This is a genomic window from Streptomyces sp. NPDC055013, assembly GCF_053608645.1.
The window spans coordinates 199,299-375,989 of sequence record NZ_JBSGVW010000004.1 but is presented as its reverse complement, the minus strand read 5'-3'; the positions used below and the strand labels follow the sequence as shown (position 1 = coordinate 375,989).

The 176,691-nt window shown below is 70.8% G+C and carries 136 protein-coding genes, 5 pseudogenes and 4 riboswitches; of the genes and pseudogenes, 58 read left to right on the top strand and 83 right to left on the bottom strand.

From position 1 onward, the window contains the following. Positions 1 to 440: DNA-directed RNA polymerase subunit alpha (locus ACWGDB_RS08015; protein ID WP_453821636.1), on the bottom strand; the 440-nt coding region annotated here is incomplete at its 3' end. Between the two features lie 499 nt (positions 441 to 939). Here ACWGDB_RS08015 and ACWGDB_RS08010 point away from each other — a divergent pair. Beyond that, positions 940 to 1,248, top strand: coding sequence for a hypothetical protein (locus ACWGDB_RS08010; RefSeq protein ID WP_369275549.1), 309 nt, complete (start codon positions 940 to 942; stop codon positions 1,246 to 1,248). Positions 1,249 to 1,461: 213 nt separating this feature from the next. Here ACWGDB_RS08010 and ACWGDB_RS08005 read toward each other — a convergent pair whose 3' ends face one another. The 4 genes from ACWGDB_RS08005 to ACWGDB_RS07990 all read right to left on the bottom strand — a co-directional run bounded on the left by ACWGDB_RS08005 (position 1,462) and on the right by ACWGDB_RS07990 (position 4,040). Next, positions 1,462 to 1,722, bottom strand: a complete 261-nt coding sequence (locus ACWGDB_RS08005) for a hypothetical protein (protein WP_453821635.1) — start codon at positions 1,720 to 1,722, stop codon at positions 1,462 to 1,464. Between the two features lie 80 nt (positions 1,723 to 1,802). Next, positions 1,803 to 2,228 (bottom strand): class F sortase, encoded by a 426-nt coding sequence (locus ACWGDB_RS08000; protein WP_453821634.1) that lies wholly within the window; start codon positions 2,226 to 2,228, stop codon positions 1,803 to 1,805. A 217-nt stretch (positions 2,229 to 2,445) separates the two neighbouring features. Continuing rightward, a complete protein-coding gene (locus ACWGDB_RS07995; RefSeq protein ID WP_453821633.1) occupies positions 2,446 to 3,288 on the bottom strand; it encodes a DUF4397 domain-containing protein in 843 nt (280 codons plus the stop codon). Positions 3,289 to 3,410: 122 nt separating this feature from the next. After that, a complete protein-coding gene (locus tag ACWGDB_RS07990; RefSeq protein WP_453821632.1) occupies positions 3,411 to 4,040 on the bottom strand; it encodes an RNA polymerase sigma factor in 630 nt (209 codons plus the stop codon). Between the two features lie 164 nt (positions 4,041 to 4,204). Between ACWGDB_RS07990 and ACWGDB_RS07985 the strand changes: the two genes are divergently transcribed. From ACWGDB_RS07985 to ACWGDB_RS07965, 5 genes are all read left to right on the top strand, one after another. Continuing rightward, positions 4,205 to 5,212, top strand: coding sequence for a MerR family transcriptional regulator (locus tag ACWGDB_RS07985; RefSeq protein WP_453821631.1), 1,008 nt, complete (start codon positions 4,205 to 4,207; stop codon positions 5,210 to 5,212). Positions 5,213 to 5,398: 186 nt separating this feature from the next. Continuing rightward, positions 5,399 to 6,109: an SDR family NAD(P)-dependent oxidoreductase gene (locus ACWGDB_RS07980; protein ID WP_453821630.1), complete on the top strand. Its 711-nt coding sequence runs from the start codon at positions 5,399 to 5,401 to the stop codon at positions 6,107 to 6,109. After that, entirely contained in the window at positions 6,106 to 7,329 is a 1,224-nt protein-coding gene (locus ACWGDB_RS07975; RefSeq protein WP_453821629.1) for a lycopene cyclase family protein, read from the top strand. Before ACWGDB_RS07980 ends, ACWGDB_RS07975 begins: the two co-directional genes overlap by 4 nt. Beyond that, positions 7,326 to 8,057 carry a methyltransferase domain-containing protein gene (locus ACWGDB_RS07970; protein WP_453821628.1) on the top strand — a complete coding sequence of 244 codons (732 nt, stop codon included), beginning with the start codon at positions 7,326 to 7,328 and terminating at the stop codon, positions 8,055 to 8,057. The genes ACWGDB_RS07975 and ACWGDB_RS07970 overlap by 4 nt, the downstream gene beginning before the upstream one ends. A gap of 56 nt (positions 8,058 to 8,113) precedes the next feature. Further along, positions 8,114 to 9,619: an FAD-dependent oxidoreductase gene (locus ACWGDB_RS07965; RefSeq protein ID WP_453821652.1), complete on the top strand. Its 1,506-nt coding sequence runs from the start codon at positions 8,114 to 8,116 to the stop codon at positions 9,617 to 9,619. Between the two features lie 27 nt (positions 9,620 to 9,646). On the opposite strand, the gene ACWGDB_RS07960 is transcribed toward ACWGDB_RS07965, so the two are convergent. The 9 genes from ACWGDB_RS07960 to ACWGDB_RS07920 form a co-directional block, all read right to left on the bottom strand. Then, the gene (locus ACWGDB_RS07960) at positions 9,647 to 10,654 is read right to left on the bottom strand and encodes a DUF5914 domain-containing protein (protein ID WP_453821627.1); all 1,008 of its coding nucleotides are present in this window, start codon (positions 10,652 to 10,654) and stop codon (positions 9,647 to 9,649) included. Beyond that, positions 10,651 to 11,646 carry a phytoene/squalene synthase family protein gene (locus tag ACWGDB_RS07955; protein ID WP_453821626.1) on the bottom strand — a complete coding sequence of 332 codons (996 nt, stop codon included), beginning with the start codon at positions 11,644 to 11,646 and terminating at the stop codon, positions 10,651 to 10,653. The genes ACWGDB_RS07960 and ACWGDB_RS07955 overlap by 4 nt, the downstream gene beginning before the upstream one ends. Further along, positions 11,646 to 13,217: a phytoene desaturase gene (locus tag ACWGDB_RS07950; protein WP_453821625.1), complete on the bottom strand. Its 1,572-nt coding sequence runs from the start codon at positions 13,215 to 13,217 to the stop codon at positions 11,646 to 11,648. Before ACWGDB_RS07950 ends, ACWGDB_RS07955 begins: the two co-directional genes overlap by 1 nt. Then, positions 13,214 to 14,356, bottom strand: coding sequence for a polyprenyl synthetase family protein (locus ACWGDB_RS07945; protein ID WP_453821624.1), 1,143 nt, complete (start codon positions 14,354 to 14,356; stop codon positions 13,214 to 13,216). The genes ACWGDB_RS07950 and ACWGDB_RS07945 overlap by 4 nt, the downstream gene beginning before the upstream one ends. Positions 14,357 to 14,486: 130 nt before the next feature. Further along, the gene (locus tag ACWGDB_RS07940; RefSeq protein WP_453821623.1) at positions 14,487 to 15,986 is read right to left on the bottom strand and encodes a cryptochrome/photolyase family protein; all 1,500 of its coding nucleotides are present in this window, start codon (positions 15,984 to 15,986) and stop codon (positions 14,487 to 14,489) included. A 15-nt stretch (positions 15,987 to 16,001) separates the two neighbouring features. Beyond that, positions 16,002 to 17,375: a cryptochrome/photolyase family protein gene (locus ACWGDB_RS07935; RefSeq protein WP_453821622.1), complete on the bottom strand. Its 1,374-nt coding sequence runs from the start codon at positions 17,373 to 17,375 to the stop codon at positions 16,002 to 16,004. Positions 17,376 to 17,411: 36 nt separating this feature from the next. After that, positions 17,412 to 18,986 (bottom strand): SDR family oxidoreductase, encoded by a 1,575-nt coding sequence (locus ACWGDB_RS07930; RefSeq protein WP_453821621.1) that lies wholly within the window; start codon positions 18,984 to 18,986, stop codon positions 17,412 to 17,414. 222 nt (positions 18,987 to 19,208) lie between these two features. Then, entirely contained in the window at positions 19,209 to 20,102 is an 894-nt protein-coding gene (locus tag ACWGDB_RS07925; RefSeq protein WP_453821620.1) for an SDR family oxidoreductase, read from the bottom strand. A gap of 83 nt (positions 20,103 to 20,185) precedes the next feature. After that, positions 20,186 to 22,300, bottom strand: coding sequence for an MMPL family transporter (locus tag ACWGDB_RS07920; protein WP_453821619.1), 2,115 nt, complete (start codon positions 22,298 to 22,300; stop codon positions 20,186 to 20,188). A 74-nt stretch (positions 22,301 to 22,374) separates the two neighbouring features. Here ACWGDB_RS07920 and ACWGDB_RS07915 point away from each other — a divergent pair, with 74 nt between their 5' ends. Together ACWGDB_RS07915 and ACWGDB_RS07910 are read left to right on the top strand one after the other, a co-directional pair. Continuing rightward, entirely contained in the window at positions 22,375 to 22,884 is a 510-nt protein-coding gene (locus ACWGDB_RS07915; protein ID WP_453821618.1) for a MarR family winged helix-turn-helix transcriptional regulator, read from the top strand. A 59-nt stretch (positions 22,885 to 22,943) separates the two neighbouring features. Beyond that, positions 22,944 to 23,519: a DUF4383 domain-containing protein gene (locus ACWGDB_RS07910; protein ID WP_453821617.1), complete on the top strand. Its 576-nt coding sequence runs from the start codon at positions 22,944 to 22,946 to the stop codon at positions 23,517 to 23,519. 85 nt (positions 23,520 to 23,604) lie between these two features. Here the strand turns inward: ACWGDB_RS07910 and ACWGDB_RS07905 are convergent, their stop codons facing one another. Next, complete coding sequence (locus ACWGDB_RS07905) at positions 23,605 to 24,279, bottom strand: hypothetical protein (protein WP_453821616.1); 675 nt, start codon at positions 24,277 to 24,279, stop codon at positions 23,605 to 23,607. 376 nt (positions 24,280 to 24,655) lie between these two features. Here ACWGDB_RS07905 and ACWGDB_RS07900 point away from each other — a divergent pair, with 376 nt between their 5' ends. Beyond that, positions 24,656 to 26,224, top strand: coding sequence for a Re/Si-specific NAD(P)(+) transhydrogenase subunit alpha (locus tag ACWGDB_RS07900; RefSeq protein ID WP_453821615.1), 1,569 nt, complete (start codon positions 24,656 to 24,658; stop codon positions 26,222 to 26,224). Positions 26,225 to 26,230: 6 nt separating this feature from the next. Continuing rightward, positions 26,231 to 27,724 carry a Re/Si-specific NAD(P)(+) transhydrogenase subunit beta gene (gene pntB, locus ACWGDB_RS07895; protein WP_453821614.1) on the top strand — a complete coding sequence of 498 codons (1,494 nt, stop codon included), beginning with the start codon at positions 26,231 to 26,233 and terminating at the stop codon, positions 27,722 to 27,724. A gap of 219 nt (positions 27,725 to 27,943) precedes the next feature. Here pntB and ACWGDB_RS07890 read toward each other — a convergent pair. The 3 genes and pseudogenes from ACWGDB_RS07890 to ACWGDB_RS07880 all read right to left on the bottom strand — a co-directional run. Further along, a pseudogene (locus ACWGDB_RS07890) lies at positions 27,944 to 28,447 on the bottom strand (DUF1345 domain-containing protein); the annotation flags it as partial. Positions 28,448 to 28,458: 11 nt separating this feature from the next. Then, positions 28,459 to 30,012, bottom strand: coding sequence for a GMC family oxidoreductase (locus tag ACWGDB_RS07885; protein ID WP_453821613.1), 1,554 nt, complete (start codon positions 30,010 to 30,012; stop codon positions 28,459 to 28,461). 96 nt (positions 30,013 to 30,108) lie between these two features. Further along, on the bottom strand, positions 30,109 to 30,420 hold the full coding sequence (locus ACWGDB_RS07880) for a hypothetical protein (RefSeq protein ID WP_453821653.1): 312 nt from the start codon (positions 30,418 to 30,420) through the stop codon (positions 30,109 to 30,111). Between ACWGDB_RS07880 and ACWGDB_RS07875 the strand changes: the two are divergent. Both ACWGDB_RS07875 and ACWGDB_RS07870 read left to right on the top strand, forming a co-directional pair. Further along, positions 30,389 to 30,532: pseudogene (locus tag ACWGDB_RS07875) on the top strand (NADP-specific glutamate dehydrogenase); the annotation flags it as partial. The gene ACWGDB_RS07880 and the pseudogene ACWGDB_RS07875 overlap by 32 nt on opposite strands. A 75-nt stretch (positions 30,533 to 30,607) precedes the next feature. Further along, entirely contained in the window at positions 30,608 to 31,507 is a 900-nt protein-coding gene (locus ACWGDB_RS07870; protein WP_453821612.1) for an MBL fold metallo-hydrolase, read from the top strand. Positions 31,508 to 31,762: 255 nt separating this feature from the next. Here ACWGDB_RS07870 and ACWGDB_RS07865 read toward each other — a convergent pair whose 3' ends face one another. From ACWGDB_RS07865 to ACWGDB_RS07855, 3 genes are all read right to left on the bottom strand, one after another. Next, on the bottom strand, positions 31,763 to 32,857 hold the full coding sequence (locus ACWGDB_RS07865) for a DUF475 domain-containing protein (protein WP_453821611.1): 1,095 nt from the start codon (positions 32,855 to 32,857) through the stop codon (positions 31,763 to 31,765). Positions 32,858 to 32,980: 123 nt separating this feature from the next. Further along, the gene (locus ACWGDB_RS07860; RefSeq protein ID WP_453821610.1) at positions 32,981 to 33,178 is read right to left on the bottom strand and encodes a hypothetical protein; all 198 of its coding nucleotides are present in this window, start codon (positions 33,176 to 33,178) and stop codon (positions 32,981 to 32,983) included. Between the two features lie 238 nt (positions 33,179 to 33,416). Further along, positions 33,417 to 34,730 (bottom strand): amidohydrolase, encoded by a 1,314-nt coding sequence (locus ACWGDB_RS07855; protein WP_453821609.1) that lies wholly within the window; start codon positions 34,728 to 34,730, stop codon positions 33,417 to 33,419. Between the two features lie 245 nt (positions 34,731 to 34,975). On the opposite strand from ACWGDB_RS07855, the gene ACWGDB_RS07850 reads away from it, so the two are divergent. Continuing rightward, positions 34,976 to 35,152, top strand: coding sequence for a thiazolylpeptide-type bacteriocin (locus ACWGDB_RS07850; RefSeq protein WP_053760578.1), 177 nt, complete (start codon positions 34,976 to 34,978; stop codon positions 35,150 to 35,152). A 91-nt stretch (positions 35,153 to 35,243) separates the two neighbouring features. On the opposite strand, the gene ACWGDB_RS07845 is transcribed toward ACWGDB_RS07850, so the two are convergent. The 10 genes from ACWGDB_RS07845 to ACWGDB_RS07800 form a co-directional block, all read right to left on the bottom strand. After that, positions 35,244 to 37,208, bottom strand: a complete 1,965-nt coding sequence (locus tag ACWGDB_RS07845; protein WP_453821608.1) for a TOMM precursor leader peptide-binding protein — start codon at positions 37,206 to 37,208, stop codon at positions 35,244 to 35,246. Then, complete coding sequence (locus tag ACWGDB_RS07840; protein ID WP_453821607.1) at positions 37,205 to 37,960, bottom strand: ABC transporter permease; 756 nt, start codon at positions 37,958 to 37,960, stop codon at positions 37,205 to 37,207. Before ACWGDB_RS07840 ends, ACWGDB_RS07845 begins: the two co-directional genes overlap by 4 nt. After that, on the bottom strand, positions 37,957 to 38,940 hold the full coding sequence (locus tag ACWGDB_RS07835) for an ABC transporter ATP-binding protein (RefSeq protein ID WP_453821606.1): 984 nt from the start codon (positions 38,938 to 38,940) through the stop codon (positions 37,957 to 37,959). Before ACWGDB_RS07835 ends, ACWGDB_RS07840 begins: the two co-directional genes overlap by 4 nt. A 24-nt stretch (positions 38,941 to 38,964) precedes the next feature. Continuing rightward, positions 38,965 to 40,068, bottom strand: a complete 1,104-nt coding sequence (locus tag ACWGDB_RS07830; protein ID WP_453821605.1) for a peptidase M50 — start codon at positions 40,066 to 40,068, stop codon at positions 38,965 to 38,967. Continuing rightward, positions 40,065 to 41,120 carry a lantibiotic dehydratase C-terminal domain-containing protein gene (locus tag ACWGDB_RS07825; RefSeq protein WP_453821604.1) on the bottom strand — a complete coding sequence of 352 codons (1,056 nt, stop codon included), beginning with the start codon at positions 41,118 to 41,120 and terminating at the stop codon, positions 40,065 to 40,067. Before ACWGDB_RS07825 ends, ACWGDB_RS07830 begins: the two co-directional genes overlap by 4 nt. Beyond that, entirely contained in the window at positions 41,117 to 43,822 is a 2,706-nt protein-coding gene (locus ACWGDB_RS07820) for a lantibiotic dehydratase (protein ID WP_453821603.1), read from the bottom strand. The genes ACWGDB_RS07825 and ACWGDB_RS07820 overlap by 4 nt, the downstream gene beginning before the upstream one ends. Before the next feature lie 12 nt (positions 43,823 to 43,834). Next, positions 43,835 to 45,418 (bottom strand): nitroreductase family protein, encoded by a 1,584-nt coding sequence (locus ACWGDB_RS07815; protein WP_453821602.1) that lies wholly within the window; start codon positions 45,416 to 45,418, stop codon positions 43,835 to 43,837. Positions 45,419 to 45,451: 33 nt separating this feature from the next. After that, the gene (locus tag ACWGDB_RS07810) at positions 45,452 to 47,362 is read right to left on the bottom strand and encodes a TOMM precursor leader peptide-binding protein (RefSeq protein WP_453821601.1); all 1,911 of its coding nucleotides are present in this window, start codon (positions 47,360 to 47,362) and stop codon (positions 45,452 to 45,454) included. After that, positions 47,352 to 49,538: a TOMM precursor leader peptide-binding protein gene (locus tag ACWGDB_RS07805; RefSeq protein ID WP_453821600.1), complete on the bottom strand. Its 2,187-nt coding sequence runs from the start codon at positions 49,536 to 49,538 to the stop codon at positions 47,352 to 47,354. Before ACWGDB_RS07805 ends, ACWGDB_RS07810 begins: the two co-directional genes overlap by 11 nt. Before the next feature lie 69 nt (positions 49,539 to 49,607). Beyond that, complete coding sequence (locus ACWGDB_RS07800; protein WP_453821599.1) at positions 49,608 to 51,521, bottom strand: BTAD domain-containing putative transcriptional regulator; 1,914 nt, start codon at positions 51,519 to 51,521, stop codon at positions 49,608 to 49,610. Positions 51,522 to 52,386: 865 nt separating this feature from the next. On the opposite strand from ACWGDB_RS07800, the gene ACWGDB_RS07795 reads away from it, so the two are divergent. Continuing rightward, positions 52,387 to 52,557, top strand: a complete 171-nt coding sequence (locus tag ACWGDB_RS07795; protein WP_453821598.1) for a hypothetical protein — start codon at positions 52,387 to 52,389, stop codon at positions 52,555 to 52,557. Positions 52,558 to 52,680: 123 nt separating this feature from the next. Here the strand turns inward: ACWGDB_RS07795 and ACWGDB_RS07790 are convergent, their stop codons facing one another. From ACWGDB_RS07790 to ACWGDB_RS07780, 3 genes are all read right to left on the bottom strand, one after another. Continuing rightward, entirely contained in the window at positions 52,681 to 53,616 is a 936-nt protein-coding gene (locus ACWGDB_RS07790; RefSeq protein ID WP_453821597.1) for an anti-sigma factor RsbA family regulatory protein, read from the bottom strand. Continuing rightward, positions 53,610 to 53,894, bottom strand: coding sequence for a hypothetical protein (locus ACWGDB_RS07785; protein WP_453821596.1), 285 nt, complete (start codon positions 53,892 to 53,894; stop codon positions 53,610 to 53,612). Before ACWGDB_RS07785 ends, ACWGDB_RS07790 begins: the two co-directional genes overlap by 7 nt. Before the next feature lie 221 nt (positions 53,895 to 54,115). After that, positions 54,116 to 54,550, bottom strand: a complete 435-nt coding sequence (locus ACWGDB_RS07780; protein ID WP_453821595.1) for an ATP-binding protein — start codon at positions 54,548 to 54,550, stop codon at positions 54,116 to 54,118. Positions 54,551 to 54,815: 265 nt separating this feature from the next. Between ACWGDB_RS07780 and ACWGDB_RS07775 the strand changes: the two genes are divergently transcribed. Continuing rightward, positions 54,816 to 55,661 (top strand): RNA polymerase sigma factor SigF, encoded by an 846-nt coding sequence (locus ACWGDB_RS07775; RefSeq protein ID WP_453821594.1) that lies wholly within the window; start codon positions 54,816 to 54,818, stop codon positions 55,659 to 55,661. A gap of 123 nt (positions 55,662 to 55,784) precedes the next feature. Then, complete coding sequence (locus ACWGDB_RS07770; protein ID WP_453821593.1) at positions 55,785 to 56,651, top strand: GNAT family N-acetyltransferase; 867 nt, start codon at positions 55,785 to 55,787, stop codon at positions 56,649 to 56,651. 323 nt (positions 56,652 to 56,974) lie between these two features. On the opposite strand, the gene ACWGDB_RS07765 is transcribed toward ACWGDB_RS07770, so the two are convergent. The 3 genes from ACWGDB_RS07765 to ACWGDB_RS07755 all read right to left on the bottom strand — a co-directional run bounded on the left by ACWGDB_RS07765 (position 56,975) and on the right by ACWGDB_RS07755 (position 59,477). Beyond that, positions 56,975 to 57,409, bottom strand: a complete 435-nt coding sequence (locus ACWGDB_RS07765; RefSeq protein WP_453821592.1) for a hypothetical protein — start codon at positions 57,407 to 57,409, stop codon at positions 56,975 to 56,977. A 175-nt stretch (positions 57,410 to 57,584) separates the two neighbouring features. Beyond that, the gene (locus ACWGDB_RS07760) at positions 57,585 to 58,574 is read right to left on the bottom strand and encodes an ornithine cyclodeaminase family protein (RefSeq protein WP_453821651.1); all 990 of its coding nucleotides are present in this window, start codon (positions 58,572 to 58,574) and stop codon (positions 57,585 to 57,587) included. Between the two features lie 249 nt (positions 58,575 to 58,823). After that, on the bottom strand, positions 58,824 to 59,477 hold the full coding sequence (locus tag ACWGDB_RS07755) for an NADPH-dependent F420 reductase (RefSeq protein WP_453821591.1): 654 nt from the start codon (positions 59,475 to 59,477) through the stop codon (positions 58,824 to 58,826). A 73-nt stretch (positions 59,478 to 59,550) separates the two neighbouring features. Between ACWGDB_RS07755 and ACWGDB_RS07750 the strand changes: the two genes are divergently transcribed. Beyond that, the gene (locus ACWGDB_RS07750) at positions 59,551 to 59,931 is read left to right on the top strand and encodes a winged helix-turn-helix transcriptional regulator (RefSeq protein WP_453821590.1); all 381 of its coding nucleotides are present in this window, start codon (positions 59,551 to 59,553) and stop codon (positions 59,929 to 59,931) included. Next, positions 59,928 to 60,096: pseudogene (locus ACWGDB_RS07745) on the top strand (cupin domain-containing protein); the annotation flags it as partial. The gene ACWGDB_RS07750 and the pseudogene ACWGDB_RS07745, both read left to right, overlap by 4 nt. A 22-nt stretch (positions 60,097 to 60,118) precedes the next feature. Here the strand turns inward: ACWGDB_RS07745 and ACWGDB_RS07740 are convergent. The 6 genes from ACWGDB_RS07740 to ACWGDB_RS07715 all read right to left on the bottom strand — a co-directional run bounded on the left by ACWGDB_RS07740 (position 60,119) and on the right by ACWGDB_RS07715 (position 65,838). Continuing rightward, positions 60,119 to 60,943: a DUF1684 domain-containing protein gene (locus ACWGDB_RS07740; RefSeq protein ID WP_453821589.1), complete on the bottom strand. Its 825-nt coding sequence runs from the start codon at positions 60,941 to 60,943 to the stop codon at positions 60,119 to 60,121. Between the two features lie 80 nt (positions 60,944 to 61,023). Then, positions 61,024 to 61,947: an LLM class F420-dependent oxidoreductase gene (locus ACWGDB_RS07735; RefSeq protein ID WP_453821588.1), complete on the bottom strand. Its 924-nt coding sequence runs from the start codon at positions 61,945 to 61,947 to the stop codon at positions 61,024 to 61,026. A gap of 164 nt (positions 61,948 to 62,111) precedes the next feature. Next, entirely contained in the window at positions 62,112 to 62,504 is a 393-nt protein-coding gene (locus tag ACWGDB_RS07730) for a hypothetical protein (RefSeq protein WP_453821650.1), read from the bottom strand. Between the two features lie 48 nt (positions 62,505 to 62,552). Next, positions 62,553 to 63,176: a histidine phosphatase family protein gene (locus ACWGDB_RS07725; RefSeq protein WP_453821587.1), complete on the bottom strand. Its 624-nt coding sequence runs from the start codon at positions 63,174 to 63,176 to the stop codon at positions 62,553 to 62,555. Positions 63,177 to 63,292: 116 nt separating this feature from the next. Then, positions 63,293 to 64,840 (bottom strand): HAL/PAL/TAL family ammonia-lyase, encoded by a 1,548-nt coding sequence (locus tag ACWGDB_RS07720; protein WP_453821586.1) that lies wholly within the window; start codon positions 64,838 to 64,840, stop codon positions 63,293 to 63,295. After that, positions 64,837 to 65,838 (bottom strand): ornithine cyclodeaminase family protein, encoded by a 1,002-nt coding sequence (locus ACWGDB_RS07715; RefSeq protein ID WP_453821585.1) that lies wholly within the window; start codon positions 65,836 to 65,838, stop codon positions 64,837 to 64,839. The genes ACWGDB_RS07720 and ACWGDB_RS07715 overlap by 4 nt, the downstream gene beginning before the upstream one ends. A 185-nt stretch (positions 65,839 to 66,023) precedes the next feature. Between ACWGDB_RS07715 and ACWGDB_RS07710 the strand changes: the two genes are divergently transcribed. Genes ACWGDB_RS07710 through ACWGDB_RS07695 form a run of 4 tightly spaced genes read left to right on the top strand, consistent with a single transcriptional unit; the run spans position 66,024 to position 69,603 of the window. Then, positions 66,024 to 67,283, top strand: a complete 1,260-nt coding sequence (locus ACWGDB_RS07710; RefSeq protein WP_453821584.1) for an ATP-binding cassette domain-containing protein — start codon at positions 66,024 to 66,026, stop codon at positions 67,281 to 67,283. Further along, positions 67,280 to 67,945 carry an ABC transporter permease gene (locus tag ACWGDB_RS07705; protein ID WP_453821583.1) on the top strand — a complete coding sequence of 222 codons (666 nt, stop codon included), beginning with the start codon at positions 67,280 to 67,282 and terminating at the stop codon, positions 67,943 to 67,945. Before ACWGDB_RS07710 ends, ACWGDB_RS07705 begins: the two co-directional genes overlap by 4 nt. Then, a complete protein-coding gene (locus ACWGDB_RS07700; RefSeq protein ID WP_383611621.1) occupies positions 67,942 to 68,631 on the top strand; it encodes an ABC transporter permease in 690 nt (229 codons plus the stop codon). Before ACWGDB_RS07705 ends, ACWGDB_RS07700 begins: the two co-directional genes overlap by 4 nt. A gap of 39 nt (positions 68,632 to 68,670) precedes the next feature. Next, entirely contained in the window at positions 68,671 to 69,603 is a 933-nt protein-coding gene (locus ACWGDB_RS07695; RefSeq protein WP_453821582.1) for an ABC transporter substrate-binding protein, read from the top strand. A 151-nt stretch (positions 69,604 to 69,754) separates the two neighbouring features. Here the strand turns inward: ACWGDB_RS07695 and ACWGDB_RS07690 are convergent, their stop codons facing one another. From ACWGDB_RS07690 to ACWGDB_RS07650, 9 genes are all read right to left on the bottom strand, one after another. Continuing rightward, positions 69,755 to 71,725: a potassium transporter Kup gene (locus ACWGDB_RS07690; RefSeq protein WP_453821581.1), complete on the bottom strand. Its 1,971-nt coding sequence runs from the start codon at positions 71,723 to 71,725 to the stop codon at positions 69,755 to 69,757. Between the two features lie 163 nt (positions 71,726 to 71,888). After that, complete coding sequence (locus tag ACWGDB_RS07685; RefSeq protein WP_453821580.1) at positions 71,889 to 72,707, bottom strand: ABC transporter ATP-binding protein; 819 nt, start codon at positions 72,705 to 72,707, stop codon at positions 71,889 to 71,891. After that, on the bottom strand, positions 72,704 to 73,819 hold the full coding sequence (locus tag ACWGDB_RS07680) for a FecCD family ABC transporter permease (protein ID WP_453821579.1): 1,116 nt from the start codon (positions 73,817 to 73,819) through the stop codon (positions 72,704 to 72,706). Before ACWGDB_RS07680 ends, ACWGDB_RS07685 begins: the two co-directional genes overlap by 4 nt. Further along, positions 73,816 to 74,808, bottom strand: a complete 993-nt coding sequence (locus ACWGDB_RS07675) for an ABC transporter substrate-binding protein (RefSeq protein ID WP_453821649.1) — start codon at positions 74,806 to 74,808, stop codon at positions 73,816 to 73,818. The genes ACWGDB_RS07680 and ACWGDB_RS07675 overlap by 4 nt, the downstream gene beginning before the upstream one ends. Before the next feature lie 75 nt (positions 74,809 to 74,883). Beyond that, positions 74,884 to 75,063: riboswitch (cobalamin riboswitch) on the bottom strand. A 53-nt stretch (positions 75,064 to 75,116) separates the two neighbouring features. Beyond that, on the bottom strand, positions 75,117 to 75,866 hold the full coding sequence (locus tag ACWGDB_RS07670; RefSeq protein WP_453821578.1) for a class I SAM-dependent methyltransferase: 750 nt from the start codon (positions 75,864 to 75,866) through the stop codon (positions 75,117 to 75,119). Next, positions 75,835 to 77,100: an MDR family MFS transporter gene (locus tag ACWGDB_RS07665; protein ID WP_453821577.1), complete on the bottom strand. Its 1,266-nt coding sequence runs from the start codon at positions 77,098 to 77,100 to the stop codon at positions 75,835 to 75,837. Before ACWGDB_RS07665 ends, ACWGDB_RS07670 begins: the two co-directional genes overlap by 32 nt. Then, on the bottom strand, positions 77,093 to 78,346 hold the full coding sequence (locus tag ACWGDB_RS07660; RefSeq protein WP_453821576.1) for an ATP-grasp domain-containing protein: 1,254 nt from the start codon (positions 78,344 to 78,346) through the stop codon (positions 77,093 to 77,095). The genes ACWGDB_RS07665 and ACWGDB_RS07660 overlap by 8 nt, the downstream gene beginning before the upstream one ends. Then, positions 78,343 to 79,365 (bottom strand): cysteine synthase family protein, encoded by a 1,023-nt coding sequence (locus ACWGDB_RS07655; RefSeq protein WP_453821575.1) that lies wholly within the window; start codon positions 79,363 to 79,365, stop codon positions 78,343 to 78,345. The genes ACWGDB_RS07660 and ACWGDB_RS07655 overlap by 4 nt, the downstream gene beginning before the upstream one ends. Continuing rightward, entirely contained in the window at positions 79,362 to 80,264 is a 903-nt protein-coding gene (locus ACWGDB_RS07650; protein ID WP_453821574.1) for a GHMP family kinase ATP-binding protein, read from the bottom strand. Before ACWGDB_RS07650 ends, ACWGDB_RS07655 begins: the two co-directional genes overlap by 4 nt. A 214-nt stretch (positions 80,265 to 80,478) precedes the next feature. Continuing rightward, a riboswitch (cobalamin riboswitch) is annotated at positions 80,479 to 80,714 on the bottom strand. Positions 80,715 to 80,929: 215 nt separating this feature from the next. On the opposite strand from ACWGDB_RS07650, the gene ACWGDB_RS07645 reads away from it, so the two are divergent. Continuing rightward, a complete protein-coding gene (locus ACWGDB_RS07645; RefSeq protein ID WP_453821648.1) occupies positions 80,930 to 81,916 on the top strand; it encodes a ferric reductase-like transmembrane domain-containing protein in 987 nt (328 codons plus the stop codon). Positions 81,917 to 82,015: 99 nt separating this feature from the next. Further along, entirely contained in the window at positions 82,016 to 82,471 is a 456-nt protein-coding gene (locus tag ACWGDB_RS07640) for a hypothetical protein (RefSeq protein WP_453821573.1), read from the top strand. A gap of 136 nt (positions 82,472 to 82,607) precedes the next feature. On the opposite strand, the gene ACWGDB_RS07635 is transcribed toward ACWGDB_RS07640, so the two are convergent. Further along, the gene (locus tag ACWGDB_RS07635; protein WP_453821572.1) at positions 82,608 to 83,669 is read right to left on the bottom strand and encodes a Rieske 2Fe-2S domain-containing protein; all 1,062 of its coding nucleotides are present in this window, start codon (positions 83,667 to 83,669) and stop codon (positions 82,608 to 82,610) included. A gap of 280 nt (positions 83,670 to 83,949) precedes the next feature. Between ACWGDB_RS07635 and ACWGDB_RS07630 the strand changes: the two genes are divergently transcribed. The 3 genes from ACWGDB_RS07630 to ACWGDB_RS07620 are packed head-to-tail and all read left to right on the top strand — an operon-like array spanning position 83,950 to position 85,991. Beyond that, complete coding sequence (locus tag ACWGDB_RS07630; protein WP_453821647.1) at positions 83,950 to 84,768, top strand: hypothetical protein; 819 nt, start codon at positions 83,950 to 83,952, stop codon at positions 84,766 to 84,768. Beyond that, positions 84,765 to 85,391: a class F sortase gene (locus ACWGDB_RS07625; RefSeq protein ID WP_453821571.1), complete on the top strand. Its 627-nt coding sequence runs from the start codon at positions 84,765 to 84,767 to the stop codon at positions 85,389 to 85,391. Before ACWGDB_RS07630 ends, ACWGDB_RS07625 begins: the two co-directional genes overlap by 4 nt. Positions 85,392 to 85,445: 54 nt before the next feature. After that, entirely contained in the window at positions 85,446 to 85,991 is a 546-nt protein-coding gene (locus ACWGDB_RS07620; protein ID WP_453821570.1) for a GNAT family N-acetyltransferase, read from the top strand. 148 nt (positions 85,992 to 86,139) lie between these two features. On the opposite strand, the gene ACWGDB_RS07615 is transcribed toward ACWGDB_RS07620, so the two are convergent. The 3 genes from ACWGDB_RS07615 to ACWGDB_RS07605 all read right to left on the bottom strand — a co-directional run bounded on the left by ACWGDB_RS07615 (position 86,140) and on the right by ACWGDB_RS07605 (position 88,363). Further along, positions 86,140 to 86,706: a GNAT family N-acetyltransferase gene (locus ACWGDB_RS07615; protein WP_453821569.1), complete on the bottom strand. Its 567-nt coding sequence runs from the start codon at positions 86,704 to 86,706 to the stop codon at positions 86,140 to 86,142. Then, entirely contained in the window at positions 86,706 to 87,755 is a 1,050-nt protein-coding gene (tsaD, locus tag ACWGDB_RS07610) for a tRNA (adenosine(37)-N6)-threonylcarbamoyltransferase complex transferase subunit TsaD (protein ID WP_453821568.1), read from the bottom strand. The genes ACWGDB_RS07615 and tsaD overlap by 1 nt, the downstream gene beginning before the upstream one ends. Before the next feature lie 326 nt (positions 87,756 to 88,081). Beyond that, on the bottom strand, positions 88,082 to 88,363 hold the full coding sequence (locus ACWGDB_RS07605) for a transcriptional repressor (RefSeq protein ID WP_453821567.1): 282 nt from the start codon (positions 88,361 to 88,363) through the stop codon (positions 88,082 to 88,084). Between the two features lie 221 nt (positions 88,364 to 88,584). Here ACWGDB_RS07605 and ACWGDB_RS07600 point away from each other — a divergent pair, with 221 nt between their 5' ends. After that, positions 88,585 to 89,226 (top strand): superoxide dismutase, encoded by a 642-nt coding sequence (locus ACWGDB_RS07600; RefSeq protein ID WP_453821566.1) that lies wholly within the window; start codon positions 88,585 to 88,587, stop codon positions 89,224 to 89,226. A 139-nt stretch (positions 89,227 to 89,365) separates the two neighbouring features. Here the strand turns inward: ACWGDB_RS07600 and ACWGDB_RS07595 are convergent, their stop codons facing one another. Genes ACWGDB_RS07595 through ACWGDB_RS07575 form a run of 5 tightly spaced genes read right to left on the bottom strand, consistent with a single transcriptional unit; the run spans position 89,366 to position 94,898 of the window. After that, positions 89,366 to 90,223, bottom strand: a complete 858-nt coding sequence (locus ACWGDB_RS07595) for a class I SAM-dependent methyltransferase (protein ID WP_453821565.1) — start codon at positions 90,221 to 90,223, stop codon at positions 89,366 to 89,368. After that, the gene (locus ACWGDB_RS07590) at positions 90,220 to 91,470 is read right to left on the bottom strand and encodes an MFS transporter (RefSeq protein ID WP_453821564.1); all 1,251 of its coding nucleotides are present in this window, start codon (positions 91,468 to 91,470) and stop codon (positions 90,220 to 90,222) included. The genes ACWGDB_RS07595 and ACWGDB_RS07590 overlap by 4 nt, the downstream gene beginning before the upstream one ends. Then, on the bottom strand, positions 91,467 to 92,411 hold the full coding sequence (locus ACWGDB_RS07585; RefSeq protein ID WP_453821563.1) for a JmjC domain-containing protein: 945 nt from the start codon (positions 92,409 to 92,411) through the stop codon (positions 91,467 to 91,469). The genes ACWGDB_RS07590 and ACWGDB_RS07585 overlap by 4 nt, the downstream gene beginning before the upstream one ends. 22 nt (positions 92,412 to 92,433) lie before the next feature. Continuing rightward, the gene (locus ACWGDB_RS07580; RefSeq protein ID WP_453821562.1) at positions 92,434 to 93,726 is read right to left on the bottom strand and encodes a TfuA-like protein; all 1,293 of its coding nucleotides are present in this window, start codon (positions 93,724 to 93,726) and stop codon (positions 92,434 to 92,436) included. Beyond that, the gene (locus ACWGDB_RS07575) at positions 93,723 to 94,898 is read right to left on the bottom strand and encodes a YcaO-like family protein (RefSeq protein WP_453821561.1); all 1,176 of its coding nucleotides are present in this window, start codon (positions 94,896 to 94,898) and stop codon (positions 93,723 to 93,725) included. Before ACWGDB_RS07575 ends, ACWGDB_RS07580 begins: the two co-directional genes overlap by 4 nt. 523 nt (positions 94,899 to 95,421) lie before the next feature. Here ACWGDB_RS07575 and ACWGDB_RS07570 point away from each other — a divergent pair. From ACWGDB_RS07570 to ACWGDB_RS07525, 10 genes are all read left to right on the top strand, one after another. After that, positions 95,422 to 96,228, top strand: a complete 807-nt coding sequence (locus ACWGDB_RS07570) for an ABC transporter substrate-binding protein (protein WP_453821560.1) — start codon at positions 95,422 to 95,424, stop codon at positions 96,226 to 96,228. A gap of 8 nt (positions 96,229 to 96,236) precedes the next feature. Further along, complete coding sequence (locus ACWGDB_RS07565; protein WP_453821559.1) at positions 96,237 to 97,358, top strand: FecCD family ABC transporter permease; 1,122 nt, start codon at positions 96,237 to 96,239, stop codon at positions 97,356 to 97,358. Continuing rightward, entirely contained in the window at positions 97,355 to 98,221 is an 867-nt protein-coding gene (locus ACWGDB_RS07560) for an ABC transporter ATP-binding protein (RefSeq protein ID WP_453821558.1), read from the top strand. Before ACWGDB_RS07565 ends, ACWGDB_RS07560 begins: the two co-directional genes overlap by 4 nt. After that, positions 98,215 to 99,948: an ABC transporter ATP-binding protein gene (locus ACWGDB_RS07555; protein ID WP_453821557.1), complete on the top strand. Its 1,734-nt coding sequence runs from the start codon at positions 98,215 to 98,217 to the stop codon at positions 99,946 to 99,948. The genes ACWGDB_RS07560 and ACWGDB_RS07555 overlap by 7 nt, the downstream gene beginning before the upstream one ends. Continuing rightward, positions 99,945 to 101,753: an ABC transporter ATP-binding protein gene (locus tag ACWGDB_RS07550; protein ID WP_453821556.1), complete on the top strand. Its 1,809-nt coding sequence runs from the start codon at positions 99,945 to 99,947 to the stop codon at positions 101,751 to 101,753. Before ACWGDB_RS07555 ends, ACWGDB_RS07550 begins: the two co-directional genes overlap by 4 nt. Positions 101,754 to 101,825: 72 nt before the next feature. Beyond that, a riboswitch (cobalamin riboswitch) is annotated at positions 101,826 to 101,999 on the top strand. A 220-nt stretch (positions 102,000 to 102,219) separates the two neighbouring features. Next, a complete protein-coding gene (locus tag ACWGDB_RS07545; protein WP_453821555.1) occupies positions 102,220 to 103,743 on the top strand; it encodes a CoA-acylating methylmalonate-semialdehyde dehydrogenase in 1,524 nt (507 codons plus the stop codon). Positions 103,744 to 103,748: 5 nt separating this feature from the next. Beyond that, on the top strand, positions 103,749 to 104,897 hold the full coding sequence (locus tag ACWGDB_RS07540) for an acyl-CoA dehydrogenase family protein (RefSeq protein ID WP_453821554.1): 1,149 nt from the start codon (positions 103,749 to 103,751) through the stop codon (positions 104,895 to 104,897). Beyond that, on the top strand, positions 104,894 to 105,973 hold the full coding sequence (locus ACWGDB_RS07535; protein WP_453821553.1) for an enoyl-CoA hydratase/isomerase family protein: 1,080 nt from the start codon (positions 104,894 to 104,896) through the stop codon (positions 105,971 to 105,973). Before ACWGDB_RS07540 ends, ACWGDB_RS07535 begins: the two co-directional genes overlap by 4 nt. Then, the gene (mmsB, locus tag ACWGDB_RS07530) at positions 105,970 to 106,866 is read left to right on the top strand and encodes a 3-hydroxyisobutyrate dehydrogenase (protein WP_453821552.1); all 897 of its coding nucleotides are present in this window, start codon (positions 105,970 to 105,972) and stop codon (positions 106,864 to 106,866) included. Before ACWGDB_RS07535 ends, mmsB begins: the two co-directional genes overlap by 4 nt. Further along, positions 106,863 to 107,654: an enoyl-CoA hydratase gene (locus ACWGDB_RS07525; RefSeq protein ID WP_453821551.1), complete on the top strand. Its 792-nt coding sequence runs from the start codon at positions 106,863 to 106,865 to the stop codon at positions 107,652 to 107,654. The genes mmsB and ACWGDB_RS07525 overlap by 4 nt, the downstream gene beginning before the upstream one ends. An 85-nt stretch (positions 107,655 to 107,739) precedes the next feature. Here the strand turns inward: ACWGDB_RS07525 and ACWGDB_RS07520 are convergent, their stop codons facing one another. The 3 genes from ACWGDB_RS07520 to ACWGDB_RS07510 form a co-directional block, all read right to left on the bottom strand. Further along, positions 107,740 to 109,329 carry a PepSY-associated TM helix domain-containing protein gene (locus ACWGDB_RS07520; protein ID WP_453821550.1) on the bottom strand — a complete coding sequence of 530 codons (1,590 nt, stop codon included), beginning with the start codon at positions 109,327 to 109,329 and terminating at the stop codon, positions 107,740 to 107,742. A 229-nt stretch (positions 109,330 to 109,558) separates the two neighbouring features. Then, positions 109,559 to 110,260, bottom strand: coding sequence for a hypothetical protein (locus ACWGDB_RS07515; RefSeq protein ID WP_453821549.1), 702 nt, complete (start codon positions 110,258 to 110,260; stop codon positions 109,559 to 109,561). Between the two features lie 249 nt (positions 110,261 to 110,509). Next, a complete protein-coding gene (locus ACWGDB_RS07510; RefSeq protein ID WP_453821548.1) occupies positions 110,510 to 111,955 on the bottom strand; it encodes a short-chain fatty acyl-CoA regulator family protein in 1,446 nt (481 codons plus the stop codon). Between the two features lie 224 nt (positions 111,956 to 112,179). Here ACWGDB_RS07510 and ACWGDB_RS07505 point away from each other — a divergent pair, with 224 nt between their 5' ends. From ACWGDB_RS07505 to ACWGDB_RS07495, 3 genes are read left to right on the top strand one after another with little or no spacing between them, the layout of a single operon-like run. Next, positions 112,180 to 113,688: an MmgE/PrpD family protein gene (locus tag ACWGDB_RS07505; protein ID WP_453821547.1), complete on the top strand. Its 1,509-nt coding sequence runs from the start codon at positions 112,180 to 112,182 to the stop codon at positions 113,686 to 113,688. Next, on the top strand, positions 113,688 to 114,593 hold the full coding sequence (prpB, locus tag ACWGDB_RS07500; protein WP_453821546.1) for a methylisocitrate lyase: 906 nt from the start codon (positions 113,688 to 113,690) through the stop codon (positions 114,591 to 114,593). Before ACWGDB_RS07505 ends, prpB begins: the two co-directional genes overlap by 1 nt. A 20-nt stretch (positions 114,594 to 114,613) precedes the next feature. Further along, a complete protein-coding gene (locus tag ACWGDB_RS07495) occupies positions 114,614 to 115,765 on the top strand; it encodes a bifunctional 2-methylcitrate synthase/citrate synthase (protein ID WP_453821545.1) in 1,152 nt (383 codons plus the stop codon). A 57-nt stretch (positions 115,766 to 115,822) separates the two neighbouring features. Here the strand turns inward: ACWGDB_RS07495 and dhbC are convergent, their stop codons facing one another. The 5 genes from dhbC to ACWGDB_RS07470 form a co-directional block, all read right to left on the bottom strand. After that, positions 115,823 to 117,052, bottom strand: coding sequence for an isochorismate synthase DhbC (gene dhbC / locus ACWGDB_RS07490; RefSeq protein WP_453821544.1), 1,230 nt, complete (start codon positions 117,050 to 117,052; stop codon positions 115,823 to 115,825). Between the two features lie 66 nt (positions 117,053 to 117,118). Then, positions 117,119 to 124,279 carry an amino acid adenylation domain-containing protein gene (locus ACWGDB_RS07485; RefSeq protein ID WP_453821646.1) on the bottom strand — a complete coding sequence of 2,387 codons (7,161 nt, stop codon included), beginning with the start codon at positions 124,277 to 124,279 and terminating at the stop codon, positions 117,119 to 117,121. Between the two features lie 20 nt (positions 124,280 to 124,299). Then, positions 124,300 to 138,576, bottom strand: a complete 14,277-nt coding sequence (locus tag ACWGDB_RS07480) for an amino acid adenylation domain-containing protein (protein WP_453821543.1) — start codon at positions 138,574 to 138,576, stop codon at positions 124,300 to 124,302. Between the two features lie 115 nt (positions 138,577 to 138,691). Beyond that, a complete protein-coding gene (entS, locus tag ACWGDB_RS07475) occupies positions 138,692 to 140,059 on the bottom strand; it encodes an enterobactin transporter EntS (RefSeq protein ID WP_453821542.1) in 1,368 nt (455 codons plus the stop codon). Further along, complete coding sequence (locus ACWGDB_RS07470) at positions 140,046 to 140,312, bottom strand: phosphopantetheine-binding protein (protein ID WP_453821541.1); 267 nt, start codon at positions 140,310 to 140,312, stop codon at positions 140,046 to 140,048. The genes entS and ACWGDB_RS07470 overlap by 14 nt, the downstream gene beginning before the upstream one ends. 145 nt (positions 140,313 to 140,457) lie before the next feature. On the opposite strand from ACWGDB_RS07470, the gene ACWGDB_RS07465 reads away from it, so the two are divergent. Further along, entirely contained in the window at positions 140,458 to 140,985 is a 528-nt protein-coding gene (locus ACWGDB_RS07465; protein WP_453821540.1) for a GNAT family N-acetyltransferase, read from the top strand. A 25-nt stretch (positions 140,986 to 141,010) separates the two neighbouring features. On the opposite strand, the gene ACWGDB_RS07460 is transcribed toward ACWGDB_RS07465, so the two are convergent. From ACWGDB_RS07460 to ACWGDB_RS07445, 4 genes are all read right to left on the bottom strand, one after another. Beyond that, a complete protein-coding gene (locus ACWGDB_RS07460) occupies positions 141,011 to 141,220 on the bottom strand; it encodes an MbtH family protein (RefSeq protein WP_453821539.1) in 210 nt (69 codons plus the stop codon). Between the two features lie 41 nt (positions 141,221 to 141,261). Then, the gene (locus tag ACWGDB_RS07455; RefSeq protein WP_453821538.1) at positions 141,262 to 142,653 is read right to left on the bottom strand and encodes a lysine N(6)-hydroxylase/L-ornithine N(5)-oxygenase family protein; all 1,392 of its coding nucleotides are present in this window, start codon (positions 142,651 to 142,653) and stop codon (positions 141,262 to 141,264) included. 188 nt (positions 142,654 to 142,841) lie between these two features. Then, positions 142,842 to 143,885 carry an acetylglutamate kinase gene (argB, locus tag ACWGDB_RS07450; RefSeq protein ID WP_453821537.1) on the bottom strand — a complete coding sequence of 348 codons (1,044 nt, stop codon included), beginning with the start codon at positions 143,883 to 143,885 and terminating at the stop codon, positions 142,842 to 142,844. A gap of 256 nt (positions 143,886 to 144,141) precedes the next feature. After that, positions 144,142 to 144,909 (bottom strand): AraC family transcriptional regulator, encoded by a 768-nt coding sequence (locus tag ACWGDB_RS07445; RefSeq protein ID WP_453821536.1) that lies wholly within the window; start codon positions 144,907 to 144,909, stop codon positions 144,142 to 144,144. 134 nt (positions 144,910 to 145,043) lie between these two features. Here ACWGDB_RS07445 and ACWGDB_RS07440 point away from each other — a divergent pair, with 134 nt between their 5' ends. From ACWGDB_RS07440 to ACWGDB_RS07410, 7 genes are all read left to right on the top strand, one after another. After that, positions 145,044 to 146,090 carry a FecCD family ABC transporter permease gene (locus ACWGDB_RS07440; RefSeq protein WP_453821535.1) on the top strand — a complete coding sequence of 349 codons (1,047 nt, stop codon included), beginning with the start codon at positions 145,044 to 145,046 and terminating at the stop codon, positions 146,088 to 146,090. Then, positions 146,090 to 147,169 carry a FecCD family ABC transporter permease gene (locus ACWGDB_RS07435; protein ID WP_453821534.1) on the top strand — a complete coding sequence of 360 codons (1,080 nt, stop codon included), beginning with the start codon at positions 146,090 to 146,092 and terminating at the stop codon, positions 147,167 to 147,169. Before ACWGDB_RS07440 ends, ACWGDB_RS07435 begins: the two co-directional genes overlap by 1 nt. Before the next feature lie 125 nt (positions 147,170 to 147,294). Continuing rightward, positions 147,295 to 148,071 (top strand): ABC transporter ATP-binding protein, encoded by a 777-nt coding sequence (locus ACWGDB_RS07430; RefSeq protein ID WP_453821645.1) that lies wholly within the window; start codon positions 147,295 to 147,297, stop codon positions 148,069 to 148,071. A 2-nt stretch (positions 148,072 to 148,073) separates the two neighbouring features. Continuing rightward, positions 148,074 to 149,120 carry an ABC transporter substrate-binding protein gene (locus ACWGDB_RS07425; RefSeq protein ID WP_453821533.1) on the top strand — a complete coding sequence of 349 codons (1,047 nt, stop codon included), beginning with the start codon at positions 148,074 to 148,076 and terminating at the stop codon, positions 149,118 to 149,120. A 125-nt stretch (positions 149,121 to 149,245) separates the two neighbouring features. Then, positions 149,246 to 151,096 carry an SIP domain-containing protein gene (locus ACWGDB_RS07420; protein ID WP_453821532.1) on the top strand — a complete coding sequence of 617 codons (1,851 nt, stop codon included), beginning with the start codon at positions 149,246 to 149,248 and terminating at the stop codon, positions 151,094 to 151,096. Between the two features lie 152 nt (positions 151,097 to 151,248). Then, the gene (locus ACWGDB_RS07415; RefSeq protein WP_453821531.1) at positions 151,249 to 151,953 is read left to right on the top strand and encodes a DUF2470 domain-containing protein; all 705 of its coding nucleotides are present in this window, start codon (positions 151,249 to 151,251) and stop codon (positions 151,951 to 151,953) included. Between the two features lie 19 nt (positions 151,954 to 151,972). Further along, positions 151,973 to 152,632: an isochorismatase family protein gene (locus ACWGDB_RS07410; protein WP_453821530.1), complete on the top strand. Its 660-nt coding sequence runs from the start codon at positions 151,973 to 151,975 to the stop codon at positions 152,630 to 152,632. A 28-nt stretch (positions 152,633 to 152,660) separates the two neighbouring features. Here ACWGDB_RS07410 and ACWGDB_RS07405 read toward each other — a convergent pair whose 3' ends face one another. The 8 genes and pseudogenes from ACWGDB_RS07405 to ACWGDB_RS07370 form a co-directional block, all read right to left on the bottom strand. Further along, the gene (locus tag ACWGDB_RS07405; RefSeq protein WP_453821529.1) at positions 152,661 to 153,293 is read right to left on the bottom strand and encodes an isochorismatase family protein; all 633 of its coding nucleotides are present in this window, start codon (positions 153,291 to 153,293) and stop codon (positions 152,661 to 152,663) included. A gap of 15 nt (positions 153,294 to 153,308) precedes the next feature. Further along, a complete protein-coding gene (locus ACWGDB_RS07400) occupies positions 153,309 to 154,952 on the bottom strand; it encodes a (2,3-dihydroxybenzoyl)adenylate synthase (RefSeq protein ID WP_453821644.1) in 1,644 nt (547 codons plus the stop codon). Positions 154,953 to 155,077: 125 nt separating this feature from the next. Further along, positions 155,078 to 155,872, bottom strand: a complete 795-nt coding sequence (locus tag ACWGDB_RS07395; protein WP_453821528.1) for a 2,3-dihydro-2,3-dihydroxybenzoate dehydrogenase — start codon at positions 155,870 to 155,872, stop codon at positions 155,078 to 155,080. A gap of 163 nt (positions 155,873 to 156,035) precedes the next feature. Further along, positions 156,036 to 157,261, bottom strand: a pseudogene (gene thiI, locus ACWGDB_RS07390) (tRNA uracil 4-sulfurtransferase ThiI). 11 nt (positions 157,262 to 157,272) lie between these two features. Further along, positions 157,273 to 158,295, bottom strand: coding sequence for a class 1b ribonucleoside-diphosphate reductase subunit beta (gene nrdF / locus ACWGDB_RS07385; protein WP_453821527.1), 1,023 nt, complete (start codon positions 158,293 to 158,295; stop codon positions 157,273 to 157,275). Positions 158,296 to 158,309: 14 nt separating this feature from the next. After that, positions 158,310 to 160,520: a class 1b ribonucleoside-diphosphate reductase subunit alpha gene (gene nrdE, locus ACWGDB_RS07380; RefSeq protein WP_453821526.1), complete on the bottom strand. Its 2,211-nt coding sequence runs from the start codon at positions 160,518 to 160,520 to the stop codon at positions 158,310 to 158,312. Next, positions 160,475 to 160,909 (bottom strand): class Ib ribonucleoside-diphosphate reductase assembly flavoprotein NrdI, encoded by a 435-nt coding sequence (nrdI, locus tag ACWGDB_RS07375; protein WP_453821525.1) that lies wholly within the window; start codon positions 160,907 to 160,909, stop codon positions 160,475 to 160,477. Before nrdI ends, nrdE begins: the two co-directional genes overlap by 46 nt. Before the next feature lie 172 nt (positions 160,910 to 161,081). Beyond that, positions 161,082 to 161,311, bottom strand: a riboswitch (cobalamin riboswitch). 130 nt (positions 161,312 to 161,441) lie between these two features. Continuing rightward, on the bottom strand, positions 161,442 to 161,807 hold the full coding sequence (locus ACWGDB_RS07370; RefSeq protein ID WP_453821524.1) for an STAS domain-containing protein: 366 nt from the start codon (positions 161,805 to 161,807) through the stop codon (positions 161,442 to 161,444). Between the two features lie 231 nt (positions 161,808 to 162,038). Between ACWGDB_RS07370 and ACWGDB_RS07365 the strand changes: the two genes are divergently transcribed. The 7 genes and pseudogenes from ACWGDB_RS07365 to ACWGDB_RS07335 all read left to right on the top strand — a co-directional run bounded on the left by ACWGDB_RS07365 (position 162,039) and on the right by ACWGDB_RS07335 (position 167,566). Next, the gene (locus ACWGDB_RS07365; RefSeq protein ID WP_453821523.1) at positions 162,039 to 162,464 is read left to right on the top strand and encodes an ATP-binding protein; all 426 of its coding nucleotides are present in this window, start codon (positions 162,039 to 162,041) and stop codon (positions 162,462 to 162,464) included. 178 nt (positions 162,465 to 162,642) lie between these two features. Then, positions 162,643 to 163,005, top strand: a complete 363-nt coding sequence (locus tag ACWGDB_RS07360) for an STAS domain-containing protein (protein WP_453821522.1) — start codon at positions 162,643 to 162,645, stop codon at positions 163,003 to 163,005. Then, positions 163,002 to 163,805: pseudogene (locus tag ACWGDB_RS07355) on the top strand (anti-sigma factor RsbA family regulatory protein); the annotation flags it as partial. The gene ACWGDB_RS07360 and the pseudogene ACWGDB_RS07355, both read left to right, overlap by 4 nt. A gap of 305 nt (positions 163,806 to 164,110) precedes the next feature. Then, positions 164,111 to 164,563 carry a hypothetical protein gene (locus ACWGDB_RS07350; protein ID WP_453821521.1) on the top strand — a complete coding sequence of 151 codons (453 nt, stop codon included), beginning with the start codon at positions 164,111 to 164,113 and terminating at the stop codon, positions 164,561 to 164,563. Next, positions 164,564 to 165,358 (top strand): hypothetical protein, encoded by a 795-nt coding sequence (locus ACWGDB_RS07345; RefSeq protein ID WP_453821520.1) that lies wholly within the window; start codon positions 164,564 to 164,566, stop codon positions 165,356 to 165,358. Between the two features lie 799 nt (positions 165,359 to 166,157). Next, positions 166,158 to 166,670, top strand: a complete 513-nt coding sequence (locus ACWGDB_RS07340; protein WP_453821519.1) for a serine hydrolase domain-containing protein — start codon at positions 166,158 to 166,160, stop codon at positions 166,668 to 166,670. A 62-nt stretch (positions 166,671 to 166,732) separates the two neighbouring features. Beyond that, positions 166,733 to 167,566: a DUF4436 family protein gene (locus tag ACWGDB_RS07335; RefSeq protein ID WP_453821643.1), complete on the top strand. Its 834-nt coding sequence runs from the start codon at positions 166,733 to 166,735 to the stop codon at positions 167,564 to 167,566. 222 nt (positions 167,567 to 167,788) lie between these two features. Here ACWGDB_RS07335 and ACWGDB_RS07330 read toward each other — a convergent pair whose 3' ends face one another. Continuing rightward, positions 167,789 to 168,490 carry a bleomycin resistance protein gene (locus ACWGDB_RS07330; RefSeq protein WP_453821518.1) on the bottom strand — a complete coding sequence of 234 codons (702 nt, stop codon included), beginning with the start codon at positions 168,488 to 168,490 and terminating at the stop codon, positions 167,789 to 167,791. A gap of 204 nt (positions 168,491 to 168,694) precedes the next feature. On the opposite strand from ACWGDB_RS07330, the gene ACWGDB_RS07325 reads away from it, so the two are divergent. After that, positions 168,695 to 169,708 (top strand): L-threonylcarbamoyladenylate synthase, encoded by a 1,014-nt coding sequence (locus ACWGDB_RS07325; RefSeq protein ID WP_453821517.1) that lies wholly within the window; start codon positions 168,695 to 168,697, stop codon positions 169,706 to 169,708. 129 nt (positions 169,709 to 169,837) lie between these two features. On the opposite strand, the gene ACWGDB_RS07320 is transcribed toward ACWGDB_RS07325, so the two are convergent. Further along, positions 169,838 to 173,374 carry a SpoIIE family protein phosphatase gene (locus tag ACWGDB_RS07320; RefSeq protein ID WP_453821516.1) on the bottom strand — a complete coding sequence of 1,179 codons (3,537 nt, stop codon included), beginning with the start codon at positions 173,372 to 173,374 and terminating at the stop codon, positions 169,838 to 169,840. A gap of 1,064 nt (positions 173,375 to 174,438) precedes the next feature. Between ACWGDB_RS07320 and ACWGDB_RS07315 the strand changes: the two genes are divergently transcribed. Continuing rightward, positions 174,439 to 176,445 (top strand): ATP-binding protein, encoded by a 2,007-nt coding sequence (locus ACWGDB_RS07315; protein WP_453821515.1) that lies wholly within the window; start codon positions 174,439 to 174,441, stop codon positions 176,443 to 176,445. The last annotated feature ends 246 nt before the right edge of the window (positions 176,446 to 176,691 follow it).

The following is a 176,691-nucleotide window of genomic DNA, read 5'->3' as shown; positions in this document are numbered from 1 at the left end:
ACGTAACCACGGCCACGCTCGACCGTGAGCTCCATCTCCAGCTTGCCCTTGCCGTTGAGCGTGGCGAGGACCAGGTCGGGGTTGTGCACCTCGACACCGGCCGGGGGCGCGATGTCGGCGGCGGTGACCAGACCCGGACCCTGCTTGCGCAGGTACATCACGACCGGCTCGTCGTGCTCCGAGGAGACGACCAGCTGCTTGATGTTGAGGATCAGGTCGGTGACGTCCTCCTTGACGCCCGGCACGGTGGTGAACTCGTGCAGGACGCCGTCGACGCGGATGGACGTGACCGCCGCACCCGGGATCGAGGACAGGAGAGTGCGGCGGAGAGAGTTGCCGAGGGTGTAGCCGAAGCCCGGCTCCAGCGGCTCGATCACGAACCGGGAGCGGAATTCGTCGACGACCTCTTCGGTCAACGAGGGACGCTGAGCAATCAGCACGGGGTATTGCCTCCAGTGTTGGGCGCCCGCTATGTGACGCCGTAGACACCACGAAGGGTACGGCCGGTTCGGCCTCATTGGAGACCGAACCGCCCGTACCCCGACCAGTGGCTTGCGATGGGCACCGGATCGGTCCGGCCTGAGCGAGCCCGGCTGAGCGGGTGACTTCCGGGCGAGGTGTGGGGCGGTCAGCCGGTGTCGTCGACGGGAAGGCCATCGATGAGGCCGCCGATGCCGGTCTCACACAGCATGGCTCAATGTGCTGAAGGCCCTTCGGCCACAGACCCACGTCGGGGCGTCGTCGGTCGACGACCACGCATCCGACTTCGCTGCCGTGCCCATGCGGACGGTCGGTCGCTGAGGCCCCCGGCACACCCGCTCCCACAGCCGCCGTGCTGGACCCTGTCGAGGTCGCCGCGTCCGATCGCTACGGTGGACTACGCCGGCCCGGAGCTGACGACGAGGACGAGGACCGGGACACCAACGGGAGGGGCACACCATGCAGTTGGCCGCTGACAAGGGCGACATCAATACGATCATCGGGGGCATCGCTCCCGACTGGGGGCCCTTCGGGGCTCTCGGTACCGAGGCCAAGACGATGATCCAGGTGGTCATGGCCCTCGCCATCCTGATCTGTCTCGCGATCGCCATCTGGGGCGCGGCGAAGCAGCGGATCGGTGCCACCGCCCTGCGCGACACATTCAGCGCCGAGCAAGGCAAGGGCCTGATCGTCGCCGGACTGACCGGCGTATTCATCATCGGCTCGCTCGGCACAGTGTTCACCATCGTCTACGGCATGGCCGTCTGACGACCTTGCGCACGGCCCACCGAGGAGATCGTCGGACGACGGTCACGACCTCGGATTGCCGGCCGCCGGCTCGCCGGGAATGGTGCGGGTCCCGCTTGTCCGCCTGCGCCGCACCGGTGCGGTCGGTGGCGCGCACGGTGAGGGTGTGGCTGCCCCATTGCGGCCGCGTCGGACATCGGCGACGTGAGCGACCTCTGGTGGGCCGGGCCCTTCTCACCCACTGGGCGGCTGGTGTCTCGGCTCGGTGGTCTGCGACAGCTCTTGAGTGATCCGTTGCCACACCCGACCCAGAGGCGCGACGGGCAGATCGGCCGCGTCGACGCTGCGCGCGAGGACCACCACCCGTGTCATCCGTTCCAGTTGCTCCCGGCAGGGGCGACAGGTGGAGACGTGCCGCAGGGCATCGGTGTCCTCGCTGAGCGTGACGCTTCCCAGTGCCAACTCCACCAGGCGGGCGGGCTCGAGGTGTGCCACCGTTCCCTCCCCTCCGGTTCCCTCGCTGTGTCTCGTCGCCGATTCCGGCCGCACGCAGCGACAGAGCGCTTGGTGCCGTCTCAGGGCTGTGGAGGCTTGGCGATGACGATGAGATTGGACTGGTAGCCGCCCAGCTCGGGCCTGAACGGTGGCGCGCAGGTGATCAAGGTGAGGACCGGGGGGCCGGCCCGGCGGAACACGGAGGACGGGAGCCCGTCCTTGGGCACCGTCGAACGCGAGACGACACGGTACGTGATCGGCTCTGCGCCGACGCGCTGTACTTCGACCCGGTCGCCGCGCCGTACCTCGTAGAGGGCTGCGAACTCGCCCAGGGCGCCGGTGTCGCTGTCCACGTGCCCGACGAGCACAGCCGATCCGTGGGCGCTTCCCGGGGCGGGGCCGAAGCGATACCACCCGGTCACCGTGGGATCGCCGGGTATGGAAAGGGCGCCTTGTTCGTCCACGCCGACCGGACGAACCGCCGCGTCGATGCCGACGCCGGGCACTTGAACTCGTTGCGGCGGCGGGTCGTGACGCGGGCGTTCGGGCCGACGATCTTGGTCGTCCACAGGCCGCGTCGATGCGGCCGCCTGAACAGGTGGGGGCGGGGCTGGTCCGAAGTCGGCAGGACGGGAGGCCGGACCTGACGGTGACGGCTGCAGGGTGAGTACTGCTGTCAGCGCGGTAGCTGTCGCCGCCAGGCCGGTCAGCCGTCGAACGGCGTCAGTCACGCCGTCCGGCGACTCGACGTGCCGCAAAGACGCCCGCCGCTGTCACTGACACTGCGCCGACGGCAGCCCAAGCCAGCCACTGGCTGGAGGAGTTGACGGCGAGGGCGGCGCCGTTGCCGCCCGCGTGGACGGCGTTGGGGGCCGATTCCATGCCGGTGAACGTCTGGGTCTTCAGCGCCAGGTTCTTGTCGTCGGCGCTGCCCCAGGCGTAGACGACGTTGCTGGTGCCCTCCTTGAGGTTCAGGTCGGCCGGGCCGATGGCGACGGTGTCCGTGCCGGCGAGCACCACATCGGCGGAGATCGTGCCGGCGTCGACGTCGGCGGTGGCTTCCTTGGGATTCGCGAGGTCCTTGAAGACCGGTTGTCCGTCGGCCCGGACGTCCACGCTGGGTGCGGCGGCCACGTGACGTACCGTCAGTCGCGCTTGGCCTGCGGGGACGTTCGACACGTCGTTGACGAAAGCCGTCAGCTGCGGCTGGCCGTCGGCGGAGAGATGGGCGGCGACCGTGGCGTTCGCTCCTGCGGGAACCTCGATCTTCTTTTCGATGGCTGGTGTGCCGTCGGGGCCCTTGCCGGCTTCGAAGACCTGGATGTCGTAGCTGCCCGCGTCGAGGGGCTGGGGGGCGGTGACGGTGCCGGGTTTGAAGTCGCTGAGGAGTTCGTTGCCGTTGGCGTAGACGTCGACCGTCAACCCGGGAACGCCATGGAAGACCGACACCATGGCCTTGTCGTCGGTGTTGGCGGCGTCTGCCGCCAGGGCGGGCGCGGTGACGCCGAGCGCCAGGGCGCAGGTGCCGGCCGTGGCGGCGATGGCGAGGGGGAGCCGGGAGGTCATGGGGATCATCCCTTCGGGGAGTGGGTCCGCCGAGTGTGAGGACTCATCCGTGGTTCCTGCGCCGGGGCCGAGACGGATGCGGGCGGAGCCGTTTAGGCGGCCCGTCTTGTGCGCGCGGTCCGTCAGCCTTGTGCGTGCGGCCCGTCGGCGCGGCTTTGTTCCAGGGCCCCGTGCAGACGGTGCAGGCCGCGGCGGGCATGGCTTTTCACGGTGCCCAGGGGCATGCCGGTCCGCTCGGCGATCTGGGCGTGGGTCAGGTCGTCGTAGAAGGCCAGACACAACACCTGTCGCTGGGTCTGGGGCAGTCGTGACAGTTCGTCCACCAGCAGGACACGGTCCACGACGTCGTCCGGTGACCGTCCGTCGGGCAGCGGCGTCCCGGCTTTGTGGGCTGTTGCGTCGATGAGGGTCAGGCGCCTCGTCCTGGCCGCCAGCGCGTCGACGATCTTGCGGCGGGTGATGCCGACGAGCCAGGCGCCCAGGGCGCCGCGCTCCGGCTGGAATCCGGCCCGCCCGCGCCAGGCGCCGATGAAAACCTGCTGGGTGACGTCCTCGGCCTCAAAGGAGTCGCCCAGCGACCGGGTGGCCATGGTGTGGACGAGGGAGCCCCAGCGCCGGTAGATCGCGGCGAAGGCGTCTTCGTCGGCGGCTTGCAGGCCGCGGGCGAGTTCGTCCTCGTAGAGGGTCTCTTCCGGTGGCGGCGCGCCGATGGGTGACGCGGAGGAGGTGGCTGATCGCGTCTTCGTCCTCATGACCCGGTTCCTCCTGCCTTCGTCATGTGCCAGGGGTGGGGCGAGCCGTCCAGCGAGTCGTGCTGGTAGCCGTGCGTGCCGTGGTGTCCGGCGCGTGTCTGTCAGTCTTGGAGGCACAAACGACGCAAGCAACATGCGTCGTTTGTGCGTCGTACACTGCGGATGTGAGCAGTAGCGACGACGCGGACCTGGAGCGCGCGGCCGGACTGACGACCGGCGAGGTGGCCAGGCGGCTCGGGGTGGCGCCCACGACGATCCGCTCGTGGGACCGCCGCTACGGCCTCGGTCCCGACGCCCACACAGGCGGCAGGCATCGCCGCTGGAGATCCGCGGACGTGGCTCGGCTGGAGCGCATGTGTGCGTTGACGGCGACCGGGCTTCCCCCCGCCGAAGCCGCGCGCCTGGCGCGTGACGAAGAGCCGCTGCGCGACGAAGAGCCGCCGAAGGGCGACCAGGTCGGGCTGCGTGCCGCCCCGCCGCCACGACCGGCGGCCCGCGGGCGCAGCCAAGCCGGGAGCGGCCTACGCCTGGGCAGCGTGCGCCAGGAGTGCAAGGGAGTGGCCCGTGCGGCACTGCGCCTCGACGCCACCGCTCTGCAGCAGCTGCTGGCGGGCACGATCGAGGAGCACGGTTTGGTCGCCGCCTGGACAGAGGTGATCATGCCGACGCTGCAGGCGGTCGGCCGCAAGTGGGAGAGTTCCGGCGAGCGATACGTCGAGGTTGAACACTTCCTGTCGTGGCATGTCTCAGGTGCCCTGCGGCGCAGCGCACCGCCCGAGGTGGCCGACCGGCCGGGCGCCGTCACGTTGCTGGCCTGTGTGCCGGGGGAGAACCACACGCTGCCGCTGGAGGTGCTCGCCGCCGCACTCGCCGAGCGTGGCGTTCCGGTGCGCATGTTCGGCGGAGCCGTGCCCGCAGAGTCGCTGGTGGCGGCGGTGCGCAGGACCGGACCGTCGGCAGTGTGCCTCTGGGCGCAGTCGCGTACGACCGCCAGCTGGCCACTGGCTCACCACGTGTCCGCCATGGAATGGGGGATGCGCGGTGCTCGCAGAAGGCCGGCGGTCCTGACTCTCGGGCCCGGCTGGGCCGGCCGTACCGCACCCGGTCTGTTGCCGCGCCCGACTGGGCTGGCGGAGGCCGTGACTGCGGTGGAGTCCCTCATGCCGAGGTGAAGTGCGCTCCTGCGGGGGGCCGGGGCGGGGAGGCACCGGATCGCAGTGAGGTCGAGGCCGCGGTGAGCAGGTGCGGTTCACGTGCATCCAGGAGCGGTCGGCGTCCGGAAGACGGGGTGTGGAAGAAGTCAGGGTCCCTGTCCGGGACCTGGCTGCCGCGACGACACTCAAGGCCCGGAGCGAGGTGTGAACATCAACGGCGCGCGTGCGCTGGTGGCCGGCGCCACCGGCGTCCTCGGCAGCGCTCTCACGGCCGAACTGGCCGCCCGGGGAGCTCACCCCGCTCTCGCCGGACGCGACGCGGCCCGGCTGGCCCAGGCCGCTCGCGCCTACCCAGGGGCGCCGACGGCAGAGTTCGACGCGTATGCCCCGTCGTCCTGCACGCGTGCGGTGCACGCTGTCGCCGCCGAGCTCGGAGGCCTCGACGCCGTGGTGACAGCCTTCGGTGCCGTGGGTTTCGGTACCTCCCACGAGGTGGACGACGCTGTCGCCGAGCATCTGATGGCGGTCAACTTCCTTGCCCCCGCCGCATTCTTCCGTGCCGCGCTCCAAGTCCTGCCGCCCCACTCGGTGATCGCAGCCTTCACCGGAGTGGTGGCCGAACACCCGCAGCCACGGATGGCCGACTACAGCGCTTCGAAGGCGGCACTGAGCGCATGGCTCGCTGCCGCACGACGCGAGGCGCGGGGCACCGGCGTCCAGGTGCTGGACGTTCGGCCGGGCCATCTGGACACCGGTTTCGCCGACCGGCCCGTGACGGGAACGGCCCCGCCCATGCCCCCGGGAGGCGACCCCGGCCACCTCGTCAAGGCGGTCGTCGACGCGATGGAGACGGACGCCGAACTCGTACGCACGGCTCCTGGCGGAGCGCCCGTCGTCGAACGGTGGGCCAGGTGAACGGGCACCCCGTCCTTCCCGATCAGAGGTCGGATGTGGTCATCGTGGGCGGCGGGGCATCCGGCCTCTGTCTCGCCCATCAGCTGACCGCGACCACCACCCGCTCCGTCACCGTGGTGGAGCCGCCGGACGGACCGTCACGGCCTCCTGAACGCACCTGGTGCTTCTGGGAAGAAGGGCCGAGTGCCTACGAGGAGGCGATCAGCGCCACCTGGTCCCGTCTGCGCGTCCGCGGCACGGACGGCAGCGAGGTCACCGTCGATCCGGCTCCGCAGCGCTACCGCATGCTGCGATCGCCGGAGTTCGAGCAGCTCGTACACGCCAGGCTGGCCGCGCATCCCGGCGCGCGCGTCCTGCGTGCGACAGCCGGCGCCGTACGGGACACCGCCGACGGGGCGGCCGTCAGCTGCGTGGCATCCGACGGCCGGACGGTGACACTGCGCGCCCTCCACGTGTTCGACTCCCGCCCCCTGCACGTCCTGCCGCAGGCCCGCACCTGCCTGGTGCAGCACTTCCGTGGCTGGTTCGTGCGCACGGCCGCGGAGCGGTTCGACGCCACGGTCGCCGACCTCATGGACTTCCGGGTGCCGCAGCCACGTCACGGCCTTGCCTTCGGCTATGTGCTGCCCCTCGCACACGACCGGGCCCTCGTCGAGTACACCGAGTTCTCCCGTGGCCCGCTGACCACCGCCGCGTACGAGGCCGCGCTCGGACACTACTGCCGAGAGATCCTCCGCCTGGGTGCGTTCACGGTGGAAGCGGCGGAGCAAGGCGCCATCCCCATGACCGACGCACGCTTCCCGCGTCGGATCGGCTCCGCCGTCTTCCGTATCGGCACGGCGGGCGGCGCGACCCGACCCGCCACCGGGTACACCTTCGCCGCCGCGCAGCGCCAGAGCCGGGCCATCGCCGCCGCCCTGGATGCCGGGCGCCCCCTCGTGCCCCCTCCCCACGGGCGACGGGCGCTGGCCATGGACGCCGTACTCCTGCGCGCCTTGGACACCGGGCGGATCGACGGCCCCGGCTTCTTCACTGGCCTGTTCAGCCGGATCCCCGCGGAGCGGCTGCTGCGTTTCCTGGACGGGGCGACCACGCTGCGGGAGGAGTGGGGCGTCGGACTGCGCACCCCCATCGGCCCGATGCTGCGCACGGCCGTCGAACTTCCCTTTCTGCCCCGCCACTTTCGCCCCGCACCACGACCCGCGGAGAGCGCCTCATGACACTGCTGCACGACGACGACCTGGCACGCGCCTTCGATCACGCGTCCCATACCTACGACCGCCTCACGGCGCTCAACCCCGGATACCGCACCGAACTCCTGCGCTCCGCACGCCGACTTCGCCTGCCCGACGACGGTGACGGTCTGCACGTACTCGATCTCGGCTGCGGCACCGGAGCCTCCACCCGGGCCCTGCTGCGCGCCGCGCCCCGAGCACGCGTCACCGCCGTCGACGCCTCGTCCGGGATGCTGCACCGCGCGCTGGCCAAGCCGTGGCCCGCGAACGTGCGCTTCCGCCACCTGACGGCTGAGGACGTGGCGACGGCCGGCGAAGGGCCCTTCGACGCGGTCTTCGCGGCCTACCTCTTCCGCAACGTCACCGACCCCGACCAGGTCCTGCGGGCCCTCAGGACCTTGCTGCGACCGGGCGGACGCCTGGCCGTCCACGAGTACAGCCTCAGCGGCTCGCGTGTTGACCGCGCCGTGTGGAATGCCGTATGCCGAGGGGTGATCCTCCCTGCGGGCTCACTCACCGGGGACGGCACCCTGTACCGCCACCTGTGGCGCAGCGTCCGCACCTTCGACACCGCACCCGCCTTCACCGACCGGCTGAACCGCAACGGGTTCACGCACGCGCGCGCCGTTCGGGTCGCCGGGTGGCAGACCGGAATCGTGCACACCTTCCTCGCCCGCAACGGCCGTGCCGCGCACGCGGAGCCGGCACGGTGACGGGCGTGGCACGCGCCGCCGCCCGCAGGGGTCGCGACCGCAAGGCCGAGCGACTGATGCCCGTACCCGGGCGGGACCGGTTCGAGCGCGGGGAGGAGCCGTCCGTCGCCGTGATCGGCGGCGGCATTGCGGGTCTCGCCGCGGCGACCCTGCTGGCCGAACGGGGTGCCCGTGTCACCCTCTATGAACGGGAAGAGTCCCTCGGCGGCCGGCTCGCCGGCTACCGCACCCGCCTTGCGGACGGTTCCGTCGTGACCATGAGCCGCGGCTTCCACGCCTTCTTCCGTCAGTACTACAACCTGCGCGGCCTGCTGAGGCGCACCGATCCCGCCCTTGCGCGGCTCACCTCCTTGCCCGACTATCCCCTGCGGCACAGCGGCGGCCTGACCGACAGCTTCGCCCGCGTCCCGCGAACACCTCCCTTCAGCGCCCTCGGATTCGTCGCGCTCAGCCCCACCTTCGGCTGGCGTGACCTCGCCGCCATGGACGCCCGGGCGGCGCTGCCACTGCTCGACGTGCGCGTGCCCGAGGTGTACGACCGCTTCGACCACGTCGGCGCGACGGAGTTCCTGGAAGGCGTCCGCTTCCCGCAGGCCGCGCATCACCTGGCCTTCGAGGTGTTCTCGCGCAGCTTCTTCGCCGACCCGCGCGAGCTGTCCGCCGCTGAACTCCTGCTGATGTTCCACATCTACTTTCTCGGCTCGGCCGAGGGCCTGCTCTTCGACGTGCCGAACGAGCCCTTCCCACAAGCGCTCTGGGAGCCGCTGGCCGAGTATCTCCTGCGCCTCGGGGCCATCGTCTCCACCGGCACCGCCGTCGACGCCGTCCAACCGCGCGATGGCGGGGGAGCCACGGTGAGGACGGGCACCGCTGCCACCGCTCACGACGCGGTGGTGCTCGCCCTCGACACCGCGGGGCTGCGGCAGATTGTGGCCGCATCCCCCGCCCTGGGCACCGCCCCCTGGCGCGACGACATCGCCGCCCTGCGCAGTGCCCCGCCGTTCCTCGTCTCCCGGCTCTGGCTGGACCGCCCCGTGCGCGACGACCGACCGGGATTCCTCGGCACCAGCGGCTACGGCGGCCTGGACAACGTCAGCGTCCTCAACCGCTACGAGGGCGAGGCCGCCCGCTGGGCCGCCCAAAGCGGGGGAGCGGTGGTGGAGCTGCACGCGTACGCAGTGGCCGATGCGCAGCGGGGCCGGGCCGAGGGGCGGCTCGTGGAGCAACTCCACGCGGTGTACCCGGAGACCCGCGAGGCGCACATCGTCGACGCCCGGCACGAATGGCGCTCCGACTGCCCGTTCTTCCCCGTCGCCTCCCATCAGCGGCGCCCCACGGTGCGCACCCCGCATCCCTGGCTGACGCTGGCCGGTGACGCGATCCGCTGCGACCTGCCCGTGGCGTTGATGGAACGAGCGGCCACCACCGGCTTCCTGGCGGCCAACGCGCTGCTCGCTCGCCGGGGCGTACGGGGGCAGGTGCTGTGGACGGTGCCCCGGGCGGGCCGCTCCCCGGTGCTGCGAGCACTCGGTGGGCCGGCAGCACGTCGAACACTGCGCTGAACCCGCACCGCCGGACGACGCCAGGACTCAGCCCGGGAATCGGCCCGTGCTGCGCAGCGCCCAGCGCCGCTCGGCGTAGGCCAAATCGTCCCGCCAGAGGCGGCCGGCCGCTCGGCGCATGAGAGGGCGCAGGACCGGGGTGGCGGCCCGTGCGAGCGCGAACCCCCTGCGGTCCGAGGCGGCGACGATCGCCTCGACCACGGCGGTCCGCGGTTGACTGTGCCCCTCACCGGTCAGCGGCGTGGCATGGGTCTCCACGACGGAGGTGGCGCCCTCGCCCTCGGTGATGCGCATGACGACCGTGCGCGGCTCGGGTGCCGTGAACTCGGCGCGGACCGGCACCGCCAGAGCGCCCGTCACCCGGAAGGAGACGTCGACGACGAACGCGTCGTCCCCGCCTCCCCGTGGTGCGCGGGCGACGGTCAGGTCGACGAAGGAGTACGGGTGGAACCACGAGCCGTGCCAGGGGTCGAGCCGGTTGGCGACCACGTCCTGCGGCTCGCACCGCCCCACGGCCGTGAACACGGCGTCCACACCGTTGCCCGTCGCGGGACGCACCGGCACCACCGGCATGTCGAGCGGCTCTTCGCCGCCGATCTCGTCCAGCCGTACCCAGAGGAGAACTCCGTCGTCGTGCACGGGGTAGGGCTCCCAGCCGGCGAACGCAGCGCCGTCCAGGGCCAGTCCATGCCAGTGGCACACCAGCGTGCCGCACACCACGCGGCTGTCGCGCAGGGGTGCACCGAGGTGCGGGCAGGCGCCGGGACCCGCGTGCACCAGCCCCGTGTCCGAGCGCCACAGGACGATCTCGACACCGCCCACCGTTCTGCCGTGCGGGCGCTCGCCGGCCCGGACGTCCCGGGAGGCGCCCACGACGAACCAGTTCCCGGAGGGACGCGCCGAGGCGGTCTTGAGCGCGTCGGCGATGAGGCCCGGCCGAGCGTCCTGCCAGGTGGGGGTCTGCGTCGCCCAGTCCGGTGTGCGGCGACGCCGCAGCGGTGGCGTCCAGCGAGGCTTGTGGGATCGGTCGGTCACCCTGCCTGCCCCTTCCGCTCAAGTACGGGCCTACGTGCTGTCAGGGTCGGGCCGGTGCCGCGGGCACGCCAGCGGGCCTCGACGACGCGCACGGCTCCGGACGCGGCCGTGGTCGCGCGGCGCCCGCGAGGCACCACCGCGCGGGTGTGCAGAACGGCGTAGTCCTGTTCGGCGATCGCGTCGAGGATGCCGCCGTACAGGGTGAACGCGGTGCGGATGCAGGGCCGCACCCGCGGGTCGAGCATGGCGATACCGGGTTCTGCCGCCCGGTACACGCCGCGGGTCATGGCCTCGACGGCGACGAGGGCGGCACGGATCCGCCGGTCCGGGCGGCCGGTGCGGCGGCTCCACTCCAGCAGCGGCCGGTCCACGCCGTGGCCGGCGAGCAGGTCGGCCGGCAGATAGACACGGCCCCGGTCCAGGTCCTCGCCGACGTCGCGCAGGAAGTTGGTGAGCTGGAAGGCGACGCCGAGGGCCGCCGCGTGAGGTGCGGCCTCCTCGCGGGGTACGACGGTGCCGAGTACCGGCAGCATCTGCAGTCCGATCGCTGCCGCAGATCCGTGCATGTAGGAGCGCAGTTCGGCGTAGGTCGGATAGTCCGTGACGGTCAGGTCGGCCCGCATCGAGGCAAGGAACGCGGAGAACAGGCTGTGCGCGATGTCGTAGCGTGCGGCCGTGTCGGCCACGGCTCGGACCACGGGCTCGCCCGCACCGCCGGTGTGCAGTTGGTGTGCGAGGTCGCTTTCCAGGCGGCCCAGCATCCGGTCGCGTTCGTCGGGTGTCCGGCCCCGGTCGAGGTCGTCCACGATGTCGTCCGCCCAGCGGGCGAAGCCGTACAAGGCGTGCACCGCGGAGCGTCGTTCCACCGGCAGCAGGCGCGTGGCCAGGAAGTAGGTGCGGCCGTGGCGGGCGTTGAGCTGCCGGCAGCGGGTGTAGGCGGCACGCAGCGCGGGATCGGTGATCCCGGCGGCGTCCAGTTCACGACGTGTCATCAGGAACCTTCCGCGGTCGGGGCGGATGGCGCGCCGACGGCCGACGGGGCCGGCCGGGCAGCGCGACTGGCGTGGGTGGCGCGGCCGGCGGTGACGCCGGTGATGCGGGCGGCGGCGAGTTTGCCGCTGATGAGGACCGTCGGCACGCCGACCCCGGGGGTGGTGCCGCAGCCGGCCAGTACGGCGTTGTCCACGCCGCGTACCAGGTTGCGCGGCCGGAAGGGGCCCGTCTGGGCGAAGGTGTGGGAGACCGAGAAGGGGCTGCCCGCCGCGTGACCCCGAGCCGCCCAGTCCAGCGGGGTCACCAACAGCTCCTCCTGGATGCTGTCCGCGAACCCGACCATGCCGCGCCGCTCCAACTCGGCGACCAGGCTGTCGCGGTAGCGCGGGCCGAGGTCCCGCCAGTCGGCGGCGGACGGCCCGACGGAGGTGTTCGGGCAGGGGGCGAGCACGTAGTGCAGATGCCGGCCGGCCGGTGCCAGGGTGGGGTCGTGGGTCGTCGGGCGGGTGATGAGCAGGGAAGGGTCGCTCATCAGCGTTCCCGAGCGGGTCAGTTCCCTGAACGTGCTCTCCCAGGCCGTGCCGAAGGAGAGCGTGTGGTGGGCCAGGCCGGGCCAGGTGCGATCGGTTCCGGCGTGCAGGACCACCGCGGACGGTGAGTGACGCAGCGGAACGGGACGCCGGGGAGCGCGACCCAGCAACCGGTGAGCGGCGGACAGTTCACAGGTCAGTACCACCGTGTCGCAGGCAATCCGCTCACCCGAGGCGAGCCGCAGGGCACGCACCCGGCCGGCCGACCGCTCCAGTGTCCTGACCTCGGCCGACCATCGCAGGTCGCCTCCGGCTTCGGCGATCGCGTCGGCCATCGCGCGGGGCAGCGCATGCATGCCGCCCTTGGGGAACCAGACCCCGGCCACGGTGTCCATGTAGGCGATCACGGCGTAGGCCGCGAGCGCTCGGGCGGGGGCGACGCCGGCGTACAGGGCCTGAAAGGAGAAGATCCGCCGCAGCCGGGCGTCGGCCAGGAAGCGGCCGATGCGGTGGTCGAGCCGGCCGAAGCCGCCGAGGGCCGCCAGCCGTGCCAGGTCGGCGTTCAGGAGCTGGAGCGGTGAGTCGAAGTTGCTGTCGATGAAGCGCCGCATCTGCGCCTGGTGGAGCCGCTCCAGCCAGATCCGCAGGTCGCGGTAGCCGGCTGCCTCGGCGGGTCCGGCGAAGCGCCGCACCTCCGCCTCCATCGCCGCGCCGTCGGTGTGGACGTCCAGCGAGGTCCCGTCCGCGAAGCACGCCCGATAGGCCGGATGCAGCGCCACCAGCTCGACACGGCGGACGAGGCTGTCGCCGACCGCCGCGAAGGCCTCGTCGGCCAGGTGCGGCATGGTCAACACCGTGGGTCCGGTGTCCAGTTCAAAGCCGCCGAGGCGCGTCCGGCCGGCCCGGCCGCCCGGGCCGGCGTCCCGCTCGACGAGCGTGACCCGGCGGCCGGCGCCGAGCAGATGGAGGGCGCAGGCGAGGCCGGACAGACCGGCGCCCACCACCACGACATGGTCGGTCGGTCCCGCTACCGTCCTCACGCGTGCTCCTCGGTACGGTCCAGGGCGACGCCCGTCGCCCGTTCGAGCAGCGACGCGAACTCCCGCCGTACGGAGGCTTCCGCGCCGGTCTGCTCGAAGTGCCGCAGACTCATGGCCGCCAACTCGACGATCTTCGACTCCGTGACGGCCCGGGCCCCGGTCCGCTCCAGTGCCGCACGCATCCGCTCGACGGTGAGCTGCGAACGGTGGGCCGTGCCAGGGGCGAGCGCTTCGGCGGCCGCGTCGTCCCCGGAGGCGGCCGCGAGCTCGACCGCGACGGCGAGCAGGTAGGTGAGCTTGCGCGACCGCAGGTCTTCGTCGACCGGTTTGCCCGTCAGCGACGGGTCGCCGAAGGCACCGAGCAGATCGTCACGGAGCTGGAAGGCCAGCCCCGCACACCGTCCGGCGGATCGCAGGGCGCCGAACACGCGCGGGTCGGCGCCGGCCAGTGCCGCACCCAGGGTCAGGGGCCGCTCGACCGTGTACCGGGCGCTCTTGAGCGTGGCGACGGTCAGCGCCTCGTCGACATCCGACGAACCCGTTGCCTGGGCATACAGGTCGCGGTACTGCCCGGCGACCATCTCGCCACGCATGGCCCGCCACTCGTCGTACAGGTGCGAACCGTGCGGTGAGCGCAGGGCTGTCTCCGTCATCAGATCGTCGGCCCAGGTCAGCGCGAGATCGCCGGCGAGTACGGCGGCGCAGGCCCCGAACGCATCGGAGGATCCGGTCGTCCTTGCGGCCCTGTGCAGGCGCGCCAGTTCGACGTGCACCGCAGGGCCGCCGCGACGCAGCGGCGATCCGTCCATCACGTCGTCGTGTATGAGGGCGCACGCCTGCAGAAGCTCAAGGGCGGCCCCTGTGCGCAAGAGGGCCGTGGTGTCGCCCGCACCACCGGCGGCACGCCATCCGCACCACACGAACGCGGTACGCAGCCGTTTCCCGCCCCGCCGAATCAGCCCGGCGACCCGGTCGGCCACATCGCCGGCGAACACCGGGTCCATCTCGCGGGCCTGGCGCAGCCGCTCGTCGAGGACCTGCTCCAGGAGTGCTTCGACGGTTCTGGTCGCGTCGAGGGCCGTCGCGGGGGAGTCGACGAGTCCGGCCGGTTCGGCCATCGTCGGCCTCAGTCCAAGCATGCGCGGCCCCTTCCACTCTCCGTCACCTGCACGCGAGTACTTCTGCCGTCGCGACGGATGTGGATGCGCCGGTTTCTGCTCTGCGGGACGGGGCTGTGCCCGGGGAGCACGCCCCACGGGCCGTGCGCCACTAGGGCGGGGTGTCGCCGCGCGACCGCTCCCGACGCCGGATCTCCTCGAGGTCGGCCAGGCGGTCCAGTCCGCGCACGGGCTGGGCCATGCGGTGGTTGTGCTCCAGCCGGGAACGGTGCCGGTCGAGGAAGGCCCAGTAGCCCGCGGTGTAGGGGCAGGCGTGTGCGCCCGTACGGTCCCCGGGACGGTAGGCACACGGTCCGCACAGGTCGCTCATCCGGTTCACGTAGGCACCACCGGACGTGTACGGCTTCGTGGTCATACGCCCGCCGTCGGCGTACTGGGACATGCCGACGACGTTGGGCACCATCACCCAGTCGTAGCCGTCGACGAAGCACCGGTGGAACCAGTCCGTGACCGCGGCCGGATCCCAGCCGCGCTGGAGGGCGTAACTGCCGAGGATCATCAGCCGCGGGATGTGATGGGTCCAGCCCGTGTCGCGTACCTGGGACAGGACCGTGCGCAGGCAGTGCGCGCGTACGTCGTCCGCGTCCAGGTCGTTCCACCAACCGGGCAGCGGAGCGGTGTGGTGCAGCGTGTTGGAGTGCCGGTAGTTCTCGCCGAAGTGCCAGTACAACTGCCACACGTACTCCCGCCAGCCGGCGATCTGCCGGACGAAGCCCTCCACGCTGTTCAGCGGAGCCCGTCCTTCGCGCCACGCCGACTCCGCCTGCTCCACGCACTCGGCGGGATCGAGCAGGCCGAGGTTGAGCGAGGACGACAGCAGGCTGTGGCTCATGACGGGGTCGGCGGCGAGCATGGCGTCCTCGTACGGCCCGAACGTGCCGAGCCGGTGGTCCACGAACCGTCGCAGGGCTGCCCGGGCCTCGGTGCGGGTCGCGGGAAACAGGCGTGGCCCGTCCCGGCCGACGAAGGACACGTCGCCGTCCTTCTCCCAGCGGTCGAGGTCGTGGCGGACCTCGTCGTCGATGTCGTCCTCGCGGGGGCGGTAGGGACGGTCGACCGGCAGGACGGTGGCGTCGCGGGGCGGAGGCTGCCGGTTGTCGTGATCGAGGTTCCACCGGCCTCCGGCAGGCTGGTCGCCGTCCATCAGCAGGTCATGTTCGCGCCGGACCCAGTGGTAGAAGCTCTCCTGACGCAGACTCTTGCCGCCCTGTGCGTCCGCCCACCCGGCGAAGGCGTCCATCGGCACCAGGAATCCGCGCGCCGGCCCCATCCTGACGTGAGACAGCGAGCGCACCAGCCGCACCGCGGCGTGCGAGGTCGGGTGGTGCACGGTCAGCGGGTCGTTGCCCGCCGCTCGGGCCAGTCCTTCCCGGTAGGTGTCGCAGCGGACGTAGGTGACCCGGTCGCCGAGTTCGGCCGCCCGGTGTCGCATGGCGGAGAGGACCAGGTGGGCCTTGGCCCGGTGGAAGCGCCGGCGCCGGAACACCGACCGGGCCTCGATCATCAGCAGCGGCGAGTCACGGCCGGGAAGGCTGTCCTCGGACGGGCGCAGGAAGTGCGGACCGAGCTGGTCGCCGAAAAGCCAGTGCATGAGGCGCTCCCGCCGTCAGTCCCGGCCGCGTGCGCGTTTGAACCGTGCCAGTCCGTCCCCGAGATCGATCAGCGGCTGCGGATAGTCCACCTGGGCCCGTTCGTCCTCAGGCATCCGCCAGGGCTCGTGGACATGGGTGTCCGCCACGTCCCGCAGTTCCGGCACCCAACGACGCACGTAGCCTCCTCCCGCATCGAAGCGCTTGCCCTGAACCACCGGATTGAGGACGCGGTGGGGGCGGGTGTCGGTGCCGGTTCCGGCGACCCATTGCCAGTTGAGCTGGTTGTTGACGATGTCGCCGTCCACCAGCAGGTCCAGGAAGTGACGGGCGCCGATCCGCCAGTCCACGTACAGGGTCTTGGTCAGGAAACTCGCCACCAGCAGACGCCCCCGGTTGTGCATCCAGCCCTCGTGGCGCAGCTGGCGCATGGCCGCGTCGACGATCGGGTAGCCGGTGCGGCCGTCCCGCCACGCGGCGATGTCCTCGGCCGCCTGCTCGTCGGTCCGCCATGCGTCGTTTCGGGGCCGGTAGTCCCGGCTGGAGGCGTCGGGGCGCGCTGCCAGAACCTGATGGTGGAAGTCGCGCCAGCACAGCTGCCGTACGAACGCCTCCGCCCCCGCCCCGCCGCGTTCGCGGGCCCGCTGGACGAGTTCCACGGGGGAGAGGGCTCCGAAGTGCAGGTAGGGCGACAGTCTGGAGGTGGCGTCGCCCGCCAGATCGTCGTGCCGGTCCGCGTACGCGGACAGGTCCTTGCGGGCCCACCGGTTGAACCGGTCGCGGCCCGCCGCCTCCCCTCCGGTGGGCAGACCCAGCGAGATACCGGACAGCTCGTCGCGGGAGGGCAGCGGCTCGCCCTGTACCGCGTCAGGGACGTGCACGGTGCGCGGTGCCGGACAGATGTCCCTGAGCCGCTCCTGGGACCACTTGCGGAAGTACGGGGTGAACACGGCGAAGTGATCGGAGCCGGCCGGCGTCACAGCGCCCGGGGCGACGGCCGTGACCACCGTGTCGTGCACGCGCAGCGCCACGCCCTGTGCGCGCAGACCGTCCCGAAGCTGCTCCTCCCGTCGGTGGGCGTATCCGGTGACGCCCGCGGCCATGTGCACCTCGGTCGCCTCACACTCCGCGGCGACCGAGCAGACCTCCTGAGCGACTGGCCCCTTGCGTACGACGAGCCTGCCGCCGCGTCGGCGCAGCGAGGCGTCGAGGTCGGTCAGGCAGTCGGCGAGGAAGGCGCTGCGGTTGGGCACGTCGAAGCCGGTCGCGTGCACCCCCGGATCACGGACGAACAGCGGGACCACCTCATCGGCCGCCGCGAGGGCTGCGCGCAGCGGCGGATGATCATGCAGACGCAGGTCCGAGGTGAACAAGACGACCGCGACGGTCATGGCGATGCTCCTGAGAATGCGATCCGGTGGTGAGTGTCACTGCCCGCTTCTTCCGTCGCGCCGCGCAGTACGGATGCGGTCCGGGTGAGGGGTGGCCCGCCGCGCGCTCATGCCCTTGGCTGCGGCTTGGGTGATGTTGCGGGCCATACCTCCGAAGACGACCGCGTGGAACGGGGACACGGACCACCAGTAGGCGTGGCCGAGCAGCCCGCGAGGGTGGAACAGGGCGCGCTGCCGGTAGCGGGTGCGGCCCTCTTCGTCCGTCGCCGCGTACATCTCCAGCCATGCCAGGCCCGGGAGCCGCATCTCCGCCCGCAGGCGCAGCAGTCTGCCCGGTTCGATCTCCTCGACCCGCCAGAAGTCCAGTGAGTCGCCCACGCGCAGGCGTTCGGCGTCGCGTCGTCCGCGCCGCAGGCCGACGCCGCCGACGAACCGGTCCAGCCAGCCCCGGACCGCCCAGGCCAGGGGGAAGGAGTACCAGCCGTTGTCACCGCCGATGCTCTCGATCACCTTCCACAGTGCTTCCCCGGACGCGTCGAGAGTGAGTTGCCTTTCGTCCAGGTAGAGGCTGCCGCCTGCCCAGTCCGGGTCGGTGGGCAGCGGGTCGCTGGGCGCCCCGGGGACGGCGGCGGACGACCAGCGCGTGACGACTTGCGCCTCCCGCACCCTGCGCAGTGCCAGCGCCAGCGCCTCGTCGAAGGGCAGCGGCCGGCCGGGAAGGTCGGGCACGTACCGGTCGATGTCGTGCTCCTTGCACACGACCTCATGGCGCAGCGACTCCGTCAGGGGCCTGGCGATCGAGGCGGGCACCGGCGTGACCAGGCCGACCCAGTGACTGGACAGCCGCGGGGTGAGCACCGGCACCGGCACGATGAGCCGCCGTCGCAACCCCGCGACGACGGCGTAGCGGCGCATCATCTCCCGGTACGTCAGGACGTCCGGCCCACCGATGTCGAAGGCCCGGTCGACATCGTCCGGCATGGATGCCGAAGCGACCAGGTACCGCAGCACGTCCCGTACGCCGATCGGCTGAGTCCGGGTGTGAACCCAGCTGGGAGTGACCATGAGCGGAAGCCGCTCGGTCAGATAGCGCAGCATCTCGAACGACGCCGACCCGGAGCCGATGACGACGGCCGCCCGCAGCACGGTGGCGGGCACAGGAGCGTCGAGGAAGATACGTCCCACCTCGGCCCGCGAGCGCAGATGGGGAGAGAGGGACCGTTCGGGAACGTCGTGCGGGGTGAGCCCGCCCAAGTACACGATCCGCCGGACCCCCGAGGCGTGCGCCTGCTCGGCGAAGTTGCGGGCGGCTCTGCGGTCGGTGTCCTCGAAATCACGACCGGACCCGAGCGCGTGCACCAGGTAATACGCGACGTCGATGCCGCGCATGGCGGAGGCTACGGAACCCTGGTCCGTGACATCGCCCTGAACCGTCTCGACGTCCGCTGCCCAGGGATGGTCGCGAAGCTTGCCGGGGGACCGGGCCAGACACCTGACCTGGTGGCCTGCCCGCAGCAGTTCAGGGACCAGACGCCCGCCGATGTACCCGGAGGCCCCGGTGACCAGGCAGGTCAGCGGCTTCACGGTCGGCTGTCCGGATGTCTCCACCATCGACTCCTCCTCGCCCCGACCCCGGCGCGGCGGCTCTCAAGCGCCGTAACCGAGCGTCGGCGCCGCGGTGTTGTCCGTTGCCCGCCTTGTCCGCCACACCCATCGTCATCTTCATGCGCCTCCTGCGAATGGGACGGACGCCGGGGCCTGACCCGCCGGCCCTCACATGACCACTTCGCACGCGGCGCGGTCGACGGATGCACGACGCTGGCGGCCGGGCGTTCAACCGGGCGAAGCATCGGCACTCGCCGCCTGGTCGGCGCGTCCTCCGGCACCGAGCAGACCCGTGGCCGTGAACGGCTCCTGGGCGGCCAGGCGCGGCAGTTCACGTCGCGACAGCCTCGTGACGACCGGCGGCATCGCCGCCCGCACCAGCTGGGTGCAGCGCAGCCAACCGGGCACGTAGACCGACGGTCGGCGTCGCTCGACCGCGGTGACCAGCCGTCCGGCAACGTACGCGACCGGATACACCTTGCGCGCCGGCGGCGGCATGTGTCCGCGCAACTCCCGCAGCACCGCGTGCGCGTCGGCGTCGCGGACCATGTCCGTGTCCGTCCAGTTGATGTAGGCGATTCCCACGCCTACGTGCTGATGGGCGACTTCCGCCTGCAGTGCGTGGGCGAACGACTCGACTCCTGCCTTCGACGCGCAGTAGGCGCTCATCATGGGCGAGGCCCCGATGGACGCGAGTGAGGCGACTTGGAGAAGGTAGCCCCGTGTCTTCAGCAGGTCCGCCAGGAAAGTCCGCGCCGTGACGGCACTGCCGACGAGGTTCACCTCGACCACCCGACGCCAGGTCGAGAGATCGGCCTCGGCGAACGGGCCGCCCTCGGCCACCCCCGCGTTGGCGACCACCACCGAGGTGGGTCCGAACCGCGCACGGATCTCGTCAGCGGCGCGAGCCATCCCGTGCTCGTCGGTGACATCGACCTCCCAGCACTCGGACACGCCCGGAAGCGCGTCCCTCACCCGGGCAAGGGTCCGCTCCTCACGGCCGAGCAGCGCCACCCTCGCGCCCCGGCGGCTCAGCTCCTGGGCCATCGCTTCCCCGAGGCCGCGCGCGGCGCCGGTCACGACGGCGGTCCGACCATGCAGCGGGCTCTGGGTGACCGGCATGGAACGACTCCTTTCCGCGGCGGCGGCGGCGCCGACCCGGCCCACGCTAGACGCGGGCCGGGGTGTCAGCACGCCGGCCGCGACTACGCAGGGTGCCTCGCCGGGGCCTCGTCAGGTCCGGGGCCGCGTCGGGCCAGGTCGCTGGGCCACCACGCCCGGCGCCCGATGTCGATCACCAGCGCGGGTACCAGCAGTGAGCGGACCACGAGGGTGTCCAGGAGAACGCCGAAGGCGACGATGAATGCGATCTGGACCAGGAACGCCAGGGGAATCACCATCAGGGCCGCGAAGGTCGCGGCGAGAACCACACCGGCGGAGGTGATCACTCCGCCGGTGGTGGTCAGCCCGCGCAGCACTCCCTGGCGACTGCCGTGTACGAGTGCCTCTTCCCGTACCCGGGACATCAGGAAGATGTTGTAGTCGACGCCGAGCGCCACCAGGAAGACGAAGCCGTACAACGGAACCGACGCGTCCGTGCCGCTGAACCCGAGCAGGTGCTCGAAGACGAGCGCCGACACCCCCAGCGTCGCCAGGAAGTTGAGCGCGACGGTCGCGACCAGCAGGACGGGTACGAGCAGGGAGCGCAGCAGCAACATCAGGATCAGCAGGATGATGGCGAGCACGACCGGCACGATGACCGTCCGGTCGCGGGCGGCGGTCTGCTGGGTGTCGTACTGCTGTGCCGTGTATCCGCCGACCAGTGCGTCGGCCCCGGAGACCGCGTGCACGTTCGCGCGCAGCCGCTCGACCGTCGCCTTCGCCGTGTCGCTGTCCGCGGCGGCCTCCAGCGTGGCGTCGATCCGCACACGCCCGTCGACGACGAGGGGTTCGCCCGCCCCGGGCCGACCGGAGGCGGAAACCGCGCCGGCCGCGGCCACGCCCTCGGTGTCCTCGGCGGCAGCCGTCACCTCGGCGGTGCGGTCGGCGTCGGTGATGATCACAGCGGGGTTGCCGGACCCGCCGGGGAAGTGCTCGCCGAGCTCCTGCTGGGCGGCGACCGAGGGCGCGTCGTTCACGAAGATCTCGTCAAGAGGTACGCCCTTGGAGGACAGGGAAGGCGAGAAGGCCGCGAAGACGGCCAGCACCAGCGCGGTCACCAGCCAGACCCGACGCGGCCGGCCGTCCACCGTTGTGGCGACCGTGCGCCACACACGGCTGCCCTGCGCGGACTCCGCCTTCGGCCTCGGCCGCGACGGCCAGTACGCGGTACGGCCCAGCAGCGCCAGCACCGCCGGCAGGAACGTGAGCGTGGAGAGAACGGCGCACACGATGCCGATGGCACCGACCGGCCCGAGGGCCCGGTTGTTCGTCAGGTCACTGGCCAGGAGGGCCAGCAGACCGAGCGCCACCGTGGCGGCGCTGGCCGTGATCGCACCGAACGAGCGGCGCACCGCGGCCGTCGCGGCCGCGGCCCGGTCTCCGCGCACGGCGAGTTCTTCGCGGAAGCGCGCGGCCAGCAACAGGGCGTAGTCGGTGGCGGCGCCGATCACCAGGATCGACAGGATGCCCTGGACCTGCCCGTCGACCCGGACCACGTCCCGTTCGGCCAGCGCGTAGACCACGGCACAGGCGAGTCCCAGCGCGAAGACGGAGCCGAGGATGATCAGGAACGGCAGCAGAACGCTTCGGTAGACGAGCAGCAGGATCAGCAGTACGGCGCCGAGGGCCACGCCCAGCAGCAGCCCGTCGATGCCCGCGAAGGCGTCCGACAGGTCGGCCTGGCTGGCAGCCGGACCGGCGATCTGCGCTGCCGCACCCGGGACACCCTGCGCTGCCTCGCGCACCGCGTCGAGGGCCAGGGGCAGATCCTCGCCCAGGTCGGGTTCCAGCTGGACGACGGCCTGGATCGCCCGACGGTCGTCGGAGAGGAGAGCGGGCGACGGGCGGCCCACGACACCGGGCTCTCCGGCGAGCGCGCCCATGGCTCGGGTGGCGGCGGTCTGCTGCGCCGCGGTGATGCGTTCGCCGTCCGCGGTCCAGACGACGATCGCCGGCAGGGTCTCGGACTGATCGAACGCCTCTCGGGCCTTGAGCACCTTGGTGGACTCGGCACTCTGCGGCAGGAACGCGGCCTGGTCGTTGGTGGCCACCTCGCCCAGCTTGCCCGCGTAGGGGCCGAGCGTGCCGCCGATGCCCAGCCAGACGAGCAACAGAACGAGGGGTATGAGCCACCGGGCCCAACGCGGTGCGGCTGTCATCAGCATCCCAAGCGATAGTCCGAATAAGTCAGCGATTAAGTATCTCAATCATTGAGTGATCTTATACTGCATGCATGAGCGGTCCCGGCATGTCCTCCCCACCCCTTCCGGCGGACGACCCGACAGGGTTGCAGTCCTTCGCCGTCCTGCTGCGCCGGATGAACGGCGAGTTCAACCGCATCGCGCAGGAGTTCGCCCAGTCCCAGGGGCTGCACCTGACTGACGTGCAGGCGCTGATCGCCGTCCTGGACGCGGACCCCGACGACGGCCCCATGACGCCCGGCCGACTGCGCCAGCAGCTCAACCTGACGTCCGGCGCCGTCACGGCCTGCATCGACCGACTGGAAAGAGCCGGCCACATCCAGCGGGTCCGGGCCGTCGACGACCGCCGCGTGGTCCACCTGCACTACGCGGAGGCGGCCAAAGGCCTCGCCAGGGACTACTTCCGTCCGCTGGCCCACAGCACCGAGACCGCGCGAGGCCGCTTCACCGCCGCCGAACTGACGGTCGTCGTCCGGTTCCTGGCCGAGATGAACCGTGAACTCGTCCTCGTGCGTCAGGGCCCGGACACCCGACCGCCATAACCGCCCGTCGCGGACCCGGGATCCGCATCCGTACCTGCCGTAACTCTCGAAGCGGAGGCATGAAGCTACGAGATGAACTCCCGGTCGATCATCATCTGGCGACCGTCTACCGCTACGGTGCCGGTCTCTGCGGGCTCATCCTGCTGGCCTTCGGCGCTCTGGGCTTCGCCGACGCCTTGAGCCCCCTCGACACGGCGGGGGACACGATCGCGGGCATGTCCACCAACGTCGCCCTCAGCGTCCTCTCCACCGTCGTGGGTCTCGCCCTGCTCGCCGGAGCGGCGATCGGCGGCAACTTCGCCTCCACGCTCAACATGGCGGTGGGCTCACTCTTCGTCCTGAGCGGCTTCGCCCACATCTTCGTGCTGGACCGGGCCGCAAACATCCTCGACTTCGGCATGACCAACGTGATCTTCAGCTTCGTCATGGGCCTGGTCATCGCGACCTTCGGCATGTACGGCCGCGTCTCCAGCAAGCTCTCGCACGACAATCCCTACTGGCAGCGCAGGCACCCGGAGCAAGCGGCACGAGAACGGGCTGCGGCCGCCACGCTGCCCGGAAAGGCGCGCGCCATGCATGCGCTGCCCGGGGCCAAGACAGGCGGTGACGCCCGGGGCGAACACTCGCGCGGGTGACCTGGCCTCGCCGGAGGACCATCCGCAGCCAGGCTCCTGGCAAGCCAAGAACTCACACGTTGCTACGACCAGGGCCCCGGCCGCCTCAATCCGCGGACCGTCGTGCTTCGTCACTGGGGAAGCGCGGCTCATAGCTGCGGGACACCTCGTGCACCTTGCGCAGGCCGAGGAACCCGAGGAGGACCGCGGTCACGATGGCCGTGGCGGAGGCGATCAGGGTCCGCAGGACGTCCCCGGCGCCGGCTGCCTCGCACACCACCGCGGCCAGCACGGCGGTGACGAAGGAGTTGATGAGGCCGACGACAACGGGGGAGCCGGACAGCCAGTGCGTCACCCCGATCCGGCGGCGGAAGCTGTAGGTCGTCCAGATCCCTGGCGGGTCGTCGTGGTGGCTCGCGATGAGGTACGGCTCGAGCTCCGGTGCGAGCTCGACGTACGCGTGCCGCAGCCGGTTCATGCCGATGATCAGCCAGGTGTCCTCGATGTCCGCCTCGATCAGCCGGAAGTACGTCCCGACCCCGACGAGCAGGACGACCGGCAGCACCAGCAACGCGAACGTCGTGAACTCGGACCCGAACCCGGCCGCGTTGGCCACCAGCGAGAGCGCCACCACCGCGGCCGACAGCACCGTCAGATACGTCCCGGTGCGGCTGAAGATCTCCTGCCACGTCATGCTCCGAGTTGCCAGCAGACTCCAGTGCTCGGTCGCCAGGAACTGCGCATGCGGCGTCCCGGCATCAACACCCTTGAGTTCTCTCATCCCCCGAGTGTGACCTCAGTCCTCGACGAGTTTGGAAGGCCCGCCGGTGGTGTCAGCGTTCGCCTTCGAGGTGAGCGACGGCCTTGGTGACGGCATGCCGAGTACGCCCTGCGGCGTCCTGTCCGACGGTGGTGCGGCACGGCGCCGTTCACCCACGGCGCAGGCGCCGCCCGCCGCTTCGGCACGAGGTCGAGGTGGGCTGGTCACCAATCCCGTCGTACCGGGGGATCAACCTCGGTTTCCCGACGAGCGGCTGTGTGCACAACCTTCGACAGGATCGAACGCGAAAGATCCGGGCACCGAAGGATGGACAAGCGCACCAAGCTCGGGACGGACAGGCCCGACGCCAGGGCGTCAACGACGAGAGAGGAACACGATGGCCCCACCGGAACGGGAACCGGAACTGGAAGCCCAACGGGTCGGGATACCGGCCGAGTGCACTGCGGGGGAGACCAGGGTGGCGGCGACACCGGCCACCGTGTCCCGACTCGTCGCGCTGGGATACCACGTGATCGTCGAACCGGGAGCGGGAGAGTTGTCCCGCTTCTCGGACGCGGTCTACGAGGAGGCGGGCGCCCGTCTCGGCGACCCCTGGTCGGCCGAGATCGTGCTGAAGGTCAACGGCCCTTCGAGCGAGGAGATCGGCCGGCTGAGTGACGGAGCGACGCTGATAGCGCTCATCGGACCCGCCCTGCACCCGGAACTGGTGGAGGAGTTGGCCCGGCGGCCGATCACCGTGCTCGCCATGGACGCCGTCCCGCGCATCTCGCGCGCTCAGTCCTTGGACGTCCTCAGCTCGATGGCGAACATCGCCGGATACCGGGCCGTCGTCGAGGCCGCACACGCCTTCGGCCGCTTCTTCACCGGCCAGGTGACCGCCGCCGGCAAGGTGCCGCCGGCCAAGGTGCTGGTGGCCGGCGCCGGAGTGGCCGGGCTCGCGGCGATCGGCGCGGCGCGCAGCCTCGGCGCCGTGGTCCGCGCCACCGACCCCCGGCCCGAGGTCGCCGAGCAGGTGCGCTCGCTGGGCGGGGAGTTCCTTGCCGTGCGGTCCGAACAGGAGGCCGGCGGCGACGGCTACGCCAAGGCCACCTCGGACGACTACAACCGGCTCGCCGCACAGCTGTACGCCGAGCAGGCCGCCGACGTCGACGTCGTCATCACCACCGCGCTCATTCCGGGCAGGCCGGCCCCGAAGCTGATCACCGCCGCGGACGTCGCCCGGATGAAGCCGGGCAGCGTGATCGTCGACATGGCAGCGGCACAGGGCGGCAACGTCGAGGGAACGGTCGCCGGGAAAGCGGTCGTCACCGACAACGACGTGACGATCATCGGCTACACCGATCTGCCCGGCAGGCTTCCGGCCCAGGCGTCGCAGTTGTACGGCACCAACGTCGCCAACCTGATGAAACTCCTGACCCCTGGCAAGGACGGCAGGCTCGTCCTCGACTTCGACGACGTGGTCCAGCGCTCGATGACTGTGGTCCGCGACGGCGAGAAGACCTGGCCACCGCCGCCCGTGCAGGTGTCCGCAGCGCCCACGACATCGGCCCAGGACCCGGAACCGGCCGCTGTCCCCGACGCCGCGGCGAAGTCCACCCGCTCCGCCCGGTCGGGGTACGCCCTCGTCGGTGCCGGAGCGCTCGCGCTCTTCCTGGTGACCGCGTTCTCGCCGCCCCAACTCATCGGCAACTTCACGGTGTTCGTCCTGGCGATCGTCATCGGCTTCTACGTCATCGGCCATGTGCACCACGCACTGCACACCCCGCTGATGTCGGTCACCAACGCGATCTCCGGGATCGTCGTGGTCGGCGCCCTGCTGCAGATCGGGCACGGAAACACCGTGGTCTCCGTGCTCTCCTTCGCCGCGATCCTGCTGGCGAGCATCAACGTCTTCGGCGGATTCGCCGTCACCCGCCGCATGCTCGGCATGTTCTCGAAAGGCTGATCACGGATGACCACCGCCACGGCCGCAGAGGCCGCATACGTCGTCGCCGCGTTGCTGTTCATCCTCAGCCTCGCCGGACTCTCCCAGCACCGGACCTCCCGCTCGGGAGTCGTCTGGGGCATCGCGGGCATGGTGATCGCCCTGGCCGCCACCATCGGTCTCGCCTCGCGGAGCATTACCGCCACCGGTCTCGTGCTGATCGCCGTCGCCACGGCCGTCGGCGGAGGCATCGGACTGTGGCGTGCCCGGGTCGTCGAGATGACCGGCATGCCGGAACTGATCGCCATCATGCACAGCCTCGTCGGTCTCGCCGCCGCGTTCGTCGGCTGGAACGGCTACCTCGACGTCGATGCGGGGGGCCACGCCGGGCAGGAGATCACCGGCTCGCTGCTGCGCATCCACCACGCCGAGGTGTTCATCGGGGTGTTCATCGGCGCCGTCACCTTCACCGGTTCCGTCGTCGCCTACCTGAAACTGTCGGCGCGGATCAAGTCCCGCCCGCTCATGCTCCCCGGCAGACACGCCCTCAACCTGGGCGCGCTCGCCGCGTTCGCCGTGCTCACCGTGGCGTTCGTCGCGCGCCCCCACATGGGACTGCTCATCGCGGTCACCGTGGTGGCGCTGGCCCTCGGCGCACATCTGGTCGCCTCCATCGGCGGCGGCGACATGCCGGTGGTCGTCTCGATGCTCAACAGCTACTCCGGCTGGGCCGCGGCCGCCTCCGGCTTCCTCCTCGCCAACAACCTGCTGATCGTCACCGGTGCGCTGGTCGGCTCCTCCGGCGCCTACCTGTCGTACATCATGTGCAAGGCGATGAACCGCTCCTTCCTCTCGGTGATCGCGGGCGGCTTCGGGGGCGACGCGGTGGTGGCGAGCGAGGGTGGCGAAGACGGGGAGCACCGGGAGATCAGCGCGGAGGAAACCGCCGAACTCCTGCAGGACGCTTCCTCGGTGATCATCACCCCGGGATACGGGATGGCGGTCGCCCAAGCCCAGTACCCTGTCGCCGAGTTGGCGCGCAAGCTGCGTGAGCGCGGCGTCGACGTACGCTTCGGCATCCACCCGGTCGCCGGCCGACTGCCCGGTCACATGAACGTGCTGCTCGCCGAGGCCAACGTCCCGTACGACATCGTGCTGGAAATGGACGAGATCAACGACGACTTCGCCGCCACCTCGGTCGTCCTGGTCATCGGCGCCAACGACACCGTCAACCCGGCCGCCGCCGAGGACCCGGCCAGTCCGATTGCCGGAATGCCGGTCCTGCACGTGTGGCAGGCGGCCCAGGTCGTGATCTTCAAACGCTCCATGGCGCCCGGTTACGCGGGCGTGCAGAATCCGCTGTTCTTCCGCGAGAACAGCCAGATGTTGTTCGGCGACGCCAAGCAGCGGGTCGAGGACATCCTGCGCAGCCTGGACGCCACCGCCACCGCCGGTCCCGGCGATGGTCGGGACGAACCGCTGAAGAGCATCAGCTACGCCGCCGGGCTCAGCGGATCGTAAGGGACTGGTTTCTGTGCCGACTTGACGGCATTGGTTTCGGAGCGGGGGAGTCATGGAGCTGTACTGATCGGTTTCTCTTCTCCGCTCCGACGGCTTTAGAGAGGGCAGGGTCGCTGATCCCGAGTTGCAAGTCGTGTTGCTGGGAGAGCGATAAACCGTGAGCTCAGCTGCCCAGCGGTCCATGCGCAGCGCCTTCGGGGAAATTGCGTCCGGCCCCGGTCAGCCGGTGTCGAGGGCGCCCACCAGGCTGGCCACCGTCACCGTGTTGAAGACGAACGCGATGGCCGAGTTGGCCGCCACCGTTCGTCGCATCTCGCGGGAGATCACCGAGACATCCGTCGTGCCGAACGTCGTCATGACCGACAGGGCGAAATAGACGTAGTCGGACCAGGCGGCGGACCGGTCGCCGGGGAACTCCAGGCCCCGTTCGTTCTCCAGCAGATTGTCGGCCTGGAAGGTGACCGCGAAGGACACGCACACGCAGATCCAGGCGGTGACGACGAGGGTGAGCGCCGCCGCCACCCGGGGTTCGACGGGAAACTGTGAGCCGATGTGCCCGGGGCGCCACACGACGGCCACCACGAGCGCGGCCGCCGCGATGAAGATGGACACGCCGGGCCCGGGCGCGGTCCCCAGCACGTAGCGCTGCATCACCGTGCCGCGGGCGCTGCGCTCCGCCCAGTTGCGGATCCGCTCCTCGGAGGCGGTCGAGAACGCGGGCAGGGACGTCGCCATCACGCGGCTCCCTTGACGAGGTCGGCCGCCTTCTCCGCGGCCATGATCGTGGGCGCGTTGGTGTTCCCACGCGGCACCGCCGGGAACACCGACGCGTCGACGACCCGCAGGCCCTCGACGTCGTACACACGCAGTTCGGGGTCGACCACCGACCCGATGGCACAGGTCGAGGTCGGGTGGTACAGGGTCTGCCCGGACCGCCGTGCCCAGGCCAGGAGCTCCGCGTCGGAGTCCGTGGCCGGCACGTCGTACGGCCCGGTCACGAGGTCGGCCACCGCCCGCTGCTCGGCGATCTCCAGGGCGATGCGGACGCCGGCGACGAGCGCGTCCCTGTCCTCGGCCGTCGTCAGGTAGTTGTGCACGATCCGGGGCGCCACGTCCGGGCGCGGTGAACGCAGGGCCACCGCGCCGCGGCTGGTCGGCGCGAGCACGCATGGACCGAAGGAGAACCCGTGCTCGGCGACCGGGCCGAGCCCCTCCTGGTGGAACAGCACGGGCGCGGCGTGGAACTGCAGGTCGGGAGCGACGAGTTCGTCCCGGCTGCGGAAGAAGCCGCCTGCCTCGCCGATGTTCGAGGTCAGCGGACCGCGTCCCTGGCTCTGCAACAGCGCGGCATTGTCCGTACTCGCCGCGCCGATCAACGACTCGGCGTCGGTACGGAAGTTCAGCAGCGCCATGTAGTGGTCCTGGAGGCCCTGACCGACCGGCAGATCGCGTACGACGCCGATGCCGAACGCGGACAGGGCGGCGGCCGGGCCGATCCCGGACAGCATCAGCAGCTTCGGTGACTCGTAGGCGCCCGCGGAAAGGATCACCTCGCGCTCGGCGCGCACCACCTCGACCGTGCCGCCCCGCTCCACCTCCACACCCGTCGCCCGGCCGCCCTCCACCACCACGCGGTGAGCTCGGGCCGAGGGGAGCACGGTGAGGTTGGGGCGTTCGAGGGCCGGGTGCAGATAGGCCACCGCCGCGCTGCAGCGCAGTCCGTTGCGCTGGGTGAGCTGATAGCGCCCGACACCGAACTGCGTCTCGCCGTTGAAGTCGTCGTTCGCCTTGTGCCCGGCCTGCTCGGCGGCCCGTACGAACGCCGACGTGAGCGGATGCGAGGACCTGCCCTCGCTGACCGTCAACGGGCCGCCCGTGCCGTGGAATTCGTCCGTGCCGCGCTCGTTGTCCTCGGCACGCCGGAAGTACGGCAGCACATCGGCGTACGACCAGCCGGTCGCCCCGGCCGCGGCCCAGCCGTCGTAGTCGGCCCGGTTGCCCCGTATGTAGATCATGGCGTTGATCGAGCTGGAGCCGCCGAACACCTTGCCCCGGGGCAGGTAGGCCCGCCGCCCACCGATCCCGGGTTCCGGGTCGGAGTCGAGGTCCCAGTCGACGTCGGACTTGAACAACTGCGGGAAGGCGGCCGGGACATGGATCTCCTGCGCGGCGTCGGGGCCGCCCGCCTCGATCAACGCCACCCGGACCCCGGGGTCCTCCGACAGCCGTGCCGCGAGCACACAGCCCGCGGATCCGGCACCGACGATGACGTAGTCGTACAAGCTCATCTCATCCCCTTTGATGGGAAAGGCAGTTCGGAAAAGCAGTGCGGGAACACTCTTGGGAAGAACACTTGTGAGGGGGAAGGCACTTCTCGGGCGTGATTACCGAGGTGCCGGACCGAGAGCGCGCGTGAGGAAGTCGAGCTGGTCGGCCAGCGCGCGCCGCTGCCAAGGGCCCTGGTAGACGTCGAAGTGGCCGACGGGGTACTCGCGCAGGTGCGCCCACCGCCCGGCTTTCCTGGCGGTACGACGCGCAGCGCCGGGCGGTGCGACCAGGTCCTCGGTACCGACCTGGAACAGGACCGGGCACGCCAGGCGGGCGGCGAAGGTGATCGGCCGGTTCAGGCCGACACTCAGGGCCGCGCGGGCGCACACCTCGTTTGGGGCCCTCGCCGTCGCCGAGGGCGCGAACATGCCCTGCACCCCCGAGGCCGTGCAGGTGTTCCGGGAGGCCTGGGTCCTCTTCGGCCCCGGCAAGGCGGCCAACGCGGGCGGCGTGGCCACCTCGAAGGCCATGATGGAGCAGGGCGTCATCTGAGCAGGACGCTGCGGCAGGTGGCGTACGACCGGATGCCGAATCGAAGGGTGTGAAGACACGGACATGCCAGCCACGGGATACACAGCGGTCGAGTACGGCGGCGTCAGCGTGCTCGTCGGCCCGCGACAGGGCGCCTATCCGTACGGCAACTCACTCCTCGTTCGCGGCACGAGCGCATCGCTGGTCGTGGACCCGTCGCTGTCGCTCGTCGAGGCCGCGCCGCCGGCTGACGTGGTCCTCGTCAGCCACGCGCACGAGGACCACATCGCCGGTCTCGGCAGCTACGACGTACCCGTCCACATCCATCGCGGCGACCTCGACGCGCTGCGCTCCCGCGCGGCGCTGGTCGCCGGGTACGGCCTTCCGCTCGGCGACGTGGACGAGGTCGACCGGACGATGCGCGACCAGTTCCACGTCCAGGGACGTGCCGACGCGAAGGCATTCGACGACGGCACGGTGTTCGACCTGGGTGGGCGCACGGTGACGGTCGTGCACCTCCCCGGCCACACCGAAGGCCACAGCGGCTTCCTGATCGAGCCGGACGGCTTCCTGTTCATCGCCGACATCGACCTGACGTCGTTCGGCCCGTACTACGGCGACGTCGGCAGCGACCTCCCCGACTACGAGGCCTCCATGCGCCGTTGCCGTGACATCGACGCCCGCTGGTACGGCACCTCCCACCAGAAGGGCGTGATCGAGGGCCCCGGGGAGTTCCGCCACCGGCTCGACGTCTTCGCCGCTGTCGTGGAGAAGCGCGAAGCGGCGCTCCTGGACTTCCTCAGCGAGCCACGCACGATCGAGGAAATCGTCGAACACCGCCTGGTCTACCGACCCCACGTCGAAGGTCCACACGTGCGGCCGGTCGAGCGCAGAACGGCCGTACAGCACCTGGACCGACTGATGAGCCTGGGGCGGGTCGAGGACGTGGAGCAGGGCCGATTCCGTGCGAGACGGCGGGGGTGACCGTGACCGCAGACGGCGGCATGGTCAAAGGGCTCGTCGTCTCGCGGGACTTGATCTGCAGGTGGGCCGTCGATCCCTGGAGCACCCGAAGCCACGCCTCCGCGATGCTCGGGTGTGCCCCGGGTGAATGGGCGCGGCGGCGTGGGCATCACTGAGTGGCCATGTATCTCAGTGCGGGTTCTGCTCCGGCGTCGTCGCTGTCCACCCGGCCCGTCGTGAAGGACAATCGCCTTCGACCACTGAGAACGTCCGGGGTCATTCAGCCGGCCTGCGGTTGCGCCGGACCGAGGAGAAGAAGGACCAGGCGATCAGGACGACGCCGACGAGGCCCGTGATGACCTCGTGGATCTCGTACCGGATGGTGACGAGCAGGATCACGGCGAGGGCGCCGATCGCGTAGTGCGCGCCGTGCTCCAGGTAGACGTAGTCGTCGAGGGTGCCCTGGCGGACCAGATACACGGTCAGCGACCGGACGTACATCGCGCCGATACCGAGTCCGAGCGACATCAGGACGATGTCGTTGGTGATCGCGAAGGCGGCGATGACGCCGTCGAAGGAGAAGGACGCGTCCAGGACCTCCAGGTAGAGGAACATGAAGAACGCCGCCTTCCCGGCCAATACGACCGCCGGAACCTTCTTGCCGCTTCTCCTGGCCGCTTCCTCGGCCTCGTGCCCGCGCTCCTCCTCTTCCTCGAGCTTGCTCTCGAAATAGCCGGAGAGGCCGCCGACGATCAGGTAGGTGATCAAGCCCGCGATGCCGGCGATCAGGACGGTCTCCGCCTTGTCCGCGTGGATGCCGCCGTGCTGGTGGGCGTTGGTGGCGAAGGTCATCGCGGAGACGAGCAGCACGATGAGCGCGATGCAGACGGACAGCATGTCGATCTTGCCGAGCTTGGCGAGCGGGCGCTCCAGCCAGCCGAGCCACTTGATCTCCCGGTCCACGAAGATGAAGTCGAGGAAGATCATCAACAGGAACATGCCACCGAAGGCGGCGATCGACGGGTGGGCGTCGGTCACCAACTGCTGGTACTTGTCCTTGTCGTCGAGCGCGAGCCGTACCGCTTCGATCGGGCCGATCTTGGCGCTGACGGCGACGATCACGACCGGGAAGACCAGACGCATGCCGAAGACCGCGATCAGGATGCCGATGGTGAGGAAGATCTTCTGCCAGAAGGCATTCATCTTCTTCAGGATCCCGGCGTTGACCACGGCGTTGTCGAAGGACACCGAGATCTCGAGGATGGACAGGATCGCCACGATCCCGAAGCCGGTCCACCCCCCGTAGAACACCGCCGCGACCAGGCCGAGCGCGGTGACCGCGAACGACCAGCCGAACGTTTTCAGAATCACTGGCTACCCAATCGTCTTGTACGGGGCTCCCCGCGCCGTACCTGGCTTTGCGAAACCCTGACCTAGGCAAGTGGGATCATCCTACGTAAAGGGTTCGCTCAACTGCCCTCGCTGCCCTGGGAGTTAGGAGCCGCAGTCCTGGCCGGTGTCGCATTGCCAGCCGGAGAAGCCGCCTTCGCGGGGGTTATCGATGTCGTGGTCGAACTGGAGGAATCCCCAGGCCACCCAGGCGATGAAGGCGATGCAGAGGGCGAGTCCGGTCCAGAGGGCCAGCTTCTTCAGGAGCGCGGTGCGACCCGCGTCGTCCTCGCGGGTCGCCACGCCCGTTTCCGTCGTCCGGCCCGCCGCGGGACACCGTGGCGCGGTGCTCGCCGGGGATGCCCCACTCGTCCGGCTTCTGGACCTCGAAACGTGGTACTTGATCTCGTCGCCCTCCTTCTCCTCGAGGAGAAGGTACTGCCGCGGCCCGACCGCGTGCCGGAGTCGGTGATGCCCACGCCTCCGGCCGGCGCCTCCCGTTGGGGGTTCTCGGCGCGCAGCTTCAGGCCCGCACGGCCCTCTACACCACCGCGGCCGGTGGCGTCGTTCCGTGTGCACCCAGCGCCGTCAGCGCCGCCACAGTCATCGCCGTGGTCGCCGACGGCAGGGCAAGCGGCAGATGCGGGGCGAACTCGGGGGAGTGGTTGGACGGGAGGGCCGCGAAGCGCTCCGCCGTGCCGCCCGCGCCCGCCGTCGCGGCCCACTGCCGCGGGCCCACCACACCGACCATCCAGTAGCCGAGCGGCACCCCCGAGCACCCGTGGATCTCCCGCCCGGCATCGCCGTACAGGCCGAAGTCCTCCGTCGCCATCGACGGCGGCCACGCGGCCACCCGCTCGGCGCCCAGCGCCTCTCGGTGGGCGTCGCGGATCGCCGCAGTGAGCTGCTCGTCCGGCAGGGTCACCGGTGAGCGGGACACCATGGTGATCTCCGGTGCGCGCGGACAGCCGGACGCGGTGGCCTCGGCCCGTACGATCCGCTCGACCGCCGACACGGCGCGATCCAGTGCCGCCGGGGTGAGAGCCCGCACGGTGATGCCGAGCGCCGCGCTCTCCGGTACGACGTTGCTGTGCGTGCCGGCGTGGAGCGAACCGACCGTGAGGGTCGTCTGCTCGGCCGGCGCGCTCTCGCGGGAGACGATGCCCTGCAAGCGCATCACCACCGCCGCGGCGGCCAGGACCGGGTCCACCGTCAGGTGCGGCGCCCCCGCGTGACCGCCACGCCCGTGCAGGGTGACGTCGAGGCCGACGCCGCCCGCCAGCACCGGCTGCCCGTGGCCGTGGGCCACCATTCCGCCCAGCAGCGGTGCCGTGTGCTGCGCGAGGACGGCGTCGGGGCGGCCGAAGCGGTCGTAGAGACCGTCCGCCAGCATCGATCGCGCGCCCGTCAGGGTCTCCTCCGCCGGCTGGCCCACGACCACCACCGAGCCCCGCCAGTGCGCACGCGCACGCGCCAGCAGCGTCGCCGTGCCGAGCGCCGCGGCGATGTGGAGGTCGTGCCCGCAGGCGTGCATGTGGGGGCCGTCGGCGGCGTACGGAAGTCCGGTGCGTTCCCGGACCGGCAGTGCGTCGAGTTCGGCGCGCAGGTACACGCGCGGGCCCTCGCCGTTCGTGAGGGTGCCGACCACACCGTGTCCGCCGATGCCGCGCGTCACGGTGTATCCCTCCGCCTCGAGCGTGTCCGCGAGACGGGCCGCCGTCCGGGTTTCCGCGCCGGACAGCTCCGGGTGCTGGTGCAGGTCCATCGCGAAGGCGACGAGGGGGCGCAGCATGGAGTCCAACTGCCCCAGGACGGGCGCGTGTCGGCCGGTGATGACTGGTACGGCGGAGCTCATGCGGGCATGATCCGGCGGACCGGCAGCCAACCGCCGTCACATCGCTGGCAGAACAGCGGCAGAGCACTGACAGGTCACTGACAGATCGCTGTCACTTCGCTGACCGATTTCCAACCGCGGTACTGGCGCGGGCCGCCAGCGCTCTGCCAGTGCTTCGCAGCCGGTCGCGTCAGTGGTGCCCGGTCCAATGAGGGGGCCCAACACCCCGGGAGGAGCCCGGTGGTGTGACCACGTCAGGAGTGATCATGGCTGACAAGTCGACCCTCGCCGCCCTCGCCGACGAGATCCTGGAGCTCGAGTCGGAGACCTTCGAGATCTCGGACTACTCGGACGCCAGCGAGGTCGTGCTCGCCGGATCCACCAGCTGCTCCTCCACCTCGACCTGCTCCTCCACCACCAGCACCACCTCCTGCAGCGCCTGATCCCACGGATTCGGCACGCGGCGGACGGCCGGGTGCGGCTCGTCACTCCTTAAGGAGCGGCGAGCGGCGCCCGGCCGTCGGCGTGTGGTCTCTACGGAAACGGATGTGGCACCCGTCGGATCTCCCCCTCCGCGAGATCGGCCTCCCGCAGTCCGGCCCGGCGCGCGGCAGTTCGCAGGCGCGGCATCCGCAGGGCCCGCTGGCGCGACCAGCCGAAGTCGATGGGCAGCAGGCCGGGCGCCAGGACGCAGACCGTGCGCAGGCCGATGCGTTCCTGCTCCGGAGTGGTCTGGTCGACCACGACGACATCGAGGCCGGCTCGCACCAACTCGTCACGGCACAGCGCCACATCGTCCAGCAGATCGCCGGTGCGAGGCCGCGCGTCCGACTCCCAGGACGCGTACACCTCCGCCATCGGACGGACCGCCGTGGGCTCGTGGTACGGCGTCACGTACGTCGCCGTCTCGGGCAGCCCGTACAGCTGGGCGTGGTCCTTGAGGTGCAGCACCTTCGTGAAGTCGGCCGCCATGGCCTCCAGTTCGGTGCGGCGCTCCCGCACCTGGCCCGGCAGGTGCGGAATGTAAGTCAGTACCTCCGAGAGGGCACCCTCCAAGGCCGATGCCGGGTCGAGGGAAGCGCCCGCGCCGAAGGAGTGGATGCCGGGGCCGCCGTCCCGGCGGACCGCCAGGCCCGTCACCACGGGTACGGCGAGGTCGATCCGGTTGTCGAAGGCGTGCACGTCGTAGCCCTGCAGAGCGGCGCGGTCGATCATCGCGCGGACGATGGGGTCGGTGACCGTGGCCAGGTCGATCTCCGTGAGCCGGATGTCGCCGTACCAGGCGAGGAGGAAGGCGTCCCGCTCGATCAGTTCGAGCAGCCCGCCGAGCACCGCCTCCTCCAGACAGCTGCCGATGGCACAGCCGTTGGAGCACTCGAAGACGAAGTTGTCCGCCGCGAGCCCCGTGCTGTAGTGGACGAGCCGGGCCGGCACCAGCAGCGGACGTTCGTCGCGCAGGGAGTACCCCCAGACCCACGGGATCGGCCGGTCCGGGTCGAAGGGGTCCACGAGCGGATCGTCGCGGTAGGTCTCGGGCGCGTAGAAGCCGGAGTCGGCCGGGTCGAGCGCGTCCTCACCGAGGCTGTTGTACGACGCCGTCAGCAGCCGTGTGCCGCGCCGCCGGTGTGTTCCCGCGTACCGTTCCAGGCCCTCCAGGAAGGCCAGGTTCCGGCTCGCGGAGAAGCCGTTGGCCTGCCCGCTCCAGGTCACGTCGGTCAGACCGGCGTACCCGCGCATGAACACACTGCCCGCGACGGGCGCCGTGGTGGGCGAGGTGATGTTGAGCCAGGTGCCCGCGCCGAGCAGGCCGGTGACCGGGTTGGCGAGCGCCGCCGGCGCGAGCGGGTAGGACGACGCCGGCCGCAGCCGGTAGCTGTCCTCGGCCGGCTTCGGCCTGCTGACCAGGGCGAGTTCGGCCGACTCCCGGGTGTCCGAGCCGCCGGTGCCGCAGTGCGGGCACAGCGGGTCGGCGTACAGCGGGAAGGTCCGTACGCTCAGCGTCGCGAGGTCGAGGCAGGACACCTGCGGCAGGGCCCGGTCGGATGCGGTCTCGCCGGGCGGATCCGGGTTTCCGGGGATGACCGCCTCGTACAGTGCGCGCACGGCGGTGGTGACGAAGTCCGGCAGGTCCGGCCAGGCCGGGGCGAAGGTCCACGGCGAGCCGGTCTCCAGTGCGTCCCGTTCGGTGCGCGAGCGCAGCCGCTGCCAGCGCATCGCGAGGCAGGTGCCGCACGCCCGCGCGTCCGCGTCGCCGCCCCATGGGCCCACCAGCACCTGCCGGGACGTCAGATGCACCCGTGCGCCGGGCCGCACATCGGCATACGGGTCGTCCCGCACGGCACGTGTTCCGAGGGGCACCACCTCGGGCACGGGGTCGTGCGGCCGCAAGGTCCGCGTTCGACTGGGCGAGGCAGACGGTGAGCCGGCCCGCTCCTCCAGCGCCGACCGCAGCCGCAGCCGTGCCTGCTCCAGGGGCAGGCCCTCCAGCACGGGTGTCATGCGCGGTTGCTCCAGCGGAAGGTCTTGAGCCCGATCGCCGCGAAGACCACGGTGAAGCCCACGAGCGCGGCGCACCCGATCCCGATGTCGCCGAGGCTGCCGTTGCCCGTGAGTGCGGCGGATACGGCGTCGTTGAAGTAGCGCAGCGGCAGCACCCGGGAGATCGTCTGCAGCCACGACGGCATCAGGTCCAGGGGGAAGAACGAGCCGGACAGGAATGCCATCGGCACCATCATGAAGTTGGCGATCGCGGCCACCGCCTCCGGCGTGTCGGCGTACGAGCCGATGATCACGCCGATCGACAGGAACGCCGTGATGCCGAGCACCAGCACGGGCAGGGCCAGCGGCCAGCGGGCGTCGAGCTCCAGGCCGAAGCCCGGCAGCATCGCCACCGCGATGAACAGCACCGCCTGGACCGCTCCCACGGCCAGGGCCAGCACGTACCGCGAGGCCAGGACCGTCGGCAGGCTCGTCGGGGTCATCCGGATCAGCCGCAGCAGATCGTCGCGCCGCCACTGCATCAGGGTGAACGCGATGCCGAACACCGCCGCGTTGGCCACGCCCCACGACATGACGCCGGGCGCGATGTAGGAGATGTACGGCCTGCCGGTCTCCTCCACCTCTTGGCCGCTGAAGATCAGCCCGAACACCAGGAGGAACACCAGCGGGAAGGCGAAGGTGAAGAAGAGTGTGGCCGTGTCGCGGACCTGGGCCCGGTAGCCGGACGCCGTAAGTGCGCCGTATGCGCTCATGCCTGGTGCTCCGTGTTCTGCGCGTGCGGGATGTCGCCGGTGTTCGCGTCCGACGTGAGCTGGAGGTAGACGTCCTCCAGGGTGGCGGTCCGGGTCTGTACGCCGTCGAGGCCGCCGAGGGCGTCCAGCGCCGACATGACCTTCCCGGACACCTTCGTCTCCAGGACGAGGCTGCCGCCGCGAACTTCCGCGCGGTCGACGCCGGGGACCGCCTCGGCCTGAGCCACCGTCATCCGCTCGGGCGGCAGCAGCAGTGAGGTGGGTGCGCCCGCCGCGCCGACGAGTCCGCGTGGGGAGTCCAGTGCCGCGATCCGGCCCTCGACGAGGATCGCCACCCGGTCGCAGAGTGCCTCGGCCTCGTCCAGGTGGTGCGTCGTGTACACGATCGTCCGGCCGGCTTCCTTCAGTCCGCGCAGCACCTCCCACAGATCGCGTCGGGCCTGCGGATCGAGGGCGGCGGTGGGTTCGTCGAGGAAGATCAGCTCCGGGTCGTGGACGAGCGCGGAGGCGATGGCGAGCCGCTGCCGCTGGCCGCCGGAGAGGTTCTCCACGCGGGTGGCCCGCTGGTCCACCAGGCCGACGGCGGCCAGCGTGCGCTCGACGGCCGCCGTGTCCGCGCGGTACAGAGCGGCCACGGTTGCCAGGTGCTCGTACGCCGTCTGCCGTACGAAGAAGGCCGACGACTGGGTCTGCACACCGAGCCGGGGCAGCAGCGCGACATTGCGGGGCCAGGGTGCGCCGCCCAGCACGTCGACGGTGCCGGCGTCGGCCTGGCGCAGGCCCTCCATGATCTCCACCAGCGTGGTCTTGCCGGCGCCGTTGGGCCCGAGCAGGCCGAAGAACTCTCCGCGGTCGATGCGCAGCGACACCCCGTCCAGCGCCTGGCGACTGCCGTAGCGCTTGCTCACCCCCTCGACGTGGATCGCGGTGTCCGCCGCGCGGTTGCCGGGGTCCGCCGGCACGGTTTCGGTCTCCGTCATGAACAGCTCCTCGGAACAGGTCCGTCAGGGGGCGAGCAGGACAAACGCGGCCGCGACCAGGCCGGCCGCGATCAGACAGACCAGAACGGACGAGCCGATCCCGTATGCCGTGTACAGGGCCCGCGCCCGGCGCGGGTAGGCGGCCGCGGCCTGCCGGTCGCGCAGGCGCAGTCTCAGGTAACGCCCGCTCTCCGGGGCGAGGTTGGACACACCCAGTACATGACCGATCATGGTGTATCCGTCGAGGGGCGGGAGTGGCACCAGGTTGACCAGTGCCTGAACGCTGCCCAGCAGCAGCAGTCCCGAAAGCGCCCGGCGCGTCGGGTCGCCCGGCTCGAGCGCCGCCCAGCAGACGGCGAAGGGCAGCAGGAACAGCAGGTTCGCGAAGGCCCCGGCCGCGCCGACCACCAGCTGGTGCCGACGGCTCGCCAGGAAACGGTAGTTGTCGACCCGGCAGTACATGATCGCCACGGGCAGCCGCCAGCGCAGGCCGATCTCGCTCACCGTGCCGCCGTGGTGCCGGGCTGCCACGCCGTGCGCCAGCTCGTGACAGGCGGTGCTCAGCCACAGCAGGGTGAACACGCCGACCAGCGCCACCGGTTGTCGCAGCAGCCACCCTGTGTCCCGGACGAGCGGGCCGGCGACCACGGCCAGGACGACCTCCATGGCCAGGCAGAGCGTCAGCAGGGCGATCAGCACGGGCGCGCGTAGTAGCGGGCGCAGGGCGCGGTGCAGTCGCTCGGTCGTCGCCCCGGCGTCGGCGACCAGTCGCAGGCTGCCCTTGTACAGGCTGCCGGCGAAGGGCGAGGAAGGCGGGGCCGCGGGGACGTCGCGGACGGGCGCTCCATCGAGGAGCCGCTTGGTGCCCAACAGGCCCAGCAGCTGCTGCCAGTTGGCCTCGCCGAGGCGTCGCCCGAAGGTGGAGGCGTACTCGGCGCCGATCTCCTCGAGGCTGCGGTCCCCGTCCAGCCGGGAGATCAGGAAGTACTCCTTCGGTCCCACCTCGAACGACGAGCCGTCCGCCGGATCCTTGATCAGGTGCACGGTCGCGGGACCGCGCAGCAGGGGCGCGCTGAGCAGGATGTCCGGCCGCAGCCGGGGCCGGTGTGTGAAGACGTCGGGTTTCATTGGAGGGCCTCCGACGTTGCTCCCGTGCCCGAACGCAGCACCCGGCCGAGGATGTGGGAGAGATACGCCTCGTCGCGGATGGTCACATGCAGCCGGTTGTTGGTCATGTGCATGTACGGCGAGAGGAGCAGCGGCAGGGCGAGCGCCGGGTCGGTGACCTGCTCGTCGCGGGTGCCGTCCCAGGACCGGAAGACCAGTTCGCCCGCCTCGGCCAGCGCGACCGCCTTCCGCCGCAGCTCCAGGCAGTGCGCCGCCCAGCCGCGCAGAAACGCGGGCAGCCGGTCGAGCCGCCTCGCGGCGACGGCCCGGCGAATCTCGTCGAAACGGCGGCCCAGCCGGGGCGCCATCTCGGCGTAGCTGCGGTCGTACTCCGAGGAACCGATGAACCCCGTGCCCGGGAACGCGCGGTGCCAGAACTCGTAGTACCGCTCCAGATAGTCGGCGAGGTCGTCCTCGTCGGGCAGGAAGCAGCCCGCCATCACCATCATCAACTGGGCCGACGTGCCGAGCAGTACGGTCCTCAGGTGCAGGTTCATCGAGCCGAGCGCCTCGATGACCAGATCGCTGGAGTGCGCGAAGTGCCACTCCGCCAGCGCGACTCCGGCCGGCCCGCCGTACTTGCCGAACTCCGGCTCGTACGGCTCGTAGGAACGTGAGTTGTTCGGGCGCAGCCGCATCCGGCCGTCCTCGCCCATGAACTCCCCGCGATCGACCTCCGGGAACTCGATCTCGAAGAGCGTGTTGTAGAACTCGTTGAGGAACCCCGAGTCGACCTCGTACAGCGCCGGACGGCTGCGCAGGAACGCGTCGACGGCCTCCTCGGCCCGGCGGCGCACCGCGGCCGTCGCGTCCTCGCTCGCCGGCCGCAGCCGGAGCCGCACATGCGGGCCCTCCAGCCAGTAGTTGATGAAGAAGTGCCCGGCGAGCAGTCCGTTGCCGGTCAGGTCCCGGATCAACGGGCCCACGCACTTCACCAGCAGGGGCTGCGGGTTGGCGGCGTAGAAGATGTGCATGGCCTGCCACGCGCCGGGGGTGGGGGTCAGGTCGGTCATGCGGGGCTCTCCTCGAAACGGCTGAGTGAGGTGAAGGTCTCGACCGACAGCTCGGCCACGTGGCTGCCGCGTTCGGAGACGACGTGCAGGCCGCTCTCCGCCGGGAGCATCTCGCGCAGCTCGATCCGGTCGTCCGGCGACTTGACCAGCGCCTCGAAGGCGGTGAGCGACAGCGGGCTGTCGAAGTCGAGGTACTGCGGCTTGGGGCCCGCCCCGCCCCGGGGGCCGCTGGAGACGGTGACGAAGACGCGGGCGGGCAGCCCGTGGACGCGGCGCCAGCGCCGCCAGGCCAGGAACGCCTCGTCGTCCGGCGTGCCGGCCGGCCGGCCGGGCAACGCCGCGGCGGTCGTGGACCAGCCGCGCCGGGCGAGCACGAGGTTGCCGTGCCGCACACGGGGCCGGCGGGTGACGCCCTCGTGCGCCGGGCCGTTCGGGACACCGGCCCAGACGTCGAGCGGGGCCATCGAGGTGGGCGACAGAAGAAGCAGTGTGCGCGGGGTCTCGGGGAGGGCGAGCGGCACCAGGTAGCCGAGGTACACCGGGATCACCTCACGGCCGAGCCGCTCGGAGCGCAGCAGCAGCCGGTCCTCGTCCTCGTCGTGTTCGAGGCGGAGGTCCTCCAGGTGGATACGGCGGTCCTCGGGGACGCTGCTCGACTCGCCGGGGCAGACGATCTGGTACTCGGTCAGGCGTCCGTGCAGGTTGAGGTTGGTCGTCACCGCCCCGCCGGTCAGCTCGGCGAGCACTGCTCCGGGCGGTGTCAGCCGGGTGGCCTGCTCCCGGAGCGGTTCGGAGAGGCCGGGGCCGGCAGGCTCGTCCCAGACGTGCGTGAACCGGCTGAACGGGAAGGACAGTCCGCCGTAGGAGCGATTGAGCACCATCAGCGGCTCACCGCCCTCCGTGGTGAGCTGGAGGTGGTGGCTCTGCGGGGTGAACGGGGCCCGCAGGCCCTCCAGTTCGGCCGCCACCTCGTCGAGGTGCGCGTCGTCCAGCACGACGTCCGTCTCCCCGGCGTGCCCGGTCCACAGTGCGCGCATCCGGTCGATGAACGTGCGGCGGGCCCGGTCCAGGGACTTGATGTCCGCCAGCCCGAGCCAGTTCTCCTCTGGCACGTATTCGCCCCGCGCGTCGAACGGGGACCGCTTGGCGGTGAAGGAGAGGTACTGGTCGAAGAAGTCCTCATGGAAGTCGTGCACGAGACCGAGCAGGTCGTCGCAGCGGCCGCCCTTGCCGTGGCGGGCCAGGAAGAACCCCTTGAACGTCACCCGCTGAGGCAGCGTCAGGTCGAAGGCCGGCAGGATCCGCTCCACCGAGCGCAGCGCGCCGCCGTCCGTGCCGGTCCACGCGCCCAGACCGCAGGCCACGTCGTCTCCGGCGTCGGCGTCCTCGTAGAGCAGGGTCTGCGGCAGGGACGGTTCCTCGACGCCCAGCAGCTTCTGAGCCCCGCCCAGAGCGGCGCGCAGCCGGCGCAGCAGCCTCGCCCGTCCGGCCGTGCCCACGTGCGGGTACGCGTCGATCAGCTCGGCCGCGGTATCCAGCTCTCCGGCGAGGTCATGAGCCCACGGCCGGTCCAGTGCCCGCAGCGCGTCCTGGAAGGAGCGCAGCGGGTCGGCGGTGTGCACGTCGGTGTCCAGGCATGGGACACGGATCATGCCGAGCTGGAGCAGCGCCGACACGTACGTCTCGCACAGCGAGGCGTCGGCCTCGTACTCGGCGCACAGCCAGGAGACCACCTCGCCGTAGCGCAGATCCCGTTCGCTCAGCAGGGCGATGAGCCGGTCGAGCGTGCCGCTGCGGCGCAGGAAGAAGAGCCGGTCCTTGACCGCGTCGAAGGTGACCGCCGCGTCGTCGTCGCCGGTCGTGACCCAGCGCCGCACGTACCGCACCCGCTGATCGTCGCCGCCCCAGCCGGACGCGAGCCGCACCGGCAGGTCGGCGCGCAGCGCGGGAGAGGCGAGGATCTGCTCCGCGAACCGCGCAAGGGCCACGACGTTCAGCCGCACCCGCCCCCGCCACTCGGCCCGCAGCGCGATCGACGGGTCGTCGCCGTCGCCGAACGTGCCGAGGGCGACACCCGTGAACGTGCTGAACGGGCTGGTCTTGCAGGCCGTCCGATACAGGTAGGACAGCACCGAACGCTCGATCTTCCGCAGCCGCTTGTCCGGCCGTTCACCCGCGCCCAGCCGCACATACGACTCCAGCCGGCCTTCGAGCGTCGGCGACGCGAGCAACAGCCCGTGCCGCAGCCGGTCCTCGTCGAGCAGCGCCCGCAACACGCCCCGCATCCCGGCGAGTTCGTCGCCGAGCAGCGTGGCCCCCCGGCGGTGCAGCAGGTCGAGCGCCCGCCTTCCCTCCAGCCACTGCCCGGTCCGCTCGGCCACGGCCGGGTCCAGCGCCTGGATGAGGTCGAGCGCGGGCGGGTCGCCCTTGGGCAGACGGTTGTTGAAGATGTCCCGGCGCAGCGCCAGCAGGTGCCGGCGGCGGCCGTCGTCCGGGAAGCGCCGGTCGGCGGCCGGGACGAGCGTGTGCAGTACGTCGCTCAGCTCCCGGCCCCGTTCCAGCAGTTCCTCCTCGGCGGCCAGCACCTCGTCGGCCCAGCGGGCGGTGTCGGGGCAGCGCAGGGCACGGACGGACTCGACGGGCAGCCCGGCGACCCGCAGAAGGAAGCGGTGTCCGGGCTGCCAACTGGTTCTCGGTGTCATGGCGGCCCCCTGTCAGACGATCTCGGAGCGGAAGTCGGCAGGGCAGGGACGCTCGTTGCCGAGCAGCATGATCAGCAGCGGCGCCTCGCCGGAGTCGGCGAGCCCCAGCTCCTCGATGTACGAGATGTTGTCGAAACCGAGCGCCACCCCGGCGCCCAGCCCGAGCGCCGCCGAGGCGGTGTAGAAGCTCTGCGCGATCGCCCCGACGGTGGCGTTGACCAGCCGGTAGCCCCGGTCGCCGACCGCGTCCAGCACCGCCGTCGTACGCACGGTCGGCACGATGACGGCGCCGGCCTGTTCGAGGTTGTAGTTGGACAGGAAGTAGGTGCGCTGCAGGAACGAGCCCGGCGCGCCCGGCGCCACGAGGTGCAGGGTGTGCGTGTCGGGCTCATAGGCGTAGGCGCCCGGCGCGACACCGTCGACATGGTTGACGAACGCGTACAGCCGGGCCTGACGGGGGGTGCCGGCAGGTTCCGCGTCGCTGCCGAGCCGCGTCGCCGCGCAGGCCGCGAGGGTGGTGGCCAACTGCGTGGCCGTCACCGGGACCGTCGCGTCGAAGCGGCCGAAGCTGCTGCGCCGGGCGCGCAGGGCCGTACGGACACTGACGTCCGGGAACTCCGCGGGCGGCAGGGCGAGCGGGTCGGTGGTCGTGGCCGGCGGGGCGGGCGCGCTGGGCCGGAGCGCCTCGGGACCGGGCCGGTCGGTGGCGTGCTCGGCGGTGGCGCGGTGGATCCGGTGCAGGGTCTCGAATTCGAGGACGGTCCGGGACCGCTCCTGGTCACGCCGCCTGACGGCGGCGCCCGGCGCCCCTGGCGACGTGCCGTCCGCCTCCGTACCGTCCCACCGCAGCGGAACGACCGCGAACAGCCCTTCCTCGTCCTCTCCCAGTCCCAGCAGCCGGGCCAGCTCCGCCTCGTCGAACCACAGCGCGGGGGCCACCCGCAGCCCGCGGGCCCGCGCCCAGAGGCGCCAGGTCTGGAGCAGCGCGCCCACGTCCATGCTCACGGCGTGGAAGGAGAAGCTGTTGTATTTGAACGCGTTCTGCCAGTACTTGACGCCGAGCACCAAGAACTGGTCCGTCGCAGCCCCGTACGGCCCGAGTGCCGTGGCCACCTCCCCGCTCACGTCCCCGGCCAGCAGCCGCTGCATGGCGTGGCGCGGCGGTGAGTAATAGTGCACACCGGGCGTGAGAGGCCCCGAAGGGCCGGAGATCCAGTAGATGCTCACCGGGTAGAGACCGCCGCCCGAGGCGGTGCCCCGGGACCAGTTGGCCTGCGTGTAGTGCGGGAGGGCACCGAGGTCGGTGTTGGCCTGGACACCGAGACGGCGACCGGTGAGGCCGTAGGAGTCCAGCAGCATGCCGGAGAGCAGGGGCAGCGAGAACCGCCCCGCGTCCGTCATGTCGTCGGCCAGCATGCCGGCCGTGACCGTGGCGTCGGCCGGGTAGGGCGCGTCGGGCAGCGGGAACGACTCGGCGCCCGGATAGTACTTCGCCTTGCGCGGACGGTCCGCCCAGTCGGGCACGAAGTCAGCCGGCTCCATGGGGATCCGGCCCCGGTGCATGATCGCCGTCGCATATTCATGGGCGTAGCCCACGGGACTCTCCTCTGAATGGGGGATCGCGGGTCGTCAGGGGAAGGGGTGCGGAGCCGGATTGAGGTCGGCGGCCTCCAGGTCCCGGTCGCGCAGCCCCGCCTCCCGCAGAGCCGTACGCAACCGCGGCATACCGAGAGCCCGCTGGCGCGACCAGCCGAAGTCGATCGGGAGCAGGCCGGGCACGAGGACGCTGAACGTGTGCAGTCCCAGCCGTCGTTGTTCGGGCAGCGTCTGGTCCACGACCACGACATCGAACCCGGCGCCGGTCACGGCGGACACACACCGTTCCAGGTCGTCCCGCAGATCGGACGAGACGGGCGCTCCGGACGCGTCCGGCCAGGCCAGATCGGAGACCGCGAGCTTTTCCGTGGCCGTCCGGCCGCGCAGCAGGAAGTCGGCGTGCACGCCCATCTCGGGGATGCCGTAGACGAGCGGATGGTCGTGCAGGTCGGTCACCTGTGAAAAGTCTTCGGCCATGGCGCGCAGTCGGGCCTCGTCGCGCTCGGTCCGTCCCTGGAGGTTCACCGCGTCGGTGGCGATCTCGCACAAGGCCGCGTCCAGCGCGGACTCCGGGTCCAGACCGGCACCCGCTCCGAAGCACATCCGGCCCGGACCGCCGTCGACGCGTTCGGCGACGGCGGTGACGACGGGGATCGGGAACGTGACGCGGGTGTCGAAGAAGCGGGCCCGGTAGCCGTACATGGCCAGCCGGTCGACCATGTTCCGGGTGGCGGGGCGGGTGCTGGTCGCCGGGTCGATCTCGGGCAGGGGCTGCCGCCCGTACCAGGTGAGCAGGAACGCGTCCCGCTCGACGATCTCCATCAGCCCGAAGTAGACGGCCTCTTCGGCACAGCCGCCCGAGGCGCAGCCGTTGGAGCTCTCCTGCACGAACCGGTTCTCCAGACCGGGCGCGTGATAGTACGTCAGGATCTCCGGCACCAGCCGTGGCACCCGGTCCCGCAGCGACCAGCCCCACACCCAGGGGATCTCCCGATCGGGGGAGAAGGGCACGACGTGCGGGTTGTCGCGGTGGAAGGCCTCGGAGTACAGGCCCACTTCGCGCGGATCCACGGCGTCGGCGCCGAACTCCGCCTGCGTCCCCGTCACCTGGGTCCGCTTGCCGCGCGCCCGCATGCCGGCGTATCGCTCCAGCCCTTCAAGAACGCCGATCCGCGCGCTGGCACCGTAGGACGCCGCGTGCCCGCCCCAGAACGTCTCCCGCAGGTACTCCCCGGAGCGCATCGAGAAGCAGCCGATGGTCGCCGACGTCGACGTGGACGACACGTCCTGGACGAGGGACGGGCCGAGCGCGCCGCACACCGGGTTGGCGAACGCCGCGATGTCGATGCCGTAGGCCTCGACCGGGCGCAGCCGGAAGGACCCGGGCGCATGCTTGGGCGCGGAGCGGAGCGAGACGACGGCACCCTCGGGCGTGTCGGAGACCGGCCGGGAACACGTCGGGCACTGCGGGTCCGGCACCAGCGGATAGTCACGCACCGACAAGGACTCCAGATCCAGCACCCGTACGTCCGGGAACGGCTCGCGCGCCGGGGCCGCATGGGCTTGTGCCACGACCACGGCGAGTGCGTCGGCCGCGAACGGGACGGCGTAGGGCCACACCCCCGACTCGTGCGTGGGACCGCCGAGTTCCAGTGCGTCACGCAGCGGAACGGAACGTACCGCCTGCCAGCGCCGGCCCAGACACCGCGGACAGGGCGAGTCGCCCAAGGGTCCGACGATCGCGTGCCGCGCGTAGAGGTGCACCGGCACCGGTCCACGCTCGTGCGCGCCGTACTCTTCGGCGAAGGCGTCCTCGAACCCCAACGCGCGCACCGACACATCGATGCGGCCGGGCCCCTGTCGGTCGAGCGCCGCCCGCAACAGGTCGGTCATCAGACGGACGGCACTCGGCACGCGGACCGGAGCCGCCGTCTCAACCGACATGCCGGGCCTCCGACGTCAGTAGCACGCGTACGACGTGAATGCCGGCGCGTTCGAGGTCCGCCGAGCCGGTCGGTACGACGAGTGCGTCACGGGCCTGTTCGCGGAGCCGGCGCAGCACGTCAGCCCAGGATGTGCGGGCGTCCGGGTCGGCGGACGCAGTGCCGATCACCGTCAGGGCGCGCGGGTCGAGATCGCTGAGCACCGGATCCCCGAACGACGTGTCGTCCGCCAACCTCTGCCGCTCCAGCTGCACCTGACCCAGCAGCTCACGCAGCGCCGCCACGGCCGCGGCCCGGTACGACAGCTCGGCCCCGACCGACCAGAGGGCACCTGCCCGGGCGAGGACGACCGACACACCGGACCGCTCCCGCTCACCGAGGTCGAGCAGCTCGGCCTCGACACCGAGGTTGACCGCGGACCGCATCAGGAAGGTGAGTTCGGGATCGGCGTCGGCGGGCACGGTCACGCCGGGCACGGCGGCACCTCGGACCGTCCGTCGGAGCGCGTCGTACGCGAGCGCCGACAACATGCCCTGAGCTGCGGCGTCGGCCGCGCTCGCGCCGGCTCGCATCCCGGAGCTCGTGGCCTCGAAGAGCCGCTCCGAGTTGTCGGCACCGAACGGGCGCACGGCCTCGCCCGGCACCAGGAACCGCTCCTTCGTGAGCAGCGAGGCCGCCGCGTCCCACACCCGTACGTCCGCCTCCGCGCCCCCGATGCCGGTGGCGGTGGCCAGCTCGGCCGGGGCGAGGCGCACCGCGGGTGCCGGGGCGGTGGTGCGGGCGTGCGGGACGACGTGCTCGGCGTACGTCTCGGCGGCGCGGTGCAGGGCGCGCAGGCGAGCGCCGGCCACGTGGTGGACGTCGGCGGCGGCGATCCGCCGCGATCGGCCGTGCCCGACGCCGAGTTCGACCACGCTGAGTTTCAGCGGGGTCTGGGTGATGTCCTCGTCGTCGTAGCGGCGGAAGACACCGGCGTGCGGCCGCAGCAGCACCGAGCGGCGATTCAGCTCCGCCACCAGCTCGTCCGCCTCGCGGGCGGTGTCGACGGTGGGCAGCGCGAGAGCGTAGTCGGTGTCCCCGGTCGCCAGGTCCACCTCGGGCACCTCGACGAGCGTGTCGTCGGCGCAGAACGGGCAGCGGGGATGCGGCAGCAGGGGCTCCGAGGCGACGTCGAGCGACTCCGTGTCCTGCACGATCAGCTGCCCGGCCGTCTCGGCGGGCAGTGCGCCGGTCGCCGACTTGAAGACCTCGTAGCCGAGCAGGTTGCCCAGCATCGCGGACAGCGGACCGCCGGGGACCGGCGTGTTGGCCGGCAGGCCCAGCGCGAGCGCGCTCCACACGTCGGCGGCTTGCGCGGAGGCTCCGTTGGCGCCGAGACGAAGCACCGCACAGGCCCAACACCCCGTCGTCTGAGCCGACATGGCCGGTCCCGCGACCGCGTGCCGTCCGAAGGACCAGGCCGGCAGGAGTGTGCGGCCCGCGGGCACACCGGAACGCAGCAACGGAAGGATCACCCCCGGCGCGTCCGGCCCGCCGGTCACGACGACGACGTCGTACCCGTCGAGGCCGTCCCAGGTCGCCGGCCCGTCCGTGAGGTCACGGACCTCGACAGGGCAGCCGTCGGCAGCGGCGGCCGCCACCTCCTGCGCGATGGCCTCGCGGTCGAGGCCGGGCCGTACGCCGACGGCCGCTGCGCCGTTGCGGATCAGGCTCAGCGCACACCAGTGGGCCACCAGGTCGGTGCCCACAACGGCCACACGCGTGTCCCGGAACCGCTGGAAGCGCCGCGCCGCGTCGTCGGCGTAGTGGTCGACATAGGCGATCTGCGCCTCGAATCGGCGGGCCACGTCTGCGGACGGCTCCGGCTCGGCGGACGCGTCCGCCGCGGGTCCGGCCGGGACGTCACGCGCAAAGCCTCGCTCGTACAGTGTGCCGACCAGTTCGCCGACCATGGCGCGCTGCCGGTCGCCGAACCCCTCGCAGATCTCGGCGACCGTGTGCTCGCCGTTGAAGTGGGGCACGAGAAGCGTGGCGAACCGGTACGCCGACTTGGCCGTCAGGCGGAAGCCGCCGTCGGCGTTGTGGAAGAGGACACCGTCGGGGGTCTCGGTGAACAGGACGTCACGGCGGATCCGGGGGCGCGTCGCGGCGACGGCGTCGTACCGTGCGGAAAGCATGCGGATGTCACCTCTGGTCGGAGGGTCGGTGGGGGCGGGGCACCGGGTGGTGCGGGTTACGGGAAGCGGTCAGCGGGGGGTTCGGGCGGGTGCGGCGAGCTGACGCGCGTAGATCCTGAGCAGTTCGTGGATGCGGTACGGCTTGGGCGGGCCCTCCTCGACGAATCCGGCGTCCGCGAGCTGTTCGAGCACCTCGTCGGGCGGCGGCGAATCCGGGTTCCCGCCGCGCTCGAACTGCGTGGCGAGCAGCAGGAAGGCCTCACGCAGCTCGGGATCGAGCCGTCGCAGGGCGGTTTCGAAGACTTGGGGTACGGACATCAGCGGTTCGTCGGCGAGGGAGAGCCGGGTGGGCAGGTCCTTGGCCAGCCAGTTCACGCAGTCGGCGATGCCGAGGCCGGGCCGGGTCAGCAGCCGGGCGGCGGTGATCCGCAGGCTGAGGGGGAAGTGCCCGCAGATGCGGGCGAGTTCGCGCGCGGCGTCCGGTTCCTGGCCGACCCGCTCGGCACCCAGGGTGGCGACCAGGAGGTCGTAGGACTCCTGCTCGTCGAGCGTATCGAGGCGATGCACGACGCCGCCGTGTGTGGCGACCAGGCCCGCGAGCCCGCGTCTGCTGGTCACGACGGCGGCACCTTCGGCGGGGGAGGGGAGCAGGGGCCGTATCCGCCCGGCGCTCGACACGTCGTCGAGGACGAGCAGCCGACGCCCCGGGCGGCTCGGGGAGGGAAGCCGCCCCAGGGCCTCCGCCGTACTGAGCGCACTGCCGTCAGGGTCGGTCATGGTCAGGGTGAAGCAGCCGCCGGGAAAGGCGTCCTGCACCAGATGGGCCGCCTGCAGCGCGAGGGCGGTCTTGCCGATGCCGGGGGCTCCGGAGATCACCACCAGGCCGGTTTGCGGATGATCGGCGGTCAACGCGCGTTGAATCGCGGCGAGTTGGGTGACGCGCCCGGTGAAGCAGGGGACGGGGGCGAGGGAGGGGGCGGGGGTGGGCGTGGTGACGGGGAGGCTGGGAGTGGTGTCCGTGGCCCTGGCGTACGTCGGGTCGTTCGCGGGGTCATGTGCCCCGTCGTGAGCCGTGGGGGCGGCAGGCGGAAGGGCCGCGACAGCCGGTGCCTGTTCCTGAGCGGGCGTTTGGACCGGCGCCCGACTCGGCAGGTCAGCCACGGCGCCACCGGCCGGCAGTGCGGCCGGTCGCGAGGCTGCGCGTGCCTCGATCGCGGGGAGGACCTTGGAGCCCGGGGCGGTATCCAGCTCCTCGCCACGGAGGATGGCCATCTCCAGCCGCTGGAGAGGCGCGCCCGGATCTATGCCGAACTCCTCCTTCAGCCGCTCCTTGACGGCCCGGATCTCCACAAGGGCTTCTGTCTGGCGGCCGGTTCGGTACAGCGCCTCGATCAACTGCTCAGCGAACCGTTCCCGCTCCGGATGGCGTCGGGCCGCGTCCCACACCTCGGTCAGGACCTCGCGACATCGCCCGCGCGCCAGTTCGATGTCGCACAGCCGCTCCAGTGCCCTGAGCCGTTCCTCCGCCAGCCGCGGTGCCTCGTCGCGGTGCAGCATGTGCGAGGAGACGTTGGCGAGTACGGGGCCCTGCCACAGGGCGAGGGCCTCGCGCAGTACGTACGACTCCGTTTCGGCGTCGCGGGCGGAGTCGGCCGACTGGACCAGGCCGCGGAAGCGGACGAGGTCGAGGGTCTCGTGGTCCATCCGCATCCGGTAGCCGCCCGGTACGGCCTCGATCGTGTCGTTGGCTATGCCGTACTTCGCGAAGATCCTGCGCAGCCGCAGGACGCAGCTCTGCAGGGCGGCCCTGGCGGTGGCCGGGGGCTCGGTGTCCCAGACGGCGCGTAACAGATAGTCGGTCGAGACCACTGCTCCGGAGTGAATGAGCAGGGCGGCCAGGAGATTGGTGGGCTTGGACGGCTGCAGGACGGCGGCGTGCTCACCGTCGGTGATGCTCAGGAGCCCTAACAGCTGGAACCGCATCCTACTTATCGCTCCGTTGTGTCCTCTGGCGGTCCTGGCGCGCGGCTGATCGAGCTCGCTCCTGGGCCGGCTAGAATACGGGTGCAAACGTCGGCGGCGTTGACGGATTAGGGGACGCTCGACGACCGGAAAGAAAGCTGTTTCTGTGGCGGCAATGTCCGGAAGCCTATTGCGCTGGCTCCCTTGCGTGTGCCAGCGGATACTTTAAGCGTGAGGTCGCGGCAAGTCGATCCCCTGGTTTAAGAATATTGCCCAGGTGTCGGAATTTCCGCTGTATTCCATGAAGGTCTCACATGGGCCCTTTGTCGGCCCTGTGTGGATGACCGGGTCGGATCGCTTTCATGAACCTGCAGGTCAGTGTCGGTGAGGAGGCGGTGGCAGGCGTCTCCGTGCCGCTCTGGAAGGTCGGATCCCGGTTGCGATCGGAAGCTGAACGGGTTTCTTCTTTCCGTGCGGAATCGATTGTTCCGTCATTGGTTCAATCCAATTCGATACGTTACCTGGGGTAACGCATAACTTTACGCGGGAACGCAATCAGGGCGCCGACTGTCATGTGAAGTGGACCGGTTGAATAAGGACGCCTGAATTCCTTCTGACCGTCCGGGTGCGGCGGCTGGGCGGTCGGGATCTCTCGGCACCCTTGTGGTGTCGCCCTACCGAGACCACTGCACAAGGTTCCCACCGTCGCGGGTGTCGGCGGCTGACCACGACGGCGGCCCGACTTCCTCCTCGCGAGCCACACCTTGGCCGGGAGCTCCAAGACCGCTCCCCCCATTGCGTACACAGACAAATCGCGGGCAGGCGGATGTTGAGGAACGAGTGAACAGCACGCGTTTCTTAGGGCGGCGACGGAGGTGGATACGCCATGGACGCGAAGGTGTTGGAGCGGTTTCCAGCGGGAGCTCCGCGCGGATCGTGGCCGGCGGAGGAGTGTGCGGCCCGGCTACGGGACGAGGGCGTGCCCGGCGCGACCGTCGTGATGGACCTGCAGGCGGACGCGTTCCTCGTGGTCGTCGGGGATCGCGGCAAAGACTGACGTGCGGTAAGGCTTCAACCGGCGTGAGGGCGACGGCGGGGATTACATCGCACTGGCGCGGCCGATCCCTGCCGGCCCGGTGTTGGCTTCACGGCTATGAAAGCTGAGGAGTGCGGGCGCCCCCTAGCGGTCGATGTAGAACCGGATGACCGTGCCGTCAACGTCGGTGTGAACACGCACGAGGTCTGCGACGCAATGCACGAGCATGAGGCCCCTGCCTCCCCGCTGGTCACGGGTGGGCGGGCGGCGCCCGGCCAGCGGATCGCTCAGATACCCGCGGTCGCTGACCTCGCACACCACCTGAATGTCCTGCGCCCACACTCGCACGGTGCCGGAACCGCCTCCGTGTACGACGCTGTTGGTGGTGAGCTCGGCCACCGCCAGCGCGAGATCCTCCAGACGCACCCCCTGCAGCCCGAGCTGTGCCGCACGCTCGACGGCGAAGTGCCGTGTGGCCGACAGCTCCTGTGCACCGAACTCCCGCGCTGGGGCCGACGTCGGCACCGGCCCCAGCGGCTGGTTGTACAGCTCCACGATGTGCCCGGGGGCAAAGGACGGGCTCGGAAGTTGGGATGGGCCACAGACGATCAGCGGGTGGGTGGCGTACGCGTCGGTGAGGACGCGTTCCTCGAGCCGGTCGGCGTCGTAGGGGCACAGGATGGTCGCTTCCCGGCCTTGGAAGGCGGGGTTGATCAGTGCCTCGTGTTGGGCGCAGGCCGGGTACTCCAGGCTGCTGCGGCCGGGCCAGATCGGCTCCCCGATGATCCGGACCCGTGTGGCAGGGTGTGCGTCGGCGAAGGCGCGGAGCACGGTCGGGATGATCCGCCCCGGGTTGCGGCCGGCTTCGGTCATGTCCATGAAGCGTACGGATCCTGCGTCAGCGCCCAGAGCGTCCTTGAGCATGGCCAAGTTCCGGCCCGGCACGGCGACCGCCACCGGCTCCCCGCCTTTGAGTCCATCGCGGATGAAGGGGACGGTTCCTTCGAGGTACTCCTGCTCGCCCCGGTAGAACAGTGCTGGGTGCACGAACGGTTCGGTGGCAGCCGATCTGGTCAACATGACACCACCTCGATCGCGTGCAGCTTCGGCCAGAACATCTCCAGCAGCCGCCACATACTGGCAGGTGGCCGCTCAGTGACGGACAGTTCCAGATGACACACCGGCGCATCGCTCCGAACGAGTCCGTCCAGCATCTGCTCCCCATCTCGGCGCGTGGCCAGCGTGATCTCACCGGCCACCCGCCACCCGCTATCACCGGACAGAGGTGACAGGGCCAACTCACCGTCGGGCGGGGTGGGCAGTGATGCCGTTCCATCAGCCTCCGGCGAACCACCCATTTTCTGTCACCTCCAGTCACATGCCGGGCTGAGAACAGTCTCTCTCGCGCAGCGCCACGGCATGAACCGTTCACCACAACTGCTGGTGCCGGCTGTTCCGGAGTGAAGCCGGGGATGACGCGGGAGGCCCCGGGCGATGGTCCGGGGCGTCCAGGTTGTTCCGGCTTGGGGCCGTCATCCGGATCTCGCGGAGCGACCTCCCGCCACGTCGATCCCGGCCCTCACCCCTTGCTGCCCGCATCCGGCGAGGCGGGTGCGGGCGGCGGCTCGAAGCAGGCCGTGACGTCCTTGCCGCGGGGGCAACGGCGTGTTGCCACGTCCTGGGCGACGGCGTCGACCAGGAACAGCCCACGTCCACCGGGGGCCTCGTTGTCGGCGTGGCGCTGTTCGGGCAGCTGATTCGAGGCGTCATGCACTGTCACGTGCAAGCAATCCTCGTCCCGGGTGAGGATGAGTTGCGCCGCGCTGTGGGCGTGGATGTGCGCGTTGGTGACCAGCTCGGACACGGCCAGGACGACCGAGTCCACCAGATCGGGCGCTGTCCGTTCCCACCCGAGCGCCGCCAGATGACCGCGCGTCCAGTCCCTGGCCGTCTTCACTCCACTGCTCATCGGCAGCGAACGCGCCCATCCCGCAGCTCTCATGTCCTGCGCCATTTGTCTCCTCCGGGCCAACAATGTCCGTGGTCCGTGTGCCCGGAAAGTGCAGCTTCTCACCTTCATGTCGCCGAAGCCCGTGGCGGGTTCGCGCCGTGTGAGCCGCGGCTTGAGTCGGCGCGTCTGCATGCTGCTCCACGCCGCGCCGGGTTCGGCGCTGGTCCCACGTTTCGCATGGTTGCGGGTGTGAGGCCGGAACGACGGGGTAGGCGCGTCATCAGCCGTTCAAGCGGCAGCTGCTGCCGCGGTTTTGGGAGAGGACATCATGGCGATAACGAGCATGCCTGGAGCGCATACGCAGACCAGCGAGCTGCCGGAGGTCGCCGATCCCTCTCAGGTGGCGCCGAAGGATGCTCGCGAGCTGTCCAAGGTGTTCTTCGATCAGCTTGCGGTGCTGGAGGAGGGCACGCCGGAGTACAGCTACGCGCGGAACACGCTGATCGAGATGAACCTGTCCCTGGTCCGCTTCGCGGCCGGCCGGTTCCGCAGTCGCGGGCCGGAGGAGATGGAGGACATCGTCCAGGTCGGCATGATCGGTCTGATCAAGGCGATCGACCGGTTCGACCTGTCCCGCGAGGTCGAGTTCACGTCGTTCGCCATCCCCTACATCGTGGGTGAGATCAAGCGGTTCTTCCGGGACACCACCTGGGCCGTCCATGTCCCGCGTCGGTTGCAGGAAGCCCGCGTCCAGCTCGCGCGCGCCACGGAGGAGCTGAGCAGTCGTCTGGGGCGCACCCCGACGGTGACAGAGCTGGCGGAATTGATGAGCCTTTCCGAGGAAGAGGTGCAAGAGGCCCGCCTTGCCGCGAACGGCTACAACTCCTCCTCCCTGGACGCCACCATCGGCGGCAGCGAGGACGGCGAATCGGCACTGCAGGACTTCATCGGCACCGAGGACAGCGCTCTGGAGCTGGTGGAGGACTTCCACGCCTTGGCCCCGCTGATCGCCGAACTCGACGAGCGGGACCGGCAGATCATCCACATGCGGTTCGTGGAGGAACTCACCCAGGCCCAGATCGGCGAGCTTCTGGGCGTCTCGCAGATGCACGTCTCCCGTCTGCTGTCCCGTACCCTCGCCCGTCTGCGTGAAGGCATGCTCACGAATCACTGACGCCGGCCAGTCGGCGGGACTGCGTAGGTGAAGGTGAGCGACGACCTTCCGCCACCATCACCTTGAAGCGCCTGGTCAGTTATTCGGTTGCAGGCCACCGGGACGGGGTGTCTGATCCCGGCTATGACGATGGTGCTGGGAACGCCGACGGCCGACGGAGTGCGCGAGGTCATTGCGGCGCTGCGGGAGTGGCAGCACGACGAAACGCCGATGCAGCTGCATCCCGGAGACATCGGCTGGAACTACCGGTTCGGAACGGCCGAGACCGCCGCGGCACTACGGACCTGGAGCCGGAACGGACGGATCCTCGCCGTCGGGATGCTGGATTCGCCGACGCTCGTGCGGATGACGGTAGCTTCCGACGCCTTCCGCGACGAGGACTTGGCGCGGCGACTCGTCGAGGACTTCTCGCTGCCCGGGCGCGGCGTGCTGCCGGAAGGAGCGGTGTCCGTCGAGGCGCCGCAGGGCCTGCTGCTCCACGACCTGTTGACCAAGGAGGGCTGGGGCGTCGACGAGCCGTGGACGCCGCTCTTCCGCGACCTCGCCGAAGCGGTGGAGGACCCCGGCGTGCGGATCAAGGAGATCGGCTTGGAGCAGGCACAGGACTTCGCCGACGTCCTGCGGTCCGCGTTCAACACCACGAAGCCCACGCGCGAGTACCGGCACCAGATGTCCGCGGCACCGTTCTACGCCGACGCCCGCTGCCTGGGTGCTTACGACGACCAAGGCAACCCCGCGGCGGTGGTGACGGTCTGGTCGGCCGGCCCGGGGAAACCAGGACTGGTCGAGCCGATGGGCGTCCACACGGACCACCGCGGCCGCGGCTATGGCCGGGCGATCACCGTCGCCGGGGCGGCCGCACTGCGGGAGATGGGCTCGTCAAGCGTGCGCGTGTGCACACCGAGCTCCAACGTCGGCGGCGTCGCCACGTACAAGGCGGCCGGGTTCGCGGCGAGGCCGGAGATCGCCGACCGGATCCGGAAGGTCTGACGGCGGGTCTGCGGACCTTCTCACCATGCCGCAGCACCTCGTACGGCGGCCATACGCGCCAGAGCCTCGTGCGGCAGCCGCACGAGGCTCTGCTCTCGGCTCGATCGGACGTCCACTGCTCCGGCTCCGAGGGAGCCCGGCAGAAGAGGGCGGTTCCATCCGTCATCCGCATAGCGCATACCAACGACGTCCTGCGCGAATGATCATCAGTCGGCCGTACAAACCAGCCAACCACCTCGAAGCGCCGAAGTCGGTGGTGCGAGGTCGTCGCCGCCCTCCTGCGGCAGCGCCTTGCCCGCTGTGCGGACAGGGTGACGTGCTTGTCAGATCCGGCCGCCGGTCATGCGGGTGATCGGACCCAGTGTGCGTCGGCCCGCACGCCGACCCGCCGCGTACGAGGCCGCGCCCAGCGCGGTCAGTCCGGCGCCGGCGCTCGCGACGACGATCTTGCGGTTGGCGATGAGCGTCCAGGTTGTCTTGGCGAGGGCGACGGCCTGCCCGGAGGCGGCGACGACGGCCTGGCGGCCGGCCTCGACGCGCTGGGCTGCATTGTGGGCGACCGCGCTGGTTGCCGCGGCTGTCCGTTCTGCCGTTCCCGCGGCGGCTGACGCCGCGTCGCCGGTCTTGTCGGCAGCCTTGCCCGCCGCCTTCGATGCTGGAGCGGTCGCCCGCGACGTGGTGCGACGAGCCTTGGCCGCCGCTTCCTTCGCGGATACGGAGTCTTGACTGGTGTCATTGTTCGATGGGCTCATGGACATCGCGTTGCCGTATCCTCCGGCAGCAAACATGTTCGAGCATGGCCGCGTTTCCGGACTGGCTCCGGCTCGACTCTGGTTCACCGGGCACCGCTTGGGCCACCTGCGCCCCGCGGTGGGTCACGAGTTCGCCGCCTGGTTGCCGCCCACCGGTGAATGCCCGGGCCGAACGTCGGCATCACGCCAGTGTGACGTACTCGCCGACCGACTCCGCGCGGGCGGCGGTGACGACCAATGCGGCGGCGACGGCATCCTGGACGGCCACCCCAACCGACTTGTACAGGGTGATCTGGCTGGGTGTGGTGCGGCCCGGTTTGTGGCCGGTGATGAGTTCGCCCAACTCGGTATGCACGTGCTCGGGCGTGATGACGCCGTGCCGGATGGGCATCAGCAGGTCGTTGCTGCCGGCAGGGAAGGGAGCCAGCGCGGCTTGTCGCGATTCGACGCACACGAGCGCATCGGCGATCGTGTCGTCGTCGATCTCACGGCCGGCCGGGTTGTAGCCCACCGACGTGACGTGCACTCCAGGAGCCAGCCAGGGACGGCGGACCACGGGTTCGAGGGCGTGGGTGGTCGCCGCGGCGATGTGGGCACCGTCGAGCGCCTCGATGTAGGTGGGCACAGCCCGCACTTCGACGTCCAGCTCCGTTGACAGCTCTGCAGCGAGGTCAGCTGCTTTCGCCGGGACTCGGCCGGCGATTCGGACCTCGCGGATGGGACGGACCCGGCACAGCGCACGGACGTGGGATCGGGCCTGAACTCCGGTACCCAGGACCGCGAGTAGCGTCGCGTCCTCGCGCGCCAGCAATCGTGCCGACAGCGCCGAACAGGCAGCGGTCCGTGCAGCGGTGATGGCCGTACCGTCCAACAGCGCGGCAGGTTCGCCGGTGGCCGAGTCGAACACGAGGATGGCCGCTTGATGGGTCGGCAGTGGAGTCCCGGCATTGCCGGGGAAGAGGGAGACCAGCTTGGCCATGAGCACATCGGCCGATGGCACATAGCCGGGCATGGCGGCCAGGAAGCCTTCCTGCTCGGGCACGAGCGCCGCGATCCGGGCCGGTGCCGAGGCGCTGCCCGAGCTGAGGTCCGCCATGGCAGGGGCCAGGGCGTCGATCAGCGCGTCCAAATCGATGAGGGCCTCGACCTGCGAGCGCCCGAGCACAAGCATCCGGAAAACCTCCTGAGGGGCAGTCGCGCCCGTCGGCTGGTCGGTCAAGCGTTGTCCTACGGCTCTTTCCCCTGCTGTGACGCGACGCCGTCCCCCTTGAGCATGTTCATCCGTACACACTGGGCAGGTTCGTTCATCTGCATGCTGTGCCGGCCCCTGGCACCCACGGGCGAATTGCCCGCTTCCGTGATGCCGTACATGCACTTCCGTGGGTCCGCGAGCGGCTCGCCCGCTGAAAACTGCTTCCGCTCACTCGCCACTCGGCCCAGTGGCATAGGCAAGCGGCGGCGCGATCGCCTGAGCATCCGCTCCTTGGCCGACCCACAGGGCGATGAACAGCGCGGCGGTCGCCTCCAGGAGCCCCGCCCGTTCGAGGCCGCCGCCGGCCAGGGGCTCGCAGCCCACATCCCGCACCAACTCACGTACATGCGCGAGAGCCGCCTCGCTGTCCCCACAGACGGGAACGGCCAGTGGCCGTCCCTCGAAGACCGGTGGCCGCATGCGCCAGACATCCTCGTGACAGAGATTGAACGCCTTGACCACATGAGCTCCCGGTGCCGCCGCGGCCAGCTGCTGCGCCGCCGAGGGGCCTCCTTCCGTCAGCAGTCGGAAACCCGGCCCGACCGGATTCGAACAGTCGAGCAGGACCCTGTCGTCCAACGATGCCCGTAGCTCCCGGACGACGACCGCCCCTGCCCCGAAGGGCAGCGCGACCAGCACCACCTCACCGAACTCGGCCGCCTCACGGAGACTGGCAGGCGCCGTGCTGCCTCCGATACGTGTCGCCAGTCGCTGCGCCTTGTGTGCGTCCCGTGCACCGATGGTCACCTCGTGCCCGGCCCGCGCCCATTGAGTGGCGAGCGCGTCCGCCATGTTGCCTGTTCCCAGCACGCCGATTCTCATCACGCGTTCCTCTCCCCGCCTGCTTCGACCGTTCAGCACGACGCTAGGGAGCCTCTCGGGCACCATTTGGTAAGTGACGACCGATGCCTTCCTCGCCGACTGCCGCGCCCGCCTCGCCTTCGACCTGTTCTCCAACACCTGGAACGCGGTGGTGCTCTGGGCGCTGCGCGACGGCCCCAGGCGCCCCGTCGAACTGCGGGAGCGGATCGGGGGCATCAGCTCCAAGGTCCTCACCGAGACGTTGCGCCGCCTGCAGTTCAACGGCCTGGTGGCACGGCACGCCCATCCCGGGGCCCCACCGCGGGTCGAGTACCGACTCACGGCTCTGGGACGGACCTTGTTGGCCCCCATCGACGCCATCGGGGCGTGGGCTTTCGAGCACGGTGACGAGGTCATGGCGGCCCAGGACGCGGAATGCACCGCGACCATGCAGGAGTCCCCTCACACTGGCTAGACCGGTCTCCCGGCGACCACATCTTCGTCCCCGCCGTTCCTGCCGCACCGTGAGGAGAATCCGGACCCCACCGAGGATGCCGTGGTGGCCATCGCCCGCAGTACGCAGGAGGCGATTGCCGTGGACCTTCCGCACCTATGCGTACTGGGGCGCCAGGAGGACTGACCTGGGCTGTCGGCCGGCCGGCTCAGGATCCGCCGCGCTCGCGGGGGATCTTCTGACCCGCCTCGATCGCCACCGGCAGCCGGTTCTCGGCCGGCGGCAGCGGGCAGGTGGCCAGGTCCGTGTAGGCGCACGGCAGGTTCGTGGCGCGGTTGAAGTCCAGGACGACCGTGCCGTCGGCGCCGGGCGGCTCGATGGCCAGCGCCCGGTTGGCGGCGTAGGTGGTGACCCCGGAGGTCGCGTCGGTGAACAGCACCGTCAGCCGGCCCGCCACATGCCCGGGGAAGGCCGTCAGGGACAGTCGGCGCCCCTCCAGTTCGAACTCGACCCTGCCCGGCGCGTCGTACACGTGCTCAAGCCCCTCGACCGCGGCGCCCACGGTGGTCGGGCGCGGCTCGTCGAAGGGGATGTACCGTCCCGTCACGGCCCAGCGCGGGTCGGGGTCGTAGGCCGGTGTGCCGGTGAAGGTCGTGAGCAGCGGCGCGTCCGGGTGCCGGGGGCGCACGATGTCGTTGCCGCCACGTTTGGCGACCTCGATGACGGCGTCTCCCCAGACCGCGTCGACGCCGCCGCGCTCGGGAAGGACACCGAAGCGGTGTTCGCCCCGCACCGGCGTTCCGTCGACGATCAGTTCCTCGCCGTCGTCGAGATTCACGACGACCCCGTCGGGGCCGGTGTGCCACGCGCCGGGTGCGTCGGGGAATCGCTGGGGCCGGTCGTCGAGCCAGTGCAGACCGGTGACCGCCAGGAACCCGTGCGGGTCGGCGAGCCGGGCTTCTTGGGCGCGGTGCCACTCCAGCCAGTCCTCGGTGAAGGCGTGGAGGTCCGTTGTGGTCGCCTCGGTGGTCATGAGTTCTCCTTCGTCACGCGAGATGTGGCCTCGCTCGGGGGTACGGGGCAGGTGTCGGGGCCTCGGCCCGACGGACGTACTCAGTCGGCCAGTTCGCCGAGGAGCGCCCAGGTGCGCCGGCGGTCCGCTTCTCCAGCGATCTCGGTGCCCGAGAACACGACCTCGGTGGCGCCCGCGTCGCGGTAGCGGCGTACCTCGGCCTCGACCGCCTTTTCGTCGCCGATCACGGCCAGGTCGGCGGCCCGCCGGCCACCGGAGAGTTCGATGACCCGTGCGTAGGACGGGATCTGTTCGTAGAACGCGAGGTTCTCGGTGGCCCTGGTCCGTACTGCATCCACGTCGTCCGTGACCACGCCGTGCACCAGAGCCACGATCCTGGGTGTGGGCCGGCCGGCAGCTTCGGCCGCGGCGGTGAGGGCAGGGACGATGTGCTCCGCCAGGGCACGCGGTCCCGCCAGGTAGGGCAGGATCCCGTCCGCAAGCTCCCCGCTGACCCGCAGTGCCTGGGGCCCCATTGCGGCGACCAGTACGGGAACGCCGTTCTCGGCGCCCGGTACGCGCGCCGGAATCGGGGTGGCGGCGGTGAGCAGCTCGCCGTGGAAGTCGGCTGTGCCGGTCTGTGTCAGCTGCCGGAGTGCGGTGAGGAATTCACGCAGACGCGCGATGGGGCGCTCGAAGGGCAGGCCGACGCCGGTCTCCGTCAGCAGCTTCGTACCCAGGGCCAGCCCGAGGTGGTAGCGGCCGTGGGTCGCCGCCTGGGCGGTCTGGGCCTGGCTGGAGACGATCAGCGGGTGGCGGCCGAAGACGGGGAGTGCGGAGGAGCCCACCTGCAGTCCGGGCACCGCACGCCCGACGATCGCCGCGAGCTGGGGCGAGTCCGCGCCGAAGGTCTGGCCGAACCAGGCCGACCGCAGACCCACGTCCGCGGCCTCCTGGGCCAACTGCACGCTGGTGTCGACCTGGTTCTGTGCGTCGGGCGTGTTGAGCACTACTCCAACAGTCATGCCAGTCACAACGGGCCCCGGCCGAACCTGCATTCCGGTCCGTGTGTGACAGCTTCTTGTCAGTCATGTGTACAGGACTCGGGTCGGACAACGACGTCCAGGTTCTGTCTGATTGGTCAGCGACGGGAGTGAGGCCACCACGCGCCGGACGGGGCACGCAGGATCTACGGCGCGGCCACCCTGGTGAGCACAAGGGACGGCGGCTCGTCCGGAGCCCCGAACTCAACCGTCCCTCGGCCGCTCGTGTAGAGCTGGACGCCGCTGGTCCTACCGAGTCCACCGTCATCGACCGTCAGGTAGATGAAGTCGCTGGACGAGCTGCTGTCGACGAACTCCCATCGGCCGTGGAAGTCGCTGGGGCCGGAGGTCGAGTCTGTCGACACATCAGTGGCAGAGAACGTCTTGTCGGATTCGAGACGGATCTCGCTATCGGTCGCGTCGTTGCGATACACGCCGGGCAGCTCGTCAGTGTCGACCGAGGCCGTACACCCCGAGGTGAGTACCGCAGAAGTGGTCAGTGCGGCGGTGAGCCATCGTTTTCCTGCCCCCCTGATCATCACGGCTCCAGCGTAGTGGCATCGCGAACAGCCGAGTCGTCCACAGGTTCAGATGTGCAACTCGGGAGGAAACCCCGTCCAGCGCAGCTCGGCCGGCAGGTGACGCATGTCGTTGGACAGGAGGACGGAGGCCGGCCGACTGGGCGCGTATCGGATGACCGTAAGTGCCGCGTTGCAGTAGTTGAGACCGAGCCAACGCCACTTCGGCGCATGCATGGCGTCCCGGACGAGCCAGGCAACCAGGAAGTTGTGGGTGACGACCAGTTCGTGCCGGTCCTCTTCGCCGTCCACCGGCCCGGTGAACAGATCCAGCGCCTGGCGGGCCAACGCAGGTCCCTGCTCCCGCTCCTCATCAGTGGTGCCGGCGAGAAAGCGGAGGTAGAAGTCCGCCGATTCCGTCGGCAGCTCATCCTTGCCCGGCAGGTAGGGCACGTAGTCACCGGCAACTTCCGAGACGTTCAGAGAGACGTTCTTCAGATGGTCGCCAATCAGGCCCGCAGTCTGCTCCGCCCGGGGCAGCGGACCGTGGTGAACAGCTGCAAGGGGGATGTCTTGCAGGCGTCGACCGAGGAGCGTGGCTTGCCGACGGCCGCTCTCTGCCAGCCCGCTCTCGTCCGGCCACGCCTCACCGTGCCGGACGAGATAGAGGTAACGGGTGGCCGTGCCGGTCATGTCGAACTCCTCTGCACCCACTGGCGATCTTGTGCATCAATGGACGCCGCCTCCTCCAGCGCCGGTTCCATCCACCCATCACGGGGTCCACAGAGGCTGGTGCACGTCGCCGTTGGTCAGGACGCTCCTCCCACGACGGTCGATGCCCCTTCCAGCATGCTGCGCAGTGCGCTCCGGAGGTCGTCGGAACCCAGCACGTCGCGGTGCACGGCTTCCACGTCCACCCCGCAGGACCGGTCGTCGTCCAGGCGGGGCACGATCTCCCGGATCGCGCGGTGCAGCAGCCGAGGTCCTCGTCCCAGGGTGGGCGGAGCGGCCAGGTCCACGGCCTGGGCGGCAACGACGGCCTCCACGGCGAGCAGTTGCCGTAGTCGGACGAGGATCGTGGCCAGCCGCCGTGCCCCGAGCGCCGCATTCGTCGAGTCGTCCTCGACGGCGTCGGCGCCATGGCGGGGGTCGGTGGACACGGGTACGGACAGCATGCGGATCTCGGCGACGAGTGCCTGCGCCGTCTTGGCCAGCGGTGCGAAGCCCGAGCGCTCCGGGCCGTACGGCGAGAGGTTCGCGGGCAGTCCGCTCACGGCGGGGTCGAGCAGGCGCCGCATGCGCTCGGCGGAGAGCGAGGCGGTCTGCGTCAGGGCCAGTGCGAGGGTGTCGAAGGCGAGGGCCAGGGCCGGGGTGTGGAAGTTGCCGGAGGAGAGGATCTCGCCGGTGTCGGGCAGTACCACCGGATTGTCGCCGCAGCCGTTGAGCTCGGGTCGGAGCGAGGCGTCGGCGAAGTCCAGGGCGGCGTGCAGCGCCCCGTGCACCTGGGCCGCGCAGCGCAGGCTGATGGGGTCCTGGACCCGGCGCGCGTGCCGGGGGTCACTCAGCTGACCGCCGTCGAGCAGTGCGAGCAGTTCGCCCGCCGCGCGGGACTGGCCGGGGGCGGGTCGCAGACCCAGTACGCGGGCGTCGAGCGGGCTCGTGTTCGCCCGGAACCCCTCGTAGGTCAGAGCCGTGACCGCCTGGGCCAGGGTGAGGAGAGCGGGTGCCTCGTGCAGGGCCAGGGCCCCCTGTCCGGCCGCCAGTGGGCTCGCGCTGCACAGCACATGTCCGTCCTTGGGGCCCAGTCCGGCAGGGTTGAGGCCGGCCTGCCGCAGTGCCGTGCCGCCGTCGAGCACCTGGCCGGCGAACTCGGCCCTGCCCTCACCGAGGACGACCAGGCCGACGTGGGCCATCTGACACAGATCGGAGGCGCCGATCGACCCCACCTCGGGGATCACGGGATGCACCCGTGTGTTGAGCATGGCCACGAGGAGCGTCGGGATCTCCGGCCGTACCCCGCTGCCGCCGCCCGCGATGCCGTTGACGCGGGCGAGGAGGGCAGCCCGAACGAGAGGGACCGGCAGCGGGTCGCCGACCGCGTTGGCCCGTCCCCGGACGGTGCGGACGCTGAACTCCTGCAGTTCGTCACGGGGCAGTGCGTACGACGAGCGGGTGCCCAGCCCCGTCGTCAGCCCGTACGTCGGCACCTGGCGGTCGACGACGTCGTCGACGACGGCCCGCTCGCGGGTGAGGCGGGGGAGCACCTCGTCCGCCAGGACGACCTCGGCTCCGTGGTGGGCGACGGCGACGACATCGTCGTAGGACAGGGTCCGCCCGTCGATGACGACCCCTGTCACGAGAACCGCAGCTTCTGGCCGAGGCCGCGCTCTTCGGCCTTCTTCAGCATGGCCGCGCCCAGCGCGATGTCGGAGAGGGAAAGCCCGCGGTGCCAGAACAGGTTCGTCTCGTCGGCGCTCTCCCGGCCGGGCTTGCTGCCGGCGACGATCTGGCCCAACTCGGCGTGCAGACTGGTCTTGTCGAGTCTGCCGCTGTCGACGTGTGCGCGCAGCGCGCCGAACGGTCCGGCGTGCGCCTGGCCCCAGTCGTCGACGACGATCTTGTCCATGACATCCGTGAGGGAGAGTTCGACGGCGCTGTTCGTTCCGTAGGGCACGACCAGGGAGCCGGGGGCGATCCACTCGGTCTTCAGCAGCGGTTCCGGGCGCTCCAGCCGGGAGGCCTCCACCACGATGTCCGCGCCTTCCACGCAGGTCTTCCAGTCCTCGGTGACGACGACGGGCTTGCCGAGTTCCCGCTCGAGCCGCTCGGCGAAGGCCTTCCGGCTCTCGGGACGGCGCGAGTGGACGCGGATCTCGGTGAGGTCGAAGATCCGGTCGAGCAGGCGGACGTTCCAGTACGACGTGGCGCGGGCGCCGATGTGCCCGAGCACCTTGGCGTCCGGGCGGGCCAGATGCCGCGCCCCGAGCGCGGTCAGGGCGCCGGTGCGCATCTCGGTGAGGGCGGTGGCGTCGAGGATGGCCACCGGCATACCGGTGCGCGGGTCGAAGAGGTTGAGCAGTGCCATCTCGGAGGGCAGGCCCTGCCGGTAGTTGCCCAGGTAGTCGCCCACGATCTTGACACCGGCCAGTGCGAGCGGCGCCATGTAGCCGCGCAGGACATTGAAGTGGCCGTTGAACGCGGGATCGGGCACCAGGTGGACGCGCGGTTCGATGACCGTTTCCCCGACGCCCTGGGCGCGCAGCCCGTCCTCGACGGCGTCGAGTATTTCGTTGTCGGTCAGCTCGAGCTGTGTGATGTCCGAGCCGTTCAGGAAGGTGAACCAGACCGGTTCCATGGGGTGTCTCCCTTGCGTCTGAGCTGGCCAATTGTGTGTGGCACATCAGTCGTGGAACGTGGGCATTCCGGGCGCCCGTGGCCTGATTTCGTACGAACGTAACAGTGCGTTCACGGTGGGCCATTGACTGCCATTCACTCACTCGAAAATCTGCATATGCATATGCAGTCAGGTGAGGGGCAGTCTTGATCAGATTCGACGCGGTGAGCAAGAACTATCCGAACGGCACCACGGCCGTGGATGACTTGTCCCTGGACTTCGCCGAGGGCGGCATCACGGTCCTGGTCGGTCCCTCCGGCTGCGGCAAGACCACGACGCTGCGCATGATCAACCGCATGGTGGAGCCCACGGCCGGGACGGTGAGCCTGCGCGGCCGGGACATCCGGGAGGTCAATGCCCCCGAGCTGCGCCGCGGCATCGGCTACGTGATCCAGCACGCCGGGCTGTTCCCGCACCGGACCATCCTCGACAACATCGCCACCGTGCCGCTGCTGCTCGGCTGGAGCCGGAAGAAGGCGCGGGCGCGGGCGGCGGAGCTACTGGAACTGGTGGGCCTGCCGGCCGAGATGGCGGGACGCTACCCGAACCAGCTCTCCGGCGGGCAGCAGCAACGCGTCGGGGTGGCCAGGGCGCTGGGCGCCGATCCGCCGGTGCTGCTGATGGACGAGCCGTTCAGCGCGGTCGACCCGATCGTGCGGGCCGAATTGCAGGCGGAGTTCATACGGCTGCAAAAGGAGCTGCACAAGACGATCGTGTTCGTCACACACGACATCGACGAGGCGATCAAACTCGGCGACAACATAGCGGTGTTCCGAACCGGCGGCAGGCTCGCGCAGTTCGACACCCCCGAGCGGCTGCTTGCTCACCCGGCCGACGATTTCGTGGCCGGCTTCGTCGGGCAGGACCGGGGAATTCGTCGGCTGTCCTTCGTCAAGGCGGCCGAAGTGCCCCTGCGTGACGGTCCGGTGCTGCCCGCTTCCTCTCCCGTGACGCGGGCCAGGGCTGCGGACGAGCCGTGGGTGCTCGTCGTCGACGACGAAGGGCGACCGCTCGGCTGGGCCGCGGTCCTGGAGCTGCCGGAGAGCGGCACCCTCGCCGACGTGCCTCTCACACCGCTCGGCCACACCTTCAGCCTTGTCGGCGACTCGGCGCGAGCCGCTCTCGACTCGGCGCTCCTGTCGCCGGCCCGGCTCGCGGTGGGCGTGGACGCGGACGGCGCGGTTGTCGGTGTCGCGGACGCGCACGAACTGTCCGCCGTGGCAGCCGCCGCCGAAGTACCCGAAGCGGCGGAGGCGGGGGAGGCGGCGGCCGTGGACGCGGCGCCCGAGGTCACCAAGGACAGCGGCCCGGAATCCGGGATCTCAAAGGCCGGGGACGCCAGGACCAGGGACGCGAAGACCGAGGACGCGGCCGGTGCCGGCAGCCCTGGCGGTGGTGAACGATGAGCGACGGTGAACCGCTGGTCCGATGGGCCTGGATCGGCGACCACATCGGCGAGCTGGCCGACTACACCGGGATCCACCTGCGACTCGGCCTGCTGCCGGTGCTGTTCGGGCTGATCGTCTCGGTACCGCTCGGCATCCTCTGCCACCGCTGGCGGTGGCTGTACGCACCGGTGCTGACCGTGGCCAACATCCTGTACTCGATCCCGTCACTGGCCCTGTTCATGATCTTCGTCAAGTACACCGGCCTGACGGAACGTAGCGTGTTGATCCCGCTGACGCTCTACACGCTGTCGGTCCTGGTGCCGAACGTCGTGGACGGGCTTGCCTCGGTCCCCGAACCGGTCCGCCAGGCGGCCACTGCGCTGGGATTCGCCCCGGTACGCCGTGTCGTCCAAGTGGAACTGCCGATCGCCGTACCCGTCGTCATCGCCGGCGTACGCGTCGCCGCCGTCTCGTCCATCAGCCTCGTCGCCGTGGGGCAGCTGATCGGGCAGGGCGGTCTCGGCTACTACATCACCCGAGGCCTCCAACTCGACTTCCCGACCCCGATCGTCACCGCGATCGCGCTGATCATGCTGCTGGCGCTGGCCACCGACGCGCTGCTGGTCCTGACGCAGCGGCTGCTCACCCCTTGGTCCCGGAGCAAGGTGACGGCGAAATGAACGATCTGCTGAACCAACTCGGGCTCGTGGGGGACTGGTTGACGTCCTCCAAGCAGTGGCACGGTGCGGAGGGAATCCCGCAGCGGCTCCTGGAGCACCTCACCTACAGCGGGCTGTCGCTGCTGTTCGCCGCCCTGATCGGGCTGACGCTCGGGCTGCTCGTCGGGCACACCGGCCGCGGGGCGTTCGCCGTGGCCAGTGTCGCCAACCTCGCCCGTGCGGTCCCCACCTTCGGCCTGGTGGTCCTCGTCGTCACGCTCGCCGGGCTCAGCACCACACCGGTCCTGGTCGCCCTGGTCGCACTCGCGATCCCCCCGATCCTCATCAACACCTTCGAAGGAGTCCGGGGTGTGGACCCCGCCACCCGGGATGCCGCGCGCGGGGTCGGCATGACCGAGTGGGAGGTCCTGGCACGGGTGGAGGTACCGATGGCGCTGCCGCTGATCCTGCTCGGCCTCAGGGTCGCCGCCATCCAGGTCGTGGCCACCGCGACCATCGCGGCCTATCCGGGTCTCGGCGGCCTGGGCCGCTTCATCGTCGACGGGCTGTCCCGCAACGACTACGAACTGGTCATCGGCGGCTCGGCCGTCGTCGTCGGCCTGGCGCTCGTCGTCCAGATCCTCTTCACCGCGCTGCGGCGCGTCATCGTCTCGCCGGGCCTCAGGGTCTCGGCGTCCAAGTCCTGAGTTGTACCGAGCCCCCGGGCTCAGAGAAAGGAAACACCCATGACAGGCATCCACCGCGGCGCCGCCTTCGCTCTGATCGCCGCACTGTCGCTGACCGCGTGCGGCGGTGGCGACAGCGATGACAACCCGCTGACGGGCAGCGGCGGCGACAGCGGCGACGGCAAGGCCATCGTCGTCGGCTCGGCGAACTTCCCCGAGAGCCAGCTGCTTGCCGAGATCTACGCCGAGGCTCTGGAGGCCAAGGGCCTGAAGGTGACCCGTAAGTTCGACATCGGGGCCCGTGAGGTCTACTACGACCAGGTGGTCAAGGGAGGCATCCAGGTCTTCCCGGAGTACAACGGCGCCCTGCTGGCGGTGGCGGTCGACAAGAAGAGCACGGCGACCAGCACGGAGGCCGTCAACGCCGAGCTGAAGAAGAAGCTCCCGTCGTCGGTGGAGATCCTCGACTCCGCCGAGGCCCAGGACAAGGACTCGGTCACGGTCACCGCCGAGACGGCCAAGAAGTACAACCTCAAGACCATCGCCGACCTCAAGCCGGTCGCGGGGGACTGGACGATCGGTGCCGGCTCGGAGTTCAAGACCCGTACGCAGGGGTGGGTCGGTCTGAAGAGCGTCTACGGCGTCGAGTTCGGGAAGTTCCAGCCGCTCGACGCGGGTGCCCAGAGCACCCTGCTGAAGCTGCTGGGCTCGGGCAAGGTGCAGGCCGCCAACATCTACACCACCGATCCCGCCATCATCGAGGACAAGCTGGTGGTGCTGGAGGACCCGAAGAGCCTCTTCGCCTCGCAGAACGTCACGCCCCTGGTCCACAAGTCCGCGGTCAACGACACGGCGAAGGCGGCACTCAACGGCGTCTCGGCCAAGCTCACCACCGAGGACCTGCTGGAGATGATGAAGAAGCTCGTCAACGACAAGGAGGACGCCGGCACCGTCGCGAAGGAATGGCTGACGAAGTCCGGTCTCGCGACCTGACGGCTCGTCCGACACCGTTCGCCCCCGTACTCCTCCCCACATTCGGGGCGGGAGTGCGGGGACTGGTCAGGACCGCACTGCGGTGCCGAGCTTGAGCACCGAGGCGAGCCCAGGGTGCGGCCCCCGTTGCGGTCGGCGCAGCTGACTGGTCCTAGACCTCGATGTGCGAGCCCATGATGACCGTGCGGTCGCGGGGCAGGCTGAAGTACTCGGCGGCGTCGGCGGTGATGTAGGAGGTGGCGATGAACAGCCGCTTGCGCCAAGGGGCCATCGTCCGTGCCTTCCCGCGCCGGATCTCGATCTTCGACAGGAAGTAGGACGCCTCGTCGAGCTGCAACGGGCCTTCGGTATCGGCCGGATCGAGCATCGCCAGTGTGCCGGGCACGTCCGGTGTCTCCATGTAACCGAACCGGGCGGTCACGTGGATGATCCCGTCGTCGGCGTAGCCCAGGTCGTCCACGACGATCCGCTGGTCGGCCGGGACACGGGGCACCGGCTCGGTCTGCAGGGCGATGATCACGACCTGCTCGTGCCGGACATGGTTGTGCTCGACGTTGGCCCGCATTGCCAGCGGCGCGGTCTCCTTGCCCCGGTTGAGAAAGACGGCCGTGCCGGGCGCCGTGACCGCCTGCTCCTGCCCTGTGCGCAGATGCTCGATGAACTCGGGCAACGGGCCCTCCTGGCGTGCTCGTTCCGCGGTGACGAGTTCGCGGCCACGCTGCCAGGTCGTCATGACCGTGAACGCGATGAGGCCGATGAGCAGCGGAAGCCACGCGCCGTGCACGAGCTTGGTCATGTTGGCCGCCACGAACAGCAGGTCGACGAAGAGGAGCACGCCCCCGCCGAGGACGAGCAGCCACTTGGGCGTACCCCACTTGGCGTGGGCGACGTAGAAGAACAGCAGGGTGGTGATGGTGATGGTGCCGGTGACCGCCATGCCGAACGCGTAGGCCAGCTCCGCAGAGGAGCGGAAGGCGAAGACCAGGGTGAGGACCGAGACCATCAGCAGCCAGTTGATCCAGGGGACGTAGATCTGACCGATCGTCGACTCGGAGGTGTGAGCGATACGCAGTCGCGGCAGATAGCCGAGCTGGGCGGCCTGGGAGGCGACCGAGTACGCGCCGGTGATCACCGCCTGGGAGGCGATCACGGTCGCCGCCGTCGCCAGGACCACCATCGGCCAGCGTCCCCAGTCGGGCACGAGCAGGAAGAACGGGCTGCTGATGTTGTCCGGGTCGTCGAGGATCAGCGCGCCCTGACCCATGTAGCTGAGGACACAGGCGGGCAGGACGAGGAACAGCCAGCCCCGGGTGATCGCGCGGCGGCCGAAGTGCCCCATGTCCGCGTACAGCGCCTCGGCGCCGGTGACCGCGAGGACGATCGCGGCCAGGGCGAAGAAGGCCGTGCCCCAATGGCCGAACAGGAAGCCCAGCGCGTACGTCGGCGACAGGGCCTTGAGGATGTCCGGGTGGTCGGTGATGCCGACGATGCCGCACGCGCCGATGGCCAGGAACCAGGCGATCATGACGGGCCCGAAGATCCTGCCCACCGCCGCGGTGCCCCGGCGCTGCACCAGGAACAGCAGCACGATGATCACCGCGGTGATGGGCACGACCGCGTCCTCGAAGGACGGCTCGACGACCTTGAGCCCCTCGACCGCGGACAGCACCGAGATCGCCGGGGTGATCATGCTGTCCCCGAAGAACAGCGACGCGCCGAAGATGCCGAGCGCGGCCAGGACGCCGGCGGCTCTGCGGCCGCGCTGGGCGTTCCACCGCCGCAGCAGGGTGATGAGGGCCATGATGCCGCCCTCACCGTCGTTGTCGGCGCGCATCGCGAGCAGGATGTAGGTGACCGTCACGATGATCATGACCGACCAGAACACCAGGGACACCACCCCGAACACGTTGTCCGTGCTGACCGGGACGGGGTGCGGGTCCTCGGGGTTGAACACCGTCTGCAGGGTGTAGATCGGACTGGTCCCGATGTCGCCGAAGACCACACCGAGAGCCCCGACGACCACTGCGAGGCGCACGGTGTCGCGCGCGTTCGTCCGACGGGCGTCCACAGCCCGCGACGCGGATTCGTCATCCGGCGCGGTTCCCTGCCGACGATCGTCCATGGTGCTCCTCCTCGAACGGGCGCTCAGCCGCGGACCCGGGGCATCGGGGCGGACGATACCCATCCCGTGGCACAACCGGCGGTAAGGGCGCGGCATCGGCGTAGCGGGCGACTGCTGTCCCGGTGCTGCGCGAGGAAGCGTTCGCCCGCGCGAGATCGCCTGATCACGCTGTGGAATGGCCCACCTGGGCAGGAGCAGCCGGATGCGGGTTCCCCGGGAGGAAAGTCACCTGGGGTGCGCCCGTGCGTGGATGGATCACGACCTCGCTCTCCACTCCGTACACCTCGGCCAGCAGCCGCGGCGTGAGGACGTCGGCCGGAGTGCCGGATGCGGTGACCTCGCCGTCGTTCAGGACGTAGAGGCGATCGCAGTAGTACGCGGCCAGGTTGAGGTCGTGCAGGGCTACCAGGACCGTGGCGGGCAGGTGCCTCAGGGCACCGAGGACTTGCAACTGGTGGCGTATGTCGAGGTGGTTGGTCGGTTCGTCGAGGACCAGGAGTGAGGGCTGCTGGGCGAGCGCCCGGGCGATCACCACGCGTTGGCGTTCGCCGCCGGAGAGGCTGTCGAAGGGGCGGTCGGCCAGGTCGGTCACGTCGACCGTCGTGAGGGCTGAATCGATCAACGCGGCGTCCTCGGCCGTGTCACCGTCCAGCAGCCGTTTGTGCGGCGTACGGCCCATGGCGACGACCTCGCGGACCGTCAGATCGAAGTCCGCGCCCGACTCCTGTACCACTGCCGCCACGGTACGGGCCAGCCGTCGCACGGGCAGCGACCAGGCGTCGGTGCCGTCGACGCGGACCTGGCCGTCGGCGGGTCGCAGGACACGGTAGACGGAGCGCAGCAGGCTGGACTTGCCGCTGCCGTTCGGGCCGACCAGGCCGATCACCTCGCCGGCGCGGGCGACGAGGGAGACGTCCTTAACCAGGCGGTGCGCACCCGCGGTGAGCGTGACACCGTCGACGACGAGTTCGGTCGCGGTCATGCCACTCCTCGGTCGGTGCTCCGCCGGGCGTCCCGGCGCATCAGCCACAGGAAGAACGGTCCGCCGCACAGCGCCGTGAGCACCCCCACCGGGATCTCGAGGGGCGCGGCGACCGTACGTGCCGCGATGTCGGCCCAGATGAGGAACACCGCTCCGCCGAGCGCGGCCGTCGGCAGGACGCGCCGGTGGTCGCCGCCGACGAAGAGGCGCACGATGTGCGGCAGCATCAGGCCGACGAAGCCGATCGGTCCGGCCGCCGCCACCAGCACACCGGTGACCAGGGAGAGCAGCACGAACATGCGGGCGCGGAAGCGGGCCACGTCCAACCCCATGGTGGTGGCGGGTTCCTCGCCTGCCAGCAGCAGGTTCAGGTTGCGGGCCTGCACCATGAGCACGGCGATGCCGACCAGCAGGCCCGCGCTGGGCAGCCACAGGGTGCCCCAGTTCACGCCGCCGAGGCCGCCCAGGGTCCAGGCGAGGACCGCGCGGGCCTCGTTGCCCCGGTCGGTGGTGAGCAGCAGCAGGTCGAGCAGCGCGGTGAGCACCGCCGCGATCGCCACCCCCGAGAGCACGAGCCGCACCGAGGTGATCCGGCCGCCGGTGCGCGCGGTGGCGTAGACGAGCAGCAGCGCGCCCAGCGCGCCGAGGAACGCGGCCGCCGACAGGGACACGGGGCCGAACAGACTGGCCCCGAACACGATCACCGAGACCGCGCCCAGAGACGCTCCCGAGGACACTCCCAGCAGGTACGGCTCGGCGAGCGGGTTACGCACCAGGGCCTGCATGGCGGTGCCCACCACCGCGAGCCCCGCACCGGTCACAGCCCCGAGCAGCACACGCGGCGCCCGCACGTCCAGCACGATGGTCTCCCGCGCCCGCGACCAGTCGGGCTGCGTCCAGTCGGCGCCCAGCGCATGCGTCACGATGCCCCACACCTGCCCGGGCGGTACCTGCACCGACCCGACGGCCAGGCCCACGGTGGCCGAGACCACCAGCAGGGCGGCGAGGACGATCAGGGCGGCCGCGAGGTTCCCCCGGCCCGCCCGCCGCTGACTCCGTGGCGGGCGCCGGGCTGCCGCGTCACTCGGCGTGTCCGTGGCGGAAGCCGTCACCGGAAGCTCTCGGGGTGCAGGCCGCGGGCCAGGTCCTCCACGGCATACGCCGACCGGACGCCGACCAGGGTCGCGGTGAGCGGCAGGACCACGAACCGCTTGTTCCTGATGGCCGGCACGTCGGCGAGGGCGGGCTGGGCGAGCAGGAACTTCTTCTTCTGCTCGACGCTTCCGGCATCGGCGTAGTCGTAGATGGCGATGACCTCCGGCTTGCGCTCGACGACCTGTTCCCAGGAGACGTCCCCGAAGACGTCGTCCAGGTCGGCGAAGACGTTCTTGCCGCCGGCCAGGCGGATCAGTTCGGTGCCGAGGCTCTTGCCGCCCGCGGTGAACGCCGTCTTGTCGCCGCTGTCGTACACGAATACGGGCACCCGCGGCTCGTCCTCGACGGCGGTGGCGGCCTTGTCGACCCGGCTCTGCAGGTCGGCGGTCAGCTCGGTGGCCCGGTCGGAGACACCGAAGATCTTGCCGACGGTGCGGATCTCGTCGTACGTGTCCTTCATCGTCACCTGCTTCTTGCCGCAGTACTCGCGGTTGAGATAGGTGTCGATGCCGGCGTCGGCGAACGCCTCGCGGGAGCGGCCCTCGTTCTCGTCGAACGCGCTGCCGTAGCCGCCGTAGACCAGGTCGGGCTCGGTGTCGAGGATCTTCTCGAAGGACGGTTCCTTCGCGGCGAGTTCGGGGACGGCCTCGTAGTCCTTCGCCAGCGCGGGCAGCACGTCCGAGTCGGGGAAGGCGGTGCCCACCATGCGGTCCTTGAGCCCGAGGGAGAGCATCAGCTCCGCCGGGTGCTGGTGGATGGTGACCACCCGCGACGGCGGCCGGTCGTAGGTCGTCTTCACGCCGCAGTTGTCGATCGTGACGGGGAAGCCCTTGCGCGACGACGCCGCGGCCTTCGGATCCTGGGCGGTGCCGGACGAGCCGCAGCCCGCCGTCAGCAGGGTCGCCGACAGGGCCACGGCCGCGGTGCGCAGGGCGGCGCCGCGCAGGCGGGTGGGGAGAAGGGCATGGGGACGCGCTGGCGCGTTGGACACGTAGAGCCTCCTGGGGAGTCCGCGCTCCTCGGAACGGGCCCGCGACAGGCCAGTGTCCTGACTCCCGGATCTACGTCCCCCTGCCTTGCCGCGCGGCGCGCGGTGGCGTGTCGAGAGGGACGCTCCCCGGTCACAGTGGCGGGACCGTGCCGGACTCGCACCGGCTTCCTGTCTCCCGTCGCGGCGATGACCCGGTGATATTACGTTCCCTCAAGTCGAGGTCAACAGAGCGTGCGAGGCCGGCCGCACGCCCCCGCACCTCATCACCCCTCACGTACCGCCCGTAACACCAGCCGCTCGGCGTTCTCGTCGTAGGCGCGGCCGTCGAAGCCGCCGAAGACCTCGACCCGGCCGAACCCCGCCTCCTCGACCATCCGACGCAACTCGACGGCGCTGTAGACGAACCACACCAGCGCGGCCCGAGTCACCCGCTCGCCCCGGACCAGCACCCAGTCGCTGCGCAGCCGCGCCCAGTCGTCCAGCACGGTGTCGGTCTGCACCATCAGGTCGTCGCCGCGCCGGACCACCTTCGGTGGGGTCACCCTGCGGGCCAGCAGTTCCTTGCCCGCGAGGTCCAGGACCAGGGTGCCGCCGGGCGCCAGGCAGGTGTGCAGGGTGCGCAGGACCCGGGCGTTGTCGGCGGGGTCCTCGAAGTAGCCGAACGACGTGAACATGTTGAGGGCGACGTCGAAGTGGCCCGGGGCCTCGTACTCCCGTGCGTCGGCCCGTACGTAGGTGACGTGCGCACCGGCGTCGGCGGACCGCTTCCGCGCCCGCTCGAGCATGGCGGGGCTCAGGTCGACCCCGGTGACGTCATGGCCGCGCTGAGCGAGCGGGACGGTGAACACGCCCGGCCCGCAGCACAGGTCCAGCACCCGTGCGCCGGAGGGAAAGGAGAGCAGGGGAGAGGAGCCGAGCAGCTCCTCGGCCTGGGTGTAGCGCTGCTCGGAGAACAGAAAGTCGTGGAACTCGGTCCAGAAGTCATCGTCCAGGAACCCGCCCGTCCGTGTCATGCGGCCTCAGTGCTCCTTCGTCGTCGTGATGGGGGAGGGGTTGCTTGTCCGTGTGACCGCGCAGCGTCAGCAGTACCGGCGGGAGCAGCAGGCACTGGGCGGCGGCCAGCAGCCAGAACCAGCCGGTGTTCCCGGCACGTTCGCCGAGGCCGTACACCTGCCCGCCGAGCACCCCGCTCGCGCACGCGCCCAGGCCGGCGGCCAGCCGCTGCTGACCGAAGACAACGGCGTCGGAACGCGGACTGCGCTGCAGGGCCTCCAGGTCGTTCTTCAAGAACAGCACGATGTCGCCCAGGGTGATCAGGGCGCCGCCGACCAACAGGGCCGGACGGTTGCCGATCGCGAGCACGGCCAACCCGGCGGCCAGCCCCGCGAAGCCGACCGCGAGGGCCGTGGCGTACGGCATGCGGCGGATCAGGCCGGACGCCGGCGGCTGCACGACGATGACCAGCGTGAAACAGAGCAGCAGCACCAGGCTGTAGAACTCGCTGGAGGCCCGCTCGACGGCGTACACCGCCAGGAAGTGCTGGAAGTGGAAGTACAGGTAGAACGCGAGGGCGTTGGCCGCGAACGGTACGACCGCCACACCGGCCAGCAGTCCCTGCCGCGCGGCCCCGGCGGCGGACGGACGGTCCCCGGCAGCCGCGGGGAGCCGTGCGTGGCCGGCCGTGACCACGATGAACAGTGCCGTGACGGTGACGAACAGCCAGCCCGGCGAGGACAGCACGAACGGGCCTGCGACCAGCGGACCCACCGCCATGCCCGCGTTGAGCGCGGCGTTGCCCGCCGACAGGAACGCGGGGCGGCGTTCGTCGTCCACGCCCCGCACCAGGTACGCCTTGTTGGCGGGCAGGTACAGTGCGGCGCCGCAGCACGTCAGGACCAGCGCCGGGACGGCCAACGGAGGCCAGCGCAGAGCCGCCAGGAGGCCGACGAACCCTGCCGTGCGCACGATCAGCGCCCACACCATCGTGCGGCGCAGCCCGATCCGGTCCGCGAGGGCTCCGCCCGCGATCCCCCCGGAGAACTGCACCAAGGACGCCACGGCGAGCACCACGCCGACCGTGCCGAGCCCCATCCCGAGCCGTTCGTGCAGGAACACCGACATGAACGGCAGGACCATGAAGCTGCCGAGCGGAATCAGGAACGAGCTGAACAGCAGGAAGCGCAGGGGGCCGTCGAGCGAGGACAGCGCGGTCCGCAATTCCCCCGCGCCCTTGGTGCGTTCACCCACCGGGCGCCGTCCGGTCGGCGTGGACGGGGAACGGTTCCGTGAGTACCCGTACGGCGTTGGCCGCGGCGACCGCCCGGTGCGTGGCGAGTTCGGCCGTCTCGCCCTCGGCGTAGACGATGCCCGCGTAGCCCCGGCTGTCCGTCAGGTGCTCGATGGGATCGCCGATCCGCTTGACCGGGTACCAGGACGGCGATCCCGGCAGGTCCGCCAGCCGGTCGAGCCCGGTGACCTCGCTGAACACACCGGGCGCGGAAGGGTAGCCCAGCACGAAGGCCACGGCCGGGCCGCCCGGCAGGTACGCGTCCATCAGGCGGGGGCGGCGGCCGAGTGCGGCCTCGACCATCGCCTCGTACACATTGACTCCGAGCGACCGGCACAGACCCTCGCCCACCAGGGCACCCCCGATGCGGGGGTTCACCTCCACGACCTCGGGGCCCGCGGTGGTCAGCACGAACTCCACGTGCGCGAAACGGTCGGTGTAGCCGATGGCGCCGAGCACCTCCCCGAGCCACCGTTCCAGCGACACTCGCCGCGGCTCGGGGAAGGCCACCGGGAAGGCGGTGATCTCCTCGCGGAAGTGCGGCTCGGGTGACATCAGCCGGCTGGAGACGCCCAGCAGCCGGGTACGGCCCGCCCAGGTCAGGGTCTCGGCGCTGTACACCGGCCCGCCGAAGTACGGCTCGGCGAACAGGCGCCCCGTCAGCCGTCGCCCTGACGTCTCGGCCAGGGCATGGTCCAGCGCCAGCTCGTCGCGGACCAGCCAGACGTTCTGGCTCCCCGTGCCCGCGGTGTCCTTGAGCACGGCCGGCAGACCGACCTCCTTGAGCAGAGACTCCCGCAGCTCGTCCACCGAAGCGGCGGACTCCACGGCTCGGCCGCGCGTCAGGCCGGCCTCGTGCAGGTGGTTGCGCACCGCGGACTTGTCCCGGGTCAGCCGCAGGACCCCGGGGTCGAGTCCGGGCAGACCGAGACGGTGCGCGAGGTCGGCACCGACCAGTGTCCAGGTGTCGGTGGAGCTGATCAGGCCGCGCAGCCCGGGGGTCCGCTGCAGCCGGTCCGCCACCTGGTCCACGTCAAAGGTGTCGAGCTCCACGACGTCCAGGGCACCGGCGGGAAGGCGCTCCAACTCGTAGGTGTAGTAGGCGGGATCGCGCGTGAGGAGCAGCAGTCGCTCGCCGAGCGCGTCGGCGGCGCGGACCAGGTGCCCGAGCCCGAACGTGAGCGATTCCAGGCAGGCCACGCTCATGCCGCCCGCTCCTTCCAGCGTGCCGGGCAGGGGGTGCGTTGCCAGGCCATGGTGGACCACGGCATGGTCATCTCCTCCGGTTCGGCCACCTCGGCGGGTTTCAGCGCGGCAGGGTCGAGGGCTTCGGTGTGGCGGGCGAAGACGCCCTCCACGTAACGGTGTCCGGTGTCGGCGCCGATCACGAGGTGCAGCCGGTCGGGGTGGCGGCGGGCCTCGTACGTCGAGGCCAGGTAGCCGGCGCCGGTGGAGAGCCCGGCGAACACCGCGTGCTCCCGCAGCAGGGCGACCGCACCGGACAGGGCGTGCGCGAAGTCCATCCAGTGGACGGCGTCGTAGAGGTGATGGCGGACGTTGTCGAAGACGATCGACGATCCGACTCCGGCGATGATCGCTTCGGGGTCGTGGTGGTCCTCGCTGCCGAAGGTGACGCTGCCGAACGGCTGTATCCCGACGAGCCGCACCGAGGAGTCGGTTTCCCGGAGCCGTTCCACCAGTCCGCCCGTCGACGCGCCGGACCCCACGCCTCCGACCACCGTCAGGGCGTGGTCCCGGCACTCGGCCGTGATCCGGTCGGCGACTTCGTGGTACCCGAGGTAGTGGACGTCGTCGTGGTACTGGCGCATCCAGTGGCAGTCGGGCCGCTCGGCGAGGATCTCCTTCACCCGCCGCACCCGTAACTCCTGGTCGAGCTTGAGGTCCTGGGACGGCCTGACCTGTTCAACGGTGGCGCGCAGGATCTTCAACTGGGCGAGCGTGGTGGCGTCGACGGTGGTGGAGGCCACGATGTGGCAGCGCATGCCGTACCGGTGGCAGGCCAGCGCCAGGGCGTAGGCGTAGATGCCGCTGGAGCTGTCGATCAGGGTCTGTCCCGGGCGGATGGTGCCTCGGTCCAGAAGATGGCGGACCGCCGCGAGCGCCGAGTAGATCTTCATCGACTCGAAACGGATCAGGACGAGGTTGTCGGTCAGCCGGACAAGGTCGGGAACCTTCAGAGCGTCGGCGATGTGGGGGTGGATCAACCGTAGCCTCCTTGGGCGAACGAGCACTGGTGGCCGAGCGAGTGGAAGAAGGCGGAGAGTTCGGACTTGACCTCGGTACTGGGGCGGCGGGGAAACAGGTAGCCGATCAGGCAGCCGGTGTGAGCGACGAAGATCCCGTCGGAACCGAAGCGCTCGCGGTGAGCGAGCAGGCTGTCGAACGTGGCTTTGGGCAGGACCTCCTGGGACAGCGCGGCGCTGGCGGTCGCCGCTCGTGCAACGGCGGCCGGATCGCCCGAAGCGAAGCCCTTCAGAAGGTCGGCCAGGCAGCGCTCGTACTCCTCCCCGCGCCGCCGGTACTGCTCCAGCAGCCGGCCGGTGACGGCGGCGGTGTCCACCGTGCCGGGTTCGGTGACGAAGGCGGTGTGGAAACCGATGTCCGTACCCAAGCGCCGGACCACCCGGTGCCGACCGCTGAGATGGAGCGCGAACTCGTCGAGGAAGACGCTGTCGGCACGTTCGATGGCGGCGAGGATGCCGAGGACCACGTCGGCGTCGTACCGCAGGCGGAAGAGCCGGAACAGACAGCGCAGCGTCGCCACGATGTCCGCGGTCGAACTGGCCATCCCCACGCCCACCCGCAGGTCGGAGTGAGTGCTCCAGCGGCCCGGTGGCAGCGTGAGCCCGAAGTGCTCCAGGAAGAGCCGGACCGCGGTCGCGGATCTCTCTCCCAGGGGCAGGAGATCGGGCGGATTCACGCCCGGGGTGAAGTGCACCCAGGAATGCCGGTCGAGGGGAAAGGACACCACGGCGATGTCTGGCTCGGCATCGGCCCGCAGCGGGCCCTGATAGAGCTCGCCCAGGGTGCCGTGGCAGACACCGGACACGGTGCGGGCCGGCGGGCCGGCTGCCTCGCGGGCTGCTCCGGCGAGTGTCAGCACCGCTCGTCCCGGTCCGCCGAGCCGCGGGCCGGCCGACGCCGCGCACGGATGACGGGTACGCGCGTGGTCACGAATACGCCCTCCTTCTGGTCCCGAGCCCGGAACTCCCGAACTGCTGAACTTCGACCGGGAAGGAGGCGCGGCGCAGAGTACGCCGTGATGTCGCCCGTACCGCCAACCCAGTCCACGAGGTCACCGTGCACAGCCCACACCTCACGCGCGGGCGCAGTGGCAGGTCTTCGGACTCGTGGGCGCGCCCACCGGAGATCCGGCGACACCTACCGGCCGTCGCTTCCCGGCCCTCTTGGCGCGGAGCCAGTGCTGATTGACGGCGTTCGTTCCCACTCACCGCTGCGGGACAGTCCCGGATTCCCACCGGGTTCCCTCTTGCGTCGCGCCACCGTGGGCTTGGTCGGACCGGCGGCACGAACCGACTGCGCCCATCAGCGTAGGTGCGCTCGTGCTCCTGCGACAGGGCGCCCAATGCCGGTTGTCCTGATGTGGCCGGTGGCGTCGTCGGGCACGAGCAGCTGAGACAGCGTGTCGGCACCACGAGCGCTCTGGCCGGATTGGGCCTCGGTGGAACCGATCACCTCAACCACACTTGTAGCTTCCACGACCACGCACACCGCCCGTCGGTGGCCGCTGCCCGAAAGGCCCAGGAGATGCTGCCAGAGCCCACGTCGCAGGCCGACGGCACGAGTGCGCAGCCCGCACCCGACCGCACTGCTGTCGACCGGGTCGCCCTGCGCGCCGATCTGCGTGCCGCCGTTCCCGACGCGAGCGCGGCCGTCGCGGTCACGGCGGCCGTGTTCGTCTTCCTCTACCTGCGCATGGAGTCCGGTGACTCGGCGACGGTCGCGGTCATGCCGTTCATGGACGACCCTGCCACCTACTGGATGTACCTGCTGAGCCAGGCGTTCGGCTGGTCGGGACTGCTGTGGGCGTGGGGAACGGTCATGCTCGGCCTGCTGCTGTCGGGGCCGCGCCCCGCCCGGCTACCGGTCTCCCGGCAGGTCCTGGAACGCTGGCATCGCACGACGAGCCTCACCACGATGGCGCTGATGTTCGCGCACGCCCTGATGTTCGCGGCCGAACTCGTGCGATATGAGGCTCAGTTGGGGTGGGCCGAACGCCTGTGGACCGGCTTCGCCGACACCTTCCTGCCTGGCTGGTACGACTCCGGGACCGGCCAGATCGCGATCCCCGTCGGTCAGGGCGCGCTGTATCTCGCCGTCCCGCTCGGGTTGTTGTTCTACGTCCGCCACCGCATCGGCGCGAACACCTGGCGTCGGCTGCACCGTTTCGTGATCGTCGTCTACGTCCTCAGCGTGTGGCACACACTGCTCTACGGCACGAACGTCTGGTACGGCGAATGGCCCCGCACGGTGCTGTGGCTGCTGCAACTCCCCATCGCCGTGCTGCTGTTGGCCCGGCTGCTGCGGCCCGCTCGGCGGTCCGAGCGGCTGACCGTGCCGGGGCGGCGTGACGGGATCTCTCTGCCGAGCTGGGTGGTACGCGCGGCGGCCCGCCTCGCCGTCGCGGCGGTCGTCATCGGCCTCGTCGCTGTCGCGGCATCCGGGCACGACGGCGGACGCGAGCGCCCCGTCGAACCACCTGCCACGAGCCCACACGCGCACGAGCCGGAGTGATCCACGCCGGCTGCCGGCACGGGCTGGTCCGGAACGTCTGCGGGACGGGCCCAAATCGTGATCATGGATGCCCGTGCCGCTGGTCGGTAGCCTGCCGAGGTGGCTGAGAGCTGGGACGAGCAGCAGTTGATCGCGGACGGCTTCGAGCGTGTGTACGTGGACTTGGAGTGGTACGACGGGCCGCGCAAAGGACTCGCGGTCATCGGTGATGTCCCTCACTACTACGAGGGCCGCGACTACGACCGCGACGACGAGGCCGACGAGTACCTCGTGTGGCCCGCGAGCGAGGCCGCCGTGGCGATGGAGCGCGAGCAGTGGGCGATCTACGTCAGGTGGAACGAGGCTTATGAAGCCGGGACGGTCGAGGCGGACAGCCATCCGGGGAACGGAGGGATCGATGCCCGCTACGACGAGCTTGACTTGCTCCTCGCGCCGTACCGTCAGGCGCCGGACGGTGCTCGGCGGCTCGTGGGTGAGGTGCGGTTCGACAGTGGAGACCGCCGCTACAGGCTCGACGGGGTGGACCACTGGTTCCGGTGGCGCCCGAGCAGGTGAGGGGAGAAAGGGTGGTAGCGGAGCGGCACAGTACCGGTGACCGTGTCACCCGCATTCACCCGTGTGGCGGCGCTGCGGAGGGGTCCGGGTCATTGGAGGTGGCCGGTCCCGCGGAGTGGCGGGGGACTACCGTGGCCTAGCTGTCCTGGGTGATTCCGCACGCTGCAGCCTTGGGGCGCAGCGGTACGCCATTGGTGCGCAATACCTCGCGGACGTCCAGGATCAGGGGGAAGACCTCATGATTGCGGTCCTCGCCCTGTTGCTCCCATGCCCGCTGCTCAGCTTCGACGGCCATGCGGTCCTCGGCGAACACGCGCTCGGTGAAGCGTCTGATGAGCGGCCACGCCACATTCAAGGCCCCGGGAATCCTCGGCTTCTCGATCATGAGCAGGCCGTAGGTGTGACATGTGCGCTGCTCGGCGTCCTCGGGCACGTACGCGGCCCAGAGCCGAAAGGAGGGACGTTCGGCGTCTGCCGGGAGCAGGTCAAGTGTCTGGTACGGATAGTCGGTGCGGATGGTCATGACGTCGCTGGAGTCACCGCCGCCGATGCCCTCCGCGGCCAGCAGGCCGGCCCCACGGTTCCGTTTGCCCCCGGCATGGGTGAACAAGTAGCGGGCCTCCACCGACCGCGGGCCGGACCGGTATCCCAGCAATTCGGGATGGAGTTTGCCGAGGACGCCCCGGTGGAGGAACTGGTGATTCATGTCGAGCAGGTTCTCGTGCATGAACGAGTAGTGGCAGCGCACGGTCCGCGAGAAGGTCATGGTCTTGTACTTCGCCGAGCCGAATGCCGGCAGGGAGGGCAGGGCGGTGACCGCCGCCTTCTCCGGATCACCGGGGAAGACGAACACCAGGCCGTACGCCTCGCGGACGGGGTAGCCGCGCACGCCACGCGGTGGCCTACCGTCCCCCTTGGACAGATACGGGATCTTCGAGAGGCGGCCGTCGCCGCGGTAGACCCACGCGTGATAGCCGCAGCGCAGGGTGTCGCCCTCCACGACCCCCATGCTCAGCGGCACTTGGCGGTGGGCACACCGGTCCTCCAGTGCGTGGACGGCGCCGCTCTCACCGCGGTAGAGCGCGATGTTCTCTCCGGCGAAGGCGGTCGCGATCACCCGTTTGCTGCGCACGCTCCCGGACAGCGCGACCGGATACCAGAAATCCGGGTTCGCTCCGACGCGCCGCAGGTCGACCATGCGTACCTCTCCCTCGTCCGTGGGACAGCACCCTTCATCCTGACGGCCGCCCGCCGCGCACGCACTACCCGGCGCATCCGGACGGGTGAGAGCCGGCCCTCCTCGGCCTGCTCGGCGAGGCAGGCGTGCGCATGCTGATCCACTCCTTCGCCGCACTCAGGTCTCACCTCGCGGTTCACGTGCGTCGCGGAGTCCCGTTGAACACCCGCAAGCAGTGCTGCGTTGTATGTGTAACTGCACAATCTTTGCAATAAGCCCCCCACCCGGAAGAGGAACCAACCTGATGTCCATGCGAACCGGCCGTCTCGCGGTGCTCGCCGCCCTGCCCGCAGCCGCTCTCATCACCGTGGCAGGCTCCTCCCCGGTGTTCGCCGAGGAAGACACCCCCGCCTACCAGATCGATCTGGAGCAGCTGAACGACTCCGGATCCAAGGGCACCGTGATGCTGAGCGCGCGTGGCCAGGAACTCACCGTGTGGATCAAGTCCGAAGGCATGGTGCCCGGTCAGCCTTCCGCGCAGCACCTGCACGGGTCGACCGAAGGGCATGACTTCGTGTGCCCGGACGACAGCGCGGACAAGGACGGCGACGGGATCCTCAACAACACCGAGGCGACGGTCCACTACGGCGACATCAACATCGCGCTCACCGTCTCGGGAGATACCGACGCGGCGACCAGTGGCCTCGCGGTAGACCGCATGCCGGTCGCCGACAAGGAAGGCAAGATCACCTACAAGCGGACCCTGCAGGTCTCCCAGGACGTCATCGACCACATCAAGGACCTGCACGTCGTCCAGCACGGCATCGACCCCAACAACAACGACAAGTACGACTTCGAGGGCGCCGGCAAGAGTGAACTCGACCCGAAGCTGCCCCAGGAGGCGACCGCACCCACCAACTGCGGTGAGGTCAAGGGCGCGGCGATCGGCTCCGTCCCGGTCGGCGGGATCGAGACGGGCAGCGGGGCCGGCGGCACGAGCGTGGCTCCGGGCGTGGCCATCGGCGCGGCCTCTGCGGCGACGGCGGTTGCCGCGGTATTCGTCGTGCGTCGTCGTAAAGCGTCCGGTGTCGCGGTGGCGAAGGCCGGGGAAGCCGCGTGAGGCACCCGGTCCTGCGCGCGCGGCGTGCCCCCGCCGCCGTGATCGCCGCTGCCGTCGCGGGCCTGCTGCTCACTGCCTGTGGTGGCCAGGGGACTTCGGCATCACAGACGTCTCCAGGCCAGAGCACGACCGCTGATGCGTCGACGGGAAACCAGACAGTCACCGCTCTGGACCGGTCGGTCCCGCAGAAGGTCACCATCCCGTCCCTCGGTGTGTCGAGCACGCTGGAGACGCTGAGGCAGAACGCGGACGGGGCGATGACGACCCCCAAGAACCCAGACCTGGCCGGCTGGTACGAACCCGGCCCCACCCCCGGCTCCCAGGGACCCGCGGTGATCGCCGGACACGTCACCTGGGACGGTGCGGACGCCGTCTTCAAGGGGCTGGACCAGATGTCGGCCGGCGACACCGTGGAGGTGACGCGCGAGGACGGGAAGACGGCCACCTTCACGGTGGACCGGGTCGAGGAATACGAGAAGGCGAAGTTCCCCACTCTCGAGGTGTACAAGAACGTCGACCACGCCGGGCTGCGGCTGGTCACCTGCGGCGGCCAGTTCGACGCGGACCGGCACTACTACCCCAACAACGTGGTGGTGTTCGCGACCATGACGGGAGTGGCTTGATGCCGAGTCGGTAAGAGGTGGCGGTGAAGCCGCGGCTGGGGAACACTCACGCGGATGCGTGATCGTTGGGAAGCGTCCTCGGGGTTGTGGTTGCGTCGTTGGTCGGACGGGGATGCCCGGTCCGTGGTGACGGCGTTCGCGGATCTGCTGATGAGCCGGCAGGTCAGCAAGCCGATCAAGTCGCCGGCGGCGGCTGAGCGATGGCTCGCGGTCCAAGCCGACCAGTGGGTCTCGGGTTCCGCCTTCGCCTTTGCCGTGGTCGACGGTGCTGACACCGTTCTGGGGAACGTCGCGGTGGGCGCGGTGAACCGGCGCCACAGCACCGGGTGGGTGTCGTACTGGACGACGGTGTCGGCCCGCGGCCAAGGCGTCGCATCACGGGCCTGTCAGTCGCTGGCTCGCTGGGCCTTCGACGAAGTCGGGCTGTTCCGACTTGAGTTGGGTCACCGTATCGACAATCCGGCGTCATGCGGGGTGGCCAGGGCTGCGGGCTTTGCGGCGGAGGGCATCGAACGGCAGAAGCTGGAGTACGACGGTGCGCGCTTCGACGTCGAGCGCCATGCGCGGCTGGCCACGGACCAGGAGCCCCAGCGGACCTGATCTGACCACGTTGAGGCACACAGCGCTCTGCGGCGGAGTTCCCTACTGCCGCCAATGAGCGGGCCACCGACGGTGTGGCCGCGCTCGGCGAAGAAGTCGAGGAAACGGCGGCGGATCTCGGCGGTGCGCACGGTAGGACTCCGGATGCTTACAGGGGTTGGGCGGCCAGGGACCGGGCGGGGTGACGGGGACTGAGGAAGACGACGATGCCCTTGCCGTCGGGGGACGGGTGGGTGGCCTGGGTCCAGCCCTGGCCGCGGTAGAAGGACATGGCTCGGGTCGACTGGACGGAGGTCAGCAGCCAGGAGCGGCCGTCGGCGGCGTCCTCGGTGACTGCCTCCAGAAGCTCGCCGGCGAGTCCGGTGCCGCGTGCCGAGGAGCGGACGGCGAGTTCGTCTATCTCGCGGGCGCCGCACAGCCAGTCGACGGTGTGGTCGGTGCCCAGGCCGGCGGCGGCCTGCGGATAGCAGCGGTCGGTGGGGAAGGGAGCGGGGGTGGTCCAGGCCGTGGCGAAGCCGATGACCTCCGAGCCGTGGAAGGCGAGCGCGGCGGTGAAGCCGGGGCGGCATACGTTCACCGGGAGCCGTCCGGCGAACTCTTCCGCCTTCTCCTCTTCCTCGTTCCAGGGCGGGGCGCAGAAGGCGTCGACGTAGACGGAGCGCAGGGCGGTGGTGTGGGCAAGGAGGTCGTCGTCCTTGAAGATGCGGATGCTCATCAGGCCGCACCCACCAACGAGGCGGACGGCCGCAGAGAGGCGTACTCCAGGGGTGCCGACGGGTCGATCGACACGTCCAGCGGCGCGGGCTCGGCTCCGGCGCGTACGAGGAGGTCGCCGACGGCAGCGATCATCGCGCCGTTGTCCGTGCACAGCCTCAGCGGCGGCACCCGCAACTCGATGCCGGCAGCCCGGCACCGCTCCTCGGCCAGCGACCGCACCCGCGAGTTCGCGGCGACCCCACCGACCACGACGAGCGTGCTGACCCCGTGCTCCCGGCAGGCCGCCACCGCCTTGCGGGTCAGTACGTCGGCCACAGCCTCTTGGAGTGAGGCTGCCCCGTCGGCCACGGGCAGTTCGCGGCCGGAGTGTCCCTCGGCCCAGCGGGCGGCGGCCGTCTTCAGCCCCGAGAAGGAGAAGTCGTACGAGCCCGGAAGGGGGCGAGGGAACGAGACGGCGCGCGGATCTCCCGCGCGCGCCACCCGGTCGATGGCCGGACCGCCGGGATACGGCAGCCCGAAAACCCGCGCGACCTTGTCGAAGCACTCCCCGGCAGCGTCGTCGAGCGTGTCCCCGAGGTGGACGATCGGGTCGCGGACGAGGTCACGGACGAGGAGCAGCGAGGTGTGACCGCCGGAGACGATCAGCACCATGCAGGGGTCGGGCAGCGGCCCGTGCTCCAGCGTGTCGGCCGCCACATGACCGGCGAGATGGTGGACGCCGTGCAAGGGCACGCCCAGCGCGTACGCGATGCTCTTCGCCCCCGCCACGCCCACCTGGAGCGCGCCCGACAGGCCCGGCCCGGTGGTCACCGCGACCGCTCCGATGTCGGACAACCGCAGCCCGGCGTCGTCCAGCGCCTGCTGGATCACCGGGCGCAGGGCCTGCAGGTGCGCCCGGGACGCGATCTCGGGGACCACGCCGCCGAAGCGGGCGTGCTCGTCCATGCTCGACGCGAGCGCGTGGCCGAGCAACTGCCCGTCCCGGACCAGCCCCGCACCGGTCTCGTCACAGGACGACTCGATGCCCAGCACGATCCGCGACCCCATGGCCCACCTCTCTTCCTGCATATTCTAAGCTATTGCAAGTAGTGTGCAATAAGAGTCGCGGGATGTGTACCCGAGCAAGAGTGTGCTGGTCATCGCCCAGCGGAGTGCGCCCCTGTCGCCCCCGGGAATCGCCCCCGAAATCCGCATGTTCGGCTCGCCGTGTACGCCGTCCAGCACCAGGACGGATGCCGGTCTCCGTCGAGGGCTCACTTCGCTACAGGTGCTGGGAGGGTGCCGAGATGGTGGGAAAGCTCAGGCGTCGGCAGGGCACCGAGCGCACCGACCGTAGACCAGGAGCGATCCCGCCGCGTCCGGCCGTAGCCCGGTCAGCTCCTCGATCCGCCCCACCGCTTCCCATGGTCCGTCCCCAGGGCGGCGACACGCCCGCACTGCCGGCACACGGTGTGGTGGTGCGGCTCACCGGTGAGGCCGTAGCGCGTCGCGCCCGGACTGGGGACCGCGTGCACCAGCCCGACGGCCCTCAGGGTCTCAAGGGTGCGGTAGACGGTGGCCTGGTGAATGGCCTCTCCGACCGACGCGAGGTGCGCGCAGGCCTCTCCGCTGGAGACGTGATGGTCGGAGGCGCGGAGCAGGGCCAGTATCCGCAACCGGCCCGGCGTGCACCGAAGCCCGTGTCGCCTCAGCAGTGCACGGGGTTCCTGCGACGCTGTCGTGTGCTGCTGATGACGAGTCTGTTGCAACGGTGAGAACGCCTCCTGGTCTGCGACGCGACCGTCGTCCGGGGACCCATACCCGATCGGCGGGCAGCCAGTGTTGCTGTTAGCGTGCAACTGCACATCAGTGGCAATTATGGCGGAGGACGTTGGACATGGCGGTTTACACGCTCCCGGAGCTTCCCTACGACTACGCGGCGCTCGAACCGGTCATCAACCCGCAGATCATCGAGCTGCACCACGACAAGCACCACGCGGCATACGTCAAGGGCGCGAACGACACCCTGGAGCAGCTGGCGGAGGCTCGGGACAAAGAGTCGTGGGGCTCGATCAACGGCCTGGAGAAGAACCTGGCCTTCCACCTCTCCGGGCACATCCTGCACTCGATCTACTGGCACAACATGACCGGTGACGGTGGTGGCGAGCCGCTGGAGAAGGACGGCGTGGGCGAGCTGGCGGACGCGATCGCCGAGTCCTTCGGCTCGTTCGCGGGCTTCAAGGCACAGCTCACCAAGGCGTCCGCTACGACGCAGGGTTCGGGCTGGGGGGTCCTCGCCTACGAGCCCTTGAGCGGCCGCCTCATCGTCGAGCAGGTGTACGACCACCAGGGCAACGTCGGCCAGGGCTCCACCCCGATCCTGGTCTTCGACGCCTGGGAGCACGCCTTCTACCTCCAGTACAAGAACCAGAAGGTCGACTTCATCGACGCCATGTGGGCCGTCGTCAACTGGCAGGACGTGGCCCGGCGTTACGCGGCCGCCAAGGAGCGCGGCGACAGCCTGCTCCTTGCACCGTGATGGCGTAGCACCCCCTGGACGTCCTGCTCGTGATCGTCTTCTCAACCTTCACAGGCAGGCGGCATGACGAAGGGCTCCCGCGAGGAAGTGACTCGTGGGAGCCCTTCGGTTTCTTGTGGGCGGCCCGTCCGGAAGTGGCTCAGCTGCGAGGGGCGAGGACAAGAATCTCCGTGTCGACCCGGCCCGCCTTGTCGTCGCGGGCGACGGCGGGGACGCTGTCGATGATGCCGAACCCGGCTGCGTGGGCATGCGGTTCGAGCGTCCGCAGGGTCCACAGGCGTTCTCGGACGGCGGCGAGATACGCGACCGGCTCACCGTCGTCGCGGGTGCCCTCGGGTGTGAAGAGGGTGCGCGAGAAGTACGGGCCGGCCGGGTCGTGGCGCAGGGCGGCGAACAGCAGATGCCGTCTGCCTCGGTCGTCGGTGAAGTCGGTGGCCAGGACGCCATTGCGGCCGACGTAGGTCGTCAGTGCGGTTTCCGCGAGGACGGCGAAGCAGAAGACACCGTCCGGGGCGAGCAAGGTCCGGACCCGGTGCAGGAGACCGGCCAGCGACTCGGCTTCGGCGAACATGTTCACCGACGTGTCGCCGAGCACCGCCGTTGCGTATCCCTCGCCCAGATGGCCGTCGGTGTCGAAGAAGTCCTGGGGCACCACGCGCGTACGAGCGGCGAGTTCGGGATGGTCCGCCAGATGGGTGGCCAGTCGTGCGGTCGCGGCGCGCGAGCTGTCGACCGCTGTGACGGACAGTCCCGCTGTCGCCAGTGCGAGTGCCACGCGGCCCCGGCCGCATCCGATGTCGAGCACACGGCCGCCTCGCCGCCCGGCGAGCACGGTGAGGTGGTCGGTGTCCCAGCTCTTGGCGGCGTTCTGCTGATGGATGTAGGGCTCGAACGGGTCGTCGTAGAAGTCGGTGACGTGCAGGGCGGGCAGGCGGTCGAAGAGGTGCCGGAACGGGGGGAGGCAGATCTGCCGTATGTCGTCGCGAGCTGTGGTCACGGCCGTTCTGCCACCTTGTCGGGCTCGGAGTCGGAGGAGGGTCCCCGGGCGGGGCCGCTGCGGGTCAGTGCGGCGTAGGCCACGGTGAGGACGGTCAGGGCGCCTGCGGCCAGCCACAGGGGCGCGCGCAGTCCGAAGGCGTCCGCGACGGCCCCTCCGGTGACCGCGCCGAGGGGGACGGCGGCCATGGAGAGGGTGCGGTTGGCGCTGTTGACGCGGCCGAGCAGGCCGGCGGGGACGAGTCGCTGGCGCAGGGTGACCGACAGGACGTTCCATACGGCGAAGGCGGCGCCGGTGCCACCCCAGGCGAGCGCGGCCAGAGCCGGGGTGGGGAAGGCCGCCAGCGCGAGGTCGAGGGCGGCGGTTACGGCGATCGCCGTGATCTGGAGGGCGCGGCGGTCGAAGCGACGGACGAGCACGGGTGTCACCAGGGCACCGGCGACGCCGCCGATCGCACCGACGGCGAGCATCACGCCGTAGCCGGTCTCCGACACACCCATCGGGCCGCGGGCCAGCAGGACCAGGGTGGCTTCCCAGGCCATGGTGAAGAAGGTGAGCGCGGTGCCGGTGAGCACGATCGTGCGGACGTAGCGGTCCCGCCACAGCCAGCGCATGCCGGCCACGGCGTCGGTGACGACTGAGCGTACGACGCGGCCTTCGGGTGCGACGGCGACAGGGGTGGCCGTGGTACGCAGGCGCGCCAGCAGCAGCACACCGAGGGCCATCGCGGCGGCGTTCAACCCGAAGGGCAGTGCGGGGGAGAGGGCGAACAGCACACCGCCCAGGGCCGGACCGGCCAGGTCCTGGCCGACACGTTCGGCGGTGATCAGGGCACTGTTGGCCTTTTCCAACTTCTCGTCCGCGACGACGCGGGGGACCAGGGACTGGGCGGCGTTGTCGTAGGCGGCCTCGCCGATGCCCAGCAGGAAGGCAAGCACGTACAGCAGAACCATGGAGCGCAGGTCGGCCAGGAGCGCCAGGGTCAGTGCCACCAACAGCAGAGTGCGGGCGGTGTTCGCCCAGACCATGAACCGCTCCGGTCGACTGCGGTCGACGAGGGCGCCGATCGGCAGGCCGAAGAGGAACCAGGGCAGGAAGGCCACCGCGGTCAGGGCGCTGACCGCGAACGGGTCCCGGGTGGTGGCCGCCGCCAGCAGGGGCAGGGCCACCATCCTGATGCCGTCGCCGACGTTCGAGAGAGCGGCGGCGGCGACGACGCGTGTGAAGCGTGTCTCGGCGGACGTCACCGGGGCGGCTCCGGCGCATGCGTGTGAGTCAGGGCGGTGGTGAGGCGGCCTCGGGGCGCGGGATCGGGCAGAGACGCGTGGCGCGCGACGATATCGGCGGCCAGTTGATCGGTGTCGACGGTGTCGAGGAAGGCGCGCAGGAGCGCGAGGCGTTCCTTGCCGTGCCCGGCGACGGCGTCGGGGGTGTCGGCGAAGCGCCAGGGAAAGGTCTCGCGCAGGGCGGGTTCCGCTGCCGCGGCCTGGTCGACGAGGTCGTGCAGGACGTCGGCCCACATGGGCGGGGTGTCACCGCTGAAGGTGATGTGGACGGACTCGCTGTCGGTGGTCCAGGCGTCGTGGACGACGCCGCGCGGGATGTAGAGGGATTCGCCGGGGTGCAGGTCGAGTTCGGCGATCACGGGGGTGTCGTACTGTTCGCGGGGCGCGGGCAAGGTGCGCGGCCACTGCACGGGCGGAGCCTGGAGCCGCCAGTGCTTCACGCCGTGCACCTGGCGTACGAGGACGGACATCGGGTCGTAGTGCGGGCCGGCGCCGCGCGAGTTCGCGGGGGTGAGGTACGCCCCCGCGGAGGTGAAGAGCCCGAGCTCGTTCGACAACTGCCCGCAGAAGTCGGCGACTTCGGGGCTGTAGCGCACCAGTCCGCGCAGGACCACCGTCGCGCCGCGCTCCACCTCCCGCAGCACGGCGTGCGGGTCGGCGACGCTGTCGGCTTGGCCCGCGCCGGTGCCGGTGCGGTGGGTGAAGCGGGACGCCGGTACGTAGCCACCGTCGTGCACGAGCCGGATGTAGGGGATGCGCAGGCCGCGATTGACGATGAGGTCCTCGGCCAGGTCCAGCCCGAAGACGTCGTCGAAGCCGCCCAGGTCGCGGGAGTGCAGCGGGCTTGCCTCCCAGGCTTGTCGCAGGGCGTCGGTGTCGCCGACGAGGCGGTGCAGCACCATGTCGCTCACTCCTGTTCGGGGTTCAGTCAGGCAGCAGCCGCAGACGGGGCGGAGCGGTCAGGCCCAGGTGCGGGGCGAAACGTGCGGCCCGGGTGGTGAGGTCGTCAAGGCAGGTGAAGCCGCGGTCGTAGAGGGCAGGGACGAGCGAGGCGGTGTTCCAGCGGCGCAGAAGGTGCTGCTGCAGGGCGGGGCGGGAGATCCTGCGGAGGGGGTAACCGCGCTGTGTCAGCTGGGCATTGAGCTCTTTGGCCTCGGCGATCAGCTCTCTCAGACGATCCGCGCCCGGGGCGGCACGGACGGCGTCCGCGAGGACGGGCAGGGGCGTCAGTCCGCAGGACCAGCGGTACGAGCGGACCAGCACCTGGGCGAGCACGGCATCGTCCGGAGCCGTCGCCTCTTTTTCATCCAGCCACATCCCGTGGTCGGCGGACAGGAGTCCCCGGCGCCGCGCGGTTTCGACTGCGCGACTCTCCAGCAGCCGGACGTCGTCGTCCTGGGTGCCGGTGAGAAGGCGCAGCACCGTCCGCCGGTGCAGGACGGGATAGTCGTCGGCGTAGATCTGCGCGGCTGTCAGGAGGGTGAGGTTCTCGGCGTCGGCGGATCGCCGCCAGTGCTCCACATGGACGGTCGTCGGTACGGGGGCGGGCCGCAGACCAGGCGGTGCCGGGTGGTGGGCGAGACGTGTGAGGAGGGCACGGGCGTCCTGGGTCTTGACGTCCCAGTTCTCGGCAGGACCGGCCACTGTCTGTCGTACGGTCTCGATCGTGGCTCGGGTAACGCCCTCGGCCTGATGAAGGATGCCCCGCCAGGTGCGGGAGGTGAACGGCAAGTGCGCGGCCGCGGCCAGCAGCTGTGCCTCGTCGTGAGCGGTGATGACGCGGCGCCTTGCCAGGCGGCGCAGTGCCACGCGGACGGAGACGAGAGCGACGGTCAACGCACGGGATCCCGCGTCCGGTTCGGTGTGCACGAGGGCGACCTCGTCATCGCGTTCGATCAGTCCGGTGGCGTACAGGCGGTGCACGACGCCGCTGCCCGTCATGCCGTATGGGCCGAGTTCCGCCGCCCGCAGCGCGCCCATGCTGGCCGCGCCGTACACGGCCGCCCCGCGCCCGATGACCTCGCAGATCTCCTTGTGCCGCACGGACGCCGACTGGAAGAACTGCCCGTCCAGGACGACCACCCGGTCGCCGGGCCCGGCCGGAGACGCCATCAGGTCACCGTGTCGCACGGGAGGGTGTACCACCGCGTCCGGCAACAGGGCCCGTACGGCGGCCGTGTCCAGGGAGGGCCCGGCGTAGACGTGAGTGAGCGTCATGCCGTATCGCCGCCCGTACGGGGCCTGCCGGTGCTCGCGCTGACATCGGTCCTGGCGTCGAAAGCCAGGCCGGGGGCTAGCACCTTGACGACGGGGATCGCTGTCGGGCTGGGCAGAGTCACCCGGATGGGCTCGGTGCCGGTGCGGTCGGCGATCAGGTCAGCGAGGGTGCGCACGTCGGTGTCGAAGCCACCTGCGGTCGGGGCCGTCCACCATGCCGTGGTGCGTGTGCCGACGTCTTCGGCGGTTCGGGTACGGCCGTCAGCGGGTCGGTAGAGCAGCGGCGGGAGGTCGTCGCGGGCGCCGGTGATGGCGGTCAGCCTGCTCTGCGCGGCCTCCGTCAGAGCGCGGCTGAGGGCGATCGCCGGGTCGAGGTGGCAGCCGGCGCCTGTGTAGGTGACGGGATGGGCCTCGGAGCGGATGCGCGCCTCGAAGCAGGCCGGATGCCGGTCGGCGATCACGACCTCGACGGACACCTGGGCCGCGGCATAGAGACCGAGGAGGTTCCGGCAGTCCGGGGCGTCCACGGAGCCGAGATCGAGGCGGCACCAGTCGGCGCGGGGTCGGGCGCGCAGTCGGGCCAGGGCGTCCCGTTCGCACAGTTCCGCCAGGGCATGAGCGGTCGCTTCGGTGACGGTGTTGCCGGAGGCCAGACCGTTGCTGGTGGTGCGGAACAGCGGGGGCGTCCACTCGGCGCGGTAGGTGTGGTCGAGGCGGACGGCCGTCTCCGGTACCGGAATCGACGCACCGCTCAGCAGGCCATCGCCCTCCAGCCAGTGCAGCGGAAGTCCGTCGTGCAGCAGAGACCCCTCGGCGAGGTCGAGCCTGGCCAGGAGGTAGGGCAGGTCAAGTGAGTTGGCGGCACGGGGAGTTGACGGAGAGGTCAGGTTCTCGGCGTGCCAGAGCTCGATCGCCTCCATCGCGGCCGAGACGCGTGCGGCGTGGGGCGTGAGTCCCTTGCCCTGAGACACGGCGACGGTCCGCGACGCGGGGCGTACGGCTTGGAAGACCGGGATGCCGATGTCGTCGAGGCCGGTGACGTCGGCCACGCGCGTCACCCCGTACCGCGGGAGCATGGGGCGGATGCGCTCCCAGGTCTCCTCGGGTGCCACCGTCCGGTGTGTGCCACGGAGGTAGCCCTTGGCCGCCGTGTGGGCGTCTGTTGCCGGCACCGTTCCGCCCCCCGTCGGTCCGGATGGCCCGCGCGGAGGCGGGCGGCGTGGATGGATGCGGGGCGACGCCCATGGAACGGACGCTGTCAGGCGAGGCGTCGCACCCGCACCCGGCTCATGTCGGGCCGATCAGGTGTGGTGGGCCACGCTCACCACGGTCTCCTCTTCGGTCTCCTCGACCTCGAAGACCTCAGCCAGTTCCTCGGTGGAGTACTGCATGCCGCACCTCCTTCCCCGGTCGGAGGTCCCCCGTGCGGGGCCCCTCGACCGTCACTCTGGCTGACACTTCACATTTCTGCAAGGATTTCGTTCTTGCAAGTGGTGTGCAATAAGGGGGGCTTGAGTGGCAGGAGTTGCGGTTCAGCGACTTGCGGCTGTCCTGGTGGCTGCCGGTGTTCTCGCGGCCTGCGGGGCACAGTCAGGTACGAGTGAAGGCGCGAAGCAGGCTGAGGCTTCGGGATCCGATGTCCGTATCGAACGGTGCGGGGAGGACATACGGCTGAAGCGGCCCGCCTCGCGCGCGGTGACGCTCAATCAGCACGCGACCGAGTTGGTGCTGGCCATGGGACTGGGGGACCGGCTGATCGGCAGCTCGCTGCTGGACAACGCGGTACGGCCGGATCTGAAGGCCGCCTACGACAAGGTGCCCGTGTTGTCGGAGAAGGCGTATCCGTCGAAGGAGACCCTGATCGGGCTGGGCCCCGACGTGCTCATCGGGGGGTTCGGACCGACCTTCAGCGAGGCCAACGGGCTGCCGCCGGACCAGTTCCGCTCCGCAGGGATCGGGCTGTTCACCATCCAGTGCAAGGGACAGAAACTCACCTTCACCTCCCTCACCGACACCGTCACCGCGCTCGGCACCCTCTTCGGCGAGCCGACTGCCGCCCGGAAACTCAACACACGGCTCACCGAACAGTGGGAGGAAGTGAAGAAGCAGGTCAAGGGAGCCGACCCGGTCGACGTCCTCGTCTTCGACTCCGGGCAGACCGCCCCCACCGTGGGAGGCGGGCAGGGCCTGGCCAACACCCTGGTCACCACGGCCGGCGGAGGCAACGTCTTCTCCGACCTGAAGTCCGACTGGGGAGAGGCCAGTTGGGACGAAGTCGTACGCCGCGACCCTGACGTCATCCTCGTCGTCGACTACTTCACCGCCGGGAACACCGCCCAGGACAAGATCAAGCAGCTGCGGTCCGATCCCGTGCTGCGGGACGTGACGGCGGTGAAGGAGAACCGCTTCCTGGTCGTGGGGCTGACGGGGCTCGGGGCGCTCAGCCCGCGCAACCCCGAGGTCGCCGCCGACATCGCCGACGAGCTCCATCCGCAGGGGTGAGGCGCGCGATGGTCGCCACGGCCCCTTCGGGCGCCGGGATCGTAGAACGCACACGACCGCCCGCCGTCCGACGAGCGGCGACCCGATGCCTCCTGCCGGCCCTGATCGTCCTGCTGGCCGGCGGGGTCGTCGCCGGGATCGCTCTGGGTCCCTTCCAGGTCCCGGCCGGCTCCCTGGTCCGGGTGGTGGTCGCGCATCTGCTGGGCGACGAAGTGTCCGGTGCGGACGCTCGGTACGACACGATCGTCTGGCAGATCCGGCTGCCCCGCGTGCTGCTCGGCGCCCTGGTCGGCGCGGGTCTGGCGATGGTCGGCACGGTGTTGCAGGCGCTGCTGCGCAATCCGCTCGCCGACCCGTTCGTACTGGGCACCAGCTATGGCGCCGGGGTCGGCGCGGTGACCGTCACGCTGGCCGGGGCGGGATTGGTAGGGGTCTACACCCTGTCCACCGGCGCCTTCGCGGGAGCGATGGCCGCCACCGTCGTGGTCTTCGCCGTCGCGCAGGCCCACCGTGGCACCGGGGCGGCCCGGCTGTTGCTGGCCGGAGTCGCGGTGTCCTTCGTCGGGCAGGCCGTCACCAACGTCCTGGTGATGATCGGCGACGACAGTGGCGGACAGGCCGCCAGGTCCGTGCTGTTCTGGCTGATGGGCGGGCTCGGCGGGGCCCGGTGGACCTCGTTGACCCTGATCGCTGCCCTGACCGCGCTCGCACTGCCCTTCCTGCTGCTGCGCGCCCGGATGCTGGACGCGCTGATGCTCGGCGAGCAGACCGCCGCGAGTCTGGGACTGCGCCCGGCCCGCCTCCGTACCGAACTCTTCGTGATCACAGCGCTGTTGACCGGGGCCATGGTGGCCGTCAGCGGGGCGATCGGCTTCGTCGGCCTGATGATGCCGCTGTTCACCCGGCTGCTCCTGCGCACCGCGGAGAACGCGCGCGTCCTGCCCGTCGCCGCGCTGTCCGGCGCGGTGTTCCTGGTCTGGGCCGACCTCGCCGCCCGCCTTGTCCTCGCCCCTGCCGAACTGCCCGTCGGCGTGGTCACCGCCCTGTGCGGCGGCCCCGTGTTCCTGTGGCTGCTGGTCCGCCGGGGCGGGGCGCCGGCCGGACCCGGCGGCGGGGGAGGAGCCCTGTGACCCCGTCCGGAGCAGCCGAACTGGCGATTGGCGGGCTCCACGCGCGCTTGTCCGGAGTGCCCGTCCTGCACGGGGTCGATCTGCGGGCCGAGCCGGGCGAGGTACTCGGTGTCGTCGGCCCCAACGGGGCAGGCAAGTCGACGCTGTTGCGCTGTCTGTACCGGGCTCTGACGCCCGAGTCCGGCACGGTCCTTGTCGACGGCAAGGACCTGCTGGCCATGGGCCCCGCCACGTCCGCCCGGCACACTGCGGCCCTGCCGCAGGAGTCCGAGCCGGTCAGCGGGCTGCGGGTGCGGCGCGTAGTCGTCCTCGGCCGCACGGCCCACCTGGGCGCCTGGCAGACGCCCGGCGCCCAGGACCACTGGCTCGCCGAGGAGGCACTGGCCCGGGTCGGCGCGTCCGCACTTGCCGACCGAGACATCGCCACGTTGTCCGGCGGCGAACGCCAACGCGTCCTGCTGGCCCGCGCCCTGGCCCAGCAGCCCCGCGTCCTCGTCCTCGACGAACCCCTGAACCACCTGGACATACGGCACCAGTTGGATGCCTTGATCATGATCCGCGGTCTGGGCATCACCACCGTCCTGGCCGTCCACGATCTCGGCCTGGCCCTGCGCTACTGCGACCGGCTGTGCGTGCTCGCCGCCGGTGCGGTCGTCGCCGCGGGACCGCCACGCGATGTGCTGCAACCGGCCCTGATGGCCGAGGTGTTCGGTGTGAGGGCACGGCAGGTGGAGATCGCGCCGGGGGAGTACGCCCTGTGGTGCGAGCCCCTGGAACCGGCGCCGGGCCTGGCCGCCGCAGATGTGACCGGCCCGGATCCGACCGCTTCCCTTGACGCCTCCGAGGAGGAGCCTGCGTGCTGATCTCCTTGCTTCACCACGCCCGCCCCGGGTGTGGCCCGCTGCTGGCGAGCGTGGCTGCGGGTGTCGGAGTGTCCGCCTGCCATGTGGCCCAGAGCCTGCTGCTCACCCTGGCTGTGGCCCGGGGGCTGCGCGAGGACCTGACCGGCGCGGTCTGGGCCTGCTGCGGGGCACTCGCCCTGGTCGCCGTACGCGCTCTGCTGATCTGGGCGCGCGAGGTTGCCGCCGCCCGTGCCGCCGAGCGCGTCAAGACCGATCTGCGGCTGCGCCTTTACCGCCACCTGCTCACTCTGGGCCCGGCTCATGTGACACGGCAGCGCACCGGGGCGGTCCTGACGACGCTCCAGGACAGTGTCGAGGCCCTCGACCGGTTCGTCAGCATCTTCCTGCCCCAGGTCCTCGTCACCGTCCTCGGCGGGCTCGGCATCGTCGCCGTCCTCGCGCTGATCGACCCGCCGGTCGCGCTCCTCGTCGCCGTCACCGCCGTCCTTGCGGCGACAGTGCCCAGGCTGCTGCGGCATCGGATGCGCCGGATGCTCATGGACTTCATGCGCGGCTGGCGCGGCCTCAGCGCCGACTACCTGGACGCGGTCCAGGGCCTGCCCGCCCTCAAAGCCGTCGGCGCCGACGGACACTTCGGCACTCGGCTGTCCCGCAGCGCCTGGGACTTCTACCGCTCCTCCCTGCGCTTCACCCAGATCGGCACGATCTCCGCGGGCTTCGTCGGCTTCTTCGCCGCCCTCGGCACCGCCGCCGCGGTCGGGCTCGCCGCCTGGCAGTACGCCTCCGGAGACCTCTCCGTCACCGCAGTCTTCGCCGTACTGCTGCTTTCCCGCGAGGCGTTCCGCCCGGTCACCGAGCTGATGGCCGCCTTCCACGCGGGCCAGGCCGCACTCCCCGCCGACGAGGCCATCCGCGAACTCCTCGCCGCGAAGCCCGTCGTCCCCGACACGGGCACCACTCCGCCCGCCCGCACCGGCGCCCCACCCCGCGTGACCCTCGAGAACGTCACCTACACCTACCCCGGCCAGGACCAACCGGCCGTCGCCCGCATCAGCATCACCCTCGAAGCCGGCACCACCACCGCCGTGGTCGGCCCGTCCGGCGCCGGCAAGTCCACCCTCGCCCGCCTCCTGCTCCGCTTCGCCGACCCGGACCCCGGCAGCGGCCGGATCAGCGCCGATGGCGTCGACCTGCGGCACATGTCCTTGGCCGACTGGCACGCCCGGATCGCGGTCGTCTCCCAGGAGGTGTTCCTCTTCCACGGAACCGTCCGCGACAACATCGCCTTCGGCCGCGCCGACGCCACCCCCGAGGACAACGAGAAGGCAGCCCGCGCCGCCCACGCCCACGACTTCATCACCGCCCTGCCCGACGGCTACGACACCGTCATCGGCGAACGCGGCCTGCGCCTGTCCGGCGGCCAGCGCCAGCGTCTCGCCATCGCCCGCGCCCTGCTCGCCGACGCCCCCCTGCTCATCCTCGACGAGGCCACCTCGAGCGTGGACATCGCCGCCGAACGCGCCGTCGTGGACGCCTTGGACCGGCTGCGGGAGGGCCGCACCGTGCTGGTCATCGCCCACCGCCTGTCCACCGTGGCCGACGCCGACCACCTGGTCGTCCTCACCGAGGGGCAGGTCGCCGAGGCCGCGCCGCCGGACCAACTCCTCGCCCGGGGCGGTGCGTACGCCCGACTCGTCGCCCGGCAGCGAGAGGGAGCCGCCCGATGACGACCCCCGCCCACTCCAAGGACCACGGATCGGCACTGCGCAGCCTCCTGCGCCCGCACCGGATCCGCCTCGCAGCCGCCATAGCGTGCGGACTTCTCGACCAGGCCCTCGCCCTCACCGCGGCCCTCCTCGGCGCCACGCTGGTCGGCCGTGCCCTGAACGGCGCAGCGCCGGCCGACCTTCTCCCCCAACTCCTCCTCCTGGCCGCCCTGGTGGTCCCGAAGGTCCTCGCCGCCTGGGCCGAGTCCTACCTCGCCCACGACCTGGCCTTCCGTGTCCTGGCCGCGCTCCGCGACCGCTGCTACCGAGCCCTTTCCGCTCTCACCCCCGGCTACCTCCTGCGCCGCCGCTCCGGAGACATCGGTGCCACCGCCATGGCGGACATCGAGCTGCTGGAGCTGTTCTTCGCCCACAGCCTCAGCCCACTCGTCGTCGCCGCGTCCGTGCCCCCGGCCTGCCTCATCGCCGCATTCGCCGTGGACCCCCTCCTCGGTGCCGCCCTCCTGCCGGCCGTCGCCCTCATGGCCACCGTCCCGTTCTGGCTGCGCCGCCGCTCCGCCGAGCAGGGCCGGCGGATGCGCGAGGCCACCGGAGAGGCGGCCGCCGAAACGGTCGACGCCGTCCAAGGGCTCGCCGAGACCCTGGTCTTCGCCCGCCAGGACCACCAGGCCGACCGCCTGCGCACCGCCACGGAACGCCTCGGCCGCACCACCGCCGCCCACCGCTCACGCGGCGGCGTCGAGAAGGCGGCAGGCGACGCCATCGCCGCCATCGGCCTGATCGCCGTGCTGCTCACCGCGCTCGCCCTCGTCGACACGGGCAGCCTGCGCACCGAGCAGGTCCCCGTCGCGGCCGTCCTCGGCGCCTTCGCCTTCCTCCCGCTGATGACCCTCGTCGACACCTGGCGCGAGCTCGCCGCCATCCGAGCCGCGGCCGTGCGACTCACCGAGATCGTCACCGCCGAGCCGGACGTCACCGACCAGACGACCGACGAACCCGCACCCACGGAGCGCATCGACGCCACGGTCGCCTTCGACGGCGTCCGCTTCCGCTACCGCCCGCAACTCCCGGACGCGATCAGCGACATCACGTTCACCGTCTCCGCCGGCACCACGGTTGCCCTCGCGGGCCACTCCGGCGCGGGAAAGAGCACCTGTGCCTCCCTCCTTCAGCGTCACTGGGACCCGGCCGCCGGTTCGATCACCATCGGCGGCCACGACCTGCGCACCCTGCCGTTGCCCCAACTCCGGCGCCTCGTCGCCGCGGTCCCCCAGGACACCTATCTCTTCAACCTGAAGATCAGCGACAACATCCGCCTCGCCCGTCCCGACGCCACCGACGCCGACGTCGAGAAGGCGGCCCGTGCCGCCCACGCCCACGACTTCATCACGCGCGACCTCCCCGACGGCTACGACACCCTCGCCGGAGAACGCGGCAGCCACCTCTCCGGCGGCCAGCGCCAGCGCATCGCCATCGCCCGCGCCCTCCTTGCCGACACCCCGGTCCTCGTCCTCGACGAGGCGGTCTCCAACCTGGACGCGGAGAGCGAGGCGGAGGTCGACCAAGCCCTGCGCGCGGCCCGCGCCGGCCGTACGACCCTCATCGTCGCCCACCGCCCCTCCACGCTCGCCACCGCTGACACCGTCGTACTCCTCGAAGAGGGGCGGATCGTGGACGTGGGTCACCACCACGATCTGCTGGCGCGCTGCCCGGGCTATGGGGCATTGCTCCACCCTGAAGGGCAAGGGACCGAACCGGACGGGACGTTGCACGAAGAGCATCCCGCAGGGTGCAATCAGCCCTAGGATTCGAGGACTTCGCGCCCGGGCCGCCAAGGTCCGCACAACACTGGATTTACTAGGACGTCCAACTATATATTCGAGAGGTAAGCCCGCGGTGCAGGGAAGCCGGTGTGAATCCGGCGCGGTCCCGCCACTGTGACCGGGGAGTACGCCGTCGAGCAGAACGCCACTGACGAGCTGGATGTCGGGAAGGCGGACGGCGCGCGCTGATCCGGGAGTCAGGATACCGGCCGTGGGATGTTCCGTGTTGTCCACGAGGATGGAGCTGACACGCATGGCACCGGTGTGCATCCACGACTCCGGCGGACCCGCCCGACCAGCCCGACGGCTTGTCGCGCGCCCGGCCGTCACAGCCTGACGGTCCCCTCGCCATACGCGATCTCGCGCAGCCTTCCCGCACACACGCCACCGCGTCCGTGTGCGGTGGCGCCGCGCGCCATCCCGGATCACCTGACGAGAGCAGGCACCCATGGTCCGCGTACAAGACCACGCCCCCGTGCGTGAGTTGACCCACTTCATCGGCGGCAAGCACACCCCGGGAACCTCGGGGACGTTCGGCGATGTGTACGACCCCAACACCGGCGAGATCCAGGCCCACGTGCCCCTCGCCACCCGTGCCGAGACCGAGGCGGCGATCGCCGACGCGGCGCAGGCGCAACAGGCGTGGGGGGAGTGGAACCCGCAGCGCCGCGCCCGCGTGTTCCTCCGGTTCCTCCACCTCGTCGAACAGGAGAAGGACGCGCTGGCCCGGCTGCTGTCGTCCGAGCACGGCAAGACCATCGCCGACGCCCACGGTGACCTCCAGCGCGGGCTGGAGGTGGTCGAGTTCGCCGCCGGCATCCCGCACCTCCTCAAGGGCGAGTTCACCGACAACGCCGGCACCGGCATCGACGTCCACTCCCTGCGCGCACCTCTCGGCGTGGTCGCGGGCATCACCCCGTTCAACTTCCCCGCGATGATCCCGCTGTGGAAGGCCGCCCCGGCGCTGGCATGCGGAAACGGCTTCATCCTCAAGCCGTCGGAGCGCGCCCCGTCCGTCCCGCTGCGACTGGCCGAGTTGTTCCTGGAGGCCGGTCTGCCGCCCGGCGTCCTCAACGTCGTCAACGGCGCCCGGGAGACAGTCGGCACCCTGCTCGAAGACCCCCGTGTCGCCGCCCTCGGCTTCGTCGGCTCCACGCCGATCGCCGCGCACGTCTACGCCACCGCAGCCGCCCACGGCAAGCGCGCCCAGTGCTTCGGCGGTGCCAAGAACCACATGATCGTCATGCCGGACGCCGATCTCGACCAGGCCGTGGACGCCCTCATCGGCGCCGGATACGGCTCGGCGGGTGAGCGCTGCATGGCGATCTCGGTCGCCGTGCCGGTCGGTGAGGACACCGCCGATGCGCTGGTCGCCCGCCTCAAGGAGCGCATCGGCAGCCTGCGGATCGGCCGCAGCGACGACCCCGAGGCCGACTTCGGGCCCCTTGTCGGGCAGGACGCGCTCGACCGGGTGCGCTCCTACGTCGACCTCGGCGTCGAGGAGGGCGCTGAACTGGTCGTCGATGGAAGGAACTTCGTCCTTCCCGGTCACGAGAACGGCTTCTTCGCCGGTGCCTCCCTCTTCGACCGGGTCACCCCCGCGATGCGCATCTACCAGGAGGAGATCTTCGGGCCGGTCCTGTCCGTCGTCCGCGCCGCCGACTACGAGGAGGCCCTGCGCCTGCCCAGCGAGCACCTCTACGGCAACGGCGTCGCGATCTTCACCCGGGACGGCGACACGGCCCGCGACTTCACCCGGCGCGTGAACACCGGCATGGTCGGCGTCAACGTGCCCATCCCGGTTCCCGTCGCCTACCACACCTTCGGTGGCTGGAAGCGCTCCGGCTTCGGCGACCTCAACCAGCACGGCCCGGACGCCATCCGCTTCTACACCCGCACGAAGACGGTCACCTCGCGCTGGCCCGCAGGCCTGAGGGAAGGCGCGAGCTTCACGATCCCCACGATGGGCTGAGCGACATGACCAGCACCTTGCTCACCGAGGACCAGCAGGCCCTCGTCGAGACCACCCTCGACTTCGCCCAGGACCACCTCGCCCCGCACGCCCTCGACTGGGACCGTGACAAGCACTTCCCCGTCGACGTGCTCCGCAAGGCCGCCGGGCTCGGCCTCGGCGGCGTCTACGTCCGCGAGGAGTCGGGCGGCTCCGGCCTCACCCGCGCCGACGGCGTGCTCGTCTTCGAGACCCTGGCCGCCGGCTGCCCCTCCATCGCCGGTTACCTGTCCATCCACAACATGGTCGGCTGGATGATCGACCACTACGGCGACGCCGCGCAACGCGAGCGCTGGCTGCCCCGCTTGTGCGCCATGGAAGACCTGGGCAGCTACTGCCTCACGGAACCCGGAGCGGGCTCGGACGCCGCCGCCCTCACCACGCGTGCGGTTCGCGACGGCGATCACTGGGTGCTCACGGGGGTGAAGCAGTTCATCTCCGGCGCGGGCGTCTCCCAGCTCTACCTCGTGATGGCCCGTACCGGAGGCGAAGGCGCTGACGGCGTCTCCGCGTTCGTCGTCGACAAGGACGACGCCGGTCTCTCCTTCGGGCCGAACGAACGCAAGATGGGCTGGAACGCCCAGCCCACCCGTCAGGTGATCCTCGACGAGGTACGTCTGCCCGCCGACCGGCTGCTCGGCGCCGAGGGCCACGGCTTCCGGATCGCGATGAACGGCCTCAACGGCGGCCGGCTCGGCATCGCCGCCTGCTCCCTGGGCGGTGCCCGCAGCGCACTCGACCGCAGCCTGTCCCACCTCGCCGACCGGGAGGCGTTCGGAGCGCGCCTCCTAGACGCGCAGGCCCTGCGCTTCCGCCTCGCCGACATGGCGACCGAACTCGCCGCCGCCCGCGCCCTCGTACAACAGGCCGCCCAGGCCCTGGATCACGGGGACCCGCAGGCGCCGTACCTGTGCGCCATGGCCAAGCGCTTCGCCACCGACACCGGGTACTCCGTCGCCGACGGGGCGCTCCAACTGCACGGCGGCTACGGCTACCTGAGCGAGTACGGCGTCGAGAAGATCGTCCGCGACCTGCGGGTCCACCAGATCCTGGAAGGAACCAACGAGATCATGCGTGTCATCGTGGCCCGCGGCCTGACGGAGGCGTTCGGATGACCGGCACCGAGGACGCCGTCCTGCTCCACACGAAGGGCCGTGCCGCCCACATCACCCTCAACCGGCCGAAGGCCCTCAACGCCCTCACCCACGCCATGGTCCGACGCATCGACCAGGCGCTCACGGAATGGCAGCACGACCCGGCCGTCGAGACCGTCGTCATCGCCGGCGCGGGGGAGCGCGGACTGTGCGCGGGCGGCGACATCCGTGCCATCCACGACGACGCCCGAGACGGTGACGGCTCCGCCACGGCAGCGTTCTGGCGCGACGAGTACCACCTCAACGCCCGGATCGCCCGCTACCCCAAGCCGTACGTCGCCGTCATGGACGGCATCGTGATGGGCGGCGGCGTCGGAGTCTCCGCACACGGCGCCTTCCGGGTCGTCACCGAGCGGTCCAAGGTCGCCATGCCGGAAACCGGGATCGGCTTCGTCCCGGACGTAGGCGGCACCTACCTGCTCGCCCTCGCGCCCGGAGAACTCGGCACCCATCTCGCCCTGACGGGCGCCCGGATCGGCGCGGCGGACGCCCTGCTGTGCGGACTCGCCGACCACTATGTGCCGTCCGCCGCACTCCAGGGCTTCGTCGACGACCTCGCCGAGCAGCCCGTACCCGAAGCCCTCGCCCGTCACGTACGGCAGGCGCCCCCGGGAGACCTGGCCGGCCGGCGAGAGTGGATCGACGCCTGCTTCTCGGCCGACACCGTCGAGGACATCGTCCAGCGGCTCCTCGCCCACGGCGACCCGGCCGCCAAGGAGACCGCCGAAACCCTGCTCGCCAAGTCCCCGACCGCCCTCAAGGTCACCCTGGCCGCCCTGCGCCGTGCCCGCCGGCTCGGCCCGCTGGAGCGGGTCCTCGACCAGGAGTACCGCGTCTCGTGCGCGGCCTTGACCGCCCCGGACCTGGTGGAGGGCATCCGCGCCCAGGTCGTCGACAAGGACCGCGACCCGCGTTGGTCGCCGGCGACGATCGTGGAGGTCACCGACGCGGACGTCGAACGCTTCTTCACGTCCCTCGGCGAGCGCGAGCTCGGACTCGCCGCCGGATCCGACACCACCGAGGAGGTGGCCTGGTGAGCATGACCGTCGCGTTCATCGGACTCGGGCACATGGGCGGCCCGATGGCCGCCAACCTGACCCAGGCCGGCCACCGGGTGCTCGGCCACGACCTCGTCCCCGCGGCGATGGAGACCGCCGCCGGAGCAGGAGTGGAACCCGCCGCTTCCGCGACCGAGGCCGTCGCCGGCGCCGACGTGGTCATCAGCATGCTGCCCGCCGGCCGCCACGTCCTGGCCCTGTACGACGACATCCTGACCGGCGCCCGCCCGGGCACCCTCTTCGTCGACTGCTCCACGATCGACGTCGCCGACGCCCGCACCGCCCACGACCGCGCGGTCGCCGCCGGGATGCGCGCCCTGGACGCACCCGTTTCCGGCGGGGTGGTGGGCGCCGAGGCCGCGACCTTGACCTTCATGGCCGGTGGGGGAGAGCCGGAGTTCGCCGAGGCGCTCCCCCTGCTGGAGGCCATGGGCAAGAAGGCCGTGCACTGCGGCGGTCCGGGTGCCGGGCAGGCCGCCAAGATCTGCAACAACATGATCCTCGGCGTCTCGATGATCGCCGTCAGTGAGGCGTTCGTCCTCGGCGAGAGCCTCGGCCTGTCCCACCAGGCCCTGTACGACGTGGCTTCCACGGCGTCGGGCCAGTGCTGGGCCCTCAGCGTCAACTGCCCCGTTCCCGGGCCGGTTCCGACGAGCCCCGCCAACCGTGAGTACCGGCCGGGGTTCACCGCGTCCCTGATGGCCAAGGACCTTGGCCTGGCCGCCAACGCACTGCGCGCCGGCGGCGTCGATGCAGAACTCGGCCTGCGCGCGGCTGAGTTGTACACCGCCTACGCCGAGCGCGTCGGTGACGCGGAGGACTTCTCCGGCATCGTACGAACGATCAGGGACCGGAGCGGGGACGAGGCATGAGCAACGACATCGAGAGCACCTACGACACGATCCGCGTCGAACGCAAGGGCCGCACCGCCCTGCTCACCCTGGACCGCCCGAAGGCCCTGAACGCGCTCGACCTCCAGGTGATGGAGGAGGTCGTGGCGGCGACCGAGGCCCTCGACCGGGATCCGGGCTGTGGCTGCATCGTGATCACCGGCTCGGAGAGGGCGTTCGCGGCCGGCGCCGACATCAAGGAGATGCGGCCCAACGAGTACATGGACATGTACCTCGCCGACTGGTTCGCGGCCTGGGACCGGCTGGGGCAGCTGCGCACCCCGACGGTCGCCGCCGTCTCCGGATACGCGCTCGGCGGCGGCTGCGAGCTCGCCATGCTGTGCGACATCCTGCTGGCCGCCGACACCGCGGTCTTCGGCCAGCCCGAGATCAAACTCGGAGTGATCCCGGGGATCGGCGGTTCCCAGCGTCTGACCCGGGCGGTCGGCAAGGCCAAGGCCATGGAGCTGTGCCTGACCGGCCGCACCATGGACGCGGCCGAGGCCGAACGTGCCGGCCTCGTCTCGCGCATCGTGCCCGCGGACGAGCTGCTCGGCGAGGCGCTCGCCGTCGCCGAGACCGTCGCGGGCATGTCACTGCCGGTGGCGATGATGGCCAAGGAGGCCGTCGGCAGGGCCTTCGAGACCACGCTCGCCGAAGGCGTCCGCTTCGAACGCCGGCTGTTCCACGCGGTGTTCGCCACCGCAGACCAGAAGGAGGGCATGGGCGCCTTCGTCGACAAGCGACCGCCGGAGTTCCGTCACCGCTGATCCACCGCGTCACGGCCGTGCGGCCCACGCCTGCGTTCAGACGTGGGCCGCACGGAGCCGGACGGCCGAGGGCCCCCTACGTGGGTCAGGCCCGTGCCGCCTCGCCTGCGGTGCGCCGCTTGTGGATCAGCGAGAGCAGGCCGTCGAGGACCAGGAAGGCCAGCAGGGACCAGCCCAGTAGCGGGAACGCCCAGCCGACGGCGGCGGTCAGCGGGACCGCCACGGCCAGGGCGGGCCAGGGCAGATGCCGCCACGTTCCCCGAGCGGGCGCGCGGCCCGCCAGAGCACGGCGGTCCCCACGAGTGGGCCGGCGCTGCCACCACATGCGGTAGCCGAGCACGATGCCCACGGACAGGCCGAGGGCGATGACCGCGAGGACGATCTGGTTGGCCAGGCCGAACAGGGTGCCCATGTGGGCGCGCACCCCGAGGGTGCTGAGTTTGGCGAGGACCGGGTGGTGCGCCCACTCGACTCGCGCGGTGACGTCGCCGCTGTGCGGGTCGATGGCCGCCTGGTCCAGGTGGACGGGCCACAGACCGTCGGTCTGGGCGACCGTCCAGGTGCTCTTGTCGTCGGCGGGCGTGCTGATCTCGACGGGACCGTCGAGTCCGGCGGCACGGGCCTTCTCGAGGATCCGGTCGACGGTGAGTCCCTTGGGCAGACCACTTGCCGCGGCGCCCCCACCTGAGTGGTCGTGTCCCGAGGAGCCCTCCGTGGCGGACGCCGAGGTGTCCAACTCCGGCGGATACGCGCTCAGCGATGTCCGCAGTTCGGTGAAGCGCTCGCCCGCGTGGGCCGACCAGGTCAGGCCGGTGGCGCTGAGGACGAGCAGGCCGACCGAGATCCACACGCCGGTGATCGCGTGCAGACTGCGGCTGCGGCGCACGCCCCGTGCTCCACGTTCGGGCAGCAGGGTGTTGCGCTTCGATCCGCCCGAATAGGTGCGGCGGCGTCCGAACCACAGCAGGAGACCGCCCAGGACCAGCACCCACAGCCAGCTCGCGGCGAGTTCGGAGTACAGCCGCCCCGTCTCACCGAGGTGAAGATGGCGGTGCAGGTCGTCCAGCCAGGTGGCCAGGGGGGTCGAGCCCCACCAGGTCGTGAGGGCGCCGCGGACTTCGCCTGTGTACGGGTCGACGTAGACGGTGCGCTGCTTGTCCTGCTCGGCGAGTTCGGGAACCGACAGCACGACTTTGGTGGTGTGGTCCGCAGCGTCCGGTGGGACGACGGACATGATGCTGCCCTCGGGGTGGGCCGCACGGGCCGCCGCTATCTGTTCGGTCAGCGGCTTGGCCGTGTCACCCACCTTCTCCACCCGCAACTGCTCGCTGTAGACGAACTGGTCGAGCTGCGGCACGGCCGTGTACGCCAGCCCGGTCAGAGCCGCGACCAGCAGGAAGGGGGCGACCAGGATGCCGGCGTAGAAATGCAGCCGGGTCAGCAGAAGCAACCAGCCGGAACGGGTACGACGCTCCGCGCCGGCGCCGTTCTTCGCGGGGGCGGCCGGTCCGGCCCCGGCGGACGTCTCTCCGTCGGCCGGGGCCCGCGAGGCGTCCGCGGCATCGGGGTCGAGCGCGAGGGACGCGGTCTTGTCGGAGGGAACCGACGTCGGCGTCTCGTCCGGGGAGCCGGCGGGTGGGGTCCCGTCGGGAGAGGCGTCGGATGTGGTGCTCATGAGCGAGCTCAGCTCCTGAAGTCCTGCCGGCCCGCACACAGGGGGCCGGGGTGCTGTTCACTGCCGGAAGGGCACGCGCCGCGCAGCCGCGGTGCCGCAATCAGCGGGGCAGCGCGGAATGCCGCGTACGCGTGACTGCCGCCGCGTGCGGCCGGGTGATCCCGGGACACGGGCGGCTGAGAACACCGGCCTGACGGGTGCTGCTTGAGCACCCTCGACTTCGGCCGGATCAGCGGGTGAACAGAACGGGCGGCCCGCGCCGGGCCAGCGTGTGCTTCAGTACCCGGCCACGGCACGACGCCTCGCGCTCCGCCCGGAAACCCGGCGGGACGAGAGGGTGCGAGAGCTCCGCCCGGTACCGAGACCACCGGCCCAGCAGGACCAGGGCTTGCAGTACCGACGACACGGGTGCGCCCAGCAGGCGGCACAGCCGCCACACCAGGGCCTCCCCCTGGCGCAGCCACCAGGCGGCACCGAGTCCGGCGATCAGGTGCGCGAGCAGCATGAGGGGGCTGAGATGGGTGGCGGCCATGGCCATGCCGACCGGCTCGGACCCTGCCTCGGCGGCCCCCGTCACGACCTCGGATCCGCCATACCCCGCATGCGGCATGTGTCCCATATGCGACGCCGGTTCGCCCAGCCGTCCTTGGTGCGCGGAGGGTGTGACCCGGGCTTGACCGGAGCCGGCGAACGCGAACAGCAGGTGCAGCGCGCCCTGGGTGACGGTGACCGCGCCCGCGATCTCGCCGAGGGTGCGCTCGCGGCCGGCGAGACGTCCTGCCGTGACGGCGACAGCCGTGCCGCCGAGCATGAGCAGGGCGAGGGGCGGTTGATGCCCGCCGGCCATGCCGTGTCCGGTGGCCGCCAGCAGTACGCACACCAGGCTGAACGCCGCCACCCGCACAGCGCGGAGCAGGCCACGGTCGGCCATCGCTCCTCCTAGCGCTCGTCGGGCGGCTCATGCCTCTCGCGCACTGACTACGTGCGCGGACCTGTCACCGTTCAATCTCAGCCACGAAGCGATTTCGGCAAGGACCGGAACGGCTGACGGTCTGAGTCCCCACGGCAAGAGCTCACCCTGGGGCAGTAGGTGCGAGCGGCTAGGGCCGGCAGAGCTTACCGTGGCTGGAATCGGCGGCACCAGTGGCCCGGCAGCCGGCCGCCGGGCCGCGGATCTCCGTCACCGACCGCGGGTCTCCACCGGATACGGCACGTAGGTGCGCCGGTCGGGGTCGATGGCCAGCCGTCCGCCGGCCGGGGGGCGGGCCCGCTGGGCGCAGTCGCGGCGTTCGCAGATCCGGCAGCCCAGGCCGATGGGTGTCGCGGCTCGGGGATCGTCCAGGGCGATGCCCTCGGCGTAGACGAGCCGGTGGGCGTGGCGCAGTTCGCAGCCGAGTGCGACCGCGAACTCGGCGCGTGGGGCGTGGTGGCCGAAGCCGCCGCGGGTGACGGTCCGCGCGATCCAGAAGTACCGCTTGCCGTCCGGCATCTCGGCGACCTGCGTGAGGATCCGGCCGGGCGCCGAGAACGCCTCGTACACCGTCCACAGCGGGCAGGTGCCGCCGAGCCGGGAGAAGTGGAAGTCGGTCGCCGACTGCCGCTTGGAGATGTTGCCGGCCCGGTCGACCCGCAGGAAGGAGAAGGGCACCCCGCGGTGCCCGGTGCGCTGGAGGGTGCTCAGCCGGTGGCAGACGGTCTCGAAGCCGACGCCGAAGCGGGCCGACAGCAACTCGATGTCGTAGCGCACCTCCTCGGCCGTGGTGTGGAAGGAGGAGTACGGCATCAGCACGGCACCGGCGAAGTAGTTCGCGAGGCCGATGCGGGCCAGTGCCGTCGATTCGGGTGAGGTGAGTTCCGTGGCGCTGCAGGCGAGCTGGTCGAGCAGCGGGCCGTGTTCCAGCAGCGCCAGCTGGGTGGCCAGCTGGAAGGCGCGCTGACCGTCGCTGAGCCAGGGCGACAGGAACAGCAGCCCGGTGTCGGGGTCGTAGCGGCGGGCATCACCGGAGCGGCCCGGAGTCGTCTGCACCACCCTGACGCCGTGTCGGTCGGCCAGCCGCGCGGCGAGCGGGTCGGCGGCGCGACCTGGCCGCAGCTCCATCGCCTCCGCCGCCCGTTCGGCCTCGGCGTCGAGCGGCTCGAAGTGATTGTGGTGGGCGTAGAAGAAGTCCCGCACCTCGTCGTGCGATTCACCGGGCGGCAACAGCGGGCTGCCGTCCTGGTTCGGTGAGCCGAGGGCGGCGGCCTGCTCGGCGGTGTCCCGGTAGCGGCGGTGCAGCGCCACCAAGGCGCGGGCCAGCTCGGGATGGTCGCGGGCGGCCTCGGTTATGTCCTCGGCCGCGGGCAGCGGCACTCCGCACGCCTCGTCGGCGAGCGCCGTCCGAAGACCGGCGGCGAGCCGGTCCTCCTCGGCCTCGGAGAAGAACTCCGTGTCGACGCCGAAGACCTCCGCGATCCGCAGCAGCACCGGGGCCGTCAACGGACGCTGGCTCTGCTCGATCTGGTTGGCGTAGCTCGTGGAGATGCCGAGGGCACGCGCCATCTCGACCTGGTTCATGCCGTGCTCGCGGCGCAGGCGGCGCAGCTTGGCATGGGCGTAGATCTTGCGGTCGGCTCTGTGGCGGACCATCGCGCACCTCCTGGTCGCGTGCTGCCCGGTCTTGTCGCCTCCCGCCGAAGCAGCCGGACAGCGTTCCCATACTTGCGAACATAACATCCGCAGAATTTGCAAACTTCGCAGATTCGCAGCTCCGCGCTGTACGGATTCCGCAGATTGGACCAGTGGTCCGGGGTGCTCCCGCGGGGCAGGCTCGATCACATCAGCCTGACCGCCCGGCATCCGCGAGGAGTCCCGTGATCGAGCACCATGTCCGAGTCCACCCCAGCGCCGACCGGCTCCCACGCGAGGAGCAGCTCGCCTGGAAGCTTGCGGCCGTCGCCACCGCCACCGAAGAACCGGACCCCGACAGCTCCGCCATGGCGGTCAACCGTGTCATCGACAACGCCTCGGTCGCCGTCGCGTCCCTGCTGCGCCGCCCGGTCGCCGTCGCCCGCGCCCAGGCAACCGCCCACGGCGGCAGCGCACCCGGCGCGGCAGTCTTCGGCACCCGTACCCGGGTCTCCCCGGAGTGGGCCGCCTGGGCCAACGGCACCGCGGTGCGCGAGCTGGACTTCCACGACACCTATCTGGCCGCCGACTACTCCCACCCGGGCGACAACATCCCGCCCCTGCTCGCCGTCGCCCAGCACACCGGCCGCACCGGCGCCGACCTGCTGCGCGGGACCGTCGCCGCCTACGAGATCCATGTCGCCCTGGTCAAGGGCATCTGTCTGCACGCGCACCGCATCGACCACGTGGCCCACCTCAGCGCGGCCACCGCCTGCGGACTGGGCTCGATGCTGCGCCTGCCGACCGAGACGGTGTACCAGGCGGTGCAGCAGGCCGTGCACACCACCACCGCCACCCGCCAGTCACGCAAGGGCGAGATCTCCAGCTGGAAGGCGTACGCACCCGCGTTCGCAGGCAAGGCGGCCATCGAGGCCGTCGACCGGGCGATGCGCGGCGAGACCTCGCCGTCCCCGGTCTACGAGGGCGAGGACGGCTTCCTCGCCTGGATGCTCGACGGCCCCGACGCCGACTACACCGTCGGGCTTCCCGCGCCCGGCGAACCGCGCCGCGCCATCCTCGACACCTACACCAAGGAACACTCCGCCGAGTACCAGGCGCAGGCGATCATCGACCTGGCACGGCGGCTGCGGGACAAGGCCGGTCCACTGGAGCGGGTGCGTTCGGTGGTCCTGCACACCAGCCACCACACCCACCACGTGATCGGTTCCGGTGCGAACGATCCGCAGAAGTACGACCCCACCGCCAGCCGCGAGACCCTCGACCACTCGGTGCCGTACATCTTCGGCGTCGCCCTTGAGGACGGCATCTGGCACCACGAGCGCTCCTACGCCCCCGAGCGGGCCCGTCGCCCGGAAACCGTCGAGCTGTGGCGGAAGATCACCACGGTGGAGGACCCGGGGTGGACCCGCCGCTACCACGATCCCGACCCGCAGCGCCGGGCCTTCGGCGGCCGGGCCGTGATCACCCTGGACGACGGCTCGGTGATCGAGGACGAGCTGGCCGTTGCCGATGCCCACCCGGCCGGAGCCCGGCCCTTCGATCGCGCCGCCTACGTGGGCAAGTTCCGTACGCTCGCCGAGGGCATCGTCACCCCGGACGGCCAGGACCGTTTCCTCGCTGCCGTCGAGCGTCTGGCCGAGCTGACCGCTCCCGGTCTGGACGGACTGTTCCCGGCCGTCGACACGGACGCCGTCGCGGCGTACGACGGGAGCCTGCCGAAGGGCCTGTTCTGATGCTGCACACCCGCACCACCCCTTCCGATCGCCGCCGTGCCCTGCGCGAGCGGCTGGCCACCGGGCGCCTGCTGATGATGCCCGGCGTCCTGAATCCGCTGTCCGCCCGCCTCGTTCAGGACACCGGCTTCGAGGCCGCCTACCTCTCGGGCGCCGTCCTGGCCGCGGATCTGGGTCTGCCCGACATCGGGCTGACCACGTCGACCGAGATCGCGGCCCGAGCTCAGGCGACCACCCGGGTCACCGACCTACCTGTCCTCATCGACGCCGACACCGGTTTCGGCGAGCCCATGAACGCCGCCCGCACGGTCCAGTTGATGGAGGACGCCGGCCTGGCCGGACTGCACCTGGAGGATCAGGTCAACCCCAAGCGGTGCGGCCACCTCGACGGCAAGTCGGTGGTGCCGCGCGAAGAGATGGTCCGTCGGGTCCGGGCGGCCGTGGACGCCCGCCGTGACCCGGACTTCCTGCTCATGGCGCGCACCGACGCCCGGGCGGTCGAGGGGCTCACCGCGGCGATCGACCGGGCGAAGGCGTACGTCGACGCCGGCGCGGACGCGATCTTCCCCGAAGCCCTCGCCGACGAGGCCGAGTTCGAGGCGTTCCGCGACGCGGTCGACGTCCCCCTGCTCGCCAACATGACCGAGTTCGGCAAGAGCCGCCTGCTGGACGCGCGCACCCTTCAGAACCTGGGCTACGACATCGCCCTCTACCCGGTCACCCTGCTGCGCCTGGCCATGGGCGCCGTCGAGGACGGCCTGCGCACACTCGCCGCCGAGGGCACCCAGGAGTCGCTGCTGCCGCGCATGCAGTCCCGCTCCCGCCTCTACGAGCTCCTCGGCTACCGCGACTACACGGCCTTCGACTCGGCCGTCTTCGACTTCACCCTCCCGCCCGGCACCTGACCCGAGAAGGCAGGCACCCCATGTCCATCACCACACCCGAGATCCACCGCGGCCTCGCCGGGGTCTTCGTCGACACCACCCAGATCTCCACCGTCATCCAGGAGACCAACTCCCTGACCTACCGCGGCTACCCGGTCCAGGACCTGGCCGCCCACCGCTCCTTCGAGGAGGTCGCCCACCTGCTCTGGCACGGTGAGCTCCCCGACGCCGGCCAGCTCCGCGACTTCCAGGCCCGCGAACGAGCCCTGCGTCCCCTGGACCGCACCACCTCCGAACTGCTGGCCCGCCTGCCCGAGACCTGCCACCCCATGGACGTCCTGCGCACCGCCGTCAGCTTCTTCGGCGCCGAGGACCCCACCGAGGACGACGGCAGCCTGGCCGCCAACCGCGCCAAATCCCTGACCCTGCTGGCCAAACTGCCCACGGTGGTCGCCGCCGACCAACGCCGCCGCCGCGGCCTCGCGCCGATCCCGCCGAACCCCGAACTCGGTTACGCCGAGAACTTCTTCCACATGTGCTTCGGCAGCGTGCCCGACCCGGACGTGGTCCGCTGCTTCGAGATCTCCCTCGTGCTGTACGCCGAACACAGCTTCAACGCCTCGACGTTCACCGCCCGCGTGGTCACCTCGACCCTCTCCGACCTCTACAGCGCGGTCACGGCGGCGATCGGCGCACTCAAGGGCCCCCTGCACGGCGGCGCCAACGAGGCGGTGATGCACATGCTGAACGAGATCGACGACCCGCAGCGCTCCGAACAGTGGCTGGACGAGGCACTCGCCACCAAGCGGAAGATCATGGGCTTCGGTCACCGTGTCTACAAGCACGGCGACTCCCGGGTGCCGATCATGCAGGACGCCCTGGACCGCCTGGTCGCCCGCGCGGCCGACCCGGAGGTCACCCGCCTCGCCACCCTGCACGCGGCCCTGCGCCACGCCATGCTCACCCGCAAGGGCATCCACCCCAACCTGGACTACCCGGCCGGGCTCGCCTACCACCTGATGGGCTTCGACATCCCTGTGTTCACGCCGATCTTCGTGATGAGCCGCATCACCGGCTGGACCGCCCACATCACCGAGCAACTCGCCCACAACGCGCTGATCCGGCCCCTCGCGTCGTACGCGGGACCGGATCAACGGGTGGTACCGGCTGCCGGCCGGCACAGCGAGTCATGAGTCGGAGTTCACAACTCCCTTTGCGGCAAGGACAGTTGACGGGGCGGCGGGACGCCCTCACACGTCGGCCCCCACGGCGTTCAGGAACGTACGGAACTTGGCCGCCGTCTCCGCGGTCTCGGCCTCGGGCTCGGACGCCGCGACCACTCCCGCACCCGCGTACAGCCGCAGGCTCCGCTCCTCGGCCTCGGCGCAGCGCAGCGTGATCACCCACTCGCCGTTGCCCTCCGTGTCACCCCAGCCGACCATGCCGGTGTAGAAGCCGCGGTCGAAGGGCTCGGACTCGCGGATCACACGACGGGCCACGTCGGTCGGGGTGCCGCAGACCGCGGGGGTGGGATGCAAAGCGCAGGCCACCTCAAGGGCCGAGACGTCGGGGGAGGCGAGGGTTCCCGTGACCGTCGTCGACAGATGCCACATGGTGGCCGTGCGGATCAGCGAGGGTCGTGTCGGTACGTCGATCGTGGTGCAGTAGGGCGCGAGCGCCTGGTGCACGGCGTCGACGACGACCGCGTGCTCGTGCAGGTCCTTCGCCGACTCCAGCAGAGCGGCGGCACGCCGGACGTCCTCGGCGAGGTCGTCGCTGCGCGGGATGGAGCCGGCCAGCGGGTTGGACACCAGCCGGTCACCTCGCCGCGAGACCAGCAGCTCCGGACTCGCGCCGAGCAGAGTTCGCCCCGGGGCGGTGGGCAGCGCGAAGGTGTAGCCCGTGGGGTCCGTACGCGCCAGGCGCTGGAGCATGCCCGGTATGTTCAGCGCGCCGGTCCCGGTCACCTCCAGGGTGCGGGCCAGCACCACCTTGCTGAACTCGCCGTTCCACATGCGGTCCACCGCTGACGCGACGCTCTTGCCGTACACCTCGGGTGCCGGTTCTGGCCGCACGGTCCAGGTGTCGGGCACGGGCGGCCGGTCGGCGGGCAGGGCGACCAGCGGGTCCGCGGCGAGCGCGGGCCCGCTGCGGGTCGTCTCGGGGACGACCAGCGCCGCCGGAGCGGAGTGGTCGAAGGGAATCGCCCCGACCACCAGGGGTGCGGCATGGCTGCCGGACCGTGCCCGGCGCAGGGTGGCCGTGACCCGCTCGGCGACCGGCTCGGGGCCGTGCGGCACCTCCGCCAGGACACCGTGCGCGAGCAGGGTGCGGGTCGGGGTGGCGAGGAAGCGGTCACCCGGGCGGAATGCGTCCAGGAGGACCGTCGCGGCGCCGACCGGGAACGGCACCCGGACATTCGGCGTGAGGGATGTTTCGGGCGTTGCCGGGTGAGCGTCTGCCTGACTGACCGTCGGCACGGGAATCTCCTTGAGGGTTAGGTCTGTGTGGTGGGTCGTCGGACGGGGAGGAGGAGTTCGCGGACGTCACCCGACGGGCGGGACGGCCCGCAGCGCCGCGTCCAGCAGCGGGCCGATCTCGTCCAGCGCACGCGGTGACATCAACTCGTCGTGGGAACAGTCCAGTACGTGCTCGGTGAGGGCGCCGGTGACGTACGCCGGCCACACCTCGCCCGGGGCGTCCTCGGCGGCCGTGGTCCGCGAGGCGGTGAAGAACAGCACGTCGCCGCGGTAGTCGCGGGTCCGGCTCCGCGACAGCAGCCGTACGCAGTGCATGTTGGTGTCGACGATGGCGTGCAGCAGCGACTCGTCGAACCCGGCGAGCAGCCCCTGGCTGTCACGGATCGCGGCCACCGCCTCCGCCCGGCTCACCGCCCGGCCGGTGTCGCCGTCCAGACCGGCCACCGACAGCAGGAAGCCGCTCTCCTCACGCTCCAGCCGCTCCCGCCAGTCGGGGGAGTCGACGTACGACCAGTCGTCCCGCTCCGGCGGATAGGCGTCCAGCAGCGCCAGGAACGCCACCTCCTCGCCGCGCTCCTGGAGCATCGCGGCGAGCGTCTGCGCCACCGTGCCGCCGAAGGAGTAGCCGGCGAAGTGGTACGGCCCCTCGGGCTGCACGGCCCGGATCTCCGCCAGGTACCGCTCGCACAGTCCCGCCACGTCGGCCACCTCGGGCAGCGCCCCGGACAGGCCCGGCGACTGCACTCCGTACACCGGCCGGTCCGGATCGAGGTGGCGCAGCAGGCCGGTGTACTGCCAACTGAACCCGGACGCCGGATGGAAGCAGAACAGCGGCGCCCGGTCACCCTTCTCACGCAGCGGCAGCAGCACCCGCAGCGCGTCACGGCGGGCGTCGGTGCCGATCCGCGCGGCCACCCCGGCGACCGTCGGCGCCGTCATCACCGTTCCGACCTGCACCGGCACGCCCAGCTCGGTCCGGATCCGGCCCACCAGCCGCATCGCCAGCAGCGAATGGCCGCCCAGGTCGAAGAAGTTGTCCTCGACGCCGACCCGCTCCAGGCCCAGCACCTCCGCGAACAGCCGGCACAGCAGCTCCTCGCGGGTGTCCTTCGGCGGACGCCCCGTGGCCGTCTCCCCGAACGCGGGCGCCGGCAAAGCGACCCGGTCCACCTTGCCGTTCACCGTCAGCGGCAGCGCGTCCAGCGACACGAACACCGACGGCACCATGAACTCCGGCAGCACGGCCGACAGCCGGGACCGCAGCGCCTCGACGTCCTGCGCACCCTCGGGCCCGAAGGAGGCGGCGACCGTGTACGCCACCAGTCGCTTCACACCGTTCGGCCCCGTGTGCACCGTGACCGCCGCGGCGGCCACACCCGGGACGTCGGTCAGCGCCGACTCGATCTCGCCCAGCTCGATCCGGAAGCCGCGGATCTTCACCTGGTGGTCGGTGCGGCCCAGATAGTCGATCTGGCCGTCGGCCCGCCACCGCACCAGGTCGCCGGTGCGGTACATCAGCGTCCCGGGCGTTCCGTACGGGTCGGCCACGAACCGCTCGGCCGTGAGCGCCGGGCGCCCGAAGTAGCCGCGCGCCAGCCCCGCGCCCGCGAGATACAGCTCGCCCGGCACCCCGCCGGGCACCGGCCGCAGCGCGCTGTCCAGCACATAGGCGCGGGTGTTGTGGATCGGGCGGCCCACGCACGAGGTGACGCTGTCCTCGGCGTCCGCGCCGAGGGCGTTGATGGTGTACTCCGTCGGCCCGTACAGGTTGTAACCCATCGTGCCGTCGGTGTCCTTGAGCAGCGACCACAGCGAGTCGGGCACCGCCTCACCGCCGAGCAGCACCAGCGTCGGCCGGTGCCGGCCGGCGTCCAGCAGGCCCGCGTCGATCAGCTGCTGGCCGTACGACGGCGTGACGTTGACGACGTCGATGCCGACCCGGTCGTAGTGCGCGGTGAGCGCCGCCGGGTCCAGGCGCAGTTCCTCTCCGATGACGTGCACCTCGTGCCCGTCGACCAGCCAGAAGAACTCCTCCCAGGACATGTCGAACGCGAACGACACCGTGTGCGCCACCCGCATCCGGCGTCCGCCCGCCAGCTTCACCGCCGGCTCGAAGATCCGCTCGCGGTGGTTGAAGAGCATGTTCACCAGTCCCGCGTAGGGCACCACCACGCCCTTGGGGCGGCCGGTCGAGCCGGAGGTGTAGATCAGATACGCGGGATGGCGGCCGTCGCGCGGAGCGGTCAGCTCCTCCTCGGCTACCGGCGCGCCCGAACGGCCCGCCAGCTCCGCCACGGTGTCCGGGGCGTCCAGCACCAGCGCCGGCACACCCTCGACGTCCGGCACTCGCCCGGCAACCGCCGTCGAGGTGACCAGGCACAGCGGCAGGGCGTCCTCGACCATCATCGCGAGCCGGTCCACCGGGTGGTCCAGGTCCAGCGGCAGATACGCCGCACCCGTCTTCAGTACGGCGAACAGCGCGATGACGAAGTCCGCCGAGCGCGGCAGACCCAGGGCGACCACGCGCTCGGGGCCGGCGCCCCGGGCGATCAGCGACCGCGCCAGCCGCGAGGCCCGCTCATCCAGCTCGCGGTAGCTCAGCCGCTCGTCCTCGAAGACCAGCGCCGTCGCCTCCGGGGTGGCCGCGGCCTGCCGGGCGAACAGGTCGATCAGCGCGACGTCGGGTACCGCGTGGCCCATGTCGTCGCCGAGCTCCAGCAGTTCCGCCCGCTCGCCGGCGGCCAGCGGATGCAGCCTGCCCACGGGAGCGGCGCCGCCGGCCGCGAACTGCTCGACCAGCCTGCGCAGCCGCTCAGCCAGCGCCCCGGCGGTGTGCGCCGTGTACAGGTCGGGCCGGTAGGCCAGGCTCAGTTCCAGCGACGGGCCCGGCGTGACGGCGAGGGTCAGCGGGTAGTGGGTGCCGTCCACGCTGTGCGTCCAGCCGATGCCGTAGCGGGCGACGGTCTCCTCGCGGGCGGCGTCGTCCAGCGGCGTGTTGCGGAAGACGTACAGCGTGTCGAAGAGCGTGCCCAGGCCGGTCGTCTGCTGGATGCGGCCGAGGCCGAGGTAGTGGTGGGGGAGCAGGGCGGCGTGCTCGCGCTGCATGCGCACCAGCAGCTCGCGCAGCGGCTCGTCGGGGCGAAGCGTCACCCGGAACGGCAGCGTGTTCATGAACATGCCGATCATGTGGTCGACGCCGGGCACGTCCGCCGGGCGGCCCGAGACCGTGGCGCCGAACACCACGTCGTCGCGGCCGGTCAGCGCCGACAGCGACAGCGCCCAGGCCGCCGACAGCACGGTGTTCAGGGTCACCCCGCAGCCGCGCGCGAACTGCCGGAGCGCGTCGCTGAGTTCCTCGCCCAGCGGGAGGTCCACGACCTCGGCGGTGACCGGCTGCCGCGCCGGGTCCGCCGGGGCGACCAGGGTGGCCTGGTCCAGCCCGGACAGGTGTGTACGCCAGGCCTCCAGCGCGGCCTCGGAGTCGGTGTCCGCCAGGCGGCGCAGATAGTCGCGGTACGGGGTCACCGGAGGCAGCGAGTCGAGGTCGCCGTCGCGCCCGTACAGGGCGAACAGCTCCTCGAAGAACAGCGACTCCGACCAGCCGTCGGTGAGGATGTGATGCTGCGTCACACACAGCATCCAGCGGTCCTCGGCGAACTTCAGCAGCGTCACCCGCATCAGCGGCGGCGCCGACAGATCGAACCGGGCAGCCGCGTCGGACAGCGAGAACTCGCGCTGCGCGGAACGCTGTTCCCCCTCCGTCAGCTGGGTCAGGTCCCGGACCGTGAAGGGCAGCTTCCACTCCTGCGGCACGACCTGCACCGGCTGCGGCAGGCCTTCGTGCCAGAACCCGGAGCGCAGGTTCGGGTGGCGGCGCAGCATCGCGTCGAACGCCGACCGCAGCGCCCGAGCGTCGACGGCGTGCCGCAGCTCGACGAAGTTCTGCATCAGGTAGACGTCCAGCGCCCGGTCGTCGTACACCGCGTGGAAGTACAGGCCCTCCTGGAGCGGGGCGAGCGGCAGCACCTCGGTGACGCCACGGGTCGCGCCCTCGACGGTGGCACGTCCGGCCTCGTCCAGCGCGACGAGCGGCTCACCGGACGCGGCGGCCACGGGGGTCGCGACGTCGTCGAGCGAGCGGGCGGCGGCGGCCAGACCCGCCGGGGTGCGCTGCTCGAACACATCACGCGGGGTGAGGACGAGCCCCTCCTTGCGGGCCCGGGTGACCAGCTGGATGGAGACGATGCTGTCCCCGCCCAGCGCGAAGAAGTCGTCGTCCAGCCCGGCCGAACCCAGTCCCAGCACGTCCGCGAACACGCGGCAGACGGCCTCCTCCCGGGCGTCGCGCGGCGCACGCGACGAAGCGGAACCGGACAACTGGGGGGCGGGCAGCGCGGCCCGGTCCAGCTTGCCGTTGACCGTCGTCGGCAGCTCGTCCAGGACGACCACGGCGGCGGGCACCATGTAGTCGGGCAGTACGGCGGACAGGTCATCCCGTGCGGCGACCGGATCGGCCGTACCCGTCACATAGCCCACCAGGCGCTTCACACCCGGCGTGTCCTCGCGCACCACGACCGCCGCCGCCGTGATCCCCTCCAGCGCGGCGAGCGCCGACTCCACCTCGGCCGGCTCGATCCGGAAACCGCGGATCTTCACCTGGTCGTCGGCCCGGCCCAGGTACTCCAGCTCCCCGTCCGCCCGCAGCCGTACCAGATCGCCGGTGCGGTACATGCGGCTGCCGGAGCCGCCGTGCGGATCGGCCACGAACCGCTCGGCGGTCAGCCCGTACCGGCCCAGATAGCCGCGCGCCATGCCGTGCCCCGCCAGATACAGCTCACCCGTCGTCCCCGCCGGCACCGGTCGCAGCGCCGCGTCCAGCACGTAGGCGCAGGTGTTGCCGATCGGCCGGCCGACCACCGGCGAAGCGCTCGCGGACAGGTCGGCGGCCAGTGCGTCCACGGTGTACTCCGTCGGCCCGTACAGGTTCACCGACATCACGCCGCTCGCGGCTCGCACCTCGGACCACAGCGCCTGCGGCACCGCCTCGCCGCCGAGCAGCAGCAGCGTGGGACGGTGGTGCGAGGCGTCCAACAAGTCCCAGTCCAGCAGTTGTTGGGCATAGGTGGGCGTCACGTCCATCGCGTCCACGCGTCGCTCACGCACATAGCCGACGACGAACTCCGCGTCCCGGCGCCCCACTTCGTCCAGGACGTGCAGCTCGTGCCCCGCGATCAGCCAGAACAGCTGCTCCCACGAGGTGTCGAAACTGAACGACGCGGTGTGCAGGGCGCGCAGCGTACGGCCGCCCTGCGCGGCGACCACCGGGCCGAAGATCTCGGCGAGATGGTTGGCGTAGAGGTTCGACAGGCCGCCGTGCGTGAGCACCACGCCCTTGGGACGGCCGGTCGACCCCGACGTGTAGATGACGTACGCCGGGTGCTCGGCCGACACGGACGGGGCCTCCCGCAGTGGCACCGCCTCGGCCAGCGCGGCAGCCGTCTCCGGCGTGTCGAGCACCAGCCGCTCCGGCCCGCCAGAGACCGGCAGCAGCCCCACCGCCTGCGACGTGGTGAGCACGCACACCGGACCGGCGTCCTGCAGCATGTAGCCGAGCCGGTCCGCCGGATAGTCCAGGTCCAGCGGCAGATACGCGCCGCCCGCCCTCAGCACGGCGAGGATCGCCACCACCGAGTCGGCCGACCTGGGCACCGCCAGCGCCACCACCGACTCCGGGCCCACCCCGCGCCCGACGAGCAGCCCGGCCAGCCGCGCGGCCCGCTCGTCGAGCTCCGCGAACGTCAGCGACACCTCGCCGGAGACCACCGCCACCGCGTTCGGCGTACGCGCCGCCTGCTCGGCGAACCGGTCCGCGACCGTGCCCTCCGGAACCTCCCGCGAGGCCCCCGGCCAGCTCGCCCGGATCCGTTCCAACTCCGCGTCCGGCAGCAGCTCCAGCGCGCCCACGGCGGTTCCGGGGGCGCCGGAGAGCCGCTCCAGCGCGAGGGTCAGCCGCCCGGCGACCAGCTCCGCCTGACGTGCGTCGAACAGGTCGGGCCGGTACTCCAGCCGCAGCAGCGCACGCTCCTCCAGCGCCACCGCGAGAGTGAGCGGGTAGTGCGTGGCGTCCCGGGCCTCGATGCCGGCGACCCGCAGGCCCTCGCCCGCCTGCCGCGTGGCGTGCGGGTCCACCGGATAGTTCTCGATGACCACCAGCGTGTCGAACAGCTCACGGCCGCCCGCCTGCTTCTGGATGGAGCCGAGTCCCAGGTGATGGTGGGCGAGCAGGGCGTTCTGCTCGTCACGGAACCGCCGCAGCAGCCCCTCCACGCTCTCGTCCTGCCACAGCCTCATCCGCACCGGCACGGTCGTGATGAACAGGCCGAGCATCGACTCGACCCCGGGTATCTCGTCCGGGCGTCCCGAGACCGTCAGCCCGAACACGACGTCCTGGCGCCCCGTCAACTGCCGTACGACCAAACCCCAGGCCGCCTGGATCAGCGTGCTCGGCGTGGTGCCCAGCCGCCGGGCCGCGGCCGTCAGCCGGGCCGTCGCCTCCGCCGACAACTCCAGCGCATGCACGCCCGGACGCACCACGGGACGGGCCGGGTCGGCGGGCGCCACCAGCGTCGGCTCCTCCAGCGACGCCAGAGCATCCCGCCAGGCCGTCTCGGCCGCCCGTACGTCCTGCCGCTTGAGCCACTTCAGGTAGTCCCGGTACGGACGCACCGCCGGTAGCGCGGAGGCCTCGCCGTCAGCGCCGTAAAGCGCCAGTAGATCGCCCACCAGCAGCGGCATCGACCAGCCGTCGACGAGGATGTGATGCACGGTGATCACCAGCCGGTGGTCGTCCTCGGCCACCCGCGCCAGTACCAGCCGCAGCAGCGGCGGCCGGTGCAGCTCGAACCGCCGGGCCAGCTCGGCCCGTTCCAGCTCCGCGAGCGCCTTCCCGGTCTCCACGGCGACCGGCAGATCGGCCCGGTCCACGGTGATCGTCACCTCGGCGGGCACGACCTGCACCGGCTGCGGCACTCCTTCGTGCCAGAACCCGGCCCGCAGGTTCGGATGCCGGCGCAGCAGCGCGGCCGCCGCCCGCTCCAGCCGGCCGGCATCGACCCGCCCCGCCAGGGCCACCGTCACCTGCACGGTGTAGACATCGGCGGCACCGCGGTCGGCGTCGTACACGGAATGGAACAGCATGCCCTGCTGCAGGGGGGACAGCGGCAGCATGTCCTCGATACGAGCCTGCTTCACTGCTGGGCCCTCCACATTTCTTCGAGCATGGTGATCTGGTCCTGGTCGAGATCGAGCAGGTCGAGGTCGGAGGGCGTGTGCCCGGCCGTCGTGCCGCCGTCCGCCCAGTCGGTCAGCGCCTGAAGCGCGTTCAGCCAGCCGTCCGCCAGTGAGCTGACGGTGTTCTGGGAAAGGGCCTCGCCCGCCCACACGAACAGGGCCGTCAACTCCGGTCCGTCGGAGCCGTGCGCCACCTCGGTGACGACCTCCAGCGGATGGGAGAGCGGCATCGCCGGGTCCGGGCCCACGGCGAGGGCGTCGGACTCCGGCGCCGGTCCCCAGTCGGAGGCCGGCCGGGCCGTCTGCCGGCCCAGGTAGTTCCACAGCACCTCGGGACGCGCGCCCGGGTCGAACAGGGCGGCGCTACCGGCGTTGAGGTAACGGAGCAGCCCCGCCCCGACACCGCCGTCGGGCACGCTCCGCAGCAGTTCCTTGACCTCCTTGAGCGCGCCGCCCGCGTCCTCGGTGCCCGCGAGCACGGCCACGGGGTCGTAGGCACGGGCCGCCAGCGGCAGCGGGTGGACAGCCGTGAGCCATCCGACTGTGCGGGTCAGGTCGGCGCCCGGCAGCAGGTCCTGCTCGCGGCCGTGCCCCTCCAGGTCCACCGTGAAGGCGGCGGTGACGGCCGCTCGGTCCGACCGGCCTCCCCACTCTCCGACGGCCAGGGCGAACGCCGTGAGCAGGACATCGCTCACCGTGCCGTGCACCGCCTGCGGAACCCGCGCCAGCAGTGGCTCGGTGCGCTCCGCCGACAGCCGTACTACCAGGCGGCGGGCGCTCGCCACCGTGTCCCGCGCGGGATCCAGGGCGCGGTCCGTCAGCAGCCGCCCGCCGGGCACCTCCCCGAGCCAGCGGTCCAGCTCCGCCAGCCGCCGGGTGCTGTGCGCCTCGGCCAGCAGCCCGGCCGTCCACGTCCGCAGCGACGTCGGCACCGGATCCAGGACCGGACCACGGCCCGCCGCCGCAGCCTCCCAGGCCGCCCGGAGATCGGGCAGCAGGATCTGCCACGACACCTCGTCGACGACCAGGTGGTGCGCCACCAGCAGCAGACGGCCGGGCGCGTCGGGACCGGCGTCGAAGAACACCGCCCGCACGGTCTCGCCGGAGACCGGGTCGAGTTCACCGGCCGCCCGGTCCGACGCGGTCGCCACCAGCTCGCGCAGCGCCTCGCCCTCCGCGCCGACGGCGTCCACCGTGCGCAGCACGACGGAGGCGGCAAGCGAACCGGCGGGCCGCACCTCAGCACTCCACAGCCCCGGACGCGCCACGGTCAGCACCTGACGCAGGCCGTCGTGCCGGTCCAGGACCGCCTGGAGTGCCGTGACCAGATCGGCCCCGCGCGCACCAGCGGGCAGCCGCACCAGCCGCGCCTGGCAGAACCGTTCGAACGGGCCCCCGCGCGAGGCCAGCCAGTGCGCGACCGGCGGCAGCACCAGCGGCCCGGTGCCCACGTCCGCCGTGCGGCCCGGCGGCTGCGCGGCCGCAGGTGCGACCTCCGCCGCGAGGCCGGCCGGCGTCGGGTGCTGGAACACCTGACGGGCCGTGACCGTGACTCCCTCCTTCCGGGCGAGGCTCACCAGCCGGATGGAGACGATGCTGTCGCCGCCCAACTCGAAGAAGTTGTCGTCGGCGCCGACCTGGGGCAGCCCGAGCACCTCGGCCATCAGCCGGGCGAGCACGCCTGCCGCACCGTCGCCGGGGGCTCCCTGCGGGTCGGCCGGGCGCCCCGCGGCGGTCGGCGGGGCGGGCAGGGCGCGTCGGTCCAGCTTGCCGTTGGGGTTGAGCGGCAGGGAGTCCAACTCCATGAACAGGGCCGGGACCATGTACTCGGGCAGCCGCTCGGCCGCGTGATCCCGCAGGGCCGCAGGGTCGACGGCGGCACCGGGCGCGGGCACCACATAGGCGACGAGCTGCTGCACGCCGGGCCGGTCCTCGCGAACGTGGGCTACGACCTGCGCGACACCCGCCGCGTCGGCGAGCACGCTGTCGATTTCGCCGAGTTCGATGCGTTGTCCGCGGAGTTTGATTTGGTGGTCGGTGCGGCCGAGGTAGGTGAGGGTGCCGTTGGTGTTCCAGTGGGCGAGGTCGCCGGTGCGGTACATGCGGGTGCCGGGTGGGCCGTAGGGGTTGGCGGTGAAGCGTTCGGCGGTGAGGGTGGGTTGGGTGAGGTAGCCGCGGGCGAGTTGGGTGCCGGCGAGGTAGAGCTCGCCGGGGGTGTTGGTGGGGCAGGGGTTGAGGTGGTGGTCGAGGACGTAGACCTGTGTGTTCCAGATGGGTGAGCCGATGGGTACGGAGGCTGATTCGCTGGTGTGTGCTGGTGCGCGGGTGACGTCGACGGCGGCTTCGGTGGGGCCGTAGAGGTTCTCCAGGGCGATGGGGCGTTGCCCGGCGGAGGCGTGGAACCGTGCCGCCAGGTCGGTGGGAAGCGCCTCGCCACTGCACACGACGAGTCGCAGGCTGGGGCAGGTCGTCAGCTCGGTCTCGGTGAGGAAGGCGGCGAGCATCGACGGCACGAAGTGGCAGACGGTGACGGCCTGTTCGCGGATGAGGCCGGCCAGGTGGTGCGGGTCCTTGTGTCCGTCGGGTCGGGTGATGACGAGGGGGGTTCCGGTGGCGAGGGGCCAGAAGAGTTCCCATACGGAGACGTCGAAGGTGGTCGGGGTCTTCTGCAGGACGCGGTCCGTCGCGGTGAGCTGGTAGGCGTTCTGCATCCACTCCAGGCGGTTGACGATCGCTGCGTGTTCGACGATCACGCCCTTCGGGCGGCCGGTGGATCCGGAGGTGAAGAGCACGTACGCCGGGTGGGACGGCAACAGCGGCGCGACGCGGTCGGCGTCCGTCACCGGCTCCGCAGACAGACCGGCCAACTCCCCTGCCACCGAAGCTCCGTCGAGAACCACGGCTTCGGTGCGGAGCCGGTCCGGCAGCCCGTCCAGTGAGGCGCGGTCCGCGATCACGCAGCGGGGTGCCGCGGTGTCGGTCATGTAGGCGAGGCGGTCGGTGGGCAGGGTGGGGTCGAGGGGGAGGTAAGCGCCTCCGGCTCGGACGACGGCGTGAAGTGCGACGAGGAGGTCGAAGGAGCGGGGGAGTGCCACGGCGACGACCGACTCGGGCCCCACGCCCCGCCCGATGAGCAGCCGGGCCAATCGGTTGACCCGCTCCTCGAAGGCACCCCGCGTCAGGAACCGGCCGTCGAAGAGGAGGGCGGTCGCCTCCTGATCGCCGGCGCCGGCCGTCACCAGGTCCGCGAGGGTCGCCGGGCCGGCGAGCACCCGCGCGGTGTCGTTCCATCCGCGCAACACCCGCTCCCGCTCCTCCGCCTCCATGACCGGCAGGGCGGAGAGGGCCAGGTCCGGTGCGGCGGCCACCGCGTCCAGCAGCAGCACCAGCCGCGCGGCCAGTCGCTCGGCGCTCGCCTGCTCGAACAGGTCCGTCGCGAAGCGCACACCACAGCTGATCCGGCCGTCCTTCTCGGAACCCCCGAACGCGAACTCCAGGTCGAACTTGGAGCCGCCGATCTCCACGGGCAGTTCCTCGGCCGGAACCCCGAACAGCTCCGCCACCTCGGTGGTCACCGAGTGGTACGTCACCATCGTCCGGAACAGCGGATTGCGGGACTGGGCGCGAGCTTGCCTGACCGCCTCGGTCACCGCCTCAAGCGGCAGATCGGCGTTCGAGAAGGCGGCGAGTCCGGTGTCCCTGACCCGCTCGACCAGTGCGGCGAAGGTCGGGTCGCCGGACAGGTCCGCCCGCAGCACCAGCGTGTTGAGGAAGAAGCCGACCAACCGGTCCACCTGCTCGTCCTCCCGTCCGGAGACGGGAGTGCCGACAGGGATGTCGTCGCCGGCACCGAGGCGGTGCAGCAGCGCGGCGACCGCCGCGTGCACCACCATGTACATCGTCGCCCCGTGCTCCCGCGCGATCCGGGCCAGCCCCGCACCCGTACGCGACGAGACCTCGAAGTGGACCACGTCGCCTCCGTGGGAGGGGACGGCGGGACGCGGCCGGTCGGTGGGCAGATCCAGCTCCTCGGGCAGCCCGGCGAGGGCCGTCCGCCAATGCTCCGCCTGCCGCGCCGCCGGCGAGCCGGTGTCGGCCGGGTCGCCGAGCAGATCACGCTGCCAGAGCGTGAAGTCGGCGTACTGCAGCGGCAGTTCGGTGAACTCCGGAGCAGAACCGGCGGCGCGGGCCCGGTAGGCGGTGTCCAGGTCGGTCAGCAGCGGGCCGGTCGACCACTCGTCCGTGGCGATGTGGTGCAGCAGCAGGAGCAGTACGTGGTCGTCGTCCGTGTCGTCGTCCGTCGCGCTGAGCAGCGAGGCACGCAGCGGAATCTCCCGAGCCAGGTCGAAGACGTGCCGGCCCTCGGACTTCGCCTCCGCCGCCAGCAGTTCGGCGGCCACCCGGCGCACGGTGAACGGCACCTGGACCTCGCCGGGTGAGAGGACGCGCTGATACGGCTCCCCGTCCACCTCGGTGAACACCGTGCGCAGCGTCTCGTGCCGGGCCACCACGTCCGCGAGGGCCGCCTCGAGCGCCCGTGCGTCCACCGCGCCACGCAGTCGGACTGCCAGTGGCACGTTGTACGTCGTGCCAGGGCCCTGCACGCTGTCGATCAGCCACAGCCTGCGCTGGGCGTACGACAGCGGCAGCAGCGCAGGTCGCTCTTCGGCCCGGCCCAGGGCGGGCCGCCCCGAAGCCGACCGCTCGGCCAGCCGGGATGCGAGCGCCGCGACCGTAGGCGCCTCGAACAGGTCCCGTACCGCGCACTCCACCCCCAGCGCGGCCCGCAGCCGCCCCACCACACGCGTGGCCAGCAGCGAATGACCGCCGAGGGCGAAGAAGTCGTCCTCCACACCGACCGCCGTCCGGTCGAGTACGGCGGCGAAGACCCCGGCGACGACCTCCTCACGGGCGTTGCGCGGCGCCCGCGACGCCCCCGCCACCTCCGCCAGCGGGGGAGCGGGCAGGGCGCGTCGGTCGAGTTTGCCGCTGGTGCTCAGCGGCAGAGAGTCCAGCCGCACGAACGCGGTGGGCACCATGTACTCGGGGAGCCGGCTCGCGGCATGGGCGCGCAGGGCGCCCGCGTCGACAGCCGAGCCGGCGACGACATACGCCACGAGGCGCTGTGCCCCTGGCGTGTCCTCGCGGACCATGACCACCGCCTGTGCGACTCCGGCGACGGTCGTCAACGTGGCTTCGATTTCGCCGAGTTCGATGCGTTGTCCGCGGAGTTTGATTTGGTGGTCGGTGCGGCCGAGGTAGGTGAGGGTGCCGTTGGTGTTCCAGTGGGCGAGGTCGCCGGTGCGGTACATGCGGGTGCCGGGTGGGCCGTAGGGGTTGGCGGTGAAGCGTTCGGCGGTGAGGGTGGGTTGGGTGAGGTAGCCGCGGGCGAGTTGGGTGCCGGCGAGGTAGAGCTCGCCGGGGGTGTTGGTGGGGCAGGGGTTGAGGTGGTGGTCGAGGACGTAGACCTGTGTGTTCCAGATGGGTGAGCCGATGGGTACGGAGATGTTGTGGTCGGCAAAGGCCGGTGCGCGGGTGACGTCGACGGCGGCTTCGGTGGGGCCGTAGAGGTTCTCCAGGGCGATGGGGCGTTGCCCGGCGGAGGCGTGGAACCGTGCCGCCAGGTCGGTGGGAAGCGCCTCGCCACTGCACACGACGAGTCGCAGGCTGGGGCAGGTCGTCAGCTCGGTCTCGGTGAGGAAGGCGGCGAGCATCGACGGCACGAAGTGGCAGACGGTGACGGCCTGTTCGCGGATGAGGCCGGCCAGGTAGTGCGGGTCCTTGTGTCCGTCGGGTCGGGTGATGACGAGGGGGGTTCCGGTGGCGAGGGGCCAGAAGAGTTCCCATACGGAGACGTCGAAGGTGGTCGGGGTCTTCTGGAGGACGCGGTCCGTCGCGGTGAGCTGGTAGGCGTTCTGCATCCACTCCAGGCGGTTGACGATCGCTGCGTGTTCGACGATCACGCCCTTCGGGCGGCCGGTGGATCCGGAGGTGAACAGCACGTACGCCGGGTGGGACGGCAACAGCGGCGCGACGCGGTCGGCGTCCGTCACCGGCTCCGAGGGCAGACCGGCCAACTCCGCCGCCACGGAAGCCGAGTCCAGCACGAGCCGCTCCCCGCCGATTTCGTCCGCGAGCTTCTGCTCCGACTCGGCGTCGGTCAGGATCGCGACCGGCGACGCGGTGTCGGTCATGTGGACGATGCGGTCGGTGGGCAGGGTCGGGTCGAGAGGCAAGTAAGCGCCTCCGGCACGCACCACGGCGTGAAGTGCGACGAGGAGGTCGAAGGAGCGGGGGAGTGCCACGGCGACGACCGACTCGGGCCCCACGCCCCGCCCGATGAGCAGCCGGGCCAATCGGTTGACCCGCTCCTCGAAGGCACCCCGCGTCAGGAACCGGCCGTCGAAGACGAGAGCAGGCGCCTCCAGGTCCTCGACACCTGCCGCGACGAGGTCGGCCAGCGTCGCCGGGCCGTCGAGCACCCGCGCGGTGTCGTTCCAGCCGCGCAGTACGCGCTCCCGCTCACCGTCCGCCAGCAGATCCAGTTCCGCCAGCGAGGTGTCCGGCGTGTCCACCACCTGCTCCAGCAGCCGCACCAGCCGCTCTACCAGTCGCTCGGCGCCCGCTCGGTCGAACAGGTCGGTGGCGTACCGCACCCCGCAGGTCAGCGTCGGCCCGTCGGCCCCCTGAACCCGTCGGAACAGAATCTCCAGGTCGAACTTGGCCGCTCCGGCGTGCACCGGGAACTCCGCCGCGTCCGTGCCGAGTATCCGGCTCGGGTCCGGGCCGCCGCCCTCGTAGGCCACCATCGTCTGGAAGAGGGGGTGGCGGGCGAGCGTGCGGTGGGGGTTCAGGGCCTCTACGACGGTGTCGAAGGGGAGGTCGGCGTGGTCGAGGGCGGCGAGGTCGGTGGCGCGTACGCGGTCGACCAGCGCCGTGAAGGTCGGGTTTCCGGAGAGGTCGGTGCGTAGCACGAGGGTGTTGACGAAGAAGCCGACGAGGTCGTCGAGGGCGGTGTCGGGGCGTCCGGCGACGGGGGTGCCGAGAGGGATGTCGTCGCCGGCGCCGAGGCGGTGGAGCAGCGCGGCAACGGCGGTGTGCACCACCATGAACATCGTCGCGCCCGCGTCCGCCGCGATCCGCTCCAGCCCGGTCGCCACATCGCCGGACAACTCCACCGTCACCGTGTCGCCCCGGTGGGAGGGAACGGCGGGACGCGGCCGGTCGGTGGGCAAAGCCAGTTCCTCGGGGGCATCCGTCAACGCCTCGCGCCAATAGGACATCTGACGGGTAGCCGGCGCATCCCGGTCGACGGTGTCGCCGAGCAGATCGCGCTGCCAGAGCGCGAAGTCGGCGTACTGGACGGGCAGTTCCGCGAAGTCCGGCGCCGAGCCGGCGAACCGGGACTCGTACGCGGTGTTCAGATCCGCCAGGAGCGGGCCCGTCGACCATTCGTCCGTGGCGATGTGGTGCAGCAGGACGACGAGTACGTGGTCGTCGTCCCCGGCGCTCAACAGCGTGACGCGCACGGGCAGTTCCGTGGTCAGGTCGAACACCGCACCGGCGGCGGACTCCACCTCCCGCTCCAGTTCCCCGACCCCCACGGTGCGCGCCACGAACGGCACACGGGCCTCGCCGGGTGCGAGGACGCGCTGGTACGGCTCGCCGTCCACCTCGGTGAACACCGTGCGCAGCGTCTCGTGCCGGGCCACCACGTCCGCGAGCGCCGTCTCCAGAGCCCGTACGTCCACCGTGCCGCGCAGCCGCAGCGCGACCGGGATGGTGTACGTGCTGCCCGGGCCCTCCACCTGATGCAGGAACCACAGCCTGCGCTGGGCGTACGACACCGGCGGCAGCGCCGGCCGGTCGGCCGCCCGGGTGAGCGCGGGCCGCGCCGACTCCGAGCGTTCGGCCAGCCGGGCCGCGAGAGCCGCGACGGTCCGGGTCTCGAACACGTCCCGCACCGAGCAGTCGGTGCCCAGGCCACGCACTCGCGCGACCAGGCGCGTCGCGAGCAGCGAATGCCCGCCGAGGGCGAAGAAGTCGTCCTCGGCGCCGACCGTGGACAGTCCCAGCACCTCGGCGAAGACGGTGGCCAGCCGCTCCTCCGCCGCGCCCTGAGGCGGCCGCGACGGCTCGGCCGCGGTGAGCGCCGGGGCGGGCAGCGCGGTCCGGTCCAGCTTGCCGTTCACGTTGGTTGGGAGCACGTCCAGCATCACGACCGCCGCCGGGACCATGTACTCCGGCAGTTCGGCGGCAAGTTCGCGGCGCAGTGCCGCCGGGTCGGCCGCTCCGGTGACATACGCGACCAGCCGTGGCACGCCCGGGACGTCCTCACGGACCAGGACCGCCGCCGCGCCCACGCCCGCGCGTGCCGTCAACGCCTCCTCGATCTCGCCGAGTTCGATCCGGAAGCCGCGCAGTTTGACCTGGTCGTCGGCCCGGCCGAGGAACTCCAGGGTGCCGTCCGGACGTCGGCGCGCGAGGTCGCCGGTGCGGTACATGCGGGTGCCCGGGGCACCGTACGGGTCGGCGACGAACCGCTCGGCGGTCAGCGCGTACCGGCCCAGATAGCCGCGCGCGTTCTGCACACCCGCCAGATACAGCTCACCGGGAACACCCGGCGGCACCGGGCGCAGGCGCGCGTCCAGGACATGGGCGCGGGTGTTGTCCAAGGGGCGGCCGACGACCGGCGCCGGCGCGTCGGTGACCCGAGCCACCAGCGCGTCCACGGTGAACTCGGTCGGACCGTAGTAGTTGACGGTCTCCACGCCGGGCACCCCGCGCAGCTCCGTCCACAGCGCGGGCGGCACGGCCTCGCCGCCGAGCAGGAACAGCGGCGGGCGCCACTCGCCGGCCAGCAGCCCGGCGTCCAGGAGCTGGCGGCCGTAGGACGGAGTGACGTCCAGGGTGTCGACGCGGTGTTCGCGTACGTACGTCACCACCGCGTCGGCGTCCCGGCGGCCGTACTCGTCCAGGATGTGCAGCTCGTGCCCCGCGACCAGCCACAGCAGCTGCTCCCAGGACGAGTCGAACGCGAACGACGCCGTGTGCAGCGCCCGCACCCGGCGGCCCAGCCGGTCGGCGAGGGGCCGGTAGAGCTCGCGTTCGTGGTCGCGGTACAGGTTGGTGAGGCCCGCGTGGTGCAGGCCCACGCCCTTGGGGCGGCCGGTGGAGCCGGAGGTGTAGATGACGTACGCCAGGTGGTCCGGCCCCGCTGGGCGCGGCGCGGGCAGCTCCGGTGCCGTCGCGAGCCGTGTCGCGAACGACGGCTCGTCCAGCACGAGACGTGCGACGCCCGGTGTCTCCGGCACTCTGGCCGTGGCGGGGCCCGCCGTGAGTACGCAGACCGGGGCCGCGTCCTGAAGCATGAACGCCAGCCGGTGCTCCGGGTGGTCCAGGTCCAGCGGCAGATAGGCGCCGCCCGCTCGCAGCACGGCGAACGCGGCCACCACCGAGTCGGCCGAGCGGGGCAGGCCGAGCGCCACCACCGTGTCCGGGCCGACGCCCTCGACGGCCAGCACCCGGGCCAGCCGCTCGATCCGGTCGTCCAGGTCGGCGAAGGTCAGTCGGACGTCCCCGCACACCACGGCGAGCGCCTGCGGAGTGCGCGCGGACCGCTGGGCCAGGAGTTCCGTCACGCTCTCCACCGGGACCGGGCGGGCGGTGTCGTTCCACTGCGCCAGCAGGTCGCGGTCGTCGGCGTCGAGCAGGTCGTACGCCGACAGCGGTCGCGCGGGATCGGCCACCGCCTGTTCCAGCAGGCTCAGCAGACGGCCCGTCAGCCGCTCGACCGTGGATCTGTCGAACAGGTCGGAGGAGAAGAACACCTCCAGATCCAGGTCGTCGCGGTCCGCCGTGTCGTTGAACGTGAAGTCGAGGTCGAACTTGGTCGTGCCGGGATCGATGCGCTCGACCCGGGTGTCCCTGTCGAACAGGCGGCGCACGTCCTGGGTGACCGTGCTGTGCGACACCATCGTCTGGAAGAGGGGGTGGCGGGTGAGGGTGCGGTGGGGGTTCAGGGTCTCCACGACGCTGTCGAAGGGGAGGTCGGCGTGGTCGAGGGCGGCGAGGTCGGTGGCGCGTACGCGCTCGATCAGACCTGTGAAGGTGGGGTCGCCGGAGAGGTCGGTGCGTAGGACGAGGGTGTTGACGAAGAAGCCGACGAGGTCGTCGAGGGCGGTGTCGGGGCGTCCGGCGACGGGGGTGCCGAGGGGGATGTCGTCGCCGGCGCCGAGCCGGTGCAGCAGGGTCGCGACAGCGGCGTGCACGACCATGAAGACACTGGAGCCGGTCTCCCGTGCCAAGCGGCGTACTCCGGCGGCCAGTTCGTCCGGCAGCTGCCGGTGCACCAGACCGCCCGCGCCGCTCGGCACGGCGGGTCGCGGCCGGTCGGTGGGCAGGGACAGTTCCTCGGGCAGGTCGGTGAGGGTCTCGCGCCAGTAGGCCGTCTGCCGCTCCCTGAGGGCCGTGGGGGCGTCACCACGGCCGAGGAGGTTGCCCTGCCAGTGTGCGAAGTCGGCGTACTGCACGGGCAGTTCGGCGAACTCGGGTGTGCTCTCCGCGGTCCGGGCCGCGTACGCCAGTTCCAGGTCGCGCAGGAACGGGCCCATGGACCACTCGTCGCTCGCGATGTGGTGAAGCAGGACCACCAGCGCGTGGGCGCCGCTCGCCGGGTCGCGCAGTACGGTCACCCGGATCGGGGGCTCGGCCGCGAGGTCGAAGAGGTGGCGGAGGGCGCGTTCGCTCTCCGCGTCGAAACGTTCCTTCGGAGCCTCGACGACCCGCAGACGCACGTCCGCCTCCGCCGGTGACAGCACGCGCTGGTGAGGCTCCCCGTCCAACTCGGCGAAGACCGTCCGCAGCGTCTCGTGCCGGGCCACGACGTCACCCAGCGCGGCGCCCAGCACGTACGTGTCCAGCGGCTCGTCGAAATGGGCCACGAACGGGATGTTGTAGGTGGCGCTCGGCCCCTCCATCTGGTGCAGGAACCACAGCCGACGCTGTGCGTGGGACAGCGGCAGCGGCTCCGGGCGGTCCGCGGCCGTCGACGCCGTCAGCGGCGGACGCCCGCTGGTGCCGCGCCCCGCCAGCCGCTCGGCCAGCGCCGCCACGGTACGGGCCTCGAAGATGTCGCGGATGCCGCACTCGGCGCCCAGGGCCCGTCGTACCCGGGCGACCACCCGGGCCGCGAGCAGCGAGTGCCCGCCGAGCGTGAAGAAGTCGTCGTCCGGCCCGACCGCCGGCAGGGCGAGAACGTCGGCGTAGATCCCGCTCAGGATCTCCTCATGTGGGCCGCGCGGGGCCCGCGCCCCGGATGTGGTCAGCCCGGACAGGTCGGGCGCGGGCAGTGCGCGCCGGTCGACCTTGCCGTTGGCGGTCAGCGGGAAGGCGTCCAGCGCCACCACGGCCGAGGGCACCATGTACTCGGGCAGCCGCTCGGCGGCCAGCGCCCTCAGCGCGGCCGGATCGGGGGCGGGGCCGTTCGCCGCGGCGGTGACATAGCCGACCAGGTGCTGGGAGCCGAGCAGGTCCTCACGGACCACGACCACCGCGTGCCCGACCGTGTCGGCGGCGCCCAACACGCTCTCGATCTCGCCGAGTTCGATCCGGAACCCGCGTACCTTGACCTGGTCGTCGGCCCGGCCGAGGAACTCGATGCGCCCGTCCGCGCGCCGCCGCACCAGGTCGCCGGTGCGGTACATACGGCTGCCGGGGGTGCCGTACGGGTCGGCGACGAACCGCTCCGAGGTCAGTCCGTGGCGGCCCAGATAGCCGCGTGCGAGCTGCGCGCCGGCCAGGTACAGCTCGCCAGGGCGGTCGGTGGGTGCCTGACGCAGGGCGCCGTCGAGGACGTAGGCGCGGGTGTTCCAGAACGGGGTGCCGATGTCGGGCGTACCGGTGTGGTCGGGGGTGAGGGTGGAGGAGGTGGCCCAGATGGTCACCTCGGTCGGGCCGTAGACGTTGGTGACGCGGCGGGCGGTGCGGGCGAGGCGTTCGGCCAGTGCCGCCGGGACCGCCTCACCGCCGACGAGGACGGACGTGCCGACGAGGGCCGCCGGACGGCCGTCCTCCAGCAGGGCGTGCCACAGCGACGGGGTCGCCTGCATCACGGCGGGACGGTGCGCGTCCACCAGCGTGGCGAGCGCGGCCGGGTCACGGACCGTGTCGCGGTCCGCGAGCACCACGGTCGCGCCGGTGATCAGCGGCACCCACAGCTCCAGCGCGGCGATGTCGAACGAGATCGTGGTGACCGCGACCAGGGTGTCCCCGGGAGTGAACGGCAGCTCGTGCGCCTGCATCCGCAGGAAGTTGGCCAGTGCCGCGTGCGGTACGACCACGCCCTTGGGGCGGCCGGTGGAGCCGGAGGTGTGGATGATGTACGCCGGGTGCGCGCCGTCGAGCGGGGCGTTGCGCCCGCCCTCGGTGCCTGCGTCCGCGGCCAGTGCGGCCAGCGTGTCGGGCGCGTCCAGGACGACGGTGTCGGTGCCGGGCACGTCCGGTGCCGACGGCGCCGCGGCGAGGGTGGTCAGCACGCAGACCGGGCGGGCGTCGCGGACCATGTACTCCAGCCGGTCGGCCGGGTAGTCCAGGTCCAGAGGCAGATAGGCGCCGCCCGACTTGAGTACGGCGAGCAGCGCGACCAGCAGGTCCTCCGTGCGCGGCAGAGCGATGCCGACGTATGCCTCCGGGCCGACGCCGCGGTCGGTGAGCAAGCGGGCCAGACGGTCGGAACGTTCGTCCAGTTCGGCGTAGGTGAGTTCGCGCCCGGCCGCGATGACCGCCGTACGCCCGGGGTGGGCGGCGGCCTGCTCGGCGAACGCGTCGACGACCGTGCCGGGCACGATCTCGCGCACGGTGCCGTCCGCGGCGGCCAGCAGGGCGAGCCGGGTCTCGGCGTCGACCAGGTCCGGGCGGCCCACCGGGGTGCCGGGACCGGTCGCGGCGACCTCGGAGAGGAACTGCGTGAACTCGACGCACCGAGCGGCGAGCGTATCCGCGTCGTAGGCAAGGGGGTTGGCGTCCAGTTCGAAGCGAATGTGCCCGTCGGCGGCGTCGTTGTACAGCTGGAGCGTGAGGTCGTGGACGGGGCCGGCGGCCAGGTTGCGAACGGTGCCGGGGGCGCCCGCGAAGTCGAGGGCGTAGTCGAAGGCCTTGATGTTCACCATCGGTCCCAGCAGGCCCTGCTCGCGGCCCACCAGCCCTAGGTCGCGGCGGATGTCCTCGGCCCGGTAGCGGTGGTGGGCGCGCAACTCCCGTACCTGGCACGCCAAATCGGCCGTCAGCTCGGCCATGGAACGGTCCGGACGGACCGGCACGCGCAGCGGCAGCACGTTCACCACCATCGAGGGCACCCACAGTGCCGCCGAGCCCAGGCGGGACATCGCGGGCATCGACAGCAGCACGTCGCGGGAACCGGTGGAGCGGTGCAGGAATGCGGCCCACGCCGCGGTGACCGCATCGGCCCAAGTGGCGCGTGCCGTACGCCCGATGGCGTGCAGGGAGGCCGTCGCGTCCGGGGTCAGCACGGCGCCGTCGCGCAGGAAGGTGTGCGAGGCCGGGTGGGCGGCACCGGCCAGCAGCTCCGGCTCGGGCCGGTCGGCGAGCCGGGACAGCCAGTACTCCCGGTCCCGTCCCTCCTGGGCCGAGCCCTGGTACGCCTGTTCCTCCGCGACCACGTCGGCGAGGGAGCCGAAACGGGTGGGTTCGGGCTCCGCGCCCTGGACCAGCGCGGTGTACACCTGGGCGACCCGCCGGGCGATCAAGGCGAAGGAGTAGGCGTCGAGCGCGATGTGGTGGGCGCGCTGGTACCACAGGGACCGGTTCGGGCCGACCAGGTGCAGCGCGTGGGCGAACAGCGGGTCGGCAGCGAGGTCCAGGGGCCGTTCCATGTCGGCGCGCATCACCTCCAGCGCCGCCGCGTCGGGGTCGGGCACGCCGCGGTGGTCCTCGACTTGAAGCACCGGGCCCTGCGCCACTTCCGCCAACGGGTCCGGCAGGAGCACCTGCCGGGGCAGTCCCGCCTCGTCCTCCTCGAACCGTGCCGTCAGCGCGTCGCACTCGCCGATCGTGCGACGTACGGCCTCCTCGAAGTGACCGACGTCGATGGGGCCGTTGATCTCGACGTACTGGCCGACGTTGTAGACCGGCGAGTCGGGAGCCAGCCGCTGGCCGTACCAGACGCCGGTCTGGGCCCCGGTGAGGGGGAGTCGCCGCAGGACACGCTCGGACATGGATCTCGCTCCAGTAAAGGGCGCGGCGCGATCGGGTGGATCGTCCGCAGGAGAAGGACAGGAGTTCGGGCGCCGCGGCGCAGGCCGTGCGGCGTGGGAGAAGGAACGGAGCTGTTCAGCCGGCCGCGGCCGGTACGTCTCGTTCGGAGCCGGAGCCGGAGCCGGAGCCGGAGCCGGAGCCGGAGCCGTCGGCCGGGCCGGAGTGGCCGTCGTCGGCTTCCTCGGCGTCACGTGGCAGGGTGGCCTTGCGAAGCCCCGGCACGAGGAGCGCGGCCAGGACGGCTGCCACGGCACACACGGCTCCATTGAGGACCGCCGCGCCGGCGGGGTTGAACCACCGGGCCACCAGGGCGACTTCGACATCGCCCAGCACGTCGCCCGTGGTGCCTTGAGCGGTGATGACGCTGACCACCCGGCCCCGCAGCCGGTCGGGCGTGTTGTGCTGGACCAGGGCGTACTCGAGGATCTCGTACACCGTGCCGGCCGCACCGCCGATGGCCAGCATCACCACGGCGATCCAGATCTGGCCGCTCAGGCCGAAGCCGACGGTCGCCAGGCCGCCGGTGAGGGCGGCGATCAGCAGGAGGCGGCCGGGCCGCGCGGCGCGGCTGATCCAGCCGCTGGTCGAGGACACGAGCACGGCACCCACGGCGGGCGCGGTGTAGAGGAGGCCGAGGACGACCTCACCGCCGCCGAAGCGGGTGGCCACCAGCTCGGGGAAGAGAACCGTCGGCAGGTTGAACAGCACGGTCACACCGCCCAGGGCGAGCAGCGCCCCCACGACCCGGTTGCGCAGAGCGAACCGGAAGGCCACGAGCGGGGAGCCGCTGTCCTTGCCGTACTCGTCGTCGGTCCCGTCCTCGTCGTCCTCGCTCGCGCCGGGCGGCAGGGGACGGACCCGCAGAATGAGCAGGGTGGTCACGCCGGTGGTGAAGGCGGTGAAGGCGAACATCGGACCGGGTCCGGCGGCGGCGAGCAGCACACCGCCGAGCATCGGGGCGGAGATCGAGCCGATCTCACCGGTGAGGGAGATCAGCGCACCGGCCGCCGGAAGCTGGTCCGGCCGCACCAGAGTGGGTGCGACCGCCATCAGGGCGGTGACGCTCACCCCGGTGGCCAGTCCGTCCACGGCGACGCATCCGTAGATCGCCCAGAGCGAGGGTTCCGCCGCGAAGGCGTTGGCCGCGAGCCCGGCGAAGGCGACCGCGGCGGTCGCGCGGGCGCCGACGATGAGCCGCCTGCGGTCCGTACGGTCGGCCATCCAGCCGCCCCACAGCGAGCCCAGCAGAACCGTCACGCTCATGACCATGCTGGTGACGGCGACGCTGAATGTGGACTCGGTCAGGTCGTAGACCTGGGCCGCCAGTGCCACCGTCGCCATGCCGAGGCCGAACAGGGACACCACGCGCGCGACGAAGATGGCCCGGAAGTCCCTGCTGGTGCGCAGGGGTTCGATGTCGATCAGCAGATCACGCATCCGCATGGGAGGCTCCGGCCGGGGACAGGAGTGCGGCCCATGCGGTGAGGGTCGGGCGCTCGGCCAGTTCGGCGAATCCGACCTGCGCCCCGGCGGCGCGCCAGCCTTCCACGAGCGCCATCATCCGTACGGAGTCCAGCCCTTGGTGAAACACGTCCTCGTCGACCTCCACGTCCTCCGCGTCGACGTAGAGGAGTTCCGCGACGTCCTTGCGCAGTTGCTCAAGCGTGAAGGGATGTGGGCCGGATGTGTCGGTCATGTTGCTTTCTCTCCCCGATGATGGATGATGCGTGTAGTTAGGTAAGGCTTACCTAACAATCTATTGTTGGCCGGGTCAAGTCCCCCGATTTCCCGCACCGCCGTTCGTGGCGGGTGCCGCCGAACTCCCCCTGACGAGAGTGCCGATGACCACGCTGAACATCCGTTCCGTGCTCTGTTCCGCCCCCGCCGTGCCCGCCCCCCGCGCCTTGTCTCCGCTGGTCGTGCGGAACGCCGAGCCCGAGGACGCGCCCGCGTTGTACCGCCTCTCCTGTGCCTTCGCGGGCACGGGAGAGCTGCGCGAGCGCCCTCTGGCGCAGTACGTGAGTGACGCGGATGACTTCCTGATCGCCGAGTCGGCGACGGGTGGCGTGGAGGGGTGCGTTGCTCTGCGGTGCCGCTGGGGGTGTGACGACCCGGCCGCGGCGCGCACCGCGATCGTCTACAACTTCTGTGTGGCGGCGGCCAGTCAGGGGCGGGGTGTCGGCTCGGTTCTGCTCCGGGCGCTGCTCGCCGAGGCGCTCTCACGCTCGGTGCGGTCGGTGTTCACCGCGACAAGCGGTGACGCGGCGCTGTTCCTGCGGCACGGGTTCACTCCTGCCGAGGATGCCGCCACCTGGCCGGCCGCGCTGAACCCGCGAAGGGGCTCACGGGTTCTGCGTCTGGCGCTCTGACCGGCCTCGGTGGCCTGGCGGCCCGTCAGGAACGGGCCGCCAGGCTCGCCGGGCGCATGTCGGTCCAGTGCCCGTCCACGAAGGCGAGGCAGTTCTGCCGGGAGTCCTCGCCGTGGACGACGGTCCAGCCCGCCGGTACCTCGGCGAACGACGGCCACAGCGAGTGCTGGTTCTCCGCGTTGACCAGAACCAGGTAGCGGGCGTCGTCGTCCTCGAAGGGGTTGGTGGCGGCCATGGTTGTTCTCCTTGTGTGGGGTGGTGTGGGTGGTGCCGGACTCAGGCCGGTACGGCGATGTCGTCGGCGTCGGCGTCGGCGTCGGCGGCCTCGTCCAAGGTGTCCCGCTCGGCCCGGTCCAGCAGCAGGGCGTCGCAGAGCTCGCCCGCTCGGACCGCGAGGGTGGACAGGAGTGAGGACGTGATGCCGTGCGAGTGCTGGGCCACCGCGCCCTGCACATAGATGCCGGCGCGAACCCGCGGCGAGGTGACGACCCGGTGGTCGCGGCCGATCCGCAGGCGTCCCTGGCCGTCCGTCAGGCACTCCTCGGCCATCGGCCCGAGCAGGTCGCGCGGATCGGAGGGCTGATAGCCGGTGGCAAGCACCACGGCGTCGCAGTCCAGTGTGTCCGTCTGTGAGGTGATGAGCCGGCGGACCACCAGGCGAGCGCCGTCGGCGAGGTCCTCGACGGCCTCCAGTGCGGTCGTGTTGAGGATGCGCAGCCGCTCGGCGCCGGCCACCTTCTCCTGGTAGACGGTCCGGTAGAGCTGGTCGATCAGATCGGCGTCGACCACCGAGTAGTTGGTGTTGGCGTGATAGTCCAACAGGGACTGCTTGACCTCGTCGGGCGCCGCGTAGAAGTCGTCCACCGCCGAGGGGTCGAAGATGCGGTTGGCGAAGGGGCTGTCGTCGGCGGGGCTGTAGCCGTACCGGGCGAACACCGCGCAGACCTCCGCGTCCGGGAACTCCCGGTGCAGGAACTCCGCTGCCTCCGCGGCCGACTGGCCGGAGCCGACGACGGCGAAGCGGCTGTGCGGGCGGTCCGTGAGGGACCCGGCGCGGAACAGCAGGTCCCGGCTGTGCCATACATGCGGTCCCGTCGACAGACCCTCGGGGATCCTAGGCCGCAGCCCGGTCCCGACCACGACGTTGTGGGCCCGCAGAATCGATTCCTCGCCCGATGCGCCGCCGGACGGCCGGGTGAACACCTCCAGGGTGTGGACCGGCCCGTCGGGCTCCGCTGCCCGGATCGCGTGGGCTTCCTGGCCGTAGCGGACCTGTCCCGCCACCATGGCGGCGCACCAGCGGAGGTAGTCGTGGAACTCGATCCGCGTCGGGAAGAAGGACTTCTGGTTGATGAAGTCGGTGAGACGGCCCTGCTCGTGCAGATACCGCAGGAACGTGAACCGGCTGCCGGGGTCGCGCATCGTGGCCAGGTCCTTGAGGAACGACACCTGCATGGTGGCTCCGGCCAGCAGCATGCCCTGGTGCCAGCCGAACTCCCTTTGCCGCTCCGTGAAGGTCGCCCGCACTGCGCGGGCGTCACCCCGGTGGGCGTTGTGTTCCTCGATCGCGATGGCGAGTGCGAGATTGGCCGGGCCGAAGCCTATGCCGACCAGATCGTCGGCCGGCGGCTCGTCGTGTCGCCTCGTGCCTGTGTGCCCTGCTGACAATGCTCGTCCTTTGCTCGGGCCCCGCCCACAGAGGTCGGTCGCCTGCCTGACGCAGGGAATGTGAACTTCGGGCGAGGGCCACACACAAGATTCTTACTTAGGTAAGGCTTGCCTAAAATCACCTATGGCGGAGGGGGTGTCAAGTTCTCACGCCCGCCGCGGGCGGCGGACGGAGGCGTTCCGCCCCGTCAACTCCCAGGCAGAGCGACGGACTTGGCGGCGGACGTTGAATCGGGCACCGGCCGGAGCGAATCGGGTGCCGGCCGGAGCGCGTCGGGCAGCACCGTCGTGCCCACCTTCTCCTCGCCGAACACGCGCATCAGGGCGTGGGGTACCCGCCCGTCGATCACGTGTGCCCTGCGCACTCCGGCACGCACGGCCCGCAGGCAGCCCTCCATCTTGGGGACCATCCCGTCCGCCAGGCCCGGCAGCAGCGCCTCCAGTTCGGACGCGTCCAGCCGCTCGACGATCTCGGTGCTCTCGGGCCAGTCGGCGTAGAGCCCGGAGACGTCGGTGAGCACGACCAGCTTCTCGGCGTTCAGGGTGCCCGCCAGCGCCGACGCCGCGAGGTCGGCGTTGACGTTGAAGACCTCGCCGCCGATGCCCCGGGCCAGGGGTGACACCACCGGGATACGGCCCTGGTCCAGCAGTGCGCGCACGGTCTCCGGGGCGACCTTGACGACATCGCCCACCAGGCCGATGTCCACCGGCTCGCCGTCGACCCACGCCGGCCGGCGCACGGCGGTGAGGGTGTGCGCGTCCTCGCCCGTCAGTCCCACGGCGAGCGGCCCGTGCGCGTTGATCAGGCCGACGATCTCGCGCTGAACGCGCCCGGCCAGGACCATGCGTACGACGTCCAGCACCTCGGGCGTGGTGACCCGCAGTCCCGCGGTGAACCGGACCTCCAGGTCGAGCCGGGAGAGCAGCGAACTGATCTGCGGTCCGCCGCCGTGCACCACCACCGGATGAATCCCGGCGGCGTGCAGCGCGACGACGTCCCGGGCGAAGGTGCGCTTCAGCTCTTCGTCGACCATCGCGTTGCCGCCGAACTTCACCACGACGGTCCTGCCGCGGTACGCCTCCAGCCACGGCGGCGCCTCGCCGTCCGGGCGAATCCCGGGCCCGTCCCCGGTGTCGCCCCTCGCTCCGCCGAGATCCGGGGGAGTGGCCTCCCGGGCCGCGGGTGCGGGTGTCGTCGCGGCATTGCCCGTCTCGGCTGCGGTCGACGTCATCGCGTCGTTCGTCCCTTCGCTGGGACTCCGGGCGGAGTCCATGGGGTCGTCTGGGCGTCCCGAACGGGGGTTCGGGCGCGGGCTTGCGGGGGTGCGGGCCATCGGGGGCGGGCGCGGAAAGGCGCTCCGATGCAGGCGGGACCGCCGGCCCGCCCCGCAAGGGCGCACCGGCAGTACTGCCCGTTGGGTCGCAACGTGCGTGTGGAGCGGGGCCGATGGGCGTGACTCGCCCGGCCTCTATGGCGGCGTTACGCCCCTACCCCGCGGCCCGGTCCAGCCGCTCGCGGACGTAGGCGCCGGGCGTACGGCCGAAGTGCCTGCGGAACGCGAGGATGAAGCCGTTCGTGCTCACGAAGCCCACCCGGACCGCCACGACACCGACCTGGTGCCCCTCGGCCAACAGTTCGAGCGAGCGGTTGAGCCGTACCCGGGTACGCCAGTCCGAGAACGCCAGTCCGGTCTCCGTGCGGAACGCCCGGCGCAGGCTGGTCGAGCTGAGGTACAGCTCCTCCGCCCACTGGGTCGCGGTCCGTTGGTCGGCGGGGTCGCGGAGCAGTGCGCCGGCCACCGCGCGGGCTGCCTTGCCGGTCGGTCGCGGCAGTGGCAGGGGGAGTTCCTTCTCCCCGGTCAGCTCGGCGAAGACCGTCGCGTCGTCGGGCACCGTCTGCCGGGTGCGCATCCGGGCGAACAGAAGCCGGCGCTGCGCCTCACCGACGTGCACCACCAGCGCCTCCTCCGACGCCAGGCGGTGCCGCTCGGCGTCGAACGACTCGCTGATCACCAGTGAGTCCGGATCGAACCGGGCGCTGTGCGGCAGCCCGGCCGGCAGCCACAAGGCCACCGTCGGACAGAGCACATGGTCCGCGCCGGCCGCCGTGACGACGATGCGTCCGATCGGCACGTACAGGAACTGGTGGAAGTCGTGCACATGCGTGGGATGTCCCTCCGCGGCGACGAAACCGTCGACCGGATGCTCCTGATCCGGCCGTTCCGGATGCGGCGTGCTGATCGCACCTCGTGTCACGACATTCCCCCCGTGGGCTCGCAGGTGTGCAGACCGACCTCTGAATTCGAGGCCTGTGCCTCCACGTTGGATCGGCCGCAAGCAAGGTAAGGGTAACCTAACCCGCCGTACAACCGTGAGGAGCGGAAGAAATCATGACAACCACGTCCCCGCCGGTGGCATCGTCGCCCCCGGCGTCAAGGACCCGCTTCACGCGAGGCACCGCCTGGCTGCTGCTGGCGGCGGTGGCGGTGGCGGTGACCTTGGTGGCGAGCATCGGGCTCGGCTCCCGGGACATATCGGCGCCGGAGATCGTCCGCATCCTGCTGCACCCGGCGGACGAGGCGTACAACTCCCATGTGCTGTGGACCGAGCGGATCCCGCGGACGTTCCTCGGCCTGCTGGTCGGCGCCGCCCTCGGCGCCTCCGGGATGATCATGCAGGCGCTGACCATGAACCCGCTCTCCGACCCCGGCATCCTCGGCATCCAGCAGGGGGCCGCGATGTTCGTGGTGCTCGGCATCGTCTTCCTCGACGTCTCCGGACTCCAGGGCTACTTCTGGCTCGCACTCGTCGGCTCCGCCGTGAGCGCGGCCCTCGTCCACCTCATCGGCACCCGCACCAACACCGGCAGCTCCACCATCGGACTGGTGCTCGCCGGGGTGTCACTGGCCGCCGTGATGTCCTCACTGATCACCCTGATGGTCGTCCGGGACGCCGCCGCCTTTGCCCATCTGCGCTTCTGGTCGGTCGGCCAGCTCACCGGGCGGGCCTCGGTCCTGGACGAGGCCTGGCCGTTCGTCGTCGCCGGGCTGCTGCTCGCGCTGCCGCTCGGCCGCACCCTCAACATCCTCAGCCTCGGAGACGACACCGCCCGCGCCCTCGGCGTCCCCGTCGAGCGTGCCCGGCTCGCGAGCGCCGCCGTCGCCGTACTGCTGTGCGCCGCGGCCACCGCGGCCGTCGGCCCGGTCGCCTTCGTCGGTCTGGTCGCCCCGCACTGCGCGCGCATGCTCGTCGGACCCGACCACCGCTGGTCGCTTCCGCTGGCCACGGCCCTCGGGGCGGTGCTGCTCACCGGAGCCGACATCGCCGGACGTCTCGTCCTCGACCACGGGGAGATCCAGGTCGGCGTGATGACCGCGGCGATCGGTACGCCCTTCTTCGTGTGGCTGGCCCGCCGCCGGAACCTGGTACGGGTGTGATGGCGACCGCGATCCGAAAGAGCCGCCCCGCCGCGGCCGCGACGCTTCAGAGCACTGCCGCCACGTTGCGCACCGCCCGGCGCGCCCACAACCTCCGCACCGCTGTGGCGACCGTCGTACTGGTCGCGCTGCTCCTCGGTCTGACCGCCGCCTCGGTGCTTCTCGGCGGTGTCGGAAACGTCGCCCCCGGTGATGTCCTGCCGGCCGCGCTCGGACTGCGCGACGGACTGGCCGACTACCTCATCTTCCAGCTGCGGATGCCACGCGCCCTCGCCGCGCTGCTCGCCGGCGCCCTGTTCGGGCTCGCGGGCGCGCTGTACCAGCGCCTCATCCGCAACCCGCTGGCCACGCCCGACGTCGTCGGCATCTCGGCCGGCGCCTCCGCGGGCGCCGCCACGATCCTGCTGCTCGCACCCTCCGCCTTCGCCTTCGGGCCGTCGCTCGCCGCACTCGCCGGAGCCTTCACGCTCCTCGCCGCCGTGCACGCGCTCAGTTGGCAGCGCGGGGTGGACACCTACCGGCTGATCCTCGTGGGCATCGGGCTCAGCGCCGCGTGCACCGCCTATACCAACTACCTCTTCACCGTCGCGGGTGAGGACAGCATCGCCGTGGTGATGCGCTGGATGATCGGCAGCACCAACGGCGCCGACTGGCAGGGCGTCCGCACGCTCGCCGTCGCGCTGGCCCTCTGTCTGACCGGCGCGGCTCTGCTGCACCGGTCGATGAGCGGGATGGCCCTCGGCGACCAGCTCGCCGTCGGGCTGGGCACGCGCGTGGCCCGCGCCAGGATCGCCGCGCTGCTGGTCGGTGCCGCCGCGGCCGCCCTGGCCACCAGCGTGGTCGGCCCGATCGCGTTCGTGTCCCTGATCAGCGGGCCCATCGCGGTCCGGCTGGTCGGCGGCGACCGCTCCACCGCGCTCGCGCCGCTGGTCGGTTCGGTGCTGGTGATCGGCTCCGACGTCCTCGCGCAGAACGCGCCCCTGATCAGCCCGGTGCCCACCGGGGTCCTCACCGCGCTGCTCGGCGCGCCGTACTTCGTCTGGCTGATCCTCCGGCGCAGACAGGGAGCCGTCTCGTGAAGGAACAGACCACCGTGAACGGGCAGTCCGCCACCGGTCGGCAGACCGCCTTCGACCAGCGGGGCGTCACCGACCGGCAGGCCGCCGCCACCCCACCCGGCACCCACGGCCTCGAAGCACGCGGCATCTCCGCCGGATACGGCGACGCGTACGTGATCGAGGAACTGTCGCTCAGCGTCGAGACCGGCCGGATCACCACCCTCGTCGGGCCCAACGCCTGTGGCAAGTCAACCCTGTTGAAGTCCATGGCACGGCTGCTGCCGATCGCGGCGGGCTCGGTGCTGCTCGACGGCGCCGAGATCCACTCGCTGCGTACCCGCGACGTGGCCCGCCGCCTCGGCATCCTGCCCCAGTCGCCCGTCGCGCCGGAGTCCATCACCGTGGGCGACCTCGTCTGGCGCGGCCGCCACCCGCATCGCCGGTTCGGACAGCGCCGTACCGCCGCCGACGAACTGGTGATCGCCGAGGCTCTCACGGCCACCGGCACCGCCGACCTCATCGACCGGCCCGTCGACGAACTCTCCGGCGGGCAGCGTCAGCGCGTGTGGATCGCGCTCGCCCTGGCCCAGAACACCCCGACCCTGCTTCTGGACGAGCCCACCACCTATCTGGACATCGCGCACCAGATCGAGGTGATGGACCTGCTGGCCGACCTCAACGAGTCGACCGGCAAGACGATCGTGCTCGTCTCCCACGACCTCAACCAGGCGGCCCTGTACGCCCACACGATCGTCGCCCTGCGCGACGGCCGCATCGTGCGCCAAGGGTCCCCGGAAGACGTGCTCGACGAACGCACCGTGGCCGAGGTCTTCGGCCTGGACTGCGTCGTCGTGCCGCACCCCCGCACCGACCGGCCCCAGATCTTCCCTCTGGGTCGCCGTCACCTCAACGAGGAGAACTGAAAGTGAACCGCCTTCCCAGACCCTTCGGCCGCCGCGGCGCCGCCCGCACCCTCGTGGCCATGGCCGCCTGTCTCGCGCTGGCCACCGGCTGCGCCGGCTCGGACGACGACGCCAAGTCGGAGTCGAAGTCCTCCGCCGACGCCGGCTCCGCGGCCTTCCCGGTGTCCCTCACCAACGCGTGGGGCAAGACCGACGTCGACAAGAAGCCGGTCAAGGTCGCCACCGTCTCCGACGGCGACACCGACATCGCCCTCGCCCTCGGTCTGGTCCCCGTCATCACCCCGGACGCCGAGGACGGCGGCCCCGTCCCCGAGTACAAGCAGCGCGCCATCGACAAGCTCGGCGCCGGCAAGCTGAAGACGTACGACGACACCGACGGCACCGACTTCGAGGCCATCGCCACCGCGGCGCCGGACATCATCCTCGGCATGAACACCTGGTCGATGGACACCGACTACGCCAAGCTCTCGCCCATCGCCCCGGTCGTCACCTATGCGGACAAGAAGGGCGCCGACACCCTCACCTGGCAGGAGCGGCTGACCACCGCCGCGAAGGCGCTCGGTCTGACCGACAAGGCCGAGGAGATCATCGCCGCCAACGAGAAGGCCTTCGCCGACGCGGCCGCCGCACACCCCGAGTTCAAGGGCAAGACGTACACGTACGCGGTCGTCCACCCGGAGCAGATCACCTACATGTCGTACGCCGACCAGGACCCCGGCGTCTTCGAGGGGCTGGGCCTGACCAAGGCGGCCAACTCCAAGAAGTACACCGCGGACAAGAACGCCGTCAGCCTGGAGAACCTGGACGAGCTGGAGGCGGATGTCCTTCTGATGACGTACCCCTTCGGTGACAACGGGCTGATCTCCGCCGCCGAGTTGGAGAAGAACAAGCTCTTCAAGTCCCTTAAGGCGGTTCAGGCCAAGCACTACGCGATCGTGCCCTCTGAGAACACCCTGGCCTCCGCCGTCGCCTACCCGGACGCGCTCAGCTCCCCGTGGGTGGCCGAGAAGCTCACCCCGATCCTGGCCGACGCCGTCGCCGGCAAGTAGCACGACCGCGCCGTCCGCCGCTGTCCGGCTGCCGGGCCCACCAGCCCGGCGGCCGGGGCGCGTTCGCGGCGCATCCGCGTCCCCGCACCCGCGGGGACCGCGCGTCATGACTAAGGAGCAGCAACATGCCCACCCGCAGCCCCCGTTCGGTCGTCACGTTCCCCATCGTGCTCAGGGAGCTGACCGTGCTGCGCGCCGAGAACATCACGCCGGGGATGCGTCGACTGACCCTCGGCGGTGAACAGCTGCGCGCCTTCACCCGGGACGGTCTGGACCTGCCCGGACTGCGCACGGAGGGCTTCGACGACCACGTGAAGTTCTTCTTCACCGACGAGAGCGGACACCTCATCCTGCCCCGGCAGAACGTCAGCAGCCTGGACTGGCCGGCGGATACACGGCCCGTCTGCAAGGACTACACGCCGGTCCGCTTCGACCCCGAGGCAGGCGAGATCGACTTCGACTTCGTCCGGCACGAGGGCGGCATCGCCTCCGGCTGGGCCGAACGCGTCAAGCCCGGCGAGAGCGCCTGGATCGCCGGGCCCAAGATGTCCCACAGCCATCCCGAGGGCGCCGACTGGCTGCTCGTCGTGGGCGACGAGACCGCCCTGCCCGCCATCGGCCGGTGGCTCGCGGAGATGCCCGAGGGCACGCGGGCCAGGGTTTTCATCGAGGTCGGCGAGGACAGCCACCGCCAGGAACTGCCCACCTGCGCCGACGCCGACATCGTCTGGCTGTCGCGCCAGGGCACCCCGGCCGGCACCGGCGACCTGCTGGAGCAAGCCGTACGCGACATGGAGTGGCTGCCGGGCAGCGTCTTCGCCTGGGTGGCCGGCGAGGCCGTCACCCTCAAGGGCATCCGCCGCCATCTGGTGACCGAGCGTCAGGTGCCCCGTGAGCAGCTGGACGTCACCGGCTACTGGCGCCGCACCGAAACCGCCGCTCCCGGCGCCACGGCCGCACAGGACACGGAGGCCGAGGAGGACGACGCGCACGAGCGGCTGCATGAGCTGACCGACCTGGCCCCTGGCTATGCCATCCGCGCGGCCGTCACCCTGGACGTCTTCGAACTGGTGGCCTCCGGTGTGCGCACGCCGGCCGAGCTCGCCGCCCGCACCGGCGCCGACCCCTCCGCCCTCACCGCGCTCCTGGCCTACCTGGCCCACCTCGACGTCCTGGCCGACGACGGTGACGGCGGCTACCGTCTCGCCGCGATCGGCGAGGAACTCGTCGACGACGACCACTCGGCGTACGAGTACCACCTCGGCGGCGCCCAGGCCGCCATGGACGCCTCCTTCAGCGGACTGCTGCACACCCTGCGCACCGGCGAGGCCGGGTACCGCACCCAGGGCGGCGAGACCCTCGCCGCAGCCATGGCCGACGACCCCCGCCTCGCCGGCACCGCTCGCGCGGCGGTCGAGGACGAGGCCCGCTGGGTCGCCCCCGGCGTGGCCGGGGCGTACGACTGGTCGGCGGTGCCTGTACTCACCGCGACCGGCCACGGCTCGGCGACTGTCGTCAACGCCCTGGTCAAGTCGTTCCCGGGGCTGCGCGCCCGGATCGCGGCCCTGCCCTCGGCGCTGCGGGTGCTGCGCGAGGAACTGCTCGACACCGATGTGCTGCCGCGCGTCGAGCTGGTGCCGCGCGCCTCGGGCGTACCCGGCGGCGCCGACACGCTGTTGATGTCCCGTCAGCTGGAGTGGCTTGCGGACGAGGACGCCGTACAGGTTCTCGCCGAGGCGGGCGATGCGCTCGCGCCCGCCGGCACGCTGGTCCTTGTCGAGCAGGTGACGCCGGCCGACCCGGACGACATCGACGCGGTCCTGCACCACCTGCGTCTGAAGTGCGCCTTCGGTTCCGGGGTGCGGGACGAGGAGCACATCGCACGGCTTGTCGGACAGGCCGGGCTGACGGTGCGTGCCCGCCGTGACATCGGCTGGGACCACCGGTTGTGGGTCGTCGGGCACGGGAAGAGCTGAGCACTCCCCAGCGGATCACCTCCAAGCGGCCCGGCCTCGCGCTCACGCGCGTGACCGGGCCGCTTGCGATTAGGGCTTTCGGCCTGACAAGAAAGAGGTTAGTAAGTAAGGTTAGGCTCACCTAACTCACTGGATTCTCCGGAAGGATCCGGATGCGTCGTATTCCCCTGCGCGCGGCCGCGCCGACAGCCGCCGAGCGCGCTCGCTCGATCCTGTCCGTCGCCCACTCGATGACCGTGGTGACCGACGGACTGCACAGCGAAGTCCGGCGTCTGGACGGCGCCGGAGTCATGGGCCACGTCCATCTGCACGCGCCGTTCGAAGGACCCGGCTCCCCGCCGGGCGGGCGGGTGCCGGTCCGGCTGGAACTCACCGACGTCGCGCCCACACCCGTACGCGACCGGCTGCGCGCCCGAGTCACCCTGACCGGACTGCTGGCCGCGCCGTACGACCCCGAGGCCACCGAGAGCACCTGCATGGAACTCGGGCAGTGCGTGCTGGAGGACGACACCGGACGCGCCTATGTGACCCTCCAGGAACTGGAGGCGGCCGAGCTCGACCCGCTGGCGACGAGCGAGGCGGGCATGCTGACCCACCTCGTCGACGACCACCCCGAACTCGTCCCCCTGCTCCTGCGCCTGGTCCGCCCGCAGCCGGACAGCGGTGTGCGGCGCGCTCTCCCCGTCGGCATCGACCGCTACGGACTGACCCTGCGCCTGGAACACGCGCGTACCCACCGCGACATCCGCCTGCCCTTCCACAAGCCCGTGCATCACATCGATCACGTCGGTCCGCAGATCCACGCCTTGCTGGCCGCGGCCCGCCGCCTCTCCCACACGGGCCGTCTCATGACCTGAGCCGCGAAAGGCCGAACCCATGACGCTCTCCCGCACCGCCTCCTACCTCATGCCCACGGCGAGTTCGCTGCCCGTCGACGGGCCGTCGTGGAGCCTCGACCCGCGCAGGTCGGCACTCCTCGTGCAGCATGTGCAGCGGCACCTCCTGCACGCCCTCCAGGACCGGGCGCCGGTGGGGGAACTCCTCGCCAACGCCTGCCGGTTAACACATTCCGCCCGATCGGCCGCGGTCCCCGTCGTGTACGTCGTACGGGTTCCCGGGCAGCGGGCGGCGGCGTGGGGAGACAGACGGGGCCCGGTCTCCCCGGAACCACCGGCCGAGGCCGCGGCCCGCGCGGTCGCGGACGTCGTCCAACCGCAGCCCGGTGACACCGTGTTCACGGCCAAGCGGTACAGCGCGTTCGCCGGAACCCGGCTGCGGGCGCGCTTGAAGGAACTGGGACGCGACCAACTGGTCGTCGTCGGCGCGCCCGCGCACACGGACGTACTGCTCACCGCCGCGGACGCCTGGATGCAGGACCTGCGTCCCTTCGTCGTCGCCGACGCGGTGGTCGACGAGGCCGCCGACCGCCACGCCATGGCCCTCCAGTGGATGGCGGCGACCTGCGCGGCGGTCACGCTCACCGACTCAGTGGTGGAGGCGTTCCACAGCGGCCGAGCCGGCGTCGAGGCTGGGTAGGAGGGTCGTCCTCCGGCCCGGCGGTGCGTCAGAGCTGTTGCAGCACATCGTCCGTCGTGGTCACCACGGCGCAGCGCCCGGCGGACCAGCGCAGCGCAATCTCGTGCTCCTCGGGGGAGAAGTCGGCGATGGCGTCGGCGACAACGAAGGCCTGGATGTCCCGCGTCCACGCGTCGCAGGCCGTCATCATGACGCCGATGTGCGCGTACACGCCGACGATCACCAGCTGGTCGCGGTCCCAGCCGCGCAGCCACTCCTCCAGGTCGGTGCGCGCGAAGGCGCTGTACTTCCACTTGGTCAGCAGCCTGTCACCGGCCTCGGGCGCCACCACTTCCGGTACGGCCAGAGCGGCCGGATCGTCGGCCACCCCCGGGCCCCAGAAGTCGAGCTGGAGTCCGCGTTCTTCCGGCGTCTGGCCGCCGCGCTGGGCCGAGTAGACCACCGGCACACCGGTCCGGCGGGCTTCCTTCAGCAGCCGGGAGGTGTTGGCGAGCATCCCGGTCAACGGCTGTTCACCGGCGGGGAACGCGGACAGGAAGTGCTGCTGGAGGTCGTGCACGAGCAGCACGGCGCGGGCCGGGTCCACGGTCCAGGACACCCGGTTGGCGGGCAACCGTTCCGGGGCCGGAAGCGGGTAGGCGGTGATGGGCGGGATCGCCATGGGTGGGCCGACCTTTCAGTGCTGCTCTGTCGAGGTCGCGGCAGCCGACCGCAGACCCTTCTTGCTGACCTTGCCGACGCCGGTCTGCGGGAAGGCGTCGACGAACTGGACGAGATCGGGGACCTTGTAGGCGGCGATCCCGCGTTCGCGGACGAAGGTCCTGATCTGGGAGGCCTTCAGCGGCTCGGCGTCCGCGCGCAGGATCACGTAGGCGAGGGTGCGTTCACCGAGGAACTCGTCGGGCACGGCGACCAAGGAGACGTCGTGCACCGACGGGTGGGCGAGGATGACGTTCTCGACCTCCTCCGGCGCGACCTTCTCACCGCCCCGGTTGATCTGGTCCTTGGCCCGCCCCTCCACCACGAGATGGCCGGTCGGGACGCGGCGCACGATGTCGCCGGTGCGGTAGAAGCCGTCCTCGGTGAACGCGGTCCGGTTGTGCTCGTCGGCCCGCCAGTAGCCGCGGATCGTGTACGGGCCGCGGGTGAGCAGATGCCCGAACTCGCCCTCCGGCACTTCCTGGTCGACATCGTCCACGATCCGGATCTCGTCGTCGGGGGAGATCGGCAGGCCCTGGGTGGTGACGACCGTCTCCTCGTCGTCGTCCAGCCGCGTGTAGTTGACCAGTCCCTCCGCCATGCCGAAGACCTGCATCAGCCGGCAGCCGAGCGCGGGCTCCAGCCGACGGGCGGCCTGCTCGCTGTACTTGGCACCGCCGACCAGGATCAGCTCCAGACTGGACAGGCCTTCTCCGGCCTGCGCTGCCGACGTCGTCCACACCAGGGCGAGTGGCGGCACGAGTCCGGTCATGGTGATCCGCTCCCGCTCGATCAGGGGGAACGCGGTCGCGGGATCGGGCCTCGGACACAGGACGACCGTGCCGCCTGCGTAGAGGGTGCCGAGCCACCCCGGTGAGCTCATCGGGAAGTTGTGGGCGGCGGGGAGGACGACGAGGAAGCGGGTGTCCTCGTCGACGCCGCAGATCTCGTTGGAGCCGCGCAAGGAGTAGACGTAGTCGTCGTGGGTGCGGGGGATCAGCTTGGACACCCCGGTCGTACCGCCGGACAGCTGCAGGAAGGCCAGCTCGTGCGGCTCCGGCCCGGCGAACGGCACCGAAGGATCGCACGGCACGTCGGACAGCGCGGTGTGCTCACCGGGCTCACCGACGACGAAGACGTGCTTGAGGCCCGGAGTCTGCTGCTGGACCACCGTGGCCAGGGTGCGGTGGTCGAACCCGGCGAGCAGGTCCGGGATGACGTACGCGACGGCTTCCGAGAAAGAGCAGAAGTGGCTTATCTCGGTTTCCCGGTGGGCCGGAAGGGCGTACACGGGCAGGGCGCCGACGCGGAACAGGGCGAAGACCACTTCGGCGAACTCGCCGATGTTCGGCAGCTGTACGACCACCCGGTCGCCGCGGCCGATCCCGCGCGCCGCGAACCCGGCGGCCAGCCGGTCTGCGGCCTCGTCCAGTTGCCGGTACGTCCAGGTGCGGCGCTCCGGCGCCGGGTCGACCAGGGCGATCCGGTCGGGGTGGTCGGCGGCCCGCTCGCGCAGCATGCCGCCGAAGGTCTCGCCGCGCCAGTGGCCGGCCGCGCGGTAGCGCTCGGCGAACTCGGCCGGCCAGGTGGGCGCGTCGACGCCCGGGGTCAGCGCGTCCACGGCTTCGATGCCTGGGCCGGTTCTGCCGGGGCGGGCGGATGTCGGGTCGACGGTCACGGCGGGGCTCCCACTATGTTCAGGAAGGTACGAAGGCAAGGAATTCGGCGGGCTGCCCGCCGTTGCGGTCAGGCGCGCAGGGTGGCGCCGCCGTCGACGTACAGGTCGTGCAGGGTGATGTGACGGGCACGGTCGGACACCAGGAAGGCGACCGCGTGCGCGATGTCGGTCGGCTCGGCGATCCGGCCCAGCGGTATGCCGGTGCGGTACGACGCCAGGTCGCCGTCGATGACGGCACGCCGGCCCGTCGCCTCGCCCCCGGGAGACCTCTCCCACATCGCGCGCTGCATGTCGGTCAAGGTGGAGCCCGGCGACACGGTGTTGCAGCGCACCCCGTGCGGGGCGACCTCAAGTCCCAGGCACTTGGTGAACATCACGGCGGCGGCCTTGGAGGCGGCGTACGCGGCCATGCCGCTGCGTGGGATGCCGGCGGCGTTGGAGGCGACGGTGACGATGCTGCCCCGGCCACGCTCCGCCATGCGGCGGGCGGCGGCGCGGGACACATGGAAGACGCCGTTGGTGTTGACGGCGAAGACGGCGGCCCAGTCCTCGTCGTCCAGGTCGACCACGGCAGCGCTTCGCAGGATGCCGGCCACGTTGACCACGATGTCCAGCGGACCGAGAGTGCGTTCGGCCTCGGCGACGGCGTTCTCGACCGCCCCGGCGTCGGTGACGTCGAGAGCGTGCGCGGTGACCCGGTGCCCACACCGATCGGCCAGCGCCTTGGCTCCGGCTTCGTCGGTGTCGGTGGCGATCACGCGCGCACCCTGCTCGGCGAGCACCTCGACCACGGCGGCGCCGATGCCCCGGGCCGCCCCGGTGACCAGGGCGAGCCGCCCGGCCAGTTCCAGCTCCGCGCTCACTCGGCCACGGCCTTCCCGGCGGCGTCGTGACGACGGAGGGAAGGTGCGGGGCGGGACGGCGACATGGCCTCTCCGTGGAATTGATCGGCATGACCAAGAGCGCGAGGCTCAAGTTAGGTTAGCCTAACTATAGTTTTCTCCCTCGTAAACCTCCCTGAGGTGCTCAGGCGGGCGCCGGCACATGCCCGGATCCAGTCACCGGGGCCACGACGGTGTCCTCGCCGGGCAGCAGCACCTGCATGTTGTCGAGCAGTGCCGCCGTCACCTCGTCGAGGTCGAGCCGCTTCTCCACCGCCCGTAGACGGGGCAGCCCGGCCCGGGTGGTGGCTCGTGGCGGCGCCAGGAGTTGGCAGCAGTCCTCGTCGGGGAGGACCGAGATGCCGGCAGTGCCGATGGACCGGGCCTCGTCGATGATCTCCTGCTTCTCCCAGCCGATCAGCGGACGCAGCAACGGCAGGGCCGCCGCCTCGTCCACCGCGGCCAGGTTGGCCAGCGTCTGGCTCGCCACCTGCCCGAGGCTGTCGCCGGTGACCAGGGCCTGCGCCTCGGTGCGGACGGCGAGCGCGGAGGCCGCTCGCACCATCAGCCGCCGCTGGGCGACGACCTGCAGCCGTCCCGCACCGGCCACCGCCAGCTGCTTCTGGGCCTTGCCCAGCGCGATGACGTGAAGGTGGCCGGGCGGCTGGTAGAGGTTCAGCTCGCGGGCGAGGGCGTACGCCTTGTAGACCGACGACGGGTTCGTGTACGGAGCCCCGCTGAAGTGCACGAAGTCGCAGGCCAGTCCGCGCCGCATGGCCCGGTGGGCGGCCACGGGGGAGTCGTAGCCGCCCGACAGCAGCACCAGGGCACGCCCGCTGGAACCGACCGGCAGCCCGGATACACCGGGGTGCCGGGCCCAGGAGAGATACGCTCCTTGCGGTCGATCTCCACGGTCAGCACGACGTCCGGCCGGGACAGATCGACGCGCAGGTCGGCGACCTCCTCCAGGACCCGGGCCCCCAGGTACGCCTCCAACCGGGACGATGTCAGCGGGAACTGCTTGTCCCGCCGCTTGACCCGCACAGCGAAACCGCATCCCTGCCGCTGACCGGCCAACGCCTCGACGGACGCCCGTGCGATGTCCTCGACGGTGCTGGGCACCCGCACGGCCGGCTCCACGGAGTTGAAGCCGATCACCCTGCGGGCCCGCTCCACGAGAGCCTCCCGCGGAACCTCGCCGCCCAGCACCGTGACGTTCTGAGCGGTCTTGATCCACGTCGAGCCTCCGATGCCGCGCAGCGCGACCCGAAGGTTGTCGTGCAGTCGCTCGTGGAAACGGTGGCGGTTGCGCCCCTTGAGGAAGACCTCCCCGTGTTTGAGCAACACGCAGGGGCTGCTGAAACCGGACATGCGCGTGCCTCTCAGAAGTCCCAGTCGTCGTCGGCGGTGTCCTCCGCCTTGCCCATGACGTAGGAGGAGCCGGAGCCGGAGAAGAAGTCGTGGTTCTCGTCCGCGCCGGGTGACAGCGCGGCGAGGATCTCCGGGTTGACCTCGGTCTCGTCCGCGCCGAAGCGGGCCGGGTAACCGAGGTTCATCAGTGCCTTGTTGGCGTTGTAGCGGACGAAGACGGCCACGTCGTCCATGAGTCCCAGCGGCTCGTACAGCTCACCCGAGTACTGGAGCTCCAGCTGGTACAGCTCCTCCAGCAGCGTGTGCGTGAAGTCCCGCATCTCGTCCTGCTCGGCTGCCGACCGCCTCTCCAGGCCGCGCTGGTACTTGTAGCCGGAGTAGTAGCCGTGCACCGCCTTGTCGCGCAGGATCAGGCGGATCATGTCGGCGGTGTTGGTGAGCAGGGCGTGGGTGGAGAAATGCAGCGGGAGGTAGAAACCCGCGTACAGCAGCAGCGACGACAGCAGGGTGGAGGCGACCTTCCGCTTCAGCGGGTCGTCGCCGTAGTAGTACTTCAGAACCGTCTTGCAGCGCTGCTGGAGGACGTCGTTGTCCACGGCCCAGCGGTAGGCGTCGTCGATCTCCGGGGTGTTGGAGAGCGTGGAGAACACCGAGGAGTAGCTGCGGGCGTGCACGGCCTGCATGAAGGCGATGTTGGTGTACACCGCCTCCTCGTGCTCGGTGCGCGCATCCTGGATCTGCACGATCTCGCCGACCGTGGCCTGCACGGTGTCGAGCATCGTCAGACCGGTGAACACCCGCATGGTCAGGGTGCGTTCCCCGGCGGTGAGCCGCTGCTGCCAGGCGTTCACGTCGTTGGAGAGCGGAACCTTCTCGGGCAGCCAGAAGTTGGCCGTGAGCCGGTTCCACACCTCCAGGTCCTTGTCGTCGGTGACACGGTTCCAGTTGACCGGGCGCAGGCGCGCGGCCGGGTCGTGGCGGTACGACGGGGGAGTGACCGACAGCTCGGTCAGCGGGGCAGGTGTGGTGGTCATCGTCGGTACGTTCCTCACAGCGTGCAGGACAGGCAGTTCTCGATCTCGGTGCCGGCCAGGGCCTCCTGGCGCAGCCGGATGTAGTAGAGGGTCTTGATGCCCTTGCGCCAGGCCTGGATCTGCGCCCGGTTCAGGTCGCGGGTGGTGGCCGTGTCGCGGAAGAAGAGCGTGCAGCTCAGGCCCTGGTCGACGTGCTGGGTGGCGGCGGCGTAGGTGTCGAGAATCTTCTCGTAGCCGATCTCGTACGCGTCCTGGAAGTACTCCAGGTTGTCGTTGTCCATGTGCGGCGCCGGGTAGTAGACGCGGCCGAGCTTGCCCTCCTTGCGGATCTCCACCTTGGAGGCGATCGGGTGGATGGAGGCGGTGGCGTCGTTGATGTAGCTGATGGAACCGGTGGGCGGGACGGCCTGGAGGTACTGGTTGTAGATGCCGTGTTCCTGGACCGAACGCTGCAGCTCCCGCCAGTCGTCCTGCGTGGGCAGGTGCACCCCGGCCTCGGAGAACAGAGCGCGTACCCGCTCGGTGGCCGGCTCCCACGCCCGCTCGCTGTACTTGTCGAAGTACGAGCCGTCGGCGTACGCCGTGTGCTCGAACCCGTCGAAGGCCGTGCCGCGCTCGATCGCGATCCGGTTCGACGCCTGCAGCGCGTGGAAGGCGACGGCGTAGAAGTACATGTTGGTGAAGTCCACGCCTTCCTCGCTGCCGTAGTGGATGCGCTGCGAGGCGAGATAGCCGTGCAGGTTCATCTGGCCGAGGCCGATGGCGTGGGAGAGGTCGTTGCCGTGCGCCACGGACGGAACGGCGTCGATGTTCGACTGGTCGGAGACCGAGGTCAGCCCGCGCACCGCGGTCTCCACGGTCGCGCCCAGGTCGGGGGAGGCCATCGCGGCGGCGATGTTCAGCGAGCCCAGGTTGCAGGAGATGTCCTTGCCGACGGTCTCGTAGCCGAGCGAAGTGTCGTACGTGCTCGGCGTGTTGACCTGGAGGATCTCCGAGCACAGGTTGGACATGTTGATCCAGCCCGGGATCGGGTTGGCCCGGTTCACGGTGTCCTCGAACAGCAGATACGGGTACCCCGACTCGAACTGCAGCTCCGCGACGGTCTTGAAGAACTCCCGGGCGCTGAGGGTCGTCCTGCGGATACGGGGGTTGGCGACCAGGTCGTCGTAGTGCTCGCTGACCGACAGGTCCGACAGCGGCCTGCCGTACTCACGCTCCACGTTGTACGGCGAGAACAGATGCATGTCCTCGTTGCGCTTGGCGAGTTCGAAGGTGATGTCCGGGACGACGACGCCGAGGGAGAGGGTCTTGATGCGGATCTTCTCGTCCGCGTTCTCCCGCTTGGTGTCCAGGAACCGCATGATGTCGGGGTGGTGGGCGTGCAGGTACACCGCGCCCGCGCCCTGCCGGGCGCCGAGCTGGTTGGCGTAGGAGAACGAGTCCTCCAGGAGCTTCATCACCGGGACGACCCCCGACGACTGGTTCTCGATCTTCTTGATCGGGGCGCCCTGTTCGCGCAGGTTGGTCAGCAGCAGGGCCACTCCGCCGCCGCGCTTGGACAGCTGGAGCGCGGAGTTGATGCCGCGTCCGATGGACTCCAGGTTGTCCTCGACGCGCAGGAGGAAGCAGGAGACCAGCTCGCCACGCTGGGCCTTGCCGGCATTGAGGAAGGTGGGCGTGGCGGGCTGGAAGCGGCCGGTCATCATCTCGTCGACCAGCCGGGAGGCCAACTCCTGGTCGCCGCCACCGAGATACAGGGCGGTGGCGACGACGCGGTCCTCGTAGCGCTCCAGGTAGCGGGAGCCGTCGAAGGTCTTCAGTGTGTACGACGTGTAGTACTTGAACGCGCCGAGGAAGGTGCGGAAGCGGTGTTCGTGCGCGTAGGCCTGCTGGTGCAGCGCCTCGAGGAACTCCCAGTCATAGGCCCGGATCGGGGCGTCTTCGTAGTAGTCGTTCTCGATCAGGTAGTCGATCTTTTCCTTCAGCGACGCGAACATCACGGTGTTGGGGTTGACGTGCTGGAGGAAGTACTGGCGGACGGCCTCGCGGTCCTTGTCGAACTGAACGTTGCCGTCGCAGTCGTACATGTTCAGCATGGCGTTGAGCGCGTGGTAGTCCTTGCGCGTGCCGACCGACTCGCGCTGGGCCGCGGGGACCGTGACCGCCGTGGTGAGGGTGTTCATGCCGCCGGTCGCCCCGTTGCCGTCGATGAGTGTCGTGTCCAAAACCTCTGCAGTCCTTCCCTCACGGCGCGGACGTCGCGGTCCGTGCCCAGCAGTTCGAATCGGTACAGCTCCGGCACGCCGCACTTGGCCGAGATCACCCGGCCGGCCAGGCAGTAGTCGGCGCCGAAGTTGGTGTTGCCGGAGGCGATGACCCCGCGCAGCAGGGCCCGGTTGGCCTCGATGTTCAAGAAGCGCACCACCTGCTTGGGGACCGCGCCCGCGCGCTCGCCGCCGCCGTACGTCGGCACGATCAGCACAAACGGCTCGGTCACCTGCGGCATGCCTTCGCGGTGCGGGTGCAGGGGGATGCGCGTGGCCGGCAGGCCCAGCTTCTCCACGAAGCGCTTGGTGTTCTCCGAGACGCTGGAGAAATACACGAGACCGCTCATCGCTCGCCGCCTCCTCTCGCTCGTTCCCGTCTCCGTCCGAGGACCGGGAGGGGAGGAGCGGCGCGGCGCATACGGCGGAAGACCGGGGCGGCGGAGAAACGTACACCTGACCCGGGTCCGTGCGTCTGCCACGTGGCCCTCCCTCGGGGCCTCGGAGCGCGCACACCGCTCTTCGGCGTGCGCGCCGGTGGCAGGTCTTCGGACTCGCGGGCGCGTCCCGTCGTACGAGGTCGTACGAGACTCCTATTGGCCGTCGCTTCCCAGGCCCTGTTCGTGGGCCCAGTGCGTGTGACGGCGGTCGTTCCCGCTCACCGCTGCGGGGCAGTCCCGGATTCTCACCGGGTTCCCTCTTGCGACGCCGGACACAGGCGTGCCCGGCGAACCACCAGCACCGCCAACACTACATCTAGAATTGACTGCGCGTGCGCATCCCAGATGTTGTGTTGTGAGTAAAACTTAGGCATACCTAAGTTTCGCCGCGGTGCTCACACGGTGAGCAAGCCCTGGGTCCGCCGGGACAGGCGGTGGGTGGTCAGGGAGTCAGTGCCTGATCGACGGTGGGGTAGCAGTCGATGAGGGTGTCGACGCCGACCAACTGAAGCACGCGCAGGACGGCATCTCTTGGGCAGGCGAGGCGGAGCCAGCCGTGCGTGGCGCTCGCCTCGCGGTGGGCGGTGAGGAGAACGTTGATGCCGCTGGAGTCCATGAAGGTCACACCGCCCAGGTCCAGCACGATCCGCGTCGGCACGACACGGTCGTCCTCCGACAGCGCCCTGCTGAAGACTTCCTGCACGGTCTGATCGATCTCGCCCCGTGCCGTCACGACGCGCACGCCGTCGATCAAACGGGTGTCGATGGCCAGCTGATCGGGACGGTCTGCGTTGTCGATGTCGGCCACGTCTCCTCGACTGCGCTCGCGAACCTGCCCCGGGTCGGGGCGGACACGGACGATTCTGCCCCACCGCCCGGGGCGGGATGCAGCAGGTCGGGCACGATGCCAAACCGCATAGTTGCCAGGCATGCACCGTGGTGGGGCGGGTAGTGGCGCTTACGAGAACGGGGAGTGAGGGCGAGGCACGTGGCATCCCATGTCGACGGTGACGGCCGTAGTGGGCCGGGTGAGCCTGTGATGCGTGCCGGGTATGCCCTGGGCGGAGATGACGTCTGCATCGCGGACGCCCGCCACCTTGCCGTCGCGTTCCTCGACCAGGCTCACGCCGACCACCACCTGCCGGTGTCGGTCCGTGCGCGGGACCTCACCCAGCTGGTGGTCAGTGAGTTGATCACCAACGCCTGTAAGTACGCCCCGGGCCCTGTCTTGTTGGAGCTGCGCATCTCCGCTGAATGTGTGGACGTCGTCATGTGGGACAGCGACCCCGCCATCCCGGTGGCCCGAGCCGCCGATCCCAGCAGGATCGGCCAGCACGGCTTGGAGATCGTCAAGGCCGTCGCCGAGGACCTCTTCATCGAGCGAATACCGGTCGGCAAGCGCATCACGGCCCGCATCAGCCTGTCCGACACGTCCAGCGACACCGCTGCCCGCGGGCTGGTGTAACGGTCCAGACGCTCGGTCCGCAGCCGGGGTTGGGGATGGGCCTTTGCTTCTGGTCGTGCAGGGCAGGAGCAGCACAGTCGTGTCCTGGCAGGCGCGGCCGTTTCGCGTATCCGGCCTCGGCTCGCGGGGTAGCGTGGGGCACCGGGGGCGGGCACCACAACCCACCGGGGGTGAGGGAGTGAACGATGCGCACGAGGCTCACGCGTCGGCCTCACCGCCGCTCCCGCCCGCAGGCACGCTGCGGGTGTACCCACTTCCTGACCTCATGGGCTGGCGGGCGATCGGTGAGATCACCCTGGCGACGCGTCCGGCATGGCAGCGGACGATGGATGGGCTGGCCGGGAGCGGCACGGGCGAGTGCCGTCTGGAGCTGTCCGCCGTGACGTTCGCCGACGTAGCCGGTGTCTCGGTCCTGGCGGTGGCAGTCCAAGGGCTTCCTGCCGGACGGCGCGTTGTCCTCGAACGGCCGCCTGCCAGCATGGAGCGGCTGCTGGAGATGTTCTGGCCGGATCTGCCGGCGATCGAGGTGGTGGCGCGATGAACGGTTCTGCTGCCACCGAGCCGTTCGTGCATCCCGCCCTGTTCTACCGGGGTGAGCAGGAGTACGTGGATGGCACGGTCCCCTTCATCCGCGACGGCCGTCAGGCCGGGCGGGCCGAACCTGACCGCCCTCAAGGAGAGCCTGGGCGCGGACGCGGCGTCGGTGCGCTTCCTCGACATGACCGAGGCGGGCCGCAACCCCGGCCGGATCATCCCGACCGTGCTGCGGTCCTTCGCCGACGCTCATCCCACGACTCGGGTGCGGATCATCGGCGAGCCGATCTGGCCGGACCGCAGCAGCCTGGAGTACCCGGCCTGCGACCAGCAGGAGGCGTTGAACAACCCGGCCTTCCAGGCCAGGGAGGTGACCATCCTGTGCCCGTACGACGCCGACCGCCTGGACGAGCGCGTACTGATCGACGCCTACGCCACGCACCCCGTGGTCGTCGTCTCCGGCGGGCACCGGCTGCCCAGCCCCTCCTACGCGCGCGGTCAGATCGTGGACCGCTAAAACCAGCCACTGGCACCGGCCCCCACATCGGCCGAGTCGCGGGTTTTCGGCATCGAGGGGCTGGCCACCGTCCGATGTGCCGCGGTCGAGCAGGCAACCCGGCTCGGACTGTCCGGCGTCCGTTGGAGGACTTCACCCTGGCGGTGTCCGAGCTGACCACCAACAGTGTGGTGCACGGCGGCGGTTCGGGCAGCCTGCGGGTGTGGGCCGAGGATACGCAGCTGGTGTGCGAAGTCAGCGACCGTGGACAGCTCACCGATCCGCTCGCCGGGCGCCACCTGCCCGCCCGAGCCGACGAGAAGGCCGCCATGTTCGGTACCTGGCCGCGTGATCCCCCGCAAGATGCCGAGCGCCGCAAGCGCCTATACGGGCACGACTTCGATCACGAAAACGGGTCCCGATCAGGTCGGCCGACGATCGGCGTGCCTCCGGCCCCTGCTCGCCGGGGACGGACAACTTCCCGCGGCGTGAAACCCATCGCGATGCGAATTTCACTCCTCCAGCGCCCCTGCGGGCCCCGAGGGGGCTTTCCCCCTTTGTGGCCCGGGGGGTTGCTCCATGTCCCAGCGGGGCAGCCGACGTGCATGATCCATCCATGACTTCACGGCGAACGAAAATCCGGATTCTGGCTGGTGCGGCGGTTCTCGGCAGTGTGTCCGCCTCGCTCGCTCCGGTCTCGGCCGCGACCGGCTCCCACCGCGGGCCGGCGCAAGGCGGGGCCGTCGTCTCCGTTGAGCAATTGGCGGACCTCACCGCGGAGGAAGTGGCCGGGGAACTCCGGGGAAAGATCGACTCGTACCAGGTCCGCTACGGCGTGACCGCCTTTCGGGTCACCTACCGCACCACCGACAGCGCGGGCGCCCTCACGACCGCGAGCCAGCTCGTCGTCCTGCCCAAGAACGGGGCGCGCCACCTGTCCACCGTCTCCTGGCTGCACGGCACCACCGTCTACCGCAAGGACGTCGCCTCGGAGAATCCGAAGTCGAACGACCGGCTGGTCGCCCTGCTGTTCGCCTCGACCGGGCGGGCCGTTTCGGCGCCCGACTAGGTGGGCCTCGGCTCGGGCGAAGGCTTCCACCCCTACGGTGACCCTCGGGCCACCGTCGCGGCCTCGGTGGACGGCCTGCGCGCGGCCCGCACCTTCGCCCACCGCAACGGCCGGGAGCTGAAGCGGAAGGTTCAGGTCAGCGGGTTCTCGCAGGGCGGCCCCGCGACCATGCTGGTTGGCCGGGCGCTTCAGCAGGAGGATGCCGACCGCTACTTCAGGCTGGGGGCGCTCGCCCCGGTCAGCGGCCCCTACAACCTCTCGGCCTTCGAGGCCGCCGCAGCCGACGACAAGATCGCCAAATCCGGCATCTACCTCGCCTACTTCGTCACCGCCTGGAACAGGATGTACGGCCTCTACGCGTCACCCGGCGACGCCTTCCGCTCCCCCTACGACAGCAAAGTGGAGGGTCTCTTCGACGGCCATCACACCGCCGGGCAGATCTTCAGCGAACTTCCGGCGGCCTCCAAGGACCTGTTCACCGAAGACTTCCTGAACAAGATCCGCAAGCCCGACGGAGTCCTGAAGGACAAGCTGCGCCCGATGGACAACACATGTGACTGGCGGCCGAACGTACCGGTGGAGATCTTCCACGGCCGGGGCGACAAGGACGTCGACTTCAGTCACGCGGATTACTGCGCGGACCAGTTGACGAGGAACGATGCCACAAGCCGGCAGACCGATGTCGGCGCCTACGACCACAACGAATCGGTGCGGCAAGCCCTGCCCCGGATCGTCAGGTTCTTCGACGAGTCGGCGAAGGCAGACCGAAGCACGCCATCCATGCCACGCCAATAGACGACGATGGTGTGCTCGGTCAGGCCGTCTTCCGGTGAGGTGGAACGGCCCCCCTGGCTCGTCTTCGATCCGCACTCGTCGTGGTGGCCGCGTTGGCCCTGCTGACCGGGCCGACCGTCGCAGGAACCGTCACTGCAGCCCGGCTCCGCAAGGGAGCCGGGCTGCGCCAAGCTCGCCGCCTACGGCGGTGGACGAGCGGACATCCGCAACGTGTGCAGGCGCACGATCCATGCCACAGTCGAGACCGATGGGTATGACCCGAATTGCATTCGCATCCGCCCGGGTGGCGTCGGGAGGGTTGTTCCGGAGGCGGACGACGTCCCGTATTACGCCTACGAGTGCTGATCTGGGAAGTCCGGGCCAGAGGCGGAGTTCCGGCGCCTTGCCGTGGCCGTCCGGGCTCGCCGACGAGCGGCGACTGGGCGCCGCTGTCACTCAGCCGTATGCCCGAGGCAGGCGGCGCGCGCTTCGTAGCCGCCACATCGTCCGCATGCACGTCCTCGGACCACCCCGTAGCGTGGACTACGTGCGTTCCGCCAACACCGCCTCGGCGTCGCCCGGCAGGCCCCGTGGCTGTCGGTAGGGAACGGGATCTCGTGGCAGAGCGCGGCTTCCGCATCGGGGCGCCGGCCGCCAGGGCGTCCTGGTCCTTCCGGCAACGCGGGCCGGTGTCGGCCGGCGCCGCATCACGGCACACCCGTAGCGGCGCACCCGCAGCGGACTTGATGCCCTCAACCCCGCGAAGTTCGCGATGGCACCGAGCCGATCTCGTTCCAGGTGGCGAAAGCAGGTGGTGTACGTGAATCGGACGGCGTCGTCGTGTACCGCCGGGGGCGCCGAGGCGGTGGTCGTACGGGAGGGTGTCGCGCACCCGCATGCCTATGCGGGCGTCGATGACCGGGAAACGCGCAGCCTGGAGGTTCTCCACGAGCTGGTGCCTTCCCGGGACCCGGATGGCCCGCGCCGTGCGGCAGGTGTCGGCGTACGCGGAAGCGTTGTCCGGGAGGCGGGGCAAGGGAACGCCGATCTGACGACAGGGCGCGCCATCACCTCGAAGACGGCCTCCGACATGGCCTCCAGCCCCAAGCAATTCACCGTAGACGCGGTCCTGTTGCTGGCCAGCCGGCACCAACTCGCGCGGAACGCCCCCCTGTCCGACCACCTCGACAAACCTCCGCCCTGGGCGCGGGACGTCACGCTGGGCGACCTGATGCGCCATACGTGCGGCCTTCTCGACGACCAGGATCTTCTGGAGGCCGAGGGCATCGAGCTGTGGGCGGCAAACCAACTGCTGGACATCCGGACCCAGTGATGCGTCAGGGCCGTCCGGCATCTGCCGACTCGCCTCGCCCAAGACGCTTCGGAAGATCTATCCTGCCCGTGCTCATCCTCATAGCGTTCTTGATCGTGGCGGCGGTGGCCGTTGGCTCGTGGCTGCAGTTCACCGAGCGGCAGGCGGTCGACACGGTGCACACCGTCGGATCCTCGGCCGTCGACCGGGTGGATGTGGAGGCCGTCGTCCAAAGCGTCGACGCCGCGGGCAGAGAGCTGGTGCTGCGGGTCTGGGTGACCCCGCGCGGGACCCTCGGTGAGGCCGACGGTGCGGCCCCGGTGGCCGATCTCAGCCTCCAGACCTCGGGGGCGACCGTCAGCGACCTGGAGTTCGGGGCGCATGAGCGGCTCGCGACGAGAGACGTGCAGGTTGTGCTCACGGGCGGATCGATCAGTGACTACCCGTTCGACACCTACGAGACCGACATCGCGTTCCGGGCGCAGCTGGACGGCAAGCAGGTGCCGGTACGGATGCTGTTCTCCAACGCCGACACGCTCTTCTCGATTTCCGCGGAACCCGCGCCCTCCCGGCAGGAGGCCGTGCTGGCGCTGGAGCTGGCGCGATCGGGCAGCCTGCTCGTCTTCGCGGTCTTCATGATGGTGGTCATGTGGGCGCTGGCGGCGGCCGTGCTCATCGGGGCCTGGTATCTGACGACCAGCAGCGAGGGCGTGGTCTGGCCCGGCTTCGCCTGGATGGCCGCCACCCTGTTCGCCCTCGCCGCGTTCCGCAACACCGCCCCCGGCACACCCCCGATCGGCTGCGTGCTGGACTGGTTCGCCTTCCTGTGGGCCGAGACCATCATCGCCCTCTGCCTGATCACCGTGGTCATCACCGGCGTCAACAAGGCCCTCCGCAAGGACACGCCGCCCAGGTAGTGGCTCCGGCGCACTCGCCCACGGTCAGGCGCAAATAGCGGCATGGCAGGGGTCTGAGGCGGGTCTACGGGGTTCTCCTTCGGGGCCCGCTCCTGACGACTCCACGACTGTGCGGACCCACCGGCGCGCCGCCGGGGTCAGAGAACGCGCCGCCGGGGTCAGAAAAGGGGGAGTCCTGTCCGGGCGAGGCGCGGCCGACGCTGCCGCCACGCACACTGTCGGCTAGGCCCGCAGCTCCTTGAGACGCTCGAGGTCGTCATGGACCGTCTCTCGCTCCTCGGCGGTGAGGTGGACCGCGACGGCCTTGGCGAGGACTGTCGTCGCTGTTCGTTCGTCGCCGAGGCGCCCGGCGACGTCTGCTCGCAGGACCAGGAGGCGAAGCAACTGCACAGGTGTGGGTTGCTCGTCCTCAAGGCGCAGCACCCGGTCGATGGTCTTTGCGGCGCCCGCCGGATCCTCTTTCGAGTCCGCGAGGAGGGCCGCGTGGTGCAGGGCGCGGGCGAAGGTCTCCTTGGGGGCGGGCCGGTGATGCGGGTCCTCGCTCGTCTGCTGCCCGATGCGGATGCAGTTGCCGCCCGGGTCGGTGATGAGGAACTGCCGCACGCCGTACGACATGTCCTTGAGCGGCCCGATGCGCGGCAGGCTGCGGGTCGGGATCCTCCCGTACGCCGCCTTGAGCCCGGCCCGGAAGGCGGCGTGCAGCCCGGCGACGTCATCGGTCTGGACGTAGCACGTGCTGAACGACTCGGCCGGCTCGTACTGCTTCATTCCGAAGAACTGGAGCTCGATGCCGCCGCGCTTCACGGCGGCGTACGGGTTGGGGCTCTTCTGCTGGAAGGTCACTTCGAACCCGAGGGCGGTGTAGAAGTCGAGAACGGGCTGGATGGTCCGGCACGGCAGGATCGGAATGGTCTTCTCATTCATACCGGCACATTAGTCAAAGTTGACTACTAGGTACAGATGATTCCAAGAGTCCATAGGCCGGGCTGTCCTGGCGGTGTACCCAGGTGCCGCCGCGACGGCTTTCCTACGGCCATCGCTCACCCGGTGCCGTCGGCCCTGCGTTGGTCGTTATGAGTAGGCGAGACCATTGGACGCGGAGAACGGAATCAGGGAGAGGATGCAAGGGTGACGGCAAGTATCAGCGACATCGAGAAGGCGGCCGGTGTGCTGCGCGTCGGAGGGCTGGTGGCCCTCCCGACCGAAACCGTCTACGGTCTGGGCGCCAACGCCGAGGACTCCGCCGCTGTCGCGCGCATCTTCCAGGTCAAGGGGCGCCCTCCCTCGCACCCGCTGATCGTTCACATCGGCGGCGCGGAGCACTTGGGCGATTGGGTGGAGGACGTGCCCGCGGCGGCGCGGCTGTTGGCCGAACACTTCTGGCCGGGGCCACTCACGCTGGTCCTGCGGCGCGGTGGCCGGGTGCCCCTCGAGGCGACTGGCGGCCTGGAGACGGTGGCCGTGCGGGTGCCCGACCATCCCGTCGCACTCGCGCTGCTGGCGTCCTTCGGCGGCGGTGTCGCGGCCCCGTCCGCCAATCGCTTCGGCTCAGTGAGCCCCACGACGGCGGACCACGTCCGTGCGGAGCTCGGTGATGCCGTCGACTTCGTCCTGGACGGCGGTTCCTGCGAGGTCGGCGTCGAGTCGACCATCGTCGACGCCATGGGCGATATCCCGAGCATCCTTCGGCCCGGCGGGGTGACGCGCGAGGACCTCGAAGCGGTGCTGGGGCGCCCAGTTGCGGTCAATTCGAACAGTCACGTTCGGGTGCCGGGCCAGCATCCGTCACACTACGCGCCGCGTGCGAGGGTCATCCTCGTCGAGCCCGAGAAGGTCGTCGCCGAAGCCGAGCTCGCGCAAGAGCGGGGGCATCAGGTGGGCGTTTTTCTTCCCCCCTCCTTGGCCAACAGCGCGCTGAAGGTGCACGCCGTCGTGGCGGTCCCCGGTTCGATGGCGGCCTACGCGCGCGGCCTGTACGGGTTCCTGCGTGAGCTCGACCAGCAGGGGTGCGACCTCATCGTCGCGTCCTTGCCGACGGAGAACGGTCTGGGAGTGGCGATCGCCAACCGGCTCCGCCGCGCCGCAGGGCCCCGGCCCTCCGCGGCACCACCGACAACCTCACCTCGGCCTACGAGCGGGTGACCGAACACCAGATCGGGGACGACCCGGCTGCTGCGCGCACCTCGCTCACGCCCACCCTCCAGCAGTGGATCAGCAAATCCGCAGCCTCCTTGGCAACGACCACGCAGTAGCTGGCGGTCGTCTGACACTTCAGTCAGGCGGGGGGTCGCGGGTCAGAGACGATGGTTCGGCGGTGAAGGCGAGCAGGGCCGTGTCGTCGTCGACCCGGTCGGGGGTGTTCAGCAGCTCCAGGGCTCGTTCGGTGATCTGCTGGGGGTCGGTGCGGGCGGCGGTGGGCAGGGTGCCGCAGGTCTGGCGCAGCGCCTCCAGACAGCCGTCCAGGGACAGCGCCCGGTTTTCCACCAGGCCGTCGGTGTACATCAGCAGGCTGGTGCCGGGCGGGAACGCCACCTCGCGGTCGACCGGGGTGCTGCCCAGTCCCAGCGGCAGCGCCGGCGGCAGCTCCAGATAGGCGGTGTCGGTGGCTATCAGCAGAGGCGGCAGGTGTCCGCTCGCGGCGTAGCGCAGGCGATGGAGGTGCGGGTCGTAGACCGCGTACAGGCAAGTGGCGAAGCGTTCGGCGGCGAGTGACTGCATGTAGGCGTCCAGCCTGGCCAGCACCTGGGCCGGGCCGGCGCCTTCCATCGCGAGGCTGTGCAGGGCGGAGCGGAGTTGGCCCATCACGATGGCGGCGTCCACGTCGTGGCCCATGACGTCGCCGATGGCCAGCCCCACGGCACCGTCGGGCAGTGCGAGCACGTCGTACCAGTCGCCGCCGACCTTGGCGCCCCGGTTGCTGGCTCTGTAGTGGGTGGCCAGGCGTACGCCGGGCACCTCGGGCAGGCTGTGGGGCAGCAGGGCGCGCTGCAAGGTCAGGGCGAGGCGGCGCTCGTTGTGGTACCGGGTGGCGTTGTCGTAGGCCAGGGCCAGGCGGTGGGCGAGGTTCTCCAGATACTTGTGTTCGACCGCGGAGTAGCCGGTGTGCCGGACCAGCACCAGGGCTCCCAGTGTCTGGTCGTGGGCCTGCAGCGGCAGGGCCAGCATGGAGGCGGGCGCCTGGCGCGCGGCGGCTGGGGCCGGGGCGGTGCCCTTGATCGCGTGTGTGGCGGCGGTGGCCAGGGTCTCGCGGGCGAGAAGTGGAGTGCCGGCGATGTATGCCGGTGGCGACTGTGCCGCGGCGGGTCGTGCGGTGGTGAGGTGGACGCTGATCTGGTCGGCGAAGTCGGGCAGCAGGATCTGGCCGACGGTCTGAAGTATCTGGTCCGGGTCGAGAGTGGCGGACAGCCGCAGGCCCGCGTCGGCCAGGGAGGCCAGCACGGCCAACTGGTCGCGGGTCTCGGTCAGGACCTGTTCACGCAGCCGGGACAGTTCCAACCCGGTGCGGACGCGCGCCAGCAGCTGACGGGCGGAGAAGGGTTTGGCCAGGTAGTCGTCGGCGCCGGCCTGCCGGCCCTGCATGGATTCCTCCTCGCCGGCCCGGGCGGTGAGCAGGACGATGGGCAGGCGGGCCGTGCGCGGGTCGCCGCGCAGCGCCCGGACCAGCTCGAAGCCGTCCATGTGGGGCATCATCACGTCGCTGAGCACCAGCTCCACCGGCTGCGCCAGGGCCATCTCCAGGGCGGCCCGGCCGTCGGCGGCGAGCAGCACGTCGTAGTCGGGCTCCAGGAGCTGGGTGAGGTAGGCGCGCATGTCGGCGTTGTCGTCGACGACCAGCAGGCGGGCCGGGCGGGGGCTGTCGGTTTCGTGCGGACCGGGGCCGGGGTCGTGGCGGGGCTCCCGGGTCGCGGGGGCGGGTGGAGTGCCTGCCCCGTGAGTCGCCGCGGCGGGGACGGGGCCCGCCGCCAGCCAGCCCAGCGCCTCGTCCACGTAGGCCGCGGCGCGGCCGGGCCCGCTGCTTCCACCTTCCTTGGGGGTTTCCCCGGGGGGTGCGGCGCCGGCCGCGGGTGTGTTCGGGTGGGGCCGGTGGGCGGCGGCGAACGGGAGGTCCACGGTGACGCTGGTGCCCTGGCCGAGCCGGCTGTCCACGCCGACGGTGCCGCCGTGCGCCTCCACCAGGTCCTTCACCAGCACCAGGCCGAGGCCGCTGCCCTCGTGGGAGCGGGAGCGGGCGCCGCGGACCCGGTAGAAGCGCTCGAACAGGCGCGGCAGCTCGTCCGCGGAGATGCCGGTGCCGGTGTCGGTCACGGTCAGCCGGGCGCGGTCGCCGGCGGGGGCCACCTGCACCCGGGCGCCGCCGGTGAAGGTGAACTTCAGGGCGTTGCTGAGCAGGTTGAGGACGATCTTCTCCCACATCTCCCGGTCCAGGGACACCGGCTTGGACAGCGGCGGGCAGTCCACCTCCAGCGTCAGACCGGCCGCCTCGAAGGCGGAGCGGAACACCCCGGCCAGCTCGGCTGTGGCACCGGCGAGGTCGACCGGCTCGAGGACCGGTCGTATCTGCCCGGCATCGGCCCTGGCGACCTCCAACAGGGTGTTGACCTGCTTCAGCAGGCGCAGGGCGCCGCGCTCGGACAGCTCCAGCTGCTCGCGCCTCTCGGGCCGGTCTTCGTCGGCCAAGGCCTGCTGGAGCGGGCCCAGGAGCAGCGTGAGCGGCGTCCGCAACTCATGGCTGACGTTGGCGAAGAAGGTGGTCTTGGCCCGGTCCAGCTCGGCCAGTGCTTCCGCCCGCCGGCGCTGCTCGTCGTGGGCGAGTGCGGCCGTCAGCGCCCCGGCCACGGCGGCGGCGAGTACCTCCAAGAAGTCCCGGTAGGCCCCGGCCGGCGGGAAGCAGGGGTTGATGCCCACGACCAGGACGCCTCCCACCTGGCCCGCGCAGTCCAGCGGCAGCGCCACCGCCTCCTCGACCGGGAGCCGGGAGGCCGCGGCGTGCTGCCCGGCCGTGTTGCCCGCGGTGAACACGGTGGCCGGCAGCGTGGCAGGAGCACCGTCGGCGACCGCTTGCGCCAGCCGGGCCGCGGCCTCCGGTCCGTCGGCCGCACTCAAGGAGACCGCCTTGGGCATCGTCCGGAGCCCGGTGGCGGCCGCCGGATGCAGCACCCCCGGCTCGGAGGCCAGGTACAGGCAAAGGAACGGGATCTCCTCGGGATAGGAACCCAGCACTTCCGCGACGACGTCGGCGACCTCGCCCGGCGTGAGCAGCCCGGCGGTGCGGGCGCCGGTCTCGCTCAGCAGGCGCAGCCGGCGCTCGCCCAGCACCCGTCCGGTGGTCTCGGTGATGATCTGCAGCACGCCGCCGGCGGTGCCGTCGTCCAGCAGCACGGGCTGGAAGGAGGACTCGAAGTAGCACTGTTCCGGAAAGCCGTGGCGCTCCATGATGAGCGGCTCATCGGAGATCAGCAGGGACTTGCGGGTGTCGGTCACATAGTGGAAGTGGGAGCTCACGGGGTGGGCCCAGACCTCGGGGAACACATCCTTGTAGGGCCTGCCGAGCGCCCAGGGATGCTTGGCGCCGACAATGGGTGAGGAGCCCAGGTTGTACAGCGTGGCGAATTCGGGGCCCCAGTACAGAGCCATCCCGTGCTCAGAGGTGAGCATCAGGCGCAGGGTGTCCACCAGGGGCCCCGGCCAGGACTCGGGCGGCCCGAGCGGCGTCGCCGTCCACTCGATCCCGGCCAGCAGCTCGCCGAAGGCACCGGCCTCGGCGAACATCCGGGCCGCCGCGGTGCTCGGGTCATCGGGCCGGGTCATCGAGAGATCTTCCTCCTGGCGCCTGTGCGATTCGCCCGCGGCCTCACAGCGTGCTGGCCGGCAGCTCCTCACTGCGGGTCTTCGGGCAGACCGGACGCGGGATCCGAAGCTTCTGGCTACACGCCTGCAGGAACTACAAGATTAAAATAGCCTAAAGTGCGATTTGCTCAGAATTGTAAGCTTTCAGCCGTACACCGACGGCGGGAAGGGGGGCGGCAGGCCGCAAAAGGGCAGGTCGTGACCGCCTGGCCGGCTGCTGGTCGTGCTGGTCACCGCCGCGAGCGTCCACGGAGACCGGGATGCTGCGGCTGCCGTCGCGACGGCGTGAACTCCACTGCAGGATCATCGCGCTGTGGGCCGACCGCAGATACGCCACCGCGTCGACTGGGCCCGCACCCGGCTCCCCTCGCGCTCACCATCGCCTAGACGCACAGTTGATGCTCCAGGGTTCGCCGCCTGTCTCGCTGCGTCACCGGCGACGTCACCCCGACATGGCGCGAGCCGCTCCCGTGAGACCAACAGCATCCGCGGGACGAAACAACGAAGCAGACGGCCTCTGACGACGGCGCGGTCTTCGCCCGCGTCGATCCAGACACGCTCGGCTTGCCGGTGGACCGGGCCACTGCATCGCACCGCCCCTGACTACGACGTCCGCTCCAGCGTCCGAGCGGTCGCGCAGGATGAACAACGCCCCTCCCAACTACCCCCTCGCGTGTGCGGACACGGCCTCTGGTGGCGACACGCTCAGCGCGTGCGGCACGACTTGTGGGGCTCCCCGCGAGCGGAGGGACTGCAAGCCGACATGTACCTCGAAGGGGTGAGGCTGCGCGGCTGTCCCGCCGCTGTGCTGCCAGGCCAGTTGGCGTGGTGTGGCGTAGTTCAGCTCATCGCCGCGGAGATTCCGCCGCCGCTGATGTTGCTTGCTTGCTGCAGGGTTGCTTTGTTGCCCGGGCTCCTGGCGATGGCCGTTGCTGGTAGCACAGGGCTGCGCCCCCTCGGTTGTGACCCCGACGAGCAGGCGCGAGGCGCTGAGGCCCGCACCGCAGCCCCGGCACACTGACCGTGTGATGATCCACTTCTCCGACCTTCCGGGCGGTTTCGTGGGCCGTGTGAGTGAGCTGGCCCACGTAGCCGAAAGCCTGGCAAAGCAGCGCCTCGTCACCCTTACGGGCGTGGGCGGCGTAGGCAAGAGCCGTCTCGCCTTCCACGGGGCGGACCGCGTGGGGCTGGACAGCGGCCGAGCAGTGGTCTGGGTCGATCTTTGGCCGCTCCAGAATGACAAGTTGCTGGTACCCAGCGTGGCTCACGCTTTCGGATTCGCCAACCACACGGTTGTCGATACGTTGGACGCCCTCGCCAGGTGGCTCAAGGACCAGCACGTTCTGCTTGTCCTGGATTCCTGCGAGCACCTTTTGAGCGGTTGCCGCGGGCTGGTGGGTCGCCTCCTTGAGGCTGCCCCCAATCTGGCTGTGCTGACGACCAGCAGGGAACCTCTCGGTCTCGCCGGGGAACACGTTGTAGAGGTGCTGCCCCTGCCTGCCACAACCGACGGCGCGAATCTGCTCCGCACACGAGCGGCAGCTCTCGGCGTTCCGTTGCACCGCACCGTAGATCAGGCGACTGTCGAACGCCTGTGCCTTCGCCTGGAAGGCATCCCGCTCGCTATCGAGTTGGCCGCCGGACAATTGGCCAATCAGAGCATCCACGACGTTGATCGACATCTTTACTCTCGCCTGCAACTCGCGGCCGACTGCCCCGACGGCCCGTCAAGGCATCGCACACTGCGGACGACGCTCGGCTGGAGCCACGAACTGTGCGAACCCGCCGAGCGCCTGCTCTGGGCGAGACTGTCGGTCTTCCGCAGCGAGGTTGACCGTGAGGCCGTGCGGCGGGTTTGTGCCCACGGACCGCTCTCCGAGGACCGGCTCGATTCCGCACTCGCGGGGCTGGAGCGCAAGTCGATCCTGCGGCGCCGCGGCGACCGCTACCGGCTCCTCGACACGGTCCGCGAGTACGGCCGCATGTGGTTGGACGAACTAGGGGAAACAGCGGCGCTGTCGTACCGGCACGCCCACTACTTCTTGGACCAGGCGTGCCAAGCCGACGCAGGATGGTGGGGCCCGCACCAGACGGGCTGGTACCGGCGCCTGGAGAACACGCACGCCGACCTGCGTGCCGCACTGGACTACTTTCTGTCGACCAATTCCGGCGCCGCCGTGGAAATGTGCGGACGCCTCGCATTCTTCTGGAGTTGCTGCGGGCACCTGCAGGTAGCCGGTGAGTACCTCGAGGCGGCCCTGGCACGATGCGCCGCTCCCAGGCAAGTCCGGGCCAGGGCCCTGTGGGGGCTGGGGGTGGCCCGGGTACTGAGCGGGGACAGTGGCGCAGCGCGCGTGCTCGCCGACAGCGCAGTCCAGGAGGCAGCATGCATCAATGACGCCGACGGGGTGCTTCGATCTGCCTACTTGCTGAGCCTCATCCATCTTCTGGCCGGTCGGCCTCGAGCCGCTCAGGATGCTGTGGACGTGGCGCTGATGCAGTCGCCGCGAACGCCGCATACCGCGCCGGGCACGGTGCTGTGTCGCATCGCCCGCGTGTTTGCCCTGACCGGTCAGGGACTTCTCGATCGGGCACGCGCCGAAGCGGAAGACCTGCTGACCGAGTGCACCGCGCGAGAAGAGTGGTGGGCTCGCTCCTACAGCGCCTACCAGCTGGCTGCCATCGCCCTGTTCCAAGGCCGCGTCAGGGAGGCCGGTGCGCACGCCAGATCGATGCTGGAGGGCAAGCGCCGCATCGGTGACCGCTTTGGCCTTGCCCTCGGCCTGGACCTGCTGGCAGCAGCGCTCGCCACGGAGGGCGCTGTCGAGCAGGCTGCTGCCGCGGGAGCCACTGCTGAAGTGCTGTGGAGTTCGGTTGGACACCCCAAGCGCGGCACACCGGGGGAAGGCCGGCTGCGGGCCCAGTGCGAGCGCCTGGTTCGTACTGAGCTGGGGGACGAACGCCACGAGGCAGTGATCGCGCACGCCGTGGCACTCGGACCAGAAACGGTGCTCAAGAATCTTCTCGGATGAGTCGGGGATAGCCCTGGGCACCGAGGCGATGGTCGAGGCGAGCTCTACCGACGCCGCTGGCGGACCGACGGAATGCGCCGGTCAGGAGCAAGTGGAAGGTCGACTCCATCGGCCCGGTAGCTCCCCGGCCGTCGGTAGTTACTTCTCCCCGTGGGCCGGGATATGTCGGTGCGGCGGGGCACAGACGCGTGGCGGTTACCCCCCCACCGCACACGCCCGATAAACCGTTTGGGGTAACCCACACAC

What these genes read in the sequence shown, in the direction of transcription:
- ACWGDB_RS08010 (WP_369275549.1), top strand. Translation starts at nt 940, where the DNA reads ATGCAGTTGGCCGCTGACAAGGGCGACATCAATACGATCATCGGGGGC.
- ACWGDB_RS07995 (WP_453821633.1), bottom strand. Translation starts at nt 3,288, where the DNA reads ATGACCTCCCGGCTCCCCCTCGCCATCGCCGCCACGGCCGGCACCTGC.
- ACWGDB_RS07990 (WP_453821632.1), bottom strand. Translation starts at nt 4,040, where the DNA reads ATGAGGACGAAGACGCGATCAGCCACCTCCTCCGCGTCACCCATCGGC.
- ACWGDB_RS07970 (WP_453821628.1), top strand. Translation starts at nt 7,326, where the DNA reads ATGACACTGCTGCACGACGACGACCTGGCACGCGCCTTCGATCACGCG.
- ACWGDB_RS07965 (WP_453821652.1), top strand. Translation starts at nt 8,114, where the DNA reads ATGCCCGTACCCGGGCGGGACCGGTTCGAGCGCGGGGAGGAGCCGTCC.
- ACWGDB_RS07955 (WP_453821626.1), bottom strand. Translation starts at nt 11,646, where the DNA reads ATGACACGTCGTGAACTGGACGCCGCCGGGATCACCGATCCCGCGCTG.
- ACWGDB_RS07945 (WP_453821624.1), bottom strand. Translation starts at nt 14,356, where the DNA reads ATGCTTGGACTGAGGCCGACGATGGCCGAACCGGCCGGACTCGTCGAC.
- ACWGDB_RS07940 (WP_453821623.1), bottom strand. Translation starts at nt 15,986, where the DNA reads ATGCACTGGCTTTTCGGCGACCAGCTCGGTCCGCACTTCCTGCGCCCG.
- ACWGDB_RS07935 (WP_453821622.1), bottom strand. Translation starts at nt 17,375, where the DNA reads ATGACCGTCGCGGTCGTCTTGTTCACCTCGGACCTGCGTCTGCATGAT.
- ACWGDB_RS07930 (WP_453821621.1), bottom strand. Translation starts at nt 18,986, where the DNA reads ATGGTGGAGACATCCGGACAGCCGACCGTGAAGCCGCTGACCTGCCTG.
- ACWGDB_RS07925 (WP_453821620.1), bottom strand. Translation starts at nt 20,102, where the DNA reads ATGCCGGTCACCCAGAGCCCGCTGCATGGTCGGACCGCCGTCGTGACC.
- ACWGDB_RS07920 (WP_453821619.1), bottom strand. Translation starts at nt 22,300, where the DNA reads ATGACAGCCGCACCGCGTTGGGCCCGGTGGCTCATACCCCTCGTTCTG.
- ACWGDB_RS07915 (WP_453821618.1), top strand. Translation starts at nt 22,375, where the DNA reads ATGAGCGGTCCCGGCATGTCCTCCCCACCCCTTCCGGCGGACGACCCG.
- ACWGDB_RS07910 (WP_453821617.1), top strand. Translation starts at nt 22,944, where the DNA reads ATGAAGCTACGAGATGAACTCCCGGTCGATCATCATCTGGCGACCGTC.
- ACWGDB_RS07905 (WP_453821616.1), bottom strand. Translation starts at nt 24,279, where the DNA reads ATGAGAGAACTCAAGGGTGTTGATGCCGGGACGCCGCATGCGCAGTTC.
- ACWGDB_RS07900 (WP_453821615.1), top strand. Translation starts at nt 24,656, where the DNA reads ATGGCCCCACCGGAACGGGAACCGGAACTGGAAGCCCAACGGGTCGGG.
- pntB (WP_453821614.1), top strand. Translation starts at nt 26,231, where the DNA reads ATGACCACCGCCACGGCCGCAGAGGCCGCATACGTCGTCGCCGCGTTG.
- ACWGDB_RS07885 (WP_453821613.1), bottom strand. Translation starts at nt 30,012, where the DNA reads ATGAGCTTGTACGACTACGTCATCGTCGGTGCCGGATCCGCGGGCTGT.
- ACWGDB_RS07880 (WP_453821653.1), bottom strand. Translation starts at nt 30,420, where the DNA reads ATGTTCGCGCCCTCGGCGACGGCGAGGGCCCCAAACGAGGTGTGCGCC.
- ACWGDB_RS07870 (WP_453821612.1), top strand. Translation starts at nt 30,608, where the DNA reads ATGCCAGCCACGGGATACACAGCGGTCGAGTACGGCGGCGTCAGCGTG.
- ACWGDB_RS07855 (WP_453821609.1), bottom strand. Translation starts at nt 34,730, where the DNA reads ATGAGCTCCGCCGTACCAGTCATCACCGGCCGACACGCGCCCGTCCTG.
- ACWGDB_RS07850 (WP_053760578.1), top strand. Translation starts at nt 34,976, where the DNA reads ATGGCTGACAAGTCGACCCTCGCCGCCCTCGCCGACGAGATCCTGGAG.
- ACWGDB_RS07845 (WP_453821608.1), bottom strand. Translation starts at nt 37,208, where the DNA reads ATGACACCCGTGCTGGAGGGCCTGCCCCTGGAGCAGGCACGGCTGCGG.
- ACWGDB_RS07840 (WP_453821607.1), bottom strand. Translation starts at nt 37,960, where the DNA reads ATGAGCGCATACGGCGCACTTACGGCGTCCGGCTACCGGGCCCAGGTC.
- ACWGDB_RS07835 (WP_453821606.1), bottom strand. Translation starts at nt 38,940, where the DNA reads ATGACGGAGACCGAAACCGTGCCGGCGGACCCCGGCAACCGCGCGGCG.
- ACWGDB_RS07830 (WP_453821605.1), bottom strand. Translation starts at nt 40,068, where the DNA reads ATGAAACCCGACGTCTTCACACACCGGCCCCGGCTGCGGCCGGACATC.
- ACWGDB_RS07825 (WP_453821604.1), bottom strand. Translation starts at nt 41,120, where the DNA reads ATGACCGACCTGACCCCCACCCCCGGCGCGTGGCAGGCCATGCACATC.
- ACWGDB_RS07820 (WP_453821603.1), bottom strand. Translation starts at nt 43,822, where the DNA reads ATGACACCGAGAACCAGTTGGCAGCCCGGACACCGCTTCCTTCTGCGG.
- ACWGDB_RS07810 (WP_453821601.1), bottom strand. Translation starts at nt 47,362, where the DNA reads ATGTCGGTTGAGACGGCGGCTCCGGTCCGCGTGCCGAGTGCCGTCCGT.
- ACWGDB_RS07805 (WP_453821600.1), bottom strand. Translation starts at nt 49,538, where the DNA reads ATGCTTTCCGCACGGTACGACGCCGTCGCCGCGACGCGCCCCCGGATC.
- ACWGDB_RS07800 (WP_453821599.1), bottom strand. Translation starts at nt 51,521, where the DNA reads ATGCGGTTCCAGCTGTTAGGGCTCCTGAGCATCACCGACGGTGAGCAC.
- ACWGDB_RS07795 (WP_453821598.1), top strand. Translation starts at nt 52,387, where the DNA reads ATGGACGCGAAGGTGTTGGAGCGGTTTCCAGCGGGAGCTCCGCGCGGA.
- ACWGDB_RS07790 (WP_453821597.1), bottom strand. Translation starts at nt 53,616, where the DNA reads ATGTTGACCAGATCGGCTGCCACCGAACCGTTCGTGCACCCAGCACTG.
- ACWGDB_RS07785 (WP_453821596.1), bottom strand. Translation starts at nt 53,894, where the DNA reads ATGGGTGGTTCGCCGGAGGCTGATGGAACGGCATCACTGCCCACCCCG.
- ACWGDB_RS07780 (WP_453821595.1), bottom strand. Translation starts at nt 54,550, where the DNA reads ATGGCGCAGGACATGAGAGCTGCGGGATGGGCGCGTTCGCTGCCGATG.
- ACWGDB_RS07775 (WP_453821594.1), top strand. Translation starts at nt 54,816, where the DNA reads ATGGCGATAACGAGCATGCCTGGAGCGCATACGCAGACCAGCGAGCTG.
- ACWGDB_RS07770 (WP_453821593.1), top strand. Translation starts at nt 55,785, where the DNA reads ATGACGATGGTGCTGGGAACGCCGACGGCCGACGGAGTGCGCGAGGTC.
- ACWGDB_RS07765 (WP_453821592.1), bottom strand. Translation starts at nt 57,409, where the DNA reads ATGTCCATGAGCCCATCGAACAATGACACCAGTCAAGACTCCGTATCC.
- ACWGDB_RS07760 (WP_453821651.1), bottom strand. Translation starts at nt 58,574, where the DNA reads ATGCTTGTGCTCGGGCGCTCGCAGGTCGAGGCCCTCATCGATTTGGAC.
- ACWGDB_RS07755 (WP_453821591.1), bottom strand. Translation starts at nt 59,477, where the DNA reads ATGAGAATCGGCGTGCTGGGAACAGGCAACATGGCGGACGCGCTCGCC.
- ACWGDB_RS07740 (WP_453821589.1), bottom strand. Translation starts at nt 60,943, where the DNA reads ATGACCACCGAGGCGACCACAACGGACCTCCACGCCTTCACCGAGGAC.
- ACWGDB_RS07735 (WP_453821588.1), bottom strand. Translation starts at nt 61,947, where the DNA reads ATGACTGTTGGAGTAGTGCTCAACACGCCCGACGCACAGAACCAGGTC.
- ACWGDB_RS07730 (WP_453821650.1), bottom strand. Translation starts at nt 62,504, where the DNA reads ATGATCAGGGGGGCAGGAAAACGATGGCTCACCGCCGCACTGACCACT.
- ACWGDB_RS07725 (WP_453821587.1), bottom strand. Translation starts at nt 63,176, where the DNA reads ATGACCGGCACGGCCACCCGTTACCTCTATCTCGTCCGGCACGGTGAG.
- ACWGDB_RS07715 (WP_453821585.1), bottom strand. Translation starts at nt 65,838, where the DNA reads ATGGAACCGGTCTGGTTCACCTTCCTGAACGGCTCGGACATCACACAG.
- ACWGDB_RS07705 (WP_453821583.1), top strand. Translation starts at nt 67,280, where the DNA reads ATGAGCGACGGTGAACCGCTGGTCCGATGGGCCTGGATCGGCGACCAC.
- ACWGDB_RS07700 (WP_383611621.1), top strand. Translation starts at nt 67,942, where the DNA reads ATGAACGATCTGCTGAACCAACTCGGGCTCGTGGGGGACTGGTTGACG.
- ACWGDB_RS07695 (WP_453821582.1), top strand. Translation starts at nt 68,671, where the DNA reads ATGACAGGCATCCACCGCGGCGCCGCCTTCGCTCTGATCGCCGCACTG.
- ACWGDB_RS07690 (WP_453821581.1), bottom strand. Translation starts at nt 71,725, where the DNA reads ATGGACGATCGTCGGCAGGGAACCGCGCCGGATGACGAATCCGCGTCG.
- ACWGDB_RS07685 (WP_453821580.1), bottom strand. Translation starts at nt 72,707, where the DNA reads ATGACCGCGACCGAACTCGTCGTCGACGGTGTCACGCTCACCGCGGGT.
- ACWGDB_RS07670 (WP_453821578.1), bottom strand. Translation starts at nt 75,866, where the DNA reads ATGACACGGACGGGCGGGTTCCTGGACGATGACTTCTGGACCGAGTTC.
- ACWGDB_RS07660 (WP_453821576.1), bottom strand. Translation starts at nt 78,346, where the DNA reads ATGAGCGTGGCCTGCCTGGAATCGCTCACGTTCGGGCTCGGGCACCTG.
- ACWGDB_RS07645 (WP_453821648.1), top strand. Translation starts at nt 80,930, where the DNA reads ATGCTGCCAGAGCCCACGTCGCAGGCCGACGGCACGAGTGCGCAGCCC.
- ACWGDB_RS07635 (WP_453821572.1), bottom strand. Translation starts at nt 83,669, where the DNA reads ATGGTCGACCTGCGGCGCGTCGGAGCGAACCCGGATTTCTGGTATCCG.
- ACWGDB_RS07620 (WP_453821570.1), top strand. Translation starts at nt 85,446, where the DNA reads ATGCGTGATCGTTGGGAAGCGTCCTCGGGGTTGTGGTTGCGTCGTTGG.
- ACWGDB_RS07615 (WP_453821569.1), bottom strand. Translation starts at nt 86,706, where the DNA reads ATGAGCATCCGCATCTTCAAGGACGACGACCTCCTTGCCCACACCACC.
- tsaD (WP_453821568.1), bottom strand. Translation starts at nt 87,755, where the DNA reads ATGGGGTCGCGGATCGTGCTGGGCATCGAGTCGTCCTGTGACGAGACC.
- ACWGDB_RS07600 (WP_453821566.1), top strand. Translation starts at nt 88,585, where the DNA reads ATGGCGGTTTACACGCTCCCGGAGCTTCCCTACGACTACGCGGCGCTC.
- ACWGDB_RS07585 (WP_453821563.1), bottom strand. Translation starts at nt 92,411, where the DNA reads ATGGTGCTGCACCGCCTCGTCGGCGACACCGACGCCCTGCGACAAGCC.
- ACWGDB_RS07580 (WP_453821562.1), bottom strand. Translation starts at nt 93,726, where the DNA reads ATGACGCTCACTCACGTCTACGCCGGGCCCTCCCTGGACACGGCCGCC.
- ACWGDB_RS07565 (WP_453821559.1), top strand. Translation starts at nt 96,237, where the DNA reads ATGGTCGCCACGGCCCCTTCGGGCGCCGGGATCGTAGAACGCACACGA.
- ACWGDB_RS07550 (WP_453821556.1), top strand. Translation starts at nt 99,945, where the DNA reads ATGACGACCCCCGCCCACTCCAAGGACCACGGATCGGCACTGCGCAGC.
- ACWGDB_RS07545 (WP_453821555.1), top strand. Translation starts at nt 102,220, where the DNA reads ATGGTCCGCGTACAAGACCACGCCCCCGTGCGTGAGTTGACCCACTTC.
- ACWGDB_RS07540 (WP_453821554.1), top strand. Translation starts at nt 103,749, where the DNA reads ATGACCAGCACCTTGCTCACCGAGGACCAGCAGGCCCTCGTCGAGACC.
- ACWGDB_RS07535 (WP_453821553.1), top strand. Translation starts at nt 104,894, where the DNA reads ATGACCGGCACCGAGGACGCCGTCCTGCTCCACACGAAGGGCCGTGCC.
- ACWGDB_RS07525 (WP_453821551.1), top strand. Translation starts at nt 106,863, where the DNA reads ATGAGCAACGACATCGAGAGCACCTACGACACGATCCGCGTCGAACGC.
- ACWGDB_RS07520 (WP_453821550.1), bottom strand. Translation starts at nt 109,329, where the DNA reads ATGAGCACCACATCCGACGCCTCTCCCGACGGGACCCCACCCGCCGGC.
- ACWGDB_RS07515 (WP_453821549.1), bottom strand. Translation starts at nt 110,260, where the DNA reads ATGGCCGACCGTGGCCTGCTCCGCGCTGTGCGGGTGGCGGCGTTCAGC.
- ACWGDB_RS07510 (WP_453821548.1), bottom strand. Translation starts at nt 111,955, where the DNA reads ATGGTCCGCCACAGAGCCGACCGCAAGATCTACGCCCATGCCAAGCTG.
- prpB (WP_453821546.1), top strand. Translation starts at nt 113,688, where the DNA reads ATGCTGCACACCCGCACCACCCCTTCCGATCGCCGCCGTGCCCTGCGC.
- ACWGDB_RS07495 (WP_453821545.1), top strand. Translation starts at nt 114,614, where the DNA reads ATGTCCATCACCACACCCGAGATCCACCGCGGCCTCGCCGGGGTCTTC.
- ACWGDB_RS07485 (WP_453821646.1), bottom strand. Translation starts at nt 124,279, where the DNA reads ATGCTGCCGCTGTCCCCCCTGCAGCAGGGCATGCTGTTCCATTCCGTG.
- ACWGDB_RS07480 (WP_453821543.1), bottom strand. Translation starts at nt 138,576, where the DNA reads ATGTCCGAGCGTGTCCTGCGGCGACTCCCCCTCACCGGGGCCCAGACC.
- entS (WP_453821542.1), bottom strand. Translation starts at nt 140,059, where the DNA reads ATGCGGATGCGTGATCTGCTGATCGACATCGAACCCCTGCGCACCAGC.
- ACWGDB_RS07470 (WP_453821541.1), bottom strand. Translation starts at nt 140,312, where the DNA reads ATGACCGACACATCCGGCCCACATCCCTTCACGCTTGAGCAACTGCGC.
- ACWGDB_RS07465 (WP_453821540.1), top strand. Translation starts at nt 140,458, where the DNA reads ATGACCACGCTGAACATCCGTTCCGTGCTCTGTTCCGCCCCCGCCGTG.
- ACWGDB_RS07460 (WP_453821539.1), bottom strand. Translation starts at nt 141,220, where the DNA reads ATGGCCGCCACCAACCCCTTCGAGGACGACGACGCCCGCTACCTGGTT.
- argB (WP_453821537.1), bottom strand. Translation starts at nt 143,885, where the DNA reads ATGACGTCGACCGCAGCCGAGACGGGCAATGCCGCGACGACACCCGCA.
- ACWGDB_RS07440 (WP_453821535.1), top strand. Translation starts at nt 145,044, where the DNA reads ATGACAACCACGTCCCCGCCGGTGGCATCGTCGCCCCCGGCGTCAAGG.
- ACWGDB_RS07435 (WP_453821534.1), top strand. Translation starts at nt 146,090, where the DNA reads ATGGCGACCGCGATCCGAAAGAGCCGCCCCGCCGCGGCCGCGACGCTT.
- ACWGDB_RS07420 (WP_453821532.1), top strand. Translation starts at nt 149,246, where the DNA reads ATGCCCACCCGCAGCCCCCGTTCGGTCGTCACGTTCCCCATCGTGCTC.
- ACWGDB_RS07415 (WP_453821531.1), top strand. Translation starts at nt 151,249, where the DNA reads ATGCGTCGTATTCCCCTGCGCGCGGCCGCGCCGACAGCCGCCGAGCGC.
- ACWGDB_RS07410 (WP_453821530.1), top strand. Translation starts at nt 151,973, where the DNA reads ATGACGCTCTCCCGCACCGCCTCCTACCTCATGCCCACGGCGAGTTCG.
- ACWGDB_RS07405 (WP_453821529.1), bottom strand. Translation starts at nt 153,293, where the DNA reads ATGGCGATCCCGCCCATCACCGCCTACCCGCTTCCGGCCCCGGAACGG.
- nrdF (WP_453821527.1), bottom strand. Translation starts at nt 158,295, where the DNA reads ATGACCACCACACCTGCCCCGCTGACCGAGCTGTCGGTCACTCCCCCG.
- nrdI (WP_453821525.1), bottom strand. Translation starts at nt 160,909, where the DNA reads ATGAGCGGTCTCGTGTATTTCTCCAGCGTCTCGGAGAACACCAAGCGC.
- ACWGDB_RS07365 (WP_453821523.1), top strand. Translation starts at nt 162,039, where the DNA reads ATGCGTGCCGGGTATGCCCTGGGCGGAGATGACGTCTGCATCGCGGAC.
- ACWGDB_RS07350 (WP_453821521.1), top strand. Translation starts at nt 164,111, where the DNA reads ATGACTTCACGGCGAACGAAAATCCGGATTCTGGCTGGTGCGGCGGTT.
- ACWGDB_RS07330 (WP_453821518.1), bottom strand. Translation starts at nt 168,490, where the DNA reads ATGAATGAGAAGACCATTCCGATCCTGCCGTGCCGGACCATCCAGCCC.
- ACWGDB_RS07320 (WP_453821516.1), bottom strand. Translation starts at nt 173,374, where the DNA reads ATGACCCGGCCCGATGACCCGAGCACCGCGGCGGCCCGGATGTTCGCC.